Here is a 223,519-nt window from a genome sequence, read left to right as displayed (position 1 = left end):
CACATCTATAGCAATTACGCGAGCCATACGCGTTTGTGAAAGGAATTTATGCGAGTCGGGCCCGAATTTGGCCATATTTGGCGGAATAACGCCGGTTTAACCCGCCATATCCATACGATTCAGCGCACAAGCCTGCCACAATCCGTCAAGTGCGCCGACCAATCCGTCGATCAGCGCCGAATCATGCACGGGCGATGGGGTGAAGCGCAGCCGTTCGGTGCCGCGCGGCACGGTGGGGAAGTTGATGGGCTGCGCATAGATCCCGTGATCCCATAACAAGCGGTCCGACAGTTTCTTGCAATGCACCGGGTTGCCCACCAGAACCGGCACGATATGGCTGGGATTGTCCATTACCGGCAGGCCAGCGGCGCGAAAGCGGGTTTTAAGCACGCTGGCGGCGGCCTGGTGTGCCACGCGCAATTCCGGATGCGCCTTCAGATAGGCGACCGAGGCGGCGCCACCTGCCGCAAGGGCCGGTGTCAGCGATGTTGTAAAGATGAAGCCCGGTGCATAAGACCTTATGGCATCTACCATTTTTGCGCTGGCCGCCACATAGCCACCCATCACGCCAAAGGCCTTGCCCAGGGTGCCGTTCAGAATGTCGATGCGCTGTGACAGGCCCCATTCCTGTGCCAGCCCGCCGCCGCGCGCGCCATACATGCCCACGGCGTGAACCTCGTCCAGATAGGTCAGCGCGCCAAATTCCTCTGCAAGGTCGCAGATTTCGGCAATCGGGCCAAAGTCGCCATCCATCGAATACACCGATTCAAAGGCGATGAGCTTGGGTGCTTTCGGATCCGCCGCTTCAAGCAATGCGCGCAGATGCGCAACATCGTTATGGCGGAAAATATGCTTGGGCGCGCGGCTGTGTTTCACCCCCTCGATCATCGAGGCATGGTTCAGCGCATCGGAAAAAATCACCAGCCCCGGAAACAGTTTCGGCAGCACCGACAGCACCGATTCATTGGCGATATAGGCCGAGGTAAAAACCAATGCCGCCTCTTTGTCGTGCAAATCGGCCAGTTCCGCTTCCAGCTTGCGGTGGTAGATGGTTGTGCCGGAAATGTTGCGCGTGCCGCCCGAGCCGGCGCCGGCCACGTTCATCGCATCGGCCATTGCATCCAGCACAATCGGGTTCTGGCCCATGCCCAGATAATCATTCCCGCACCAGACGGTGATTTCGCGCGTGCTGCCATCGGGCTGCACCCAATCGGCATAGGGAAAGCGGCCGCGCTGGCGGCGAATGTCCAGAAATATCCGGTAACGCCCCTCGTCATGCAATGCGTTCAGGGCGGTATCAAGTTGGCTATCGTAATTCATCAGGCACGTCCCAGGCCGGTAATTGCCCCCTTTATAGACTATCCGTTGCGGGTTTCGACACAACAAATTGCCGCATCCGGGCGGATTGGCCGGCAAGCGGCATAAATTCTGCTAAATGCACGGGGCTGCGGGGCGAGTTGCGGGGCTAATAGATAAACCGAATCTGCTCTGTCCAGAACCGTTCGATCCGCCGCATCACGTTGTTATGGTCTTCAAGCTGGCTGGGCGAAACGATATTCTTTTCGCGCAATGTGTTTGCATGGCGGGCAAAAAGCTCTGCCACCATCTGGCGCACGTCGCGGCCCTTGGCCGTTAGGCGCACCCGCACGGCGCGCCGGTCGACCGCGCATTTCTGGTGGTGCATATAGCCCGCTTCGACCAGCTTTTTAAGGTTATACGACACGTTCGAGCCCTGGTAATAGCCGCGCGACTTCAATTCGCCCGCTGTCACCTCATGCTCGCCGATATTGAACAACAGCAGCGCCTGAACCGAGTTGATGTCGATAATCCCGACCCGCTCGAACTCGTCCTTCACCACATCGAGCAAAAGCCGGTGCAGCCGTTCGACAATGGCCAGGGTTTCCAGATAGCTGCCTTGAAACCCCTTTTCATCAGCGGGTTTTGGGCTGGTCATGGTGTGCGCAGTCATGGTGCATCCTCCGAATCTCGCGATTTCGGGCAAGACTGGCGAAAGAATCGCAATAAGACGTTAAATTTGGCGCAAACTTCGCCTAATTTCGTGATTTCTGGATGCGCGCAATAATTGCCGCATGGTCGTCTGGCATGGGGCTTGCGCCGCTGAACCACCGATAAAGGTCTTGGTCATTTTCTTCAAGCAGCGCCTCATAGGCGTCCAGCTCGGTATCGCTAAGCGCCGCAATCGGCCCGTCTGAAAAGGGGCCAAGCAGCAAATCCATCTCTTTCATGCCGCGCCGCCAGCTACGAATGCGCAGGCGTTTCAGGCGGATATCATGGGGTTCAGCACTCATATGGCCCTCGCTTTCCTGCCTGCTGTTACAAATTTTCGCCGTGCATACAATGCAATTTGACGGCTGCACAAAAGGGTGCAAAAAGCAGCCAAACCCCTGAAGGAGCCGAAAATGCACGATATTCGCATGATCCGAGACAACCCCGCCGCTTTTGACGCCGCCCTTGCGCGCCGTGGTGTGGCCCCGGTGTCATCCGAAATTCTGGCCGCCGATGATGCCCGGCGCACGGCCATTGGCGCCGCCGAAGCCGCACAGGCTGCACGCAACGCGGCCAGCAAAGACGTGGGCGCCGCCAAGGCACGCGGCGATGATGCCGAGTTCGAGCGGCTGCGCGCGCTTGTTGCCGCCAAGAAAGACGAAATCGCCGCAATGGAGGCCGCTGCTTCTGAGGCCAGCGACAGGCTCACCGCCTTGCTGGAGGTGCTGCCAAACCTGCCGCATGACGATGTGCCAAGCGGCGCCGATGAAACCGAAAACGTTGAAGCGCATCGCTGGGGCACCCCGCGCAATTTTGCTTTTGCGCCGCGCGAACATTACCTGCTGGACGCGGCTGAAAACCATATGGATTTCGCCACGGCCGGCACCATTTCCGGTGCGCGCTTTGTGGTGCTGAAAGGCGCAATTGCCCGCCTGCACCGCGCGCTGGCGCAATTCATGCTTGATACGCATATCAACGAAAACGGGCTGACCGAGGTGAACGCGCCGGTGCTGGTGCGCCGCGAAACCATGTATGGCACCGGGCAATTGCCTAAATTTGCCGAAGACAGCTATGAAACCACCAATGGCTGGTGGCTGATCCCGACATCTGAGGTGACGCTTACCAGCATTCCAACCGCCACGCTTGGTGCATCGGGCGCGCTTGATGGCGCGGACCTGCCCATTCGCATGACCGCGCATTCGCTATGCTTCCGCTCGGAAGCCGGAAGTGCGGGCAAGGATACCGCCGGCATGTTGCGCCAGCACCAGTTTGAAAAGGTCGAAATGGTCTCGCTCACCAGGCCCGAAGATAGCCGCGCCGAGTTGGACCGCATGACCGCCTGCGCCGAGGGGATTTTGCAAAAGCTCGACCTGCCCTACCGCACGCTGGTGCTTTGCACGGGCGATATGGGCTTTGGCGCGGCGCGCACGCATGACATCGAGGTCTGGCTGCCGGGGCAGAACAGCTATCGTGAAATCTCGTCCTGCTCGGTTTGCGATGCGTTTCAGGCCCGCCGCATGAATGCGCGCTTTCGCCGCGCCGATGGTGAAAAGCCCGAATTCGTGCATACGCTCAACGGCTCGGGCCTTGCTGTGGGGCGCTGCCTGATTGCGGTTCTGGAAAATTACCAGAACGAGGATGGCTCGGTCACCATCCCCGAGGTGCTGCGCCGCTATATGGGCGATAAAACCCAGATCACGGCAGCGGGCGAACTTGCCTAATCGGCATTGGGAAAGAACAGTTGCTGCCCGTCAACCTGATAGGCGGCAATATGCGCCTGCCCTGCCCCCAGCATCCATTCGATAAAGGTTTCGGCATCGGCGCTGTTCACATGCGCAAAGCGTTCGGGGTTGAGCGCGATAATACCGTATTGGTTGAACAGGGCCGGATCGCCCGAAAACACAATCGCCGCATCGCGCTTTTCGCCATAGCTTACCCATGTGGCACGGTCGCTTAGCGTATAGGCCTGGCTTTCAATCGCCACGCGGATTGTGGCGCCCATACCCGCGCCCGCCTCGCGATACCAGGCGCCTGCCGGGGCAATTCCCGCCGTCGCCCAATAGCCAAGCTCGGCGCGGTGGGTGCCGCTGTCATCGCCACGGCTGATAAAGGGCGCTTCTGCGCTGGCGATTGCCTGCAGGGCGGCAGAAAGGTTGGGGGCCAGTTGCACCTGCGCCGGGTCGGCTTCGGGGCCGATCAGCACAAAGTCGTTATACATCAGGTTATAGCGTTCCAGCCCGTAGCCCTCGGCCACAAATGCCTCTTCGGCGGCCTGGTCATGCACCAACAGCACATCGGCATCGCCATTTTGCGCATTGCGAATGGCCTGGCCCGTGCCAACCGCCACAACATTCACCTCGATCCCGGTTTCTGCGGTGAATATCGGCAGCAAATAGCTGTAAAGACCCGAATTTTGCGTTGAGGTGGTGGATTGGATAAGTATGGTTCCAGCTTGCAGCGGCGCTGCAATCAACGATAGTGCAAGGATGAGGCTGCGCATGATATTCCCGATATGCGTTACTGTGCATAACGGTTCTAACCCGCGCCGAACGAGGACGTAAGATGAAAACGAAGCGTGGGCGCCAAAAGACGACCCTGCCGCCCGATGACGATAGATTTGCCCATCCCGCCGCGCGGTTTCGGGTGTTTGTGCGCGAAGATATGATCGGGGCTGGCAAGATTGCGCTGCTGCAAAAGGTGGCCGAAACCGGGTCTATTTCGGCGGCGGCGCGCGAAATGGGGCTTGGCTACCGGCGCGCGTGGTTCCTGCTGGAAACGCTGCAACGCTGCTTTGCCGAACCCTTGCTTGAAACCTCGCGCGGGGGGGCTGCTGCGGGGGGCAGCAGGCTTACACCGCTGGGGGGCGAGCTTGTCGCGCGGTTCCAGGCGCATGAAGAGGCGGTGAATGCGGCGGCGCAACCCCTGCTCGACTGGCTTGAATCCAGACAAAGAGACGCATGATTGCAACGCTTTGTGGCAATAATACCCCGAAACGCCGCTTAGGCTTTACGCCCCCGCTTGCCTTTCCTAAAAGAAGCGCAAACCAAGCGGGGGATTTATGCGCATTCTGATCACGAACGACGACGGTATCACTGCCCCCGGTCTTGCCGCTGCCGAAGATATTGCGCGCAACCTGGCCGGGCCGGAGGGCGAGATTTGGGTTGTTGCCCCGGCAACCGAACAATCCGGCGTTGGTCATTGCATCTCATATATCCACCCGATGCGGATTGAAGAACGCGGCCCCCGCCGCTTTGCCGTTGAAGGCGCACCAGCCGATTGTGTGCTGGCCGGTCTGCACCATGTTCTGCGCGGCAAGGCGCCCGATTTGCTGCTTTCGGGCGTGAATCGCGGTTACAATGTAGCAGAAGATACAGTGTATTCCGGCACGATCGGTGCCGCGATCGAAGGTGCCTTGCACGGTGTGCGCTCTATCGCAATGTCGCAATATTATGGCATGGAGAATGTAAACCTGCCCGACCCGTTTGCCGCCGCCCGTGCCCACGGCCCGGCCATCATCCGCCGCTTGCTGGAAGCGGCCACATGGCAGGACGGGCCTTATGGAGTGTTTTACAACGTCAACTTCCCGCCCCTGCCCGCCGATCAGGTGAAGGGGCTGAAGGCCACCGAACAGGGCGCGCGCAAGGGCGGCGGCTTCGGGGTGAAGCCCGAAATCTCGCCCAATGACCGCGAATTTCTCTGGGTTACACATAATGCCGACAATGCGCTTGCCGCGCAGGGCTCTGACGCATGGGAATCGCGCGATGGCTATTGCACCGTCACCCCCTTGCGGGCAAATTTGACCGCGCGCGATGTGCTGGCCGATCTGGGCGCTGCGCTGAAGGGGGCAATTTGATCGACGAAAACACCATGCAGTTTCTGCTGACCCTGCGCCAGCACGGGATTACCGACAAGAATGTGCTGGCGGCGATGGAATCGCTGCCGCGCGATGCGTTCCTGTCGGGTGTTTTCAAGGCGCGCGCGCATGAGGATGTGCCGCTGCCCATTGCCTGCGGGCAAACCATCAGCCAGCCTTCGGTTGTGGCCTTGATGACGCAGATGCTGGAAATCACCCCGCGCTGCAAGGTGCTGGAAATCGGCACGGGCTCGGGCTATCAGGCGGCGATTCTGTCCAAACTGGCGCGGCGTGTCTACACGGTCGAACGCCACCGCCCGCTGGCCCGCGCCGCCACGCGCGTGTTGCAGGAATTCGGCCTTGTGAATGTGGTGGTCATCGCCGATGACGGCTCGCGCGGGTTGCCCGAACAGGCCCCGTTCGACCGGATTTTGCTGACCGCCGCCGCCGAAGACCCGCCCGCCCCCCTGTTGGCACAACTCCGCGTAGGCGGGATTATGGTGCTGCCTGTTGGCCAGTCCGACACTGTGCAAACGCTCATAAAAGTGGTAAAAACCGAAAGCGGGCTTGAATATAGCGAGCTTGGCGAAGTGCGTTTCGTGCCGCTGATGGAAGGCGTCGCGGCGGATGTCGAGTAAGCAGACCGGATAACCGGCGGATCATTGAGGCAAGAAGAGGCAAGAAAAGATGACCAGCATGAAATTTTCCAAACTCTGTATGGCAGGCGTCTCGGTTCTGGCCCTTGGTGGCTGTGCGGGCGGGTTTGATCTTGGCGCGGCCAGCGATGTGTTCCGCCGCGACCCTATCGCCGTGCCCTCGATTGACCGGCAAACGCCCGATGCGCGCGGCGTGATCACCTATGAAACCTATCAGGTGGTTGTGGCGCGGGCGGGCGATACGATTACCACGCTCGCCAATCGCGTGGGCATTTCGCCCGAGTCCCTTGCCCGCCATAACGGCCTGCCTTTGACCTATGCGCCCAATACCGGCGAGGTTCTGGCCCTGCCCGTCAATGTGGGCGGCGCGGTTGCCGCCGGACCTTCGGGTTGGTCAGAGGATATTGCGGTAAGCGCGATTGAAAATGCCGGTGGCTCGTCTGGCAGCGTAGGCAGCCCGACAGACCCGATTCGCCACAGGGTGGAATCGGGCGACACCGCCTATTCGATTGCGCGGCAATACAATGTTTCGGTGACTGCGCTGGCCAGCTGGAACGGGCTGGGCCCCGATCTGGCCGTGCGCCCCGGCCAACAGCTGATCATTCCGGTGCCCGATACCAGCATTGCCGCAACCCCCCCGGCAACACCGCCTGCCGCGACACCGCCCGCAACCACGGCTGTGGCACCCCCGCAGCCGCCTGCCAGCACGACAACTACAGCCACCGCCACCCCGCCTGCCGCGACAACACCGCCGCCCGCCGCAAGCACTGCGCGCTTTGCTCAGCCGGTTGATGGCACGGTGGCGCGCGGCTATTCGGCCAGCAACGAGGGCATCAATTATAGCGCGCGCGCGGGTGCCGAAGTGCGCGCCGCCGCTGCGGGCACCATTGCGCTTATCTCGAATTCCACCGGCGGTTTGGGCACAATCGTGCTTGTGCGCCATGATGACAATTTCATCACGGTTTATGCGCGCGTTGCCGATGTCAAGGTTTCACAGGGTCAGTCGGTCAGTGCCGGACAGGTGATCGCCGTGGTCGCCCCTGCCGACAACCCGACCTTGCATTTTGAAGTGCGGCGCGGGAATACGGCTGTAGACCCGGCGCCCTTCATGCGCTAGGCGCGGTTCAGGAAAGCGACTGGCCGCGCCGGCCAGCCAGATCCTGCACATATTGCCAGGCCACGCGGCCCGAACGTGCGCCGCGTGTCTGCTGCCATTCAATGGCTTCGGCGCGTAAATCCTCGTCGGAAATCTCCAGCCCGTAATGCGCGCAATAGCCGCGAATCATGGCCAGATACTGGTCCTGACTACAGGGGTGGAAGCCGAGCCACAGGCCGAAACGGTCGGATAGCGAAACCTTTTCTTCCACCGCTTCACCGGGGTTTATGGCGGTAGAGCGTTCATTGTCGATCATATCGCGCGGCATCAGGTGGCGGCGGTTCGATGTGGCATAGATCAGCACATTTTCGGGCCGGCCCTCGATGCCGCCATCCAGCACGGCCTTCAGGCTTTTGTAATGCGCATCATCATGCTCAAAGCTCAGATCATCGCAAAACAGCAGGAATTGCGCCTTTGCCCCGCGCAGATGCGTGAGCAAGCGGCCAATGCTTGGCAGGTCTTCGCGGTGAATTTCGATCAGCTTGAGCGTGCCAAACTCATCGGCCGCCGCATGAACCGCCTTCACAAGCGAGGATTTGCCCATGCCGCGCGCACCCCACAGCAGCACGTTATTGGCACCAAAGCCGCGGGCAAAATGCCGGGTGTTGGTCAGCAAAGTGTCGCGCGCGCGGTCCACCCCGTGCAGCAGGCCAATGTCGACGCGCGATATTTTGGGCACCGGGCGCAGATTGTCTGGCTCCACCTCCCAGACAAAGGCGGTGCTGGCGGCAAAATCGGGCGTGGAGACCGGCGGCGGGGCCATGCGTTCAAGCGCGGCGGCAATGCGTTTTGTGGCCTTGCTCATTCTTCGGCCTTGGCACCGGCTTCGGTTTCCGCCTCGTCCTCATCATCGTAATAACCGTCTTCGCGCAGTTTTTCCTCGCGCTTTTTCTCGACCATTTTGACAAGAAGAATCGAAATTTCGTAAAGCCCGTAGACGACAGAAAACAGGATGACCTGTGTCACCACATCGGGCGGGGTTACGATGGCGGCAAGCAGCAAAATGCCCACAACCGCGTATTTTCGGGTATTGCCAAGCCCGGCAGATGAGACAAGCCCCGCCTTGCCCATAAGGGTGAGCAGCACGGGAAGCTGGAAGCACAGCCCGAAAGCCACGATCATTTTCAACGTGATATCAAGCGTTTCGTTGACCTTGCCGTTGAAAACGATGTCAATTCCGGCATCGGTGACTGGCATGGTTTCGGGCAGGGTTTCAGCCGTGCCCACAAGGGCTGCAAGCAGTGAAGGCACATCGGCAAAGCCCAGAAAGAAGGTCATCGCCAGCGGAATGACCACGTAATGCGCAAAACTCGCGCCCAGCAGGAACAAGGCGGGCGATGCGATGAGGAAGGGCAAGAACGCCCCCTGCTCGGAGCGATAAAGCCCCGGCGCCACAAAGCGCCAAAGCTGGTAGGCAATTACCGGAAAGCCAAGCGCCAGCCCGCCCACCATAGAAATGCGGATGAGCGTGAAGAAATATTCCTGCGGCGCGGTGTATTGCATGACCGGATTGTCATTGCCAAGCGAACGCATGGTGCTTTCAATCGGCATGAGCAGAAAGTCGAGGATCTGGCTGCCGAAGGTGAAGGTGACAATCATGCCAACGATAAAGGCAATCACCGAATAGATGAGCCGTTTGCGCAGCTCGGCCAGATGCTCCATCAGCGGCGCGGCGGTATCGTCAATCTCGTCCTTGACGGCCATTATGCATCCTCACCGCGGGCAACGGGGGCCGTGGCCGCCTTGGGTTTTGCTGTTTTGGGCTTGGTGGCGGTTTTTGCGGCCGCTTTCGCGGCTGGTTTTTTGGCCACAGTTTTTGGGGCGGTTTTGGCTGCTGTTTTGGCCGGAGCCTTTTTAGCCGCGGGCTTTTTCGGTGCGGGCTTTTTCGGTGCGGGCGTTTTCGGTGCGGGCGTTTCAGGCGCGGGCTGTGCGGCGGGTTCTTTCACCTTGGGGGCGCTTGTTGCGGCATTTCCCGCCGCAGCCGGTGTGGCGGCAGTGGCTTCTTTTTCGGCCTTTTCGGCGATTTTCGCCTCGCGCGTGGCCAGAATGCTTTCGGTGTATTTCTTGTTGCTGTCCTTGATGGCGTTCAGCCCCAGCGGGTCGGCCTTTTTCAGGTTCGAAATGCTTCTGGTGGCTTCGGAAATTCCCGCCTCATCGGCGGCATCTTCCATCGAGCGCTGAAATTCGCGCGCCATTCGCCGCGCCTTGCCAACGAATTGGCCAAGCGTGCGGAACATGTTGGGCAGGTCCTTGGGGCCGATCACGATCAGCGCCACAATCCCGATCAACATCAGTTCGGTCCAGCCGATATCAAACATCTCTCAAGGCTCCCGCCAATCAGGGCGCCTTAGGCTTTGTCTTTTTCCGGTTCACTGGCCGGTGTCACATCCACCGCGTCATCGGCGGCGGCGGCTTCAATTTCGCTATTGCCCTCTTTGACACCTTTTTTGAAGCTGGTGATCCCCTTGCCGATTTCGCCCATCAGCGACGAAATTTTGCCACGCCCAAACAGGACCAGCACGACAACGGTGATAAGCAGCAGGCCAGGAAGGCCGATATTGTTCAACATGTGTTTTCTCCCAACCGGGCCAGTTGGCCCGTTCACATCAACTATCTAAGGCTTCATGCGGGCGGGTTCAAACCCCAATTGGCGCGCAACACCACTTTATGAACGAAATTTGCGCCCTAGCTGCGTGGAAATACGAAACAGCGGTCGCGCCGCAGGCTTAGCCAGAGCCGCGTGCCGGCGGCGGGCATAAATACCCCGGGAACCGAGGCGCGCAACACCGCCCCGTCATGTTCCATGACCAGATCCACCAGCGAGTTGCCGCCCAGAAAGCGGGCACGCTGCACATGGCCACAGGCGGGCACGCCATCTTGCGGGGTGGGCAGCGGGCCTTTGCCCGAACGGTCAAAGTCGATTTTCAGGTGCTGGGGGCGGATGACGATATCCACTGCCGTGCCATCGGCCAGAGCGGGGGTGAGGAAGTGGCCAAAGGCGGTTTCGGTTTGCATGTTGCGCACCGCGCCGGGAATGACATTGATATCCGAGAAGAACGCCGCCGCCTGCCTGTCGGTTGGCGCATTGTAAATATTATAGGGCGCGCCCTGCTGCACGATGCGCCCGTCGCGCATAAGCGCAATATTATCGGCCATGCGCATGGCCTCTTCGGGCTCGTGGGTGACAAGCAGCACCGCCGCGCCCTCGTCTTTGAGAATTGTCAGGGTTTCATCGCGAATCCCGTCGCGCAAGCGGTTGTCGAGCCCGGAAAACGGCTCATCCATCAGCATGATGCGCGGGTTTGGGGCCAGGGCACGTGCCAAAGCCACGCGCTGCTGCTCGCCGCCTGAAAGCGTGTGCGGATAGGCGCTGGCCAGATGTTCCAGCCCCACGCGGCGCAATTCCTGCATGGCGCGCCCGGGCTTGCCCGCCCCCTTCAGCCCGAAAGCCACGTTTTGCAAAACGCTCAAATGCGGGAAAAGCGCGAAATCCTGAAACATCATGCCAATGCCGCGCAATTCGGGTGGCATATGGGTTGTTGCATCGGATATCAGCGTGCCATCGACCAGCACATCGCCGCTGTCTTGCTGGTCAACCCCGGCGGCAATGCGCAAGGTGGTCGATTTTCCGCAACCCGAGGGGCCAAGCAGGCAGGTCACCTGCCCCGGCTGAAGTTCCAGGTTCACGCCATCCACCACACGCCGCCCGCCAAACTGGCGGCAGATATTGCGCAGCTCCAGGCGCGGCGGTGCGATGGTTGCAGCCTGCATAGCAATTCCGATTCATTTCATCAGGTAAGCTGATAGCAAGCCGCCAGCCCAGGCACAAGCAGGGGCTACATTGTGGAATTGAACCCGCCACCGTCGAGCAAAATATTCTGCCCGATCATGTAACCGGCATATTGCGAACACATGAAGGCACATGTGGCGCCAAATTCCTCGGCAGTGCCATAGCGGCCTGCGGGGATTGTGGCTTCGCGCGCGGCGCGTGCCTCTTCAATGGATTTTCCGGTGTTCCTGGCAACCCCGCCGTCAAGCTGGATGGCGCGGTCGGTTGCATGAATGCCGGGCAGCAGGTTGTTGATGACAACCCCCTTGCCCGCAACCTGCCGCGATGTGCCCGCCACATAGCCCGTAAGCCCGGCGCGCGCCGCGTTTGACAGGCCCAGCACGCCAATCGGCGTCTTGACCGACTGGCTGGTGATATTCACAACGCGCCCCCAGCCGCGATCGATCATCCCCGGCAGCACGGCCTTCATCAGCGCGATGGGGGTGAGCATGTTGGCATCCAGCGCCTTGATGAAATCCTCGCGCTCCCAGTCGCTCCACAGTCCCGGGGGCGGGCCGCCGGCATTGGTGACAAGAATGTCAGGGGCCGGTGCAGCGGCCAGAACCGCCGCGCGCCCCGCTTCGGTGGTGATATCGGCGGCAACCTCAACCACATCGGCCCCCTTGGCGCGCATCTCGGCGGCAGTGCGCGCCAAAACCTCGGCATCGCGCCCGTTCAGCACGATTTTCACACCGGCATCGGCCAGCGCCTCGGCGCAACCCCGCCCCAGCCCGCGCGAGCCTGCGCAGACAATTGCGGTTTTTCCTGAAATTCCCAAATCCATCTTCATTCCTTTCGTGCCGATATGCGTGGTGCCGCGTCTATGGGCCCAACATCATCGACCTTCATATAGGCTGCAAGGTCTATTATCTGATCGGCCACATCATAGGGTTGGCCACGGCGCACCCGCAAGCGGCGCGGCCACCAGTAAAACCCGCCAAAGGCGCGCACGGCAAGCCACATTGCCCAGGCCCAGGGTTTTGGCGTGTTCAACTCGCGCATCGCATCAAAGAAAATACGGTCGGCCTGGCGGCGCGTTCCGGACCAGACCACATCGACATAGAGCCAGTCATGCAGGGCGGCCGCGGCCATATAAACCGGATGCGACCGCGGCAAAAGCAGCGTAATGCCGGGCGGAATTGACGCGCCATCAAACATGAACCCGCTGGGCACGGTAATCTGTTCCTGCGCAGTGGCGTCGCTATGCACATTATAGACCAGCGGATAGGCAACGATCCAGCGTTCCGCCCGCCAGGCAGGGGGCAATAATTGCCACCAGAGGGATTCCTGCGCCGTGCCACGCATCTTGTAGCTCATCGCAAAAACGCTGATCGGATGGCTGAAATTGACCATGTCACATTCCTTTTCTCTGCGCGTGAATTGGCACCATTGCCCTTCGATACGACCTCACATATACCGCAATCATGTTGGACAATGCCAAAAACACCCCCGAATTGCCGCCGGAAATTGCCCGGCGCCGCACATTTGCGATTATCAGCCACCCGGATGCGGGCAAAACCACGCTGACCGAGAAGTTCCTGCTTTATGGTGGCGCGATTCAAATGGCGGGCCAGGTGCGCGCCAAGGGCGAGGCGCGGCGCTCACGCTCGGACTTCATCAAGATGGAGCAGGAGCGCGGCATTTCAGTATCGGCTTCGGCAATGTCGTTTGAATTCAGTGACTTCTGGTTCAATCTTGTCGATACGCCCGGCCATAGTGACTTTTCCGAAGACACCTATCGCACGCTGACGGCGGTCGATGCGGCGGTGATGGTGATTGACGGCGCCAAGGGCGTTGAAAGCCAGACGCAAAAGCTGTTTGAAGTCTGCCGCCTGCGCGATTTGCCGATTCTGACCTTTTGCAACAAGATGGACCGCGAAAGCCGCGATACCTTTGATATTATTGATGAAATCCAGCAGAACCTTGCCATAGACGTTGCCCCCGCAAGCTGGCCCATTGGCATGGGGCGCGAGTTTCTGGGCTGTTATGACATGCTTCACGACCGGCTTGAACTGATGAGCCGGGGGGATCGGAACATCCGCGCGCAATCGGTGAAAATCAGCGGGTTGGATGACCCGAAGATCGCCGAGCATGTGCCGCCGCATTTGCTGAGCAAACTGCGCGAAGAGGTTGAAATGGCACGTGAATTGCTGCCAGCCTTCGAGCGGAAAGCCTTTGCCGAAGGCACGATGACACCGATCTGGTTTGGCTCGGCCATCAACTCGTTCGGTGTGCAGGAGCTTATGACCGGCATCGCCGAATTTGGCCCGGAACCCCAGGTGCGCCCCGCAGAGCCAAGGAAAATTTCCCCTGATGAAACAAAGGTTTCCGGCTTTGTCTTCAAGGTTCAGGCGAATATGGACCCAAAGCACCGCGACCGTGTAGCCTTTGTGCGGCTGTGTTCGGGCCATTTCATGCGCGGCATGAAGCTCAAGCATGTGCGTTCGGGCAAGCCGATGGCCATTTCCAACCCGGTGATGTTTCTGGCCAATGACCGCGAGTTGGCCGAAGACGCCTGGGCGGGTGACATTATCGGCATTCCAAACCACGGGCAGTTGCGCATTGGCGACAGTCTGACCGAGGGGGAAGATCTGAAATTCACCGGCCTGCCCTCGTTTGCGCCGGAACTGCTGCAATCGGTGCGCGCGGGCGACCCGATGAAAGCCAAGCATCTGGAAAAGGCGCTGACACAATTCGCCGAAGAAGGCGCTGCCAAAGTGCTGAAACCGCTGATTGGTTCGGGTTGGATTGTGGGCGTTGTCGGCCAGTTGCAATTCGAGGTGCTGGCCAGCCGGATTGAAACCGAATACGGGTTGCCGGTGCGTATGGAGCCAACGCAGTTCACCTCGGCCCGCTGGGTGCAGGGCGCGCGTGACAAGGTTGATGCCTTTATCGCCGCCAACAAGGGCCATATGGCCGCCGACCATGATGGCGACCCGGTGTTTCTGACCCGCCTGCAATGGGATATCGACCGTGTCGTGCGCGACTACCCCGACATTACCTTGCGCGCCACAAAGGAAATGCAGGTGTAGTGCGTGGAGGCATTCCACCTTCATATCGGCGTTCGGAAATCCGGCACCACCTATTTGCAGCGCTGGCTGGACCGCTCGACATTCGCGCCCAACACCCGTTGGGTCAACGAACGGGATGTGCGCGCAACCCTGACAGTAACAAAGGAAGCGCCTGACTATCTGCATGGTGATGCGGCGGTTGTCATGAGCGATGAGAACCTGCTGGGCGGCTTCAAGAACGGTGAGAAATTCGCGCGGCCATCAGCCGACCTGCGCATTCTTGCGCCTTTTGCGCCAAGAATATTCCTGTGCTTGCGCAACTATGCCGACTATTTCACCTCGTCCTGGACAGAGGCGATCAAGCGCCAGAGCTTTTGGGCCTTCGACCCCGGTGTAAAGCCAACCCGGCGTTGGGGCGATGTGTTGCGCGAGATTGCCGCGCGGCTTCCGAACAGCCCGGTTACCGTTTGGGATTATGCCGATTTTCGCGGCAATGAAGACGCAGTCGCGCAGCTTGTAAGCGGGAACCGTATCGTAGAATTCGGCGCCCGGCCCCCGCGCCACATCAACAAGCGGCTTTCGGTCAGCGCGGTTGCGCAACTGGCATTGTTGGCAGAACCCCCCAGCAAGGGCGGGCCTTTCAAAGCGTTCTTCGAGTCAAACCGGGTAAGCGAGGCCAATCCGCGGTTCGAGGCTTTTACCGCCGAAACCCGCAAACCGTTTGACGAAGCCTATGCCGAAGACTGGGACGAGGTTGCGAAATTCGCGACCATCTGGCGGCCTAGTCCACAAACGCCTTCTCGATGACAAAGGCGCCGGGCGCGGAGTTGGAGCCCTCGTCCATGCCGCGCGCTTCGCAAATCGCCTTGTGGTCTTGCAGCATGGCCATCGAGCCGCAAATCATCACACGGTCATCTGCAGCACCAAGTGCCGCGCCTGTTGCGGCTTCAAAACGGCCATCGCGCAGCCAATCGGTCATGCGGCCCATATGTTCGCTGTTTTCGCGCGTGGTGGTAGAAATAAGCTGCAAGCGCCCGTCAACCATTTCCGACAGCAGTTCGTCTTGCTGGATTTCGGCAAACAAATGCTTGCCATAATCAAGCTCGGCCACCTCGCGGCAGGTATGGGTCAGCACGACAGTTTCGAATTTTTCATAGGTTTCGGGGTCGCGGATGATGCTGGCAAAGGGCGCAATGCCGGTGCCGGTTGAAAACAGCACCAGCCGTTTGCCGGCAATCAGCGCATCATGCACAAGCGTGCCAACCGGCTTGGGGCGGATGAGGATATGATCGCCCACGGCAAGGTTCTGCAAACGGCTGGTCAGCGGGCCATCGGCCACCTTGATCGAGTAAAACTCCAGCTCTTCATGCCAATTGGGCGAGGCAATGGAATAGGCGCGCAGCAGGGGCTTGTCGCCATTTGGCAAACCGATCATCGCAAATTCGCCCGAACGAAAGCGGAAACTGGCAGGCCGTTCGCAGGTGAAGGAGAATGTATAATCTGTCCAATGGCGCACGCTCAGCACGCGCAGCGCATCGACCCCGCGATAGGTTTTCGGTGTTTCTACATTCAATTCAACATTCATGCCGCTCATCCATCTGCTTTGCCCCCCATATAAGCGGCAAATCGCGGCTGCAAAACCCCTTAAAGCTTTGTCGCATTGACGCAGCGCCGCAATGCGGCTAAACCCGCTGGCATGTGAGGTGGCAATCCGGCCGCCCGGCCGCGACGATCGTGCGGCACCCTAAATTCGCCGCAACACATATTCAGCGAGCCAAAATGACAGATTTCTCCGAACTTGGATTAGACCCCAAGGTGCTTAAAGCCGTAATCGAAACCGGCTATACCACCCCTACCCCCATTCAGGCCGAAGCCATTCCGCACGCCTTGCAGGCGCGCGATGTTCTGGGCATTGCCCAAACCGGCACGGGTAAAACCGCCAGCTTCGTGCTGCCGATGATCACCATTCTTGGCCAGGGCCGTGCGCGCGCGCGGATGCCGCGCAGCCTTGTGCTGTGCCCCACGCGCGAATTGGCCGCGCAGGTGGCCGAAAACTTCGACACCTATGCCAAATACACAAAGCTGACCAAGGCACTGCTGATTGGCGGGGTCAGTTTCAAGGACCAGGACCAGCTTATAACCCGTGGCGTTGATGTGCTTATTGCCACGCCGGGCCGCCTGCTTGACCATTTCGAACGCGGCAAGCTGCTGCTGACCGGCGTGCAGATCATGGTGGTCGACGAGGCTGACCGGATGCTTGATATGGGCTTCATCCCCGATATCGAGCGCATCTTCAAACTGCTGCCTTTTACGCGGCAAACGCTGTTCTTTTCCGCCACGATGGCGCCGGAAATTACCCGCATAACGCAGGAATTTCTGCACAACCCCGTGCGTGTTGAAGTGGCGCGGCAGGCCACGGCCTCTGAAACCATCACGCAATTTCTATGCACCCACATTCCCAGCCGCCGCGACCGTGCCGACAAGGAAAAGCGCGAGGTTTTGCGCCGCCTTATCGCCGCCGAGGGTGAGGGGCTGACCAATGCCATCATATTCTGCAATCGCAAGCGTGATGTCGATGTGGTTGCGAAATCGCTCAAAAAGCACGGGCTGGATGCGGCGGCCATTCATGGCGACCTTGACCAATCGGTGCGCACGCGCATCTTGCAAAGCTTTCGCGATGACAAGCTGCGCATTCTTGTCGCCTCTGATGTGGCGGCGCGCGGGCTTGATATTCCGGCCGTCAGCCATGTCATCAACTACGACGTGCCCAGCCATTCCGAGGATTATGTGCATCGCATTGGCCGCACGGGCCGTGCGGGCCGGCTTGGCCGTGCGCTGACCATTGCCGTGCCTGCCGATGCCAAGAACGTGGCCGCGATTGAAGACCTGATTGGCAAACCCATTCCGGCAATGGACGACCCGCTGGCGGTGGCCGCACTTGAAGCCCCCGCTGAAAAACCCAAACAGGCCGAGGCCGAAGACCGCCCCGCGCGCAGCCGCAGCCGCAAGCGCGCCGCACCGAAAGAGGCCGATGTGACGCCAGACAGCCCAAGCGCCGTAACAGAACAGGCCGAAACCGAAGCGGTTGCAGCACCCCAGCCGGAACCGGCTGCGCGCCAGCAGCCACGTGCGCGCAACGAGCGGCGCGGCAACCAAAGCCGGGGCGAACGCGTCATCGGCATGGGCGAGCATGTGCCGCATTTTCTGACGCTCGATTTCCGTATGCCGGTGATCAACGCGAATGACGATGATGAAAGCGCACCGGATGAACAGGGCGATGCGCAAGCCGAAGCGCCCGCAAAACCGGAAAAACCAAAGCGCAAACCACGCAGCCGCGCCAAAAAGCCAGCGGTTGACGCTGGTGCCGAAGCCGCGCCCGCAGCCGAAGCCGCGCCCGCAGCCGAAGCCGCGCCCGCAGCCGAAGCCGCGCCCGAAGCCGCGCCAGTTGCCCCTTCTGACGCGCCGGAACTCAAGGAACCGGCCGCCGAAAAGCCCAAGCGCCGCGTGCGCACCCGCGCCAAAGCACCGGCAGCAAAGCCCGATGCGGCCCAGGATGCAGATGCGCCCAAGGCCGACAACACGACAGACGCCTAGCGTTTCAGGCGGCGGATCAGGCTGGATGTATCCCAGCGCCCGCCGCCCATTTGCTGCACATCCTTGTAGAACTGGTCAACCAATGCCGTAACCGGCAGGTTGGCGCCATTGCGGTTGGCCTCGGCCAGGCAAATGCCCAGATCCTTGCGCATCCAGTCCACCGCGAAGCCAAAATCGAATTTATCGGCCAGCATGGTTTCGTGCCGGTTGGCCATTTGCCAGGAGCCCGCCGCACCTTTGGAAATGACATCGACCACCGCCTTGCCATCCAGCCCGGCTTTTTCGGCAAAATTCAGCCCCTCGGCCAGCCCCTGCACCAGCCCGGCTATGCAGATCTGGTTGACCATTTTGGCCAGTTGGCCGGCCCCGCTTGGCCCGAGCAGCTGGCAGGCTTGTGAAAACGCGGCGATGATGGGTGCAGCGCGCTCAAACGCCGCCGAATCACCACCGCACATCACCGTCAGCTTGCCGCTTTCCGCCCCCGCCTGACCGCCGGAAACCGGCGCATCGATAAAGGAAAACCGCGCGGCTTCGGCCTCTTCGGCCAGTTCGCGGGCCACTTCGGCGCTGGCCGTGGTGTGATCAACAAAAATTGACCCGGCGGCCATTGCCGCAAACGCCCCGCCCTCACCAATGGTCACGCTGCGCAAATCATCATCATTGCCCACACAGGCAAAGACCATTTCGGCACCCTGAGCGGCGGCGGCAGGGGTTGGTGCGGCGGTTCCGCCATGTTCTGCAACCCAATCGGCGGCTTTTGCCGCCGTGCGGTTGTAAACGCACACGCTATGGCCTGCGGCCTGCAAATGCCCCGCCATTGGATAGCCCATAACGCCAAGGCCAATAAATGCTACTTTTGCCATAATCGCTCTCCTCTCGTGCCATTGTTACGGGATTGATGGACTGCTATGTGACCAAGGTCAACAACCCTAACCCGGACCGTTTATGCTGCGCCTGTTCCGCTGGCTTTTCATTTCCCTCATTGCCGTTTTGGTGGTGGCTGCTTTCGGACTGGGGATGCTGTGGTATCTTGGCAGCCGTTCACTGCCGGATTATTCGCTGAATCTGGATGTGGCCGGGCTGCGGGCCCCCATTGAAATTGTGCGCGATGCGAATGCCGTGCCGCATGTCTTTGCGACCAGCGATGAAGATGCGCTGTTTGGCCTTGGCTACGCCCATGCACAAGACCGGCTGTGGCAGATGACCCTGATGCGCCGCACCGCCCAGGGCAAACTTTCCGAAATTTTCGGCAGCGACACGGTCGAAACCGACAGGTTGATGCGCGCGCTTGATATTTACAACATCTCCATCGCGGCGGTCGAGCAGCAAAGCCCGCAGACCCTGAGAATGCTCAATGCCTATGCGGCGGGGGTTAACGCATGGCTGAGCTATGTGCGCGAGAATGCGCGCGGGCGCGGCGCGCCGGAATTCTTTGTTCTGCCCACGGGCATAGCCCCCTGGACGGCGGCTGATTCCATTGCCGTGATGAAGCTGATGGCCCTGCAAATGACCGATAAGGCCGCGCTGGAAGTGCTGCGCGCGCAAGCGGCGCTGCGGCTGGATAACCCGGCGCGGCTTGACGATCTGTTTCCGCTTCTGCCGGGGTCACCCATTCGCAGCGTTCCGGAATATGCCGCCCTGTTCGGTGCGCCGTCCGAAACCTTTGCAGACAACACGCCCCCGCCCTTTTGGCCGCTGCGCGCGGTCGGCCAGGCCGGGGCAAGCAATGCCTGGGCTGCTTTGCCCGCGCGCACGGCAAACCAGGGGGCAATGCTGGCCAATGACCCGCATGTGCCGCTGACCGCCCCCGGCACCTGGATGCTGGCGCGTCTTGAGCTTGAAACCGGCGGTGTGATCGGCGCAACCATTCCCGGCATTCCCGCCATTCTGATCGGGCGCTCCAACACCTTCACCTGGGGGCTGACGGCCAGTTATCTGGACGACCAGGACCTGTTCTTGGAGCGCGTGAACCCCCAGAACCCCGACGAATATCTGACAGAAGACGGCGCAATCGCCTTTGAGACCCGCGCATCGGTGCTGAATATCAAGGATGCGCCCCCGATCACGCTGGACCTGCGCTGGACAGGCAACGGCCCGGTAATCCCCGGCAATGCCTTTGGCTTGCGTGATATTCGCCCGGCCGGACACGAGTTTTCCCTGTCATGGACCGGGCTTGCGATTGACGATTTTTCGGTTGCTGCGGCCATCGATCTGATGCGCGCCAATTCGGTGGATGAGGGCAAGCGCGCGGTGGCCGGGCTCAGCGCACCCTCGTTCAATGTCGTCATGGCCGATACGGAAAATATCGCTATGGTCAGCGCCGGGCGGATGCCCGCGCGCAGCCCTGCGAACGAAACCCTTGGCCGCCTGCCCGCGGCGGGTTGGGTTGGGGTGAATGCCTGGCAGGGCAGCTTTCCGGCCACCGATAACCCAGTCATCGAAAACCCGCCCGGCGGCATTGTGCTGAACACCAACAACCCGGTTTCCGAGGCAGCCTTCCCGCAGCATTTTTCCTATGACTGGGGTGACGGGCAGCGCATTTTGCGCGCCCGCGACCTGCTGGCGGCGCGGCAGTTCCACACAATCGAAAGTTTTGTGGAAATCCAGAACGACACCGTTTCAATTTCTGCCCGGCTATTGTTGCCGCTCATGGGGCGCAACCTGTGGTTTGGCGATCAGGATGCGCCGCCGGGCAGCCACGGCGCACAGCGGCGCGAGGCGCTGGCCTTGCTCAGCCAGTGGAATGGCGACATGTCGCAACACGATGCCGAACCGCTGATCTATGCCGCCTGGGCGCGCGCGCTACAGCGCCGCATTCTGGCCGATGAGCTTGGGCAGCTTGCCGCCAGTTTTCGCCAGGTCGACCCGCTGTTTCTGGAACGCGTTCTGCGCGACTTCAACGGCGCGGCAAGCTGGTGTGACCTGACCGCCACCACGGAACGCGAGACCTGCACACAAATGGCTTCGCTGGCGCTGGATGATGCGATTTACGAGCTGCAAGACGCGCAAGGCGACACGATCAACCGCTGGCGCTGGGGCGAGGCGCATCAGGCGTTTTATGAAAATCCGGTTTTCGGGCGGATGCCGATTGTCGGCTGGTTTGCAAATATCTGGCACGAAAGCAGCGGCGGTGATCAAACGCTCAACCGGGGTATCAGCATTGGCACGGGTGCAGCACCCTATACCAATGTGAATGGTGCGGGCTTTCGCATGGTGGTCAATCTCAGCAACCCCGACAGCTCGCTCTATATTGCCGCAACGGGGCAAAGCGGGCATATCCTTTCGCGCTTTTACGACGATATGAACCAGCTTTGGCGGCAGGGCGAATATTTGCAGATGTCGCTTGACCCGACGCAGGCGCGCGGCGGGGCTGCGGGCATTTCGAACCTTACGCCGCTAGCCGAGTAGCTCGTGGCAAAGCTCCAGCCCTGACACCAGCGCATCTACCTCATCGCGGGTGTTATACATGGCGAACGAGGCGCGGCAGGTGGCGGTTACGCCCAAAAACTGCATCAGCGGCTGCGCGCAATGGTGGCCCGCCCGCACGGCAATGCCGCGACGGTCGAGAATGGTTGAAATGTCATGCGCATGGGCCGCCCCCTGCATGGTAAAGGAAAAGATCGCCCCCTTGTCAGCGCAATCGCCCTGAAGGTTCAGCCAGTTCAGCCCGCGCAAACGGCTGCGGGCATAGTCGCGCAGATCGGCCTCATGCGCGGCAATCGCCTCCATTCCCAGCGATTGCATATAGTCGATCGCCACACCAAGCCCGATCATCTGCACAATGCCGGGTGTGCCGGCCTCGAATTTGTGGGGTGGGACGTTATAGCTGACCTCATCGCGGCTGACATGGTTGATCATATCGCCACCCCCCATGAAGGGGCGCATTTCGGCCTGGCGTTCGCGCCTTGCATAAAGCGCGCCGCTGGCGGTGGGGCCGTAAAGCTTGTGGCCGGTAATGGCATAAAAATCACAGCCGATCTCGACCATGTTCACCGGCATATGCACGGCGGCCTGGCTGCCATCGATGCAGGTGGCAATGCCGCGTTCGCGCGCCGCGCGGCAGATGGTTTTGACATCGACCAAAGCGCCGGTGACATTGGACATATGCGTGACCGCCACAAGCCTGGTGCGCGGTCCCATCGCTTCAATCACCCGCTGGGCATCAAGGCTGCCATCCGCCTCGCATTCCACCCATTTCAGCACCACGCCCTGGCGTTCGCGCAGAAAATGCCACGGGATGATATTGGCGTGGTGTTCCAGCACCGAAAGCACAATCTCGTCACCCGCCGCAAGATGCTGCGCCGCCCAGGCGTAGGACACAAGGTTCATGCCGTGGGTCGAGCCTGTGGTGAACAGCACCTCGTCGTCATGGGCGGCACCCAGAAAGCGTTGCAATGTGCTGCGCACGCTTTCGTATTTGTCGGTGGCAAGGTTGGACAGGAAATGCAGCCCGCGATGCACATTCGAATATTCTTGCGCATAGCCACGGGTCACGGCATCTATCACCACTTGCGGTTTTTGCGCCGAAGCACCGCTGTCCAGATAGACCAGATTTTTGCCATGCACCTGCCGCGCCAAAATTGGAAATTCGGCGCGCACTGCGTTGATGTCGAACATGGATAGCCTTTCTAGAAGACGCCGCGCGCCTGCAATACCAGTGCCCCGAACCAAACCACCATTGTGAGCAGGGTCATGCCCATAAACAGCGGGGCCGAGCGTTTGAAGCCATGCGCCTCGGCGGCACCAAGCGAGCAAAGCCATACGAAGGGCAGAAGCGACAGCCAATAGGGAATTTGCGCGATGAGCGAATTGCCAAGGAAGGGGATGCTGTCTTCCAGCCCCGAGAAGATGACCGTGACAATCGCCATCAGCAGGCCAAAGGGCGCGGCCACAAAGCTGCCCCAGAATATGCCGGTGCGCGTATCCTTCCAGCTGCCCGTGCCGCCAACCGCGCGCAAAACGGCGCCCAGAATGGCCGAGAAGATGTAAACGACCGTGGTGCGCAGAAACAGCGCCGCAATCAGCACCGAGCCGATGACAAGATTGGCTTCAACCGCATCGCCCTGGAACATGTCCTTGAAAACCTGCGTGGGGGCGACAATGGTTTTCAGCGCCCAGGACAGGAAGAACACCATGTCAGACATCAGCACATAAAACAGCAGCCGGGCTTCAGACGGGTTTTCCTCGATCAGGCGGCGCGTGGCCCCGCGCATATCGCTCCAGGAATCAATCAGCCGCGCCAGCAACCCGTTGCGCTTTTCCTGATATGCGCCGCGCGTGTGGTAATGCCCGTCGTCATGTTCTTCGCCAATTGTCATATGTCACCCATCAAAGACTCAGCCCGCGAATAGCAGCCCGATTACCAACGCAATGCTAGCGCCAACCACCCCCAAGGCCAAGCCAGCGCGCAACCTTGAGGCGACCCCCTCGGCGACATGCATCGTATCGGCCCAGATGACCAAAAAGACCAATAAAACCACATATTGCAAAGGGTTAGAAAGCTCTGGCCCCAGACTATTCCCGAAAGCCGCCGAAATTAAGGCAAGCGGGGCAACACAGAGCAGCGCCCAGAATAACCCCAGCCGTGCATTCAGAAATGGCCCGGTTGCACCCAGCAGGCGGGCAACAAGATGCGAAAGCGCCGCCAGTGCATAAAAGCTGAGCGGGGCCAGAAACAATGAAAACACCGCGATCATCAGCACCGCAATGGGCGCCTGTTCGGGCTGATCTATGTTTTGGGCTGCCGCCTTGTAGCTGGCGGGCATCTGCGCGGCGACCAGCATGACGGTCGCCACCATGACCCAGCCAAGCGCGCGCTCTTCGCCCGCGCCACTGGCCATCTGGCGGCGCAGGGCATTGCCCCAACCCTGCCGCCAGGCACCTATAATATCGGCCCCAAGGCTCATATCTGCCCTACTTTCTGTGGCGCGCCAGCCAACCGCCAAGCCGCGTGCGCAAGGTGTCGGCCAGATCGTCATCGCCAATTTCGGCAATGGCCTCATCCAGAAAAGCCAGCACAAGCAGGTCTTGCGCATCGGCCCTGGGCACACCGCGCGATGTCAGGTAAAACAACGCCGTTTCATCGACCGACCCGCAGGTCGAGCCATGCGAGCAGACCACATCATCGGCATAGATTTCCAGCTCGGGTTTGGCGAGGAAATTGCTGTCATCATCCAGCAGCAGCCCTTGCGAGATCTGGTAGCCATCGGTTTTCTGCGCGCCGGGCTTGACCAGAATCTTGCCCTGAAACACGCCATTGGCCCCGTTGCGCAGCACTTTCTTGAAAACCTGACGGCTTTCGCAATGCTCGGCATCATGGGTTATGAAAATCGTGTCATCATGCAAAAAAGCGCCATCGCCCACAGCGGCACCGGAAATATGCGCGCTTGCATTATCGCCAGTCAGGGTGATGACCGCCTCGTTGCGGCTAAGCAGTCCGTTCAGCGACAGGGTGAAGCTTTTGAACAATGCCCCTGCCCCCAGCCGCGCGAAAATATGGCTGGCCAGCACGCGCCCGTGGTCGCGGCCCTGGTTGCGGATATGGTCAAAGGCAGCGCCATCGGCCACATCAACCTCCAGCACGACATTGCTGCGCGCGGCGATCACGCCATCTTCCAGCAAGGTCAGCGACGCGCCAGCATCAAGCTTGATCACATGGTGCAGCATCGCCTCGGCATTTGCGGCACTGCGGATATGGCGCAGCAAAACCGGCTTGGTCGCCTTGCCGGAAACGCGGATCAGCACGCCCTGCCCGGCTGTGGCGGTATTCAGCGCCGCCAGCGGGCGCGGCACGGGGTTTTGGCCAGCGGTTTCCAGCGCACCGTAGCTTTCGGCGGCCCAGTGGATATCGGCATTGGCCGCATCGAGCGTTTGGATGCGCAGCGCCGGATCATTGCCAGGCTCGGATTGCGCGGCGTCAAAAACCCCGTCGACAAAGACCAGCGTATAGGCATCATCCGCCGCAAACAGCGGCGCATCTTCGACATGGGGCACAGCGGCGACATCGCCCAAAAACTGTGCGGGCGGGGTGTAGCGCCAGTATTCATCGCGCCCATGCGGGGCGCCCATTGCATTCAGCCGCATGGCGGCGCTATCGCGCGCAGCCTCCAGCCAGCTTAACGGGCGGGGCTGTGCATGGCGGGCCAAAAGCGCCGCCGCCCCGTCGGATTTATGTGCAGCAACGGCCATTACGCCACCTCGGCCAGCAGATCGGCGTAACCGTTGTTTTCAACTTCCAGCGCCAGTTCCGGCCCGCCGGATTTGATGATTTTACCATCGGCCATGATATGCACCACATCGGGTTTGATATGGTCGAGCAGGCGCTGGTAATGCGTGATCACAAGAAAGGCGCGGCCCGCGCTGCGCAGCGCGTTTACGCCATCGGCAACCAGCTTCATCGCGTCCACATCAAGGCCGGAATCGGTTTCATCGAGGATGCACATTTTCGGCTCCAGCACCGCCATCTGCAAAATCTCGTTGCGCTTCTTCTCGCCGCCCGAAAAGCCGACATTTACAGGGCGTTTCAGCATTTCGGCGTCGATTTTCAGCTCGCCGGCCTTGGCGCGCACCAGTTTCAGAAACTCCGCCGCGCTCAACTCGGCCTCACCACGCGCCTTGCGCTGCGCATTTGCTGCGGTGCGCAGAAAGGTCATATTGCCAACACCCGGAATTTCAACCGGATACTGGAAGGCCAGAAACAGGCCGGCTGCCGCGCGGTCTTCCGGCTCCATATCCAGCAGGTCGGTGCCTTCCAGCGTGGCGGAACCCTCTGTTACCTCATAACCATCCTTGCCCGAAAGCACATAAGACAGGGTCGACTTGCCCGACCCGTTCGGCCCCATGATCGCATGAACCTCACCGGCCTTCACCTCAAGGTTCACCCCTTTCAGGATAACCTTGTCTTCTTCTTCAAGTTTGACGTGCAAGTTATTGATATTCAGCATTTTATTTTCCTCTTCGCGGCTTTAGCCGACCGATCCTTCAAGCGAAATGGCGACCAGTTTCTGGGCCTCCATTGCAAATTCCATTGGCAAGGCTTGCAGCACTTCTTTGCAGAACCCATTGACCACCAGCGCCACGGCTTCTTCCTCATCCATCCCGCGCGAGCGGCAATAGAACAACTGGTCGTCATCCACTTTCGATGTCGTTGCTTCGTGCTCTATCCTGCTGGAATTGTTGCGGCATTCGATATAGGGCACGGTATGCGCGCCGCAGGTATCGCCGATCAGCAGGCTGTCGCACTGGGTGTAATTCCGGCTGTTTTTTGCCTTCGGGTGCATCGACACAAGCCCGCGATAGGTGTTTTGCGCCTTGCCCGCCGAAATCCCTTTGGAGACGATACGCGAGCGGGTGTTCTTGCCCAGATGCACCATTTTCGTGCCGGTATCGGCCTGCTGCATGTTGTTGGCAATAGCGATGGAATAGAACTCGCCCTGGCTGCCATCGCCACGCAGAATGCAGCTTGGATATTTCCACGTGATGGCCGAGCCGGTTTCAACCTGTGTCCACATCACCTTGGCGCGGTCGCCCCGGCAATCGGCGCGTTTGGTGACGAAATTGTAAATTCCGCCCTTGCCGTTCTCATCGCCCGGATACCAGTTCTGCACGGTGGAATATTTGATCTCGGCATCCTCATGGATGACCAGTTCAACCACCGCTGCATGAAGCTGGTTTTCATCGCGCATGGGGGCGGTGCAGCCTTCCAGATAGCTGACATAGCTACCCTTTTCGGCAATAATCAGCGTGCGCTCAAACTGGCCGGTGTTTTGCGCGTTGATGCGGAAATAGGTCGAAAGCTCTAACGGGCAGCGCACGCCTTCGGGGATGTAAACGAAGGAGCCATCGGAAAACACCGCCGAGTTCAGCGTTGCATAGAAATTGTCGGATACCGGCACGACCGAGCCAAGGTATTTCTTCACCAGTTCCGGATGGTCGCGCACGGCTTCGGAAATCGGGCAGAAGATGACACCGGCTTTGGCCAGTTCCTCCTTGAAGGTCGTGCCAAGCGAAACGCTGTCAAACACCGCATCCACCGCCACGCGGCGCTCGCCTTCGGGCATTTCAACGCCCGCCAGAAGCGCCTGTTCTTTCAGGGGGATGCCGAGTTTTTCGTAAGTTGCCAAAAGCTCCGGGTCCACCTCGTCAAGCGATTTCGGGCGTTTGGCCATGCTGGTGGGCTTGGCGTAGTAATACTGGTCCTGAAAATCTATTTCAGGGTAATGCACCATAGCCCATGTCGGCTCGGTCAGGTTTTTCCAGCGGGCGAATGCAGCAAGGCGCCACTCAAGCAGCCATCCCGGTTCTTCGTTCTTGGACGAGATCAGCCGGACAATGTCTTCATTCAGGCCCTTGGGCGCATATTCGGTTTCAATATCGCTTTCAAAGCCATATTTATAGCGCTCGCCAACCGTGCGAACGGCGGCAACCGTGTCGGCATCTACGCCTTCGCGGCTGTATTCGGCGGTTTCTGTCGTCATATTATTCCCCATTCTCGTCAGGCTGCACGCGCCTTGTGGCGCGCATATTCAGCCAGCCACGCGTCACAAAAACGCGCGATATCCGTTTCAGTCGTCTCCAACCCCAAGCTGATGCGCAAAGCACTGCTTGCGGTAACATCGTCAAACCCCATTGCGCGCAAAACCCGGCTTGGGCGCACCTTGCCGCTGGAACAGGCGGACCCCGCGGAAACCGCAAAACCGGCAAGGTCCATCTGCATGACCTGGGTTTCGCCCTTCCAGCCCGGCACCGCGAAATTCGAGGTATTGGGCAGGCGCGCTTGCCCCTCGCCAAACACGATCAGATCGGGCGCTGCCGCTTTCAATGCGGCTTCCATGCCGTTGCGCAAGCTTTCAACCCGCGCCCATTTGCCTGCCGCCAGATCGGCCACTGCCGCCTCGGCTGCCGCAGCCATGCCCGCAATACCGACAATGTTTTCTGTGCCCGCACGGCGGCTTTGTTCCTGCCCGCCACCCTTTGCAAGCGGCGCAATGTCAACACCATCGCGCAAAATCAGGGCGCCAACTCCCTTTGGCCCGCCAAATTTATGCGCCGAGACGATGGCCATGTCGGCCCCGCTCCAGCTAAAGGAAAACGGAATCTTGCCAACGGCCTGCACGATGTCGACAAGGTTTGCACCGTCGCTGTCATCAATCAGCCCGGTTTCGTTATTGGCATAGCCTTTGGCCTTCAGCGCAGCGCCCGGCATGTGATGCACCCACAGGCATTCATGCGCGCATTCATCCACCTCGGCGCCACCGGCCAGCACCGAGGCGGCTTCGGTCGCACCGCTGGTGAAAACAACCTCATTGGCCGTGCAGCCCAAAGCTGCCGCCAATTGCCCGCGCGCGCGTTCTACCAGCGCCCGCGCCGCGCGCCCTTCGCCATGCACGGATGACGGGTTGCCGGCCACATCCATTGCCGCAAGCATCGCCGCGCGTGCCTGCGCGCGCAGCGGTGTGGTTGCGTTATGGTCCAGATAAACGCGGCTCATGGCTCATCCACCAGCATAACAAAGGCGGGCACGGCGGGGCATGGGGCGAGTTGGTTTTCGATGACATCCGAAAGCCGCGTCTGGTGCAAAAACACATAGACATGCGCCGAAAGCTGTTCCCACAGCTTGTCGGTCAGCACCTGGGCATCGGTGCCGCCGCTGGCGCCCGAGGCACCTGCCCCGCGGCTGAGCGCATCCATCGTTTCATCGACAGCGCCAAGCACATCGATCACGCGGATCGCATCGGCCCCGCGCGCCAGCCGATAGCCGCCACCAGGGCCGCGCACGCTTTCCACGATTTCGGCACGGCGCAGCTTTACGAAAAGCTGTTCCAGATAGGCCAGCGAAATATCCTGCCTTTCGGCGATTTCGGACAGGGAGACAAGCCGATGCTGGGCTTCACGCGCCAAATCGGCCAGCGCGATCATCGCATATCGTCCTTTGGTCGATAGTTTCATGGTCTGGCCCCGACAGCAATGTTGACGCGCCCCCTGATTGGCCTTACTTGACCATGCAAGGCGGTGCGCCCGCTACTTTAGAATGCTTCTAGGTTGTCCGAGTGAAACTGTCAAGCATTCGACAGACACTGATTTGGCCCCGGACCGAAAATTCCGGTGGCGTTTACAAGGAGCGATTGATGCCCGAAGTTATTTTCCCAGGCCCCGAAGGCCGGCTCGAGGGCCGCTATCATCCGCAAAAGGAAAAGAACGCACCAATCGCCATCATCCTGCACCCGGATTCGCGCTATGGCGGCACGATGAACAACAAGGTGACTTATAACCTGCACTACGCCTTTTACCAGATGGGGTTTACCTGTCTGCGTTTCAACTTTCGCGGTGTCGGCCGCAGCCAGGGCGAGTATGATCAGGGGATAGGCGAGCTGTCCGACGCCGCCTCGGCGCTGGATTATTTGCAGGCGCAAAACCCCAATGCCCGCACATGCTGGGTGGCAGGCTTTTCCTTTGGTGCCTGGATCGGTATGCAATTGCTGATGCGCCGGCCCGAGATTTCGGGTTTCATTTCTGTCGCCCCACCGGCGAATATGTATGACTTTACCTTTCTGGCCCCCTGCCCGGCCTCGGGGCTGATCATCAACGGTTCAGCCGACCGGGTTGTGCCGCCCGCCGATGTTGAGGGGCTGACCGAGCGTTTGCAGCAGCAAAAGGGCATTACCATTACCCATGAAACCGTGCCCGATGCCGGCCATTTCTTTGAAACCGGCATGGACCCGATGATTGAGTCGGTAAAAGCCTATGTTACGCGGCGTTTGGGCGAGCCTGATATCCGTTAGGATATGCCTTGCCCGCCGGAGCCTCCGGCGGGGATATTTTCAAGCAAAAGATGATTTAGGCTGCGATGCGACCACCGCAGACGGGCCGTGCGCAGCCGGTGGTGGATGGCAGGCTTGTGGGCAGGCCGTGCAACACGCGCACGGCAAGATAACCAAAGGCCTGCGCCTCGATCATATCGCCGTTCAGGCCAAGCGCATCGATATCGCGCGGGGTTTGGCCCAGATGTTGCGCAAGCAACGCCATCAGCGTGGCATTCCTGCGCCCACCGCCCATGACCAGCCAGTCGGCGCCATCGGGCGCGGCCAGCGCAATGCTCGCGGCGGTAAAGGCGCTCAGCGTTGCGGCGGCGTCGGCATCGGGCAAGGATTGCACCTGCGCGAGAAGCCCGTGAAACTGGTTGCGGTCCGCCGATTTCGGGCCTGTGCGTGCAAACCACGGGTCGGCCAAAGCCGCGCTGACCAGACCTGTTTGCACCTGTCCCGAAGCGGCGAGCGCGCCGTTTTCGTCATATGGCCGGCCAAGGCGCGTGCGCATGAAGTCATCGAGCAAAGCGCTTGCCGGGCCGGTATCGCGCGCGGCCACGGCGCCGGGGGCGCCATCGGGTAAATTCGGCTCGATTATGCTGATATTGGCGACACCGCCAAGATTCAGGAACACGGTGCGCCGCGTCAGCCCCAGAAAGCGCGCCAAAGCATGGTGGTAGAGCGGCACAAGCGGCGCACCCTGCCCGCCTGCCGCCATATCGGCGCTGCGAAAATCCCATACGACCTTGCAGCCGGTCAGGCGGGCCAGCGCGGCCCCATCGCCCAGTTGATGCGTGCGCGCATTGGCGGGGTCATGCGCCAGGGTTTGCCCGTGAAACCCCACCACATCGGGTTTGGGCAGCGCGGCCACCGCCTGGGCGTGCAGGTGCAGCACATGCCGGTGGGCAGGCGCAAGCCTGGCCCCCGGCCAGCAGCCAAGCCGGGCGCGCAATTCGGCCTGCGCCTCAGGCGGATAGGCCAGAAACGCGGTCGCGCCAAGCGCATCGATTGTGCGTCCATCGGTGTCGATGATCGCCGCATCCACCCCATCCATCGAGGTGCCGCTCATCAGTCCAACTGCCCGCATGTCCGCCCTTTCATTCGTTCAATGAAAGCATTACAACCGCCCGCGACGACTGAAAAGGACAAGCCGATGCTGAGCAAACCGAAATCTGAATTCCTGCGCGTGATGATCGACCGTGGCTTCATGCAGGATTGCACCGATCTTGAAGGGCTGGACGATGCCCTGACGGCGGGCGTGGTGCCGGGCTATATCGGTTTTGATGCGACCGCCGACAGCCTGCATATCGGCTCGCTCGTGCAGATCATGATCTTGCGCTGGCTGCAGAAAACCGGCCACCGCCCGATCGTGCTGATGGGCGGCGGCACCTCGAAAATCGGCGATCCTTCGGGCCGTGACGAGGCGCGCCAGCTGCTCGACACTGCCGCGATCGACAAAAACATCGAGGGCATTTTCAAAGTCTTCAACCAGTATCTGGATTTTACGCCCGAAACCGGGGCCATCCGCGAGAATAACGCGACATGGCTGGACGAGCTGAAATACATCGCCTTCTTGCGCGATTACGGCCAGCATTTCACCATCAACCGGATGCTGAGCTTTGAGTCCGTGAAGCTGCGGCTCAATCGCGAGCAGCCGCTGACCTTTCTTGAATTCAACTACATGCTGCTGCAAGCCTATGATTTTCAGGAACTTTACAAGCGTCACGGCTGCCTGCTGCAAATGGGCGGGTCCGACCAGTGGGGCAATATCGTGAACGGTATCGATTTGTCGCGCCGCATTGCGGGGGCGCAGGTCTTCGGGTTGACCACACCGCTGATCACCAAGGCCGATGGCTCCAAAATGGGCAAATCGGCGCAGGGGGCGATATGGCTGAATGCCGACAAGCTGGCACCTTACGAATTCTGGCAATACTGGCGCAATACGGCCGATGCCGATGTCCATCGCTTCCTCAAGCTGTTCACCGAATTGCCGCTTGAAGATTGCGCCCGCCTTGCCGCGCTTGAAGGGGCCGAAATCAACGAGGCGAAGATCGTGCTGGCCAATGAAATCACCGGGCTGGCCCACGGAGCCGAGGCGGCCAGCGCCGCCGCAGCCACCGCGCGCGAGGTGTTTGAAGCCGGTGGCGTGGGCGATGATCTGCCCACCATCACGCTGAACGCCGCCGACCTTGGCGATGGAATGTCACTCGCCCAGCTTTTCGTGCGCGCGGGGCTTGCCGCCAGCGGCAAGGAGGCCAAGCGCCTTGTGGCTGAATCCGGCGCACGGCTGAATGACGAGTTGCAAACCGATGCCGGGCGCATGATCACCGCCGCCGACCTTGCCGAACCGCTGAAGCTTTCGGCGGGCAAGAAACGCCATGCCCTGGCACGACTCACCTAGCATCTTTTGCTTGAAAATATCCCCGCCGGAGGCATCTGCCGGCGGGGTCAGACCCGCCCGAACCTAGTCGCCGAGCATCCAGCGCCCATCGGGCACGAAGGCATGAAAGGCGAAGGCGAACACCACGTCATGCACAAGCGGTGCGCCGCTCTGCGCATCATAAACCCTTATCGCGCCTATATTGCGCCCCTGGGCGATGCGCGCTGTATCCAGCGGCGAGTTCATGCCGCTTTCCCATTTAATCCGCACGCCATCTTCAACAATTTCGGTTGATCGTTGCAGCCGATCAAGCAACCAGGCCCGCTTGCCCACCTGAATGACACGTGCAAGCGGCGGAATGTCAAAGGGCGGCATTTCGCCGGTATACAGAAACGGGCGCGCCGCGCTGTCATATCCGCCATAGGGGTTGGTGCCGTAATTACGCGCCACATCTGGGCGGGCCAGCACCTCGCCATTCGGGAACTCGGCCACAAAATCCTGCCATGACGACATCCAGCTCACCAGCACATCGAGCCGCGCACCGTTCATATCACCAACAATCCCCTGGCCGGTAAACTGTTGCCACCAGCTTTCGGTTTGGCGGTCATACATGACCAGGCCGGAAAAGCGCAGCTTTCCGGTTACGCCAAAATCCAGCACCTGCCCGTCGAGCCGCCTGTCAAACACAAGGCCGGCATTGCACAAAGGGCAGAAGGTTACGGCCACCGGCACGCCGCCCACTTCGGTATTGGCAATCTCGTGCCACATCAGATAGCGGATGGGAAAGGCACGGGCCTGGCCGTTCAACTCGACCACCATGACCGGTTCGGTGGCAACCAGCGCCGCATCGGCTGCGGGCTCATAGGCCGGATCGTCAAGCGCGGGAATACCGTCGCGCCCCGGCCCGCCTGACAGGATTTCGGTAAACGCCACCGATGTGTTGGAAAAATCGGTATTGGGCCACTCGTTTTCCCAGAACGGTGCCTGGGCAGCCAATGGCGCTGCAAACAAGCACAGGGCAAGCGTGATGTGTTTCATGCCCCCCAGAATGCCGAACGGGGCCAGCTTGCACCAGCCCCGCGCACAGCGAAGTGTAGCGTGGTGAGCTATTGTGCAGGCTCGACCACGACGCGCGCCATATAATCGGGGTCGGCTGCAACCATGCCGTTTGCACCCGTGCCGCGCTTGATATCATCGACAAATTCCATGCCCGACACCACTTCGCCGACAACGGTATATTGCCCGTTCAGGCTGGGGTAAGGGGCGAACATGATGAAGAATTGCGAATTGGCACTATCCGGGCTTTGGCTGCGGGCCATGCCAAGAATGCCGCGCTCGTAAGGCACATCGGAAAATTCCGCCGGCAGGTCGGGCAGATCAGAGCCACCGCGCCCGGCACCGCCCTGGGCAAAGGTTTCCAGCCGGCCATATTGCACATCGCCGGTTTGCGCCATGAAACCTTCGATCACGCGGTGGAACACCACGCCATCATAAGCGCCGGAATTGGCCAGCTCGGTCAGACGCTCCACATGCTGGGGGGCCAGATCGGGGCGCAGTTGGATGCGCACCTCGCCCTCGACCCCGCCCCCAAGCGTAATGACCATTGTTTGCGCCGAAACCGCGCCCGCCAGTGCGACCAGCGCCAATGTTGCCAGAATTTTACGCATCGGCGGCCACCTTCATGCTGATCATCCGGTCGGGGTTTGCGGGCGGCTCGCCGCGCACGATGGCATCGACATGCTCCATGCCTTCCAGCACGCGGCCATAAACGGTGTATTGGCCGTTCAGGAAATGGTTGTCTTTGAAGTTGATGAAGAACTGCGAATTGGCGCTATCGGGGTTCTGGCTGCGGGCCGCGCCGATTGTGCCACGGTCATGCGGCAGGCTCGAAAACTCGGCCTTCAGGTTCGGCATATCGGAACCCCCGGTGCCCGCCATGCGCAGGTTGAAGTCTTTTTCCATATTGCCATTGGCCACATCGCCGGTTTGCGCCATGAACCCGTCAATCACCCGGTGAAAGGCCACATTGTCATAGGCGCCGCTGCGGGCGAGTTCTTTCATCCGGGCGCAATGCAGCGGGGCAACATCGGCAAGAAGCTCGATTGTCACCGTGCCGCCGGTCAGTTCCAGCAGGATTGTGTTTTCAGGATCTTTGATTTCGGCCATCGGGCTCTCCTTTTGCGTTTGGTTCTACCTAATGAACCAATGGCCAAAGGAAAAGCCTTAGTTGCCAAGTTTCCGCTTCAATGCGCTTACAATCGCTTGCGGCACAAAGGGTGCAACATCGCCGCCCAGCCGTGCGATTTCCTTCACAAGCTTGGAGGCAATCGCCTGATGCGCGGCTTCGGCCATCAGGAACACCGTTTCAATGGAATCATCCAAAGCGCGGTTCATGCCGACCATCTGAAACTCATATTCAAAGTCCGACACCGCGCGCAGCCCGCGCACGATCATGCCCGCCCCCACTTCGCGCGCGCAATCAATCAGCAGGTTTTCGAATGGATGCACACGAATTTTCATGCCCGTGCGCTCGGAAATCGGCGCGCATTCCGCCTCGATCATCGCCACGCGCTCTTCCAGCGAAAACAGCGGGCCCTTGTCGCGGTTGATGGCCACGCCGATCACCAATTCATCCACCAGCGCGCTTGTGCGGCGGATGACGTCCAGATGCCCCAATGTCACCGGGTCAAACGTGCCGGGGTAAAGCCCTATGCGCTGCATTCAGGCGTTGCCGGCGATCATGTCGGCAAGGGCCGAATTTTCCGATTCAATCTCACCTATACGCCCTTTCACGACATCGCCAATCGACACAACGCCAACGAGCTTGCCCTCATCCAGCACCGGCATATGGCGGAAACGCCCGTCGGTCATTTTGCCCATCACGCTCATCACATTATCAGTCGGGTGGCAGGCGATGACCGTGTCGGTCATGATGCTGGCAACGTTTTCTGTCATGCAGGCTGTGCCGCTGCGCCCAAGCTCGCGCACGATGTCGCGTTCCGACAAAATCCCGTCGACGCTGCCCTCGCTATCCGAAACGATCAGCGCACCGATGCGCTTTTCCGACAGGATCCTTGCGGCGTCCATAAGTGAATTGGTTGATTTGATTGTCAGAACCCCGCCAATCGGCTTTTGGTCGAGAATGTTTTTTACCAGCATATCGGCCCCCAGGTTGTGTGATCGCTATCGTGCAACCGAGTTCATAAATATGTCAAGCTTGCTCGATATCGACCTGCGCTTCTAGCCGCGCAACCTCGCGCCGCACGCCCGCTGCCAGCGCCTCGGCAAAGCGGTTCAGCCTGTCAACGCGGCGGTCATCGGGGTGGCGGATAAGGTAAAAGCTGCGTGTCAGGCTTAGCTGACCGGGCAGGATGCGCACCAGATCGGGGGCGGCAGGCAGGGCAAAGTCATGCACAATCGCCACCCCTGCCCCCAGGCGCACCCAGTTGAACTGCACCGAAACCGAGTTCGAGGCAAGGCCAAGCCCTTTCACCCCGGTTTCGGCCAGATAGTCCAGCTCGGAATCAAAAATCAGATCGGGGATATAGCCGATCATCCGGTGGTGCTGGAGATCGTTGAGCGTTTCAATCGGCGCATGGCGTGCCAGATAGCTGCGCGCAGCAGCAAGGTGCAGCTTGTAATCGGTCAGCTTTTGCACGGTCAGCCGGCCGGTGGCGGGGCGGGATACGGCAATCGCCATATCGGCCTCGCGCTTGGACAGGTTGACCACGCGCGGCAGGGCGACAATCTGCACATCCAGCCCCGGGTTTTCATCGCAAATGGCGGCCACCACCTGCGGCAGAAGGTAATTCGCGCTGCCATCGGGCGCACCAATGCGGATTTGCCCCGTCAGGCTGCCCGCCGTGCCGCGCAGCTCATCCATCGCGCCCGCCACGGCCAGTTCGGCCTGCGCGGCATGGGCCACAAGGCGCTGGCCATCCACCGTTAGCGCGTAACCCTGCGGATTGCGCACAAACAGCCGCGCGCCCATTGCCTCTTCCAGCTTGGCAATGCGCCGGCCCACCGTGGCCGGGTCAAGCCGTAGCGCCTTGCCCGCGCCCGACAGGCTTTCGCTGCGCGACACGGCCAGAAATATGCGCAGATCATCCCAGTCGGGCATCGCCACCTCTTTGCATTTTTGCATGATGCTTTTGGGAAACTTCGCCTTTCCACAGCAAATTTGCAAGGATATGCTGGCGGCAACCAAATGGAGGACCAAATGCAAGAGCTTACCCACTGGATCAACGGCGCGCATGTCAAAGGCACATCGGGCCGCTTTGCCGATATCTACAACCCCGCCACGGGCGACGTGCAGGCCAAAGCGCCGCTGGCCTCCAGGGCCGAGCTTGATGCCGCTGTTGCCGCCGCAAAAGCCGCCCAGCCCGCCTGGGCCGCCGTAAACCCGCAGCGCCGTGCGCGTGTGATGATGGAATTCGTCCGCCTGCTGCACCGCGACATGGACAAGCTGGCCGAGGCGCTGAGCCGCGAACACGGCAAAACCCTGCCCGATGCGAAGGGCGACGTTATTCGCGGCCTTGAAGTGGCCGAGTTTTGCATCGGCGCGCCGCATTTGCTGAAGGGCGAATTCACCGATTCTGCTGGCCCCGGCATTGATATGTATTCCATCCGCCAGCCGGTTGGTGTGGCGGCTGGCATTACGCCCTTCAACTTTCCGGCGATGATTCCGATGTGGAAATTCTGCCCCGCCATCGTTTGCGGCAACGCCTTCATTCTGAAACCCTCGGAACGTGACCCGTCTGTGCCGCTGATGCTGGCCGAGTTGATGAAGGAAGCCGGCCTGCCCGATGGTATTTTGCAGGTTGTGAACGGCGACAAGGAAGCCGTGGATGCAATTCTGGACAATGCCGATATCGGCGCGGTCGGCTTTGTCGGCTCCACCCCCATCGCCGCCTATATTTACGAGCGCGGCTGCGCCAATGGCAAGCGCGTGCAGTGCTTTGGCGGTGCCAAGAACCACATGATCATCATGCCAGATGCCGATATGGACCAGGCCGCCGATGCGCTGATCGGTGCGGGTTATGGCGCGGCGGGCGAACGCTGCATGGCAATTTCGGTGGCCGTGCCCGTGGGCGATGAAACCGCCGATAGGCTGATCGAAAAGCTTACCCCCCGCGTAGAGGCGCTGAAAATCGGCCCCTATACCGCGGGCAATGATGTCGATTTCGGCCCGGTTATCACCGCCGCCGCCAAGGAAAAAATCCTCGGCCTTGTAAATTCGGGCGTTGAGCAGGGCGCGAAGCTGGTTGTCGATGGCCGCGATTTCAAATTGCAGGGCTATGAAAGCGGCAATTTCGTGGGTGCCTGCCTGTTTGACCATGTCACCACCGATATGGACATTTACAAGCAGGAAATTTTCGGCCCCGTGCTTTCAACCGTGCGCGCCAAAACCTATGAAGAGGCGCTTGGCTACGCGATGGACCATGAATATGGCAACGGCGTCGCCATTTTCACCCGCGATGGCGACACGGCGCGCGACTTTGCCAACCGTATCAATATCGGCATGATCGGTGTGAACGTGCCCATCCCCGTGCCTTTGGCCTATCACACCTTTGGCGGCTGGAAAAAGTCGGCCTTTGGCGACCTCAACCAGCACGGCCCCGATGCGTTCCGCTTTTATACCCGCACCAAAACGGTTACCGCGCGCTGGCCTTCGGGCACCAAAGAGGGCGCTGCCTTCTCCATTCCGACGATGGATTGAACCAAGCGGCCCCGGCGAAATCCGGGGCCGTTTGCCTTTGGCAGGCGTTGTGAATGTCCGCCCTGCCCTTCTTACGGTGAGCCGATATCCATATGCCGAAAACCCAGCTCATTTCCTGCGTCAAGGACGAGGCGGTCTTCATGCTGGAATGGGTTGCGCACCACCATCTGCTTGGTTTTGATGATATCTGCATCTATACCAATGATTGCACCGATGGCACGGTCGCGTTGCTTTCAGCACTGGCGGATGCGGGCTATTGCCGCCGGTTTGACAACCCGGTTGGCGAAAAATCATTCGCGCAGCCAACCGCCTATCGCCGCCACCGCCGGCAAAACAGGGGCGATGGATTTGATCATCTGATCGTGCTGGATTGCGATGAATTCCTGAACATACATATCGGCGACGGCATGTTGCACGCGCTGCTGAAGGCCATACCCGACGGGGCCGACCTGCTTTGCCTGAACTGGCGCAACTTTGGTGACGGGCATCGCCGCCAGTGGCAACCCGGCTGCGTTACAGCGCAATTTGAACATGCAATGGCAATCGAGCGGCGCCAAAGTTCGGTGGTGAAGTCGCTCGTGCTGACACCAGAAAAGTTTGACCTTCTCGCCAATCATAGCCCGAAATCCTATATCGGGGCCGCACCGCTATGTGTTCTCAACGGCGCGCTCAAACCGATTGACGTGCCAGAGGCTCATTACCCCGAGCTTTGGCAGACGTTGCGAAACATCCCGCCTGAAAAGGTGAGTTATGACATCGCGCAAATCAACCACTATGCTGTCAAGACGCGCGACAGTTTTGTGCAGCGCCAGCGTCGCGGCCTTGGCGCAAATGCGGATAAACGCCGCCACAACGCTGATTATTTCGAACGCTACAACCAGAATGATGTGCTTGATCGCTCGATCGCCAAATATCGCCCGCAGCTCGAAAATCTCATGGCAACGATGCGCGCAATGCCGAAGGTGGCAAAGGCCGAAGACGCCGCGCTAAAGGAATACCGAAGCCGACTTGCATCTGCGCCGGAACTGTAGCGATATCGGGCAAAGCAGCATCAACACGCTTGCAATTCACTTGCATCTGGGTTGAACTAAACAAATGTTCATTTCTTGCCGGAGGCCCGCATGGATTTTGCCCTGACCGAAGAACAGCAGATGATTTTCGACATGGCCTATCAGTTTGGCCAAAGCGAAATCGCCCCCCATGCCCGCCAGTGGGAGGCGGATGGCACCATTCCGCGCCAAGTGCTGCAAGCCGCCGCCGAGCTTGGCTTTGCCGCCATGTATGTGCCCGAAGACATGGGCGGCACCGGGCTTTCGCGGCTGGATGCGACCCTGGTGTTCGAGGCGCTGTCTATGGCCTGCCCCGCTGTCGCCTCGTTCCTGTCCATCCACAATATGTGCGCAAAAATGGTGGCGAGCCATGCCAGCGATGCGGCGCGCACCCGCTACCTGCCCGGCCTGATCAGCATGGATATCGTTGCCTCTTATTGCCTGACCGAACCTGGTTCCGGCTCTGATGCGGCGGCGCTGCGCACCCGCGCGGAAATGGGCGATGGCGGCTACAGGCTTGATGGCACCAAAGCCTTCATATCCGGTGGCGGCTATTCCGATCTTTACATTGTCATGGCGCGCACCGGCGGCGATGGCCCCAGGGGAATTTCGGCGCTGCTTGTGCCATCCGGTGCCCCCGGTCTTAGCTTTGGCGGGCTGGAGGACAAGATGGGCTGGCGCGCGCAGCCCACGCGGCAGGTGCAGTTTGATGGCTGCATCACACCCGCCGAAAACCTGCTGGGTGATGAGGGCGCGGGCTTTATCTATGCCATGCAGGGGCTGGATGGCGGGCGTCTGAACATCGCCGCCTCGGCGCTTGGCGGTGCGCAGCAGGCCATGAAGATCGCGCTGGATTATATGGCCGAGCGGCAGGCTTTCGGCAAACCGCTCAACCAGTTTCAGGCGCTGCAATTCCGCCTTGCCGATATGGAAACCGAGCTGGCCGCCGCCCGCGTTTTGCTGCGTCAGGCGGCATGGAAGCTCGATTCAGCCACGCCCGATGCCACCCGCCATTGCGCTATGGCCAAGCGGTTTGTCACCGATACCGCCTTTGGCGTGGCCAATAATGCCCTGCAATTGCTGGGCGGCTATGGCTATCTGGCCGATTACGGGATCGAGAAGATCGTGCGCGATTTGCGCGTGCATCAAATTCTGGAAGGCACCAACGAAGTCATGCGGATGATCATTGCGCGCGCAGTTTTGGCCGAGCATACAAATGGCTGATATCATTATCAGAATCTCCGGCCGCGCCGGGCGCATCACTCTCAACCGCCCCGATGCGCTGAACGCGCTGACCTATGACATGGTGCTGAAAATCGAGGCGGCCTTGCGCGACTGGGCGCATGATCCGGCGGTCGATCTTGTAATCATCGATGCGGCGGGCGCGCGCGCCTTTTGCGCGGGTGGCGACATCCAGCATATGTATGATACCGCGCGCGCCGGCGACTTTGCATATGGCCGCAAATTCTGGGCCGACGAATACCGGCTCAACGCGTTTTTGTTCAACTTTCCAAAACCTTACGTGGCGTTCATGCAGGGGTTTACAATGGGTGGCGGTGTTGGTGTTTCCTGCCACGGCTCGCACCGCATTCTGTGCGAAACCAGCCAGATTGCCATGCCGGAATGCGGCATCGGCCTCATCCCCGATGTTGGCGGCTCGCTGCTTTTGGCGCGCGCGCCGGGGCGCTTGGGCGAATATTTGGGTTGCACCGGCACGCGCATGGATGCTGGCAACGCAATATATGCCGGGTTTGCCGACTATTTCATCCCGCAAGCGCAGTGGAACACACTCATGCAAGGCCTTGAATCCACAGGGAATGTCGCGCTGATCGACCATGCCGCGCAGCCTGCCCCGCCCGCATCGCTTGCGCAGCATCAGGCTTGGGTCGACACTATCTTCACAGCCAGCAGCATCCGCGATGTGCTGAACGGGCTGGATGACACTGATTTTGCACAGAAAACCGAGGCGGCCTTGCGCCGCAACTCACCCATATCGGTTGCCGCGACACTCGACATTGTGCGGCGTGTGCGCGGCATGGATTCCATCGCATTCGCCCTGCAAACCGAATATCGGTTCACCTATCGCGCGGCATCAGAGGGTGACTTTATCGAAGGCATTCGCGCCGCGGTGATCGACAAGGACCGCAACCCGAAATGGCAACATGCGCGGCTGGAGGATGTCAGCGGCATGGATGTTTCAAAAATGCTCATGCCACTTCCAAAAGACGCGCTAAACCTAGGAGAAACCTCATGAAAATCGGATTTATCGGCCTTGGGAACATGGGGGCGCCAATGGCGGCCAACCTTGTCAGGGCAGGCCATGCGGTATCGGGTTTCGATGTGGCTGGCACAGTGGTTGACGGTGCGAAACAGGCACAATCGGCGGCCGAGGCGGCCCGTGGCATGGATGTGGTCATCACCATGTTGCCCAATGGCGAAATTCTGCGCAGTGTCTATGCCGAGATCATTCCCGCGTCTACAGCGGGTGCGGTGCTGATTGATTGTTCGACCGTCGATGTTCAAAGCGCGCGTGATGTGGCCCAGGATGCTGTTAATGCAGGGCTTTTGGCGGTTGATGCACCTGTTTCCGGCGGCATTGGCGGTGCGGCGGCCGGCACGCTTACCTTCATGGCTGGTGGCAGCGATGCAGGCTTTGCGATGGCTGCCCCATTGTTTGAAATCATGGGCCAAAAGGCGGTGCATTGCGGCGAATCCGGCGCGGGCCAGGCGGCAAAAATCTGCAACAACATGATCTTGGGTGCCACAATGGTGGCCACCTGCGAAGCCTTTGCTTTGGCTGACAAATTGAACCTCGACCGCCAGAAAATGTTCGATGTCGTCTCAACCTCATCGGGCTATAGCTGGAGCATGAACGCCTATTGCCCCGCCCCCGGCATTGGCCCGAAATCGCCCGCCGATAACGGCTACAAGCCCGGTTTTGCCGCCGAATTGATGCTTAAAGACCTGCGCCTGAGCCAGCAGGCCGCCGCGGCGGTCGATGCCGATACGCCAATGGGTGCGCTGGCGCTGGCGCTGTATCGGTCCTTTGTCGAAGAGGAAGATGGCCGCGGCAAGGATTTTTCGGCCATGCTGCCACGGTTTGAAGCCCGCGGACGCAGCCTGGACTGAAGTTACATTATATCCGTGATGTCAAAGCCAGAAGTAACAATGTAACCGCTTTTTGACGCATTGTTTGATTTTCAGGCGCTGGTCTGCCACGATAAGGCAGTGGCTTTTGTGCCGCCGTCTACAGCCGGTATTTACATCGGTTATTCAGTGTTTCTTTCCCTTTAACGATTCTGAAATTTCAACAATTGATTTTATCGGAGCGTGAAGAATGCCAATTACTGTTCGACTTAACGGTCGCGTCGTCACCCTGGATGACAGCGATATCACCCGGCTACAACGCGGCCTTGTGCAGGCGACGCGGCAATATGTTTGGCTCATGCCCAGGCTCAGGTTTGACGGTCACTACCGAAACTGGGCTTACCACAATCGCGGCCACAGTTTTAATGTCATGCTGCTGGTTGTCGAGGCGGTGGGTGGCGCCACCCTGCCCAATGCCCGCGTGGCCGCGATGCTGAAGCGGCGTCGCGACATGATGGACCGGATGATGAACCCGCGCGGAATGCGCAATTTCTATGCGCTCTATCCGGCCTGGATTCGCGGATCATCGCGGTTTTGCCGCCAGATGTCGCAATATATGGACAATATGATGGTGGGCACGGCGCAAACCGTGCGCGCGCTGGAAATTACGCGCGATGCCTCGTTTGTAACGCTCAATGTCTGCGCCAATATTCTTTCAATGGGCTCGGCCAGCGCCTTTACGGTGGCCGGTTCGGCTGCGGCTGGCGCGCTGGTGCGCGGCGCGGCGATTGCCTATGTCACGCGCGAGCTTGAAAACGCCTCGACCCGGCTGGGGCGCACGCTGGCTGGCAACCCGCCAACCGCGCAGGAATCGGCAACCGAGGCGTTGAATGCCGCGGTAAATGCGGTGCCGGATTCCGCGATGGGGGCGATTATCGGCGCGATAATGGGGCCGCTTACGCAGAATGTTTCGAACGCCGCCGCGCGTGAAATTGCGCGCGGGAACATTGCCGATGGCGTGCTGATGGAGGTGGCGATCGACCGGCTGAACGGCACGATCGGCCAGATCATCGACAATTTCATCCAGCGACATCCGGCCGATATTCGCGCGCTTTTGCGCAATGCGGGCACGTCGCGCAACAATGCCCAAACCGCGCAAATCGTGGCCGATGGCCTGATGCGCAACCGCCAGTTCCGCCGTGACCTGGATACACGCCTGCAGCGCGACCGCTAGGCTTTCAGCATTGCTTTCAGGTAATGGCCGGTATGGCTGCGCCTGGCCAGTGCCACCGTTTCCGGCGTGCCCGTGGCGACGATTTCACCGCCGCCATCGCCGCCTTCGGGGCCGATATCGATAATCCAGTCGGCGGTTTTGATCACGTCGAGATTATGCTCGATCACCACCACGGAATTGCCCTGATCGACCAATTCATGCAGCACCTCAAGCAGTTTGCGCACATCTTCGAAATGCAGGCCGGTGGTCGGTTCATCGAGAATGTAAAGCGTGCGGCCCGTCGCGCGTTTTGACAGCTCTTTAGACAGCTTCACGCGCTGCGCCTCGCCGCCGGAAAGCGTGGTCGCCTGCTGGCCAACCTTGATATAGCCAAGGCCGACGCGCAGCAAGGCTGTCATCTTGTCACGAATGGCGGGCACGGCGGAAAAGAACTGTTCAGCATCTTCAACCGTCATATCAAGAACATCTGATATGCTTTTGTTTTTGAACTTGATTTCCAAAGTTTCGCGGTTGTAACGCTTGCCCTTGCAGCTTTCGCAGGTCACATAGACATCGGGCAGGAAATGCATTTCGATCTTGATAACGCCATCGCCCTGACAGGCCTCGCAACGCCCGCCTTTTACGTTGAAGCTGAAGCGTCCCGGCCCGTAGCCACGCGCTTTGGCTTCCGGCAGGCCGGCAAACCAGTCGCGAATGGGCGTAAACGCGCCGGTATAGGTTGCGGGGTTCGAGCGCGGCGTGCGGCCAATGGCGCGCTGGTCGATATCGATCACCTTGTCCAGATATTCCAACCCTTTCAAAGACTTGCAGGGCGCAGGCGCTTGGTGCGCACCGTTCAGCCGCATCGAGGCGGTTTTGAACAGGGTTTCAATTGTCAGGGTGGATTTGCCACCACCCGAAACCCCGGTCACACAGCAAAACAGGCCAAGCGGAAATTCGGCGGTGACATCCTGCAAATTGTTGCCGCTCGCGCCGGTAATGACCACTTTCTTGCCATTGCCCTTGCGCCTCTCGGGTGGGATCGGCACTTTACGGTTTCCGGTAAGATATTGGCCTGTAAGCGATTTTTTGCATTTTCCAACCGCATCCGGCGTGCCGGCCACGATGATTTCGCCGCCATGCACACCTGCACCGGGGCCAATGTCGATGACATGATCGGCTTCGCGGATCGCCTCTTCATCATGCTCGACGACGATCACCGTATTGCCCTGGTCGCGCAGGTTTTTCAGCGTGGTGAGCAGGCGGCCATTATCGCGCTGGTGCAGCCCGATGCTGGGCTCGTCCAGCACATACAGCACGCCCGTCAGGCCCGAACCGATCTGGCTGGCCAGCCGGATGCGCTGGCTTTCACCGCCCGAAAGCGTGCCGGAAGCGCGCGCGAGCGTCAGATAGTTCAGCCCGACATTCACAAGGAATCCAAGGCGTTCGCGGATTTCCTTGAGGATTGCGCGGCCAATTTCGTTCTTCTGTTCGTTCAGGCTGGCGGGCACGGCTTCCACCCAATCCAGCGTTTGCTGAATGGACATTTGCACGACATGGCCGGCATGGCAGTTGTTGATGCGCACGGCCAAAGCCTCGGGGCGCAGACGGAAGCCCTCACAGGCGGCACAGGGGCGGTTGTTCTGGTAACGCTCGAAATCTTCGCGAATCCAGCTGCTATCGGTTTCGCGGTAGCGGCGCTCCATATTCGGAATGATGCCTTCGAAGGCGCGCGACACCTCGTAAACGCGGCCGTTTTCGTCATAGCGGAACTTGATCTCGTCTTTGCCAGAGCCATAGAGCATGACCTGCCGCGCCTGGTCCGGCAATTCCGACCAGGGCAGTGATTTGTCGAATTTGTAGTGTTTGGCAATCGCCTCGACCGTTTGGCGCGAATAGGGCGATTTGGTTTTCGCCCAGGGCGCAAGCGCGCCATTGAGCAGGCTAAGGTCTTGGTTCGGAACGATAAGCGCCTCGTCAAAAAACAGCTCTACCCCCAAACCATCGCAGGTCGGGCAGGCACCGAAGGGTGCGTTGAAGGAAAACAGGCGCGGCTCGATCTCGGCAATGGTGAAGCCGGAAACCGGGCAGGCGAATTTCTCGGAGAAGGTAATTCGCTCCGGCTCCTCCGTGGCGGTTTCAAGGATTGCGATACCGTCGGCAAGGTTCAGCGCGGTGCGCAAACTGTCGGCAAGGCGGGTTTCCAGCCCCTCTTTCACGACCAGACGGTCGACCACCACGTCGATATTATGGCGGAATTTCTTGTCGAGCGTGGGCGCGTCCTCAATGTCGTAAAACGTGCCATCGACCTTTACGCGTTGAAAGCCCGCCTTGCGCAACTCGGCGAATTCCTTCTTGAACTCGGCCTTGCGGTCACGCAGCACGGGGGCAAGGAGATAGGCGCGTGTCCCCTCCTCCATGCTCATGATTTTATCAACCATTTCTGAGACTTGCTGCGCTTCGATCGGCAGGCCGGTGGCCGGTGAATAGGGCGTGCCGACGCGCGCGAACAGCAGGCGCATATAGTCGTAGATCTCCGTCACCGTGCCCACGGTCGAGCGCGGGTTCTTCGACGTGGTCTTTTGTTCAATCGAAATGGCGGGCGACAGGCCGGAAATATGGTCGACATCCGGTTTTTGCATCATATCGAGGAACTGGCGCGCATAGGCCGACAGGCTTTCGACATAGCGGCGCTGGCCTTCGGCATAGATCGTATCAAACGCAAGGCTGGATTTGCCCGAACCCGACAGGCCGGTGATGACCACCAGCTTGTCGCGCGGGATGTCGATGTCGATATTCTTCAGATTATGCTCGCGCGCACCGCGAATCTCGATGTTTTTCAGCTCGGCCATGCCTGTCCCCAATTCATACGGGGGCAGATGTAATGGTTTGCGCCCGAATTACGAGGGGAAATATGAGATCAAAACAGGAACATTTGCAAGATGTCATTTACAAATTGTAAAGGCCTAGATGCTTGGATCGGGCAGAATGACAGAAACATAGTTTTGCGTTTCCGGATAAGGGGGGATGCCGCCATAGCGTTCTACCGCGCCCGGGCCCGCATTATAGGCGGCAAGCGCAAGCTCCCAAGTGCCGAAACGGGCATATTGCATGGCCAGATAGCGCGCGCCGCCTTCGATATTCTGGACGGGATCAGCCGGGTCCACCCCCAGCCATTCGGCGGTAGAGGGCATAAGCTGCGTCAGCCCCATCGCCCCGGCGGTTGACAGCGCATCAAGCTGCCAGCGCGATTCCTGGTTGATCAGCCGCAAAAACATTGCGCCGGGAATGCCGTTATCCTGCGCCACGGCCAGCGCATAATCTTGCAGATTGGCGCTGTTGGAGCGTGGCCGAACGGGGTTGGCGGCCTGTGCGGCGGCAAAGGCAAGCTGGCGCGCCTTCAATGCGGCAAGCGAGGCGCGCATATCGGTTGTGGCGTATTGCGTGGTCTCGTTGCGGGCAATCTCGATCTGGCCGGGGCTGGCGGGAAACAGTTCGGACCAGGGCACGGGTGCTATGGTTTCGGCCTCGACCGGCGCCGCATTTTCGGCAATTTCGGCCCCCGCTTCAACTCCGGTTTCGGCCCCTGCCGCGGGCGCAAATTGCTGCGACCAGCGGCCTTCTGCGCTGGCGCCAAGGGGGGCATAGGCAAACACGCCGCATAAAACGGCGGCTGAATATTGTTTCAAGATGGGCTCCTGCTCTGCCTCTTTTCTTGTTGGGCATAAATTAGCAGCAATTACGGCACGACGCACGATAATTTTGCTCTGCTGTTCAGGATAGAGTAACCAACATTGTGATCTGACGGGCAAAGCGGTATCACTTTGCCAAATGGATTCGAGCTTAGGGGGGCCACATGGCTGGCAGCGTAAACAAGGTAATTCTGGTTGGAAATCTGGGGGCAGACCCGGAAGTGCGGACCTTCCAGAACGGCGGGCGGGTGGTAAACCTGCGCGTGGCCACGTCTGAAACATGGCGCGACAAGAATTCGGGCGAGCGGCAGGAGCGCACGCAATGGCACCAGGTGGCCATTTTCAACGAGCCTGTGGGCAAGATCGCCGAGCAGTATTTGCGCAAAGGCTCCAAGGTTTACCTTGAAGGGCAGTTGGAAACGCGCAAATGGCAAGACCAAAGCGGCGCCGACCGGTATACGACCGAAGTCGTGCTGCGCCCCTTCACCGGCAATATGACTTTGCTGGATGGCCGTGGCGAAGGCGGTGGTGGAAACGGCGGCTCCAGCTATGGCGGCGAGAATGATGGCGGCTATGGCGGCTCTGGCAGCGGCGGTGCAAACCAGGGCGGTGGCGGCAGCAATCTGGACGATGATATTCCGTTCTAGGCGATGCACACCAACTGAACCGAGCCGCCCCGGACCTGATCCGGGGCCTCTCTTTCTTGGGGGTTGAGGTCCCGGATCAAGTCCGGGACGGCGCAGAATTGTGATGGCGTTCGCAATACCCGGGAATGTGTGCCCATCGGCGCGCGAAATTTGTAACGCGCCGCTCAAAATCAACCCGAAAACGGCCCCCTGCCCTATACACAGATATTGTGGCGGGCTATAGTTTCGCCAGCAACATCATGTATAATATCTGAAGGTTTCCTCCTTTGAGCAGCGACCATAACGACCCCGAAAATCCGGGCGGCCCCGAAGACAATAGCGGGCCGCAAAAACCCGGCTTTCATGGCCCCGGCATCGACATTGTCGATGAGATGAAAACCTCGTATCTCGATTACGCGATGAGCGTGATCGTGAGCCGGGCCATTCCCGATTTGCGCGACGGGCTGAAGCCGGTGCATCGGCGCATTCTTTATGCGATGGGTGAAACCGGCAACACGCATGACAAGAGCTATCGCAAATCGGCGCGACCTGTTGGCGATGTCATGGGTAAATACCACCCGCATGGCGATAGCGCGATCTATATGGCGCTGGTGCGCATGGCGCAGGATTTTTCGATGTCGCTACCGCTGCTCGATGGGCAGGGCAATTTCGGCAGCATGGATGGCGATATGCCCGCCGCCATGCGCTATACCGAAGTGCGCATGGACAAGCCCGCCGCCTTCCTGCTGGCCGATATCGACAAGGATACGGTCGATTTTCAGGACAATTACGATGGCAAGGACCAGGAACCGACCGTTCTGCCGGCGCGTTTTCCGAATATGCTGGTCAACGGGGCTGGCGGCATTGCCGTGGGCATGGCCACCAATATTCCGCCGCATAATCTGGGCGAGGTGATTGATGCCACGCTGGCGATGATCGAAAACCCCGATATTTCGATTGAGGAATTGATCGACTACGTCCCTGCCCCCGACTTTCCGACCGGCGCGCTGATTCTGGGGCAATCGGGTGCGCGCAAGGCCTATACCGAGGGGCGCGGCTCGGTGCTGATCCGCGCGCGCGCCAAGATCGAGGAAATCCGCAAGGACCGCTGGGCGATTGTGGTGACCGAAATTCCGTATCAGGTGAACAAATCCACGCTGATCGAGACCATCGCCCATTTGGCGCGCGACAAAAAGGTCGAGGGCATTGCCCATGTGCAGGACGAATCTGACCGGTTCGGCGTGCGCGTGGTGGTGGAACTCAAGCGCGACGCAACCGGCGAAGTGGTGCTGAACCAGCTTTACAAATACACGCAGCTTCAAACCAGCTTTGGCTGCAACATGCTGGCGCTGAACGGTGGCCGCCCCGAAGTGCTGACCCTGCACGGCTTTCTGAGCGCGTTCATCGGCTTTCGTGAAGAGGTTGTCGCGCGGCGCACGGCATTCGAGCTGCGCAAAGCGCGCGAGCGCAGCCATATTCTGTGTGGCCTGGCGGTTGCCGTGACCAATGTTGACGAGATTGTTGCAACCATCCGCACATCGGCCGACCCTGCCGAGGCGCGCGAACGCCTGATGACCCGGCGCTGGCCGGCGGGTGACATCATCCCCTATATCAAGCTGATCGATGACCCGAGCCACACGGTCAACGAGGATGGCACCTATAACCTGAGCGAAATTCAGGCCCGCGCCATTCTGGAATTGCGCCTGCAACGCCTGACCGCGATCGGCGTGAAGGAAGTGACCGACGAGTTGCAGGAACTGGCCGCCAGGATCAAGGATTACCTTGATATTCTGCGCTCGCGCGCCCGGATTATGGAGATTATCTCCAACGAATTGCTTGAGGTGAAAGAGCAATTCGCCGTGCCGCGGCGCTCGGAGATCATCGCGCATTTTGGCGAGATGGAAGACGAGGACATGATCGAGCGCGAGGATATGGTCGTGACCATCACCTCGGGCGGTTACATCAAGCGCACCAATCTGGCCGATTTCCGCGCGCAGCGCCGTGGCGGCAAGGGGCTGGCCAGCATGTCGACCAAGGAAGACGATGTCGTGACCACGCTGTTCGTGGCCAATACCCATACGCAACTGCTGTTCTTCACCACCGATGGCATGGTCTACAAGCTGAAAACATGGCGCCTGCCGCTGGCCGGGCGCAATGCGCGCGGCAAGGCGATCGTGAACATTCTGCCCATTGATGCCGGCACCTCGATTGCCGCGCTGATGCCGGTGGACGTGCCCGAGGACGATTGGGACGATTTGCAGATTTTCTTTGCCACATCCGATGGCGATGTGCGCCAGAACGCCCTGTCGGATTTTACCAATGTCATGCGCAACGGCAAGATTGCCATGAAACTGCCCGAAGGGGTGGAGCTGGTGAATGCCCGCATCTGCGATGAGAATGACGATATCATGCTCGTCACCGCCAAGGGCCGCGCCATCCGCTTCCCCACAACCGAGGTGCGGGTGTTCAAATCGCGCGGCTCGACCGGGGTTCGTGGCATCCGGCTTGGCGCGGGCGACAAGGTTGTGTCCATGTCGGTCGTGCGGCATTTCGAGGCCAGCTCGGATGAGCGCATCGCCTATCTGAAAATGCGGCGCGCGCAGGCGGGGGTTGATGACGCCGCCGATGCGGGTGACGATGAGGAGGACGGCGTTGATATGGCGCTGGACCAGGCCCGGTTCGACGAAATGCAGGCCGCCGAAGACCTGATCCTGACGATTACCGCCAAAGGTGCGGGCAAGATCAGCTCATCGCACGGCTACCCTGTGCGCGGGCGCGGCGGGCTTGGCGTTATGGCGATGGACAAGGCCATGCGCGGCGGCGAGCTTGTCGCCTCGTTCCCCGTGGCGCTCGATGACCAGATCATGCTGGCCACTTCGACCGGCCAATCCATCCGCTGCCCCGTTGCGGGCATTTCCTTCCGCTCGCGCTCGGCCGGTGGTGTAAAGGTGTTTGACACGGCCAGGGGTGAATTCGTGGTCTCTGTCGCCCGCATCGCCGACCAGAATGATGAGGATGAGGGGGCAGAAAGCTAGGAATCGCCCCGCCGCAAATGCGGGGCGATTCCCCTTTTATTGTAACGATTAGCGAAACAAACAGTAATTATTTATGTGATTGATTTGGAATTGTGGATAGATATATCGACCCTCTAACCAAATGAGGGATATATCATGAACCAACTTCAGATCATTGCGCCGCTTGTCGGGCGTGTGCTGCTTTCGAGCATTTTCATCATTGCCGGCCTGTCAAAAATTGGCGCCTATGGGGCCACTGCGGGCTATATGGATATGATGGGTGTGCCCGGCGGCCTGTTGCCAATCGTCATCCTTGTTGAAATTGGCGCGGGCATCATGCTGCTGGTTGGCTGGCAAACCCGGCTTGCCGCCGTTCTGCTGGGCGGGTTTTCGGTGCTTTCGGCCATTGTCTTCCATCTTATTCCGGGCCTGGGGCTGCAAGATGTCATGGCGCAACAGGCGGAAATCAACATTTTCATGAAGAATATGGCCATTGCGGGTGGCATGGCGGTGGTATTCGCCTTTGGCGCGGGCCGGTTCGCATTTGACAATCGCGCATAAGCGCGCGGCACATTCAGGGGCGGGGTTTACGCGCCGCCCCTTTGCAAGCCGCTGCGCCTGAGGTATCAGGCGGCATGACACAACCAATTCACATAATCGGCGGCGGCATGGCGGGTTGCGAAGCAGCCTGGCAGGCGGCCAATATGGGCGTGCCCGTGGTGCTGCATGAAATGCGCCCGACCGTCAAAACCTTTGCGCATCGCACCGAAGACCTGGGCGAGATGGTCTGTTCCAACTCCTTCCGCTCGGATGACGATGAGGCCAATGCCGTGGGCCTGCTGCATTGGGAAATGCGGCAGGCGAACGGGCTGATCATGGCAATGGGCGACAAACACGCCCTGCCCGCCGGCGGTGCGCTTGCGGTGGACCGCGACGCGTTTTCCGCGGGCGTTACCGCTGCGATTACCGCGCATCCGCTGATAACGGTTGCACGCGGCGAAGTGCCTGGCCTGCCGCCCGAGGATTGGGACAGCGTGATCGTGGCCACCGGCCCGCTGACCTCGCCCGCCCTGGCCGAGGCCGTGCGCAAGCTGTCGGGCGAAGATGCGCTGGCGTTTTTTGATGCCATCGCGCCGATCGTGCATTTTGACAGTGTGGACCTTTCCAAAGCATGGTTCCAGTCGCGCTATGACAAGGGAGAAACCGAGGAAGAGCGCACGGCCTACCTCAACTGCCCGATGGACCGCGACACCTATGAGGCGTTTATCGACGCGCTTCTGGCCGGCGATAAAACCGAGTTTAAGGATGGCGAGACTGATACGCCGTATTTTGACGGCTGCCTGCCCATCGAGGTCATGGCCGCGCGGGGCCGCGAAACCCTGCGTTTTGGCCCGATGAAGCCGGTTGGCCTGACCAACCCGCACCAGCCCGATGTGAAGGCCCATGCCGTGGTGCAACTGCGCCGCGACAATGCGCTTGGCACACTTTACAATATTGTCGGCTTTCAGACAAAGATGAAGTATGGCGCGCAAGCCTCTGTTTTACGGATGATTCCGGGGCTGGAGAATGCCGAGTTTGCACGGCTTGGCGGCATCCATCGCAATACATTCATCAACTCACCCACGCTGCTTGATGATCAGCTTCGCATGAAAGCCATGCCGCGCCTGCGCTTTGCGGGGCAGATAACCGGGGTTGAGGGTTATGTTGAAAGTGCTGCTATGGGGCTGCTGGCCGGGCGGCTGGCGGCGGCCGAACGGCTGGGCCAAACCCTGCCCGCCGTGCCGGACACCACCGCGATTGGCGCGCTGGTGTCGCATATCTCCGGCGGGGCCGATGCAAAAACCTTTCAGCCGATGAACGTCAATTTCGGCCTGTTTCCGCCGATCGATGCCAAGGGCGGGCGGCGTGGCCGCAAGGAACGCTACAAGGCCTATACCGACCGTGCCAAGCTCGATTGGGCCCGCTGGCTGGGATGATCACCACGCGCTTCGCCCCCTCGCCCACCGGGCCGCTGCATTTGGGCCATGCCTATGCGGCGCTGGTGGCGGCCGGGGCGGGCCAGCGTTTTTTGCTGCGGATCGAGGATATCGACCAAAGCCGCGCGCGCCCTGACCATGAGGCGGCGATCTATGACGATCTGGCCTGGCTGGGGCTGCGCTGGGAACATCCGGTCATGCGCCAATCGGCCCGCCTGCCCGCCTATCGTGCCGCCCTTGCGCAGCTTTGGAATATGGGCCTGCTTTACCCATGTCACTGCAACCGCCGCGACATTGCCGCCGCAATCGAAGCCCCGCAAGAGGGCGCGCAGCTTGGCCCCGACGGGCTGATCTACCCCGGCACCTGCCGCGCGCAGCCTGCTGGCCCGATGCCCGAAGGGGTGTTGCGGCTGAATATGGCAGCGGCGCTGGAACGCGCCGGGCAACTTACCTATGTGAACAACGACAAGGTCGAAAGGGTTGAAAACCTTGCTAAAACCTGCGGCGATGTGGTTTTGGCGCGGCGCGATATGGGCACATCCTACCATTTATCGGTTGTCGTGGATGATGCCGCGCAAGCCGTTACGCTGGTCACGCGCGGTGAGGATCTGGCCGAAGCCACGCCGGTTCACGTGGTTCTGCAGGCGCTTTTGGGTCTGCCGCACCCCGAATACCTGCACCACAGGCTTGTTCGCGATGATGCCGGCAAGCGGCTGGCCAAGCGCGATGATGCCCGCGCGCTGGCCAGATACCGCGCCGAAGGGGCCAGCCCTGCCGATATCCGCCGCATGGTCGGGCTATAACGGCTGGCTTAGCTCCACCTCGGCCCCGTCGCGCATGGCGGTATAAAAACACGACCGCCGGTTGGTGTGGCAGGCGGGGCCGGTCTGGTTCACCTGCAACAACAGGCAGTCGCGGTCGCAATCAATCTGCAATTCGACCAGTGTTTGCACATGGCCCGATGTTGCGCCCTTGGCCCAAAGCGCGCCGCGCGAGCGTGACCAATAGGTCACCTGCCCGGTTTTCAGCGTCTCGGCCAGGCTTTCGGCATTCATCCAGGCGAGCATCAGCACCTCGCCGCTGGCATGGTCTTGCGCTATGGCGGGAATCAGGCCGTTTGCATCGAATTGCAGGCTCGCTATGTCAAAATCACGCATGGTCGGCCCTTCTCATTTCCGGCGTTCCGGCCTATCTAATGTGTGAAGGCAGCTTTGCAAAGGCATGATATGAGCGGTGACGGCGACCTGATGGCGCTTTATTCCCAGCGGATTCTGGCGCTGGCGGCGGGAATTCCGCGCGCCGAACGGCTGGAATCGCCCGATGTTACGGTGCGCCGCCGTGCGCCGCTGTGTGGCTCGACCGTAACGGTCGATCTGGTGCTTGATGGCGACACGATCCGCGATTACGGGCAGGATGTGAAAGCCTGCGCGCTTGGCCAGGCGGCGGCATCGGTGCTTGGTGCGGTGGTCATTGGCCGCAACCGTGCCGAAATTGCCAGGGCGCATGACCAGCTTCTGGCCATGCTGAAAGAGGGCGGCCCGGTGCCCGATGCGCCCTTTGACGGGTTCGAAGTGCTGCTGCCCGCGCGCGATTACAAAAACCGCCATGCCTCGATCATGCTCGCCCTTGGTGCCACGCGCGAGGCGCTGGACACGGCCGCAAAACAAGCCGCCGGATAAAAAACCGCGCCCATGACCAGGGTCAGCGGGGCGCGGCAGGTGGTGCGCATATGATCGCGGCCGGGCGAAGGGCCATAGGCTGTGTGACAGGCAGTTGCACAGCTGTGCGATCAAAGCCGCGAAACGGTCAGGACAGGGTGAACCACCCCAGGATCAGCACACAAAGCGCGCCAAGGCACAAAGCGTCTTCCAGAATTTCTGTGGCCGAATGGCTGCGAATTTGCTTGATCATGGCTTTCATCAACGTCTCTCCTGTTCTGTTTACTATTTGTTCTTATTTGCGCGCCAGTGTCAAGAACAAATATGGAACATGGAGGTTAGCCAACAGACATAAGGCGAATCGCAGCGTCACGGTCCATCAGGTAAAGCAGGGCGCGCACGGCCTGGCCGCGGGGGGTTTCAAGCTGCGGGTCACGCTCCAGCAGCAATTGCGCGTCCTTGCGCGCGGCGGCCATAAGCTCGGCCTGGGTTTCCAGATCGGCAATGCGGAAATGCGGCAGGCCCGATTGCGCCGTGCCCAGAACATCGCCCGCGCCGCGCAGCCGCATATCTTCATCGGCAATGCGAAACCCGTCTTCGGTTTCACGCATGATTTCCAGCCGCGCGCGCGCCGCTTCCCCCAACGGGGCCTCGTAAAGCAGCAGGCAGGTCGAGGCTTCGGCCCCGCGCCCGATGCGCCCGCGCAACTGGTGCAGCTGTGCCAGCCCGAAATGTTCGGCATGTTCGATAACCATGATGCTGGCCGAAGGCACGTTCACGCCCACTTCGATAACCGTTGTGGCGACCAGCACGCGGCTGCGCCCGGCCACGAAATCGGCCACGGCTGCGTCTTTATCGACGGGCGGCAATTGCCCATGCACCAGCCCGACAGCCCCCTCGCCCAGTTGCGCGCGCAGCGCGGCAAAGCGGTTCTCGGCCGCTGTCAGCGCCATATGTTCGGATTCATCGACCAGCGGGCACACCCAATAGGCTTGCCGCCCGGCGACAATGGCGGCGCGCAACCGTTCAACCACCTGCTCGATCCGCCCCATCGAGACCAGCACCGTTTCAATCGGTTTGCGCCCGGCGGGCTTTTCATCGAGCAAGGACAGGTCCATATCGCCATACTGGCTCATCGCAAGTGTGCGCGGGATGGGGGTTGCAGTCATCACAAGCATGTCCACCGCCTGCCCCTTCTGGCCAAGCTCCAGCCGCTGTTTCACACCAAAGCGGTGCTGTTCATCGACCACGGCAAGGCGCAGATCGGCGAAGTTGACCTCGGCCTGGAACAGCGCATGGGTGCCGATGACGATTTGCGCAGCGCCACTGGCAATATCCGCCAGCTTGTCGGCCCGTTCGGCGCCCTTGTCGCGCCCCGTCAGCAGGGTAATGTTCAGCCCGGCGGGCGCGGCGAGTTCGTGCAGGCTCGCCAGATGTTGCCGCGCCAGAATTTCGGTGGGCGCCATCAGCGCCGCCTGCCCGCCCGATTCAACCGCGGCCAGCATGGCCAGCAGCGCAACCAGCGTTTTGCCCGCCCCGACATCGCCCTGCAACAGCCGTGACATGCGCATCTCTGCCGCCATATCGGCCAGAATTTCTGCTGTAACGCGGGTTTGTGCGCCGGTTGGCTGGTAGGGCAAGCCGGCCATAACCTTTGCGCCAAGCACACCGGTGCCCAAGCTCGCCCGGCCCTTTTTGCGCCGCGCCCGCGCCCGCGCAATGGCCAGCGTTACCTGATGCGACAGCAATTCGTCATAAGCCAGCCGCGCGCGTGCCGGGCTATTGGCCGCCAGATCGGCGATGCCCGTGGGGTTATGCGCGGCCTCCAGCGCCGCACGCCAGCCCGGCCAGTTGCGCGCTGCAAGCAGGCTGGCATCAGCCCATTCCGCCAGCATCGGGGCGCGGTCAAGGGCGGCGCGCACGGCCTTGGTCATTGCGCGCAAACCCAACCCGGCGGTGAGCGGATAAACCGGCTCATATTGCGGCAGGCTGTCAGCCTCGGATGGCAATAAAATATGGTCGGGATGCGACATTTGCGCGATACCGTCAAACACCTCCACCCTTCCCGAGACCACGCGCCGCGCAGCTTCGGGCAGGGTTTTTGCCAGCCAGTCGCCACGCGGATGGAAGAAAACCAGTTGAAATTCGGTCGCTGAATCGCGCACGAAAACCCTGTAAGGGCCGCGCCGCGCCGGGGGCTGGTGCAGGCCAACCTCCACCTCGACCGTTACGGTTTGCGGAAATGTCAGCCCCTGAATTGTGGGGCGCAGGCGGCGGTCGGTGCCGCTGGTTGGCAGTGTGAACAGCAAATCGCGCGGGCGGGTGATGTTCATCTTGCCTAAAAGCTCGGCCGTTTTCGGGCCAACGCCTTCAAGCCCCGTGAGAGACGCAAAAAGCGGGAACAGAATTTCGGGGCGGCCAATGCTCATCGCTGTATCAAGGCGCAATCAGGCGATGAGCGCAAGCCACTCATCCTCCGATAGCACCTGCACCCCCAGGCTTTGCGCGGTTTTGAGCTTGGCGCCCGCGCCCGGCCCTGCAACCAGCATATCGGTTTTTGCCGAGACCGAGCCGGAGACCTTTGCGCCCAGGTTTTCAGCGGTGGCCTTGGCTTCGGCGCGGGTCATCCGCGCGAGCGTTCCGGTGAAAACCACGGTTTTGCCGGCCACGGGCGAGCTGCTGGCACTGGGTGCCGCAACATCCTCAACCGTCAGATGCGCGATAAGCCGCTCGACGCTCGCGCGCGTTTCGGCATTGTGAAAATAGGTGACCAGCGCGGTTGCCAGCACGGGGCCAACGCCGTCGATGCTGTTAAGCTCGTCCCAATCATCACCTTCCAGCGGGGCGGCGGCCTGAATTGCGGCATAGAACGCAGCCCAGCTTGTATAATGCCGCGCCAGAACCTGCCCTGCCGTTTCGCCCAGATGGCGGATGCCGAGCGCGAATAGCAGGCGGTTGAGCGGGATGCTGCGGCGCGCATTGATCGCCTCAACCAGCTTGGCGACCGATTTGTCGCCCCACCCGTCGCGCTTGCGCAGGGTTTCGGCATATTTGTGTTCAATTTCAAAGATATCGGCGGGTTCCTTCACCCAGCCTTCGGCAAAGAACGCCTCGATCTGCTTGGCCCCCAGCCCTTCGATGTCAAAGGCGCTGCGGCTCACGAAATGCCGAAGTTTTTCAAGGGCTTGCGCGGGGCAAATCAGCCCTCCCGTGCAGCGCGCCACGGCCTCGCCTTCCTCGCGCAGAACTTCCGAGCCGCATTCGGGGCAAGTGGTGGGAAATATGTAAGGCACGGCACTATCGGGGCGGCGGGCAAGGTCGACATCCTTGATTTTCGGTATCACATCGCCCGCGCGATAGACCGTTACCCAATCGCCGATGCGAATGTCGCGGCCGTCGCGGATTTCGGCCCCGAAACTATCGCGCCCGGCAATATAATCGGCATTGTGCAGCGTGGCGTTGGAAACGACTACACCGCCAACCGTGACAGGGCGCAGCCGCGCGACGGGTGAAAGCGCGCCGGTGCGGCCGACCTGAATATCAATGCCCAAAAGCTCGGTCGTGGCCAGTTCGGCGGGGAATTTATGGGCGATGGCCCAGCGGGGCGTGGTGGTGCGAAACCCCAGCCGGGCTTGCAGGGCAAGGTCGTTGACCTTGTAGACCACGCCGTCAATGTCATAGCCAAGCGTGGCGCGCTGCGATTCAATCTCGGCATAGGTGGCGAGCAGGGTTTCCAGATCGGGGCAAAGCCGGGTGAGCGGGTTTATCTTGAAACCGAATTCCCCCAGCCGCGCCAGTGCCCCGGTTTGGGTGGCGCCCAGCGGGGCCGAAACCTCGCCCCAGGTATAGGCGAAAAAGCGCAAAGGGCGCGCGGCTGTGATGCTGGCATCGAGCTGGCGCAGGCTGCCAGCGGCGGCATTGCGCGGGTTGGCAAGGGTTTTTTGCCCCTCTGCGGCCAGGCGTTCGTTGAGCGTGGCAAATTCGTCATGGCGCAGATAGACCTCGCCGCGCACTTCCAGCACCTTTGGGGCATTCCCGATTTTCTGGGGGATTTCGGCAATTGTGCGCGCATTGGCGGTTACGTTTTCACCCTCGGCACCATCGCCCCGCGTGGCGGCATGAACAAGCGCGCCATCTTCATAGCGCAGCGAAAGCGACAGCCCGTCGATTTTCGGTTCGGCGGTTAGCTCCAGGGGGCCGTCATGGTTCAGGAAACGCCGGATCTGGGTGATGAAATCGGCCACATCCGCATCGTCAAACGCATTGCCAAGGCTGAGCATGGGCACGGCATGTCTGATTTTTCCAAAGCCGCTGGCAGCGGGCGCGCCAACTTTGGCAGAGGGCGAGTCTGCGCCTGCCAGCTGCGGGAAATCGGCTTCAAGCGCCAGAAGCCGTGCTTTCAGCGCATCATAATCGGCATCCGGAATTTCGGGCGCATCTTGCTGATGATAGGCCAGATTGGCCGCATCAATCTGTGCCGCCAAACGCATCCATTCGGCGCGTGCTGCAACAAGCGCATTACTTGCAGATTTTTTTGCCATCGCCGCCCCCTTTTCCCCCTAAGGGATAGCAATGCGGGGCGAAATTTCCAGCCCAAACCTGGCCCGGTAGCGCAAATTCATCCGGGCCGACCGAGGTGCTAGACGGCGATCTTTTGTGGGGCCACGTCAATCGGGTCGCGCAACACATAGCCGCGGCCCCAAACGGTTTCGATGTAATTGTCGCCGTTCAGTGCGGTGGTCAGCTTCTTGCGCAGCTTGCAGATAAACACGTCGATGATTTTCAACTCCGGCTCGTCCAGACCGCCGTAAAGATGGTTGAGGAACATTTCCTTGGTCAGCGTTGTGCCCTTGCGCAGGCTCAACAGCTCGAACATCTGGTATTCCTTGCCGGTCAGATGCACGGGCCGGTTATCAACCGCGACGGTTTTGTCATCGAGATTCACCACGACGCGCCCGGTTTCGATAACCGAATGCGAGTGCCCTTTGGAGCGGCGCACAATCGCGTGGATGCGCGCGATCAGTTCCTGTCGGTTGAAGGGTTTGGTCAGGTAATCATCGGCGCCAAAGCCGAAACCCTTGATTTTTGATTCGGCATCATCAAAGCCCGACAGAATGAGGATAGGCGTGTCGATCTTTGCGGTGCGCAGCTGGCGCAAAACCTCGTGCCCATGCATATCGGGCAGGTTGAGGTCGAGCAAGATCAGGTCATAGTCATAAAACCGCGCCAGATCGATGCCCTCTTCACCCAGATCGGTGCAGAATACATTGAGGCTGGCGCTGGTGAGCATCATCTCGATGCTTTTCGATGTTGCCGGGTCATCCTCGACCAACAATATTCTCATGCTAATCCTCCGTAACGCTTAATTCCTTTGCACCATTGCATTAAGGATTAGAAAGGTTAACCAACACTTACTGGTTTACAGAAGATTACAATAACACGCTAAGGTTGTCGATAATGTTGTATTTTTGTAACCAAAAGCCCCTTGCGGCCGTGGCTGGATAGCGCATCTTGCCATAATGCGAACTCTTCTTCCGACAGATCATACATTTCACAGGCCTGTTCCAGCGTCAGAAGTGCTGATTCGACCGCCTGCACAACAATGGCCTTTCGGTGTGCCACCCAGCGCGTTGTGTCGCGCGCGGGCAGGTCGGAACGTGTAAGAATTGTGCCATCGGGCAGCCGCACCGCAGCCGGGCCGATCTCGCGTCGAATAAACATTGTCCACCCCTGGATCATTTCGCTGGGTCAAGACTGCGCGTCAGGGGTTAAGCGTATGTGAAACCACGCCTTGAGAATGCTTCGGATTTTCCTATATAACACGGCAAGTTTGACAGGATCATCATGCCCGACACCTTGCTCGCCCCAACCAGAACGCTCAATTCGCTTGGCTTTGCCAAACCCCCTGCACAAACGCGGGTGGTTGTGGCCATGTCCGGCGGGGTGGATTCATCGGTCGTGGCGGCGCTGCTGGCGCGCGAAGGCTATGATGTGGTTGGCGTGACCCTGCAGCTTTACGATCACGGTGCCGCTTTGGCCAAAAAGGGCGCCTGCTGTGCGGGGCGCGATATTCACGATGCACGCCGCGTGGCTGAAACAATGGGCTTTCCGCATTATGTGCTTGATTACGAAAACAAATTTCGTGAAGCCGTGATGGATGAATTTGCCGATGCCTATCTGGCGGGCGCAACACCTGTGCCCTGCATTCGCTGCAACGAGCGGGTGAAATTTCGTGATCTGATGGAAACGGCGCGCGATCTGAATGCCGATTGCATGGCGACAGGCCATTACATTCAGCGCGCTGTCGGCCCGCACAAGGCCGAGCTGCACCGAGCCGCCGACCCGGACCGCGACCAAAGCTATTTTCTGTTTTCCACCACGCAAAGCCAGCTTGATTATCTGCGCTTCCCGCTCGGGCATCTGGCATCCAAAGCCGAAACCCGCGCTTTGGCGGCTGAATTCGGCCTTGGCGTGGCCGATAAACCCGACAGTCAGGATATTTGCTTTGTGCCCAATGGCTCTTACGCTGCGGTCATTGAAAAACTGCGCCCCGGTGCCGCGCAGCCCGGCGAAATCGTGCATGTCGATGGCCGCGTTCTGGGCGAACATAATGGCGTGATCCACTACACAATCGGCCAGCGGCGGGGCCTTGGCATTGGTGGTGGAGAGCCGTTTTACGTTGTCAAACTCGATGCCGATCGCCGCCAGGTTGTTGTCGGCCCGCGCGAAGACCTTGCCACGCGCCGCGTTCCGGTGCGCGAAATCAACTGGCTTGGCGATGCCGCCTTTGAAGATGCACCCGAACAGGGTTGGGAGGTTGAGGTGAAAGTCCGCTCCACCCGCCCCTCGACCCCGGCGCGCATTCGCCCCACCGGCCCCAACACGGCCGAGGTGGAGCTTGCCGTGGCCGAACAGGGCGTTGCCCCCGGCCAGGCCTGCGTGTTTTACGCCCCCGAAGGCCCGCGCATTCTGGGCGGCGGCTGGATTCACAAAGGCTAGGCCAGCGGCATTGTTCCGCCCGAAATGCTTTCACTTTTGCACCCGCCTAGGAACCACAGGCTTGCCGCAAACGGAATCTGGTGGTTTACTGTTCGCGATTAAACGTCACGAACAGGGATTTAAGTGCTATGTTTAGAAAACTTCGTCTTTTGGCCGTAGCGGCTGTTTTGGCCGTTATGGGCGCACCGTCATTCGCGCAAAGCGAATGGGCTGGCTATGATTCATGGGATACATTGTATAGCCGGGGCAGCTGGCGGCTTGACCGCAATGTTCATACTGACGGGTTTTTGAGCTGCGAAAGCCGCACGGCAAACAACAATGATTTCAGCTTCAGCCTGTTTACCTGGCAAGACGGTCGGGTTTCCATCCGCTTTCAAAGCGGGAACTGGAATTTTGGCGACATGATTCAGGATGTTGAATTTGTTGTCAAAATTGACAATCGCCCGATCTGGAACCTTACAGGCTCCAAGGCAAATGACATGATTCAGGTAACGATTGTCACGCCCGACAATGACCTGACACGCTTTTTGCGCGAAGTGCGGGCCGGGAACACGCTGTATCTGGGCAATGCCAATAGCAGCGAAATCACCCGCTTTTCGCTTGCCGGCACCACAGCTACGCTTGGCCAGCACGCCCGCTGCGAAGATACAATCCTTTCAGGCGGCGGCAATCCGTCCGACCCGTTCCTTTAAGCTAACCCCAATGGCACATGGCGGGCGCTTCGGCGCCCGTTTTCATGTGAAAGGCCCAAAATGCTGAACGCTGTTCTTGCCCGGATTGACCAAAACCAAAACGCCGCCATCGAGCGCCTTTTCGCGCTCATGCGCATTCCCAGCATTTCAACCGACCCCGCCTATGCCGAGGATTGCACCCGCGCCGCCGATTGGCTGGTCGATGACCTGACCAGCATCGGTTTTACCACCACACGGCATGACACGCCGGGCCGCCCGATGGTTGTGGCCCGGCATGTGGCGAACGGCCCGCATATTCTGTTTTATGGCCATTACGATGTGCAGCCGGTTGACCCGCTGGAAGACTGGAACACCCCGCCCTTCGCGCCGCAACTTGAAGACGGTGCGCATGGCAAGCTGCTGCGCGGACGTGGCAGCGCCGATGACAAGGGCCAGCTCATGACCTTTGTCGAAGCCTGCCGCGCCTTCAAGGAGGTCACAGGCGCCCTGCCCGGCAATATCACGATTCTGCTGGAGGGTGAGGAGGAAAGCGGCTCGCCCTCGCTCATCCCCTTTCTTGAGGCGCATCAGGGCGCGCTTTCGGCCGACATCGCGCTGGTTTGCGACACGAATATGTGGAACCGCGAAACGCCGGCCATCACCACCAGCCTGCGCGGCACTTTGGCCGAAGAGGTAACGCTGCACGGCGCGCGCTTCGATCTGCATTCCGGCATGTATGGCGGGGCGGCGGTAAACCCCATCCACATTCTTGCCCGCGCATTGGGCGCGCTGCACGATGCGCATGGTCGCATCACCCTGCCCGGCTTTTACAATGGCGTGCCGGAACTGGACAAGGCCACCCGTGCCGCATGGGCCGCGCTTGATTTCAGCGAAGCGGCATTTCTGGGCGCGGTCGGGCTGGGCGTTCCGGCGGGCGAATCCGGCTTTTCGGTGCTGGAAAATATCTGGGCGCGCCCGACAGCTGAGGTCAACGGCATCTGGGGCGGCTATACCGGCCCCGGCTTCAAAACCGTGCTGCCTGCCAACGCAAATGCAAAGGTCAGCTTCCGCCTTGTGGGCGATCAGGATCCGGAGGCCATTCGCGCCAGTTTTCGCGCCTGGCTTCAGGCGCAAATTCCCGCCGACATGCGGCTGAGCTTCAAAAGCAAAGACGGCTCGCGCGGGCTGAACATGCAAACGGATGCGCCGGTTTACAGGCGCAGTGCCGCGGCTTTGGGCGAAGAATGGGGCCAGCCCGCCGCGATGATCGGCAGCGGCGTGTCCATTCCCATCGTGGCGCTGTTTCGCAGCATTCTGGGCATGGACTCGGCCCTTATCGGCTTTGGGCAGGAGGATGACGCCATTCATTCGCCCAATGAAAAATATGACCTGCGCAGTTTTCACAAGGGCGCGCGCAGCTGGGCGCGGATATTGGATGACTTGTGCAGGGACGGCTGGCAGAGCTAGCCGCGGTTGCGCCCCATAGCCCCGCCACGGCGGCGCGGCCGTGCGGGCGCGGCCTGTCCGTCGCGCAAAACCTGTGTCATCGGGTGGTTGGGGTGGGCGGCGGCGTAGCGCGCCAACAAGGCGGCAATCGCGGCCGAGGTATCGCGCGACTGCGGCACATTCATGGCCCAGTCCAGAAAGATCGACCGGCATTCACCGGGCGTGATGCCCGCAATGCGGTAGCTTTCAAAAATCAGCCCGCGCGGGTCGTCGTCATGTCCGCCCTTGTCGACCATCTGCTATGCCTCCTGCTTGCCGAGCTTGCTGTCGATCAGCGCGCACATTTCACTTTGCACCTGTAACAACAGGGTTTCCAGCACCGCAGTATCGGCGGTTTCGGTGGCGCGGCACAGTAAATCCATCACCCCCTGGCCGGCGCGCGCCGGTTCGAGCCGCCCATCAATCGCCAGCCGCCCGATTTGCTGCACCGTGGCGAACAAAGTCAAGGCCGCTTCAAGCTGCGCAAGCTCGTCCTTGCCGAGCCAGCCGTCGCGGGCCAGCGCGCGCGCCATTGCCGGCGCTGCGCGCTTGTTGGTGACATTGCGCATAAGCGCGCCGGCTTGCAGCATCAGTTCGATATCCAGCAAACGCCCGCGCCCAAGCTTAACCTCCCAGGCAAAATCATCATGAGCGGCATTGGCAGCGGCAAGGCGGGCGCGCATTTCAACCACATCGGTGCGGATCTGCGCGGCATCAAGCGGCAGGTTTTGAGCCGCGCTCAGGGCAGCAGCCGTTGCGCCAAGCATTTCGGGCGTTCCGGCCACCACGCGGGCGCGCAGCAGCGCCAAATGCTCCCATGTCCAGGCCTCTTGCCGATGATAGGTTTCAAACGCGCTTAGCGCCACGGCAACCGGCCCCTTGCGCCCCGAGGGGCGCAGCCGCAAATCGACCTCGTAAAGCCGCCCTTCGCTGGTTTCCACGGTCAGTGCCGAAATCAGCGATTGCGTCAGCCGCGCATAATATGGCCCCGGCAGAAGCGGGCGCTTGCCATCGCTTTCGCCCTGCTCGCTGCCATCATAAATGACGATCAGGTCCAGATCGGAGGTGACCGTCATCTCGCGCGAGCCTAGCTTGCCCATAGCAATAACCGCAGCGCCCTTGCCGGGTGCAAATCCGTGCCGTTCGGCCAGATGCTTGCAGACAATGGGAAAAAGCTGCGCAAGGCAGGTTTCGGCAAGGTCGGAATAGGCCTTGGCCGATTGCGCGGCGCTGCAAATGCCCCGCAGCAGATGCACCCCGATGCGAAAGCGCAATTCCTGCGCCCAGACGCGGGTGGCATTCAGCGCATCCTCGTAATCCTGTGCCGCTTGCAGTGCCGCAGCAAGGCCGCGTGCCATTGTGGCCATATCGGGCAAGGGGCCAAAGAAATCGGAGCCGATCACCGCATCGAACACTTTCGGATTGCGGCCCAGATAGCGCGCAAGTTCAGGGGCGGAGCCGCAGATATCCACCAGCATTTCAAGCAGTTCCGGGTTCGCCTCGAACAGGGCGAAAAGCTGGACACCGGCGGGCAGACCGCGCAGAAAGGCATCGAATTGCAACAAGGCCTCGTCCGGGCTGGGTGCGCGGGCCAGACGTGCAAGCAGCGCCGGTTTCAGCCCGTCGAACAATTTGCGCCCGCGCGCGGTGCGCAATGCCGGATAGCGCGGCCAGGCAGCAAACAGGTTTTCGGCCAGTTCGGGGCGTTCGAAATCCGGGGTCTCGCTGGGGGCTGCGGGCGTATCGCGGCTGAAAAACGGTTCGGTCAGCGACTGCACCCGCTGCAACCGCGCCAGAACCTCGGCCTCGAAAGCCGCCTGATCGCTGGCACCACAGAACGCCGCCAGCCGCGCGCGTTTCTCGGCGGGTTCCGGAATGATATGGGTTTGCGCATCATCCAGCATTTGCAGCCGGTGTTCGAGCGTGCGATGTGCAATATAGGCCGCATCGAGCGCACTGGCCGTTTCAGGGTCGATCCAGCCTTTTTTTGCTAGTGCCGCCAGTGCCGCCCGTGTGCCGCGCTGGCGCAGATCGGCATCGCGCCCGCCACAGATAAGCTGGCGGGTTTGCGCGAAAAACTCGATATCGCGAATGCCGCCCTGCCCGAGCTTCAGATCATGGCCCGCCACAGAGATTGCGCCCGCCAGCCCCTTATGGTCGCGTATGCGCAGACGCATGTTATGCGCATCTTCAATGGCGGCAAAATCGAGGTGGCGGCGCCAGACAAACGGTGTGAGCCTGTCCAAAAACCCCTGCCCGGCCGCTATGGCCCCCGCACAGGGCCGCGCCTTGATAAAGGCTGCCCGCTCCCAGGTGCGGCCAAGGGATTCATAGTAGCTTTCGGCCGGCTCCATTGCGATACAGACCGGCGTGACCGAAGGGTCGGGGCGCAGGCGCAGATCGGTGCGAAACACATAGCCCTCGGCGGTGACCTCCGACAGCAGCTTGACCATGCGCTGTGTCACCCGGATGAAGGCCGCCCGTGCCGTGGCATAATCATCGGGCTGAAACCGGGTTTCATCAAACAGCATGATCAGGTCTATGTCGGATGAGTAGTTCAACTCGCCCGCCCCGCCCTTGCCCATAGCCAGCGCGACCATGCCCGCAGCCTCGTCGATATCACCCATACTGGCGCCGGGAATTTTGCCGCGCGCAATTTCGGCGGCAATCAGGTGGCGAAGGGCGGTATTTACCGCGAAATCCGACAGGGCCGTAAGCGCGCCGGTGACATCTTCGAGGCACCACAGCCCGCCCAGATCGGCCAGGGCGGTCAGCAGGGCCACGCGGCGCTTGGCCTGGCGCAACGCATCGGAAAGCGCGTTGAAGTTTTCACCTTCCGCAACCAATGCTGCGGCCAGAACCTCGGCCAACGGGGTGTTTGCGATGCTGGCCAGCCATTCAGCCTCGCGCGACAGCAAGGCATCCAGATAGGGGCTGCACCCGGCCACGCCTTCGATCAGCGCGGGCAGATCACCGGGCAGATCGGCAAAGCGCGCGCGCGCGAGCGCACCGCGCGCGGCATCATGGGGAATCGGGGATGGCTTGGCCTGCGCTAAACTGGTCATCGCGCCAGAATGGCGGGCCGGGCGGCAAGGTCAAGGGGGCTAGTGGCCCTTGAAGCGAGGCGCGCGCTTTTGCTTAAAGGCGGCAACGCCCTCGGCAAAATCATCCGAAGCACCGGCCCTGGCCTGCAAACGCGCCTCCAGCGCCAATTGTGCATCAAGATCGTTGTCAAAGCTGGCCCGCAATGCCTGTTTGAGCAGCGCATAGCTTTGCGTTGGCCCCTTGGCCAGATGCGCGGCGCGCGCGGCGACATGGGCGGCAAATTCGGCATCGGGCACGGCTTCCCAGATCATCCCCCACTGTGCCGCCTGTTCGGCGCGAATGCTTTCGGCAAACAGGGCCGCGCCCATTGCGCGCGCAAACCCGACCTGGCGCGGCAGCCAATAGGTGCCGCCGGCATCCGGAATAAGCCCGATGCGGGTGAAGGCCTGGATAAACACCGCAGACTGCGCGGCGATCACCACATCGGCGGCCAGCGCGATATTCGCCCCTGCCCCAGCGGCAGGCCCGTTCACGGCGGAAATCGTGGGGATGGGGCAATCATAAATGGCGCGCAAAAGCGGCTCGTATTCGTCGCGCAGCGTTGCTTGAAGGTCGAGATCTTCTGGTGAGACATCGCCGCTCAGGTCTTGCCCGGAACAAAAGGCACGGCCCGCGCCGGTCATCACCAGCACGCGGCCATCGGTGGGTGCGCGCCTGACCGCCTCCAGCAGTGCCGCGCGCAAAGCGCGGTTCAGCCCGTTCATCACATCGGGGCGGTTGAGCGTGATGGTCACCACCCCGTCGGCCACTGTGTAAAGCAGGGTGCTTTCCGACATAAGCCTGGCTATTCCTCTTGCATCAGCGTGGCAATCCGCGCTTCCTCGGCCGCGTTGAGCCTGTCAGCCACCGGCCTTGGGCGGCGTCGGATATAGAGAATCGCCATGCCAAGCCCGGCCAAAAGCAGCGCCGGCCCGGCAAACCATAAAATGACATTGGCACCGTTCATACTGGGGCGCAGCAGCACAAATTCGCCATAGCGCGCCACGAGCGCGGCAACGACATCGTCATCGCTATTGCCCGCCACCAACATTTCGCGCACCAAAAGCCGAAGGTCTCGGGCGATTGCGGCGTTGGAATCGTCAATATTCTCGTTCTGGCAAACAACACAGCGCAGCCCTTTGGAAATTTCACGCGCACGCGCTTCCAGCACCGGATCATCCAGCATTTCATCGGGTGTTACCGCAAGCATGGGGCTGGCGACGAGAATCAGCAAAAAGACAAATCTGCGCATTTGCCTACTCCGCCGGAACAATACCGCGCGGGCTGCGGCTTTTGAGCGCCGCAATCCGGTAGCGCCTGTCCATCAGGCTGACAATGCCGCCAAGCGCCATGACCAATGCGCCAATCCAGATCCAATTCACAAACGGTTTGATGAAGGCACGCACGGCATAGCCCCCCGCCTGCTGCGGATCGCCCAATACGACATAGAGGTCGCGCCACAATCCAAGCGTGATGGCGGCCTCGGTCGTGGGCATTTGCTGCACGGGGTAAAAACGTTTTTCCGGCAGAAGCTGGCCAAGTTCCCGACCGTCGCGGAAATAGGTGAACACCCCGCGGCGGGCGGAATAGTTCGGCCCCTGAATTTCCTCGACCGCATCCAGCCGCAATTCATAGGCGCCAAGCTGCATGGTTTGGCCGACTGCCATTTCGCGGTTTGCCTCAACCTCCCATGCGGTTACGGCGGCAATGCCGAATATTGTCAGGCCAAAGCCGGCATGGGCAAAGAAACGGCCCCAATCGGCGCCCGGCAAATTGCGCGCCCGGCGCAGCGATTCGGCCAGTGGCACAGCACGCAGACGCACCTTGTTGGCAATATCGGCCACGGCACCCAGCACAATCCAGGATGAAAGCACCAGCCCGACCGGCCCCAAAATCCGCCCGCCGGTGTTGAACGCCCAAACGGCAGCGCCAAGTGCCACCGACAGCGCAACCACCCCGTAGAGCGGGCGCAGATTGCGGCCAAGCTGCGCGCGTTTCCACGGCAAAATGGCACCCATTGGCAAAAGCATGGCCAGCACCACCATGAATGGCGTGAAGGTCAGATCAAAGAACGGCGCGCCGACCGAAACAACGGAACCTGTCAGCGCCTCGTTCGCCAGGGGCCAGATCGTGCCGATGAACACGATCACCGTCGCCACAATCAGCAGCAGATTGTTCAGCACAAGACCGCTTTCGCGGCTGATGGATGAAAAGGCCGAGTTGCTGCGCAGGCTGGGCGCACGCGCCGCATAAAGCGTAAGGCCACCGCCAATCGCAACAACCAGAATTCCCAAAATGAACTTTCCGCGCTCGGGATCGTTGGCAAATGCGTGAACCGAGGTCAGCACCCCAGAGCGCACCAGGAACGCCCCGATCAGGCTGAAGGAAAATGCCAGAATTGCCAAAAGCACCGTCCAGCTTTTGAGCGTGTCGCGTTTTTCAACCACAATGGCCGAATGCAGCAGGGCGGTGGAAATCAGCCACGGCATGAAGCTTGCATTTTCAACCGGATCCCAGAACCACCAGCCGCCCCAGCCAAGTTCATAATAGGCCCACCACGAGCCCATAGCGATGCCAATGGTCAGGAACATCCAGGCCGTCAGCGTCCAGGGCCGCACCCAACGGGCCCAGGCCGCATCGACCCGGCCTTCGATAAGTGCTGCAATCGCAAATGAAAATGCCGTCGAAAGCCCGACATAACCAAGATACAAAAATGGCGGATGAAAGGCGAGGCCGGGGTCTTGCAGCAGCGGATTGAGGTCATTTCCATCAAGCGGCGGCGATACCAGCCGCAAAAACGGGTTGGAGGTGAACAGCATGAACGCCAGAAATGCGACACCGATCATCGCCTGAACCGACAGAACGCGCGCGCGCAGGGTTGGCGGCAGGTTGCGCCCGAATGCGGCGACAAGCGCGCCAAACAGCGTAAGAATCAGTATCCAGAGCAAAAGAGAGCCTTCGTGATTGCCCCAGACACCTGTGAATTTATAGAGAAGCGGCTTGGCTGAATGCGAGTTGCTTGCAACAAGCGCCAGCGAAAAATCCGAGGTCACAAAGGCGTTGGCCAGGGCCGCGAAGGCAAAAGCAACCGCAATAAACTGCGCATATGCGGCAATATTGCCAACGCGCATCCAGTCATGCCAGCCCCGCCAGGCGCCAATCATTGGAACAACAGTTTGAATACCGGCCACAGCCAGTGCGAATATCAGGGCAAAGTGGCCGAGTTCGGCAATCATCTGTTGGCTCCATCCATGTGACACGGATCATCATAGATGCTGGAGCAGTAGTTGCAATTTTCAATTGCGTGATGGGGGGGCGGCCTTGCGTCGCGGGCCGCCCCGAATGGCTAGAGATTCGCGCGCCAGTCTTCCAGCGCATCGTTAATTTCAGCTTGCGGTGACGTTAAAGCCTTGTTTGGCACTGCCGGGGCGGGCACGCGCGGCGCATAGCCGCGAAAATAGTGCAGCTCGCGCGCCCCAAAATAGAACGAAACCACCGCCCCAAGCAGCCACCAAAGCGGATCGGGCACATAGGCAAGCCCCTGCATCCGCACCGAAAACCCTTCGGGAGCTGCCATTGCATAGGCAAACAGCCCGATCGTCGAAATCGCCAGAAGCGGGCGCGGCAGCCGGTTGAGCCCGTTTACAAACTGGTCAAACCAGCCGTCGCGCGCGCCCTCGAATTCGGCCCCCGCCTGGGTGATTGCGGCCGTATAACGCGTGGTTGCGGCGGCTTCTGCCTTGGTCGCATTGCTGGTGAAAACCTCGGCAACCTGGGCAACAGCGCCGCCTACCTGTTCGGCTGTGCGTCCGATATTGATCAATGCCATTACCAGGCTCCTGTGCGGGCCGCATGTTGGGCGGCGGTAAGACGATATTCCTCGGAGATGAATTCTTCGGCGCGCAAAATCCAGCCGCCCTTGCCGCCATCACGCCGTCGCGCATATTTACGGCTGGCCGGGCGGGCATCGGCCAGGGCGTAGTAGTAGTTGCGGCGCGCTATGCCATAGGCATTTACAAAATGGTCGGGGGCGGCCCGCAAGGCGCGCGCCGCGGCGGCCTGTGTCAGGGGGCCAAGCAGGCCATCAATGGCAACCGGCTGGCCAAATTCACCAAGCAGGCGCTGCAAGATCTTTATCGCATTGGCCCCGGCGTTCACATACATATCCAGCACGCTGGGCTGAAGCGGCGCGGGCAGACCGGCAATGCCGCTATCTTCAAAATAGTGCTTCCGATAGATCTTGCGCGCCGTTGCAAGCGGCAGTTTTTTCACATCATCGGTGTCGATATCGCCATCGCCATCCACATCCAGGCCCAAACGGCGCAGGGTGCCAATGGTCACACCGTAATTCGTGGCCCCGCCCGGATCATCCGGGTCGTTTACAAAGCCGCCTTCACGCGCAAGTATTCCATCTATCAGATCGTCAATTGACGCCATCTCGGTATTCCTGACAATTTGGTTAAGATTGCCGGAGTATTACCGAAAAAAGTTACAAACCCGTTGAGATGGCCTTAACTAATTATTCGCCGTGATGTCGACGCCTTGCGCGCTGAGCGCGTTGATCACCTCGGTGGGTTCATATTTTTCGTCATGTTTGGCCAAAATCGTGGTGGCGACGAATACGCCACCTTCCATTTGCCCCGTCACCACCGTGCCGCGCCCTTCAGCAAACAGGTCTGGAATAGGGTCCAGCCCGACGTAACGCACCGGAATATCCTCGTTGGTGTCGGTCACCACGAATGTCGCCTCGGTGCCCCGCATCAGGCTGCCTTCCAGCACAAGCCCGCCAAGTTTGAACACCTCACTTGCCCTAGGAGGGTTTGACACAACCTCGCTGGGCGAGCGGAACAGGTTGATGCTGTCTTTCGCACCGATCCCGATAAGAACCGACGCCCCGACAAGCAAGGTCATGCAAATGGCAATAAGCTGAACGCGGCGTTTTTTACGAAGTCCGGCCATTGAGCTCCTATGGGAATACGGGGGCCATATCCAGCCCCAGGGTTTCAGGATGGCCAAGCATCAGGTTCGCATTCTGCAAAGCCTGGCCCGAGGCGCCCTTCATCAGATTATCCAGCACCGAAACCACAATCATCCGCCCGGCGCGCCGATCGGCCACAACACCGATTTTGCAGCGGTTGGAGCCGCGTACATGGCGGGTGGCAGGGGTTTGGCCTGGCGCAAGAATGTCGACAAATGGCTCATCTGCATATTTTGCAACAAGGGCTTCATGGGCGGCTTTTGCATCGCCGCGCAGGTAGATCGTGGCCATCATCCCACGGTTTTGCGGCAGCAAATGCGGGGTAAAGCTGCATTCAACCGCCCGCCCGGCAGCGGCCGACATTTCCTGATCCAACTCGCCCATATGCCGGTGGCCCGCCACGCCATAAGCATGAAACCCTTCCGAGACTTCGGTGAACAGGTTCGCCTCTTTTGCCGCGCGCCCTGCCCCGCTAACCCCCGATGCGGCATCGATAATTATGTCATCGGCATCAACCAGTTGCGCCTGAAGCAACGGCAGCACCGCCAGCAGCGATGTGGCAACATAACAGCCGGTATTGGCGGTAATGCGTGCCGCCCGGATCGTGTCGCGGTAAAATTCGGGCAGGCCATAGGCCACGCTTGGCTGCAGGTCCATCGCCGTATGTTCAAGCCCATACCATTTTTTGTAAGCCGCTGCGTCGCGCAGCCGGAAATCGGCCGAAAGATCGACCATTTTCACATGTGCGGGAAGGTTTTTGGCAACCGAATGCGTAACCCCGTGCGGCAGGGCGGCAAATACCAGATCGATGCCGGAAAAGTCGATATCCTCGATCTTTTGCAGCAAGGGCAGGTCCAGATGCGCCAGATGCGGGAAGGCCTCGGCAAGTGACGCGCCGGCCTTGCGATCGGCGCTGAGCGCGCCAATGCGCAGCCCCGGATGCCCGGCAATCAGGCGCAGAAGTTCGGCACCCGTATAGCCCGAAGCTCCAAGAATGGCGATATTGTGTTGCGTCATGATCCGGCCTTTCGTTGCCAGCTAATCTAGGGGCTATCCGCGGGGGGTGCAACGCCGCTAGAGCGCGGCAAATCGCGCATCACGGCCCAAAAAGCGCGCCGCACCCGCGCTGACGGCGGCTTCATCGCCGCTGGTCAGATAGCGGGTCGTGCCGGTTTCGGCAAAATGCGGATAGCGGGCCAGATAATCGGCAAGGCTGTCGGCCACAATGTCGGGCTGGTCAATCAGCCGGGTTTCCGGTGGCAAGGCGGCGGCAAACATGTCGCGCACCAGCGGGAAATGCGTGCAGCCAAGCACGGCGGCCTGCGGTTTTGGAAAACGTTCCAGCACTGCGCCAACATACCGGTTCACCAGCAGCCTTGCACCAGCCTCGTCGTGCGCCTCTATCGCATCGACCAGGCCCGGGCAGGCCTGCCCTTCCACCAACACATCGCGGGCCCGAAACTTCAGCTCGCGCGGGAAGGCACCGCTCGAAATGGTCGCCACGGTCGCAAACAGCGCGACATTTGCAAGGCCGGTATGTGTGGGCGGCGCGTTGTCGCCCCAGTTGCGGCGGGTCAGGTTTTCGATCATCGGCACGAAAACGCCCAGCACGCGGCGCTTGCCCTTGGGCAACCACTCGGTTTGCAATTTGTGCAATGCCGTCGCCGCCGAGGTGTTGCAGGCGATGATCACCAGATCGCAGCCCATATCGAACAACCTTGTGCAGGCAGCCGTGGTCAGTGCAAAAATTTCATCGGAATCTTTTGGGCCATAGGGCGCATTCGCATTGTCACCAAAATAGATAAAGGCCTGATCTGGCAGCTTTTTTTGCAAAGCCGCCAAAATGCTCAGCCCGCCAAGCCCGCTATCGAATACCCCAATTGGCATGGTCTGCCCTACCCGGTTTATGCTGCAACTGCCTATCACTATGCCGCCGATCTGGCGTTGTCCAGAAGCCCGCCGCATAAGAAAAGGGCCGGTCAATGACCGGCCCATATTCCGAAATTTGAAGCGCGTTCAACGGCCAATCAGAATCCGGTGGCTTGGCAGAACCGCATCATCGCCCGCAACCGCCAGCCATGTGGCAACCACACCGGCAATCCGCTCGACAATGGCGACCCGCATGGTATAGCCAGCCGCATCTTCCTGGCGGGCACGTGCGCCCCCCGAGGCTTTCTGGTCGGATTCGATGAACGACCGTGGCGAGAGTGCTTCGCCGGTATTGGCATCAAAGGCCTGAATGTAGAAATCGACGTTGTGGATACCGCCGATATTGGATCGCGCGCGGCGTGTCAGGGTGTGGAACTGCGCCACCTCGACTTCCAACCGCACCGAGCGCCCGCCTTTGAGCGAGGCATCGAGCCGGCCAGCACCAAGGGCAACGCCCTCTTCAAAAATCCGCTGCACCTGCAAATAGGTATCGCCCGGCCCTTCCTCGATCCAGATGATATCGACATTGGGGGCCTGACCGTTACGGTCGGTCGTTGTCAGGCTGCGCGGAACATTCACGTTGATCTGCGTGACATTCCAGTTAAACGTCTGATCTTCGCGCAGTATTTCGGAATAGCTGACATTCGTGTTGATACACCCGCCCAGCGTTGCGGCGGCCGCGACTGCGATCAGGAAACTTTTTAAGGACATACTCTGCTCCAAATAAATAGAAGGGACTTTGTGCCCGATTTATCGACCGGAACTTTGCCACTTTCATGCGTTTCAATCAAGCCGCTTCATCGCATTTGTTGCAACCGGCCCCGCATCCACTGAGAATAAGTGCAGAATTGGCACAAATATCGCCTTTTGGGCGACCAGCAATGCTGATTGTGCTTGTTTTGCGTGTATTTGCCGCTTTCGGCGGTATTTGCAGCGGGGGCTTCTTATGACTGATCGACCCTCGTAATAAAAAAGGGCCGCTGGTAAAGCGGCCCCTTTGGAATGGTGTTTGCAGCTTAGCGTTTGGAGAACTGGAAGCTACGACGGGCTTTGCGCTTGCCGTATTTCTTGCGTTCTACGGTGCGTGCGTCGCGGGTCAGGAAGCCGGCGGCTTTCAGGGCACCGCGCAGGCTTGGCTCGTAATAGGTCAGCGCTTTGGAAATGCCGTGTTTGACCGCGCCAGCCTGGCCCGACAGGCCGCCGCCGGAAACGGTTGCCATCACGTCGAACTCGCCAGCAACACCAGCAACGGTAAAGGCCTGGCCGATAACCATTTGCAGCACCGGGCGTGCGAAATAGTCGTTCATCGGCTTGCCGTTCACGGTAACCTTGCCGGAACCGGGCTTGACCCAAACGCGGGCAACCGCATCTTTACGCTTGCCCGTGGCATAGGAGCGGCCAAGCGCATCGCGCTTGGGTTCACGAACAACGGCGGCTTCAACAGCGGCGGCTTCGCCGGTTACGGCTTCTTTCAGATCGTCGAGCGATTTGATGTCAGACATGTTCATGCACTCCGGGTGTTTTTCGGGTTCATCGACTTGATGTCGAGAACTTCAGGGTTCTGCGCTTCATGCGGATGATCGGCACTTGCGTAGACACGCAGGTTGGTCATCTGCTGGCGCGAGAGCGGGCCGCCGGGCAGCATACGCTGGATGGCCTTTTCAACCACACGTTCGGGATGCGCGCCTTCAAGGATCTTGTCGGCCGTGCGCGACTTGATCCCGCCAGGATGGCCGGTATGCCAGTAATAGGTTTTGTCGGTGCGCTTGTTGCCCGTCAGCTGGATTTTATCGGCATTCACAATGATCACATTGTCGCCCATATCCATATGCGGGGTGAAGGTTGGCTTGTGCTTGCCGCGCAGGCGCATGGCCACGATGGTTGCAAGACGGCCCAGAACAATGCCTTCGGCATCAATCAGGATCCATTTCTTGTCAATATCGGCCGGTTTGGCAGAAAAAGTTTTCATATCTCGTATCCGTTCCGTCGGGGGGATGGCTGGATGCCAGCCCCGCATGAATTCCGAGATGCCCTTTTAGCGATGTTTGGCGCACTGTCAATTGCCGTAAGTGGCAGATTGTTTTGTGTTATCAATGGCTTACAAAATAGGTATTATTTTACCCCACTCCGATCGGGCGGAATCGCATAGGTCAGGCTGGCATGGGCGACAGGGGCATCGCTGTCTGCGCTGTAAATCAACACATCGCCCACGCTCAGGCTGCGGCCAAGTTTCAGAATACGCGCCCTGGCCAGCATGTCGCCCCGCCCTGCGGGCTTGCGCATGAAGTTGATGGTGCAACTTGTCGTGACCGTCAGGGTTTGCGGGCCGATCATCGCCATTGTCGCCAGATAGAATGTTACATCGGCAAGCCCGAACATTGTCGGCCCGGACACGGTGCCGCCGGGGCGTAAATCGGCCTCGCGCACGGTCATGGCCACGGTCATTTCATGCGGCGCAAGCGCGGTTATCCGGAACCGGCCCTCAACCTGCGGAAATTCGCGCTCCAGCACAGCGTGCAATTCATCAATCGTCATCACAGGCAACATGGGGGCTTTCCTCGCGGCTGAATCTTCCCCAAACTGCATTTCAGAACTGGGGGAGAAATGCAAATGCCCGATATCCTGCTGCGCGATGACGCCGATGGTGTTACCACGCTGACGCTGAACACACCCGACAAGCTGAATGCGCTGTCCGATGAAATGCTCGCCGCGCTGCAAGGGCAGTTTGATGCGCTCAAGGTCGACACGGACAGCCGCGTGGTCATTCTGCGCGGCGCGGGCAAGGCGTTTTGTGCAGGCCATGACCTGAAACAAATGCAGGCCGCGCGGTCTGGTGCCGACAAGGGCCGCGCCTATTTCAAAGACCTGTTTGAGCGGTGTGCGCGGGTGATGCTGGCCATTCAGGCCCTGCCCCAGCCGGTGATCGCACAACCGCATGGCATTGCAACCGCAGCCGGCTGCCAGCTTGTGGCCACATGCGATCTGGCCCTGGCCGCCGAGGGCACGCGTTTTGGGGTCAACGGTGTGAATGTCGGGCTGTTCTGCTCAACCCCGATGGTTGCGCTTACCCGGAATGTGCCCGCCAAGGTGGCATTTGAAATGCTGACAACCGGCCAGTTCATCGAGACCAGCCGCGCCGAGCGCATTGGCCTGATCAACCGCGCCGTGCCGCTTGAGGCACTGGAGGATGAGACGATGGCGCTGGCGCGGATCATCGCCTCCAAACGCGCCGCCGTGGTGAAAATCGGCAAGGAGGCGTTTTATGCGCAACGCAACATGACCCCCGCCGAAGCCTATGACTATGCCGGTGCGGTGATGGTTGAAAACATGCTTTTTCGCGATACCGAGGAAGGTATCGCCGCCTTTATCGACAAACGCCCGCCGAACTGGCGTTAGCCAAAGCGCCACCCCGTCCCGGGCCTGACCCGGGACCTCTCCGCCGCGCTGAAAGGCCCCGGATCGGGTCCGGGGCGGGTCAGCCTGTCAGCGCAGGCTTTGGCGCGCCGGATAGCCCGCCCTGAACCGCGCGCGAATGACCAGAACAAACAGCAGCACTGCACCAAGCTGGTGGGCAAGCGCCCAGTCCAGCGGCGCCGCCAGCAAGACCGTGCCAACGCCCAGCCCAAGCTGGAGCAGAAGCGCCAGCGCCACAAGATTGAACGCCTTGCGCACCGATCTCAGCGCGGATTTGCGCGCCTGCCACCACACAAAAAGCCCAAAAACAAAGGCGATATAGCCAAGCAGGCGGTGGTTGAACTGCACCAGCGCCGGGTTTTCAAAGAAATTGCTCCAGATCGGCGTATAGCCAAAGCTCTCGCTTGGCAAAAACTCCCCGGCCATCAGCGGCCATGTCGGGAAGCTGCGCCCGGCATCGATACCTGCCACCAGTGCGCCCAGCAGGATTTGTGCAAACAACAGCCCGACCAGCACACCGCCAAGCCGGAACAGCCGCACTTCGCGCGCGCGGCGTGCTTGCAGAAGCTCAACCGAGGATTTGCCAAGCCGCAGCACATACCAGGCGATCAGCCCCAGAATGACAAATGCCAGGCCAAGATGCAGCGCCAGCCGATAAGAGGCGACATCAACCATGCGCCCGACCAGCCCGGAGGAAACCATCCACCAGCCGACCAGCCCTTGCAGCCCGATCAGCGCGCCGATCAGCACCAGCCTGAAGTGCCAGCCACTTGGCACGCGGCCGCGCAGCGCAAACCAGGCATAGCCCAGAAACCATGCCAGCCCGATGATGCGGCCCAGCAATCTGTGCCCCCATTCCCACCAGAAGATGCTTTTGAAAGCGGCAAGGTCCATCTGGCTGTTTTGCAACTGATATTCCGGCGAGGCCTGATATTTCGTGAACACATCGGCCCAGGCGGCATCACTCAGGGGCGGCAATGTGCCCATCAGCAGGTTCCACTCGGTGATCGACAGGCCAGAATCGGTTAGCCGGGTCAGGCCGCCAACGGCGATGATCAGCACAACCAGCCCGAACAGCACCATCAGCCAGCGCGCAATGGCGCGGCGCGCATCGGGCTTGGCGGTTTTGGTTTGCGCGGCTTGCTTGGTGTCGCTGCCGACCTCTTCAAAAATACTGGGCATGGCGTTTCCTTCACTTTGGCACAGAAATAGGCGCGTATCGGGCGCGCGGCCATCGGTCATTTTGGCGCGGGGGGTGTTTCGTGCTTTTCGGTCAGGGCGCGAATAATGCCGTGGAACATGCGGATATCGGCATCGGTCATATCAAACCGCGCCAGAAGCGCGCGCAGGCTTTCGACCAGACTGTCGCGCTTGGGTTCGGGCCAGAAGAAATTTACCGCATCGAGCTTGGCCTCCAGATGCTCGTTCAGCTTCTGGCGCTCGATTGCCAGCGCGGGCCGCGCGGCACGCCCCATTTGCAGCGAAACATGCTGGTCAACCCCCTGCGCGCGCCGCCATTCATAGGCGGTAAGCAGCACGCATTGCGCCAGGTTGAGCGAGGCAAAGGCCGGGTTGACGGGCACGGAAATCAGTGCATTGGCGCCGACAAGGTCGGCATTTTCAAGCCCCGCACGTTCGGGGCCGAACAACACGCCGACATTTTCGCCGCGCGCAATGCGCTTTGCGGCCTCGGCCATTGCCGCTTCGGGGGTGAAAACGGGCTTGGTCAGGTCGCGGCTGCGCGCGGTTGTGGCAAAGGTAAAGTGCAAATCGGCGGTTGCGGCGTTCACATCGGCATCCACGCGCACATGGTCCAGAACGCGCCCCGCCCCGCTGGCCATAGCCACGGCGCGGCTGTTTGGCCAGCCATCGCGCGGGGCGACCAGCCGCATCCGGTCCAGCCCGAAATTCCACATGGCGCGCGCCGCACCGCCAATATTTTCGCCCATCTGCGGGCGCACAAGCACGAAAATCGGCCCCGGTCCGCCCCAATCGGCCTGTGCTGTGTGGTCTGTTCCGGCCATTTCCCGCTCCGCTTTTTATGGCCCGCGTGATACGCTTTTGCGTGATGGGATGCAATTGGAGAGCGCAATGCCCTATGACGAAACCCTGGCCGAGGCCATGCGGGCCGATCTTGCGGGCCATGCTGGCATTTCGGAAAAGAAAATGTTCGGCGGTCTGTGTTTTCTGCTCAACGGCCACATGGTTTGCGGCGTGCATAAAGGCGGTGGCATGTATCGGGTCGGCAAAGCGAACGAGGCCGCGGCGCGCGCCATTCCCGGTGCCAGGCCGCTGGGGTTTACCGGCAGGCCAATGGGCGGAATGATCGAGGTTGATGAGGCCGGTTTGCAGGACGGCGCATATCGCCGCCAATGGCTGGGCATGGCGCTTTCACACGCGGCCAGCCTGCCGCCCAAAACGCCGAAACCATAATCGTATACCAACGTATACCGCCCCTTCCCTTTCATCCCGATTTCCCCTATGAAGGCGCGGAATCACATTGCAATTCATGAGGCACAGCATGACCAAGATCAAAGTTGCCAATCCGGTCGTCGAGCTTGACGGCGATGAAATGACCCGCATCATCTGGGATTTCATCAAGCAAAAACTGGTGCTGCCCTATCTGGATATCGACCTGAAATATTACGATCTGGGCATGGAAGAGCGTGACCGCACCGATGACCAGATCACCATTGACGCCGCCGAAGCCATCAGGAAATATGGCGTTGGTGTGAAATGCGCGACCATCACGCCCGATGAGCAGCGGGTTGAGGAATTCGGCCTGAAAAAGATGTGGCGCAGCCCGAACGGCACCATCCGCAACATTCTGGGCGGCGTCGTGTTCCGCCAGCCGATCATCTGCAAGAACGTGCCCCGCCTTGTGCCGGGCTGGACGCAGCCGATTGTCATTGGCCGCCACGCCTTTGGCGACCAGTATAAAGCCACCGACTTTCTGTTCCCCGGCGCTGGCAAGCTCAGCATGAAATTCGTCGGCGAAGATGGCACGGTGATTGAACGCGAGGTCTATGACGCGGCATCCGCTGGCGTTTACATGGGCATGTATAACCTTGACAGCTCGATCATCGACTTTGCCCGCGCCTCCATGAATTATGGTCTGCAAATGGGCTGGCCGGTGTATCTGTCAACCAAGAACACCATTCTCAAAGCCTATGACGGGCGCTTCAAAGACCTGTTCCAGAAGGTGTTTGACGAGGAGTTTGAAGACAAGTTCAAGAAAGCGGGCATCACTTATGAGCATCGGCTGATTGACGATATGGTTGCCTGTGCGATGAAATGGAATGGCGGCTTTGTCTGGGCCTGCAAGAATTACGATGGCGATGTGCAGTCCGACACCGTGGCGCAGGGCTTCGGCTCGCTCGGGCTGATGACCTCGGTGCTGATGACACCGGATGGCAAGATCGTGGAATCCGAGGCTGCGCATGGCACGGTAACGCGCCATTATCGCCAGCACCAGAAGGGCGAAAAAACCTCGACCAATTCGATTGCCTCTATCTATGCCTGGACAGGCGGGCTGAAACACCGCGCCAAGCTTGATGAGAACGCCGCGCTGATGAATTTCGCGCAGACCCTGGAAAAAGTGATCGTCGACACGGTTGAAAGCGGCTGGATGACCAAGGATCTGGCGCTGCTCGTCGGGCCAAACCAGAAATGGCTGACCACCGAAGGTTTTCTGGAGAAGATCGACGAGAACCTGAACGCCGCGCTGGCCGGCTGAAAACGGGAAAAACGAAACGGTGCCTCGCGACCAGCGGGGCACTTTTTCAGTTCCAATGCTGCGAAGCGTGCTAGGGTTGCGCCGCAGATTGCTGAGTCTGCTTTCCATTGGAATTGAAAAATGGCCACAAAATTGTCGCCCAAAGACCCGCGCATGGTAAACATCACGGCGGGGCTTACGAAGCTTGGCGATGTCGACAAGGGGGTTCGAAACCTGATTGAGCGCACCAAGGTCGCGCTGGGGGACTCAAAAGACATCGACGCCAAACTGGCCAAGGCCGGGATCACGGATATCGACGCAAAGACGCTGACACCGGCACTGAAAAGCACCCTTGCAATGGGCAAGCTCAGCGCAGAAGCGGCAGGCGCGATTGCCAGAATTTTCAAGGACTCGCACAATATCAAAGACAGCAACGGCTTCGAAGATTTCAGCAAGAAACTGAAAACAAACATGGAACCGATTTCGAAACTCGCTTCGGCCGCCAAACAATTTATCGTCGCAATCAATAACGAGGATGAATTGAACGCGCTCAAAAAAGTTTCTGCGCATTACGCCGCTATCAAAACTTATGCCGAGCAGACGCTTTCCAGCTATATGGCCTTTGCCAAAAGCTACAATGTGATGGACAAGCTCAAAAATGGTGAAATGGCTTTGCCAAAAGAGCCGAATGTAAGCATCGATGCGCTTACAGATTATGTGCGACTGGCCATTTCGCTTGAAGGTTACTGCAAGGTCTTTCAAAAAAGCGGAAAAACCGCCGCAGCCGAGCTGAAAAAAGCGCGCAAGGCCAATAAAGACAAGAAGTTGGATGTTGAATACGGCAATGTAGGTGCGACGATGGAACATTTGACGGGCGCAGCGGAAAAGGCCGTTTCGGCCTTTGCCGGAATGCTGAAAGATCTGCAAAAGGCACAAAAGGGCGGGCCGGTTGATGATTGCATTCAGGAGCTGCGCAAAAAATCATCGGCGTTCCTGTCGGTTCAACTCGACCTTGACGAGCTGGACCGTCGTTTGAAAAACGCAAGCTTCGACCACCAGAATGCAAGCAGCTTTTCAGGCCTCAAGGGCGTCAATGGTTACGCAAGGAATTATGGCTCCGACTACAAAACCTTCGCGGCGGCAAAGCTTTGATGTTTGGTTGACGTTGCGCGCATAAACCAGAACGGCGCAAGGAGCGGCATGACCGACCGCGCACTGATTGTTTAGGTCCGGGGCATTTTCGGGGCAAAAACGTCGCGGCACGGGCTTCACCGGCACATGTTCAAACGCCCTCAACCACCATCAAATCGCGCTCGGCGGCACCTTTGGCAAAGCTCATGGCGTGCTGGTATTCAGCCGAATCATAGCAGGCGATGGCCGCCTCGAAGGTTGGAAACACCGCGACAACATTGCGCGCACGGTCTTTGCCCTCCAATTGTTTGTAGCGCCCCGAACGGGCCAGAAACGTGCCCCCATGCGCGGCAATTGCCTCGGTCGCGCGGCTGGCATATTGGCCATAGGCTTCGGGGTTGGTTACGGTGACATGCGCAATCCAGTAAGCGGGCATTTCAGGCTCCTTCAACGATAACGAGTTCGCGGTTGGACCCGGCAAGCGCCAGCGGCAGAATCGCCTGATATTCGGGGCTTTGGTAAAACTCCACCGCGCGGGCATAGCTTGGGAAGCGGATGACGACCTGGCGCGCGCGGCCCGCGCCTTCGGCCTGTTCGCACTGGCCACCGCGCACAATAAACTCGCCGCCGAATTGTGCAGCAACAATAGGGGATTGCGCGGTATACTTCGCGTAGGTTTCCGCGTCATGCACATCAATCCGCGCGATGATATAGCCCTGTTTCATAATGCCTCCAGCATTTTCGTTACAGTTGCGATTGCGGCATCAGCACGGCTTGGGTCATTGCCACCGGCCTGTGCCATTTCCGGGCGGCCACCGCCCCCCTGCCCGCCAAGTTCGGCAGCGGCGGCGCGCACCAGATCAACCGCGCTGACACGGTTCGTCAGGTCGGGGCTGACCGAAACCGCGACGGCGGCCTTGCCGTCGGTATCGGCCACCATGATGACCACACCACTGCCGTGGCTGGCCTTTTGCTCGTTCATCATTTCGCGCAAATCCTTGGCCGAAACGCCTGTAACCACCTGCGACAACAGGCGGATGCCGTTGACCTCGGCCACAGGCGCAGCCCCGCCCGCCCCGCCAAGCGCCAGTTTGCGGCGGGTTTCGGCAAGCTCAGCCTGCAATGCCTTGCGTTCAGCCAAAAGCGCGGTAATACGCGCGGCCAGATCCTCGGGCTTGGCCTTGATCTGCTCAGAGGCCGCGCCAAGCGCTGCAATCTGGCAGGCAATATGCGTGGTGGCGCCAGCACCCGTCAGCGCCTCGATGCGGCGCACACCGGCGGCCGTGGCGCTTTCACCAAGCAGCTTGAAGGCGCCAATATCGCCCGTGCGCGTGACATGGGTGCCGCCGCAAAGCTCCAGCGAATAGGTGTCGCGGCCCGCGCCAAGGCCGGAACCCGGCTTCTTGCCCATCGACACAACGCGCACCTCGTCGCCATATTTCTCGCCAAACAGGGCGCGCGCGCCCAGGGCCTCGGCCTCATCCGGGGTCATCACACGGGTTTCAACCGGGCTGTTCTGGCGGATATATTCGTTCACCTCAACCTCTACACGCGCCAGCTCATCGGCATCCATTGCCCTGGCGTGGGAAAAGTCAAACCGCAGCCGCGCATCATCGTTGAGCGAGCCGCGCTGCGCCACATGCTCACCCAAAACGCTGCGCAGCGCCTCATGCAGCAAATGCGTGGCGGAATGGTTGGCGCGAATGGCCGTGCGGCGTGCGTGATCAACATGCAGGCGGGCTGCATCGCCGGTTTTGATGGTGCCTTCGATCACCTCGCCGATATGCACAAAAACGCCAGCCTTTTTGCGCACATCAGACACTTGCACCGCGCCCGTATCGGTGCGCAGCAGGCCCGCATCGCCCACCTGCCCGCCGCTTTCAGCGTAAAACGGGGTTTGGTTGACCACGATCTGCACCTTGTCACCCATTTGGGCTGCGGCCGTTGCGTTGCCATCGCATACAATTGCCAAAACCGCGCCTTCGGCATCTTCGGTGTCATAGCCCAGAAACTCGGTATGGCCGTGATTTTCGGCAATATCGAACCAGATGTTTTCATCCGCCGCCTCGCCCGAGCCCGCCCAGGCGGCCCGCGCCATTGCCTTTTGGTTGGCCATAGCCGCATCAAAGCCGCCGGTATCGACACTGCGGCCCTTTTCGCGCAGCGCATCTTGCGTAAGGTCAAGCGGAAAGCCGTAGGTGTCGTAAAGTTTGAAGGCGGTTTCACCAGCCAGCGGCGCGCCTTCAGCCATGCCTTCAAGCTCGGCATCCAGCAGGCGCAAACCGCGGTCGAGCGTGGTTTTGAAGCGGGTTTCTTCGAGCTTCAGCGTTTCCTCGATCATCGCACGGGCGCGCCCGAGTTCAGGAAAGGCCTGCCCCATCTGCGCGACAAGCGCGCCAACCAATCGGTGCATGACCGGGTCTTTTGCGCCCAGCAAATGCGCATGGCGCATGGCGCGGCGCATGATGCGGCGCAACACATAGCCGCGGCCCTCGTTGCTGGGCAGAACGCCATCGGCAATGAGAAACGAGGTGGAGCGCAAGTGATCGGCGATCACCCGATGGTGGATATTGCCCGCCCCGTCAGGGTCGGAATTGGTGGCATTGGCCGATGCCTCGATCAGACTGCGCATCAGGTCGGTGTCGTAATTGTCGTGCTTGCCCTGCAAAAGCGCGCCAAAGCGTTCCAGCCCCATGCCCGTGTCAATCGACGGGCGCGGCAAGGCCGTGCGGCTTTCATCGGCATGTTGCTCAAACTGCATGAACACAAGGTTCCAGATTTCGATGAAACGGTCGCCATCCTCATCCGGGCTGCCCGGCGGGCCGCCGGGGATCGTATCGCCGTGATCATAGAAAATCTCGGAACACGGCCCGCAGGGGCCGGTTGCGCCCATCATCCAGAAATTGTCATTCGTGGCGATGCGGATGATCCGCTCTTCGGGCAGGCCAGCAACCTTTTTCCACAGGGCGGCCGCCTCGTCATCGGTATGATAGACCGTGACCAGAAGCCTGTCTTTGTCGATGCCGTATTCCCTGGTCAGCAGGTTCCAGGCCAGCGGAATCGCCTCATCCTTGAAATAGTCGCCAAAGCTGAAATTGCCGAGCATTTCAAAGAACGTATGGTGGCGCGCGGTATAGCCGACATTATCAAGATCGTTATGCTTGCCGCCCGCGCGCACACATTTCTGGCTGGTCACGGCGCGCGAATAGTCGCGCGTCTCTAGCCCGGTAAAGACATTCTTGAACTGCACCATGCCGGCATTGGTGAACATCAGCGTCGGGTCGTTGCGCGGCACGAGCGGCGAGCTTGCAACATGGCTGTGCCCGTTGCTCTCGAAATACTCGGTAAACTTGCTGCGGATGTCGTTGAGCGTGACCATGTTTCTTCCACCAAATCGGTTATTTATAGTGGAAATAGCTTTTGCGCGCGGCACTGTCTATGGGCTGGCCCGCACTAAACGCGAAAAGGCCACCGCATGGATGGCCTTTTGGCATGGATTCCGGCGCTCAATCGTCGACGATCACATCATCAGTGTCATCGGGGCCGGCCAGCATTTCAAAATCCAACCCGTTGGCGGCACGGATCTTGTCTTCCAGCTCGGTGGCAATTTCGACATTTTCCTTCAGGAAGGTCTTGGCATTCTCGCGCCCCTGCCCGATGCGCACATCGCCATAGGAAAACCACGAGCCCGACTTTTCAACCAGCCCGGCCTTGATGCCAAGGTCGATCAGTTCACCGCGTTTGGAAATGCCCTCGCCATACATGATGTCAAATTCCACCTGCTTGAACGGGGGCGCGACCTTGTTTTTAACGACCTTCACGCGCGTGGCATTGCCCACAACCTCGTCACGGTCTTTCAGCGAGCCGATGCGGCGAATATCCAAGCGCACCGAGGCATAGAATTTCAGCGCATTGCCACCCGACGTCGTTTCGGGGCTGCCAAACATCACGCCGATTTTCATGCGAATCTGGTTGATGAAAATGACCATGCATTTGGAGCGGCTGATTGCGGCGGTCAGCTTGCGCATGGCCTGGCTCATCAACCGGGCCTGTGCGCCGACCTGATGGTCGCCCATATCGCCCTCAAGCTCGGATTTCGGGGTAAGCGCGGCCACCGAATCGACAACCACGACCGAAACCGCACCCGAACGCACCAGCGTTTCGGTAATTTCCAGCGCCTGCTCACCCGCATCGGGCTGGCTGATCAGCAATTCATCGAGGTTGACGCCCAGTTTCTTGGCATATTGCGGGTCGAGCGCGTGTTCCGCATCGACAAAGGCGCAGATGCCGCCGTTTTTCTGCTCTTCAGCCAGCACATGCAGCGCAAGCGTGGTCTTGCCCGAACTTTCCGGGCCATAAATTTCAATAATCCGGCCGCGCGGCAGGCCACCAATGCCAAGCGCAATATCCAGACCAATGGAACCTGTTGAAATTGCTGCAATATCCATAACAGGGCTGTTTGCGCCCAGTCGCATGATAGAGCCTTTGCCGAAGCTCCGCTCAATCTGTGAGAGCGCGGATTCGAGCGCCTTTTCCTTGTCCATTTGTCGCCTTTCGCCAAGATCCAGCACGGATTGCGCCATGATTTACCTCTTATTCCATATCTCGCCCGAACGGGCAATCGGAGGGTTTGTTCGTATTATGTTCCTGCTAACATGAGATCAAAGCAAGAACAATGCAATATAATTTTTAGCTAACTCACAGTTCCGCATATTCGTTGAGGAATCGTAAACAGCCGCGCTCAGGCTTGCGCCAGTTTTTCGCTGGCCAGCGATGTCAGGTCTTTCAGCGAAAACGGTTTGGCCAGAAACGCGGCGCCATCCACGCTTGGCTGGCCATCGTTGAAGGCATCTTCGGCATAGCCCGACATGAACACCACTTGCGTGTTGGGAAAGCGGGGTTTTGCCAAACGCACCCATCCGGGGCCGTCCAGCCCCGGCATGATGACATCGGAAATAAAGAGCTGGTATTCGGCACCGGGGCTGTCGAGCATGGCCAGCGCCGCCTCGCCGCTTTCAGCCTCGTCAACATCAAAACCACGCAGGCGCAATGCGCGTGCCGCAAAGGCACGCACGGCAGCCTCATCCTCGACCAGCAATATACGCCCCTTTATCACTTCGGGCCTGGCCTGGGCCGGTTCGCTGGCTTTCATGGGCGCGGCAGAAAGCGCGAAGCTGTGCGCGGGCAGATAAATCGTAAAACTCGTGCCCTTGCCGGGCGTGCTGTCGGTAAAGATATAGCCGCCGGTTTGTTTGATGATGCCATAGGCCGTTGAAAGGCCAAGCCCCGTGCCCTCGCCAATGCGCTTGGTTGTAAAGAACGGCTCGAAGATCTTGTCCAGCTTGTCAGGGTCAATTCCGCAGCCGGTATCGGTGACGCGCAGCACAACATAGCGCCCGGCCGGCACAATCGCGCGGTTGCGGCGCAGCGGTTGGGCGAGCGTTTCATTTTGCGAAGATATGCTGACCTGCCCGCCGCTTGGCATGGCGTCGCGCGCATTGACCACAAGGTTCATGATCACCTGTTCCATCTGGCGCTCATCCACGCGCACGGGCCAAAGCGCGTCGCCATATTCTATGTCGAGCGTTACCTTCTCGCCCAGAAGCCGGTTGAGCAGATGCGCAAGCTCCGACAAGGTGTCCATCATGTTCAGCACTTTGGGCTGCAAGGTCTGCTTGCGCGAAAACGCCAAGAGCTGCTTGACAAGCCCTGCCGCGCGCATCGCATTCTGCCTGATCTGGATCAGGTCGCCATAATCGGGGTCTCCGCTTTCATGGCGCAGCAAAAGCAGGTCGACATGGCCGCTGATCGCGGTCAGCAGATTGTTGAAATCATGCGCAACACCGCCCGCCAACTGCCCCACGGCCTGCATTTTCTGGCTTTGCACAAACTGTGCTTCAAGCGTTTTAAGCTCGGTCTTGTCGCTTAGCACGGCGATCAGGTTGCCACCGGCGCCTGCCTCGTGCATCAGCGAAATCTGCACATACATTTCCTGCCCGTCGCGCTGGCACCGGGCAATTTCCGAACGCCGCGAAATTTCACCCGCCACGGCCTCGGCAATGCGCTCGCGCATCGAGCGGCCCAAACCTTCGGCCTGATCTTCCAGCAATACGCCGCGCAGATCATCGGCGCCCAACAATATGCGCGCCGCACTGTTTGCGCTGATGATCCTGCCCTCGTTATCGAGGCTGAGAATGGCGACGGGAAGCAGTTCGATCAGATCAAGGATTGAATTTTTGGCAACCGCCGGAGCAGGCGGCGCGTGGTGCCAGAGCAACGTGCCATCGGCCAGCAGCAGGGGTGCTAGGCCAAGGCCATTATCGGGAGCAATCTTGCGCGCCGTACTGCCTGTGCCGGGGCTCGACCAAAGGGTGTTGCCATCCGAATCGCTTAGCACAAGCGGCGGCAAACGGGTGGCGCGTTTTTCGCGGCGGCGCGCCTGAACCGCAGCAACGCCAAGCACAAATGCGACTGCCAGCAGCGGCAGGAGCAGTGCAAGAACATCGCCAAATACCAGTCGCAATTCGGGCCAAAGCGCGATTGTGAGCAAAATGAGCAGCAAAACAGCAAAGCCAGAGGCAGATTGCAGGCCAAGGCGCAGATGCTGCCATGCTTGCTTTAAGTTCAGACTCGTTACCGCCACAAGCTCACCCTGAATACACTCGTGAATTGCCGTTAGGCATAATTGCTACAACCTTTGATTGATCAAAGCAATTCAGTAGATTGCTGGCACATGGGGTGAACGCTTGTCAGCGACGCGCCAGGACCGCCACGAAAAACCCGTCACCGGCTGTCAGCGGTGTCAGGGTCAGCGCGTCGTTCTGCTGCCAATCGGGGTTGGCGGCCAGAAACGCGTCGACCCGATCCTGGTTTTCACAGGCCAGCAACGAGCAGGTTGCATAGACAAGCCGCCCGCCCGGTGCGACATAGCCGCTGGCGGTTTGCAGCACCTCATCCTGTATTGTGTTGAGCCGCGCAAGGCTTGCCGGTGTCATCCGCCATTTCGCATCGGGGTTGCGCCGCCATGCGCCGGTGCCCGAACAGGGCGCATCGGCCAGAACAAGGGTGCAGGGCGGGGCCTTGGCAAGCTGCGCGGTGGTCCAGATCTCAACCTCGGCGCCCGCGCGGCGGGCACGGTCGGGCAGGTCTTTCATGCGGCCGGGGTTCACATCATGGGCAATCAGGCGGCCCTGGTTGCCCATAAGGGCTGCCAGCGCAAGGGTTTTGCCACCACCGCCTGCGCAGTAATCCAGCACGGTTTCACCCGCTTTCGGCGCGGCCAGCCGGGCAACCATCTGGCTTGAAACATCCTGCAATTCGACCATGCCATAGGTATAGGCGCGCGAATTGCCAACCGCGCGGGCATTGTCGACCACGCGCAAGGCATCGGGCAGGCCCGGCACGGGTTCGGCAAAAATAAGCTCGCGCGCCAGCAGGTTCTGCGCCTCGGCCAGCCCGGTTTTCAGCCGGTTCACCCGCAAATCGACAGGCGCGCGGTGCTGCATTGCCGCCAGAACCGGCGCAAAATCGTCGCCAAGCGAGCGGCGAAGCTCGGCATCCAGAAAATCGGGATAGTCGAGCGCCACGGGGTCGGGCGCGGGTGTTGTGCTGGCCAGGGCCGCAAGCTCATCGGGGCCAAGCGGTTCGGGCGCATAGCCATCGCCGCTGAACAGCGCCTGCACATTCTCGCCCGCTGCGTGCTGATGCGCGGCAAACACCATGCGCCCGCCAGCGGCCCCGCCGGCATGGGCCAGGCTGCGCTTCTGGCGCAGCGCGTCAAACACCAGATCACGAATGGCCGCGCGGTCTTTTGAGCCTGCAAAGCGGCTGGAACGCGCCCAGCGCGTGAGCGCGCGCTCGGCAGGCTCGCCCGCCTCGATCGCGTCAAACAGCGCAATCGCAGCGGCAATGCGCGCGCCCGGCGTCACGACATAACCAGGCCAATGGCCAATGATACCCACAGCCCGACCAGTGCCAGCAGGCTGAATACATAGATCTTGAACCGCTGCCCCAGCCGGTTGCCGCCCACATGGATATAGCGATGCACAAGCCGCAGCCCGGCATAGGCCACGGCAAACACCGCCAGACCCCATGTGCTGGCATTCAGCGCAGCAGCAAGCGCAACGCCGACATAAAACAGTTGCGGGGTTTCAAACTGGTTATGGGCGTTCCGCTCCATCTTCGCCACCGCATCGGAATAGCGGTGCCGCCCCACGGCCAGTTCCGCCATATCGGGGCGGAAGGCGCGCAAATCGGCAAGGCGCATCACGCCCATGCGGTAAATCGCCCAAAGTGTCAGCGCGACCTGCACGAACACGGCGATCACGGCTATCGTCAGATGAAGCGGCATCAACCTATCCTGTAATTCGGGCTTTCGCGGGTGATCTGCACATCATGCACATGGCTTTCCTTCAGCCCGGCCCCGGTGATTTTTACAAAGCTACAATTCCGGCGCATGGAGTCAATTGTCGCAGCACCGGTATAACCCATTGCGGCGCGCAAACCGCCCACAAGCTGGTGAACCACCGCGCCGGCCGCACCCTTGTAGGGCACCTGCCCTTCAATGCCCTCGGGCACCAGCTTGTCACTCGCCACTTCCTTCTGGAAATACCGGTCCGCCGAGCCGCGCGCCATTGCCGCAAGCGAGCCCATGCCGCGATAGGCCTTGAAGCTGCGCCCCTGATACAGAATGACCTCGCCGGGCGCTTCATCTGTTCCGGCCAGCATCGAGCCGATCATCGCGCAGCTTGCGCCAGCGGCAATCGCCTTGGCGAAATCGCCCGAAAACTTGATGCCGCCATCGGCGATGATAGGGGAATCTGTTGCCGCCGCCGCTTCGGCGCAATCCATGATCGCGGTAAGCTGCGGCACACCAACACCCGCCACAATGCGCGTTGTGCAGATTGAGCCCGGCCCGATGCCGACCTTGACGCCATCGGCCCCCGCGGCCAGCAATGTGCGTGTCGCCTCGCCCGTGGCCACATTGCCGGCAACAATCTGCACGGCATTGGAATGGGCGCGCAGCCGTTCCACCGCTTTGTAAACAGCCTCGGAATGGCCATGCGCGGTGTCAATCACGATCAGATCCACCCCGGCATCAACCAAGGCGGCCGAGCGTTCAAACCCGGCATCGCCCACCGTGCTGGCGGCGGCCACACGCAACTGGCCACGCTCGTCCTTGCAGGCATGGGGGTTCAGCACGGCCTGTTCGATGTCACGAATGGTCAGCAGCCCGGTCAGCTGGTTATCGCCATCCACAACCAGCAGCTTTTCAATCCGGCGCGAATGCATCAGGCTTTTGGCCTGCGCCAAATCGGCGGGTTCGCGCAGAATGGCAAGGTTATCGGCGGTCATCATGGCATGAACGGGGGTGGCATCATCCTCGGCGAAGCGCATGTCGCGGTTGGTGACAATGCCTAGCACGCGGCCCTGCGCATCGACCACCGGAAAGCCTGAAATCGCATATTTCGCCTGCAAGGCCTTGGCATCGGCAAGGGTCTGGTCGGGGCGCAACGTAATCGGGTTATCAACCACGCCGCTTTCAAACCGCTTCACCTTGCGCACCTGATCGGCCTGTTCGGCAATATCAAGGTTGCGGTGGATCACCCCCATGCCGCCGGCCTGTGCCATTGCAATGGCCATGCGGCTTTCGGTAACGGTATCCATAGCCGATGACAGCAGGGGAATGTTCAGAGCGATGGATTTTGTGACCCGCGTGCGTGTATCGGCGGTGCTGGGCATCACGCTCGACGCCCCCGGAACCAACAAAACATCATCAAAGGTCAGCGCCTCACGAATGTCCATCTGGACCCCCTGTAAAGAGTTCGGTGTTGGCGCTTTCCTATTTCATGGGCGCGCGGAAAAGAAAACCCCCCGCGCGCAATTTTCGCTTATGCGAAGTTGAGATCGCCCAGGGTCAGCCCTGCCGCGACGCCGCCTTCAACGATGATGGTCTGCACCCCAACCATGATGAAAATATCGGTGCCGTCATTGGTGAAACTGTCAACCGCGCCTGCGCCTTCAATGATGATCTGATCATTGCCAAAGCCATAATCGCGCAGCGTATCGGTGCCGGCATCTGCGGCATTGAACACAAACTGGTCATCGCCGTCACCGCCGCGCAGAATGTCATTGCCGATACCGCCATCAAGCAGGTCATTGCCCGTGCCGCCGATCAGCCGGTCATTGCCCTTGCCACCGATCAGAATATCATTGCCGCCGCCGCCTTTCAGCGCATCGCCGCCGCCATTGCCATAGATGATGTCATTGCCATTGCCGCCGATGATCGTATCACGGCCAGAGCCGCCGAAGATTGTATCATCACCGCCATCGCCATAAATCTCGTCATTGGCGCCGCCGCCTTTGATGGTGTCCTTACCGCCACCACCATAAATAAAGTCTGTGCCCTTGCCGCCGTTCAGCCTGTCAGCGCCGCCAAAGCCGAACAGCTCGTCGTTGCCATTCTTGCCCTTGAGCGCGTTGCCGACATCATTGCCGTAAATATGGTCGACACCCGAACCGCCGATGGCGTTTTCAATGACCGAGCCGCGCGAAATGCCAACCGTGCCAATCTCGCCCAGAACATTGGAAAACGCTTCTTCGCGCAGGTCGATTGTCTGCTCGCCGTCATATTGCGAAAAGTCGAACACATCCTCGCCACCATCGTCGATGACGACCATGACTGTGGGGTTTCCAAATTCAAGCCAATCGCCGACAGGACCGTCTGCATCGGACATATAGCCATAGCGCGTATCGCCTGTGCGGGTTTGGCCGGTCGTGCCATAAACATTGCGCAACGCAATAACATCTGCCGCCATAAGTGTCAGGGCAGTTGCGGGTGTATAGTTTCCATAAGTATTTTCGAACTGACTGAAATAGGACATCACGGTCGCATTCCAATTGTCATTTGCAAAGGTCGCATTGTCTGGAAATGTAGTATCATCTCCAATATATGGCCCGGCATGTCCAAAACCAAGCGAATGCATAATCTCATGCATGAATGTTTGAAGCAAATAGCTGTCGTAGTCACCTATTTCAGGATTTTTGTAATCCCAACCCGGCTCGATATTTACAACCGAGTAGGTAATCGCGTTTGAGCCAATATAATATTGAGTGCGTGAAAATGCGCCTTCATAAGCATCGGAAAATGAAATCATTGCGGTGCCATTGCCGCCGACCGCATTAAAGACGAGCCCCGTTGCGTCCGAAATCATACCCATCGCTTTAAGTGCAAAGTCTTGATAGAGCGATGTAATTCCATTGAAATCACTTAATTCCAACACATTGTTGAAGCCATTAAAATCATAGGTAATCACATTGCCAGCAAGCGGCACAAAGTGAACAGGATTATCGTTTGGGGTGAGTTCTTTGGCGATGTAGGTAATTTGATTTACAATTTCATCGTTTGAATATTCTGGAAGTTGGGCCATCCGCGTTTCCTGTCTCTATAAATTAACAAAAACCTACTACGCCCCGCCGGCTGTGCAAGTCAAAGTTTAGCCCAAAGGCAAATTCATACTGCTTTGCGCTAAGGCTACTGCAGCAATTGGGCAGCTTTGGGGCAAAGGTTAATAAATTTTGCGCTGCTTGGCCTTATGCTCATAGGGGTTGTCGCCCGAGCGGAAGTATAGCCGGATGGGCGTGCCGGGCATGTCGAAATGCTCGCGCAACCCGTTGACCAGATAGCGTTCGTAAGACTCCGGCAGCTTTTCGGGGACCGAGGCAAAAACCACAAAGGTGGGGGGGCGGGTTTTGGCCTGGGTCATATAGCGCAGCTTGATACGGCGGCCCGAGGGCGCGGGCGGCGGATGCGCCTCGGTTGCGGCCATCAGCCAGCGGTTTAGCCTTGCTGTGGAAATACGGGTGTTCCAGGTGGCATGGGCCTTCAGAATGGCGGCATGAAGCCGATCAAGCCCCTGCCCCGTTGCCGCAGAAATCGTCACCAGCGGGGCGCCGCGCAGCTGCGGCAAAAGCCGCGCAAATGTTTCGCGCAGCTCCATCATCTTGCCCGACTTTTCAGCCTCCAGATCCCATTTGTTCACGGCGATGATCACCGCGCGCCCCTCACGCTCGGCCAGATCGGCCAGTCGCAGGTCTTGCTGTTCAAACGGGATCTGCACATCGAGCAGCACAATCACCACTTCGGCAAATTTCACGGCGCGCACACCGTCGGACACAGAAAGCTTTTCAAGCCTGTCCTGCACCTTGGCACGCTTGCGCATTCCGGCCGTGTCAAAAATCCGGAAATCGCGGCCCGCCCAATGGGTTGTCACGGCGATGGAATCGCGGGTAATCCCCGCCTCTGGCCCGGTCAGCAGCCGGTCTTCGCCCAGAATCTTGTTGATGAGGGTTGATTTGCCTGCATTCGGCCGGCCCATAACGGCAATCTGGATGGGGCGATCGTCGGGGATGTCTTCGGCATTGCCCTCTTCATCGACCGTATTGTCTATGGCGGGCAACTCATCTTTTTCTGCGGCGGTTTCGGCCAGTTCGGCGGCAATCGGCTCAAGCAGGCGCAGCAAATCCTCCATCCCCTCGCCATGTTCGCCGGAAAGCTGCACGGGCGTGCCAAGCCCAAGGCTGAACGCATCGTAAAACCCGACCTCGCCCGCCTTGCCCTCGGCCTTGTTGGCGGCCACAATCACATTCCTGGCGCGTTTGCGCAGAATTTCGGCAAGCTCTACATCGAACGGGGTCACGCCAGCGCGCGCATCGATCATGAACAGGCAGATATCGGCCATGTCCACGGCGCGCTCGGTCAGCTTGCGCATCCGGCCCTGCAAACTGTCATCGGTCGCGGCTTCAAGGCCAGCCGTGTCGATCACCGTAAAGCGCAAGGGGCCGATACGGCCCGCGCCTTCGCGCAGGTCGCGTGTAACGCCGGGCTGGTCATCGACCAGCGCAAGCCGGCGGCCAACCAGCCGGTTGAACAGCGTTGATTTACCCACATTGGGGCGACCAACCAGTGCCAGTTTGAAATGCGCCATGATTTGCCTTTGCTTGCCAAGGCGCGCTGATAGCGGGTTTTGAACCTATTGGAAAGCGTTCAACGTGCCATTGCGCCCAAGAACATACAAAACGCCCTGTGCCACAACAGGCGCGGTGGCCGCACCGCCGGGAATAGCAACGCTATGCACCTGTGCGCCCGATTGCGGGTCGAACCCGCGCAGCTGGCCATCGGCCCCGGCAACCCACAGCACACCACCCGCAATGACCGGGCCGAAATGGGCAATAAAGCCACGCCGGCGGTCGGGGTTGTTCCATTTCGGAAGCTGCACCGCCCAAAGGGCTGCGCCATTGCTGGCATTCAGCCGCACCAGACGGGCATCATCGGTGACCATGAACAGCGCACCACCCAGCACGGCGGGCGAGGACATGGCGCCAATCGGCTGGCTCCACAGCTTGCCACCGCCTTGCAGGCTAAGCGCTGCGGTTTCGCCATTCTGGTTGGAGATGAAAATGCGGCCATTGGCAATGACCGGCCCGCCGGTGAAATCGCCCAGCACGCTGCGCGATTCCGAGGGCGCGCCCGCATTCACTGTGGTCGCCCAACGGCCCTGCCCATTGGTTGCCGCGCCAATGACCTGCCCGGTTGAATAGGGCAGCGCCACAACGCCGCCCGCCACGGCCGGGGCGGCGGCGGCCAGCGTATAGGGCGCACCGGCGGTCGGGCCCTGCAAGGTCCATTCCAGCGCGCCGTTCAGGCTGAGCGCATAGGCTTTCTCGGCGCGGGTCATCACATAAATGCGGTTATCGGCAATTGTGGGGGCGGCGCGCAAAGGTGCATCAAGGTCATAACGCCACAGCACATCGCCGCTGGTGGTGCCAAGCGCAACGACCTGCCCAAAGCCGGTGGTGGCAATAAGCCGCTCACCGGCCACGGCAAGCCCGCCGCCGAACCCGTCACCCGGATTGTCGGCAATGGGGGTGATGTTGTTTTCCCACAACAGAACACCGCCGGGGCCAAAGGCCCGCACAAGTGATTCTGTATCCATCGTGTAAACCACGCCGCCGGCGACAACCGGCGCGCTGGTCAGCCGTGTGCGACGGCTGTCGCCCCGGCCAATATCAACGCTGTAGCGCAGGCTTGGCGTGGCGGAAAGCGCCAGATGCGGCATTTGGTGGGTGGCATTGCCCCCGCCTTGCGCCCAGTCGGCATTGCTGACAGGCGCACCAAGTGCCACGCCAGCACTGGCATTCTGCACCTGAATATCGGCATTGGGGCGGATGGACAGCCGCTCGCCCGGCAAAATCACATCGCGCTTGCCGCAGCCTGAAACGGCGGTGACGGCGATCAATGCAGCTACTAGAAATCCGGATTTAGTTTTGACCATGCCTGCAACGCCAGATCGGCGCACCCTCAATTACCTGTTTATAACCGGGGCGAAAGCGACCGCCCCTTTTTAACCATTGTTAGCAGCATCAAGACTGCCACCCAAGGCAATTGTCAACTCTTGCGCGCGCTGACGCAAGGCATCGCTTGCATCGGCGGCATTGACAATTTCGGCCAGCGTGGTGATTGCGGCATCGGTTTCGCCCTTGCGCACATAATGCAACGCGCGTTGCTCCAGCGCCAGCAGCCGGAATGGCGCGCCCGGCGTGGCAAGCGCGTCGAGCGCGGCCAGAACGTCGGTATCGGGCATATTGGCGGCGTCGAGCATCAGCAATTTCAGCAAGGCAAGATCGCGATAGATGCCGGGCACGTCATTGCTGGTGGAAATGCCTGAAAGAATGGCTTTGGCGCCTTCGGCATCATCAGCCCCGGCCAGAATGGCGGCCTGCTGGAGCTGTGCAATCACCGCCGTGTCGGAATTGCTGTTGGCCAGATCGTTCAGCAAAGCGGCATCGCCCGCCTCGTTCGCCGCCTGCAAGGCGCGGCCCGCAGCTTCGGATTGGGCAATCCGGTTGGCTTTGGAATATTCGTTCCAGGCCGCACCGCCGACAATGGCAACCACCAGAACAACGAGAATCCAGCCATATTTCTTGTAGACCTTGAACAGCCGGTCGCGCCGAACCTCTTCGCTGACTTCGTCGATAAATGAATCTGTGTTGCTCACCTAGCACTCCTGCCTAACTTTGGGTTGCCCCGCCTGTTTGCCTGGCGGGATTACCCCTGTTGAGCCGCGGGGTTCACCCTGCCCGGCCAAGCGTGCGATGCATACTATTTTGGCACGCAAATGCAAAGACCATTTCGCGCCGTGCCGTTATTGGGCGGCGGTGGCGGTCAAATCCCCATCTTCTTCGGACTGCTGGCGCAGCCACATGCGGGCATAGCGTGCGTTCAGCGCCAAAAGCGTTTCATGGGTGCCACGCTCGGCAACCTGACCGCCATCCAGCACGATAATTTCATCGGCATGGGAAATGGTTGAAAGCCGGTGCGCGATGGTAATGACCGTGCGCCCCTGCCCCATTGCGCGCAGACTTTCCAGAATGTCGGATTCCGTATCGCTATCCAGCGCCGATGTCGCCTCGTCCAGCAGCAAGATCGGCGGGTTTTTCAGCAAGGTGCGGGCAATGCCCACGCGCTGCTTTTCACCACCGGAAAGTTTCAGGCCGCGTTCGCCCACTTGCGTTTCATAGCCATGCGGCAGGCTGGCAATAAAGTCATGGATCTGCGCAGCCTTGGCGGCCTCTTCCACCTCGGCCTGGCTGGCACCGTGGCGGCCATAGGCAATGTTATAGCCGATCGTGTCGTTGAACAGCACCGTATCTTGCGGCACGACGCCAATCTGGGCGCGCAGGCTGGTCTGGGCGATGCTGCGCACATCCTGCCCGTCAACCAGCAATCCGCCCTTGGTGACATCGTAAAAGCGAAACAGCAACCGCCCGATGGTTGACTTGCCCGCGCCCGATGGCCCGACCACGGCCAGCGTTTGGCCCGGCGCGACGGTAAAGCTGACCCCGTGCAGCACCTCGCGATTGGCATCATAGCCGAAATGGACATCGTCAAACTCGATCTTGCCGGCGCTCACCTTCAAATCGGGCGCATTCGGCGCATCGGCCACCTCGGCGGGTTGTTCGAGCAGGTCGAACATTTCGCCCATATCGACCAGCGCCTGCCGGATTTCACGATAGACCGTGCCCAGAAAGTTGAGCGGCATGACGAGCTGCACCATATAGGCGTTTACGCCCACAAACTCGCCCACTGTCAACGTGCCGTTCTGCACGCCAAGCGCGGCCATGATCATGACTGCGCTCAGCCCGATGGTAATCAGGAACGACTGGCCGAAATTCAGAAAAGCAAGTGAAAGGCCGGTCGAGACGGCGGCCTTCTCATAGCCTTCCATCGAATTGTCATAGCGCCCGGCCTCACGCGCTTCGGCGTTGAAATACTTGACCGTTTCATAGTTCAAAAGCGCATCTATCGCTTTTTGGTTGGCATCCTGATCACGCTCATTCATGCGGCGGCGGATCGCCACGCGCCATTCGGTAACGGCAAAGGTAAACCAGACATAAAGCGCAATGGTGACGGCGACCACCAGCATATACCAGACATTGAACACCACCAGCAGGATGACACCCACCATCAGCAGTTCCAGCACCAGTGGCCCCATCGAGAACAGCAGGAAGCGCAGCAGAAAATCCACCCCTTTCACACCGCGTTCGATAATCCGGCTCAGCGCGCCGGTTTTGCGCGAAATATGGTAGCGCAGCGAAAGCGCGTGCATATGCTGAAAGGTTTCCAGCGCCAGACGCCGCAGCGCGCGCTGGCCGACGCGGGCAAAAACCGCATCGCGCAGCTGGTTGAACCCGACAGCGGCCACCCGCATGAACCCGTAAGCCACAACCAGGCCTATCGCGCCGATCGCCAGCAAAAAACCACCCTCGCTTGCCGCCCCATCGGGCGCCAGCGCATCGACCGCAGCCATAAAAAACAGCGGGGTGGCAACCGTGGCCAGCTTGGCAACCAACAAGGCCGCCATTGCCAGAACCACGCGCCGTTTTACCCATAGCTGACCTTTTGGCCAAAGATAGGGCACGACCTTGCGCATGATTTGCAGGCCCGAATAGGCTTTGACAGGGGCTGGCTTTTGCATGGCTATCCTTTGGCTGGGCCATAGTCCTAGCCCAGGCGCGCAGCAAAGACCAGCCGGATTAACGGCTCAGGGCAGCACCGGAATCGCGAAAACCTGCCCGGGATAAATCAGGTCCGGATCACGAATGGACTCGGAATTTGCCGCGAATATCTGCGTATACAGCAGCCCTTCGCCATAGGCCTGACTGGCCATCAGCCACAGCGTGTTGCCGGGCTGCACAATCACCTGCCCGCCCGCCTGTGCGGCCATCGCCTGTGCGGCGGCGGCTTCGGGGGTTTCGCGCTGGAACGGGCTTTCAACGCGGCTGGTCACAGCGCCGCTTGCGTCGATCTCGTCAATCCGCAGCCTGTAAACACCGGCATCCAGCCCCGGCACATCCAGCCGCCACTGGCCGGTTTCACCGACCACGGTTTCGCCGATCAGCGCATCATTGGCATAGGCACGGATGGCGGTGCCGGGTTGCGCGCGCCCGTTCAGCACCACCGCGCCCACGGTCGAATAGCTGATCGTATCAAGGCTGACCGCGTCCACCTCGCCCACAAAGGGCTGCACAAGCTCTACCGTTTCAGGGCTGGTGCGCACAAGGGCGGGGGTGGTATCGGCGGCATTGGCGGGGGCGGGCAGCACGATGAATTCTTCAGCCCCGGCCACGCTGGCCTGTTCGGGCAAGACCGATTCAAGCTGCAAGGCTTGCGGGGCTTCGCTGGCGGGGGCATTGATGATGGCGACAAACTGGCCATTGTCATCCACGCGCGCTTCGGCGATTGGCACACCGCCAAGCCGCACGGTTACGGTGGAACCGGGGGCCGCGCGCCCCGCGACAACGATTCCGCCATTGGCATCGATGCGCACGACATCAAAGCGCGGCACGGTGCCATCGGATGCCGAGCCGCTGATCCGGACATCGTTACTTTCGGTTGCGGCTGGCGGAATTTCGGCCTGCGGCAGGGTGCTTAGCGCGGGGGCGCTGCTTGTAGCAATCTCGGGCGAATCCGCGCCCTGCGGGGCGACGGGGGCGTTGCCCGTGCCAAAACGCGGCGCGGTCGTGTCAATACGCGCCACAACCTCCGGCGCGGGCGCGGTGATTTCTCCGGCAACCGCCGTCGCCACAGCTTCAGCCTGAAGTGTCACTTCCGCTGCTGGCTCATCCGGTGCTGTTTCCACGGTGGCAGTGGCTGGCGCCACGGGCCCGGCACCCCCTGGCACTTCGGCTGGAGGCGTTGCAGGGGTTTCAGCCACCACCATTTCTGTTGCATCGGTTTCAGCAACGGCAGGCTCAACCGTGGTTTGCGCCGCTGCGGGTTCAGTTTCATCCGGCGCTTGCGCTGCGGTTTCGGACGCATTGGCGGCTACAGTCTCACCGCCGACAACCTCTGATGCCGTGCCGCTCACCCCGGTATTTTCTGCCGGGGTTTCTTCGGCAACCGCTTCCTGCTCTGGCGCGGCTTCAGCGGTGCTTTCGGTGTTTGGCGCTGGCATCTCAACCGCTTGGCTGCCCGCATCTGCCACGGCAACTTCGGGCACCGCGCTTTCAGCCCCGATCTGTGCAGCAGGTGTTTGCTTTGACCAATACACATAGCCAGCAACAGCCGCACCCAAAAGGATCAGAATAATCCAAACCAACGGGCTGCGCCGTTTTGCCTGTTGCTCTGTCATTTTCTACCCTGAATTCGGAACCTTACCCCCTTTCAATAGCAGAGCGATCCTGCCAAATAAACACGAGATATAGCGATTTTATTGCCGCCATTCGCGCAACGGCCATGCGCTTCAGTTGATCGGCACAGTCGGCGATTTGGCCACGCGCTTGCGCTCGGTGCGCCAGTTATCCCAGGTATAAAGCGCCAGCCCGCCCCAGATCAGCGGAAAGGCGATGCTGTGCCACAGCGTGACAGGCTCGGCAAAAACCAGCGCCGCAACGGCAAATTGCAGCGTGGGGTTGAGATATTGCACAAGGCCAACGCTGGTCAATGTCAGCCTGCGCGCCGCATAGGAAAACAGCACAAGCGGCCCGCCGGTCATGATGCCCGAAAAGGCCAATAGCAGGCTGTCTTGCCAATTGGTGCCAAAAACGCCCGCGCTGCGCCCCACCAGCGACCAGTCATCCAGATAGGCGCCCAGCAGCCAGACAATCGCCAGAGGCGCCAGCAGCATGGTTTCAAAAAACACGCTGATCACCGGGCCAAGGTCGAGCTGTTTTTTGATCATCCCATAGGCGCCAAAGGTGGTGGCCAGCATCAGCGCCATCCACGGGGCGGCACCCAGCCCGAGGGTCAGCACCAGCACGGCCACAGCGGCAATGCCAATCGCAAGCGCTTGTTTTGTGCGGAACCTTTCGCCAAACACGAAATAGCCGATGGCAACCGACACTAGCGGAAAAATGTAATAGCCAAGGCTGGCTTCAAGCGCCCAACCCATCTGGATCGACAGGATAAAGCCGCCCCAGTTAATGGCGATCACCACGGCGGCCACGGCCAGCCGCGCAAGGCTTCTGCGGTCGGCAAATGTGGCGCGCACCTGTGCGCTGCGGCCCTGCACCAGCAGAACCGTGCCAAAGAAAACCGCGCTCCACAGGGTGCGGTGGCTCAGCACCTCCAATGGCGGCACATGCGCGATGGTCTTGTAATATATCCCGGACAGACCCCAAACCGAACAGGCGCAGACCAGCGCGAATACCGCGCGCGTTGTTGGCGTTATCAGGGGCATAGTGAACTTTCACAAAAAAGGGCCGCCAGAACGGGCGGCCCTTTTGATGCTATAGCCGGGTTTCAGGCATTGGCCAAGCGCGCGGCCACATTTTCCCAGTTGACCAGATTGTCAAGGAAGTTGGTCAGATAGGCGGGGCGTTTGTTGCGAAAATCGATGTAGTAGGAATGTTCCCACACATCGCAACCCAGCAGCGCGGTCTGCCCGAAGCATAGCGGGTTTACGCCGTTTTCGGTCTTTGTGACCTTCAGGCCACCGTCCTTGTCTTTCACAAGCCATGCCCAGCCCGAGCCGAACTGGCCAGCACCGGCGGCGGAAAAATCATCCTTGAATTTCTGGACGGAGCCAAAGCTTGCAACAAGCTCGCGCTCCAGATCGCCCGGCATCGAGGATGCGCCCGGCCCCATCATTTCCCAAAACTGGTTATGGTTCCACAACTGGCTGATATTGTTGAAAATACCGTTCTGCGCCACCGAGGTGGCGTTATAGGTGCCAATGATGATGTCTTCGAGCGATTTGCCCTCCCATTCGGTGCCGGCAATCAGCTTGTTGCCGTTGTCGACATAGGCCTTGTGGTGCAGATCGTGGTGATATTCCAGCGTTTCGGCGCTCATGCCTTTGGAGGCAAGCGCGTCATGGGCATAGGGCAGATCGGGGAGTGAAAAAGCCATCGGATGTTCCTTTCGTTAAACGCGACTCGTCGGTCGGCTTACGTTCAAGATAGGGTTGCGGCAGGCGCTTGCAACCATCAATCGCCAGATTCGGGCGGATTAGGCTGGCCAACGGGCAAAACCGCCAGCGCCACACGCCGCGCCTCGGCCAAAAGCACGTTATAGGTGCGCAATGCGGCGGGCGTGGCCATCGGGTCGGCCCACAGGTCGTGCTTGGTGAGCAGCGCGCGGAATGCGGGCGGAAAGGGTGCTACATCGGCGCCCGTGCCCACCAGCAGCACATCGACCTGCCCTGCCAGTGCGACAATCGGGTCCAGATCATCCCACCCGCCCCAGGGCATGGCGGATGTCGGGCTGATGATCATCGGGCCGTGGTGTATATGGCCGGTGACACGGAAAAAGCCGGGGCCGTAACCTTCCACCTGCATTCCGTTTTCAAAATTCTGCGTATTCAGCTTCATCAGCGCGCCCCATCAAATACGGGCAGGCCCGATATGGCCGCCACGGCAATCAGACCATAGGCGACGGTGCAAAACAACCGCGCCTGTTCCGGGCGAAACAGGGTTTGGCCCAGCACCGCGCCAATGGCCAGTGGAATTGCGCAGATCAGGCCAAGCGCAATGTCGTTGATGCCAATCAGGCCGCGCAGCCAGAATGTGGCGATCAGCACGACATCGGTCGAGAACAGGAACAGCAGGCTGACCCCGCGAATTTCCGCAATCGCGCGCCGCCCCGAAAGGTAAAACAAAATGACGATCGGCCCCGGCAGGCCGGCAAGCCCACCCAAAAAGCCAGCAGCAAAGCCAATGGCCAGCACCAGCCGCGCGGTCGGCCGGCCCTCATAGCGCCAGCCGCTGGCCAGCACGGCAAGCAGGGTCAGGCTTGTGGCGGACACACCCCATCGAAAGGCGACAGGGTCGAGCGCGGTCAGCGCCAGCGTGCCAAGCGGAATGCCAATGAGCCCACCCAGCACCAGCCGCCCAAGCTCGGCCCGATCGACAGCCCGCCACGCGCGCCGCAACAGCGGCGCCGGGCCAAAAATATCCATGACGACAAGTGCCGCGATGGCGGAGACCGGTGTCAGAAACAGGCTGGCGACGGGGATAAACACCATTGCCGTGCCAAAGCCCGTAAAGCCGCGCACCAGCCCGCCAACAAATGCCGCACCAAGCAGCCAGACCAGCCCCGGAAAGAACAGGGACTGGTATAGCGTTTCAATCATGCATCAATATCGGCAAATTGCGTGCCTGCATTCGGGTCGGGCTTGGACCAGTCGCGTTTTACATCGAGCCAAAGCACAATATTCGAGGCCACGAAGACCGAGGAATAGGTGCCCACGACAATGCCCCAGATCATTGCAAAAGTGAAACCGCGCACCACATCGCCGCCAAGGAAATAGAGCGCAAAGAGCGCCAGCAGCGTGGTTACAGCGGTCATGACCGTGCGTGACAGGGTTTCGTTGATGGCAAGGTCGAGCAGCTCTTTCAGGTCCATCGTCTTGAACTTGCGCAGGTTTTCGCGCACACGGTCAAACACCACCACCGTATCGTTCAGCGAATAGCCGACAATGGTCAGCAAGGCCGCGATGATCGACAGGTTGAACTCCAACCCGATCAGCGAAAACACCCCGATGGTCAGAATCACGTCATGCACGAGTGCGGCTACGGCACCCACGGAAAACTGCCATTCAAACCGCAGCCAGACGTAGAACAGCACGGCGACAACCGAGATCAGCACGGCGATTATGCCGCTTTGAATAAGCTCGCCCGAAACCTTGCCGCTGACCGCATCGGTTTGCAGGTAGATCAGCCCGTCAAAATTCGCATCCAGCGTTTGCTTGATCAACAGCACCGCCGCGTTCTGCTGTGCCTCGTCATCGCCCTGCTGCTCGACCCGCACCATGTATTCGTGGCTTGACGTGGCCGTGACCGCGGTCGACGGGTCAAACACTTCGGTGACGTTGATATCGCCAAGCCCAAGTGGTGACAGCACATCGCGCAGCGCGCCAACGCCGCTGTCAACCGGGCTTTCGATGCGCATCATCGTGCCGCCGCGAAAGTCGATACCGTAATTCAAGCCGTTGGACAGGAAAATGATGATCGAAGCGATCACCGCCACAACAGACGCCCCGAACGTTACCTTGGCGTATTTGAAAAACTTGATATGGGTTTCGTCCTTGACCAGCTTTAGCCGCATCTTGGCACCTTTATATGGTAAGAGTTTTGGGCCGGCGCCAGTTGAGCCAGCTTGAGATGATCAGCCGCGTCAGCCAGATTGCCGTAAAGACCGAGGTGACAATGCCAAGGCCAAGCGTGATGGCAAAACCACGGATCGGGCCGGAGCCAAAGGCATAAAGCACGATTGCCGCGATCAGCGTGGTCAGGTTGCCGTCGATGATTGCGCTCAGCGCCTTGGCATAGCCTTCTTCCATTGCGCGATACGGGTTACGCCCGGCGCGCAGCTCTTCGCGCACACGCTCGAATATCAGCACATTGGCATCTACCGCCATACCCATTGTCAGCACGATACCCGCAATGCCGGGCAAGGTAAGCGTGCCACCAATGGCCGAAAGCAGCCCGAAGATCATCGCGACGTTCATGAACAGGGCGATATTGGCGATCAGGCCGAACATGCCATAAGACAGAACCATGAATACCGCCACACCGGCAAAGCCGACAAGCGCGGCAATTTTACCGGCCTGCACGGAATCGGCACCCAGTTCCGGGCCGACGGTGCGTTGTTCCATGACCTTCAACTCGGCGGGCAAGGCCCCGGCGCGCAGCAAGATGGACAGGCGCGTGGTTTCTTCCAGCGTGAAATTGCCGGTTATCTGCCCAGCCCCGCCCGAAATATGCGCCTGAATGACCGGGGCTGAAACGACCTGGCCATCCAGCACGATTGCAAAGGGCTGGCCAATGTTTTCGGCGGTGAACTGTCCGAACAGCCGCGCGCCGGTCACGTTGAAATTGAAGCTGACCGACGGGCGGCCGTTCTGGTCAAACGCCGCCTGGGCATTTGTAAGCTGGTCGCCGCCCACAACCGGGGTTTGCGCAACGATGTAATACACGCCCTCTTCATCCTGGCTGGGCAACAGCAGGTTGCCGGCGCCGGGGTTTGTATTGGCATCGCGGGTGATCGGCCCTGTCACCGCATTGAAGGTGAGCTTGGCGGTCTTGCCCAGCAGCGCCAGCAATTCTTCGGCCGAACCGATGCCCGGCACCTGAATGAGAATGCGGTTAGACCCCTGGCGCTGGATGGTCGGCTCGCGCGTGCCCGCCTCGTCGATACGGCGGCGCACAATCTCAAGCGATTGCTCCATCGTGCGCTCATCGGTCGCCAGCCGCTCGGCATCCGACAGGGTGATCACAAGTTCGTCAAGCTGCGATGTCACCTCAAAGTCACGCGAGCCGGCACCCGACAGCGAAACCACGGGCGAGGTCAGCGCATAGACGGTTTCAATGGCCAGCGGAATTTGTTCTGCATTTTCAATGCGAATGCGCAGCTCGTTGGGGTTGTCATACTGGCGGCGGATGCTGCCAAGCGCGTCGCGCTGCTCGCGCAGGGCGCGCAAAGCCTCTGTCCAGAAACTGTCCAGACGCTCGGCATAAATATCCTCGACCGCGACTTCCACCAGCAAATGCGCCCCGCCGCGCAGATCCAGCCCCAAATTCACCACATCCGAGGGCAGGAATTGTGGCCAGGCATCGCGCGCGGCTATGCGTTCAGGGGTTGCGGGCAGTCCGGCTTCAAGCTCGGCCACCGCATCGTTGGAAGATTCCGCAATGGAGTAATAGACATTGGGCGCAGCCGCCAGCAACCCCCAGGCGCAGATCAGCAGAATAACGGTTTTCTTCCACAGCGAGAATTGCAGCATTACGTATCCTCTGGCGCAGCGCGCCGACAGTCAGATTGGCTTAACCTTTGACGGCGGGTTCGGGCTTGGCCAGAACCTGCACGATGGTCGAGCGCACAACGCGCACTTTCACGCCGGTGGCAATCTCCACCTCAAGCTCGGCATCGTCTTCCTTGACCTTGGTCACGCGGGCGTAAATGCCACCCTGGGTGATAACCTTGTCACCCACGCGCAGGGCGGCAACCATTGCACGGTGCTGCTTCATCTTCTTTTGCTGGGGGCGGATCATCAGAAAATACATGATGCCGAAAATCAGAATAATGGGCATAAGGCTGCCAAATCCGGCAACGGCGCTCGATCCGGCGGCCTGGGCATAGGCGGGGGTTACAAACATTTCACGTCCTTTAACTGGGTGGCGCGGCTGCGCCCATACGGGGAATTGCCCCAAATTCGTCGCGGCGGACCCTAAAGCGGCGCGCCATCATTGGCAAGCCAAGTCAGCATCTAATTACGCGCTTGCCCGCATCAAGCCCGCCGCGCCCAATTTTCAACCCGGCACCAGCACAAGCAGCACAATGCCGCCGGCAATCAGCGTAATGCCGGCCATTTCAAGCCTTGTGATGCGTTCACGAAAGAACAGCCACGAGGCCAGCACCGAAAACACCAGTTCCACCTGCCCCACCGCCTTGACATAGGCCGCGTGTTGCAGCGTGAAGGCAATGAACCAGCCGAACGAGCCGAGCATCCCCGCAATGCCCACCCAAATGGCAATGCGCCACACGCCCAGCACAGCCCGCATTTGCCCCGGCTCGCGCAAGGCCAGCCACAACGCCATGATCAGCGTTTGAAACGCGGTAACGAAAGCCAGCGTCAGCGCCGCGCGAATCAGATAGCCGCCGCCCTCAAGCGAAAGCGAAGCGCCGCGATAACCGATAGAGGCAAGCGCAAACAGCCCGCCAGAGGAAATGCCGATAAGCGCCGGTGCCCCAAACAGGCCAGCCCGCAAATTGCCAATGCGCGGCAGGCCCGACATCAGCACAACGCCCGCCAGCGTGACAAGTATGGCAAGCAGGGCCAGCAGCCCCATGCCTTCGCCCAGAATAACCGCCGAAAGCGCAACCGTGGCAATGGTTTCGGTTTTGGAATAGGCAATGCCCACGGCGAAATTGCGCAATGAGAACAGTGCAACCAGCAGGGCCGTTGCAACAATCTGCGCCACACCGCCAATACTGGCATAAAGGAAGAAGGCGGGTGTCATCCCCGGCATGGAATAGCCACCAAACCACACCAGCCCGGCAACAAGCGCAGCCGCAAAGGGTGCCGCGAAAATGAAGCGCGAAAACGTCACACCCAGCGTGCTGAGCCGCGATTTGAGCGATTTTTGCAGCACAAAGCGCAGGTTCTGCAAAAACGCCGCCGCAAGCGACGCGATGATCCAAACGCTCATGAGCTACCTGTTAAAAAGAAAACCGCCCCGTAGGGTGCGCATTCATTGCGCACCTTTGGAGCGGTAAGGAAGGTGCGTTATGCTTTCAATGCAACTTCGAGCTTGTCCAAACCCTCATCCAGCACTTCCATTGGCATGGTGATCGGCGCCAGAATGCGGATTGTGTTGGCGTAATAGCCGCAAGACAGCAGGATCAGCCCCGCATCAAAAGCAGCCGCCGTAACCGCTTTGGTGGCATCGGCATCGGGCTCGTTGCCGCCGCGTTCCTTCACAAGTTCAAAGGCTACCATCGCCCCCAGGCCGCGCACATCGCCAATGGGGCGCAAGCTGTTGGACGTTTTGAAACGGTTGATGCGCTTGACCATATGCGCGCCAATCTCGTTGGCCCGCTCGCACAGCTTTTCTTCGGCAATGACATCCAGCACGGCCAGCGCGGCAGCACAGGAAATCGGGTTGCCCGCATAGGTGCCACCCAGCCCGCCCGGCTCGGCGGCATCCATGATCTCGGCCTTGCCGATCACACCGGAAATCGGGAAACCACCGCCAAGCGCCTTGGCGACGGGAATAAGGTCTGGCTCGATGTCATAATGCTCGATGGCAAACACCTTGCCGGTGCGCGCAAAGCCGGTTTGCACCTCGTCCGCGACAAGGCAAATACCGTGCTGGTCGCAAATTTCGCGCAGCTTTTTCATGAAGGGTTTCGGGGTCTGGTAAAACCCGCCCTCGCCCTGCACCGGTTCGATCACAATCGCGGCCACATCCTGTGGCGGGCAATCGGCCTTGAACACATGCATCAGCGCCCTGAGCGCATCTTCCTCGCTTACACCATGATGCGCGATCGGGAAGGGCACATGATAGACATAGGGCGCCGGCGGCATTCCGGGTGTGCGGTAAGGCGCGGCCTTGCCGGTCATCGTCACGGTCAGCATGGTGCGGCCATGAAACGCGCCGGTAAAGGTGACAACGCCGGGGCGCTTGGTATGGGCGCGCGCGATTTTTACTGCGTTTTCAGTAGCCTCGGCGCCGGTGGTAAAGAAGATCGACTTCGCATTCCTGATGGGGGCCAGCGCGTTCAGCCGCTCGGCCAGTTCCACATAGCCGGGATAGCCGGTGACCTGAAAGCAGACATGCGCAAACTTTTCAGCCTGTGCGGCGGCCGCAGCCATAACGCGCGGATGGCGATGGCCGGTATTCGTAACCGCAATGCCCGAAGCGAAATCGACATAGCGATGCCCCTCGATATCCCACAATTCGCCATTCTCGGCCTTGTCCAGAAAGATCGGCGCGGCGGTTGCAAGCCCACGTGGTATTGCGGCGTTGCGGCGCGCAACAAAGGATGCGTTATCGGTCATTTTGCCCTCGAAGAAAATTACGGCGCGATGCTAGCTGCGCGGGCTGGCAGGTGCAAGATGCCAAACGCTGCGGGCTATGCGGTGCGCCCAGCACGCGCTAAGCAGGCGGCATGACAACGATTCTGTTCAACAAGCCCTTCAACGTGCTGTCGCAATTCACCGATGGCGGCGCGCGCGCCACCCTGGCCAACTACATCACCCTGCCCGGCGTTTATGCCGCAGGCCGATTGGATCGCGATAGCGAGGGGCTGTTGCTGCTCACCGATGATGGCAAGCTGCAAAACCGCATCGCCAGCCCGAAATTCAAACAGCCCAAAACCTATTTCGCGCAGGTCGAGGGCGTTCCAAGCGCCGAAGCCATTGCAAAGCTTGCAGCAGGCATTGTGTTGAAAGACGGCCCCACCCTGCCCGCCCGCGTGCGCGCCGTGCCGCCACCCACATGGCTATGGCCACGCACTCCACCCATACGCGTGCGCCCGTCCATCCCCGATAGCTGGCTGGAAATCATCATCACCGAGGGGCGCAACCGGCAGGTGCGCCGCATGACCGCCGCCATCGGCCACCCCACGCTGCGGCTGATCCGTTTTGCGATTGGCGCGTGGACACTCGACGGGCTCCAAAACGGCGAATGGCGGCAGGTATGACCCCGCCGCCATTCAAGCTGTGGTACCCGAGGCCGGACTCGAACCGGCACACCCGCAAGGGCGGCGGATTTTGAATCCGCTGCGTCTACCATTCCGCCACTCGGGCAACGCAGGGGTCATTTAACCCCGCTTTGGCGCGCCGTCAATCGCTTAGCTTGCCATATCCGAAACGTTCCGCCCAAGGCTCCAGCAGCGGCAGAATTCCGGCCATTGGCTTGGCATAATGCTTCCAGCGCTGCTGGGCATCCTTGTAGAGCGGCTTCACCACCTGATTGTAGCTTGGCGTGCGAATGCGCCCGCGCTCCAGCGCCGTCTGGCGGTAATTTTCCATGTTTTCATCCCAGTCAAGCCCCAGCAGCTTCAGCACCGGGGTCAGCGTGGTCTGCATGTCATCGACCAGATCCTCATAGCGGCTTTCAACGAAATTATCGCCAATCAGCGGCAAACTGGCCTCCCATATCCGCATGGCCAGATCGTAGAATTGCGCGGCGGTTGAAAGCTTGTTCATCACCGCCATTGCCTGGTTCTGATCGAAGGCCTGCATATAGTTGGACAGCACGGAATCGGCCGGGTGGCGCAGGGTCAGAATGAAGCGCGCATTCGGGAAGATCCGGCAAATCACCGGCACATGCAAAATATTCAGCGGCAGTTTGTCGATAATGATCTTGCCGTGCCCGCTTATGCCTTTGCGCAAGGATGTCAGGTAAACATTCCGCAACTTCTCGGCTTGCTTCGCGGTCATGTTTATCAAGGCTTCGTTGCGGTTCTCGTTCACCTCGCCAAGCGCGCGCATCATGTCACGCACGGCTGGGCCTTCTTCGACAACCTCGATATCCGGGTGGCTGCGCAAGATCGTATCCAGCAAGGTCGTGCCCGAACGCGGAAACCCGATCAGGAATACGGGGGCAACATCGTCTGGCAGGTCATAGGGTTTCCAGGCATCAAACTGCCGCGCCTCGACATAGCCCAGCGTGCGGCTGATTGTTTTGAAATACCCTTCGGTTTCATAGCCAAGCTCGGCGGCACGTTGCGCCAGAATGGATTTACACTTCTGGAAATATTTGAACGCAGCCGGATAATCGCCCAGCTTGTCGCAGATACGGCCCAAATGCCCGCAGCGGCTGACTTCGATCGAGCGGTTCCTGAACGGTGGCAGATCAAACCGCACGGCCTCCAGTTGCTTGCGCGCCGTCGGCAAGTCACCCTTTCGCTGCGCCAATATGCCTTCAAAATAGCTGACAATCGCATTGCCGGGAATCTGCTTGCGCGCATTTTCCAGCGCGGCTTCAAGCGCATCGCTGTCATTTGTAATTTCAAGCTGCGCCAGCAGGTTGTTATGAGAGGCGGCAGTTTTCGGCAACAGTTCGACAGCCTTGTAATAGGCATCCAGTGCTTTTTGCTGTTCGCCCAAACCATCGTAAATCGCGCCGATTGTGGTATAGGCCTGCCCGAATTTCGGGTTGATGGCAATCGCCTTGAGCAGGGCTTTTTCGGCGCTTTCAAAGTTGCGCGCCCGCTGTTCCAGCATTCCGATATTGCGCCAGACATCGGCATTGTCCGGCTGAAGCCGCGCCACCTTGTGAAACTGTTTGAGCGCCTCTTCCGACTTTTCCTGTTCCGCCAGCGAAATGCCCAGCATCATCTGCACAATCGGCACGCGCGGATATTTCTTGGCCGCCTTGCGCGCCGGGGCTTCGGCTTGCGCGAAGGCGCCGGCTTTCATCATCTTTTCCAGCTGCAAGATATCGGCAGGCACCGATGCCGGTTGTTTGGGCGGTTTCAGGTTCATCAAAGCCTCGACGTGTTGAAAGTGTCACATTGGCCGATCTGGCCGCTGTCATAGCCACGTTGAAACCAGCTTTCGCGCTGCTCCGACGTGCCGTGGGTGAAAGTATGCGGCATGGGCCGACGCCCGGCATTGCGCTGCAACGTGTCATCGCCGATCTGGCGCGCGGCATTCAGCGCCTCGGCCAGATCGCCGGGCTCGACCACACCAAGCCGGGCATCGGCATAATGCGCCCAGATACCGGAATAACAATCGGCCTGCAACTCGATCTGCACCGAAATGCGGTTGGAAGCCGCCTCGCTCGCCTGGCTGCGCATCTGGTTGGCGCGGGGGAGTATGCCAAGCTCGTTCTGCACATGATGGGCAACCTCATGCGCCACCACATAGGCGGCGGCAAAGTCACCACCCGCACCAAGACGGCGGCGCAGAACATCAAAGAATGCCGTGTCGAGATAGGCCATCCGGTCGGGCGGGCAGTAAAACGGGCCGCTGGCCCCGTCGGCACCGCCACAGGCGCTGCGGGTTGCGCCGGAAAACAGCACAAGCTGCGGCGGGCGGTAGACCTCGCCCACCTGTTCGCGAAAGACCTGCGTCCATATCTCTTCGGTATCAGCCAGAACGACGGCCACAAACTGGCCCGCCTCGCGTTCTTCGGCAGAAAGTGGCGCGCTCCTTTGCGTGCTGCTGTCATCCAACGCGCCGCCATCCAGCAGCGGCGAAACATCGACCCCCAGAAAATAGCCGATTATCAGAACCGCAATCAGCCCGACACTGCCAATGCGTTGCGCGGCACCACGGCTGCCCACACGCCGCCCGCCGCCGGGGTTGGCGCGCCGGTCTTGAATGTTGCGCGATGCGCGCCGCCCCTGCCATTTCATCGCCTGTCCTCCGCTTGGGTCTAGATAACCCTTCGCTGACCTGCTTTGCAATCGCACTTGACCGCGGCGCGCAAGCTTGCAACATGCGCGCCATGTTACGCAAACTCTATGACCGCACCTTGCTTTTGGCCGAACACCGCCATGCCCTCTGGCTTCTGGCGCTGGTCGCCTTTGTGGAAAGCTCGGTCTTTCCCATTCCGCCCGATGTGCTGCTGATTCCCATCATTCTGGCCCGTCCGCATATGGCGTTTCGCATTGCGGCGATCTGCACGGTCTCATCGGTGGCCGGTGGCGCGCTTGGCTATGCGATTGGCGCAATGCTGTTTGATACGGTCGGCCAGCCGGTGCTGGCCTTTTACGGAATGGAAGCGAAGTTCGACACGTTCCGCAGCAGTTTCAACGAGAACGGCGCGCTGGCGGTGCTGTTTGCGGGCATTACGCCCTTTCCCTACAAGGTGATCACAATCCTGTCAGGCGCGACCGACCTCAACTTCGCAGCCTTTATGGGCTATAGCCTTATCGCCCGCGCAGCGCGGTTCTTTATTGTCGCCGCCCTGTTGTGGAAATTTGGCCCACCGATTAAAACCTTCATCGAAAAGCGGCTTGGGCTGATGTTTACCATCGCCTGTGTGCTGCTGATTGGTGGATTCATGGCGGTAAAATACTTATGAAAACTTGGCAGAAAACAGCAATGGTTGCGGCGGGCGGCTCGGCAGCGCTGCTTGGCGGCGCTCTGGCTTTTCAGTTTCTGGGGGGGTATGCGCCGTGCAAGCTATGCATCTGGCAACGCTGGCCGCATGGCATAGCCATTGCGCTTGGCCTGCTGCTGGTGCTGGTGCCGCTGCGCAGCCTGTCGTTGCTGGCCGCATTGGTTGTGGCCGTGGGTGCCACGATTGGCGGCTATCACGCCGGGGTTGAATGGGGCATTTTTGCTGGGCCGGATACCTGCACATCCAGCCCGATCGATGGCATGAGCGTAGGCGATTTGCTTGCCCAGATCGAAGCCGCGCCGGTTGTGCGCTGTGACGAGATTGTCTGGAGCCTGCTTGGCCTGTCAATGGCCGGATGGAACGCGCTTTTCTCTGCTGCACTTGTCGTGCTGTGGCTGCGCGCCTTTGTGCAAGCCCGCCGCGCCTAGGCGTCCAGCTCCGCATCCCAATACAAATAGTCCATCCAGCTTACATGCAAATGGTTGGGCGGAAACTTGCGGCCCGTGTTTTTCAGCTCTTCGGTTTCGGGCTGGCGCGGGGCGCGGCGCAGGCGCATTCCGGCGCGCGACAGCGTTTTGGACCCCTTGTGCAGGTTGCACGGCCCGCAGGCAGCCACCACGTTCTGCCATGTGGTTTTGCCACCTCGGGCGCGTGGAATGACATGGTCAAAGGTCATCTCGCCCTTGGCGCCGCAATACTGGCAGGTAAACTCGTCGCGCAAGAACAGGTTGAAGCGCGTAAAGGCCGCCACGCGCGCAGGCTTTACAAAGTCGCGCAGCACCACAACCGAGGGCAGGCGGAAGGTTGTGCTGGGCGAATGCACATATTCATCGTATTGCGCGATCACATCGACCCGGTCCAGCACCACGGCTTTCACCGCCTCCTGCCAGGGCCAAAGCGACAGCGGCAAATAGGAAAGCGGGCGGTAATCAGCATTCAGCACCAATGCCGGATGATGATGCAGGCCCGGCCCCTGCCGGACAAAATTGGCAATATGCGCTTGTTGCATCGCGCAACCTCATATCTTGCGGTTGCCAGCCGCGGCCCGGGGTAAGCCCCGTGCCGCAACTATATATTGCCCAATGAAGCTGACAAGCCCCTAGATGGTGACATTAATTTGACGGTTGCGGCAGCGTCACACCCAGTTTCTGCGCGGCAAATTGCAAACACAGGCCCAGACCGTCGGGCGCGATCCCGTGGCCCATGCCTTTGGAAATATGGGTATAGGTTTCAAACCCGGCAGCAACCAGCGCATCGGCGGCCTCGGGCAGGCTGCTTGGCGGCACCATCTGGTCTGCATCGCCATGCACCAGCAGAACCGGCGGGCGCACCCTGGCCGCGGCGGCCAGTTTTTCCGGCGCCAGCAAGCGCCCCGAAAACCCGACCACGCCGGCCACGGCGGTATCGCGGCGCGGCAGCACATCCAGCGCCATCATCGTGCCCTGGGAAAACCCAACAATTACAGTGCGTTCCGGTGCAACTTCGGCAAATTGCGCATCAAGATAAGCATTCAGCGCCTCAACCGCCCGCGCCTGCCCTGCCCGGGCCATTTCCTCGCTTGAACCATCAAGCCAGGGGATAGGAAACCACTGATAGCCCATCGGGTTGTTGATGCAGCGTTCCGGCGCATTGGGGGCCAGAAACCGCGTATTGGGCAGATAGGCGCCAAGCTGGTCGCTCAGCCCCAGCAGATCGGCCCCATCGGCACCATAGCCGTGTAAAAAGATGATCTGGCCGTTCGCCTTGCCCGATTTTGCGCCCTTTTGCGGCCCTGTTAAGCTCATGCACCAATTCCTTCGCGGTTTTTCATCACATGGTAATACGACCACAAGGCCCGCGCCGCAACCGAGCGCCACGGCGACCAGGGCTCGGCCAGTTTGCGCAACTCCCGTTCGGTTGGCCGCGCGGGCAGATCAAACAACATGCGCGCTGATTCCTGCAAGGCAAGGTCGCCCGCCGCCAGCACATCGGCATGGCCCAGCGAGAATTTGGCGTAAATTTCAGCCGTCCACACACCAATGCCCTTGATTCGCACGAGCGTGGCTATCACCTCATCGCTTGGCATCTGGCGCAAGGCTGCAAAATCGACCCCGGCTTGCGCAAGCGCCAGCGCATAGCCTGCCTTCTGGCGCGAAAGCCCGGCGGCGCGCAGGCTTTCCACATCCATTTGCGCCACGGCTTTCGCCTCTGTTGCCCCGGCCGCCTCGAGCCGCGCCCAAACCCCCGCCGCCGCCGCAACCGAGATTTGCTGGCTGACAATCGCGCGCAGCAATGCGCTAAACCCACCTTCGCGCAGGCGCAGGGGCAGCGGGCCGGTTTCAAGCAATGCAAGCGCAAAACGTGGCTCGCACGCGGCCAGCCAGGCCGCACCTTCGGCCACATCCGCCTCTGTTTCTATCAAATTCATTGCCCTGCCCTGCTGTTTTCGATTGCACCCGCCGCGCCACCTTTTACAAGATCTTCATGGAAAATACAGCCGCAGCCGAAAACCACCAGCGCGCCAGGCGCAATGTCAGCGTTCTTGTCGCCTGTCAGGCGATTCTGGGCGCGCAAATGCCCATTCATTTCCTGTTTGGCGGGCTGGCCGGGCAGATGCTGGCAACCAACAAATGCTTCGCCACCCTGCCCATTTCAATGACTGTGCTGGCCTCGATGCTTTCGGCCCCGATCATGTCGGGCATCATGCAGAATCAGGGCCGCCGCTTTGGCTTTGTGCTGGGCGCGCTTAGCGGGGCTATCGGGGCCGGGGTTTCGGTAATCGGGCTTTACTACGGCTCGTTCCCGCTGTTTCTGGCAGGCGCATTCCTCACCGGCATCTACATGTCGGCCCAGGGGTTTTACCGTTTTGCAGCAACCGACACCGCGTCTGACAGCTTCAAACCCAAGGCGATTTCCTGGGTCATGGCGGGCGGGCTGGTTTCGGGCATTCTTGGCCCGCAGCTTGCCAAGGTCAGCAATGAGGCGATTGTCGGCATTCCTTTTGCCGGGGCCTATATGGTGATGATCGGGCTGAACCTGATCGGGTTGATCCTGTTCTTTGCGCTCGACATTCCCAAACCGCCCCGCGCGCAGCCGGGTGACGCGCGCGGCCGCTCGCGCGTGCAGCTGCTGCGCAGCCCGCGCATTGTTGTGGCGATGATTTGCGCAATGGTCGCCTATGCGCTGATGAATCTGGTCATGACCTCGACACCGCTTGCCGTGGTTGGCAGCGGTTACACAAAGGCCCAGTCCGCCGATATTGTCATGGGCCATGTGCTGGCAATGTTCGCGCCAAGCTTCTTTACCGGCCATCTTATCGCGCGTTTCGGGGTTGAAAGAATAATTGCCACCGGCCTTGGCATTCTGATGGTGGCGGGCATTGTGGCGCTGTCGGGCGTGGCGCTGATGAATTTTTATGGTGCGCTAATACTGCTCGGCTTGGGGTGGAACTTCGGCTTTATCGGCGCCACAGCCATGCTTGCCGCCGCCCATACGCCAGCCGAAAGGGGGCGCGTGCAGGGGATGAATGACTTTGCGGTATTTGGCATGGTCACGCTCGCCTCGCTGGCCTCGGGCGGACTGATGAACTGTTCCGGCGGCTCGTCGCAAACCGGGTGGAACGCGGTCAATATCGCCATGATCCCCTTCCTCATTCTGGCTTTCGGTGCGCTGATCTGGCTGGTCGTCAGCCAAAAGCGCGCCATTCCGGCGCAACTCGAAGACTCAACCACGCCTACCAGCGGCCTGTAGTTGCACAAACTAGAGGTTGTCCAGTTTCTCGATCGCCTTCTCAAGAGCAGCAACTGCGAGGGCTGCCTCATCAGTTTCATCTCCGGCTTCTACGATTGTTGCGATTGCATCACGCAGAATAGAACAAACAGAAGAAGTAGTCGCACGATTCAAGTATGGACCGGGTGGCGGCAGTTTTTCAGCCGGCGCGCAGGGTGCATTAGGATAGGCGCAATCGCCCGTTGAAACTTCTGCTACTCGTCCGCCATTCTCGCCAAAATATGCGGCGATATCGTGTTGCTTATCGCCTCTGGCAAGCATTCCCTTTACAATAGTTGTTTCCACATAGTTGAACGCCATTTTTTTCTCCGCTTACTATTAAAAATAGAATAGTAAATACGAATAACAAGAACGATGTCAAAATATTACTACCAGCGGCCTGTAGTTGCGCGCAGCATCAACCCCGCGCGGCGCTTAAACTCCGAACCCGCCCAGGGCACCTGCAAGCAGCGCTGCGGCTGGGCCAAAGCCGCGCTCAGCGGGCCATTGGCCCGCCACCCGGCCAGCAAGGCCGGGCGTGCCGCAAGCGGCACGGCGCGGCGCTTTGAGCGGGCGGTGCGCAGCAGCTCGCGCCCTTGCCCAGCCAGTGCGCGCAAAGTTTCAACATCATCCTCTTTGGTCAGCGGGTTACGCCCCGCGGCGATGAGACTGGGCAGGGCGACAATCAGGTTTGCAACACCCAGGCCTGTTCCGAATGTTGTCGCAACCTTGTTATCGGGCGCGCCAAGTGCGGCTGCGGCCAGCGCCATCAGCCCGCCGGATGTGGCTTCGCAATAGGCAAGCAGCGCATCCAGATCGGCGAAACGCTCGCTATAAATATCATGGCGGCGGGCTTCGATCAGCGCAGAAAAACGGGCTTGCGGCAGATCATGCGCCCTGATGACTTCGGCCAGCGGCATCACAACCTCATGCGCGCGCGCAGGCTTGCCCGCATAAATCTCGTCTATCGCATCGGCCCACCATTGCAGGCGGATTTCGTTGATCCCCGGCTCGGGTGAAACCCAGGGCGCGCGCGCCACTTCAAGGTTGAAGGCGTAAAGCGTCAGCAGTCTACCGCGCGCTTCAACCGGCGCTGTCATCGCGCTTGAAAAGCGGTCGGGGTCGCCTTTGGAAACCAGTACGGCGCAGGCATCAAGGCTCATGCCGGGGCCACACCGTCATGGATCAGCTTCCAGACAATGGCCTCGGTCAGCGCCTGAAAGCTGGCATCGACGATATTGGCCGACACGCCCACTGTCGTCCAACTATTGCCCTTGCTATCGGCGCAGTCGATCAACACGCGGGTCACCGCCTCGGTGCCGCCATTGGTAATGCGCACCTTGAAATCGACCAGATGAAAATCGTCGATATGCGCCTGATAGGGGCCAAGGTCTTTGCGCAGGGCCAGCGCCAGCGCGTTCACCGGCCCCTGGTCGGCATCATCCTCGGCGGCATGGCTTTCCGAGGCGGATATCACCCGCTCGCCCGCGATTTTTGCGACGACCACGGCTTCAGACACAGTGACCATACGGCGCAACGCATTCTGGCGGCGCTCGACCGTTACGCGATAGCGTTCAATTTCAAAGAATACCGGAAGCTGGCCCAGCACATCGCGCGCCAGAAGCTCGAAGCTGGCATCGGCCCCGTCATAGGCATAGCCCTGGTCTTCGCGCGCCTTCACCTGCCGCAGGATTTCGGCCAAGGCCGGGTCTGTGTCCGCCACCTCAATCCCCGCCCCTGCCAGCCGCGCGCGCAGGTTGGACTGGCCCGCCTGGTTGGACATCGGCACAAAGCGGCGGTTGCCAACCACATCGGGCGGCACATGTTCGTAAGTCTCAGGCGCTTTCAGAATGGCACTGGCATGAAGTCCCGATTTATGGGTGAAAGCCGCCGCGCCCACATAGGCCGCGTGGCGGTTGGGCAGGCGGTTGAGCATATCATCGAGCTGGCGGGAAATGCGCGTCAGGCTGGCAAGTGCGTCCAGCGAAACGCCGGTCTCATACTTACTGGCATAGGGTTCCTTGAGCAGCAGCGTCGGGATCAGCGCGGTCAGATTGGCATTGCCGCAGCGTTCGCCCAGGCCGTTCAGCGTGCCCTGAACCTGCCGCACCCCCGCATCGACCGCCGCGAGCGTGTTGGCCACGGCGTTTTCGGTGTCGTTATGGGTGTGGATGCCAAGGTTTTCACCCGGAATCCCCGCCGCGATCACCGCCTTTGTGATGGCGGCAATCTCATGCGGCAGCGCGCCGCCATTGGTATCGCATAACACGATCCAGCGCGCCCCGGCCTCATAGGCGGCTTTCAGGCAGTCCAGCGCATAATCGGGGTTGGCTTTATAGCCGTCGAAGAAATGTTCGGCATCGAACAAAGCCTCGCGGCCCTTGCCGGCCAGATGCGCGAAGGATTCGGAAATCGCCGCAAGGTTTTCATCGAGTGTGACCCCAAGCGCGGTGGTGACATGGTAATCATGCGCCTTGCCCACAAGGCAGACGGCGGGGGTGTCGGCATCCAGCACGGCGGCCAGAACATCGTCATTCGCAGCAGACCGCCCTGCCCGCTTGGTCATGCCAAAGGCGGTATGGCGGGCATGGTTCAGTTTCGGGGGCGCGGCGAAATACTCGCTATCGGTCGGATTGGCACCGGGCCAGCCGCCTTCCACATAATCAATGCCAAGCGTGTCGAGCATTCTGGCAATGCGCCGCTTGTCATCGGCTGAGAAGTCGACACCCTGGGTTTGCTGCCCATCGCGCAAGGTGGTGTCAAACAGGTAAAGGCGGGTGCGGGTCATAACGCCACCGTGGCGCTGACCGATGCCCCATAACCCACGCCGCCCCGGGCTTGACCCGGGGCCTCGCTGCTTGCGCGCAAAGGGTCGAGGTCCCGGGTCAAGCCCGGGACGGCATAGCACCCAGAGGCCCAAATGGTCGGGCTCTTGGCCCGGCCAGCGCCCGAACCGCCCCCCCGGGGCGGGCGCTTCACGCCCTCCCCGTCGGTTCGGGCGCTGGCCTGTTGTGGTATGTAGGTCATAGTTTGATCTCTTTTAGAGCAGTTATATCGAACTCGGAGAGCACCTCAGCATGTGGCCCCTCGGTTCCGATCTTCAATTTCAGCCCTGCTTGTTCTAGCTGTTGTTTAATCTTGTCGGCATTTTTGAAGTCTTTTGCGTTTCTCAACTCCTGCCATCGCAGGAGATATGGCGAAAGTTCGCGCGAATACAGTCCCTGACTGCCGCTCGCTGAAGTGCCCGTAAGATCAACAGCGATTGTTCGAAACCAATCGACTTCATTTCCTGACGGGAAGCCTAACAAATCCATGGCAGCTCTTAGTGGTGCTGGTGAAAGCCGCACCATCTCATCCAGAACTGCGGCTGTATTTAGATCATCGCCAAGTAAATACTCAATGCGAGAAGGCACAACGCCCGATTTTACACCGTCGGTTTTCCGATACCAGCCAGCAAGACGCTTCTCAGCCTCAGCACGTTTCTTCTCCGTCCAATCCATCGGCTTCCTGTAATGCGTCTGCAAGAACACAAACCGGATCACCTCGCCCGGCACGCCTTTGTCCAGCAAATCGCGCACGGTGAAGAAATTGCCAAGGGATTTGGACATTTTCTTGCCCTCGACCTGCAACATCTCGTTATGCAGCCAGTATCGGGCCATTTCATCTGTGTGGTTCGCCGCGCAGCTTTGGGCGATTTCGTTCTCGTGGTGGGGGAATTGCAGATCCAGCCCGCCGCCATGAATGTCAAACGTCTCACCCAGCAGCGCCCTGGCCATTGCCGAGCATTCGATATGCCAGCCGGGGCGGCCACGGCCCCAGGGGCTATCCCAGCCCGGCAGATCATCGGTCGAGGGTTTCCACAGCACGAAATCCATCGGGTTTTGCTTGTAGGGTGCCACCTCGACCCGCGCGCCGGCAATCATATCATCAACCGAACGGCCCGAAAGTTTGCCGTAATGCGCACGCCAGCTATCGACCGCGAACAGCACATGGCCTTCGGCCTCATAGGCATGGCCTGCGGCGATCAGCCTCGCAATCATCTCCTTCATCTGCCCGACATAGGCCGTGGCGCGGGGCATCTGGTTTGGCGCCAGCGCGCCGATTGCGGCCATGTCCTCCAGATACCACTGGGTTGTTTCCGCCGTAATCTCGCCAATGTTGCGCCCGCTTTCGGCCGCACGCGCATTGATCTTGTCATCGATATCGGTGAAATTGCGCACATAGGTGACATGGGCTTCGCCGTAGGTATGGCGCAGCAGGCGATACAGGACATCAAACACCACAACGGGCCGCGCATTGCCCAGATGCGCACGGTCATAGACCGTGGGGCCGCAGACATACATGCGCACGTTTTTCGCATCCAGCGGCACAAACGGGCGTTTCTTGCGGGCCTTGGTGTCGTAAAGCGTGATCGTCATAGCCTATCCTGCGCGTTGCGCGGCGGGCTGGCATTTTCATCTGGAAATACGAGAACCGCCGCTAAAACCTAGCGGGTAATGCAGATGCAAATAATGCAGGTTGCGGTTCCCATAGCCCGCTTATGCGCTGGCGCGCGCCCGAAATCAATAGCCGCCGTGTGCGGTGCGATTTTTCTTGCTAGGCGCGTGCGAATCTGCGTGAAATTATCGGGCATAATTTCACGGGGCGGGCCATGAACGCTGTTTCGCCATCGCAGTCACTTGGGGCCGATCTGCGCACCTTGCGCAAATCGCGCGGTGTGACTTTGGTCGATCTGGCGGCAACGCTGGGCCGTTCGGTTGGCTGGATCAGCCAGGTGGAGCGCGATATCTCCAGCCCATCAATCGAAGACCTGCGCCGCTTTGCCAGTGCCTTTGGCGTGCCGCTCTCCATGTTCTTCGGCCAATCCACCGCCCCTGCGGGCGAGGCTGGCTTCGTGGTGCGCGCCGGGGCGCGGCGGCCCATTGGCTCGGGCGAGGCGGGGTTGATCGAGGAACTCCTCTCTCCCGACCTGACCGATGATTTCGAGGTTGTGCGCTCTACCTTCCTGCCCGGCTCGTTGCTGCCCGAATTCCAGACGCGCGCCACGCAAGAGGTGGGCTATCTGGTCTCCGGGCGGCTAACGGTGTGGATTGGCGCGCATGAATTCCACCTGAACCCCGGCGACAGCTTTCGCATTCGCGGCGAGCCACACCGCTGGGCCAACCCCCATGATGCGCCCGCCGTGGCGATCTGGGTCATTTCACCGCCGGTTTATTGATGGAGGGAAATATGCACAAAGGGTCCTGCCTTTGCGGCGCGGTTACGTTTGAAACCACCGGCCCGCTGCGCCCATCGGTTGCCTGCCATTGCACGCAATGCCGAAAGGTTTCCGGCCATTACTGGAGCGCAACCTCGGTGCCCAAAGAGGCGCTGAGCATAACGCGCGCCGATGGGCTGAAATGGTATCGCTCCTCAGCCAAGGCGCAGCGCGGCTTTTGCGGGCAATGCGGCGCAACCCTGTTCTGGAAGCCCGAGGACGAGCCGCGCATGTCTATTTCCAGCGGCGCGTTCGACGGGCCAACCGGCATGACCACCGCCAAGCATATCTATTGCGCGGACAAGGGCGATTATTACGATATCGAGGATGGCGTGCCATGCAGCTAATCGCTTCCTGCCTGTGCGGGGCAAACCGCTTTGCGCTGGAAGGTGCTGCGCAAGGCATCATCGCCTGTCATTGCAGCCAGTGCCGCAAGACATCGGGGCATTATGCGGCATCGCTTGATGTGGCGGGCATTCGCTGGCAGGCGCGCGCTGCTGTTGGTGAGTATGCAAGCGCCGGTGGCGGCACGCGCGGCTTTTGCACAAGCTGCGGCAGCAGCCTCTATTTTCGCGCGCCCGATGGTGCGATTTCGGTCGAAGCGGGCGCAATCGACGGGCCGACGGGGCGCAAGCTTTCAGCGCATATCTATTGCGCCAACACGGGCGACTACTACAGGATTCCGGCCAACGAAACGCAGCATTCCGGGGCAGGCCATGTTTGAAACCCTGCTCGCAATGGATGGATTGACCATTGCCACCTTTCTGGGGGCAGGCATTTTGCTGAACCTGACCCCGGGGGCCGATGTGCTGTTTGCCACGGCCAGTGGCATGGCGGGGGGCTGGCGCGCGGGCATTGCGGCGGCCGTTGGCATTGGCCTTGGCAGCCTTGCGCATGTGGCGCTGGCGGTTGTGGGCGTTTCGGCTGTCATCATCGCCCTGCCCTATGGCTATGACATATTGCGCTATGCGGGGGCGGCCTATCTGCTGGTGCTGGCCTGGCAAAGCTGGCACGCCCGACCCGAGGCCGCTGCACGGGGCCGCGCGCGGCTTTGGCCTGCCCTGCGGCGCGGGTTTCTGACCAATTTGCTGAACCCCAAGGTGGCGCTGTTCATCATGGCGCTACTGCCGCAATTCACAGCGCCCGAGGCCGGGCCGATCTGGCAACAAATGCTTTGGCTGGGGCTGATCTTTACCGCCACCGGGCTGATAATCACCAGCGGCTATGGCGCTCTGGCCGGGCTGTTCGGCGGGGCGTTGCGCACCCGGATGCGGCTGATGAACCGGCTCTCCTCACTCATTTTCGGCGGGCTTGCAGCCCGTCTGGCATTCAACTGAAAGGCGCAGATATGAGCGATTTCCCAACAACGGCACGGGTTGTTATCATTGGCGGCGGCGCGGTTGGCACATCGTCGCTTTACCATCTGGCCAAGGCGGGGTGGACCGATTGCGTGCTGCTTGAAAAGAACGAGTTGACCGCGGGCAGCACATGGCACGCGGCGGGCAATGTGCCCACATTTTCAACCAGTTGGTCGATCATGAACATGCAGCGCTATTCAACCGAGCTTTACCGTGGCCTGGGCGAGGCGGTGGATTACCCGATGAACTACCATGTTACCGGCTCTGTCCGGCTGGCGCATTCGCGCGCGCGGATGCAGGAATTCCAGCGCGCCCGTGGCATGGGCCAGTATCAGGGCATGAAGCTTGAAATTCTGGGTGTTGACGAAATTCAGGCGAAATACCCCTTTCTTGAAACACACGATCTGCAAGGCGCGCTCTATGACCCGGCCGATGGCGATATCGACCCCGCGCAGCTAACCCAGGCTCTGGCCAAGGGCGCACGCGATATGGGGGCGAAGATTTTGCGCTTCACCCCCGCCACCGGCGTTTCGCGCGACAACGGCGAATGGATCGTGCATACCGAAAAGGGCGATATCCGTTGTGAATATGTTGTCAATGCCGCTGGCTATTACGCGCAGCGCGTGGGCGAATGGTTCCGCCCCTATGGTGGCCGCCGTGTGCCGATGATGGTGATGAGCCACCAGTATCTGCTAAGCGAGGAAATTCCCGAAATTGCAGCCTGGAGCGCGGAACATGGCAAGAAGCTTCCGCTGCTGCGGGATGTCGATGTGTCCTACTACCTCCGCCAGGAAAAGACCGGCTTCAACCTTGGCCCATACGAGCGGAATTGCAAAGCCCATTGGGCCGACCCGAACGACCCGATGCCCGAGGATTTCAGCTTTCAACTCTATCCCGATGACCTTGACCGGCTAGAAAGCTATATCGAAGATGCGATGGCGCGCGTGCCGCTGCTGGGCTCGGCGGGCATTTCCAAGGTAATCAACGGCCCAATTCCCTATGCGCCCGATGGCAACCCGCTGATTGGCCCCATGCCCGGTGTGCCCAATGCCTTCGAGGCCTGCGTGTTCACCTTTGGCATTGCCCAGGGGGGCGGCGCGGGCAAGGTGCTGGCCGAATGGGTGACAGAGGGCGCCACCGAATGGGATATGTGGAGCTGCGACCCCCGCCGCTTTACCGGCTATGCCGACCACGACTATTGCGTGGCCAAGGGCAAAGAGGTTTACGGCCACGAATACGGAATGCACTTTCCCCATGCGCGCTGGCCAGCCGGGGCAGACAAACGCCTTTCCACGCTCCATTCGCGCCTTGCCGATGCGGGGGCGCAATTCGGCGCCTATAACGGCTGGGAACGTGCCAACTGGTTTGCCAGACCCGGCGATGACACAGGCTGGGACGCAACCCAGACATGGGGCCGCAACGGCCCTTGGGCGCCGCGCATCAAGGAAGAATGCGAAGCCGTGCGCGATGGCTGCGGTGTGCTGGCCATTTCAGGCTTCAGCCGCCTTCAGGTGCAGGGGCCGGGCGCGCGCGCCTATGTCGACAGCCTCACCGCCTCGGCCCTGCCACGCGCTGGGCGCATCGGGCTGGCCTATTTCCCCGACAGGCGGGGCCGGATCATGACCGAAATGTCGGTCATGGTGCATGGCGATGACCATGTCGGGCTGATCACCGCTGGCACCGCGCAATGGCATGATGGCGAGCTTTTGTCGCGCAATGCACCAAAGGGCATTGTGGTTTCCGACCATAGCCATGTGGCCGAGTGCCTGCTTCTGACCGGCCCGAAAGCGCGCGATATCCTTGCACCGCTTACCGATGGCAACCTGAGCCTGCCCTGGCTTTCGGTGCAGGAGCATACCCATGTCGCCGATAAACCCTGTGCTTTGGTGCGGGTCTCTTTCGCGGGTGAATTGGGCTGGGAGCTGCATTGCGGGGTGGATGACGCCCCCGCCATCTGGGATGCGGTCACCGCCGCGGGTGCCAAACCCTTTGGCATGTTCGCGCTCAATTCCTTGCGGCTCGAAAAGGGCTATCGCGCCTGGAAGGGCGACCTTTCAAGCGATTACACCCTTTACCAGGGCGGGCTCGACCGGTTTGTGAAACTCGATAAAGCCGCCGACTTCCCCGGCAAGGCGGCGCTTGCCGCCGAATTCCAGCGCGGGCCGGGCAAGCGTTTTGTAACCCTGCTGGTCGAGGCCGGCGATGCCGATGCGCCCTATATGTCGACCCTCTGGCACGATGGTCAGGTCGTGGGCGAAACCACTTCGGGCGGCTGGGGCTACCGCGTGAACGGCTCGATCGCGCTTGGCATGGTGCGCGCCGATCTGGCGACACCCGGCACAGCACTCGAGGTTGATATCTATGGCCAGCGCTGCGCTGCCGTGGTTCAACCCGACCAACCGCTATGGGACCCTGCAAACGAAAGACTGCGCGCATGAAACTTTCCAACCGCATACTTGGCATCAACGGCCCCGCAGGCTCGGACGGCTGGGAAGTGTATTACCGTGCGCGCGAAATGAAGGCTGCCGGGCAAAAGGTGATCAACCTTACCGTGGGCGACCATGATGCACCAACCGACCCGGCCATCATTGCCGCACTGGCTGAAAGTGCGGCGGCGGGCCATACGCGCTACACCGCGGTGAACGGCACGCTGGAGTTGCGCAGCGCCATTGCGGCGCGGGTGCAGGAGCGCACGGGCATAGCGACGACGGCCGAAAATGTTGCCGTAACAAATGGCGGGCAAGCGGCATTGTTTTCCGCGCTCATGGCTTTGTGCGATACCGGCGATACCGCCCTGTTCATCGACCCTTACTACGCCACCTACCCCGGCACGATCCGCGCGGCTGGCGCCATTCCCCACGCCATTCCCGCACGCCCCGAAGACGGGTTCCAGCCCGATTTCGATGCGCTCGAAACCGTAGCGCCAAAGGCCAAATTGCTGCTGATCAACGCGCCCAACAACCCGACCGGCGTGGCCTATGGCCCCGAAACACTGGGGCGGATCGTTGAAATTTGCAAAAAACACGACCTGTGGCTGATCTCGGACGAGGTGTATGACACGCTGGACTGGCGCGGCAACTTCAAATCGGCCCGCGCCATGCCGGATATGGCTGAGCGCACAATCACCCTTGGCTCGCTGTCCAAAAGCCATGTTATGACCGGCTTTCGCCTTGGCTGGATGGTGGGGCCGGAGCCCGTGGCCACCGGCGTGATGAACCTGACCACCAACACCACCTATGGGCTGGCCGCCTTTGTGCAACAGGCCGGGCTTTACGCCATAACCAAGGGCAGTGACATTCAGGCCGCCAATGCCGCGCGCTACCGCGCCCGCGCCGAACTGGCCGTTAGGGCGTTCGAGGGGAGCAATATCATCACCCTCACCCCGCCCGATGGCGGCATGTTCGCCATGCTTGATGCCCGTGCCACCGGGCTTTCCGGGCAGGAATTTGCGCATAGATTGCTCGATGAAACCGGCATTGCGGTTATGCCGGGCGAAAGTTTCGGGCAATCGGCCGCCGGGCATGTGCGCGTGGCGCTGACGGTCGCGAATGATGAACTGGCCGATGCCTTGCAGCGCCTGCGCGCATTTGGCGAAGCTCTGGCGCAAGAAAAGGGTCGCAAACATGGCTGAAATTCCAACCAAGGCGCGTGCGGTAATTGTTGGCGGCGGGGTGGCGGGCTGCTCGGTCGCCTATCATCTGGCCAAGCTCGGCTGGAAAGACATTGTGCTGCTGGAACGCAAGCAACTGACCAGCGGCACCACCTGGCACGCGGCAGGGCTTATCGGGCAGTTGCGCAGTTCGGCAAATATGACCAAGCTCGCGAAATATACCCAAGAGCTGTATTTCGGGCTGGAGGCGGAAACCGGGCTGGCCACAGGCATCAAGCGCGTCGGTTCCATCTCGTTGGCGCTAAGCGATGAACGCCATGAAGAGCTGCTCCGCTCCGCCTCGATGGCGCGGGCCTTTGGCGTGGATGTTGAGGAAATTTCGCCGCAAGAGGCGCTGAACCGCTATCCGCATCTGAATATCGACGGGGTGAAGGGCGCGGTATTCATCCCGAAAGATGGCCAGTGCGACCCATCGAACGTGGCGCTGTCGCTGGCTAAAGGCGCGCGCATGAACGGTGCGCAGATTTTCGAGCATACCAAGGTGACGGGCGTGCATAAGCGCGGCAATCGCGTGTCCGGTGTCTCATGGGAAAATGCCACAGGGTCCGGCACGATCGAGGCGGATTTCGTGGTGAATTGTGCGGGCATGTGGGGACGCGACTTTGGGCGCATGGCGGGCGTCAACATTCCGCTTCAAGCGTGCGAACACTTCTACATCGTCTCACAAGCCATTGAAGGGCTTAATGATTTGCCGGTGCTGCGCGTGCCGGACGAATGCGCCTATTACAAGGTTGATGCCGGCAAGCTGATGCTGGGCGCATTCGAGCCGGTCGCCAAACCCTGGGCGGTGAACGGCATTCCCGATAATTTCGAGTTTGACCAACTGCCCGAAGATTTCGACCATTTCGAACCCATTCTGGAGGCTGCCTGCAACCGCGTGCCCTTGCTGGCCGAAGCGGGCATTCATACCTTCTTCAACGGGCCTGAAAGCTTCACGCCCGACAACGCCTATTACCTGGGCGAAGCGCCTGATCTGGCAGGGTTTTTCGTGGCGGCAGGTTTCAATTCCATCGGCATCCAGTCGGCCGGGGGTGCCGGGCATGTGCTGGCACAATGGATGGAAGATGGCGAGCGCCCGTTCGATCTGGGCGATGTCGATATATTGCGCGCGCAGAATTTCCAGTCAAATCAACGCTATCTGACCGCGCGCGTGACGGAATCGCTTGGCCTGCTCTATGCCGACCATTTCCCCTATCGCCAGAAGGCCACGGCGCGCGGTATCCGACGCACCCCGTTTCATGCACAACTGGCCGAACAGGGCGCGGTTTTTGGCGAAATTGGCGGCTGGGAGCGCGCAAATTGGTATGCGAATGCGGGGCAGGAACGCGCATACCGCTATTCATGGGGCCGCCAGAACTGGTTTGAGAATGCCGCCGCCGAACACCGCGCAGTGCGCACGAATATCGGGCTTTACGATATGTCGAGCTTCGGCAAGATCCGCGTCGAAGGGCCGGATGCCGAAGCCTTCATCAACTTTATCTCCGGCGCGCAAATGTCTGTTCCGGCAGGGAAAATCGTCTACACACAATTTCTGAACCACCGCGGCGGGATCGAGGCGGATGTGACCGTGACCCGCCTTTCCGAAACCGCCTATCTGGTGGTAACCCCCGCCGTAACCCGCCCGGCCGATATGGCCTGGATGCGCCGCCATAGCGGCAATTTCAACTTGGTCATAACCGATGTGACGGCGGGTGAAGCCGTGCTTGCCGTAATGGGGCCGAATGCGCGTGCCTTGATGGCCAAGGTTTCGCCCAATGATTTTTCTAATGAGTCCAACCCGTTTGGCACCGCGCAAGACATCGAGCTGGGCATGGGGCTGGCCCGTGCGCACCGTGTTTCCTATGTGGGCGAGTTGGGCTGGGAGCTGTATATATCGGCCGATATGGCGGCCCATGCCTTTGAAACCCTTTGGGAAGCCGGGCAGGATCTGGGCGCAAAACTTTGCGGAATGCATATGATGGATAGCTGCCGCATTGAAAAAGCCTATCGCCATTTTGGCCATGATATCAGCTGTGAAGACCACGTTCTTGAAGCCGGGCTTGGCTTTGCGGTGAAGACCGACAAGCCAGATTTCATTGGCCGCGATGCGGTGCTGCGCAAACGCGAAGCAGGCCTGTCCAAGCGCCTGTTGCAATTCAAGCTGAACGACCCCGAACCGCTGCTTTACCATCACGAGCCGATTTTGCGCGACGGTGAATTCGTCGGCTATACCTCCTCCGGCAATTATGGCCATACGCTTGGTGCGGCCATCGGCATGGGCTATGTGCCCTGCAAGGGGCAGTCTGCCGCCGAGGTTCTGGCCAGCCGCTATGAAATAGAGGTTGCAGGCCGCAGGATTAGCGCGACAGCCAGCCTCAAACCGATATATGATCCGAACAGCGAAAGAACCAAGGTGTAGCTATGCGCGATATTGGTAGTGATTTCAGAGCATTACACCGCAAAGGCAACCCGTTTGTGCTGGCCAATGCCTGGGATATTGGCAGCGCGCGGGTGCTGGCCGCATTGGGGGCCGAGGCGATTGCAACCTCGTCGGCCGCCCATGCCTTCACGCTTGGCTTGCCCGATGGCGGCTATGTCAGCCGCGATATTGCCCTTGCCCATGCGCAGGATCTGGTCGCCGCCACCAACCTGCCCGTGTCGGGTGATTTCGAGAATGGCTTTGGCCATAGCCCGGATGACTGCGCCGAAACCGTGCGCCTGGCCGCCGAGGTTGGGCTTGCGGGCATTTCCATTGAAGATGCCGCCCTGCCCGATGACCGCGCCTATGATTTCGACCACGCGGTCGAACGCATCCGCGCCGCCGCATCTGCCGCCCGCGCATTGCCGCGCGACTTTGTCCTTGTTGCCCGCGCCGATGGCATTTTGAACGGCCATTACGATACCGACGAGGCGCTGCGCCGTCTTTTGGCCTTTCAGGATGCCGGGGCCGACTGTCTTTATGCGCCCCTGCCGCCCGATATGGCAGCACTGGCCCGGCTGTGTGCCGCCGTCAAACTGCCGCTGAACGCGCTTGCCGCCGGCCCGTTTGCCGCCCATAGCCGCGAAGATTTTGCCGCCATCGGTATTGCGCGCATTTCGATTGGGGCTGCATTGGCGCGCGTCACCCACCATGCGCTGATTGAAGCCGCCACACCCATGCTGGCGGCGGGTGATTTTTCAAGGCTGCACCCCTCGGTGGGGGGCGCCACGGTCGAGGCTCTGCTGCAAAAAGGTGCCAAAAATGGTTGACCTTGATTGGATGACCGTGCTGTGCGAACGCACCATCGGGGCACGGCGCGGGCTTGCGGGGCGCGGCTCGCCCTGACCGCCTGATTTTGCCTACTGCGTTGGTTTCAATCAGGATTTTCACATGACCCAAGACGTTCAAACATCTCGTCGTTCCGGTGGCCGCGCTGCGCGCCAGGCGCTTCGCTCTGCCCCACTCGCCGAAAATATCCGCCCCGTGCGCCCCGGCATGACCGGCGGGCGCTACAAACCGCTGACCGAAGCCGAAGTGCAGCGCATCCACCACGCTGCATTGGATGCGCTCGAACAGATCGGCCTGAGCCAGGCGCCGCAATCGGGCATAGATTACATGGTCGCGGCGGGGGCCATTCTGGGCGATGATGGCCGGCTGCGCTTTCCCCGGGCTTTGGTGGAAGACATGCTTGCCAAGGCCGCGCGCGGCATAACCCTGCATGGGCGCGACCCCAGGCACGACATGAAGCTTGAGGGCCAGCGCGTGTATTACGGCACTGCCGGGGCCGCCGTGCATTTGGTCGACTTTGAAAGCCGCACCTATCGCGATAGCACCGTGCAAGACCTGTTTGATGCCGCGCGCATCGTCGACAGGCTTGATAACGTTCACTTTTTCCAACGCTGCATGGTGGCGCGCGACATTCCCGACAATTTCGAGATGGACCTCAACACCATCTATGCCTGCTGCGCGGGCACCACAAAACATGTTGGCACCTCGTTTTCCGAACCCGGCTTCGTGCAGCCGATGTTCGAGTTCATTCACGCGCTTGCAGGGGGCGAAGACAAGTGGCGCGCGCGGCCATTCATCTCCAATTCCAACTGTTTTGTTGTGCCGCCGATGAAATTCGCCACCGAAAGCTGCGAGACGATGGAAACCTGCATTCGCAACGGAATGCCGGTGCTGTTGCTTTCGGCAGGGCAAGCCGGTGCCACCGCCCCTGCCCCGATTGCCGGCGCGATCGTGCAGGCCGTGGCCGAATGCCTGGCCGGTGTGGTTTATGTAAACTCCATTTCTCCCGGCTATCCGGCCATTTTCGGCACCTGGCCCTTTGTGTCGGATCTGCGCACCGGGGCGATGTCGGGCGGCTCTGGCGAGCAGGCCTTGCTGACCGCGGGTTGTGCGCAGATGCACGCCTTTTACGGGCTACCGGGGGGCGCGGCGGCAGGCATTGCCGATGCGAAACTGCCCGATATGCAGGCCGGATGGGAGCAGATGAACTCCAACGTTCTGGCGGGCCTGTCCGGGCTGAACATGGTGTATGAGGCGGTTGGGATGCACGCCAGCCTGTTGGGGTTCAGCCTTGAATCGCTCATTCTGGGCGATGATATGCTTGGCCAGGCGCAACGCTGCGTGCGCGGAATCGAGGTGACAGAGGATACGCTGAGCCTGGAGGTGATGCGGCAGGTTTGCATTGGCGGGCCGGGGCATTACCTTGGCTCTGACCAAACCCTCAGCCTGATGCAGACCGAATATATCTATCCGGCGCTCGGTGATCGCACCTCGCCCAAGGAATGGGCCGAAATTGGCAAGCCCGACCTTGTGGCCAAGGCGATTGCCCGCAAGCATGAGATATTGGCAAGCCCGGTGCCGGCCATGTTTGATTCCGCGCATGACGCTGACCTGCGTGCGCGCTTTCCGATCCGCCTTAAAAAGCACTAGAAATGTTTTTGCCGCCCGCCCCCTTGACCATGCGGGCGGGCGGCGATAAATCAGGCGCACTCTACTGGGGAATAGGTTAACGGTAGACCCACGGACTCTGACTCCGTTAGTCCTGGTTCGAATCCAGGTTCCCCAGCCAGACCATTCCCATATCCGCCCCCAAAGCGCGCGAAATGCTGTTGGCCGCAGATGTAACCAATGCGCCGACCTGTGCAACCTTGTCGGCGGTCAGCCTGTTGCTGGGGCCAGAGACGGAAATGCCGGCCACCGCCTCGCCCAGATGGTTGAAAATCGGGGCGGCGATGCAGCGCATTCCAGGGGTTTTCTCATTATCGTCAATCGCATAGCCGCGCGCCCGCGTTGCCGCCAGATCGGCGCGCAGCGCCGTGGGGCTGGTCAGCGTTTGCGGCGTATAATGTGTCAGCACCGCGTTTTCCAGCAGCTTTTGCAGCCGAGCTTCGGCATAGCTGGCCAGCAGCGCCTTGCCAATGCCCGACGCGTGCATCGGCCCCTGCGTGCCGGGCGGAAAGAAGGCGCGAATGCTTTCATGCGTTTCCACCTGCGCGATGAACATCACCTGCCCCTCCGCCTCGACCCCCAGATTCGCGGTTTCACCCGTGGCCGCCATAAGGTCACGCATGGCGGGCATGGCGCGGCTGGCAACAGTGCTGCGCCGAAGATAGACCGCGCCAATCCGAAATGCACTGGCGCCGATCATCCATTCCTGCGTGGCATCGTTGTTTTCGACAAGCCCGCGCAGCCTGAAGGTTGTGAGTATCCGGTAAAGCGTGGCGGGGGACTGGTCCATTTCAACCGCCAGCGCAGACAGGCTTGTCGCACCGCCCCTGGCAAGGGTTTCAAGCACATCAATGGCGCGGTCAACCGCCTGAATGCGCGGAATATCTTCGGGCTTGCGGAAGGATTTGGGCCGCCCGCGCGCGCGCATTTGCTGAGTCATTCTGATTCCCTTGCGTTTCTTTGTGGAGTTTCAATGTTTCGTTGAAAACGCGCCAAAGCCTATGAAAAATTGTAATGCATTGGTATTGTTTAATATAATGAATTCTTGCCACCATTATACCCGCAAATCAAAATAATTGTGAAAAATTCTCATCCCACCTACCACTAGCGCAACCCATTAACGGAGCCCATTAACGGAGGTTGCCATGAGTTTTCAGAATCCGGTCTTCATCCCCGGTCCGACCAATATGCCCGAAGTCATCCGGCAGGCCTGCTACATGCCAACAATCGACCACCGCTCGCCGGTGTTTGGCGGCATTCTGCACCCCTGCCTTGAAGGCGTGAAACGCGTGCTGAAGGCAACCGATGCCGAGGTGTTCATCTTCCCCTCGACCGGCACGGGGGGCTGGGAGGTGGCGCTGAGCAACACGCTCAGCGCAGGAGACGGTGTGCTGGCCGCGCGCAACGGCATGTTCAGCCATCGCTGGATAGACATGTGCCAGCGCCACGGGCTGAAGGTGCAGATCGTCGAAACCCCTTGGGGCGAAGGCATTCCGGCTGAGCGTTACGAGGAGATTTTGCGCGCCGATACCAGCCATAGCATCAAGGCCGTGCTGGCCACGCATAACGAAACCGCAACCGGCGTAAGGTCGGACATTGCCGCCGTGCGCCGCGCGATCGATGCCGCCAAGCACCCGGCCATGCTGTTTGTCGATGGCGTCAGCTCCATCGGCTCGATGGATTTTCGCATGGATGACTGGGGCGTTGATGTGGCTGTGACCGGCTCGCAAAAAGGCTTTATGCTGCCCGCAGGTCTGGCGATTGTCGGGTTCAGCCCGCGTGCGCTGGCAGCGACTAAAACCGCCACCCTGCCCCGCACCTTCTTTGATATTGCCGATATGGCCAAGGGTTACGCCAACAACGCCTATCCCTATACGCCGCCCGTGGGGCTGATGAACGGCTTGAAAAAATCGCTCGAAATAATCGAGGCCGAAGGGTTGGAGGCGGTTTTCGCCCGTCACACCCGCATTGCCACCGGCGTGCGCCATGCCGTGCAGGCCTGGGGGCTGACATTGTGTGCGGCACGGCCAGACCTGTATTCCGATACGGTTTCGGCCATTCGCACGCCCGAAGGCTTCAACGCCACCGAGATCGTGACCAAGGCGGCGCGCGATTATGGCATGGCCTTTGGCGTTGGCTTGGGCGAGGTTGCGGGCAAGGTGTTTCGTATCGGCCATCTTGGCAGCCTGACCGATGCGATGATGCTTTCGGGCCTTGCCACCGCCGAAATGGTCATGGTCGATCTGGGGCTGAACATTACGCTCGGGTCCGGGGTTGCCGCGGCACAGGCCTATTACCGCCACGGCAAGGCATAGGGGCGCGCGATGTATATTCCCACACTCAATGACATGCTGGTGGCGCATGAACGCATTGCGCCGCATATCCACCGCACCCCGGTGCTGACCTCACAATTCATCAACCAGCTTGCCGGGGCCGAGCTGTTTTTCAAATGCGAGAACCTGCAAAAAGCCGGGGCGTTCAAGGCGCGCGGGGCATCGAACGCCGTGTTCGGGCTAAGCGATGAAGCCGCCGCGCGTGGCGTGGCCACACATTCCAGCGGCAACCACGGCACATGCCTGTCTTATGCGGCCGGGCGGCGGGGCATTCCCTGCACCGTTGTCATGCCCCATACCGCGCCGCAGGCCAAAAAGGATGCCGTGCGCGGCTATGGCGGCAGGGTGGTGGAATGTGAGCCCTCGACCTCATCGCGCGAGGCGGTGTTTGCCGAGGTCGTGGCCGAAACCGGCGCCGAATTCGTGCATCCCTATAACGATGCGCGGGTCATCGCAGGCCAAGCCACATGTTCGCGCGAGCTGCTGGAGCAGGTTGAAAACCTGAACGGGGTTCTTGCCCCCATTGGCGGCGGCGGCATGATTTCGGGCACCTGTCTGACTCTGTCGCATCTTGCGCCCAAGGTGCAGGTTTATGCCGCCGAACCCGAACAGGCCGATGACGCCTTTCGCAGCTTCAAGGCCGGGCATATCATTGCCGATGATGCGCCCAACACCGTGGCCGACGGGCTGAAAGTGCCGTTGAAAGAGCTGACATGGCATTTTGTTTCCAACCATGTGGCCGATATTCTCACGGTGTCGGAAGACGAGATCATCGACGCGATGAAGCTGATCTGGAAGCGCATGAAAATCGTCATGGAGCCGTCAAGCGCCGTGCCGCTTGCCGCGATCCTCAGGAACAAAGAGCGTTTTGCCGGGCAGCGGCTGGGCGTTATCATCACCGGCGGCAATGTCGACCTCGACAAGCTGCCCTGGCAGAATTAACCACAGGAGCAGAGCATGAATTTCGATAATTTTGAAGTTGGCTACGATATTCCCGCCAAGCCGGGCATGGACGAGGCCGATATCCAAACCCCCTGCCTTGTGCTGGATCTGGATGCGCTGGAACGCAATATCGTAAAAATGGGCGATTATGCCAAGGCGCACAATATGCGCCACCGTGTGCATGGGAAAATGCACAAATCGGTTGATGTGGCCAGGTTGCAGGAACGTTTGGGCGGCGCTTGCGGTGTGTGTTGCCAGAAGGTTTCGGAGGCCGAGATATTCGTGCGCGGCGGCATCAAAGATGTGATGGTGTCCAATCAGGTAACGGACCTGACCAAAATTGACCGGCTTGCCCGTCTGCCCAGGCTGGGCGCGCGCATCCTAGTCTGTGTCGATGATCCGGCCAATGTGGCCGATCTGTCGGCCGCGGCGCAAAAACACGGCAGCGAAATCGAATGCCTTGTAGAGATTGACTGCGGCGCGGGGCGCTGCGGTGTGACAACCACGCAAGACGTGGTGCATATCGCCAAGCTGATCGACGCCGCCAAGGGGCTGAAATTTGCAGGCATTCAGGCCTATCAGGGCGCCATGCAGCATTTGGACAGCTATGCTGACCGCAAGGCAAAGCTCGACCTTGCCATCGCGCAGGTGGCCGATGCCGTGCAAGGGCTGAAGGCACAGGGGCTGGCGTGCGATATCGTCGGCGGAGGCGGCACGGGGTCATATTATTTTGAATCCACATCCGGCGTTTATAACGAGCTTCAATGCGGTTCTTACGCGTTCATGGATGCCGATTATGGCCGCATTCTCGATGAGAACGGCCAGCGGATTGACAGGGGCGAATGGGAAAACGCGCTGTTCATCCTGACCAGCGTCATGAGCCACGCCAAGGCCGACAAGGCGATTGTCGATGCCGGGCTGAAGGCGCAATCGGTCGATAGCGGCCTGCCCACGGTGTTTGGCCGCGATGATGTGACCTATCTGAAATGCTCCGACGAGCATGGCGTGGTGGCCGACCCGAACGGCGCGCTGAAGGTCAATGACAAGCTGCGCCTTGTGCCCGGACATTGCGACCCGACCTGCAATGTCCATGACTGGTATGTCGGTGTGCGCGGTGGCAAGGTTGAAAGCCTGTGGCCGGTTTCTGCCCGCGGCAAGGCGTTTTAGCCCATGTATATCGTGCCCGAAAAAGACATCGCCGCGCTGGTCGGCGCCGAAGACAGTTTTGAGGCCGTGCGGCAGGTTTTTGGCGCTATGGCGGCAGGCTCGGCCTATAACTTCCCCGTTATCCGCGAAGCGATTGGCCATGCCGATGCGCTTTACGGCTTCAAATCGGGGTTCGACCGTCAGGGGCTGAACCTTGGGCTGAAATCGGGTGGCTATTGGCCCGGCAATACCGCCAAGGGGCTGACCAACCACCAATCGACCGTGTTTCTGTTCGATGCCGAAACCGGAAAATGCCGTGCGATTGTCGGTGGCAACCTGCTGACCGCCTTGCGCACCGCTGCGGCAGCGGCGGTTTCGGTCGCCTGTCTGGCGCGAGTGAATGCGCGCGTGCTTGGCATTGTCGGCGCGGGCCATCAGGCGGCGTTCCAACTGCGGGCCGTGGCGGCGCAGCGCAGGTTTGAACGCGTTGTGGCCTGGAACCGCAGCCCAGAAAAGCTTGCCAGCCTTGGCGCTGTGGCCAGGGAACTTGGCTTGGATTTCGAGGCGGTTTCGCTGCAGGAACTGGGCGCACAGGCCGATGTGATTATCACCATCACCTCCAGCTACGCCGCCATTCTGGCCGATGCGCATGTGAAACCGGGCACGCATATCGCCTGTATGGGCACCGATACCAAGGGCAAGCAAGAGGTCGAGGCCGCATTGGTGGCGCGCGCCAGCCTGTTCACCGACGAGGTTGCGCAATCCGTCAGCATAGGCGAATGCCAGCACGCGATTGCGGCGGGGCTTGTGGCGCCGGATGCCATTGCCATGCTTGGCGCAGTCATCAACCGCACCCATCCGGGCCGCCAGAGTGACGATGAGATCACCCTGTTCGATGGCACCGGCGTTGGCCTGCAAGACCTTGCCGTGGCCGCAACCGCCGTGCAGCGCGCCATCGAACAGGGGCGCGCGATAGAGGTCGCCTTCTGAACAACCCACGCCCCCCCGCGCGGGGGCGTGCAAGCAGGCCAGGTCTTAGCCCTTTTTCTTGTCATTTCCCGGTGTCGCCCCGGGTGCAGGCGCGTCATCGGCAAATGGGTTATCCCCGCCAGCTTCCCGTGGGGTTGCGTCTTGCGATTTGGATGCGCTTGCCGCGGGCTGGTGCTTCATATCCTCATCGGGGCTGTCAGCCTCTGGTCGCGCCCTGGCCTCATCGCCCTTGCCGGCACCGGATTTGAGTGTGGATTTTCCGCCAGCCGCATTTTTGCCATCGATATTTTTCGCATCATCTTCCACCGCTGCGGGCGCGGCGGCAGAACCCTTTTTGGCGCCATCGCCAAGCTTCGATGTGCCACCCGCCGCCGAAGCACCCTTCATCGATTTCGCGCCAGCCGCATCACTATCGGCAGCCGCAGCCGCCGTGCCAGCCGCCATTGCGCCCGCAACACCCAGTGGCGCGGGTGGCAGAATTTCGGTTTTTTCATCCGTCTTGCGGTTGGATGTATGGGTTTTACGCGTCACATCACCGCATTTCGCGCAGGTATAGGTGTCGGTCACCTCATAGGATTCCTCTGTCCAGGTGGTCACCTTGGTCGAGCGGTCATCGGCCTCTTGGCGGCTTTCCTTGGGCGCGCTCCCCAGCAGTTTTTCGCTGCGATCGGTGCGCGTAATGCTGAAGGCAGCGCCGCATTTGATGCATTGCGCCGCCTTGGAGCCATTCCCGAACATGTATTTGAACAGGCCAAACCCGGCGCCCGCCCCCAGAATTGCCGCACCGCCATACCGCACGGCACTTGCCTGGCCGCCAAGCACCCAAAGCGCAATCAGCGCCACAACCGCGCCGCCGATACAACCCCAGATTGTTGCTGTCTTCCGAATCGAGGCCTGCATCGCCTCCTGTTCTGCAGAAAGTCCAGACATACCATCCCCCATTTTTGATGCATGATGCTGCAACGGTTTCGGGATTCTTACAACCATCCGCTGGGTCAGCGCCCGCTTTGGGGTTGCAAATCTGCCTGATTGCATCAATATCCCTGATACATTTGGCCGATCCATAAGGTTTACCATGCGACACGCCCAGCTTCGTGCCTTTCATGCCGTCGCCCTTCATGGCGGGTTTTCGCGCGCGGGCGAGGTTTTGCATGTCACCCAGCCCGCCATATCCGACCAGGTGCGCCGACTCGAACAGGAATATGACATTTTGCTGTTTCACCGCGACAAAAAGCAGGTTCGGCTGACCGCGCGCGGCCAGGCCTTGCTGGAAATTACCAATCGGCTGTTTGCCGCGGAAGGTCAGGCGCTGGAATTCCTGTCGGAAAGCCGTGGCGCCATGCAGGGCCGTTTGCGCATTATGGTCGACAGCGCACATCATGTGCTGGGGCTCTTGGCCAGGTTCCGGCAGGATAACCCGCTCGTCGCCATTGAAATCAACACCGGAAATACCGCGCAAGTGGTGGCGGCGCTGCAATCTTACAAAGCCGATGTCGGCATACTGGGCGATGCGCCAGACTCGCCCGGGCTTGCAACGCGCAACCTTGGTGCCAGCCCGATTGTCGCCTTTGCCGCACGGCGCATGAACCTGCCGGCCGAATGTGGCATGACCCTGGCCGAACTGGCCGAATACCCGTTGATTCTGCGCGAAAAAGGGTCGAAAACCCGGCAAAAACTCGACGAGGCTGCCGCAAGACTTGGCCTGACACTGGTGCCGGCCGTCGAGGCCGAAGGGCGCGAAGCCGTGCGCGAAATTGTGGCTGCGGGTGCCGGCATCGGCTTTGTATCGCAAGCGGAATTCGGGCTGGACCAGCGGCTACAGATCATCCCCATTCTGGGGCAGACGCTGCTTATGGATGAAGCCCTTGTCTGCCTGCGTGACCGCGCGCAAACCCGGTTGATCAGCGCCTTTATGGGGCTGGCGGAATAACGGCGGTGGCTTCAATTTCCAGCAAGGCGGCATCTTCCACCAACCCGGCGACAACAACCATTGTCATGGCCGGGAAATGGCGGCCAAGCACACGGCGATAGGCTTCGCCCACTGCGCGCTGGTTGGCCAGATATTCGGCCTTGTCGGTCACAAACCATGTCATCCGCACCAGATGTTCGGGCTTCGCCCCGGCTGCGGCCAGCACATCGGCGATGTTTTGCAACGCCTGCTCCATCTGGCCCACAAAGCTTGCATGTTCAAACACTTGCGCGCTGTTCCAGCCGATCTGCCCGCCAATGAACAGGGTTTGGCCCCTGGCAAGCACGCCGTTGGCATAGCCCTTTGCCGGCGCCCAGCCTTCGGGGTGAATTACTTTATGCATCGGGGGGGTCCTGTTCTTGTAATTGCGACGTTATGGCATTGCGCAGCGGTTGCGGCCAGGGGCGCGGGCGCCCGTCGCTCAGGCTGACATAAACCAGCACCTGTTCGCAGCTCAAGCGCATTTCATCGCCGCTATGAGCGGTAACAGTCAATGTCAGGCTGGCCCCGCCAATCTTGCGCGGGATGAGCGTGAAGCGCAGCACATCGCCAAGGCGGCTGGGGGCGTGAAAGCGCGTGTTGATCTGCGCGGTTGGCACGCCGGATGCGGTCATCCCGTGCATCCGGTCAAACCCCATGCCGATGGTTTCAAACCAGTCCTCGATCGTCTGGTTGACCATTTCGAAATAGCGCGGATAAAACACAATGCCCGCCGGGTCGCAGTGCTGAAAGCGGATGCGAATGTAGTGAAAATATGACATTACACCCCCAGATAGCGGTTGGCCAAACCCGTATCGACAGCACTGGCGGCGCCTTGCCAAACCGTGCTGCCGCGCTCCAGTATAACCGCATGGCTGGCAATACCCAGCACCTCGCGCAGCGACTTGTCGACCAGCAATATCGCCAGCCCCTCGGCCTTCAGCGCGCGGATGGCCGCCCAGATTTCCTGCCGGATCACCGGGGCCAGCCCTTCGGTGGCTTCATCGAGGATCAACAGGCGCGGGTTGGTCATCAGCGCGCGGCCTATGGCCAGCATCTGCTGCTCGCCGCCTGAAAGCGTATCGGCGCGCTGGTCGCGCCGCTCGCCAAGGCGCGGGAAAAGTGCAACGACTTTCGCATAATCCCAGGTACCGGGGCGGGCGGCGGCGGTCAGGTTTTCATGCACGCTCAGCGGCGCAAAACAGCGCCGCCCTTCGGGCACAAGCCCCATACCCAGCCGGGCAGCACGGTGGCTGGGCATGGCGTTGATCACCTGCCCGTCAAAAGAAATTTCACCCGATGTGGCGCGCATCATGCGGCAAATGTTGCGGATTGTCGTGGTTTTTCCCATGCCATTGCGCCCCAAAAGCGCCACCACCTGCCCTGCATCCACGGCAAGGCTTACGCCAAACAGCGCCTGTGACTTGCCGTAATGGCTGTGCAGGTCGGTCACCGTCAAAAGCGCGCTCATGCCCCCGCCTCCGCACCCAGATAGGCTTCGCGCACCTGCGGGTTGGCGCGAATTTCGGCCACCGTGCCGCTGGCGATGATGCGGCCATAGACCAGCACCGAAATCCGGTCGGCCAGTGAAAACACCGCATCCATATCATGTTCCACAAGCAGGATAGGCGCGGTTTGGCGAAGATCCGACAAAAAGTCGGTGAGCCGCGCACCGCCCTCCGGCCCCATGCCGGCCATAGGTTCATCGAGCAGGAACAGCCTGGGCTTCAGCGCCAAAGCCAGCGCAATTTCCAACTGCCGCCGCTGCCCGTGGCTAAGGTCGCCTGCGGGTTGGTTGGCACGCGCCTCAAGCCCGACGCGCTTTAGCACCTCCAATGCGGGTTCGGTCAGGCTGCGGTCTTTCATGGCCGGTTTGAAAAACCGAAAGCTGCGCGTGCTTTGCCCCTGCACCGCCAGCATGGCATTTTGCAGCACCGAAAATTCCGGGGCCACCGCCGATACCTGAAAACTGCGCGCCATGCCCGCGCGCGCGCGTTTTACGGCCGAAAACTGGCTTACATCCTGCCCGTTGAACAGCACCTGCCCGGAATCCGGCGCCAGTTCGCCCATGATCTGCTTGATCAGGGTTGATTTTCCCGCGCCATTGGGGCCGATCAGCGCATGAATTTCGCCGGGCATGATGGTCAGCGATACATTGTCGCTGGCCACCAACGCGCCAAAGCTCTTGGTCAGGGCGCGAATGTCGAGAACCGGTTCACCCATGCCGCTGCCCCCCGGCCAGAATGCCGATAACGCCTCCGCGCGCGAACAGAACCACGAGCAGCAGCAACAGGCCCAGCAAGAATTGCCAGTATTCGGTAACGCCGCCCAGCAAATGTTCGAGCGTGACAAACAGCATGGCCCCGGCCAGCGGGCCAAACAGCCGCCCGACCCCGCCCAGAATGACGAATATCATGATCTCACCCGACATGCTCCATGACATCATGGTCGGGCTGACGAATTTGTAGAGATCGGCAAACATGGCCCCGGCCAGCCCGGTAATCATGCCGGAAATCACAAAGGCGGTCAGGCGGATGCGATAGGGTGCAATGCCAAGGCTGACGCTGCGCGCCTCGTTCTGGCGCGCCCCTTGCAAGGCCAGGCCAAAGCGCGAGCGCACCAGCATGGCCGACAGCGCAACCGCCGCCACCAGCACCCCGGCCGCAAGCAGGTAATAATTCAGCGGCACCATCATGTTGATGCCAAAGAACTGGCTGCGGATATAGGTCGAAAGCCCATCTTCCCCGCCATAGGCAGGCCATGAAATGGCGAAATAATAGATCATCTGCGCGAAGGCGAGCGTGATCATGATGAAATACACACCGCTTGTGCGCAGGCTAAGCGCGCCAATCACCAGCGCACCAAGGCCCGCGACCCCAATCGCCACCAGCCACAACACCCATGTTTGTTGGCTGCCGGCCAGCGCCAGCCCGAAAAGCGGTATCGGCTGGCCGCTGAAGGCATGGGAAAACACAATCCCCGCCGCATAGCCGCCAAGCCCGAAAAACGCCGCATGGCCAAAGCTGACAAGCCCGCCATAGCCAAGTGCCAGGTTCAGCCCCACCCCCGCCAGCGCCAGCACCGCCGCGCGGGTGGCCAACGTGATCAGGTAAGGGTTGTCAAACAGGTTTGCGGCCAGCGGCACGGCGGCCAGAAGCGCAAGAATAATGATGTTCACAATGGTTTCGCGCCGCATCATGCTACCCCGAACAGGCCACGGGGCCGCCACAGAAGAACCGCCGCCATCAGCATGTAAATCAGCATCGAGGCCAGTGCCGAGCCAATACCGGTGGCGCTTGACGGATCCATGAACAGCCCGAAGAGCATGGGCAGCATCGCGCGGCCCAGCGTATCGGTTACGCCCACAAGCAGCGCCCCCACAAGCGCGCCCTTGATGGAGCCGATGCCGCCGATCACGATTACCACAAAGGCCATGATCAGCACGGGTTCGCCCATGCCCACCTGAACCGACTGGATGGCCCCGACAAGCGCGCCCGCCAGCCCCGCCAGCCCCGCGCCAAGCGCGAAAACCACGGTGTAAAGCACGCGGATATTGACGCCAAGCGCGGCAATCATCTCCCGATCAGCCTCGCCCGCGCGAATGCGAATGCCAAGCCGTGTGCGATGTATCAGCAGGTAAAGCCCAAGTGCCACGGCAAACCCGGCCAGAATAATCGCCAGCCGATAGGCCGGGTATTGGATGCCACCGGGCAGCATGACCGCCCCCGCCAGAACGGGCGGCACATCCAGATAGAGCGGGAAGGAGCCGAAGACATAGCGCGTGCCTTCCGAAAACATAAGGATCAGTGCGAAAGTCGCAAGAACCTGGTCCAGATGGTCGCGCGTATAAAGGCGGCGTATGACGAAAACCTCGACCAATGCGCCCGCCGCCGCAGCCGCGGCCAGCGCCGCCACCAGCCCCAGCCAGAACGAGCCGGTCGCCGCAGCAACCCCCGCACAGGCAAAAGCCCCAACCATGTAAAGCGAGCCATGCGCAAGGTTGATCAGCCCCATCACGCCGAAAACCAGCGTCAGGCCGGCGGCCATCAAGAACAGCATCACGCCGAATTGCAGACCGTTCAGCAATTGTTCAATGAAAAGTGCGGTTGTCACTCAGATACCTGGCTATAGGCGGGCGGGCCAAATGCGGCCCGCCCGAAATGGTTTACATGCTGCATTCGGCGGCATAGGCGTCGCCACGGTCTTCCAGCGCCACACCCACAATGCGGTTGGTGAAGATGTCGCCATCCATCACCACTTCACGCACATAAATGTCCTGAATGGGGTGGTGGTTCGGGCCAAAGGCAAAATCGCCCCGGGTCGAGGCAAAATCGGCGGCCTCAAGCGCCGTGCGGAAGGCATCCATATCCGAGATATCGGCCACAGCCATTGCCGAAAGCAGCAGGTTGGCCGTGTCAAACCCCTGGCTGGAATAGAGCGACGGCACGCGGCCATAGGCATCGATATAAGCCGCAACAAAGGCTGTGTTGGCTGCATTATCAAGGTCGGGCGACCATTGCGCGGTGTTGCGCACACCAAGGGCGGCATCGCCCACGGCTTGCAGAATATTCTGATCGAAGCTGAAAGCCGGGCCGATCAGCGGAATATCCACACCCGATTGCGCATATTGCTTCATGAAGGCGATGCCCATGCCACCGGGCAGAAAGAAGAACACGCTATCGGCACCGCTGGCACGAATTTGCGCAATTTCGGCGGCATAGTCGGTTTGGCCAAGCTGGGTATACACCTCGGCGGCAATATTGCCTTCATAGAACCGCTTGTAGCCGGTCAGCGCATCGGTGCCCGCCGGATAGTTCGGGGCCATGATGAAGCTGTTTGTATAGCCTGCCGAATTGGCATAGGCACCGGCCGCTTCGTGCAGGTTATCGTTCTGCCAGGCAACGTTGAAGTAATTCTCGCTGCACCCGGCCCCGGCCAGCGCCGAGGGGCCGGCATTGGGCGACAGATAGAAATACCCCTGCGCGGTCACGCTGGGCACAACCGCCATTGCAAGGTTTGACCAGATGATTCCGGTCATGATGTCAACCTGATCGCTTTGCAAAAGCTTGTCGGCCAGTTGCACGGCGACATCGGGTTTTTGCTGGTCGTCTTCAACGATAACTTCCACCATATCGCCCGCGCCGGCCATTTCGATGGCCAGCAGGAACCCGTCGCGCACATCAATGCCAAGCGAGGCACCGCCACCCGAAAGCGTGGTGATCATGCCCACTTTCAGCGGTTCGGCCTGCACGGCCCCCGCTGCAACCATTGCGCCAAGCGCAACTCCTAACAATTTGTTTTTCATCATCTTCTCCCTGATTATCCGATCGGTTCAGAACGCCCGAAAGGTTAGCGTTGTCAACGACCGCTCGATATTGGGAATATCGAGCAGATGGTCGTTGATATACTTGCCTACATCCTCGTCCTTGGGAATGTAGACCTTGGCCAGCAGGTCATAATCGCCACTGGTAGAATAAAGCTCTGATGTGATTTCGCGCGCATAAACCGCCTCGGCCACCTCATAGGTTTTGCCCGGTTTGCACCGCAATTGAATGAAGACGCAGTTCATAGAATTGTCCTTACATGCCAAAGTTCCGCAAACAGTTCTACCTCCAGCATACGCCGCAAGTAGCTGACGCCCCCCGTCCCGCCGGTGCCCCGCTTGAAGCCGATGACGCGCTCGACCGTGGTAACATGGTTAAACCGCCAGCGTCGAAAGTAATCCTCGAAATCGACCAGTTTTTCGGCAAGCTCATACAGTGCCCAATGGGTTTTGGGGTGGCGGTAAACCTCGGCCCAGGCCGCCATAACCGCATCATGCGGGCTGTGGGGCTGGGTAATGTCGCGGTTCAGCACCTCATCGGGAATCGCAAAACCCCGCCGTGCGAGCAGCGCAATCGCCTCATCATACAGGCTGGGTTTGGCAAGCTCGTCTTGCAGCAGCTTGCTCAGGTCTGCGCGGTGCGCATGGGGGCGCAGCATGGCGTGGTTGCGGTTGCCGAGCATGAACTCGATCAGCCGGTATTGATACGACTGGAAGCCCGAGCTTTGGCCAAGTTTGTCGCGAAAATCGGTGTATTCGCTGGGGGTCATGGTGCGCAGCACGTCCCAGGCGTTGTTCAACTGTTCGAATATCCGCGCCACGCGCGACAGCATTTTGAAGGCGGGCTGCACCTCGTCTGCGCGCAAGGCGTGGCGCGCGGCGGTAAGCTCGTGAATGGCCAGCCGCATCCACAGCTCGCTGGTTTGGTGCTGGATGATGAACAGCATTTCATCATGGCTGTCGGTGCGCGGATGCTGCGCGCCAAGAATATCGCCAAGGCCAAGATAGTCGGAATAGGACATCTTGCCATCAAACGCCATTTCAGCGCCTTCGCGCGCTGGGTCATAGCTGCTCATGTGACCGCGCCCCGCTGTTTGAATTCGGGCCTGTCCCAGGCGCGGGTTTGCAGAATTTCGGCCAGAATGGCGGCGGCGCGGCGCACTTCATCGGCTGTGTTGTAAAGCGGCGCAAAGCCAAAGCGCATTTTGTCGGGCGCGCGAAAATCGCCGATCACGCCGCGCGCGATCAGCGCCTGCATAGTGGCAAACCCGTTTTCATAGGCAAAGGAAACCTGCGAGCCGCGTTCCGCCCCGTTGCGCGGCGAGGCAAGGGTCAGGTCAGGGCATTGCCGCTCCACCTCGGCAATGAACAGATCGGCCAGCGCAATGGATTGCGCGCGCAGATCGTGCATATCCACGCCCTGCCAGGCGGCCAGCGCAGTTTCAAGCGCCGCCATCTGGATAACCGGCGGCGTGCCGATGCGCATTCGCGAAATGCCTGCCGCCGGGCGATAGTCCAGGTCAAAGTCAAACGGCGCCGCGTGCCCCAGCCAGCCCGAAAGCGCCGGGCGGACTGTGTTGGCCAGATCGGGGCGCACGTAAATAAAGGCCGGCGCGCCCGGCCCGCCATTAAGGTATTTATACGTGCAGCCAACCGCAAATTCGGCGTTGCAGCCCGCAATATCAACGGGCAAAGCCCCAGCGGAATGTGCCAGATCCCACATCACCACCGCGCCGGCATCATGGGCGGCCTTGCTCAGCGCGGCCATATCGTGCTTGCGGCCGGTGCGATAATCGACCTCGGTCAGCATCAGCACCGCCACATCCGGCCCGATATTGGCGGCCACGTCTTCGGGGTTCACCACCCGCAATTCATGGCCCTGTTTCAAACTGTCGATCAGCCCGCGCGCCATATAAAGATCGGCCGGAAAGTTGCCATTGTCGCTAAGCACAACCTTGCGGTTTGGGTTCAATTCCAAAGCCGCGGCCAGCGCCTGAAAGACCTTGATGGTCAGCGTATCGCCAATTGTCACACTGCCTGCCGGTGCGCCGATCAAGGGTGCGATCATATCGCCAAGCGTGTTGGCCTGCGCCATCCACGCCGCCTTGTTCCAGCCGGTTATCAGCAATTCGCCCCATTCATCGGCCATCATGCTGGCCACACGCGCCTTGGCGGCCTTGGGCAGCGGGCCGAGCGAATTGCCGTCGAGATAAATCATCCCCTCGGGAATGTGGAACAATTCGCGGGTTTTGGTAAAATCGGTGGTCATTGCGGGCCTTTCAGGCGGAAGCGTTGCAATTTGCCAGTAGGTGTTTTTGGCAGATTCTTGGCAAAAACAACCGAACGTGGATATTTATAGGGGGCAATCGCCGCTTTCACATGGTCTTGCAAGGCTTTGATTGTGCTATCATCTTCGGCATGGCCTTCGCCCAGAACCACATGCGCCTGCACGATCTGGCCACGCGCCTCATCGGGCACGCCAATCACCGCGCATTCAGCAACGGCAGGGTGGGACAGCAGCGCCGCTTCCACCTCCGGCCCGGCAATATTGTAGCCCGATGACACGATCATATCATCCGATCGGGCGGCGAAATGGAAATAGCCATCCTCATCCTGAATGAAGCTGTCGCCCGTCAGGTTCCAGCCATCGCGCACATATGTCTTCTGGCGGTCGTCATTCATATAGCGGCAGCCGGTTGGCCCGCGCACGGCCAGGCGCCCGACCGTGCCGCGCGGCACTTCGTTCATATGCTCATCGACCACCCGCGCCTCATAGCCCGTGACCGGCTTGCCGGTCGAGGCGGGCTTATGGTCGCCAAAACGGTTGGAAATGAAGATGTGCAGCATTTCGGTGGCACCGATACCATCCAGCATTGGCTTGCCGGTTTTTGCCATCCAGTCGTTATAAACCGGGGCCGGCAGCGTTTCGCCCGCCGAAACCGCGGCGCGAAGGCTTGAAAGATCGGCGCCATCGTCCATTGCCTGCAACATGACACGATAGGCAGTGGGGGCGGTAAAGCACACGGTTGCGCGGTATTTCTGAATGATTTCTATAAGGTTAGGGGGCGAAGCTGTTTCCAGCAGCGCCGCCGCCGCCCCAAAGCGCAGCGGAAACACCGCCAGCCCGCCCAACCCGAAGGTAAAGGCCAAGGGGGGCGAGCCGACGAAGATGTCATCGGGCGTAACCCCCAGCACCTCGGCGGCATAGCCATCGGCGATCATCAGAATATCGCGGTGGAAATGCATTGTCGCCTTGGGTTTGCCGGTGGTGCCGCTGGTAAAGCCCAGAAGCGCCACATCATCGCGGCCGGTTTTGACCGGCTCGAAGCGCACAGACTTGCCCAATGCGACACGGTCAAGTTCAGCATCATGGTTGGCTGTGCCGTCGAACCCTATGACTTTGCTTAGGAATTTCGATCCCTTAGCGCAAATCGCAAGTTCGTCCATCAACCGTGTATCGCACAAGGCATGGGTAATCTCGGCAGCATCGACAATGGTGGCAAGCTCGCCCGCGCGCAGTTGCGGCATGGTGTTCACAACCACCGCCCCCGCCTTGGTTGCCGCCAGCCAGCAGGCCACCATACCGGGGTTGTTGGCCGAGCGGATCAGCACGCGGTTGCCGGGCTTGACGCCGTAATCCTCAACAAGCGCATGGGCAATGCGGTTGGTCCAGTCGGACAGTTCCTTATAGGTGCGCAAGCGGCCATGCCCGATAAGGGCAGTATGGTCTCCGAAACCCTTTTCTACCATCTTGTCAGTAAGTTCTGCGCCGATATTCAGGTAATCCGGATAGGCGAAGGCACCCAGGTTGAAGCGCGGCCAATCGGCCTCATTTGGCAGGTTGCGGCGTGTGAAATCATCGCTATGTCCACTTGGCCCAAGCATCAGCTTCCCCCCAGGGTTTGGCGCGCAATCACAATGCGTTGCACATCGGATGCGCCTTCATATATCCGCAGCGCGCGAATTTCACGATAGAGCCGCTCGCAGATATTGCCCGCCTGCACGCCCGCCCCGCCATGCAATTGCAGGGCGCGGTCGATCACGTCTTGCGCATGGTCGGTGGCGTAAAGCTTGGCCATCGCCGCCTCGCGGGTGATGCGCGGCGCACCGGAATCCTTGGCCCAGGCGGCGCGGTAAACCAGCAGCGCGGCTGCATCGACCGCCAGCGCCATATCGGCAATATGGCCCTGCACCATCTGCAACTCGGCCAAGGGCGCGCCCGAAATCTGCCGGGTTTGCACACGGTCGATCGCGGCATCGAGCGCGCGGCGCGCCATGCCAAGCGCCGCCGCCCCCACGGTTGAACGAAACACATCCAGCACCGACATGGCCAGCTTGAAGCCCGAACCCGCCGCCCCGATCATGGCGCTGGCGGGCAGGCGACAATCGGTCAGCCGGATATGCGCCAAGGGGTGCGGCGCGATGCTGTGCAAACGCGCCACCACCTCAAAGCCCGGCTGATCAGGCGTGACGATAAAGGCCGACAGACCGCGCGCGCCCGGTGCCTCGCCCGTGCGGGCAAAAAGGCAGTAAAAATCGGCAATGCCGCCGTTGGATATCCAGGTTTTTTCGCCATTCAGCACATAGCTGTTGCCATCGCGCGTGGCACTTAGTGCAATATTGGCCACATCCGAGCCCGATTGCGGCTCGGTCAATGCAAAGGCGGCAATCGCCTTGCCGCTGCGGGTTTTTTCCAACCATTTACGCTGCTGCGCGTTGCCAAAAAGCGAGATAGCCCCCGCGCCAAGCCCCTGCATGGCAAAGGCAAAATCGGCCAGACCGTCATGATAGGCCAGCGTTTCGCGGATGATACACAGCGTGCGCACATCCAGCCCGTTTGCGCCCGGTGCCGAATGCGCCAGCCAGCCGCCCTGCCCCAGCATAGCCACCAATGCGCGGCAGGCAGCATCGGTGTCGCTATGGTCGACCCCGGCCAAATTGCTGGCCGCCCAATCGTGCAGGCTTTCGGCAAGCGCGCCGTGTCGAGGCTCAAGAAACGGCCATGACAGAAAACTCTTATCCATCAGTTCCCCTCGAATTTCGGGGTTTCCTTGGCGGTAAACGCCACATAGGCGCGGCGGAAATCTTCGGTTTTCATGCAAAGCGCCTGCGCCTGCGCTTCGGCCTCTATCGCCTGCTCCAGCCCCATATTCCATTCTTGTGCCAGCATGGTTTTGGTCATCATATGCGCAAAACCCGGCCCTTCGGCCAGCCGTCTGGCCATGTCTTGCGCGGCTTCAACCAGCCCGGTTTCAACCACCCGGTTGTAAAACCCGGTCTGCGCGCCCTCGGCGGCATCAAAGCTGCGGCCGGTATAAAGCAGTTCCGCCGCGCGCCCCTGCCCGATGATGCGCGGCAGCATCGCGCAAGCCCCCATATCGCAGCCAGCAAGGCCGACGCGGGTAAACAGAAAGGCGCATTTCGCACTGGGCGCGGCAAGGCGCATGTCAGACGCCATTGCCAGAATCGCGCCGGCCCCTACGCAAATGCCTTCCACCGCGGCAATGACAGGTTTGCCGCAGCCGATTATGGCCTTGACCAGATCGCCGGTCATCCGGGTGAATTCCAGCAATTGCGGCGCGTCCATCGCCACAAGCGGGCCGATGATGTCATGCACATCGCCGCCCGAGCAGAAATTGCCGCCATTCGGGGCCAAAACCACCGCGCCAATATCATCGGCATAGGCGAGCGCGCGAAACGTATCACGCAATTCGGCATAGCTTTCAAAGGTCAGCGGGTTTTTACGTTCGGCCCCTTTGAGCGAAATCGTCGCCACCCGGCCCTCAACCGACCAGTTGAAATGCTGCGGCCCGATGTCTTTCATGGCGCTCATTGCAGCCCCCTTTGCTTGCTGACCACCTTGCGCAAGATTGTGGTGAGCGTATCGGCATCTTCTTCGCTAAGCCCTTGCAAAAGCTCGTCAATCCAGCCTGCATGTATCGCGGCGCGCGCGGCAAACTCTGCCTGGCCCGCCCTGGTAAGCCGCACGATAAAGGCGCGCCTGTCACCGGGCACGGCCATGCGCGCAACCACACCTTCGGCAACAAGCCGGTCGACAATGCCGGTGACATTGCCGTTGGACACCATCAGTGCCGCGGAAAGCGCGCTCATGCGCATCCCCTCGGGTTCACGGTCCAGCGCGGCCATCACATCAAAACGCGGCAGGGTCGAGCCGAATTCCAGGCGCATTTTCTCGCGCAACTCGGCCTGCATGATGCGGTTGACCGTGAGCAGCTTGATCCAGGCGCGCAGACGCGCGCGGGTATTGGGGTTGGGTTCCGGCGCGCTCATACCTCGCCCCCGTTGATTGACAGCGCCTGCCCGTTCACGCTTGTTGCCCCTGTGCTGCACAAATACTGCACAGCGGCGGCAATTTCAGTTGGCAAGATCAGGCGCTTTTGCGGGTTGTGCGCCACAAGCTGTTTGCGGGCATCATCGGCGCTCATCCCGGTTTTGGCAACGATTTTGGCCACGGTTTCATCCACCATCGGCGTATCGATATAGCCCGGGCAAATGGCATTGACCGTGATTTTGGTTTTGGCCAGTTCCTGTGCCAGGGCGCGCACCAGCCCGACCACGCCGTGCTTGGCGGCGCAATAAGGCGCCACATAGCCATAGCCGCGCAAACCGGCGGTCGAGGCAACGGCCACAAGCCGCCCGGGTTGCGCGCGGTCCATCACCGCCAAAGCGGCCTGAAAGGTGTTGAAGGTGCCGGTCAGGTTCACGGCCAGCGTTTGCGCCCAGTTCTCGGCGCTCACCTTGCCAAAGGGCGCGCTGTTGGCGGCCCCGGCATTGGCAACAACAAGGGCGGGCGGGCCACAGCGTTCCACATGGTCGGCAAGGGCCGCCTGCATGGCCGCCAGATCGGTAACATCGGCGGCAAAGGCCTGGATATTGGCGTGCTGCGCGGCAATCGCTTTAAGCGCCGCAAACCGCCGCCCGGTAATCGTAACCTGAGTGCCGCTTTGCGCCAGGTCCAGCGCAATCGCGGCACCAACACCGCTGCCGCCGCCTGTGACAAGGGCTGATATAACCTTGCCCATCAGACCTTCCCCGCCATCTGCTCTTCGCGCTCGGCCAACCGCCACATCTGGTCGCGCCCGTTCAAATAGGGGTCGGGCCATTTTTCGGCCCTGTCGCCAAGCGCGGCGGCTGCGTGCAAGGTCCACATCGGGTTAGAGAGATGCGGGCGCGCAAGGCAAACAAGATCGGCCCGCCCCGCCATGAGAATCGAATTCACATGGTCCGGCTCATAGATATTGCCAACCGCCATTGTCGCCATGCCGACCTCGTTGCGAATCCGGTCCGAAAACGGGGTCTGGAACATGCGGCCGTAAACGGGCTTTGCGTGCGGGCTGGTCTGGCCGGCGGAAACGTCACAAATATCCACGCCCGCCGCCTGCAACATGCGGGCGATTTTTACGGCATCTTCGGGGGTATTGCCCTCATCACCCACCCAGTCATGCGCCGAAATACGCACCGAAATCGGTTTGTGATCTGGCCAGACCGCGCGCACGGCGGCAAAAACCTCCAGCGGATAGCGCATCCGGTTATCGAGGCTGCCGCCATAGATGTCGGTCCGCCTGTTGCTGAGCGGAGAGATGAAGCCCGACAACAGATAGCCATGCGCCATATGCAGCTCCAGCATATCGAACCCGCAGCTTTCGGCCATTTCGGCGGCCGCGACAAATTCGGCCTTCACGCGGTCCATATCTGCACGGTCCATCGCCCTGGGTGTGGCATTTCCCGCGCTCCAGGGTTGGGCCGATGCTGCGATGATCGGCCAGTTGCCGCGCACCAGCGGTTCATCAATCGCCTCCCAGCCCAATTGGGTCGAGGCTTTTGCCCCCGCATGGCCAAGCTGCGCGCAGACTTTGGCACTGCTCTCGGTGTGGATGAAATCGACAATCCGCGCCCAGGCCGCCGCATGTTCGGGCGCATAAAACCCGGTGCAGCCAGGGGTAATGCGGCCTTGCGCGGAAACGCAGGTCATCTCGGTATATACCAGCCCGGCTCCGCCCGTGGCGCGCGCACCGTAATGCACCAGATGCCAGTCGGTCGGGCAGCCATCCACCGCCTTATACTGCGCCATTGGTGACACGACGATGCGGTTCTTCAACTCCATATCGCGCAAACGGTAAGGCGCGAACATCGGGGCGCGCCCCGCCTGCCCGCCCGCTTGCGCCTGAAACCAATCCTCCGCCCCGCGCAGCCATTTGGCATCGCGCAGGCGCAGGTTTTCATGGGAAATGCGCTGGCTGCGGGTCAGCACGGCATAGTTGAACTGCACGGGGTCGAGGTGCAGATAACGCTCCACCTCTTCAAACCATTCCATAGAATTGCGCGCCGCCGATTGCAGGCGCAGCACTTCCAGCCGCCGCGCATCTTCATATTTCGCAAATGCGGCGGGCAGGTCCGCCTCCTCGTGCAAATAACCGGCCAGCGCAATCGCGCTTTCCAAGGCCAGCTTGCTGCCCGAGCCAATGGAAAAATGCGCCGTGGCCGCCGCATCGCCCATCAGCACGAGGTTTTCATGGCTCCAATGCGCGCACAAGACCCGCGGAAAGCTCAGCCAGGCCGAGCCGCGGATATGGTTTGCATTGGTCATCAGGGCATGTCCGCCCAAATGGTCTTTGAAAATCTCTTCGCAAATGGCAATGCTGTCTTGCTGGCTGATCTCGCCAAAACCGTAAGCGTCATATGTGTCTTGCGTGCATTCCACGATGAAGGTCGCGGTATTGTCGTCAAACTGGTAGGCATGGGCCCAGACCCAGCCTTTTTCGGTGTTTTCAAAAATGAACGTAAAGGCATCGTCAAACTTCTGATGCGTGCCAAGCCATGTGAATTTGCATTTGCGTGTGTCGATCTCGGGTTTGAACTGCGCCGCAAACTGGCGGCGCGCAACCGAGTTAAGCCCATCGGCCGCAACGACAAGGTCAAAGCTGTCCATATAGCCCTGCACGTCATCAACCGGCGTTTCAAAGCGCAGCTCCACGCCAAGCGTCCGCGCCCGCGCCTGCAAATCCAGCAGCAACTGCCGCCGCCCGATGCCGCAGAACCCGTGCCCTGTCGAGGTGGTTTTGGTGCCGCGATAATGCACCGCAACATCATCCCAATAGGCAAAATGGCTGCGGATGGTGGCCGCACTTTCCGCATCATTGGCGGCGAGGTTGTCAAGCGTTTCATCCGACAGCACGACGCCCCAGCCGAATGTATCATCCGCGCGGTTCCGCTCGATCACCACAACCTCGTGCTTGGGGTCGCGCAGCTTCATCGAAATCGCGAAATACAGCCCCGCAGGACCACCGCCCAGACAACAAACCTTCATTGCGACTCCCTTATCTGTTCAAATCAGGCTACAGCGCCGCCGATATATTTCAAGCCTAAATATTTTGGAGTTGAATTTACTGTCCGGCTGGCGTTTGCTGGGTGAAAACGAAAGGTCGCAGATGATCACCGACTGGGACGACGCTTATGCCAACGGCATCCACATTCCGGATGCAGAACGTTTTGCGCCCGAATGGGCCGCGCAGGCGGCGGCGTTTCGCAACGCGCATCCGCCGAATGTGCTGGCCTATGGCGATGATCCGCGCATGGCGCTCGATCTGTTCCTGCCAGCGGGCACCCCGCGCGGATTGGCGGTTTTTGTGCATGGCGGCTATTGGCAGGCCTTTGACCGCGATAGCTGGTCGCATCTGGCTGGCGGAGCTTTGGAACAGGGTTTCGCCGTGGCCCTGCCCGGTTATGTGCTGGCACCGCAGGCACGTATTGCCGAAATCACCCTGCAAATTGCCGCCGCGATTGACCTTGCAGCCGCGAAAGTCGGCGGGCCGATCTACCTGTCGGGCCATTCAGCGGGCGGGCATCTGGTCAGCCGGATGATCTGCGAAAACACGCCCATGAACGCCGCCGCGCGCGTTCGGCATGTGCTGTCGATCAGCGGTGTGCATGATCTGCGCCCGCTGCTGAAAACCGGCCTGAACGACAATCTGAAGCTCGACTTCACCGCCGCCTGTGCCGAAAGCCCCGCGCTGTTGATGCCGCGAAAGGCTGCGCGCCTCACCTGCTGGGTGGGGGCGGCTGAACGGCCGGAATTCATCCGCCAATCGGCCTTGCTGGCCAATATCTGGCACGGGCTGGGGGCGGATACGGCAAGCATCGTTGCGCCCGATCAACACCATTTCAACGTCATCGCGCCGCTGGCCGATGCGAAATCCGACATGGTGCGCACATGGCTGGCCTAAGCCCGGTAACGGTGGAACTGCTTGGCGCTATCGCCCGCGTTTCGCTGAACGCGCCGCCGGTCAACGCCGCCGGCCAGGCGCTGCGCCAGGCATTGTGGGATGCGGCAGCGGCGATCGAGGCCGACACGAAGATCAAGGCCGTTATCCTTGTCGGCAAAGGGCGCGGATTTTGCGCGGGGGCCGATATTTCCGAATTCGGCCGCCCCGCCCAAGCGCCCCTGCTGGCCGAACTGCTGGGCAAAATCGCCGCAGCCCATACCCCGTGGCTGGCGGCACTGCACGGCATGGCGCTTGGCGGTGGGTTGGAACTGGCGCTTGCCTGCCACGCGCGCATCGCCACGCCCGATTGCCAGCTCGGCCTGCCCGAAGTCTCGCTCGGGCTCATCCCCGGCGCGGGCGGCACGTTTCGCCTGCCGCGTGTCATTGGCGTGGCACAAGCGGTTGAGATGATCTGCTATGGCAAGCCGATCACCGGCAAGCAGGCCGCCGAAATCGGGCTGGTCGATGCGTTGGCCGATGATCTGCCCACCAATGCGCTGGCGCTTGCGCAAGACATCGCCACGCGTGGTTTAACGGCGGTGACGGGCGCGACGGGGCTGCGTGTGGCCCCGGAGCCGCCCGACTGGGGGGCACTGACAGCAACACTCCGGCGCAAAACGCGCGGCCAGTCCGCCCCGCTTGTGGCGCTTGAAACCATCCAAACCAGCCTAGGCCTGCCCGAACACAAGGCGCTGGCCCAGGAACGCGCCGCCTTCATTGCCTTGCGCGACGGGGCTGAATCTGCCGCCTTGCGCCACCTGTTCCGCGCCGAGCGCGCTGCCATGCGCCCCAAACAGCTTGGCACGGCCCAGCCGCGCGCAACTTCAAACACCGGCGTTATCGGCGGCGGCACAATGGGCAGCGGCATTGCCACGGCGCTGCTTATGGCGGGCTATCCGGTCACGCTGATCGAGCGGGATGAAAGCGCAGCCACCAAGGGGGCCGCGCTGGTCAGACACAACCTTGACGCGGCGCAATCACGCGGGCTCATCCCCGATACCGCGGCCCTGCTGAACACATTCCAGACCAGCACCGATTATGCCGCCCTCGCCCCTTGCGACCTTGTCATCGAGGCCGTGTTTGAGGATTTCGACATCAAGCGCGCCGTCTTTACCGCGCTGGAAGCCCATTGCGCGCCCGAGGCGATTTTGGCCAGCAATACGTCCTATCTCGACCTGAATGCGCTGGCGGCAACGCTTGCCCAGCCCGCCCGCCTGCTTGGCCTGCATTTCTTTGCCCCCGCCCATATCATGAAGCTGCTGGAGGTGGTTGAAACGAATGCCACGGCACCTGAAACCCTCGCCACGGGTTTTGCGCTGGCCAGGGCATTGGGCAAGGTGGCTGTGCGCGCGGGCGTGTGCGACGGGTTTATCGGCAATCGCATCATGTCGGCCTATCGGCGGGAATGCGAATATATTCTGGCCGATGGCGCAAGCCCTGCCGATATCGACGCCGCCATGCGTGGCTTCGGGTTTCCGATGGGCGTGTTTGAAATGCAAGATCTTTCGGGGCTCGAAATTTCTTATGCGATGCGCAAGCGACAGGCCGCCACGCGCAATTCGGCGCAGCGCTATATTCCCATTGCCGACTGGCTGGTCGAAGCGGGCCGTCTGGGCCGCAAAACCAAGGGCGGGTGGTATGCCTATCCCGATGGCAAAACCCCCGAACCCGCACCGGACACCGCCGCGCTGATTGCGCGGTATCGCCGTGAAGCGGGCATCGTGCCGCGCCGTTTTGAGGAAACGGCAATCATGGGCCGTATCCTTGCCGCCATGCAAGGCGAAGGCCGCGCCATTCTAACCGAAGGCATTGCCAACAGCGCCGATGACATCGATGTCGTGATGGTCAACGGCTATGGATTTCCGCGCTGGCGTGGCGGGCCCATGTGGATGCTGGCCAACCCCACCCCCTAAGCTCACGCAGATGTGGTGCAAATTGCGCGGTGCATCGCTTGACGATGCCACCTTGCGCAGCGCAATCTGCCCGGCAACAGATATAGGATTTGCATGAACCAGATGACCCCACCCACCCTGCCGCGCGGCAAGTTTGAAGACCCGGCGCTGACCGCAAAGGGAGAGGACCGCGCCACAGTGGCTTTGGCCGGGCTGCACACCCTGTGGTTCAATACCGGCACGCTGTGCAATATCACCTGCCAGAATTGCTATATCGAAAGCTCGCCCACCAATGACGCGCTGGTCTATCTGACCGCCGGCGAAGTGGGGCGCTATCTTGACGAGGCCGAAGCACTGAACGCGCCGCTGGAAGAGATCGGCTTCACGGGGGGTGAACCCTTCATGAACCCCGACATGATCGCAATGGCCGAAGCGGCGCTGTCGCGTGGGCTGCGGGTGCTGATCCTGACCAATGCCATGCTGCCGATGCAGCGCAAATCGGTCCGGGCGGGGCTGCTGGAACTGAACAAGCGCTATGGCGCGCACATGACGCTGCGCGTCTCGCTCGACCATCATCGTGCCGATGAGCATGACGCCATGCGCGGCAAGGGAAGCTATGCCGTATCGTTGCAGGGAATGCGCTGGCTGCGCGACAACGGCTTTACCATGTCGGTTGCCGCGCGCACGATCTGGGGCGAAAGCGATGCCGAGGCGCGCGCAGGCTTTGCCCGGCTGTTTGCCGATGAGCGGTTTGCCATCAACGCCGCCAGCCCCGGCGCACTGGTGCTGTTTCCCGAAATGGATGAACGCGTGGACGTGCCGGAAATCACCACCGCCTGCTGGTCGATCCTTGGCAAGAACCCGAATGATGTGATGTGCGCCAGCGCGCGCATGGTCGTCAAACGCAAAGGGGCCGATACGCCCGCCGTTCTGGCCTGCACGCTGCTGCCCTATGACCCGCAGTTTGAGCTGGGCGAAACGCTGGCCGCAGCCTCAAGGCCCGTCGCACTCAACCACCGGCATTGCGCCAAGTTCTGCGTGCTTGGCGGGGCGTCGTGCAGCGGCTAGGGGCGTTTGGCCCGCCGCTTGTGCTTGCGCTGACATTGGCGATCTGGGCGAGCTTTCTGGTTTCGGCCCGCGCGGCGGTTGGCCAAAGCTTTGGCCCCATCGAAGTGGGGCTGATGCGCTTTGGCACGGCCGCCATTCTGTTTGCCCCGGTCCTGCTGCGCCACGGCATTTTGCCCAGGGGCCAAAACTGGCTCGATGTCGTGCTGATCGCCTTTATCGGTGGCTTTGTCTTTGTGCTTTTGCTGGTGGGCGGGCTCAGTTTTGCCCCGGTGGCCGATAGCGGCATTTTCGCCCCCTCCATGCTGCCCGTCTGGGTGGCGGGGATGAGCGCGGTTTTTCTGGCCGAGAAATTCAGCCGCGCACGGCTGCTTGGCCTTGGCCTAATCGTGTTTGGCGCGCTCGCCGTGGGTGGCTACGAGGCGATCATTCAGGCCGAAGATGGCCGCTGGCGCGGGCATTTGCTGTTTTTGGGCGCTTCAGGCTGCTGGGCCGCCTATACGGTGCGGTTTCGCGCCCGTGCCCTGCCCGTGGTGCCGGCCGCCGCGATGATGGTGTTCTGGTCGGCGCTTGCCTTTCTGGTGGCCGGGCTGGTGAAGGGGATGGATTTTTCAGGCATCCCGCCCCAAACCCTTGCGCTGCAAATTCTGCTGCAAGGCGTGTTTTCGGGTTTTCTGGCGACCTTCACCTATCTGTTTTGCGTGCAGCATTTCGGCGCGGCAAAAACCGCCGCCTTTGGCGCGCTGGTGCCGGTGCTGGCCGCGCTCGGCGCTTGGGTGTTTCTGGCCGAACCGATTGGTATTTTCAAAACCATCGGCATTCTGGTGGTCTGCACCGGGGTGGCTTTGGCCTCAGGCGCGCTGTTTCAGGGCCGCAGCCAGTAGCGCGCGCACCGCACGCGTTTCCACATCGCGCGCCACAAACGCCGCGCCAATACCGCGCGCCAGAATAAAGGCGATACGCCCGTCAACGACCTTTTTATCCTGCCCCATCAGTGCGATCAGCCCGTCAGCATCGGGCAGATCACCGGCAATATCGGCAAGGTCGCGCTTCATGCCCATTGCCTGCAAATGCGCGCGCAAACGGCTGGGGGCTTCCTGGCTGCAATGGCCAAGCCTTTGCGAAAGCTCAAAGGCCAACGCACAGCCAATGGCCACAGCTTCCCCATGCAACAACCGCGCCGAATAGCCGGTCGCCGCCTCCAGTGCATGGCCGAATGTATGGCCAAGGTTCAACAAGGCGCGCTCGCCGTGTTCATGCTCATCGGCCACGACAATATCGGCCTTCATCTGGCAGGCTTTGGCAACGGCCTCGATCCGCGCGGCCACATCGCCTGCCGCCAGCGCCGGGCCATTGGCTTCGAGCCAGTCAAAAAACGCCGCATCGCCCAGCAGGCCGTATTTGACCACCTCGCCATAGCCTGCCAGAAAATCGCGCCCCGGCAGGGTGGCCAGCACGTCGATATCGGCCAGCACAAGGCGCGGCTGGTGGAAGGCCCCGATCAGGTTTTTGCCTTGCGGCGAATTTATTCCGGTCTTGCCCCCGACCGAGCTGTCGACCTGCGCCAACAGGCTGGTGGGGATTTGCACAAACCCGACGCCACGCCGCAATATCGCGGCGGCAAAGCCAACCAGATCACCGATCACCCCGCCACCGAAGGCCACGACAATATCGCCCCGCTCGGCGCGCTGTTCAAGCAGCCATTCGACAACCACCTGCAACTGTGCCCAGCTTTTGGTGCTTTCCCCCGGCGGCAGGCTCAGCACGGCAGATTGCACGCCGTCCGCATCCAACCCGGCCGTCAGGGCTTTCAGGTGCAGGGCGGCAACCCGGTCCTCGGTCACGACAAACACCCGTTTGCGGCGCAAGAACGGGGCCAGATGCGCGCCTGCCTGTGCCAGAAGGCCCGGGCCGATGGCAATGTCATAGGCACGATCGCCCAGCGGCACATGAATGGTTTTAACGCGCATCTATCGCCTCGCTTTGGGCCTTGAGCAGCGCAAATATGTCTTGCACCACAACCTCGTGGGAATTGTTCATATGGCTTGTCACCTCGTAATCAGCCTTGGCATAGGCGGGCGTGCGGGCGGCAAGCAGCGCAGCCAGCGCGGCTTTGGGTTCATCTTGCTCCAGCAGGGGCCGCCCGGGCCGGCTGCGCACACGGTCCCACAGGGTTTCCAGATCGGCGCGCAGCCAGATCGACACGCCATGCGCGGCAATAATCTCGCGGTTTTCCGGCGATACAAACGCCCCGCCACCCGTGGCCAGCACATGCGGTGGGCTTTGCAGCAGCCGCGCCAGCACCCGACGCTCGCCATCGCGGAAATGCGGCTCGCCAAGGCGCGCAAAAATTTCGGAAATCGGCATTCCGGCGGCTTTCACAATTTCGTCATCGCTGTCGACAAAATCAACGTTCAGCGCATGGGCCAGCCGCCGCCCGACGGTGGATTTTCCCGCTCCCATCAGCCCTACAAGCACCAATGTCTGGGTTAAAGTGCCATCGGCAAGGATTGGCCGTGTTCGATCCATTGCTGCGCCTCCGCCACCGGGAATGATTGCCGCCACGCCCATTCTTCGCTAAGATTAGCAGCGCGCTCGAGCCGGGGCAAACCCCGGCCATTTGCAGCGTTTAACATTGTGGCCGTGCATGGCAAGCCCCATGTAGAACAAGCGCCACAGCATTAGGGCAGAAAGAGCAGACGTGATAGGCAGGCTGATTAAATATATTTTCGTTTTGGCAGTGATTGGCGCCGCCGTAACCGCGGGCTATGCATTGCTTTTCGAACTGCCACCGCCCAGCCGTGAAATTACCGTGCCGGTGCAGCCGGCCAACCTGTAATGCGCATCCGCCTTGCATTGCTGTTCAGCCTGTGCGCAACGGCGCTGACAGCCGAAGGGCCAAGTTCGGCGATTGACTGGCTTTCAAACGCCATTGAAAATCCGCCGCGCTATTACATTCCGCCGCCCACACAATCGCGCCTTCCGGCAGATGACATAGTGCGCGTCACCCCGCTTGAAAATCTCGACCGTGAATCGGTCGGGCTGATCGCGTCGTCGCTGGCCGGGTTTTCGCCCGATATGTGGGGCGATGCTTCGGCAGAAGATGCGATTGCGCGCATAAATGGCTTTCGGCCCTCAACCCTGCCCGAGGCCAATGCCCTGTTTCGCCGCCTTGTGCTGGCTCAGGCCAACCCGCCTTTGGGGGCCGATGCTTCTACCAGCGTTTTGCTGGCGCGTGTCGACCAGCTTTTTGCGATGGGTGCGCTTGACGAGGCTGAAACCCTGATCGTGCTGGCCAATCCGGACGAGACGGAACTGTTTCGCCGCTGGTTTGAAATTTCGCTTCTTGTGGGGCGCACGGTTGCACCTTGCGAGGCGTTGCGCAAAACCCCCGGCCTGGCCGAAGACCTGTCGATCCGCGCCATCTGTCTGGCGCGCGCGGGCGATTGGAACGCCGCGGCCACATCGGTTTCATTGGGTGCGGCTTTGGGCGAGCTGAGCGATTCGCGCGCCGATCTGATGATCCGCTTTCTCGACCCGGCCCTGTTCGAGGATGATGACAACCCGCCCTTTCCCGTTCCGATGACCCCGATCGACTTTGCCTTGCGCGAATCGCTTGCCTTGCCCCGCCCGCTTGGCCGCATTGCGCCACCCTATCTGTTTGTCGATCTTGCGCTTTCAACGCCGCTGCGCCAGCGCATGGATGCAGCCGAACGTCTGGTTGAAACCGCTGCGATTACGCCGCCGCTGCTTTTCGCCATCTATCGCGGCGGGCGCCCCGCCGCGTCCGGGGGTATATGGGGGCGGGCCGCAGCCGTGCAGGCACTGGATGCAGCCCTGGCCGAGGATGACGATACCGTGCTGGCGCTGGCCATGAAACGCGCCTTTACCGCCTTTGCCGAGCCAAGCCTGATGACGGCCCTGGCCTATGAATTTGCCCCGCAACTGGCCATGCGCCCGCCCTCGGCCCCGCTGGAACCCGTTGCCGAAAACATTCAGCGCCTGTTGCTGCTTGCCGGGGCTGATGCGCCGCTTTGGTATGAGCAGATGGCCCAGGATGATACCGCGCTGGAGCTTGCCCGCCGCATTTATGTGGGCAATGAGATGCGCGCCGAAAGCGCACCGAACGCCCCCCTGATGCGCGCCGTTCATGCCGCCTTTACCGGGCAGACGCCGCAACATGCCCGAACCGATGCCGCACGGGCGCTGCTCCAGTCCGGCCAGCAGGCCCCTGCCGTTCTGATGGCGCTGGACCTGCTGGCCAAGGGGGCCGATACCGGCCCGGCCGATATTGAACTCGGCCTGTGGCTGCTGCGCCAGGCCGGGCAGGAAATTCCGGCCCGCCGCCTTGCCGTGCAGCTCTTGCTTCTGGAACGGGCGGGCGCCTGATGGCCAGCGGCGCAAATTGGGTTGGCGCCTTCCTGTCAGCCATTGCCGCCGAAGCCGGGGCGGCGGCCAACACGCTTTCCGCCTATCGCCATGACCTTGAAGATTTCAGCGCCCATCTTGGTGCCACCACGCTGGCAGGGGCCAGCCGCGCCGATATTGAAGGCTATCTTTCAGCCCTGGCAGGCAACGGGCTGGCGCCCAGCACGCGCGCGCGCAGGCTGTCATCCATCCGGCAATTCTACCGTTTCGTGTTTCAGGAAGGCTGGCGCGGCGACAATCCGGCAGGAGAGCTTCGTGGCCCCGGGGCCAGCACACGCCTGCCCAAAACCCTGAGCCTTGTCGAGGTCGAGGCTTTGCTTGCAGCGGCCCGCAGATATGGGCGCAGCGCGCATGAACGTGCGCGCAATACCTGCCTGTTTGAACTGCTCTATGCCACGGGAATGCGGGTTTCCGAACTGGTCGCCCTGCCCGAAGCAGCAGCGCGCGGCAACCCGGCCATGCTGCTGGTGCGCGGCAAGGGCGGGCGCGAGCGCATGGTGCCGCTGTCGCCACCGGCCCAGGCGGCGCTGGCCGAATGGCTTGTGGCGCGCGATGCGCAGCTGGCCGAAAAGCACCAGAAATCACGCGCGCTGTTCCCGTCACGCGCCAAGGCGGGGCATTTTACGCGGGTCGGCTTTTTTCTGCTGCTCAAGGATGTGGCGCTGGCCGCCGGGCTGAACCACGAAAAACTGTCGCCCCACACGCTGCGCCATGCTTTTGCCACGCATCTGCTGGCCAATGGCGCCGATCTGCGCAGTATCCAGATGCTGCTGGGCCATGCCGATGTGTCAACCACCGAGATTTACACGCATGTGCTGGATGAAACGCTCAAGAGCCTTGTGCTGACCAAACACCCGCTGGCCTGAATCCCCCATCTTGCGATTTGGCGCGCCCGCCCCCATAAAGACAACAGTTTCACAGGTTTTCAAGGACCCCCCATATGCCAACGACCGCTGGCGAGATAGTTATTTTTGACAGCACAACCTGGATTACCCTTGCGGTGATATTGGTGCTTTTGTTGCTTTCGGCCTTCTTTTCCGGCTCCGAAACCGCCCTGACCGCGGCCAGCCGCGGCAAGCTGCGCGCCCAGGCCGACAGGAAAAACCGCGGGGCCGAGCGTGCTTTGGCGCTGACCGAAGACAGCGAGCGGCTGATTGGCGCAATCCTGCTGGGCAACAACCTTGTGAATATTCTGGCGACATCGCTGGCAACATCGCTCTTCACCAGCCTGTTTGGAGATTCCGGCGTGGTCATCGCCACCGGCATCATGACCGTGCTTGTGCTGGTCTTTGCCGAGGTGATGCCCAAAACCTATGCCATTACCAATGCCGAACTTGCCGCCACCCGCGTGGCCATGCCGGTTTCGATTGTCGTGCGTCTGCTTGCGCCGGTTGTTTCGACCGTGCGGCTGGTCGTGCGGCTTATGCTGCGCATATTCGGTGTGCGCACCGACCCGAATGCCCATGTTCTGGCGCATGAGGAAATTGCCGGGGCGATTGCGCTGCACCATTCCGAGGGCGGCGTGGAGAAAGATGACCGTGACCGGCTGCTCGGTGCGCTCGACCTGAAAAACCGCGTGGTTGAAGAAATCATGCTACATCGTTCAAATATCGAGATGATCGATGCTGACGCCCCCCCGGCCGAGATTCTGTCGCAATGTCTGTCCTCGTCGTTTACACGCATTCCTGTCTATCGTGGCGAACCTGAAAACGTGGTGGGGGTTGTTCATGCCAAAGACCTGTTGCGCGCGGTCAACAGCCTGGTGCGTGATGCCGAAGGCGGTTTGCAGGGGATTGAGAAATTCAACGTGATGGGCGTGGCAATGGCCCCCTATTTCATTCCCGATACCACGACGCTTGATGAACAGATGCGCGAATTTCTGCGCCGCCGCACGCATTTTGCGCTGGTCGTCGATGAATATGGCAGCCTGCGCGGGCTGATCACGCTAGAGGATATTCTGGAAGAAATCGTTGGCGAAATTGCCGATGAGCATGATGTCGAGGAAGCCGAGGTTGACCGGCAGACCGATGGCACGGTGATCGTCGAAGGCAGCATGACCATACGCGATCTGAACCGCGCCTGTGAATGGTCGCTGCCCGATGACGAGGCCAATACCGTGGCGGGGCTGGTCATTCACGAGGCGCGGATGATCCCTGCAAAGGGACAGGTCTTTGTCTTTCACGGGTTCCGTTTTGAGGTGCTGGAGCGCGAGCGCAACCGGATTACCAAACTGAGGTTGAGGCGCCTCGATGGGTAGCGGCGGCGCCATTGGCCCGGTCGGATGCCTCCGGCGGGGATATTTTTGAGCAAAAGATGTTCAGCGTCGGAACAACCCGCCCAATACCCCGCGCACGATGGCATTGCCGAGTTTCGTGCCGACCGAGCGTGACAGCGATTTGGTGAAGGCTTCGGTCGGTGAATCGGTGCGGCGCGAACGGGTGGATTTCGGCTTGCCCGTTGTGCTGCCCGGATTGTATCGCCGCCCGGTGCTGAACTCGCGCTCGGCCTCGGGGTTTGTCGCTGTCTGGTCTGCCTGCGCTTGCGCGGTGCGGCGGGACAGCTCCTCGAACGCGCTGTCGCGGTCTATCGCGGTGTCATACAGCCCGGTCAGCGGGCTGGCGGCGATGAGGGCGGCGCGTTCTGCCGCCGTGATCGGGCCAAGGCGCGAGCTTGGCGGGCGGATGAGCGTTCGTTGCACGATGCCGGGCACGCCTTTGCGTTCCAGCAAGGATACGACCGCCTCGCCGGTGCCCACCTCGCGTATGGCGGTTTCGGTAACGAAATCGGGGTTCGGGCGGAAGGTTTCGGCGGCGGCACGCAGCGCCTTCTGGTCGCGCGGGGTATAGGCACGCAATGCGTGCTGGATGCGGTTGCCAAGCTGGCCAAGAATGTCAGACGGCACATCATCGGGGTTTTGGGTGACAAAATAGACGCCAACCCCTTTGGAGCGGATCAGCCGCGCGACCTGCTCGACCTTATCGAGCAGCGCCTTGGAGGCATCGCCAAACAGCAGATGCGCCTCGTCAAAGAAGAAGACGAATTTCGGTTTGTCGGGGTCGCCGACCTCGGGCAATTGCTCGAAAAGCTCTGACAGCAGCCAGAGCAGAAAGGTGGCATAAAGCCGGGGCGAAGCCATGAGCTGATCGGCCGCCAGCACATTGATGCGCCCGCGCCCGTCGGGGGCGGTGGCGATCATGTCTTCAAGCCTGAGTGCGGGTTCGCCGAAAAACTGCGTCGCGCCCTGATTTTCAAGCACCACAAGGCGGCGCTGGATGGCGCCCACACTTGCCGTGGCGATATTGCCGTAGCGCAGGCTGATCTCGGCGGAATTTTCCCCCAGCCAGACCAGCATGGCGCGCAGGTCTTTCAGGTCGAGCAGCAGCATCCCCTGCTCGTCGGCAATGCGAAAGGCAATGTTCAGAATGCCCTCTTGCGCCTCGGTCAGCTCCAGCAGGCGCGACAGCAGCAGCGGGCCCATCTCGGAAATGGTCGTGCGGATCGGGTGGCCGGATTGCGCGAACATGTCCCAAAACACCACGGGAAACGCGTCATAGCCATAATCATCGAATTTGATCGTGGCGGCGCGCTTCATGAAGGCATCGTGCAAGGGCGCGTCGGGCGAGCCTGCCACGCCAAGCCCGGAAAGATCGCCTTTCACATCGGCCAAAAACACCGGCACGCCCTGGGCTGAAAAGCTTTCGGCCAGAATTTGCAGGCTGACGGTTTTGCCAGTGCCGGTGGCGCCCGCAATCAGCCCGTGCCGGTTGCCATATTTCAACAACAGCTCTTGCGGCAGGCCGTAATCAGCCCCGCCACCGCCTACAAAAACCCGATCAACGCCCATCTGCCCCCCTTGCTTTGCTGCAGAATAGCCACCGCGCCCGGATTTGCCAGCGCTTTGCGCGATTTCCTGCAAGGTTATGGCGAATTCCGCGGCAGATAATTGACTTGGCGGCCCGCATCTGCGACCAGTATGGCAACTCTTACGCACACAGGATCTGTTACATGCGCATCAAATTTCTTTCTTTCCTTCTTGCGGTATCATTGGCAGCACCGCTGGCCGCGCAAGACCCCAACGCCTTTCCCACCACCGACGAAGTGCAAGGCATTGCTGCGCGCTATGAAGGCTGGGAGGTGCGCTGCCCCGAAGGTGCCGATGCCTGCCGCCTGATCGCACGCGGTTTGGATGCCGAGGGCAACGAGGTTGTGAACATCGCCCTGCAAGCCCTGCCCGAAGGTGGCAATGCGGCTCTGGGTGTCACGATCATCACCCCGTTGCTGACCCTGCTGCCGCGCGGTGTGACCGTGCGCGTCGACGATAAGGCCCCCGCCGGCTTTCCCTTTAGCTGGTGCGATGCGCAGGGTTGCTATGCCCGCTACGGGCTGACCGCAGATGAAGTGCAGGGGCTGCGCGATGGCAGTGCGATCAAGGTTTCCATCTTCGCGGTGACCAATACCACCGATGCGATCGACTCCACAATCTCGCTGGCCGGGTTTACCGCTGCCGAAGCCGATCTGGCCGCCCGTTAAGCGCCAGCAAAAACAACAAAAGGCCGCCTTTTCGGCGGCCTTTTTCATTTTAGCTACATGCGGTCAGGGTGCGGCGCGCAGGGCCAGAACGGCATTCATGCCGCCAAAGGCAAAGGCGTTGGACATGGCGACATCCACCTTGGCCTTGCGTGCCTCGTTGGGCACAACGTCCAGGTCGCATTCCGGGTCTGGCTCTTCATAACCCACGGTCGGGGCGATAATGCCGTCACGCAGCGCCATGATGCAGGCCAAAAGCTCGACAGCCCCCGTGCCGCCAATCAGATGCCCGTGCATGGATTTGGTTGAAGAAATCATCAGATCATCGGCCGCTGCGCCAAAGGCATCGCGCACGGCGCCGCATTCGGTTTTGTCATTGGCCGCCGTGCCGGTGCCGTGGGCGTTGATATAGCCAACGTCGCTTGGGTTCAGCCCGGCATCTTTCAGCGCGCCCGAAATGGTGCGCGCCGCCCCTGCCCGACTTGGCATGACAATGTCACTGGCATCCGATGTCATGGCAAAGCCAATCACTTCGGCCTGAATTTCGGCACCACGGGCACGCGCATGTTCATAGTCTTCAAACACAAATACCGCAGCACCCTCGCCCTGCACCATGCCGTTGCGGGTGGCTGAAAACGGGCGGCAGGCGTCTTTCGACATGACGCGTAAGCCTTCCCATGCCTTGATGCCGCCGAATACCAGCATGGATTCCGACCCGCCGGTCAGCATCGCATCGACCATGCCCGCGCGGATCAGGTTGAAGGCCATGCCCATTGCGTGGTTGGAGCTTGCACAGGCCGTGGCCACGGTAAAGCTCGGCCCCTGTGCGCCATAGGTCATCGACAAATGCGACGTGGCGGAATTGTTCATCAGCCGGGGCACAACAAAGGGGTGAACGCGGTTCTTGCCCTCTTCATAGACCAGGCGGTAGTTTTCATCCTGGGTTTGCAGCCCGCCGCCCGAGGTGCCCAGCACAACGCCGGTGCGGGTCGGGTCCTGGGCATTCACATCCAGCCCCGATTGCGCCATCGCTTCGCGGCCCGCCAACAGGGCGAATTGCGCAAAACGGTCGTATAGCACCAGCTCCTGCCGGCCGAAATGCGCGGTCTCATCATAGCCCCGCACCTGCCCGGCGATGCCGATTTGCAGCCGGTCGACATCGCGTATGTCAAGCGGGCCGATGGCGCAGCGCCCTTCCGCCATAGCCTGCATGGTGGCCGAGGCGCTATGGCCAAGCGGATTGATCGACCCCTGGCCGGTGATGACGACGCGCCTATTCAAACCGATCAGCCCTTCGCCGCGACCAGCGACTCCACCGCCGCCACGATTGCGCCAATATTGGAAATGTCGAAATCGGACTCTGTCGGATCATTGGCGTTGAAGGGCACCTGAATGTCAAATGCCTCCTCTATGGCGAAAATCGCTTCGACCAGACCAAGCGAATCGACGCCAAGGTCTTCCAAGGTCGCATCCATAGACACGTCAGAGGGTTGTAAAACGGCCTGTTCGGCTATGATTTCAACGATCTTCTCTTTGACATCGGCGCTCATCGGCTGTCCCCTTGGCTTAATCGCTTACCGTCTAATCGTTCGTGGCGGTTTTTGAAACCGCTTTTTGCAGGCTTTCCACCTTCTCGACCAGTTTTGGCAGGCGACGGATGATTTTGTAGATCTCGACATTCTGTTCGGCACGAATGGCCGGGTTGCCCATGATAAAACGGTTTGGCGGCACATTGGAAGATATGCCCGACTTGCCCGCCGCCACAACGCCGCTGCCCACGGTCACATGGTCGGCCACGCCAACCTGCCCGCCAAGCACCACGCGGTCCTCGATGATCGACGAGCCCCCAACGCCGGCTTGCGCGCATAACAGGCAATCGGCGCCCACACGCACGTTATGGCCGATCATCACAAGGTTATCGAGCTTGCTGCCCGAACCGATAATCGTATCGGTGATGGTGCCACGGTCCACCGTGCAGCCCGCGCCAAGCTCGACATCATCGCCGATCTGCACTGCCCCAAGCGAGTTGATGCGCGCATAATGCTGTGCCGCCAGATCGGCCGAAGGGTCATGCCCGGCGCGCGCGGCCTCGACCACGCCGGTATCCGGCGTGACATAGGAAAACCCGTCACCGCCCACAACCGAATTTGGCTGGGCGATGAACCGTGCGCCAATACGCACCCGCGCGCCGATACGCACACCCGAATGCAGCAGGCAGTCATCGCCTATTACGGCATCTTCCGCCACGCTGGCATGGGAAAGGATGCGCGCATTGGCCCCGATGCGCGCACGCGCGCCAATCACCACGAACGGGCCGATGGCCGCACCTTTGCCTATTTCGGCGCTGGGGTCGATGATTGCGCTGGCATGAATGCCCAAAGGCAGGTTCGGGCGGCGCTCGAAAACCTGATTAAGCCCGGCAAGCGCATAGCGCGGGCGCGGGGCGAACAGCGCGGCTTGCAGGCCAAGCGCCCGCCAATCGGCCCCATCCCATAACAGGGCGGCGCGCGCCTTGCCCTGCCCCAACGATTCCGCAAATTTGGCGTTGAGCGCCAGCGCCAGATCATCCGGTCCGGCCTTTTGCGGCTCGGACGGGCCAAGCACGACAAGGCCAAGGTCACCCTCGGCCCGCGCGCCAAGCGCCTGCGCAATTTCTGCAATTGTGAAGCTCATGCAATCTCCGAATGCGCCCCGCCCCGTTCTGGGGCGGGTGCTTTCGTGCAGATTAGCCCTGAACCGAAGGCATTGTCACCCCGGCATTCAACAGGGCGTTGATGACCAGCGCATCGCGGCCATAGGTATCAATCCGATATTCCAACTCACCCAGATCGTTCAGGAATACGGTATTGTAAACCAGATGAACGGGCACGCTGACCTGCAGGTTGATCTGCGTCTCGGTGCGCGAATTCAGCGCCGAGGTAAAGGCGGCTTCGGGGTCAGCCTCCTGGGGAGCCAAAAGCGCATAGGCCAGTTCCAGCGGGCGTTTCACACGCACACAACCCGCACTGAACGCACGAATATCGCTGTTGAACAGATTCCGCTGCGGTGTGTCATGCAGGTAGATGTTGAACCGGTTGGGAAACATGAACTTGACCCGGCCAAGCGCGTTGTTCGTGCCGGGGCGCTGGCGCAGGGCGAAGGGGAAATTTCCGGCCGTATACTGGCTGAGATCAACCAGACGCGGGTCGACAATCCGGCCTGAGCCACGCGCGCGCATCTCGAAGTTCTGGCGTGCCAGCATCGTCGGGTCACGCAGAATGCCGGGCAGGTAAACCTCGGTGGCAATGCTCTGGGGCACGTTCCACGACGGGTTGACGACCATATATTCCATTTGATCGGAGAATTCGACCGTCTGGTATTTCTCGCCAGCCCGACCCACAATCACAAGCGTGTCGAGCGTTACTTCACCATTATCAATCAGATAACCCATATACGACGCCTGGTTGACCCAGATATGCCGCGCGCCACGGTCAAAGTTCATCCAGCGCGCCCGCTCGAGGTTCACCAGAACCTGCTGGTAATACTGGGTCGGATCGGCATTGACAGCTTCCAGCGTCTGGGGGCCGACAATGCCATCGGCATCGAGGTTGTTCGCTGTCTGGAAGGCTTTGACGGCATCAACGAGCAGATCGTCATAAACCGGCGAGTCGCCCGCCACATCATCATAGCCCTGCATCACGAGGCGCGCGCGCAATGCAAGCACACGCGCGTCGGTCTGGCCGGGGCGCAGGGTGTTGCCGGGGCCAACACGGGGCTGGGTCTCGCCTTCGGCGATCAGCACGCGCAGGCGCACAAGCTCGTCCTTAAGCGCGGCATAAACCGGATCTTGCGGCTCCAGCGCGTCATAAAAGGCCGGATCGGTCATGTTTTGGGCAACCGAATCCATCAGCGCCGGAATATCGGCGACCGGGCGCTGGCGGTCCATCAGGTTGGACAGGCTCGACGGGTCGATAATGCCGGTAGATACATCCACCGCATATTTCAGGAACAAAGCCGAGGCGGCAACCTCAAAGGCCGCAGCCGCTTGCACCGAGCCCCCGGCGGAAGCTTCCATCGCGCGCAAGCCCTCGACATCGTAGCGCGCCGCCGGAAGGCCGTTGGCGGGTGCATCGGCGATGGCATCAAGCAAGGTGCTGACCGCAGTATTATGGTTCCAGATGGGGGTATAGCCGTTTGCTGCATACCAATCTGCAAGTTCTGGCTCGTTCAACTTCGCCAGTTCGGCAACCAGTGCCTGTGCTGCCGGTGTCAGCGCCGTGCTGGAAATTTCCGTTTCGGACGCAGCAGGGGTGTTTGATTCTTGTGCTTGCGCCCAACTCGAAACGAATCCGCTCGCGGTTAACATAACGACTGCGCCCAAACGGGCCTTGTTGCATAAATACCACATGACTTGCCTCACAATCACAGTTCCAGATTCAGTGCCCAATACCGCACTTTCATACCAATAACGAGCCTTTGACAACTTCCAATCGGCGAAATTCTGCCGACCCATGTCTTTTCGGTCACAATACAGCAGAACGAAACGAGCCCAATACCCAATAAAATAACGATTACGTGAGGGCGCCGGCCCGTTCCGCGCCTCTGCGCCGATGCAAAACTGACACTTGGCCGAAGAATCAATCTATGTCATAAAGCCATAGGAAACCGAGCAGTTCGCACAGACGTTCGCTCATACGTAACGACGAGACGGGCAGAAAAGTTCCATGAATAATAGCAAAGCGACAATCTCGCGGCGTTCACTTTTGGGTGTATTCGCAGCTACCGCAATCAGTGCCGCGCCACAATTTGCCAATGCCGCCGGTGTTTTGCGGGGTGCAGGCGATATTCGGCGCATTCACATGCGCTCGCAGCGCACCGGCGAAGTTCTGAATACAATCTACTGGATCGAGGGCGAATATATTCTCCCCGCACTGGAAGAAATTTCGTGGTTCATGCGTGACTGGCGCGAAAATTCCAGCATCGAATATGCGCGCACGAATGTCGATATCATGGCCGCTTCGCACCGGCTGATGGAAACCTCGGAACCCTATCTGCTGCTCTCCGGCTACCGCTCGCCCGCAACCAACGCGATGCTGCGGTCGCGCTCAACCTCGGTTGCCTCGAATTCCTACCATATCCGCGCAATGGCGGCGGATTTACGCCTGTCATCGCGTTCGGTCGGCCAGATGGCGCAAGCTGCAAAAGCCTGCAATGCGGGCGGTGTTGGCACCTATGGGCGTTCCAACTTCGTGCATATGGATAGCGGGCCTGTGCGCGACTGGCGCGGCTAGGCCCGACCCAAAACCAAAAAGCAGCCGCCTTGTGGGCGGCTTTTTTATGGGCGGGTCTGCCCCTGCCCGCGCACCAGATATTTGAAGCTGGTCAGTTGTTCCGCCCCCACGGGGCCGCGCGCGTGCAGCTTGCCCGTGGCAATGCCAATTTCCGCCCCCATGCCAAATTCACCACCATCGGCAAACTGGGTCGAGGCATTGTGCATCAGAATGGCGCTATCAACCGCGTTGAAGAACCGCGCCACCGTGGCGCTGTCTTCGGCAATAATGCATTCGGTATGGCTGGAGGAATAATCGCGGATATGCGCGATTGCACCCCCCACCCCATCGACCAGCCGCGCGGCGATGATCATATCCAGAAATTCATGGCCGAAATCGCCATCAGTCGCGGGCACCATGCCGGGCAGGTTTGCCAACTCACCCTCGCCGCGCACCTCCACCCCGGCGGCAACCAGCGCATCCAGCACAGCCGTGCCGTGCCGGGCATAGAAGGCGCGGTCGATCAGCAGGCATTCGGCAGCGCCACAAATGCCGGGGCGGCGGGTTTTGGCGTTGAGCGCAATGTCACGCGCCATGTCGGGCTTGGCGGAACCGTCGATATAGACATGGCAAATCCCTTCCAGATGCGCAAAAACCGGCACCCGTGCTTCGGCCTGCACCAGCCCCACCAGCCCGCGCCCGCCGCGCGGCACGATCACATCTATATGCCTGGTGTCGCGCAGCATGGCGGCAACGGCAGCGCGGTCGCGCGTTGGCACAAGCTGGATGCTCGCCGCAGGCAGGCCCGCCGCCAGCACGCCCTTTACCAAGGCCGCATGAATGGCGGATGAGGAATGAAAGCTTTCCGAACCGCCGCGCAAAATGGCGGCATTGCCTGATTTCAGGCACAGCGCGCCCGCATCGGCGGTGACATTCGGGCGACTTTCAAAAATCACCCCGACCACACCGATTGGCGTGCGCACGCGGGCAATGTTCAACCCCGAGGGCACATTCCATTCGGCAATCGTCGCGCCCACCGGATCTGCCTGTTCGGCCACGGCGCGCAGCCCGTCGACCATTGCGCGGATACGCCCTTCATCCAGCATGAGCCGGTCGAGCATGGCCGTGCTTAAACCCTTTTCGCGGCCATACGCCATATCGCGCGCATTGGCGGCCAGCACCTCGGCGCGGGCCTCCCACATATATTGGGCAGCCCCGATAAGTGCTGCGTGCTTACGCTCGGCGCTTGCGCTGGCCAGTTCAACCGAAGCGGCGCGCGCTGCAGCCCCGATTGCGTCCATCTCTGCCTGAATATCCATGCCGCCCCCTAAATTGCCATATCGTCACGATGCACCAAAGCCGGCCGTGCCGGATATCCCAGAATGCCCGCAATATCGCCGCTGCGCTTGCCGGCAATCTGGCGCGCCTCCTCTGCCGCATAGCCTGCCAGCCCGCGCGCCAGCAATGTGCCGGCCTCGTCACGAATATCCACCGGATCGCCGCGCCCGAACGCGCCTTCAATGCTGCGCACACCGGCGGGCAGCAGCGATTTGCCGCTGGCCAATGCCGCACTCGCGCCCGCATCGACCCGCAGCACACCCTTCGGCTTCATGCCCGAAATCCACTTCTTGCGTGCCGAGGCCGGGTCGCCCTGCCCCTTGAACCATGTGCAGGCGGCACCATCCAGCAGCGCGGCAATCGGCTTGAGCCTGTCACCGCGTGTAATGACCATCGCGCCGCCGGATTGCAGCGCCACCTTGGCGGCCATGACCTTGGTTGCCATGCCCCCGCGCGAATGCTCAGACGCAGCACCGCCCGCCATCGCCTCGACTTCCGGCGTAATCGCGGCCACATGCGCCAGCAGCCGCGCTGAGGCATCACGGCGCGGGTCGGCGGTGAACAGCCCGTCGATATCGCTCAGCAACACCAGAATATCGGCGCCGATCAGGCTGGCAACCTGCGCGGCCAGCCGGTCATTATCGCCATAACGAATTTCGTCGGTGGCAACCGTGTCATTCTCGTTCACAATCGGCACGCAGCCCAGGTCCAGCAGCGTGTTCATCGTGGCGCGCGAATTTAGGTAGCGCCGCCGGTTCTGGCTGTCTTCCAGCGTCACCAGAACCTGCGCCGCCTCTATGCCCAAAGGGGCCAGAATTTCCTGATAGGCGCGCGCAAGGCGGATTTGCCCCACCGCGGCCGCCGCTTGCGCATGTTCCAGCGCCAGCGGCCCGGCCGGCAGGCCCAGCACCCGCCGCCCGAGCGCGATTGAGCCGGAGGACACCAGCACAACATGGCAACCCTTGGCGCGCAGCATGGCAATATCGGCGGCCAGCCCGGCCACCCAATCGGCGCGCAAATGGCCGCTTGCGGCATCAACCAACAGGGCCGAGCCGACCTTGATGACCACGCGCCTGGCGCGGGCGAAAAGCGTGGCAGAGTTCAGGGTGTCCACGGTCCCTCATCCTCAACCACCACCTGCCCCGCCTCGATCACCTTGCGCATCTGGCGCAACACATCGACCACGCCATCGCGGCTGACGCCGGACATCACGCGCACATCCTTTGCGCCCGCCGCCTTCAGTTCTGCCAGCTTTTCGGCCGTATCCTCATCGCTCAGCGCGTCGGATTTGTTCAGCACGGTAATGCGCGGCTTCTCATTCAGCCCGGCGCCATACTCGCTCAACTCGCCAATGATCACGTTGTAATCGGCGGCCACATCCTCGGCCGTGCCATCGATTAGATGCAGCAGCACCGAACACCGCTCGATATGGCCCAGAAACGTATCACCAAGGCCACGGCCTTCATGCGCGCCTTCGATCAGCCCCGGAATATCGGCCACGACAAATTCGCGGCCATCCACCTCGACCACCCCCAAATTCGGGTGCAGCGTGGTGAAGGGATAATCGGCAATCTTGGGGCGCGCATTCGATGTTGCCGCCAGAAAAGTTGATTTGCCCGCATTCGGCAGGCCAAGCAGCCCGCAATCGGCAATCAGCTTCAGGCGCAGCCAGATCGTCGCCTCCACCCCGGCAAGGCCCGGATTGGCACGGCGCGGCGCCTGGTTGGTCGAGGATTTGAAGTGCATATTGCCAAAGCCGCCATTGCCGCCCTTGGCAAGGCACACGCGCTGGCCTTCGACCGTGAGGTCGGCAATCACCTCTTCGCCCTCTTCATCGAGTATTTCGGTGCCAACCGGCACGCGCAGCACGATATCATCGCCGTTTTTGCCAAAACGGTTCTGCCCCATGCCGCCCTGCCCGTTCTTGGCAAAGAAATGCTGCTGGTAGCGAAAGTCGATCAGCGTGTTCAGCCCGGTCACAGCTTCGGCCCAGACAGAGCCGCCATTGCCGCCATTGCCGCCATCCGGCCCGCCAAATTCGATGAATTTTTCGCGCCGGAACGATACCGCCCCGTTGCCGCCGCTGCCCGAGCGGATATAGACTTTGGTCAGATCAAGAAATTTCATTGCGTTCCTGCCCCCTGGCCCATGCACAGGGCTGCCTGCCTGCGATACTGCAACATGCGCCGAGGCTCAAGCCGCGCGTCGGATTTACCGTCAATCTCGCCAAATTTTATGAAACCGAGCTTTTCTAGCACCCGCGCGCTGGCCGGATTATCGGCATAAGCGCCGGCCTCAAGCACTTGCGGGCCGAAGCGTGCGTGCAGTTCGGCCAGAAACCCGGCCACCGCCTCGCTGGCAAAACCCTGCCCCCAATCGTCGCGCCCCAAAGCATAGGCAATGGAAAGCGGCGCGCCGCCCATGCCGACCCAACCGATGAGCCTGCCCCGCTGGCGGATTCCCAGACAAAAGCCGGGCCTGCCCGCCCATTGGCGCCTGGCAATCCAGTCTGCCGCAAGGTCTGGCGTAAACGGGTGCGGGATGCTTTGCATCATCCGCGCAATATCAGCGTCATCCATGATCTGAGCAAAACGCGGCACATCATCGGGTTGAAACGGTGCAATATCCAGCCGCGTGGTTTCAATCCGCATGGGCGCGTTGCGCGCCCAAACATCGCGGCGCAGTGTAAAGCGGTTGATCGGGCACACGCAGTTCCGCGCCCTGCCAAAATCACTGCCGCTGCCCGTCAGCTCAAACCCGTTTTTCAGCAAGACCCGCGCGCTTGCCGGGTTGTCGGCCCAGACACCAGCGCGAATCTCAGCCAGATCATCCCTGCGAAACCCGCGTGCCAGCATGGTTGCCACAGCCTTGCTGGCAACCCCCTGCCCCCAGAAACGGCGCCCGAGAAAGTAGCCGATTTCGCCGCGCACAAGCCCGATTGTGCCCGCCAGAACACCATTCACACAAATAGCCTGCACCTTGCCGGCCTGCGCTTCCGGCGTTGTCAGCCGCATCTTAGTAAAGGCTGGCTGGGCGGGCCAGGGCCAACTGCCCACCATTTCCGCAACCCGATAATCTGCCACAATGTCCAGCATCGGGGCAAAATCATCGGGGCGGAAATTGCGCAGTGCAATCATTCCAGCGCAAGCCTGAAGTAATCGCTGGCCACCATGCGGCCCTGGGCCAGGCAATAATCCTGCCCCGCGCCGACCCAGCTAAAGCCGGCTTTCTGCAAAACCCGCGCGCTGGCAGGGTTGTCTTGGTGCGCACTGGCCAGCAAAAGCGGCACGGCCCCGATGCGGCAAAAGGAAACAACCGCGGCAACCGCCTCGCTCATCAGCCCGGCACCCCAGAATGGCGGGGCCAGCCAATAGCCAAGCGCCATGCCCTCGGGCTTTTCCACCAGCCCGATCACGCCCATCAGCTCGGCATCGCCCTTGCGCGTTATCGCCCAGTTCAACCCCGGCCCTTCATTGGCCAGCGTGGCGGCGATAAAGCCTTCGGCAGCGCCTTCGGGGTATGGGTGGGGCACAACGGCAAGGTGCCTGGACACGCGCAGATCACCGGCGAACATGGCAATCAGCGGCGCATCGGCGGGCAAAAGCCCGCGCAGATGCAAACGCGCGGTGTTCAAAACGGGTGTTATGCTGCGAATATGCTGTGTCATGACCGTTATCCCTGGTTTTTGGATATGCCGGTCCTGAAATGTGGAGGGGACCGGCGTTTCCGCCGATCCCCTCTGAAATTCAGATATCTGGGTAGGCGGTTATTCTGCTGCCTTGTCGGCGGGCATCACGTTAATGAAGGTGCGCCCCTTCAGACCTTTCTTGAAGGTCACATTGCCGGTTTCGGTGGCAAATAGGGTGTGATCGCGGCCCATGCCCACGTTCACGCCCGGCCACACTTTGGTGCCGCGCTGGCGCACGAGAATGTTGCCCGGAATGACAAGCTCGCCACCGAATTTCTTGACGCCAAGGCGGCGACCGTCAGAGTCGCGACCGTTACGGGATGAGCCGCCTGCTTTTTTATGTGCCATGCTGGTGTCTCCTTACGTCTTATTCTGCAGCTGCGTCAGCAGCGGGTTTGGCTTTTTTGGCGGCCGCTTTTTTCGCGGGCTTGGCGCCATCGGCCAGAATGTCGGTTACGCGCACAACCGTCAGATGCTGACGGTGGCCACGCTTGCGCTGGCTGGAATGCTTGCGGCGGCGCTTGATGAACGAGATCACCTTTTCGCCACGGGTCTGGGCAACAACTTCGCCCTTCACGACCGCGCCTTCAACCAGCGGGGCGCCAAGGGTCACGGTATCGCCACCGAGCATCAGCACCTGATCGAATTCCACACTTGCGCCTTCATCGGCTTCAAGTTTTTCAATGGTGACAACGTCACCCTTGGCTACTTTATACTGTTTGCCACCAGTTTTCATCACCGCGAACATGCGCGCTTTCCTTATCTTCCGCGTCTTACGGCCCCGGATTTTCCCGGCGTTGTGCAGCCTGTCTATCGCTGCGCCTTCAAACTGCGCGCCCTGTCAGGGGCGACCATCAAATACACTCCGCCCCCGGAATTCGGGCGCAGAACGCCGCCTTATGGCCAGCCAGCCCGCATCTGTCAAGCTAAATGGGCAAATCGCGCAGGATTTCTGAACGACTTGCCCCGGCCTTGCCAGGCAGCTTCACAATTTCCCCCGATTTTGCACAAAACCCCCTTGCGCCCGCCCCGCTTCCCCAATAGTTTCCGCCGCACTGAACGGCCTATCAGTCTTGCGGAGAGATGCCAGAGTGGTCGATTGGGGCGGTCTCGAAAACCGTTGAGCCTTTGCGGGTTCCCAGGGTTCGAATCCCTGTCTCTCCGCCATACGCCATCCGTTTCAACAGCAGCCCAAGCAGTGATGTGCCGGGCTTTTCATATCCGGATTGGCGACGTGGGTCTGCTGGCGCAATGAATGTTGAATTCGGTGCCATCGGCTGCAAACATCTTCGTGACTTGCCACAGCCGGTTGCCGCGCATATGTAGCTTGCACGCTTGGCCTCGGTCTTTTGCAGCGGGTTTTATGCCTAAGGTTCTTCTGTCGCTTTTCTTCGTGCTTGCCGTTGCGCTTTTTGGCGCATCTCCCTTTGCCTCTGCGGCCCAGGACCATGACAGCGCGACCATGCTTTGCCCCACCGTGCCGGATGCGGCCACGGGCATGGCGGGAAATTGCAAAACCCCGAGTCACACAATGTCCGGTATCTGCGCGATTGTCTGCATTGGCGCGGTTGAAGCACCGCTTGCCTTTGCTTCAGAACTGGCGGTCGCACCCGCGGCCGCGCTGCCATTGCACGCTGATTTTGCCCAGTTGAACGGGCGCGACGGGGTGCTGGCCTACCGACCTCCGCAATCCATCTGAACACATGATGCCGGTGCCGCCATGCGGTGCCAGACAGATGCGCCCCAATTCCGGGGCAAGATGGATATTACAGATGAAATACGACTTTTCTCGTCGCGGCTTTCTGGCCGCATCCGCAGCTATGGCTGCAACAACGGCCCTGCCGCGCATGGCTTTCGCACAAGGCGCGCCGCTTGCGCTTGAAGCGACAACGCGGGTTCTTGATATTGGCGGGCGGGCTGCCACGGTCATGGGGTTGCACAATGCATCCGGCGGCCAGGGGCTTGTGCTTGATCCGGGCGCGCGGTTTCGCGTTGATCTGACAAACCGGCTGGCCGAAGCGACGATCATCCACTGGCACGGTCAGGTGCCGCCCAATGTGCAAGATGGTGTCCCCAACCTGCCGATGCCACTTCTGCAACCGGGCGAGGCGCGCAGCTACGATTACGCGCCCCTGCCCGGCACCCATTGGATGCACAGCCATGTGCCCGTGCAGGAAATGAGCCTGCTTGCCGCGCCGCTTATTGTGCGCAGCCCCGCGGATGTTGCAGCAGACCGTCAGGAAGTTGTGATGTTCCTGCATGACTTCGCCTTCCGCCCCGCCCAGGAGGTTTTGGCCGAAATCACCGGCGGTTCAGCCCCGCATGATGCCGATGACCAGGACCAGACAAAGGACACAGGTTCAGGAATGGCCATGAACATGGGCGGCATGAACATGGCGAACATGGGTGCTGACAAGATGGAAATGGACCTGAACGACTTCGACTTCGACGCCTATCTTGCAAATGACCGCACTTTGGCCGATCCGGAAGTTGTTGCCGTGGAACGCAAGGGCCGGATTCTGTTGCGTATCGTCAACGCGGCGGCGGCAACATCCTTCTGGATAGATACCGGTGCTGTGCCTGCGCGGCTTGTCGCAGTCGACGGTCACGCCATCGCGCCGCAGTCAGGCACACGCTTTGGCCTTGCAATGGCGCAGCGCCTGGATCTGGAGCTTGATCTGCCCGGCACGGGGGCATTTCCGGTTCTGGCCTTGCGCGAAGGCGCGCGCGAACGCACAGGGCTTGTGCTGGCAACCCCCGGCGCCGAGATCAGCAGGATAGCCGAGCGCGCCGAGGAAGAAAGCGGCGCGTTCGACATTGATCTGGCGCAAGAAGCATCGCTGCGGGCGGCAACAACGCCAGATGCTCTGGCACTGGCGCCGCGCGCGGCAGACCGCAGCCATATGATCATGCTTGGCGGCGCGATGGACCCCTATCGCTGGACCATCAACGGGCAAATCTGGGGCGAGCATACGCCCATTGCCGCCAGGTCCGGTGAACGGGTGCATCTGACCTTTCACAACATGTCGATGATGGGGCACCCGATGCATTTGCACGGGCATGTGTTTCAGGTCGTAAACGTCAATGGCCTTGCCATTAACGGCGCGTTCCGCGACACCATCTATATGCCCCCGATGGCAATGGTCACGGTTGCGCTGGATGCCGGCGAGGCCGCGCGCTGGATGCTGCATTGCCATCACATGCCGCATCTTTCGTCTGGCATGATGACCGAATTTGCCGTGACCGCCTGAGCCTGCTGCCACCGGCGCACAAGCCTGCGCCGGTGGCAATTCCTTGCTACAGGTTTTGCACTTGGCAAGTTGCGGCTTAAAACACAAGAATCGTGCCATTGCCACACATGAAACAATGTCTTTGGAGACCGGATATGGCGACGAAACGAAGGGCGATTTCGATTTGGCGATCATCGCGGCAGCAGCCGGGTAATTCACACAGGATGCCACAACGCCAGGCCGATGCGGCAAATGCCCCGGCCCCCGAACCCGGCGCACCGCTTGCGGATAGTTTCATTCCGGCAGCGTTTTCACCGCTTTTGCATCGTCCCTTGGTGCCGAACCGCCTTGCCGATATCCTTTTCCAGATTGCAACATGCCAAAGGTATTGGCTGACACAGCGGCTGGGTGGTCAGGTTTTCAGATAGGAGCATATGATGCGAATGAAGGTAATTGTATCAGGCGCAGCTTTGGCCGCTATCCTTGGGGCGGCATTGTTCCTGTTCCTGCGTGAAGATGAAACCGTGGCGCGCGGGCGGGTGCTTTACAATGCGAACTGCGCCTCGTGCCACGGGGCCAATCTTGAAGGCCAGCCCGATTGGCAAATTGTTGGTGAAGACGGTATCCTGCCCGCCCCGCCGCATGATGACAGCGGCCATACATGGCACCATTCCGATACGGTGCTGATCGACTATATTACCCTTGGCGGCGAAGGCGCTATGGCAAAGACGGGTGTGCCGTTCAACAGCGGAATGCCCGCCTTTGGCGAGGTTCTGAGCGATCAGGAAATTGCCAGCATCCTCGCCTTCATCAAATCAACCTGGTCGGAACGCGAGCGCAGCTATCAGGCAGACCAAACCGCCGCTGAAAACGGCTGATGCCCGGTTCAGGCCGGGGCTGCGGGGTAGCCAGCCTTTGCCAACTCCGCCAGAACCAGCGCCGCATCGCTGCTGGTTTCAAGCGAAACCTGACGCGCGGGCATGTCAAACGCGATCTTTGCCGCCGGGTCAACGGAATGGATCGTTTTTTCGACCGTGGCCTTGCAGTGGCCGCAGCTCATATCGGGAATGTTATAGGTGGTCATATCGGTCTCCTTTGGGTTTTGCCGGAGGTTGAAATGCTGAATGCGCCAAAGACAGCCATCAAATCCACCAAACACATAAAGTGCGATAATTCGCAACTTCAAGTTGGCCCGCGCGCGGAAATGCGCAAACTCTGGCAAATCTCTCTCTGCCAAGCGGCTGTGTCAGCGCATCGCACGGCGAATTTTGGGCAGGGCAAAACTGCGGTCTTCGTGAAAATCGATGATATTGGCGAAGCTGCCATCGGCGCGGAACAAGAACACGCCTGCCGTGTGGTTCATGGTGTAGCCATCATCGCGGGGCTGCTTTTCAAACCAAACCCGAAACCCCGCCGCGGCGCGCTCGATTTCAGATAGAGGGCCGGTCAGCCCCAGGATTCGCGGATCGAAATACGATAGGTATTCCGCCAGAATCTCGGGCGAGTCGCGTTCAGGGTCAACCGTGATCAGCGCCACATTCAGCCGGTCGGCTTCGGTGCCAAGCGCCTCCAGCCAGTTTGAAATGTCGCTCAGCGTGGTTGGACATACATCCGGGCACCAGGTAAAGCCAAAAAACACCATAGTCGGCTTGCCAATCCAGTCGGCCGGGCTCAGGTTTTCGCCACGGTGTGTGGTGAGCGTGAATGACATTTCTGACAGTGGCAGGGGCAAAGGCACGACGTCCTGCGTCTGGCGGCTGCTGGTTCGCCACCACCCAAGGCCAAGCGTGAAGGCCAACGCGCCCGCCGCACCGCCAAGGCCAAGGATTACTGAGCGGCGTGATCGCATTCCAGCCCCGCAGCACGCATAGACAGCACATCGACAGTGATCGTGACCGCGCCAGCATTCTGGAAGGTCAGCGTTACAGGAAAGCTATCGCCTTCGTTCAGGGCCGCGGTCAGGCCGGTCAACATGCCATGATAGCCGCCCGGTGCAAGCTGAACAGCCTGCCCGGCCGGCAGCGGAATGGACATGGCGTGCGGCATGGATGCTACGCCATCTGTGACGACGGTTTCATGCAGCATCGGGCTTTCGGCTGCCGGTGTTGCAATACCGATCAGCGCATCATCAGTGTCGCCCGTATTACTGATCTCGACATAGAAAACTGCCGGGCGGCTGGCCCCGATCGTGGCACGAGACCACGCGTGTTCGACGGTCAGATCGCCAAAGGATACGCTGTTACAAGCCAAAGCCGGCGTGGCTGCCAAAAGGGTGAATGCTGTCAGGAGAATATGTTTCATGGGGCTATAACCTTGCTTGCAGGTCGGCAACAATTTCATCCGCGCGGGTGCCATAGCTGAACTGGCGCAGCCAGTTGCCATCGGGCCCGATCAGGTAAAGCGACGGGCTATGGGACATGGAATAGCCATCGGGTGCGCTGGGGTCGTCCTGGCGTTCATAATAGATATGAAAGCTTTCGGCGGCCACACGGGTTTGCACCGCATCCCCCGCCAGCCCGATGATGGACGGATGAAAGGCTGCCGTGAAGTCTGCCAGACCAAGCGCGCGGTCACGCTCGGGGTCGATTGAAATGAACAAGGGTTGCACCTGGTCCGCCTGCGCGCCAAGCGCGTCCATAACCTGTGCAACTTCGGACAGGGTTGTCGGGCACACATCGGGGCAGTTTGTGAACCCGAAAAAGACCAGCATATACTTGCCGGCAAATTCGGCTTCGCTGCGCAAGCGCCCCTCGGCATCGGGCAGGCTGAAGCTTGGGCGGAAGGCTGCCTGCTCGGCTGGTGGCGGCGCGTTATCTTCCGTGATCAGAATCGCGCCATAGGCCAGCATTGCCAGCACGGCGGCCGCCCAGAGAAGAATTTGAACGATTCGCAGTCGCACTTCATCGGCCTTTCGCAGTTTTTCTTTCGTCACTCATATCCGTATAGTGCCATTGAATCTGACTTTTTAGGCTAAAAACCGGATCGGGACAGAATGTCACGCCCTTGCGGCACATCGCCAAAACCTGCGCCCTGTTGCCAGATGCAGCCAGCCCCGCCAGATCGGTTGGCGCGGCTGGCTATCGGCTCAGATCTTGATCAGGGCCGCGGTTGCATACATGAAGGCCAGCCCGCCCAGAAACCCGCCAAGCACGGGGGGTGACATCAGCGCCACCTGCCATTTGGCGTTCTGGCGCAGCAGATAGGCCGTGACCTCGACCATGACCTGCAAGATCGCGCCCGCCCCAACGGCCAGCGCCAGCGCCGACCATTGCGGTGCATAGGCAAGGCTGCCCATCCACATTCCGAATATTGCCGGGCTGCCGGCAAGCAGGGTCAGGGCGGCAAAGGTCCACAGCTTGGGGCGGGCGCGCAGCATCGGGGCGGCAATGCCAATGCCTTCGGTGACGTTGTGCAGCGCAAAGCCAAGCACCAGAAATGTGCCAAGCCCCGCCGAGCCCGCGGCAAAAGCCCCGCCAATTGCCAGCCCTTCGCCGAAATTGTGAATGCCGATGCCCAGCGCAATGTAAAAGGCAAGCGCAATGCCTTCGGGGTTGCCGCGCCAGCGCCCGATTGCCATGAGCATCAGAAAACTCGCCAGCGCCGCCAGCCAGACCATTGCAGAGCCCTGAAACAGCGCCGCCGCCCCGGCCGATTGTTCCAGCGCCTCGGAAACCGTGTCCAGCAGCAAGAACCCCAGCAGCCCGACCGTCAGCGCCAGCAGAAAATTCATGCCTCCCTGCCCGACACCGCGCATGGCTGGGTAGAACATCAGGCCAAGCGCCACGGGCAACAGGCCAACAATCGCCCCGATGATCGCCTGCAGACGAAGCTGCGGCCCCGAAGGTTTTGGCGTTGCCACCGCAACCGCAATTTCATGCGCAAAAGTCATGCCGGTATTGGTAAGCAGCGTGATATTGTGTGCCTCGCCCAGCACCCAGGGATAGGGAATTTGCACCCAAACCGCGTTGCCACGGGCAATCGGCCCGGCCGGGTCTTGTGTGAAGCTCCAATAGGCATCGTCCACTGCGACCTGCGCAATCACCATCGGCGCTGAACCACCGGCGCGCAGCTTGAGCGCAATGCCGTTGGCATCGATGATCGTCCGCTCGACGGTCAGCGCCTCGACCGGGGGCGCACCGTTGTTGAAGCTGCGCAGCGGGTCAAGCGCCGCGATCCAGACAAAAGCGCCCAGCATGGTGGCCAGCGGCAAAAGCAGCAGCATCAGCCGAATGAAGGGCGGGCGGCGAAGTTGGTTTTCGCTGGTCATTCCCCGCGCCCTCCGCTCACATCAAAAAACCCCATCCAGCCAAGTTCGGTAAACTCGGCCTGATGGGCGTGGAACATGTAAAGCCCGTCTTCATGATCGGCAAAGCTGAATTCCAGAATACCGCGCTGCGCCTGGCATTGCATGATCACATCTACCGTGCGCAGCGTTGGCACAAGCTGGCTTCCGGTGTCAAAATAGTCAAAGAAGTTTCCGTGCAGGTGGAACGAGTTGATCGGGTCGAACTCGGTTGCATTCATCAGGTAAATCCGCACGGGCCGCGATTTGTCGATCTTGATCGGCGCATTCATGAAGGCCATGCCAATGGTATTGACGGCATAAACCTCGTTGGCACCGTCAAAATTGGTGTCAAAGGCGTTCATCACCATCGCCAGTTCCTGCCATTGCGCGTTTTCGGGGCTGCCCAGAACCCGCGAAGCGGCGACATCGGCAAATTCCGGGTGAAGTGCCGGGTCAGGGTCGACCACGAACAGCCCATACATGCCCTTGTGCATATGCCGTTTCAGCGGCAGTGCGTGGCAGTGATAAAGATGGCAGCCAAAGGGTTTGGCATCGAACTCATAAACAAATTCCTCGCCCGGCCCGATCAGCCCTGCGCCGGTAATACCGTCCATCCGGGCCGAATGGATGCCGTGAAAATGCATGGAATGCGGGTGCGAGCCGAGGTTGCGAAAGATGATCCGCAGCCGCTCGCCCTCTTTGGCGCGCAGCGCCGGGCCGGGCACGCGGCCATTGAATGTCCAGGCGGGAAAGAACACGCCGGGGGCAATTTCAATCTCCATGTCAATGGCATCAACCTCGAAAATGCGCAATGTGCGGCCATCTGGCAAAATCTCGGTGCGGCCGGTATCCCAGTCGGTCAGCATGGCGGTCGGGTCAAACCCGTTGCGCGCATGATCGACGCGGCCAACCATTGTCATGTTGCCGCTCATCATTCCGCCGGTATCTGCGGCATAGGGGTCGGCCGCCATGTCAGCCATGTTGCCCGCGCCCGTTGCTGCCGGCGCGGTCTGTGCCTGCGCTTGGCGCGCAACAACCGCCGCCCCGCCCGCCGCCACCAGCCCGCCAACCAGCAGGGCACGGCGCGAGGCAGAAGCCGGGCCGGCGGCAACGGCCTGCCGGGCGTCGCGCTGCGCTGGCGCAACGGCTGACTCTGCCGCGTGCGACGGCTTTTCGGTCTGGGCGGGCATAAGCGTGTTTCCTCTGGATTTGGCGCGGGTTATAGCCCAAGCGCATAAAGTTAGCATCGGCTAACATTTACCGCACTGGCTAAATAAGTCAATCCCGATTGTGACGGCCCGACACATGTAGGACATACGGTTTGCTCATATGATCGGCACGAAAACGCCCACCTGAACAGTGTCGAGCAATCGTGATTCAATGCCACTGGCATTTGGCCCAAAGGCAATGTAACTGTGACATATGAGACATTTGCCCCGCCTTGTTTGCATCCTAACGCTTGTGGCGCTTGCCATCGGCGTGGTTGCCTATTCTGCGGGCTCAACCACAATGGCGTCGGCGATGATGACAGCAGATGCCGATATGTATGCCAGCGCCGATTGTGATGCGTGTGGTGATTCTGAGCCGGGCCTGAAAAGCGCCGCCTGTGATTTTGTTTGCAACGCAGCCGGCATGGTGACGCTGTTTGCAAGTGCAGCCGCAAACAGCACTTTCGCAAGCCCGGACTCGCCGCAATTTCAACTGACTCTGGCTGCGGAAGGCCTGTCCGGCCCGCCCGCCAGACACCCCCCTCGAATCTACCTCTGATCAGACAATCGGCCCCTGAATTTGCAAATGCCGCAACAGGCCATTTGCGCGGGATCCTGGAACCGTTGCCGCACGGCTGGACAGCCAGCGTTGCGCGACATCAGAGAGTGTATTCATGTCAATCAAATCCAATCCTGCCGTTACGCGCAGGTCGTTCATCGCCACATCGGTGGCAAGCACGGCACTTATGGCGCTTGGCACGCGCCTGCCTGCCCAGCCGACAATCAGGAATTTTACGCTGCGCGCCGCATCCGGCATGGTGCAAATGGCATCGGGCCCGCTTCGTGAAACGCCCGCCTGGGCGTATAACGGTCTTGTGCCCGGCCCGGAATTGCGGGCGCGCCAGGGCGAGCGGTTGCGCATCGATGTGACCAATGCGCTGGCCGAAGACACCACGGTGCATTGGCACGGGCTGCGCCTGCCGAACGCAATGGACGGGGTGCCTTTCCTCACCCAGAAACCCATCGTGCCGGGCGAAACCTTTGGTTACGAATTCGATGCGGTTGATGCGGGAACCTTCTGGTATCATCCGCATCAGCGCAGCTCCGAGCAAATGGGCCGCGGGCTTTCCGGGCCGCTGATCATCGACGAGCCCAACCCGCCGCGGGTCGACCGCGATATCACCTGGGTGCTGGATGACTGGCGGCTTCTGGAAGATGGCACGATCGCCGAAGATTTTGGCGCGCCGATGGATATGAGCCATGCCGGGCGCGTTGGCAACGCGGTTACAATCAACGGCAAGTTCCCCGACAGATTTACTGTGCAACAGGGCGAGCGTATCCGGCTGCGGCTGATCAATGTTGCCAATGCCCGCTTCTTCGCGCTCGATTTTGGCAGCCTTTCTGCGCAGATCATCGCGCTCGATGGCCAGCCGGTTACGCCCCATTCACCGCCCGGCGGTGTTGTGGTGCTTGGCTCGGCGATGCGCGCCGATATCATGCTGGATTGCCCCGCTGCACCCGGAACGCAGCTTCAGGTGGTCGACCGGGCCTATCGCAACAACGCATACCGCCTGATCGACATCGCCTATAGCGATACGCCCTTGCGCGACAGCCCGCCCGACTGGGACATCGCCCTGCCCGCCAACCCGCTGGCCGAGCCCGATATTGCAGCGGCGCGGCGCCATGAAATTCTGTTCACCGGCGGCATGATGGGCGCGATGGTCGAACGTGACATGGGCATCGATCAGGCGCGCGGCATGATGGGCGGCGTCACCGGCGGCGGGATGTGGTTTGTCAATGGCGTTGCCGCCGAAGGGCCGATGCTCGAACCTTTCCTCACACTGGAACGCGCTCAAAGCCATGTGCTTGAACTGACCAACGCCACCGCCTTTACCCACCCTATCCACCTGCATGGCCATTCCTTCCGCGTGCTAAGCCGCGACGGGGTGCCAACCCAATATCGCGAGTGGCTCGATACGGTGCTGATCGCCCCGCGCGAGCGAATCGAAATCGCTCTGGTGGCCGATAATCCCGGCGACTGGATGTTTCATTGCCACATTCTTGAACATCAGGCGGCGGGGATGATGGGCGTCATCCGCGTGGCATAAGAAAAGGAGATGCTGAATTGAACCGATTTGAAACGCATAAAGCTGTGTCGCGGCGCAGGCTTCTGGGCACAGCATTTGGCCTGAGCATGGCGGCGATCATGCCCAACCTGGCCTTTGCCGCCGGCAATGGCGCAAAGGCCGCGCTGGCCTTTGATGGCGATGCCATTCTGCTGGGCGGCGATGTGCTGCGTATCAGCAGCGATGGCGGCAAGACCTGGGCCGAACACGCGGCCCCCGGTCAGGTTCTGGCCCTGACCACACATCGCGGCCAAGCCGGGCTTGTGCTTGCCGGGCTGGCCAAGGGGGGTGTGGCAATTTCCGAGGATGGTGGCGCCACATGGCGCAGCGCAGCGCAAGGGCTGCCCGGCGGGCCCGTCAACGCGCTTGCCATCGCGTCGCGCGACCCCGAGCTGTTCTATGCCGCCATCCAAGGCGACGGGCTTTATAAAAGCGAGGATTCCGGTGCAAACTGGGCGCTGGCAATGGACCGGCCCTGGCTGAACGAGGCCGAGCGCGACCCGCTGACGCTTGTTTCGGTCGATCTGGAAACCGGCATGGGCGGCATCTGGATCTATGCCGGCACTGAACTGGGCCTCACACGGGTGCCCGATTGCTTTTGCCGCTGGCAGGATGTGCAGCCCGGCAATGCAATGGATGCGCTGGTTGCGGGCGATGCCCCCCCGCCCGAAAACCCCCTGCCCGCAGCCGAGCCCGTTCTGTCGCTGGCCAGCAGCCCGACGGTGCCCGAACGGCTATATGCCGCGCTGGCATCGGGCATCTGGACTTCGGCCGATGGCGGGGTCGTGTGGCAGCGCATGGCCGAAACCCCGGCTTCGGCGGTCGCGGTTCATCCCGAAGATGAACGCTATATCGCCGCCCTGATGGGCGGAAATCTCAAACTCAGCCGCGATGGCGGCACAACATGGACCGCAACTTCGGTCGTATAAAGGAGAAGACAATGCATAGACGAACAGCACTTGGCCTTTTGGGCAGCGGCATGGTCGCAACACTATCACTGCCCGCATTTTCCTGGGCGCAAAGCGCAAACGAGGCCGCGCCCGAGCCGGCGGCTTCCGAAAAGCTTATCACGATCTGGCGCGATCCGGGTTGCGGCTGCTGCGATGCCTATGGCCGCTATCTTGAACAGAACGGATTTACCGTAACCCTGGTCGATGACCGCGACTTTGCCAAGCGTTCGGTTGATGTTGGCGTGCCGCAGCAGGGCATTGGCTGCCACCTTTCCGAGATTGGCGGCTATTATGTCAGCGGGCTTGTTCCGGCCGAAATCATCTACCGGCTTCTGGCCAGCCGCCCGGCGATTACCGGCATCACATTGCCCGGTATGCCCTCGAACGCGCCCGGCATGGCGGCGGCAAAATCCGGCACATTGCGCACCTATGCCTTTGGTCCCGACGGCATTTCGGTCTATTCCGATGAATGATTACATGGGAACGATGGATGGCCCGATGATGGGGGCCATGATGCTGGGCGGCGGCCTGATCTATCTGCTGACAGTCGCCGCGCTTGTGCTTGGTATTGTCGAATTGGTGAAATATATCTGGAGAACGCCATGAAACCTGCCACCCTCTTTGCAATTGCGGGGCTTAGCGCCATTGGCGCGGGCGCGCAGGCGCAATCCGGGCCAAGTGATACGCCGCTCGAAGGGCTGTTCTTTCTGGGCGCGCCGGTGCCTGATGGCGCCGTCCAGATCGGCCAGCAGCTTTATGCGGAAAACTGTGCAAGCTGTCATGGGGTAAATCTTGAAGGCCAGCCCGATTGGCGCCGCCGCCTGGACACCGGCCGGATGCCCGCGCCTCCGCATGACGTTTCCGGCCATACATGGCACCATTCCGACCGCGCCCTTTTTCTAACCACCAGGGGCGGGGTTGGCGCGGTGGTGCCGGGCTATGAAAGCGACATGCCCGCCTTTGAGGGCATACTCACCGATGATGAGATCGTGGCCGTTCTTGCCTATATCAAAAGCACATGGCCCGAACAGCAACGCACCATTCAGGCCGAAATCACGGCCAGCGATCCGGGCAGATAAGGCGCAGCCGCGCCTTAACGTGCCCTGTTGCGCACAACCCCCAGCCACCGGGGCACGCGGGCGGCATAGGCGTCATATTCCGGCCCAAGGCTTTTGCGCAACTCAGCTTCTTCCGAGCTGACTTGCGCATAGGCCGACCACATGAACAGGCCTGCCGCCAGAAGCGTTGGCAGGGCCGGCACGGCCAGAAAAACCCCGGCAAGCAGCAGGAACTGCCCGACAAAGGTCGGGTTGCGACTGAACCTGAAAATGCCGGTCGAAACAAGGCGGCCGGTTTCGCCCGCCGATATGCCAACCCGCCAGGACGCACCCATTGAGAATTGCGCCACCAGCGCAACCAGCGCCCCGCTGAATGAAAGCACAAGGCCGAAGGCAGGCAGGCGGAACAAGGCCCAAAGCGGGTCTGCCCCGCGCAGGGTGGGCAGGCTTAGCCACACGAGCGGACCAAAATATGCTATGGCAAATGCGGCGCGAAACCCCAATGCCGCCCAACGGTCGCGCCCTTTGGCCTGACCAAACAGCCAAACCTTCCGCCCCGCAAGCCGGGCTGTCCGCATCGTGCCCCAAAAGAACAGCGCAAGATAGGCCAGCAAAAGGCCAAGCGCGGCCCACCCAAACAAACTGATCACGCTCATGTCCTAAATGTCTTGTGGTCCGGGCAAAAAAACCGAGCCCCCGCCACAGCGAGAGCCCGGTTTTGTTGGCATGGCATCATTCGCGTTCAGGGTTGAAGCGCAGCAGGCGCAGCGCGTTCAGCGTGACCAGCACGGTCGCCCCGGTATCGGCCAGAATGGCCAGCCAAAGCCCCGTCAGACCCAGCACCGAGGTGACAAGGAACACCGCCTTCAGCCCCAGCGCAATGGTCACGTTCTGGCGGATATTGACCATTGCACCGCGCGCCAGCCGCACGGTTGCGGCAATATCGGTCACCTTGTCGCGCAAAATCGCTGCATCGGCGGTTTCAAGCGCCACATCGGTGCCCGAGCCCATTGCCACGCCAACGCTGGCCTGTTTCAGGGCGGGGGCATCGTTGATCCCGTCGCCGATCATCATGACGCCGCCATGCTCGCTCATATCCTTGATGGCGTTGAGCTTGTCTTCGGGCATCATGTCGGCCCGAAACTCCATGCCCAGCCCGCCGGCAATTGCCGCGGCCGTGCGCGCGTTGTCACCGGTCAGAATAACCGCCGTCACCCCAAGTTTCTTGAGCTGCGCAACCGCATCGCGGGCATCAGCGCGTGGTTCGTCGCGCATGGCGATCAGCCCAAGCGGCTTGTTCTCGCGGTAAACCGCAACCGCGGTCTTGCCTTCGGTTTCAAACGCAGCGGCCTGGGTTACGCCCTTGTCATCGAGCCCACCGTTTTCCAGGGCATAACGCGGCGAGGCGACCCAGGCCGACGCCCCCGCCACTTCGGCAACGACACCCTTGCCAACCAGTGCTTTCGCACCTTTGGAGGGCAGCACGGCCACGCCCGCATCTTCGGCCTTGTTCAGAATGGCCATTGCAAGCGGGTGGCTCGATCCGGCTTCCACACCGGCAGCAACACCCAAAAGCTCGGCTTCGCTTGTATCGCCAAAGGTAATGATATCTGTCACCGCCGGGCGCCCATGCGTCAGCGTGCCGGTCTTGTCAAAGGCCACCTGCTTCACACTGGCCGCGGCTTCAATCACCGCCCCGCCCTTCATCAGCAGCCCGCGCCGCGCGCCGGAAGACAGCGCCGAGGCGATAGACGCCGGAACCGAAATGACCAGCGCACAGGGGCAGCCGATCAGCAGCAGCGCCAGACCACGGTAAACCCATGTATCCCAGGGTTGGGCAAAGCCAAGCGGCGGCACCAGCACAACCAGTGCGGCAACAACAACGATGGCGGGCATATACCAGCGGCTGAACCGGTCGATAAAGCGTTCGGTCGGCGCGCGGGCCTCCTCGGCATCCTCAACCAGGCGAATGATACGGGCGATCGTGTTGTCTTCGGCGGTTTTGGTCACGGTCACGCGCAACACCGCCTCGGTGTTGATCGAGCCTGCAAAAACCGTATCGCCCGGACCTTTGGTCACGGGCACGCTTTCGCCGGTAACAGGGCTGTCATCCACACCCGATGTGCCTTCGGAAATTTCGCCATCGGCGGGCACCCGGTCGCCCGGGCGCACCAGCACGGTTTGCCCCACTTCAAGGCTGGCGGCCGGAACCTCACGCACCACACCGTCAACTTCAAGCTGCGCGGTTTTTGGCACAAGATTGGCCAGGGCGCGAATGCCGTCACGCGCCTTGCCCGCGGCAACACCTTCCAGCACTTCGCCAACCGCGAACAGAAATACCACCAGCGCGGCTTCTTCGGCAGCGTCAATGAACAGCGCGCCGATGGCGGCAACCGTCATCAGGCTTTCAATTGTAAAGGGCTGACCAAGCCGCAGCGCCACAAAGGCACGTTTGGCAACCGGCGCAACACCAATAATACAGGCAGCAATGAACGGCCAGGACCCAAGCGCCGGGGTGACGAATTCAACCATCCAGGCCAGTCCAAGCAGGACCGCGGTAAATATTACCAGCTTGCCCTTGCCGGTTTGAAACCAGCGTTTGCCCCGGTCTGCCGGGTCGTCATGCACATGGCCGGGGCTGCCGTGGCCGGAATCCGCACGGCGCGGCGCTTTGCTGTCCTTGCCGTGATCGTGGCCCGCATGGTCGTGGTCATGGTCATGGTCGTGGTCGTGGTCGTGGTCATGACACTCCTTCGCGGCATCGGCAGGCTCGGCGGCATCTTTTTGCGCGCCGCTCGCACGGGCCTCAATGCCATAGCCCAGCGACTTGACGATTTTCTCGATCTTGTCGCGTCCGGTCTTTGCCTCATCCAGCGTCAGCCGCAGCCGCTCCGACATCAGGCCGATTTCAACATTGCTTACACCGGGCAGCCGCCCGACCGCGTTTCTGACCTTTGTCGCACAAGATCCACAATCCATACCCGAAACTGTCCAGTCGCAGGTCGCTTCATTCTTGGGAGTAGTCATCACGGTCCTCAAATTTTGGGAATTGCCTTCATCGAATCAGCTATGTAATGTCTCTAGCAACTAGAGCTTCAAGGGGTAATTTATGCTGACGATCGGAAAACTGGGGGCGAAAACCGGGGTCAAGGTGCCGACAATCCGCTATTACGAGCAGATCGGCATTTTGCCCGAGGCCGAGCGCAGTGCCGGCAACCAGCGGCTTTATACCCGCAAGGCGCTGGACCGGCTGACCTTTATCCGCCATGCGCGCGATCTTGGCTTTTCGCTGGAAGCAATCCGCGACCTGCTCAGCCTGTCGGACAATCCCGACCAGTCCTGTGCTGCCGCCGATGCCATCGCCAAGGCGCAATTGGCCGAGGTGGAAAACCGGCTTGCGCGGCTTCTGGCGCTCAAGGCCGAACTGGCGCGTATGGTCGTGCAATGCGAAGGCGGCTGCATCAGCGATTGCCGGGTGATCGAGGTGCTGGGCGACCATTCGCTCTGCGCAACCGACCACCGCCACCCCGAACACGCCTGACCAAGGGCAAATGCGCGCAGCCGCACCAAAGATTGTCAGCGCAGTCTCATCCTGGCCGGGCCGGCTGGCGGCGCATGTTCAATGCCGCCAGCCAAAGCCAAGCGATTTCCGGTAAAATAATATCGGGTGCATGTCATTCTCCGCAAGGCATTCCTGAAGCCATGACGTTGCAACGATGCATCCCCGCAACGCACAACTCGCTCTGGCGTCCAGAACGTCGCCCCGCCCTGCCACATTTCACCCGACCTGGCCGAACGCGCAGCAACGCCGCCGCCCATGCCCGGCCCGCAGAGGGCCCCGGCTTGGTGAAACAGCATCTGGCGCTGTCTCCGGGTCACGTCGCAGAAGCACCTTCCCGGCTACCCCGGCGTTTCCCCAACTCCCCAGGCCCATGCGCACGAATGCAGCCGCTGCCACATGGCACAGCCACGCGGCCATCATTGGGTTGCTGCCAGAAGCGCCCCGGTCGCTAATTCACCACGCGTGGTGCGACCCTGGTGCCGTCGGCTATGGCGGTGGAGGGGTATAGCACCACTGCTTCGTCTGCGTTCAGCCCGCTGCGCAGCTCTGCCATAATGCCGTTATTGCGGCCAATATCAATCTGGCGCAGCTCGGCCACACCGTCCTTGACCACAAACACCGCCCAGGATTGGCCGCTGCGAAACAGCGCGCTTGACGGCACGCGCAGCGCGTTTTCATCCTGCCAGATCACGATCCGCGCGCCGACCCTGAAGCCGTGGCCAAGCGCGCGGCGGGCATCGGCGGGGCCGATCAGCGCCACGGTCACGGGCACGCGCTGTTCCTCTACCCCAAGGGCGGAATATTTGGTTATGGCGAACGGGTCGATGCGGCGCACCTCGCCTTGCAGGTTCGCATTCCCGCCCCAATCCTCGATGATCACCCGATCGCCGATTGCCACCTGCACGGCGTCCGTGGAAATCAGCTCGACAACCACTTCCAGCGCGCCCTCGACATCGCCAATTTCCATCACTGGCGCACCGGCGGGCAAGGTGGTTTCGCTTTGCTGGATGATGCGCAGAATGCGGCCATCGGCGGGGGCATAAAGCGGTATTACCTCGCTGTTGTCGGTGCCGGGCGTGGCCACGGCACCCCGGTCCTCAAAGCCGATCAACTGCGCGCGGGCATTGGCCAGATCCGCCTCGCGCAGGGAAATCGCCGCCTCGGCAGTTTCGACATTCGCCGCGGCAATGCGCGCGCTTTGGCGCACACGCTCAAACGCGGCTTCGCTTTCAATCTGCGCGGCGTTCAACTGGCGCGCGCGCGCAAGCTCGGTTTCGGCCAGGTCGCGGTTGGCAAGCGCGGCATTCAGATCGGCCCGCGCCACGCGCAGCGAGGCTTCGGCGGCCTGCACGGCGGCCAGCGCCTGTTCGCGGGTGCGAAAATCCAGCGCCGCGGGGTTGGTGGGCAGCATGGTTGCCACCACGGTTACCCCCCTGACCACCGGCGCGCCCGGCTCTACCTCAACCCGCTGCAAGCGCCCGGCCACGGGGGTGGAGACGATGTAGGACTCCGCCACGCGTGTGCGCCCCTCCTCGTCGATTGTCACCATCATCGGCCCACGGCTGACCGTGCCGGTATCCACCAGAACCGGCTTGGGCCAAAAGGCGGCTGTCAGCGCGCCGCCCAGCAACAGCACCGCCAGCAATGTCGCCAGAAAGCGCGAGCGTTTGCGTGCCTTGGCCATAACCGTTACTCCCTTGTTTTCAACGCCTCGATCAGGTCGGCCCGATCAAGGTCGCGCTTGACCAGCCCGCCCGAAAACAACGATGCCCCCAGCACGACAAGCATGGCCTGCCCATAGCTTGCCGGGTCGAACACGGCCGGAATCTGGTAAAGGTCGGTCGAAAACCCCCTGGCAATGCCAAAGGACATATAATAGCCCAGCAGCGCGCCAAGCGGTAGCGCCAGCAGCGTGACCACCGCCAGTTCGCCCAGCAGCACAAAGCCCGCCTCGGCTTTGGTAAAGCCGATGACCCGCAGGCTGGCAAGGTCGCGCGCGCGTTCGGCCAGCGCAATGCGCGCCGCGTTATAGACAATGCCAAAGGTAATGATGAAGGCAATCGCCCCCATCACATAGCGAATGGCCCCGGCTCCCTGGTTCATCAGCGCCACAAACGCATCGCGGGCCTGGGCCTTTACGCTGACCCCCGCCACGGTTGGCATGTTTTGCAGCGCGGAATAAATCCGGTCGGCATAGGCTTCATCGATCATCAGATAGGCGCCCGAAATCCGCCCCGCCTCGCCCAGGGCGCGACCAAGCGCCTCCAGCCCCATATAGGCAGGCGCGCCCAGCAGGGTTTGCGCCGTGCCGCTTACCGGAATATCCAGCAGCGGCTGGCGGCCCTCGCGCACATCGACGCGCAGCAAATCGCCCGGTTGAACCCCCAGCTTGGCGGCCAGAACGTCCGACAGGACAATCCCGCTTTGCGGCAGTTCGATCGGTGCCATGTCGGTGTTCAGCGCGCGGTTCAGCACGGGTTCGGGCGGCAGGCCCGTCAGCGCGCCCTGGTGGCTGAAGCGGCCATTGCGCAGCACCACGGCAACATTGCGCACCGGCTCCACCAGTTCCACCCCCGGCAGGCGGGCCAGCTCGAACAGGGTCTTGTCGCTAACCGGATGCGTGAAGCTCACCGAAACATCCGAACGGTCCACCACGCTGAAGGTTACATCAATCGTGCGGTCAAACCCTGCATAAATGGTGATCATCGCCACCGAAAGCGCCATGCCAAGCGCAATGCCAAGAACCGAGCCGAACATCCGCCCCGGCTGGCGCGTCAGGCGGCGCAGCACCATGCGGCTTGGCTGGTCTAAAAACCGGTTCAGGCTTTTGCCAATTCTGCCCGAGCGGCTGAAATTCGGCGGCGCGGGCGCGCGCATGGCTGTGGCGGGGGTCAGCGCAAACACCTTGCGCAGCACCAGCACCCCCCCGGCCGAGGCGGACAGGATGCTCACCGAAACGCCCGTGGCAAACGAGGCCGGATCAAGCTGGAACACCAGAAACGGAAACTTGAAATAGGCGGTATAAACCCCGATCAGCGCGCGCCCGCTGGCAATGCCACCAAGGCAGCCCACCAGCGCGCCCCCGGCGGCGATTGCCATGATCAGCTTGAAGTAATGGCCGCCCACCTCAAAGTTGCTGTAGCCAAAGGCCTTCATCAGCCCGATCTGCTCGCGTTCGGCCTGCACCATCCGGCTGATCACGATGTAAAGCAGGAAGGCCGCCACTGCCAGAAAGATGGGCGGCACACCCAAAGCGGCGGCTTGCAGCCCCGAAATTTCTTCCGACACGAACCGGTTGGAGAACTGGTCGGCCAGCGGATAGGCGCCCGCCCCGCCATAGGGCGCCAGCAGCCTGTCCACCGCGTCGATCACCGCATCATCGCTTGTGCCGCGCGCAAGCCCGATCAGCGCCTCGTTGAACGCCCCGCCCAGATCATAGGCGGCGGCCAGCCCGGCGCGGCCCATCCAGATCACCCCGAAACGGGCATCATCGGGAATAAGCTCGCCCGGCGCGGTGGTGTATAAAAACTCGGGGCTTTGGGCAAGGCCGACAATATCAAAGCTGCGCCGCGCCCCGCTCATCGTGGCGCGCAACCTGTCACCGGGGCGCAAGCCATGTGCCGTGGCAAAGCTTTGCAGCAGCAAAATCTCGTCGGGGCGGCCGGCGGCAGGCATCCGCCCGGCGGTCAGATACACATCATTCAGCGCCGGGCGGCCACGGTCGGGCAGTGATACGGCTTGCGCCTGCACCGGCAGCACCTGGCCGGGCAGATCAATCAGCGCCCTGCCCTGCACGCGGGTTTGCACCGCCGAAACGCCGGGAATTTCGGCCAGTTGCCGCGCCAGCCGGTCGGGGGCGCGCGCCACGGGGGCAAACACATCGGCAAGACGGTAGCGCTGGTAATAGGTATCGCGCGTTTCCACCAGCGACACCGTCAGCCCGCTCATCATCACCAGCATCATCACGCCCAGGGCAATGACCGCGCCAATCGCCGTGGCCTGCCCCTTCATGCGCCACAAATCGCGCAGCAGCTTGTGGTTCAGCACGCTCACCAGGCTATTTCCTCGGGGTCGAGCCGCTTTGCGTTGCGCACCACCTCGCGGATATTGCCATCGGCGAAATGAATAACCCTGTCGGCCATCTTGGCGGTGGCGGCATTATGCGTAACCATCAGCACGGTTGCGCCAAGCCGGGCATTCACATCGGCCAGCACCTTCAGCACGGCACGTCCGGTTTTACTGTCAAGCGCGCCGGTCGGCTCGTCGCAGAACAGCACTTCGGGCTGTTTGGCAATGGCGCGGGCAATCGCCACGCGCTGCTGCTCGCCCCCCGATAGCTGCGCGGGAAAATGGTCGGTCCGCTCTTTCAACCCGACCAGCGCCAGCGCCGCGTCGGGGTCCATCGGGTTATGCGCGATTTCGGTCACAAGCTCCACATTCTCATGCGCGGTCAGGCTGGGCATGAGATTGTAGAACTGAAAGACAAAGCCGACATGGTCGCGCCGATAGCGCGTCAGCTGCGCATCGCTCATATCGCTCAAGCATTGGTCGCGAAAATGCGCTGTGCCCGCACTGCCCCGGTCCAGCCCGCCAATGATGTTCAGCAGGGTCGACTTGCCCGAGCCCGACGGGCCAAGCAGCACGACAATTTCGCCACCGGGAATTTCAAGCTCGACCCCGCGCAGCGCGTGAACCGCCGAATGGCCCTCGCCGTAAACCTTGGTCAGCCCGCGGGTTCGAAATGCCGGCAGCTTGCCCTGTTCGCCCATGCCCATACCCTGCCTTGCACCTGCCTGTCCCTGGCATATGACAAAGCCATCGCAGCCTGTGGTTCAGACCACCTCCAGATAGCTGTCATACTCAAAATCGGTCACCGCCCGCGCAAAGCGCTTCAGCTCTTGCATCTTGCATTCCACAAGCATGGTTTGCAGGCGTTTGGAGTAAATCTCCTGCACATGCGTGCCGCGTTTGAAGGCCTGAATTGCCGTGGCCCAGTCCAGCGGCAGATGGTCCAGCTTCATGGAATAGGCATCGCCCTCGATCGGGGCGGCGGGCTTCATGTCGCCCTCGATCCCGATCAGCGCGCCGCCCAGAATGCTGGCCAGCACCAGATAGGGGTTGGCATCGGCCCCGGCCACGCGGTGTTCGATGCGCCGCGCCTTGTGGTTGCCGCCGGGAATGCGAATGGCCGCCGTGCGGTTCTCATAGCCCCAGGCAACGTTGATGGGCGCATGTGCGCCGGGCAACAGCCGCCGATACGAGTTTTCGTGCGGCGCAAAGGTCAGCGTGTTTTCCTGCATGGTGGCCAACAGCCCGGCCACGGCGTTTTCCATCAGCGGCGTGCCCAGTTCGCCGCCGCTGTCAAACAGGTTCACACCCGCGGCATCGACCAGCGAAAAATGCACATGAAACCCCGACCCCGACCTGTCGCCATAGGGTTTGGCCATGAAGGTGGCCGCAAGGTCGTGCTTGCGGGCAATGCCGCGCACCAGCCGCTTGAACAAAACCGCATCATCGGCGGCCTGCAACGGGTCGGCCACATGCACCATGTTGATCTCGAACTGCCCGGCGCCGTTTTCCGAAATCGCCGCATCGGCGGGAATGCCCTGTTCGGCGCAGGCATCGTAAATGTCGTTCAGCACCGCGTCGAAATGCTCCAGCTCGTCAAGCGACAGCGCCCCGTCTGAATCCAGCCGCTTGCCGGTTACGGGCGAATGCGGGGGCTGTGGTTCGCTGCTCGTCGGGTCGTAAAGGTAAAATTCCAGCTCGGTTGCTACAACCGGCGTAAGGCCGCGCGCCTTGTAACGCTCGACAACCCGCGACAAGGCGCGCCTGGGGTCGCCCGGAAACGGCGCGCCATCTTCGGTATTCATCCAGAACATCGCCAGGGCCGAAGGCCGGCTTGTCCAGTTCACCAGCACAATCGGGCGGCGGGTATATTCGCAAATCCCGTCGGAATCGCCGGTTTCATAGACCAGCTCGTTATTTTCGATATCCTCACCCCAGATATCGAGGCTCAGGATAGAGAGCGGCAGGCGCAGCCCGTCATCCATGATCGACTTGGCCTTTTCAATCGGCAGGCGTTTGCCGCGCATGATGCCGTTCAGATCGCATACACAGGCAAAGACAGACTCTATTTCGGGCCGCTCCTGAAGCCAGTTTCTAATGTCATTATTCAGTGCTTCCGGCGTGTCGGTCATGATCAACTTTCTACTTCACAATTGAGCCCGCCCCAACGCCACCATTGCAGTGACAGGGCCTATAGGCCTGAAACTACAACCCCAATCAGCGGCTTGTCGAATGCCAACTTGCATTTTACGGCAGTTTTTGCGCGTCTCGGCCGGATATTGTGCTGTTGCGCAAACGCCTGGCAAGACAGGCGCAATCGCTCAACCGCCCCCGTTCGCCCCGGCGCACAAGCAGCCCTGCCACAGTCCAAAAGCAAAACGGCCCCCGCAACGCGAGGGCCGTTTTGAAAATTGGAGCGGGCGAGGCGATTCGAACGCCCGACCCTAACCTTGGCAAGGTTATGCTCTACCCCTGAGCTACGCCCGCTTCCTTGGGTAGCGCGGATTTAGCGCGTTCGGCGCAGCGGTTCAAGCAGATTTTTGCAAAAGTTTGCCCCGGCTTTCCCCTGCTGCAATTGACATTGCCGCCCTGCTGTTATGATCTGCGCACAACGCAAATCTGGGGGTATCCGATGAATGGAATTGGCGGCACGACAATCGACGCAGCCCTTGCCGGGCTCAGCCCCCTGCCGCGCCTGGCTGAACCCATCGGCACGCCCGAGCGCCTTGCCCGCATTGAACGCGCGCAGGAGCTGATGCGCAGCAATGACATTGCCGCGCTCTGGCTCGATGCTTCAACCAACCTCAACTATTTCACCGGGCTCAGCTTTCGCCCGTCCGAACGCCTGCACGGCGCCGTGCTGTTGCAAGACGGCGCACCGCTTTACGTATCTCCCACTTTCGAGGTGGAAAAGCTGAAAACGATGCTGAGCATCGAAGGCGAAATCATCAAATGGGATGAACATGACAGCCCGACACTGGTGGTCATGGAATCGCTTTCGGCTATGGGCATTTCGGGGCGTCTCGGGTTGGATGAACACACCCCGTTCTTTACCTCGGAAGGGTTTCGGGCGGCGGCTGAGGGGCTGGAACTTGTCGAAGCGGGCGCCGTCACCTCGGGGTGCCGGATCATCAAGACCGCGCAGGAAATCGCGCTGATCAAGCGGGCGATGGACTCGACCTTGCTGGTGCATAAGGCGGCTGCCAGCATTCTGCGCGCGGGAATAACCACCACCGAAGTCGCCGCCTTTCTGCACGCGGCCCATGCCAGAATGGGCTTTTCAAGGCTGCTGTTCGATATTGTCCTGTTTGGCGCGCCAACCGCCTATCCGCATGGTGTGCCCTATCCGCAAACCCTGCAAGAGGGCGATATGGTGCTGATCGATATGGGCGGCGAGCTTGACGGCTATCTATCTGATATTACACGCACATTTGTGTTTGGCAGTGCAACGGCGCGCCAGCGCGAGATCTGGGATCTGGAAAAGGCCGCGCAGCAGGCGGTGTTTGATGCGGCGCAAATCGGGGCGCCCTGTTCCAGCCTTGACGATGCCGCGCGCGCGATAATCGAGGCGGGCGGGCTTGGCCCGGATTATTCCACCCCCGGCCTGCCGCACCGTGCGGGCCACGGTATCGGGTTGGATGTGCATGAACACCCTTATATCGTGCGCGGAAACGACACGCGGCTGGCGGCGGGCATGTGCTTTTCCAACGAGCCGATGATCTGTTCCTATGGCGAATTCGGCGTGCGGCTGGAGGACCATATTTACATGACAGCCGAGGGCGCTGCCTGGTTCACCGAACCGGCGCATAGTGTGGATGACCCGTTCGGGGTTACAGTGTAACTTCAAGCCAAAAACGCCGGATTACGGTTACATTGTAACCGCATTTTCGTGCATTTCGGGGCAGTTAAGGCCTGTTTCGGGTGCATTTGGTGCGTTTTTGCGCGCAAAAAACAGCCCCCAAACCCTAATGAAGCATTAAAACGGCAGGCTCATCTCGAAGGTCACGCCGTAGGCCTCGTAGCCGGAATTTCCGATACCCTCGTAGCGCGCGGTCCCCTCGTAGCGCGCCCCGCCCTGGGTGGCAAAGGCAAGGCCAAGCGCGGTGCTGGCCGAGAACCCTTCATAGGGTGACACACTCCCGACAACGGCGGTATAATGCGCGGCCGCACCGCCGGTCAGCGTGAGCTGGCCCGCCGATACGTTGAGCGGCAGTTCAAAATCGACCCCGGCCGAAAAATCGGTCATGGAAATGCTTTGCGCGCCGATCAGGTTTGCCAGACTGTCGGTATAGGCGTGCTGGCGGTCAGAGGTGTAGACCAGCCCGATATTGGGAAACAGCACGGCGCGCCCGGTGTCATATTCTCCGGTTACGCGGGCGGTGGCCAAAAGGCGGGTTGTGGTAAAATCGTCGGAATAGGTGCCAAGCGGGCTGACGCTGTTATAGCTTTGCCCAAACAGCGCCGAAGCCTCGAAATAAAGCGGCTGCTCGGGGTGTTGGGCCACGATATAGGGGCCGACAAGCCAGCCCCAGCCCGCGGTTTCGGCCACACCGTCAAGGCTGCGCGCATCGTCGAACTGCGCCATCATCCCCAGCCAGAGGTTTTCAGACGGCTGGTAGTGTGTGCCAACCACGCCGAACACATATTGGTCGGATTGCGTGCCGGCGGTCGACCAGTTCCCGCGCAGCTGGAACCAGAGGTTGCGCGACATGTCGGAGGAAAAATCGAACACACCAGTGCCCGAAGTAATATCGGCCGTGAAATGCCCGCCGCCCCGGACAACGCCCAAAAGGCCGGGCTGGCTGGCGATAAGGTTACGCGCGCGCGCCTGCATGAAGGATGAAATCTGCGCGGAGGTATCGCCCGCCAGCGCGTTCGTGGCGGTTTGCAGATTGGAGGCTTCGTTCGGGTTGCTGGCCCCGTCGGCTGCTACCCCGGCAGGCACCTGCACGCTGATCGCCGCCGCACCCGTTGGGGTGATGACAAGCGTATAGCTGGCCGGCCCGCCGGTTAAGCTGGTGACGGTTGCACCGCTGATGGCCACGTCACCGGGTTCAAACCCTGTGACATCTTCATCAAACTCCACGCTCAGGCTGATCGGGTCCAGCCCGGAAACGGTTGCGGGCAGGCCCGAAATGGTGGTGGTGGGCGCGGTTGTATCGGGTTCGGCGATGGTCAGGGTCTGCGTTTCGGTATCACAGTCATAGGTATCGCAAATTGTGAGTTCCACGGTGAACGTGTTGTAGGAAGCGTAACTATGGGTCGGGTTTGCGGCCGTGCTGGTATTGCCGTCACCAAAATCCCAAAACCTGCTTGTGACAATCCGGTCGGCCAATTGCGGCGTTGTATCGGTAAAGGTAATGGCGGCGGGCAGCGTTTGTGGCGGGGGCGTGAAGGTGAAGGACGCCTCGGTCGGGGCCGGGGCGGTGGTTGTATTTGTTACAAAAACCGTGGTGCCGGTTTGCCCCTGTGCCGCCGATGTAGCGTAATGGACCAAACCATCATCCGGATCGGTATATTGAAAGGAGAGCCATAATTCGCTGTGATCGGCAAAGCTGACGCTCGGGTTAGCCTGTATATAGGAAGAAATGGACACATCCGTAACGCCGCAGTTGCTTGCGATCCATGCCGGAGAGATTACGCTGGAACCATTGGCGCGATCGTTAAATCAAGGCGCAGTATAGCCATGCCTATCGCAATTTTGCGCCGCTGACAAAAGCTAATGAAGCGATGCCACAAAAAAGGCCCCCGAAACCGGAGGCCGTTTTTGAAAATTGGAGCGGGCGAGGCGATTCGAACGCCCGACCCTAACCTTGGCAAGGTTATGCTCTACCCCTGAGCTACGCCCGCTTCCTTGGGTAGCGCGGATGTAACCAATGGCGCGCCGCACCGCAAGGGGGAATTGCGGGCTGAAGGTGAAATTATGCGCTGGCCGGGTCGGACTCGGAGGCAAGGTTCAGCGTGAAATCTTCGCTATGGGCGATGATGGCGTCGTCATTCAGCAGGATAATGCCATAGGCGCCGGGTTCGGCCACGGATAGGGCGGAATCGGCGCTGGTCATATCCATCGGCATCTGGTGGGCGGGACTTTTGAAAATGCTGAAGCCGGCGCCGTGGGTCTGGCCGGATATGGTGCGATGCACATGGCCGCAGAACAGATGCGCGATTTTGCCTTTGGCGATGGCCCAGAAATCGGCAGGGTTGGCAAGGGCGATGGCATCCATCCCCGGAAAGCCAACGGCAAGGGGCGGGTGGTGCATGAAGACCGAAATGCGCCGCCCCCCTGCCCCGTTGAGCGCGCGTTCAAGCCAGCCAAGCCGTGCAGCGCACAAATGGCCGGAATGGTGCGGGGTTGCTTCGGGGTGCAGCGTGTCGAGGAAGATCAGCCTGTCGGTTGCCGTATCCAGATACGATTGCACAAAGCCCGCGCCATCATCGGGCGCGTCGGGAAAGGCTTTGCGGAAGTTTTCGCGATTGTCGTGATTGCCAAGCATGGGGGTAAAGGGTTTGCCAAGCGCGTTCATGCGGCCCGCCAATGCGCGATAGGCGCGGTTCTGGCCCAGATGCGCAAGGTCGCCCAGCAGCACGTAGCGGGCGGCATCGGGGTGGTGCCGGCCGGCATGGGCCAGCGCCAAATCGAGCCGCTCGGACGGGTTGATGCCGATGATCGGGCGGCCTTCGACGGTGAGGTGAATGTCGGACAGAACGATGAGCTTCATGCAGGCACCCCAAAATTTTGCGCCACGCTAGCCCGCACAGCCGGGGCGCGGCAAGGCTATTTCAGGCGGAGCGGCGGCAGAATCTCGTCAAAGCGATAGGGGGCCGGTTTGGGCGCTTCGGGCGGGGCGTTTGCGCCGGTATGGCCGCCCACACGCAGGCAGGCAAGCCCGTGAACAAGCGCCCAGATCATCGCCTCGGTGCTGCCGGGGCGCGGCGAAACCGGCGCAAAGGGCGCACAGGCCGCTTGCAGCACATGATAGGCGGCATCAGAGGCCGCATTCAGCCCTTCGTCGCAATACGGGCCAAGATCTGTGTTGAAAATAAGGGTGAACAGGCCGGGATGCTTGTCGGCAAAGGCAAGATAGCCTTCGCAAATGGCCACAAGCTGCGCGCGCGGTTCAGGGGCGGCCACCTGTCGATGCGCCTCCATCTCGGCGGTGAACAGCTGCCAGCCCTGGCTGGCCAGCGCAATGTTCAGCCCCGCAAGCCCGGCAAAGTGATGCGCGGGTGCCGCATGAGACACGCCCGCCCGCGCCGCAACCTTGCGCAGCGTCAGCGCGCCCAGCCCCTCGGCCTCGATAATCGCAATGCCGGCCTGAATGAGCGCGGCGCGCAGATTGCCGTGATGATGGGGTTTCTTGGCCATGTGACCGCATAAAATTTTATCTTGACAGTGTCAAGCCAATGCTATCTTTACAGTGTAAAGTTTTAGGGAGACAGATATGAGCCTGGGATTGAATATTACACGTTGGCTGGCCGCGGCATTTGCACTGCTGATTGCGCTGACCGCCTATCGGTTTTTGTTGCTGGATATGGAATTGGCCTATCCGGGGATGCTGGTGCATCTGGCAGAGCGCAGAACCGTGCTGATGGCCCATATCGTTGCCGCACCCCTTGCGCTGGCCATTGGCGTGTTCCAGCTATGGCCCAGCCTGCGGGCGCGCCGCCCTGCCCTGCACCGCGCAATGGGGCGCATCTATGTGCTGGCCGTTCTGGTGGCGGCACTGGCCGGGCTGGTGATTGGCTATACAGCGCCCGGCGGGGCGGTGGCACAGGCCGGGTTTGTGGTGCTGGCGCTGCTCTGGCTTTGCACCACCGGGCTGGCGCTTTGGCATATCCGCAGCCGCCGGATTGCCGCGCATCGCCGCTGGATGGTCCGCAGCTACGCGCTGACCTTTGCCGCCGTCACCCTGCGCCTGCAACTGCCGTTTTTCGAGATGGTCGCGGGCATGGACTATGAGCTGGCCTCGAATTGGGTGGCCTGGAGCGCCTGGCTGCCGAACCTGATATTTGCAGAATGGTGGCTGCGGCGGCGCTAGGGTTTGGGCGCCCAAAGCTGCGCATGATCGGCAAGGTAGCTGTGCAGGCTGCGCGGCCTGCGGCCAAGAAGGGTTTCGAGCGTTGCATCCGGCGTGGCGGCGGCCCCAAAGCGCAGCCCGACATGCAGCACGGTTTGGATGAAAGCCGCCATCCACGGCCTGCCGCGACGGCGCTGATGCAGGATATAGCCAAGCATCGAGGCGGGAACATAGCGGATGGGGCGCGCGAGCAGGGCCGAGAGCATGGCCGCCGCCTCGGCAAACCCCACGGCGCTTGCGCCCGTCAGGTTATAGGCGGCGCCCTGATGGTTTTGCGGGGTCAAAAGCGCGTCGGCGGCGATTTCGGCCACGTCGCGCAGATCGACAAAGCTGACCCTGCCCTTGCCAGCGGGCACATAGATACGGTTGTCGGCGCAAATATCTTCGCGATAGGCATCGGCGAAATTCTGGGCAAAGAAGCCGGGGCGCAAAATGGTGGCAGGCCGGCCCGCCAGCGCCTTTTCCACCGCATGATGCGGCACCCATTTTTTGGTATCGGCCCCGACCACCGACAGGAACACAATCTGCGCCACCCCCGCCGCATAGGCCGCGTCGCAAAACGGGATGAGCGTGGCCTTCATATCGGACAGGGGCGGCGGGCGCAGCAAGAACAACGCGCTTATGCCTGCAAGGGCTGCGGGCCAGGTGCTGCGGTTTTCAAAGTCAAACGCAACCGTATCGCCCTGCGCATCACGCGCATCGGCCGGGTCGCGCAGCGCCGAACGCACGGCCACGTTGCGCGCCGCAAGTTCGGCCAGAAGCGCGCGGCCCATATTGCCGCTGGCACCGGTTATCAACAGGCGCGGCGCGGCCATTGCCTAGCCTTGCCCGACATGCGGCGTAGCGGCACCAAGCGGCGCGCGGCTGTCCTGAAGCAGGGCTGCGACCATGCGCGTTGATCAATCGCCGGGATAAAGCGTGTAGTAACTGCGCCCGCCAAACACTTGGCCGCCACCAAACTGGTAGCCGACTTGCAGTTGCAGCGTATAGTCGCCCGAACTGCCCGGATAGACGTAGCTTTGATAGGCGGCCGCAACATACAGGCCGGTATCGAAATTATAGGCAGCACCGGCTGTCAGCACGTCATAGGAATTAACGCGGTTGCCGGAAGTGCCCCAATTACCCATCAGATAGCCCCCGAACAGGTCGATATTGTCGGTGATTGCATAGCTGCCCGACAGGCCAATCAGATTGGCGCCGTAGTCACTGACTATATCTTCATACCAGCCGACAAAGGCTTCCACCTCGATGCGGGAGGCAGAACCGCCGGGTGTGAATTTCGCCTCGATGCCAAAATAATCATCATCGCTGCTACCAGCGGCCCAGTCATCCACGCCGAAATAGGCGCCGATTGTCAGCGCGGGGTTGACCGCGTAAAAAGCATGGATGGCATAGGTCATATTGTCGAACCCGTCGCCATCGGCATAGGACTGTGTGCCAAGATCGACCTGCGCGCCAAACGCGCCAAACCCCGCAACCACCGAACCGTTGAACTGGTAGCGGTCTTCACCGCCGCCGCCGTAGCTGCGACTGACATAGGATGCGCTGACATCGCCGCCAAATGCAACAGATTGCGCATTGGCGCTTGTAACCAGTAATGCCGCAATTGCGGCAGAAGCAAGAAAAGCTGTTTTTATAATATTCCCCAATAATTCATGCGCGCCAAATAGGCCAGAAAAGCCACCGATCATGATCAAACTGAACCAGTTTGGCCAAATCGTCAAACAAAGCCGCAAAAACCGGCGGCAATGCGCGCGCTTTCGGGGTGTTTGATTTGCCGGCTGCGCCTATTCGAACTCGACGAGCAGATCCTTGGCATCGACCTGCGCGCCGGGGGTGACATGCAGCGCCTTGATTGTGCAATCACGCTCGGCATGGATGCCGGTCTCCATCTTCATCGCCTCGATCGTCAGCAGCAAATCGCCCGCCTTCACGGCCTGGCCCGCAGTTACGGCGACGGTGGCAATCACGCCGGGCATGGGCGCGCCGACCTGGTTGGCATCGCCCAGGGTCGCCTTCTGGCGGGCCTTGGTGGTGGCGGCGGCCTTGCGGTTGGGCACGCGGATGGTGCGGGGCTGGCCGTTGAGTTCGAAAAACACCTTGGTCTGCCCGTCATCGCCGGTTTCGCCCAGGGCTTGCAGGCGGATTTCGAGCGTTTTGCCGGGGTCGATCTCAACCGAGATCTGCTCGCCCTGCGCCATTCCGTAAAAGAAATTGCGCGTGGGCAGCGTGCGCACCGGGCCATAATCGCGGTGGCGGCCCATATAGTCGAGAAAGACCTTGGGATACATCAGATAGCCGCACAGGTCTTCATCATCGACCTCGAAACCGTTGAGTTCGCTTGATATTTTGGCGCGCACGGCTTCAAGGTCGGCCGCTGGCACGGCGGCGCCGGGGCGGTTGGTATTGGGTTTTTCGCCCTTCAGCACCTTGGCAATCAGCGCGGGCGGGAAGCCCCCCGGCGGCTGGCCAAGATTGCCGCGCATCATATCGATGACAGACTCCGGGAAGGCGACCTCAACCGCCGGGTCTTCGACCTCGGCGCGGGTAATGCCCTGTGCGACCATCATCAGCGCCATGTCGCCCACGACCTTGGAGCTTGGCGTGACCTTGACGATATCGCCGAACATGGCGTTCACATCGGCATAGGTGCGGGCAACCTCGTGCCAGCGTTCCTCCAGCCCCAGGCTGCGGGCCTGTGCCTTGAGGTTGGTGAACTGGCCGCCGGGCATTTCGTGCAGATACACCTCGGAAGCAGGCGCGCCGATGCCGCTTTCAAAGGCGGTATACTGGCCGCGCACGGCCTCCCAATAATCGGAGATTTCGCGGATCGCATCGATCGGCAGGCCGGTATCGCGCGGGGTATTGGCAAGGGCCGAAACGATGCTGCCCATGCAGGGCTGCGAGGTGCCGCCGGCGAAGGCGTCCATCGCGGCATCAACCGCATCGACGCCCGCCTCGGCCGCGGCCAGCACGGTGGCGGCGGAAATGCCCGATGTATCATGCGTGTGGAAATGCACCGGCAGGCCGATTTCGTCTTTCAAGGCGCGCACAAGCTTGCTGGCGGCGGCGGGTTTCAGCAGACCGGCCATGTCCTTCAGCCCAAGGATATGCGCCCCCGCATCGCGCAACGCGCGGCCCATCGTGATGTAGTAATTCAGGTCATATTTCGCGCGGTTCGGGTCGAGAATATCGCCGGTATAACAGATCGTGCCTTCGAGGATCTTGCCGGACTCCAGCACGGCATCCATTGCCACGCGCATGTTTTCCACCCAGTTGAGCGAGTCAAACACGCGGAACACATCGACGCCGGATGCCGCCGCCTGGGCGACGAATTTCTGCACGACATTGTCGGGATAGGTGGTGTAGCCCACGCCGTTCGCGCCGCGCAGCAGCATTTGCGTCAGCAGGTTGGGCATGTGTTTGCGCAGATCGCGCAGCCGCTGCCAGGGGCATTCCTGCAAGAAGCGATAGGCGACATCAAAGGTTGCCCCGCCCCAGCATTCAACAGAAAACAGCCCCGGCAGATTGGCGGCATAGGCGGGGGCGATATTGATCATATCATGGCTGCGCATCCGCGTGGCCAGCAGTGATTGATGCCCGTCGCGCATGGTCGTGTCGGTCAGCAGCAGGTTTTTCTGCGCCAGCATCCAATCGGCCACGGCCTGCGGCCCCTGGTCATCGAGCAGGTTTTTCGTGCCGTAGGGTGCGGTCTCGACGCGCAGCTTCGGGGGGCGTGCGGCGCGCGCCTCGGCATGGGGCCGGGCGCGGCCCGCCACTTCGGGGTGTTCGTTGACCGTGATATCGGCCAGATAGGTTAGGATTTTGGTCGCCCTGTCGCGGCGTTTCTTGAAGGAAAACAGCGCCGGTGTCGTGTCGATGAACTTGGTCGTGTAGGTATTGTTCAGAAAACTTTCATGCTTGAGCAGGTTTTCCACAAAGGCGATGTTGGTGGACACGCCGCGCACGCGAAATTCGCGCAAGGACCGGTCCATCCGCGCAATCGCCGTTTCCGGCGTTGGCCCCCAAGCGGTGACTTTCACGAGCAGTGAATCGTAAAACCGCGTGATGACCGCACCGGCATAGGCCGTGCCGCCATCCAGCCGGATGCCCATGCCATTGGCCGCGCGATAGGCGGTGATACGGCCATAATCGGGGATGAAATTGTTCTGCGGGTCTTCGGTGGTGACGCGGCATTGCAAGGCATGGCCGTTCAGCTTCACATCGTCCTGGCTTGGTTTGCCGGTGGCATCGGCAATGGTGGCGCCCTCGGCCAGCAGAATTTGCGCGCGCACGATGTCGATGCCGGTCACTTCTTCTGTGACCGTGTGTTCCACCTGCACGCGGGGGTTCACCTCGATGAAATAGAAATTGCCGGTATCCATATCCATGAGGAATTCGACCGTGCCGGCGCATTCATAGCCGACATGGGCGCAGATCTTGCGGCCAAGTTCGCAGATTTCGGCGCGTTGTTCCTGGCTCAGATAGGGCGCGGGGGCGCGTTCCACAACCTTTTGGTTGCGGCGCTGCACGGTGCAGTCACGCTCCCAAAGATGATACATGCCGCCAAACCGGTCGCCCAGAATCTGCACTTCCACATGGCGGGCGCGGATGATCATCTTTTCCAGATAACCCTCGCCATTGCCAAAGGCGGCTTCGGCCTCGCGGCGGCCTTCGCGCACCTTCTCAACCAACTCGTCGGGGCCAAGAATGGGGCGCATTCCGCGCCCGCCCCCGCCCCAGCTTGCCTTGAGCATCAGCGGGTAGCCGACCGCCTCGGCCTGCGCGGCGATTTTTGCCATGTCATCGCCCAGCACCTCGGTTGCGGGAATGACCGGCACGCCCGCCTCCACCGCCACGCGCCGCGCGCTGGCCTTGTCGCCAAGGGCGCGCATGGTGGCGGCCTTCGGGCCGATAAAGGTAATGCCAGCCGCATCGCAGGCATCGACCAGATCGGGGTTTTCCGACAGCAGACCATAGCCCGGGTGGATGGCATCGGCGCCAGCCATTTTGGCAACGCGGATGATTTCTTCAATGGATAGATAGGCCGCGACCGGGCCAAGCCCCTCGCCGATGCGGTAAGCCTCGTCGGCCTTGAAGCGGTGCAGGCCCAGCTTGTCTTCCTCGGCATAGACCGCCACGGTTTTCTTGCCCATCTCGTTGGCCGCGCGCATGACGCGGATGGCAATTTCACCGCGGTTGGCAATGAGGATTTTCTGGAAGTGCTTCATGGGCTGCAGTCTCCGCAAGCTGGATGATGTCGGGGCCGCCGTATTTGTAGCGAGCAGCGCCCCGCCTGACAACGTGGTTTTTGCAGTGCAGCATAAAAAGCTGCGCAACGCCCTGCCCCGCTGCTTTCCCGCCCTCTCCCCCGGTGTCAGCCTTTGTCGCTGCGCGCCTCGGTTGCCGGATCTGTTTCGCCGCGCAGCATCGCCTCGATCCGCAGATTCTGCTCGCGGATGCGGGCCAGAAGGGCCGGGTTTTCGTGAAGTTGCAGCTTCGGGTTCCAGTCTTCGGCCATGTCGCGCAGCATCCGCCGGTCTTCGCGCACAAACTCATCGGCGGCGCGCTCGGCATCATAGGGGTGCATACCCATTGCGCGCAGCGTGTATTTGCCGGCCCGCACCGATGAATCAAAGGTTTCGCGCACGATATCGCGCGCCCCCGCCGCATAAAGCCGGTAAACATCGTGGCGCGACCGCGCGCGCGCAACGATATGCACATTCGGATAGTTCTGGCGGATGAATTCGACGATTTTGACGGCCTTGTCGGCCTCGTCAATCGCCACGACAATGGCCGCCGCCTCGGATATGCCCGCCGCGATCAGCAATTCGGGGCGGGTCACATCGCCCAGATAGGCCTTTATGCCCAGCATCCGCATCCGGTGGACAGATTCCGCATTGCCGTCGATCACCGTGGTCGGGTGGCCGTTCATCAGCAACAGGCGGTTGACGACCTGCCCAAAGCGGCCCAGCCCGGCGATGATGATCTTGCCTTCGGGCACCATCGGGCGGTCATCTTCGGCCGCCTCTGTGCCGCCCATGCGCTGCACCATCTTGTCAAACAGGATGAACAGCACGGGGGTGAGGAACATCGACAGCGCCACGACCAGGCCCAAAAGCTCGGCCAGGGGGCGGGCCATGACATGGGCCTGTGTGGCGAAACCCAGCAGGACAAAGCCGAATTCGCCCGCCTGGGCGAGCGACAGCGCAAACAGCAATTGCGTGCGCCCGCGCAGCCCGAACCCCCAGCCCACCAGCCATAGCACCGCGAATTTGAGCGCCATCAGCGCAATGGTGATCGACAGGATGACCCAAAGCTTGTCCCATAACAGGCCGGTATTGATGCCCGCGCCAACAGTGATGAAGAACAGGCCCAGCAACAGCCCCTTGAAGGGCTCGATATCGGCTTCAAGCTGGTGTTTATAGGCCGAGTTGGCCAGCAGAACCCCCGCCATGAAGGTGCCAAGCGCGGGGGACAGGCCGACAGCGGTCATCAGCAGCGCGATGGCGACGACCAGCAGCAGCGCCGTGGCAATGAATATCTCGCGCATTCTGGAATGCGAAATATAGCGAAACAGCGGGCCGACCAGAAACACCCCGACCACGCCGACAAGCGCAACCGCGCCCAGCACAATGGCCGAAGCGATGATGGGCGATTGGCTGGCGATCCATTCCTTCGTTCCGTTGCCATAGGAAGCGGCCTCTTCGCCCGACAGGGCCGACATGATTTCCAGCCCCGGAATGGCCAGCAGCGGCAAAAGCGCCAGCACCGGAATGACCGCAATATCCTGCATGAGCAGCACAAAGAAGGCCGAACGCCCGCCATCGGTGCGGGCAAGCTGCTTTTCATCCAGCGTTTGCATGACAATCGCGGTTGAGGAAAGCGCAAGCGTTATGCCAATGGCTATGGCAACCGAGGGCAGAATGCCCTGCGACCAGGCGATGAGCGAAATGAGCAGCGTAGTGAACACGATCTGCATACCGCCCAGCCCGACCAGCGCCTTGCGCATGGCCCAAAGCGCGCGCGGTTCCAGCTCCAGCCCGATGACAAACAGCATCATCACCACGCCAAATTCGGCGAAATGCTGCACATCTATGGTTTCAGACCCGACAAGCCCCAGAAGCGGGCCAATGGCCAGCCCCGCCACCAGATAGCCCAGCACCGAGCCAAAGCCAAGGCGGCGCGCCAGGGGCACGGCCACGATGGCGGCGGCAAGATAGATAAAGGCCTGGTAGAGAAAGCTTTCCATTATCGTCCTTCGTCGGGGGGTTGCGCTTCGCTTTCGGCTTCGCGGGTGTCTTGCGGTTCTGGTTCTGGTTCTGGTTCTGGTGGCGCCAGTGTTTCTGCCCCCAGAAAGGGGCTGGCGGCGGCACGCTCTAAATTCAGCGTGCCGGCCGCCAAAGCGTGCAAAAGGTCGCGCCATGTTTCCAGATGAGGGGCCAGGCGGTCTTCCGCCGCTGCCGTGCGCGCCGAAGTCAGCGCAAAGGGCGGCAGGTAGATCATGGAGCAAAGCTGCGCCATTTGTTCGAACGGGGCGGCAAGCTGGCGCAAGGTGAAATGGGTTTCATGCTCGCCCGAATATTCGGAAATGGAGCGCCCGGCGCTGACCGCGTTGAAAAACACCTTGTCGCGCAGCTCCTGCCCGTGGCGGCCATAGGCAAAGCCATATTCCAGCACCACATCCTGCCATTCGCGCAGCAAGGCAGGGGCCGAATACCAGTTGAACGGATGCAGGAAGATCACCACCTCGTGCTGGCGCAAAAGCTCTTGTTCGGCCGGCACGTCGATAAGAAAGTCGGGATATTCGGCATAGATATCATGCACCGTGACCCCTTCGATTTTGGCCGCCTGCGCCGCCATGCGCATTACAACAGTCGATTGCCGCGGGCGCGGATGGGCGAGAATGATCAGGATCGGGTTAACAGATTCGGCCATCGCATCTCCTTTGCGGGTATAATATGGCCCCAAGGCGCAAATGCACAGGTATGAATTTTGACGGGCAAAACACACGGGCGGAATCCGCAAGAACAGAGTGAGAACAACTCTTTAACTTGCCCGGCAAACACGCTAGGCTGCGCCTATGAACGAGTTTGACGATGCGGATGGATTTGAGGCGGCGGCGGCTTTGCCGCTGTCGGCGCGTGCTATGGCGCGGCCCGCGATGCCGTATCTGGACGGGCTGAACCCCGAACAAAGACAGGCGGTTGAAACGCTGGACGGGCCTGTTTTGATGCTGGCGGGGGCTGGAACGGGGAAGACGAAGGCGCTGACCGCGCGAATCGCGCATTTGCTGGCCACGGGGCGGGCGCGGCCCTATGATTTGCTGGCCGTGACCTTCACCAACAAGGCCGCGCGCGAGATGAAAAACCGCGTGGGCCAGAATATCGGGCAGGTGGTTGAGGGGATGCCGTGGCTCGGCACCTTCCATTCGCTCTGTGTGAAGATTTTGCGCCGCCATGCGGAACTTGTGGGGCTGAAAAGCAACTTCACGATTCTGGATACCGATGACCAGTTGCGCCTGCTCAAACAACTGCTGAAGGCGGCCAATATTGATGACAAACGCTGGCCCGCACGGCATTTGGCCGGGGTGATTGACAACTGGAAGAACCGCGCCTGGGGGCCGGAACAGGTGCCGGTGGCCGAAGCCGCGCATTTCAACAACCAGGGCGTTGATTTCTACAAGCAATATCAGGCGCGGCTGCTGGCGCTGAACGCGGTGGATTTTGGCGATTTGCTGCTGCATGTCGTGACGATCTTCCAGCGCCACAAGGATGTGCTGGAACACTATCAGCAGAAATTCCGCTATATTCTGGTGGACGAGTATCAGGACACCAACGTCGCGCAGTATTTATGGCTGCGGCTGCTGGCGGCGGGGCACAAGAATATTTGCTGCGTGGGCGATGATGACCAGTCGATCTATGGCTGGCGCGGGGCGGAAGTAGGCAATATCCTGCGGTTTGAAAAGGATTTTCCCGGCGCGCATGTGGTGCGACTGGAGCAGAATTACCGCTCGACCCCGCATATTCTGGCCGCTGCAAGCGCGGTGATAAACGGCAATGCCAACCGTTTGGGCAAAACGCTGTGGACGGCGGAAAAAGAGGGCGAGAAGCTGCGCCTGATCGGCCATTGGGATGGCGAGGACGAGGCGCGCTGGGTGGGCGAGGAGATTGAGGCCATGCAGCGCGGCACGCGCGGGATGCGCCCCTATGACCTGTCGAAAATGGCGATTCTGGTGCGCGCCACCCACCAGATGCGCGCCTTCGAGGACCGGTTCTTGACCATCGGCCTGCCCTATCGCGTTATCGGCGGGCCGCGCTTTTACGAGCGGCTCGAAATTCGCGATGCGATGGCCTATTTCCGCGTGGTTTGCAGCCCAGATGATGATCTGGCGCTGGAGCGGATCATCAACACGCCCAAGCGTGGTTTGGGGGAAAAGGCGATCCAGACCATCCAGCGGCTGGCGCGGGACAATGGCGTATCCATGCTGGATGGCGCGCGGATTGCGGTGGATTCCGGCCTTTCGGGCAAGGGGCGGCAAGCACTTTCAGAGCTGATTGACGCGCTGGACCGCTGGCGCTTGCACATGCACGAGGGCGAGCTGAGCCATATCGAGCTTGCCGAAATTATTCTGGAGGAATCGGGCTATACCGATTTCTGGAAGAATGACAAAAGCATCGAGGCGCAGGGGCGGCTTGAGAACCTCAAGGAATTGGTGAAGGCGCTGGAGCAGTTCGAAAACCTGCAAGGATTTTTGGAGCATATCGCGCTGATCATGGATAACGAGGCGGATGACGGCAGCGCCAAGGTTTCCATCATGACGCTGCACGGCGCCAAGGGGTTGGAGTTTCCGGCGGTGTTCCTGCCGGGATGGGAGGATGGGCTCTTCCCCAGCCAGCGCAGCATGGATGAGAGCGGGCTGAAAGGGCTGGAGGAAGAGCGCCGCCTTGCCTATGTCGGCATTACGCGGGCGGAAGAAGTTTGCACGATTTCCTTTGCCGCCAACCGGCGCACCTATGGGCAGATGCAATCGACCCTGCCGAGCCGGTTTATTGATGAATTGCCGCCCGAGCATGTAGATGTGCTGACGCCGCCGGGCCTGTATGGCGGCGGGTTCGGGGCGGCGGCGCCGCGTGCGGGCGGCGGGTTTGAGGGGATCATCAAGGCCAGCGAAATGGAGGCGCGGGTGGCCAGCGCCAACAGCTACAACTCGCCCGGCTGGGCGCGGATGCAGAAACGCAGCGGCGCGCGCCCCATGCGCCAGCCGAGCGAAGCGCGCAACATGGTGCTGGATGCCGAAGCCGTGGTGCTGCACGACATCGGCACACGGGTGTTCCACCAGAAATTCGGCTATGGCCGGGTCATCGGGGTTGAGGGCAACAAACTGCATATCGACTTTGAAAAAGCCGGGCAAAAACATGTGCTGGCCAGCTATGTCAGCACCGACGAGGTGCCGTTCTAGGGCATTTTTAGCGGCGGGAAGGCCGGCAGTTTCGGAGTGGCAAAGCCGCCCGCCACCCAGTTGAGTGTGAGCGGGAAAACCAGCCGTTTCGGGAAATTGGCGAAATTCTTCATATCATCGGCCAAATCCGCCTGCCCGGCGGGGCGCGAGCGCGTCATGATGCGCATATTGGCCATTGGTCTGGGGGCGAGACAACGCGCGATGGGCACCGAAAGCCACGGACCTTTGGTGAAATCGAGCGCCAGCATGGAATTGCACTGGCTGCAGACAAGCCGCCGTGTCGGGCTTTTCGGATGCAGCTTATGGGCGCGCAATGCGCCGCGATCATCATGGATTTGCAGGTTTTTCTTGGGAAACAACGCCAGTGGCGTGCCGCCATCGCCCTGCATGACGCCAATGTTTTCGGGCAAAGCAGCCAGTGCCCTGCCTGCTGTCTGACAATCGGTGCAATAACACACAACGGCCACGGTGGCGCGCTTCGGGCTGGTGATATAGCTCGCAGCACAGGGGCAGCGCGCGATGATCGGACCTGTCATGAAACCTCCGCGATTCTGGCAAGTCTACATGAAAACTTGCAAAATAAAACGGCGCTGTCTGTGGGAGGAGATACAGACAGCGCCGGTTTGGAACATTGCGCGGGGAGGACGCGCTATGTCCTGTTCTTACTTGCTGTAAACAGCCTGATACGCAACGTCGCGCAGGCTGGAGCGCGACAGGCCCAGATCGGCCAATTCGCGGTCGCCAAGTGATTCCAGCTCGCGCAATGTGCGCGCATAAAGGCGGTTATCGGCGAAACGCTGCGACAGCGTTGCGAACCAGCCGCGGATTGCATTCGGGGCAGTTTTCGATACTGCGATATTTGATACATATGCCATTTTTCATCTTCCTACGTTCAAGCAGTGACGACATCGGGCCGCCTCTGTTGCAATGCAATATAGAGATGTTCGCACCCGCAACAACGGCCATTTCTGCCCGGTCGCTATGCAAAAATTGCATGGCTTGACCCCTTGAAATGATTTGGCATTCCGATGACCTTGGCGGCCCGACCTGTTGCCCGCGCCCCCATTCGAACAGGAAGCCCTGAATGAACCTGACATCGTTGAAATCGCCGCAGTTCCGGGCCTATATTTCGGCGGCCTTCGTGGCGATCAACGGCACATGGGTGCAGCGCATTACCCTGGGGTGGCTCGCCTGGGAGATGACGGGCAGCGCCAGCTTTGTGGGGCTGGTTGCGGGCATCAACTTTGTGCCGGCCGTGCTGTCGGGGCCGTTCTTTGGTGTGATGGCCGATCGGATAGACCTGCGGCGCGCGGCAATATTGGCGCAGTTCGCGATGATTGCAATTTCGGTGCTGATGCTGGTTTTGTTTCTGGCGGGCCTGCTGAACGCGCCGCTGCTTGCCATCATGTCGCTGGCGGCGGGGTTGGCGGCAAGCGCCTATACCCCTGTGCGCATGGCATTGATCACCCGGCTGGCCCCGCGTGAGGCGCTGACATCGGTGGTGGTGGTCACCTCGCTCAACTTCAACCTGTCGCGGCTGATCGGCCCGGCGATTGGCGGTGTGATGATCGCGCAATGGGGCGTGGGGGCGGCGCTGGGTGCGATTTGCCTTGCGCCCCTGCCGCTGGTGCTGGTGCTGTGGCGCCTGCCGCTGGCCGCCCCGCGCGGCCCGGCGCGGGTGGCGCATGGGTTCATCACCGAAATGCGCGACGGGTTTCGTTATGCGGCCGAAAACACATTGGTGCGCGAAGCCATGTGGATCACCGGGCTTTCGGCACTGGCCGGGCGCGGCGCGCTTGAAATTCTGCCCGCCATTGCCGATGGCGGCTTTGGGCGCGGCGCGGTTGGTCTGGGGCAGCTCAGCGCGGCCACGGGCGCGGGTGCGCTGCTGTCAGCCATGCTTCAGGCGCTTGGCCATGCGCCCGCCGCCGAGGCGCTGAAGGTGCGGTCCATCTGGGCGGCGCTGGCCAGTTGCGTGCTGGTGGCGCTGCTGGGCCTGTCGCAGAACTGGGGGCTGAGCCTGTTGGCCGTGGCCGGGCTTGGCTTTTGCGGCACGCTGGTGGGGGTAAGCCTGCAATCGGGCATTCAGCTTACATTGCCCGATGCGCTGCGCGGGCGGGTCATGAGCCTGTGGTCGCTGGTCGCGCTTGGGGCCACGGCGGCAGGCGCGTTCATGCAGGGCGCGTTGGTCGATATTTTTGGGCTGGAAGCCACGCTACTGGGCGTTGGCGGTGCAGGGCTTGCCGCCTTGCTCTTGCCCCGGATGCTGGCGGGCCGGGCAGAATAGCTGCTGGCCGTTCGGGCGAAAGGCGGCAATCGCCGCCTGCCCTTTGGGGCCAAGCATCCAGCTTGCAAAGGTCTGCGCGGCTTGGGCATTGATATGCGCAAAGCGCGCGGCGTTGATCTCGATCAGGCTATAGTCATTGCGCAACCCGGCCCCGCCTTCAAACAAAAGCGCAAGCCCGGCCTGCCCCTGAAAGGTAAGCCATGTGGCGCGGTCGCTCAGCGTATAGGCGGAGAGGGCGGCGGCAATGTTCAGCGTGGCCCCCATGCCCGCGCCAACCGCGTAATACCAGTCGCCGGCGGGGTTCAGCCCGGCCTGGGCCCAAAGCTCCTGCTCGCGCAGATGCGTGCCGCTTTCATCGCCGCGCGAAATGAAGCGGGCCTGGCTGGCGGCGATTGCGGCAAGCGCCGCCGGGGCATCGGCGGCGCTTGCAATGCCGGCGGGGTCGTCTGCGGGGCCGATCAGCACAAAATCGTTGAACATCAGATCATTGCGCGCCGTGCCATAGCCTGCGGCAATGAAGGCAAGCTCTGAAGGACGATGATGCGTGATCAGCACATCGAATTCGCCACGCTCGGCCATTGCCAGAATCTGTCGGGTGCCAAGCACGACCGTATCGACGCGGATTCCGGTATCGGCCGTGAATTGCGGCAGCACAGCGGCCAGAAAACCCGAATTGTCGAGCGTATGCGTGGCCCCCAGAAGCAGCCGGGTTTGGGCGGCCAGCGGCGCGGCCAGCAGCGCCAGAACAAGCGCAAGCCACTTCACAACCGGCCCTCCAGATAATCCATGACCGCCGGGGCGTGCCTGCCGGTGAAAAACGCCTCTGCCCCGGACTGCGCGGCAAGGCGGCCGTTGATGAAGACCAGCACATCATCGGCCAGGCGGCGGGCGGCGGGCAGATCATGCGTGGCAAGAATCACCTTGATGCCGGACCCGGCCACATGGCGCACCATATCTTCCAGCAATCGCGCCGAGGCCGGGTCGAGGCTGGCGCCGGGCTCATCCAGCAAAACAGCAGCCGGGCGCGCCACCATTGCCTGAGCCAGCGCAAGGCGCTGACGCTCGCCGCCAGACAGGGCGGCGGCGGGGCTGTCGGCATGTGGGGCAAGGCGGGCATCGTGCAGGGCCTGATCAACCCGCGCGGCACGACCGGCCCTGTCGCTGCGGCGCGCGATCAGCGGAAAGGTGAGGTTTGCACGCACAGAGCGGCGCAAAACGGGGGTGGATTGAAAGACAAAGCCGCGCGATTGGCGCGTTTCGGCGGCGGGCTGGCCATTCCATTGCACCTGCCCCTGATGCGGCAGGATCATGCCATGCGCCAGCGCCAGAAACAGGCTTTTGCCCGCACCGTTGGGGCCAAGAATGCAGGTGATACCCGCGCTTTGCAGCGTGATATCCAGCGGCCCAAGCAGGGTTTTGCCGCGCACGGCATAGCGCGCCGCCGCAAAGCACAGGCGCGGAACGCTCATAGGCGGGCCTCTTCAAAGCGGCGGCCAAAGCGGCCCAGCCCAAGAATGGCAAGATTGACAAGCAGCGCCAGAACGATCAGCACAAGGCCAAGGGCCAGCGCGAATTCCAGGTTCCCCTTGGAGGTTTCAAGCGCGATGGTCGTGGTCATCACACGGGTGACACCGTCGATATTGCCCCCGACGATCTGCACCGCCCCCACCTCGGAAATTGCGCGGCCAAAGCCTGCCAGAATGCCGGTGGCCACGCCAAAGCGGGCATCCCACAAGGCAATGCGCAAGGCGGCCAGCGGGGCGACATCATGCGCCGCGAACAGCCCCTTGTAGTCGCGATAAACGGGTGCCACGGCCTGAAGCGTAAGCGCGGTGATGATGGGCAGGATCAGCACGGTTTGCGCGATGATCATGGCACCCGGCGTAAAGAGCAGCCCGAGCGGGCCAAGCGGGCCGGCGCGTGACAGCAGCAGATAAACCGCCAGCCCCACCACAACGGGCGGCAGCGCCATGAAGGCGCCGCTTAGCACCACAAGCACCTGACGGCCCCGGAACTGCCGCGTGGCCAGCACCGCCCCCAGAGGGGCGCCGATCAGCGTGGCCACAAGAACCGCCGTAAGGCTGACACGCAGACTGAGCCCGATGACCGCCCACAAACCGGCATCAAACCGCACGACCAGACCAAAGGCTACGCCCAGAGACTCCATCCACCATACCTTTCGCGGGCAATCTACAAGCGGCCAGAAGGCTTGACCAGCGCAAACCCGGCGATCAACCACAGCGGAAAGCTGTTGAAACTGGGTTTCAAATCGCGTCATATGCGCGCAGGGAATGACCCGACCTTTCAAGGGAGAGAGACAATGAAAAAACTATTGATGGCGAGCGCCGCCGCACTGAGCCTTGGCAGCTATGCTATGGCGCAAGAGGTTAACGTTGGCATTATTCTGGGCTTTACCGGGCCGATTGAATCGCTGACACCGGGCATGGCAGCCAGTGCCGAGCTTGCTTTGGCCGAAGTCAACGCCGCCGGTGGCGTTGCCGGCAACATGCTGATGCCCGTGCGCGCAGATTCGACCTGCATCGACTCGGCGGCAGCAACCGCCGCGGCCACCCGCCTGATTGACAGCGACAATGTCGTGGCCATCATGGGCGCCGATTGTTCGGGCGTGACCACCGCGATTGCCAGCAACGTGGCCGTGCCCAAAGGCGTGGTGATGATTTCGCCCTCGGCCACATCGCCTGCACTTTCAACCATCGAAGACAATGACCTGTTCTTCCGCACATCGCCTTCCGATGCGCGCCAGGGCCAGGTTCTGGCCGATGTTCTGATGAGCAAGGACATCATGAATGTCGCGGTGACCTATACCAACAACGACTATGGCAAAGGTCTGTCCGACAGCTTTATCGCCGCTTTTGAAGCCGCGGGCGGCACCGTGACCATCAATGCCGCCCATGAAGATGGCAAGGGCGACTATTCGGCCGAGGTTGGCGCGCTGGCCGCAGCCGGTGGCGACATTCTCGTCGTGCTTGGCTATGCCGACCAGGGCGGCGTGGGCATCATACGCACCGCGATTGACACCGGCGCCTTTGACCGTTTCGCACTGGGTGACGGCATGTTCGCGCAAAGCCTGATCGACGCGATTGGCGACGATCTGAACGGCACGATCGGCACTGTGCCCTGGGCTGAAGGCGCTGGCGCCGATGCGTTTGTCGCCTATGCAAACGCCAATGGCGTTGACCCCGACGGCTCGTTCCGCCGCGAATCCTACGATGCGGCCGCGCTGATTGCGCTGGCAATGGCCGCCGGTGGCGCCACCGACCGTGCAACCGTTGCCGCCAATGTTCTGGCCGTGGCCAACGCACCGGGCGAGCAGATTTTGCCGGGTGAACTGGCCAAGGGGCTCGAAATTCTGGCCGCGGGCGGCGAGATCGACTATGTTGGTGCCACCAATGTGGAGCTGATCGGACCGGGTGAAGCCGCTGGCACCTACCGCGAATACGAAGTCGTGGACGGTGAATACACCACGGTGATGATGCGCTAGTCGTCATGTAACGGAATTGAACAGCCCGGCCTATCAATGGCCGGGCTGTTTGTTTAGGTGGGCCAATGATCAAAGTTGAAAATCTGCACATGCATTTCGGCGGCATCCATGCTGTTGATGGCACAAGCATCGAAATTGCCGAAGGCAGCATCACCGGGCTGATCGGCCCGAATGGCGCGGGAAAAACCACGCTGTTCAACGTGATCGCCGGGCATTACACCCCGACATCGGGCAAGATCTGGCTGGATGGCCAGGATATAACCGGCCTGCCCCCGCATGAATTGTTTCATCGCGGGCTGCTGCGCACCTTCCAGATTGCGCATGAATTTTCCACCCTGAGCGTGCGCGAAAACCTGATGATGGTGCCGGGCGGCCAGGCGGGCGAGGCGCTGTGGAACGCGTGGTTCAAAGGCAAGGCCGTGCGCAACCAGGAAGCCGAAGTGCGGCGCAAGGCCGATGAAGTTATTGAATTCCTTGAAATTTCGCATGTGGCCGACGAGCTGGCCGGCAACCTTTCCGGCGGGCAGAAAAAGCTGCTGGAGCTTGGCCGCACGATGATGGTGGATGCCAAGATCGTTTTCCTCGATGAGGTCGGCGCGGGTGTGAACCGCACCCTGCTCAACACAATCGGCGATGCGATTTTGCGACTGAACCGCGAACGCGGCTATACATTCTGCATGATCGAGCATGACATGGATTTCATCGGCCGCATGTGCGACCCGGTCATCGTGATGGCCGAGGGCCGCGTGCTGGCCAGGGGCACGGCTGACGAGGTGAAAGCCAATGAGGCGGTGATCGAGGCCTATCTGGGCACCGGCCTGAAAAACAAACCGGAGGCCAGCGCATGAGCTATCTGATCGGCGAAGCGATGACCGGCGGCTATGGCGCTGCCGATATTCTGCATGATTGCACGATTGCCGTGGAGAAAGGCCAGATCGCGGTGATTGTCGGGCCGAATGGTGCGGGCAAATCCACCGCCATGAAGGCGGTGTTCGGCATGTTGCCACTGCGCAAGGGGGCCGTAAAGCTTGGCGGGCGCGATATTACCACGCTGTCCCCACAAGACCGCGTGCGCGCCGGCATGGGCTTTGTGCCGCAAACCAGCAATGTATTCACCACGATGACCGTGCTGGAAAACCTTGAAATGGGCGCCTTCATCCGGGATGACGATATCCGCCCCACGTTGGAGCAGGTGTTCCACCTGTTTCCCATTCTCAAGGAAAAGCGCCACCAGCCAGCGGGCGAGCTTTCGGGCGGGCAGCGCCAGCAGGTGGCCGTGGGCCGCGCGCTGATGACCCAACCCAAGGTGCTGATGCTGGATGAGCCAACCGCAGGGGTTTCCCCCATTGTGATGGACGAGCTGTTTGACCGGATCCTGGAGGTTGCCAAAACCGGCATTGCCATTCTGATGGTCGAACAAAACGCCCGCCAGGCGCTGAACATTGCCGATAAGGGCTATGTGCTGGTGCAGGGCGCCAACCGTTTCACCGACACGGGCGCGGCCTTGCTGGCCAACCCCGAAGTTCGTGCATCTTTTCTGGGGGGCTGAGGATATGGACAACATTCTTGACGCCATCGTCCTGCTTTCAAACTTCGTGCTGATCCCCGGGCTGGCCTATGGCAGCCAGTTGGCGCTTGGCGCGCTTGGGGTTACGCTGATTTTCGGCATTCTGCGCTTTTCCAACTTTGCGCATGGCGACCTTATGGCCTTTGGCACAATGGCCACCATTCTGTTTACCTGGTGGTTCCAGTCGATGGGCTTCAACCTTGGCGTGCTGCCAACCGCCCTGCTGG

214 protein-coding genes, 5 tRNA genes and 1 pseudogene (1 of these 220 running past the window's edge) are annotated in these 223,519 nt (G+C 60.7%); 77 read left to right on the top strand and 143 right to left on the bottom strand.

What is annotated here, in order from left to right:
* Window positions 1-96: 96 nt before the first annotated feature.
* From hemA to LGT41_RS12390, 3 genes are all read right to left on the bottom strand, one after another.
* On the bottom strand, window positions 97-1,320 hold the full coding sequence (gene hemA / locus LGT41_RS12400; protein ID WP_274127196.1) for a 5-aminolevulinate synthase: 1,224 nt from the start codon (window positions 1,318-1,320) through the stop codon (window positions 97-99).
* Window positions 1,321-1,465: 145 nt separating this feature from the next.
* Window positions 1,466-1,969 carry a MarR family winged helix-turn-helix transcriptional regulator gene (locus LGT41_RS12395; RefSeq protein WP_274127195.1) on the bottom strand — a complete coding sequence of 168 codons (504 nt, stop codon included), beginning with the start codon at window positions 1,967-1,969 and terminating at the stop codon, window positions 1,466-1,468.
* Between the two features lie 82 nt (window positions 1,970-2,051).
* Complete coding sequence (locus tag LGT41_RS12390; RefSeq protein ID WP_274127194.1) at window positions 2,052-2,309, bottom strand: succinate dehydrogenase assembly factor 2; 258 nt, start codon at window positions 2,307-2,309, stop codon at window positions 2,052-2,054.
* A gap of 111 nt (window positions 2,310-2,420) precedes the next feature.
* Between LGT41_RS12390 and serS the strand changes: the two genes are divergently transcribed.
* A complete protein-coding gene (gene serS, locus LGT41_RS12385; protein ID WP_274127193.1) occupies window positions 2,421-3,728 on the top strand; it encodes a serine--tRNA ligase in 1,308 nt (435 codons plus the stop codon).
* Here the strand turns inward: serS and LGT41_RS12380 are convergent.
* On the bottom strand, window positions 3,725-4,507 hold the full coding sequence (locus LGT41_RS12380; RefSeq protein WP_274127192.1) for an ABC transporter substrate-binding protein: 783 nt from the start codon (window positions 4,505-4,507) through the stop codon (window positions 3,725-3,727). The two genes, serS and LGT41_RS12380, sit on opposite strands and share 4 nt — an antisense overlap.
* A 62-nt stretch (window positions 4,508-4,569) precedes the next feature.
* On the opposite strand from LGT41_RS12380, the gene LGT41_RS12375 reads away from it, so the two are divergent.
* The 4 genes from LGT41_RS12375 (at window position 4,570) to LGT41_RS12360 (ending at window position 7,633) form a co-directional block, all read left to right on the top strand.
* Window positions 4,570-4,968, top strand: a complete 399-nt coding sequence (locus LGT41_RS12375) for a winged helix-turn-helix domain-containing protein (protein WP_274127191.1) — start codon at window positions 4,570-4,572, stop codon at window positions 4,966-4,968.
* 97 nt (window positions 4,969-5,065) lie between these two features.
* The gene (gene surE / locus LGT41_RS12370) at window positions 5,066-5,860 is read left to right on the top strand and encodes a 5'/3'-nucleotidase SurE (RefSeq protein WP_274127190.1); all 795 of its coding nucleotides are present in this window, start codon (window positions 5,066-5,068) and stop codon (window positions 5,858-5,860) included.
* A gap of 14 nt (window positions 5,861-5,874) precedes the next feature.
* Complete coding sequence (locus LGT41_RS12365) at window positions 5,875-6,498, top strand: protein-L-isoaspartate(D-aspartate) O-methyltransferase (RefSeq protein WP_274129726.1); 624 nt, start codon at window positions 5,875-5,877, stop codon at window positions 6,496-6,498.
* Between the two features lie 49 nt (window positions 6,499-6,547).
* The gene (locus LGT41_RS12360) at window positions 6,548-7,633 is read left to right on the top strand and encodes a M23 family metallopeptidase (RefSeq protein WP_274127189.1); all 1,086 of its coding nucleotides are present in this window, start codon (window positions 6,548-6,550) and stop codon (window positions 7,631-7,633) included.
* Between the two features lie 7 nt (window positions 7,634-7,640).
* Here LGT41_RS12360 and LGT41_RS12355 read toward each other — a convergent pair whose 3' ends face one another.
* The 7 genes from LGT41_RS12355 to LGT41_RS12325 all read right to left on the bottom strand — a co-directional run bounded on the left by LGT41_RS12355 (window position 7,641) and on the right by LGT41_RS12325 (window position 12,854).
* Complete coding sequence (locus LGT41_RS12355; RefSeq protein WP_274127188.1) at window positions 7,641-8,477, bottom strand: ATP-binding protein; 837 nt, start codon at window positions 8,475-8,477, stop codon at window positions 7,641-7,643.
* On the bottom strand, window positions 8,474-9,376 hold the full coding sequence (gene tatC, locus LGT41_RS12350; protein ID WP_274127187.1) for a twin-arginine translocase subunit TatC: 903 nt from the start codon (window positions 9,374-9,376) through the stop codon (window positions 8,474-8,476). The genes LGT41_RS12355 and tatC overlap by 4 nt, the downstream gene beginning before the upstream one ends.
* Entirely contained in the window at window positions 9,376-9,990 is a 615-nt protein-coding gene (gene tatB, locus LGT41_RS12345) for a Sec-independent protein translocase protein TatB (protein WP_274127186.1), read from the bottom strand. The genes tatC and tatB overlap by 1 nt, the downstream gene beginning before the upstream one ends.
* A 29-nt stretch (window positions 9,991-10,019) precedes the next feature.
* Window positions 10,020-10,241, bottom strand: coding sequence for a twin-arginine translocase TatA/TatE family subunit (locus LGT41_RS12340; protein WP_274127185.1), 222 nt, complete (start codon window positions 10,239-10,241; stop codon window positions 10,020-10,022).
* Window positions 10,242-10,357: 116 nt separating this feature from the next.
* Window positions 10,358-11,443, bottom strand: a complete 1,086-nt coding sequence (locus LGT41_RS12335) for an ABC transporter ATP-binding protein (RefSeq protein ID WP_274127184.1) — start codon at window positions 11,441-11,443, stop codon at window positions 10,358-10,360.
* A gap of 65 nt (window positions 11,444-11,508) precedes the next feature.
* Window positions 11,509-12,285 carry an SDR family oxidoreductase gene (locus LGT41_RS12330; protein WP_274127183.1) on the bottom strand — a complete coding sequence of 259 codons (777 nt, stop codon included), beginning with the start codon at window positions 12,283-12,285 and terminating at the stop codon, window positions 11,509-11,511.
* A gap of 2 nt (window positions 12,286-12,287) precedes the next feature.
* Entirely contained in the window at window positions 12,288-12,854 is a 567-nt protein-coding gene (locus LGT41_RS12325) for a DUF1353 domain-containing protein (RefSeq protein WP_274127182.1), read from the bottom strand.
* Window positions 12,855-12,925: 71 nt separating this feature from the next.
* Here LGT41_RS12325 and LGT41_RS12320 point away from each other — a divergent pair, with 71 nt between their 5' ends.
* Both LGT41_RS12320 and LGT41_RS12315 read left to right on the top strand, forming a co-directional pair.
* Entirely contained in the window at window positions 12,926-14,533 is a 1,608-nt protein-coding gene (locus tag LGT41_RS12320) for a peptide chain release factor 3 (protein WP_274127181.1), read from the top strand.
* A gap of 3 nt (window positions 14,534-14,536) precedes the next feature.
* The gene (locus LGT41_RS12315; protein WP_274127180.1) at window positions 14,537-15,319 is read left to right on the top strand and encodes a hypothetical protein; all 783 of its coding nucleotides are present in this window, start codon (window positions 14,537-14,539) and stop codon (window positions 15,317-15,319) included.
* Here the strand turns inward: LGT41_RS12315 and LGT41_RS12310 are convergent.
* Window positions 15,294-16,097 carry a ferredoxin--NADP reductase gene (locus LGT41_RS12310; protein ID WP_274127179.1) on the bottom strand — a complete coding sequence of 268 codons (804 nt, stop codon included), beginning with the start codon at window positions 16,095-16,097 and terminating at the stop codon, window positions 15,294-15,296. The two genes, LGT41_RS12315 and LGT41_RS12310, sit on opposite strands and share 26 nt — an antisense overlap.
* Before the next feature lie 194 nt (window positions 16,098-16,291).
* On the opposite strand from LGT41_RS12310, the gene LGT41_RS12305 reads away from it, so the two are divergent.
* On the top strand, window positions 16,292-18,106 hold the full coding sequence (locus LGT41_RS12305) for a DEAD/DEAH box helicase (RefSeq protein ID WP_274127178.1): 1,815 nt from the start codon (window positions 16,292-16,294) through the stop codon (window positions 18,104-18,106).
* Here the strand turns inward: LGT41_RS12305 and LGT41_RS12300 are convergent.
* The gene (locus LGT41_RS12300) at window positions 18,103-18,969 is read right to left on the bottom strand and encodes an NAD(P)-dependent oxidoreductase (RefSeq protein ID WP_274127177.1); all 867 of its coding nucleotides are present in this window, start codon (window positions 18,967-18,969) and stop codon (window positions 18,103-18,105) included. The genes LGT41_RS12305 and LGT41_RS12300 overlap by 4 nt on opposite strands.
* 82 nt (window positions 18,970-19,051) lie before the next feature.
* On the opposite strand from LGT41_RS12300, the gene LGT41_RS12295 reads away from it, so the two are divergent.
* Window positions 19,052-21,514, top strand: a complete 2,463-nt coding sequence (locus tag LGT41_RS12295) for a penicillin acylase family protein (protein WP_274127176.1) — start codon at window positions 19,052-19,054, stop codon at window positions 21,512-21,514.
* Here the strand turns inward: LGT41_RS12295 and LGT41_RS12290 are convergent.
* The 8 genes from LGT41_RS12290 to LGT41_RS12255 are packed head-to-tail and all read right to left on the bottom strand — an operon-like array spanning window position 21,503 to window position 29,053.
* Window positions 21,503-22,723, bottom strand: coding sequence for a cysteine desulfurase (locus LGT41_RS12290; protein WP_274127175.1), 1,221 nt, complete (start codon window positions 22,721-22,723; stop codon window positions 21,503-21,505). The genes LGT41_RS12295 and LGT41_RS12290 overlap by 12 nt on opposite strands.
* 11 nt (window positions 22,724-22,734) lie before the next feature.
* Entirely contained in the window at window positions 22,735-23,424 is a 690-nt protein-coding gene (locus tag LGT41_RS12285; RefSeq protein WP_274127174.1) for a YIP1 family protein, read from the bottom strand.
* 18 nt (window positions 23,425-23,442) lie between these two features.
* Window positions 23,443-24,012: a hypothetical protein gene (locus LGT41_RS12280; RefSeq protein WP_274127173.1), complete on the bottom strand. Its 570-nt coding sequence runs from the start codon at window positions 24,010-24,012 to the stop codon at window positions 23,443-23,445.
* A gap of 7 nt (window positions 24,013-24,019) precedes the next feature.
* Complete coding sequence (locus tag LGT41_RS12275) at window positions 24,020-25,294, bottom strand: SufB/SufD family protein (RefSeq protein WP_274127172.1); 1,275 nt, start codon at window positions 25,292-25,294, stop codon at window positions 24,020-24,022.
* Window positions 25,294-26,049, bottom strand: a complete 756-nt coding sequence (sufC, locus tag LGT41_RS12270) for a Fe-S cluster assembly ATPase SufC (protein WP_274127171.1) — start codon at window positions 26,047-26,049, stop codon at window positions 25,294-25,296. The genes LGT41_RS12275 and sufC overlap by 1 nt, the downstream gene beginning before the upstream one ends.
* Before the next feature lie 21 nt (window positions 26,050-26,070).
* Window positions 26,071-27,582: a Fe-S cluster assembly protein SufB gene (gene sufB / locus LGT41_RS12265; protein ID WP_274127170.1), complete on the bottom strand. Its 1,512-nt coding sequence runs from the start codon at window positions 27,580-27,582 to the stop codon at window positions 26,071-26,073.
* A gap of 17 nt (window positions 27,583-27,599) precedes the next feature.
* On the bottom strand, window positions 27,600-28,595 hold the full coding sequence (locus tag LGT41_RS12260; protein ID WP_274127169.1) for a cysteine desulfurase family protein: 996 nt from the start codon (window positions 28,593-28,595) through the stop codon (window positions 27,600-27,602).
* Entirely contained in the window at window positions 28,592-29,053 is a 462-nt protein-coding gene (locus LGT41_RS12255) for an Rrf2 family transcriptional regulator (RefSeq protein ID WP_274127168.1), read from the bottom strand. The genes LGT41_RS12260 and LGT41_RS12255 overlap by 4 nt, the downstream gene beginning before the upstream one ends.
* Window positions 29,054-29,232: 179 nt before the next feature.
* Between LGT41_RS12255 and LGT41_RS12250 the strand changes: the two genes are divergently transcribed.
* On the top strand, window positions 29,233-29,886 hold the full coding sequence (locus tag LGT41_RS12250) for an alpha/beta hydrolase (RefSeq protein WP_274127167.1): 654 nt from the start codon (window positions 29,233-29,235) through the stop codon (window positions 29,884-29,886).
* A 55-nt stretch (window positions 29,887-29,941) separates the two neighbouring features.
* On the opposite strand, the gene LGT41_RS12245 is transcribed toward LGT41_RS12250, so the two are convergent.
* Window positions 29,942-30,997: an anhydro-N-acetylmuramic acid kinase gene (locus tag LGT41_RS12245; protein WP_274127166.1), complete on the bottom strand. Its 1,056-nt coding sequence runs from the start codon at window positions 30,995-30,997 to the stop codon at window positions 29,942-29,944.
* Window positions 30,998-31,063: 66 nt separating this feature from the next.
* Here LGT41_RS12245 and tyrS point away from each other — a divergent pair, with 66 nt between their 5' ends.
* Window positions 31,064-32,311 (top strand): tyrosine--tRNA ligase, encoded by a 1,248-nt coding sequence (gene tyrS / locus LGT41_RS12240; protein ID WP_274127165.1) that lies wholly within the window; start codon window positions 31,064-31,066, stop codon window positions 32,309-32,311.
* A 63-nt stretch (window positions 32,312-32,374) separates the two neighbouring features.
* Here tyrS and LGT41_RS12235 read toward each other — a convergent pair whose 3' ends face one another.
* The 6 genes from LGT41_RS12235 to LGT41_RS12210 form a co-directional block, all read right to left on the bottom strand.
* Window positions 32,375-33,328 (bottom strand): DUF3179 domain-containing protein, encoded by a 954-nt coding sequence (locus LGT41_RS12235; protein ID WP_274127164.1) that lies wholly within the window; start codon window positions 33,326-33,328, stop codon window positions 32,375-32,377.
* Between the two features lie 68 nt (window positions 33,329-33,396).
* Window positions 33,397-33,957, bottom strand: a complete 561-nt coding sequence (locus LGT41_RS12230; protein WP_274127163.1) for a peptidylprolyl isomerase — start codon at window positions 33,955-33,957, stop codon at window positions 33,397-33,399.
* Window positions 33,950-34,456, bottom strand: a complete 507-nt coding sequence (locus tag LGT41_RS12225) for a peptidylprolyl isomerase (protein ID WP_274127162.1) — start codon at window positions 34,454-34,456, stop codon at window positions 33,950-33,952. The genes LGT41_RS12230 and LGT41_RS12225 overlap by 8 nt, the downstream gene beginning before the upstream one ends.
* A 57-nt stretch (window positions 34,457-34,513) precedes the next feature.
* Window positions 34,514-35,011, bottom strand: coding sequence for a pantetheine-phosphate adenylyltransferase (coaD, locus tag LGT41_RS12220; protein ID WP_274127161.1), 498 nt, complete (start codon window positions 35,009-35,011; stop codon window positions 34,514-34,516).
* Entirely contained in the window at window positions 35,012-35,449 is a 438-nt protein-coding gene (locus LGT41_RS12215; protein ID WP_274127160.1) for a CBS domain-containing protein, read from the bottom strand.
* A gap of 52 nt (window positions 35,450-35,501) precedes the next feature.
* On the bottom strand, window positions 35,502-36,410 hold the full coding sequence (locus tag LGT41_RS12210) for a LysR family transcriptional regulator (RefSeq protein ID WP_274127159.1): 909 nt from the start codon (window positions 36,408-36,410) through the stop codon (window positions 35,502-35,504).
* A gap of 99 nt (window positions 36,411-36,509) precedes the next feature.
* On the opposite strand from LGT41_RS12210, the gene LGT41_RS12205 reads away from it, so the two are divergent.
* The 6 genes from LGT41_RS12205 (at window position 36,510) to LGT41_RS12180 (ending at window position 43,379) form a co-directional block, all read left to right on the top strand.
* On the top strand, window positions 36,510-38,009 hold the full coding sequence (locus tag LGT41_RS12205; RefSeq protein ID WP_274127158.1) for a CoA-acylating methylmalonate-semialdehyde dehydrogenase: 1,500 nt from the start codon (window positions 36,510-36,512) through the stop codon (window positions 38,007-38,009).
* Between the two features lie 92 nt (window positions 38,010-38,101).
* Window positions 38,102-39,040, top strand: a complete 939-nt coding sequence (locus LGT41_RS12200) for a glycosyltransferase family 2 protein (protein ID WP_274127157.1) — start codon at window positions 38,102-38,104, stop codon at window positions 39,038-39,040.
* Between the two features lie 90 nt (window positions 39,041-39,130).
* Entirely contained in the window at window positions 39,131-40,282 is a 1,152-nt protein-coding gene (locus LGT41_RS12195; RefSeq protein ID WP_274127156.1) for an acyl-CoA dehydrogenase family protein, read from the top strand.
* Window positions 40,275-41,312: an enoyl-CoA hydratase/isomerase family protein gene (locus tag LGT41_RS12190; protein WP_274127155.1), complete on the top strand. Its 1,038-nt coding sequence runs from the start codon at window positions 40,275-40,277 to the stop codon at window positions 41,310-41,312. Before LGT41_RS12195 ends, LGT41_RS12190 begins: the two co-directional genes overlap by 8 nt.
* Window positions 41,309-42,187 (top strand): 3-hydroxyisobutyrate dehydrogenase, encoded by an 879-nt coding sequence (gene mmsB, locus LGT41_RS12185; protein ID WP_274127154.1) that lies wholly within the window; start codon window positions 41,309-41,311, stop codon window positions 42,185-42,187. Before LGT41_RS12190 ends, mmsB begins: the two co-directional genes overlap by 4 nt.
* A 208-nt stretch (window positions 42,188-42,395) precedes the next feature.
* Entirely contained in the window at window positions 42,396-43,379 is a 984-nt protein-coding gene (locus LGT41_RS12180) for a hypothetical protein (RefSeq protein WP_274127153.1), read from the top strand.
* Here LGT41_RS12180 and uvrA read toward each other — a convergent pair.
* Both uvrA and LGT41_RS12170 read right to left on the bottom strand, forming a co-directional pair.
* Window positions 43,376-46,210 (bottom strand): excinuclease ABC subunit UvrA, encoded by a 2,835-nt coding sequence (gene uvrA / locus LGT41_RS12175; protein ID WP_274127152.1) that lies wholly within the window; start codon window positions 46,208-46,210, stop codon window positions 43,376-43,378. The genes LGT41_RS12180 and uvrA overlap by 4 nt on opposite strands.
* 114 nt (window positions 46,211-46,324) lie before the next feature.
* Window positions 46,325-47,047: a lytic transglycosylase domain-containing protein gene (locus LGT41_RS12170; RefSeq protein ID WP_274127151.1), complete on the bottom strand. Its 723-nt coding sequence runs from the start codon at window positions 47,045-47,047 to the stop codon at window positions 46,325-46,327.
* Window positions 47,048-47,214: 167 nt separating this feature from the next.
* On the opposite strand from LGT41_RS12170, the gene ssb reads away from it, so the two are divergent.
* The 5 genes from ssb (at window position 47,215) to gluQRS (ending at window position 53,469) form a co-directional block, all read left to right on the top strand.
* Window positions 47,215-47,697, top strand: a complete 483-nt coding sequence (gene ssb, locus LGT41_RS12165; protein ID WP_274127150.1) for a single-stranded DNA-binding protein — start codon at window positions 47,215-47,217, stop codon at window positions 47,695-47,697.
* Between the two features lie 371 nt (window positions 47,698-48,068).
* Window positions 48,069-50,711 carry a DNA gyrase subunit A gene (gyrA, locus tag LGT41_RS12160; protein ID WP_420720215.1) on the top strand — a complete coding sequence of 881 codons (2,643 nt, stop codon included), beginning with the start codon at window positions 48,069-48,071 and terminating at the stop codon, window positions 50,709-50,711.
* Between the two features lie 135 nt (window positions 50,712-50,846).
* Window positions 50,847-51,251, top strand: coding sequence for a DoxX family protein (locus LGT41_RS12155; protein ID WP_274127149.1), 405 nt, complete (start codon window positions 50,847-50,849; stop codon window positions 51,249-51,251).
* 74 nt (window positions 51,252-51,325) lie between these two features.
* The gene (trmFO, locus tag LGT41_RS12150; protein WP_337993014.1) at window positions 51,326-52,666 is read left to right on the top strand and encodes a methylenetetrahydrofolate--tRNA-(uracil(54)-C(5))-methyltransferase (FADH(2)-oxidizing) TrmFO; all 1,341 of its coding nucleotides are present in this window, start codon (window positions 51,326-51,328) and stop codon (window positions 52,664-52,666) included.
* A complete protein-coding gene (gene gluQRS / locus LGT41_RS12145; RefSeq protein WP_274127147.1) occupies window positions 52,663-53,469 on the top strand; it encodes a tRNA glutamyl-Q(34) synthetase GluQRS in 807 nt (268 codons plus the stop codon). Before trmFO ends, gluQRS begins: the two co-directional genes overlap by 4 nt.
* Here gluQRS and hisI read toward each other — a convergent pair.
* On the bottom strand, window positions 53,464-53,823 hold the full coding sequence (gene hisI / locus LGT41_RS12140) for a phosphoribosyl-AMP cyclohydrolase (RefSeq protein WP_274127146.1): 360 nt from the start codon (window positions 53,821-53,823) through the stop codon (window positions 53,464-53,466). The genes gluQRS and hisI overlap by 6 nt on opposite strands.
* Before the next feature lie 69 nt (window positions 53,824-53,892).
* On the opposite strand from hisI, the gene LGT41_RS12135 reads away from it, so the two are divergent.
* Entirely contained in the window at window positions 53,893-54,345 is a 453-nt protein-coding gene (locus LGT41_RS12135) for an iron-sulfur cluster assembly scaffold protein (protein WP_274127145.1), read from the top strand.
* Between the two features lie 317 nt (window positions 54,346-54,662).
* Here LGT41_RS12135 and recG read toward each other — a convergent pair whose 3' ends face one another.
* The 4 genes from recG to sciP form a co-directional block, all read right to left on the bottom strand.
* Window positions 54,663-56,753, bottom strand: coding sequence for an ATP-dependent DNA helicase RecG (recG, locus tag LGT41_RS12130; protein ID WP_274127144.1), 2,091 nt, complete (start codon window positions 56,751-56,753; stop codon window positions 54,663-54,665).
* Between the two features lie 18 nt (window positions 56,754-56,771).
* Window positions 56,772-58,865, bottom strand: a complete 2,094-nt coding sequence (gene ligA / locus LGT41_RS12125) for an NAD-dependent DNA ligase LigA (RefSeq protein WP_274127143.1) — start codon at window positions 58,863-58,865, stop codon at window positions 56,772-56,774.
* Window positions 58,866-58,963: 98 nt separating this feature from the next.
* Entirely contained in the window at window positions 58,964-59,668 is a 705-nt protein-coding gene (gene ctrA / locus LGT41_RS12120; RefSeq protein ID WP_274127142.1) for a response regulator transcription factor CtrA, read from the bottom strand.
* A 98-nt stretch (window positions 59,669-59,766) separates the two neighbouring features.
* Complete coding sequence (gene sciP, locus LGT41_RS12115; RefSeq protein ID WP_274127141.1) at window positions 59,767-60,045, bottom strand: CtrA inhibitor SciP; 279 nt, start codon at window positions 60,043-60,045, stop codon at window positions 59,767-59,769.
* 123 nt (window positions 60,046-60,168) lie between these two features.
* On the opposite strand from sciP, the gene mnmA reads away from it, so the two are divergent.
* From mnmA to LGT41_RS12100, 3 genes are all read left to right on the top strand, one after another.
* Window positions 60,169-61,323, top strand: coding sequence for a tRNA 2-thiouridine(34) synthase MnmA (gene mnmA, locus LGT41_RS12110; RefSeq protein WP_274127140.1), 1,155 nt, complete (start codon window positions 60,169-60,171; stop codon window positions 61,321-61,323).
* Window positions 61,324-61,451: 128 nt separating this feature from the next.
* Window positions 61,452-62,015, top strand: a complete 564-nt coding sequence (locus LGT41_RS12105; protein ID WP_274127139.1) for a hypothetical protein — start codon at window positions 61,452-61,454, stop codon at window positions 62,013-62,015.
* Window positions 62,016-62,075: 60 nt separating this feature from the next.
* Window positions 62,076-63,461 carry a M20/M25/M40 family metallo-hydrolase gene (locus LGT41_RS12100; RefSeq protein ID WP_274127138.1) on the top strand — a complete coding sequence of 462 codons (1,386 nt, stop codon included), beginning with the start codon at window positions 62,076-62,078 and terminating at the stop codon, window positions 63,459-63,461.
* Here LGT41_RS12100 and LGT41_RS12095 read toward each other — a convergent pair.
* The 14 genes from LGT41_RS12095 to LGT41_RS12030 all read right to left on the bottom strand — a co-directional run bounded on the left by LGT41_RS12095 (window position 63,458) and on the right by LGT41_RS12030 (window position 76,017).
* Window positions 63,458-63,736, bottom strand: coding sequence for a hypothetical protein (locus LGT41_RS12095; RefSeq protein ID WP_274127137.1), 279 nt, complete (start codon window positions 63,734-63,736; stop codon window positions 63,458-63,460). The genes LGT41_RS12100 and LGT41_RS12095 overlap by 4 nt on opposite strands.
* 3 nt (window positions 63,737-63,739) lie before the next feature.
* The gene (locus LGT41_RS12090) at window positions 63,740-66,544 is read right to left on the bottom strand and encodes a bifunctional [glutamine synthetase] adenylyltransferase/[glutamine synthetase]-adenylyl-L-tyrosine phosphorylase (RefSeq protein WP_274127136.1); all 2,805 of its coding nucleotides are present in this window, start codon (window positions 66,542-66,544) and stop codon (window positions 63,740-63,742) included.
* Window positions 66,545-66,583: 39 nt separating this feature from the next.
* A complete protein-coding gene (locus LGT41_RS12085; RefSeq protein ID WP_274127135.1) occupies window positions 66,584-67,360 on the bottom strand; it encodes an enoyl-CoA hydratase-related protein in 777 nt (258 codons plus the stop codon).
* 8 nt (window positions 67,361-67,368) lie between these two features.
* Complete coding sequence (locus LGT41_RS12080) at window positions 67,369-67,815, bottom strand: cytochrome c-type biogenesis protein (protein ID WP_274127134.1); 447 nt, start codon at window positions 67,813-67,815, stop codon at window positions 67,369-67,371.
* 4 nt (window positions 67,816-67,819) lie between these two features.
* Window positions 67,820-69,799, bottom strand: a complete 1,980-nt coding sequence (locus tag LGT41_RS12075; RefSeq protein ID WP_274127133.1) for a heme lyase CcmF/NrfE family subunit — start codon at window positions 69,797-69,799, stop codon at window positions 67,820-67,822.
* A gap of 110 nt (window positions 69,800-69,909) precedes the next feature.
* The gene (locus LGT41_RS12070; RefSeq protein ID WP_274127132.1) at window positions 69,910-70,392 is read right to left on the bottom strand and encodes a holin family protein; all 483 of its coding nucleotides are present in this window, start codon (window positions 70,390-70,392) and stop codon (window positions 69,910-69,912) included.
* Window positions 70,392-71,000, bottom strand: a complete 609-nt coding sequence (locus LGT41_RS12065) for a holin-associated N-acetylmuramidase (RefSeq protein ID WP_274127131.1) — start codon at window positions 70,998-71,000, stop codon at window positions 70,392-70,394. Before LGT41_RS12065 ends, LGT41_RS12070 begins: the two co-directional genes overlap by 1 nt.
* A gap of 78 nt (window positions 71,001-71,078) precedes the next feature.
* Window positions 71,079-71,522, bottom strand: coding sequence for a cytochrome c maturation protein CcmE (gene ccmE / locus LGT41_RS12060; protein WP_274127129.1), 444 nt, complete (start codon window positions 71,520-71,522; stop codon window positions 71,079-71,081).
* Between the two features lie 7 nt (window positions 71,523-71,529).
* Entirely contained in the window at window positions 71,530-72,558 is a 1,029-nt protein-coding gene (argC, locus tag LGT41_RS12055) for an N-acetyl-gamma-glutamyl-phosphate reductase (protein ID WP_274127128.1), read from the bottom strand.
* A gap of 57 nt (window positions 72,559-72,615) precedes the next feature.
* The gene (locus tag LGT41_RS12050) at window positions 72,616-73,428 is read right to left on the bottom strand and encodes a glutamate racemase (protein ID WP_274127127.1); all 813 of its coding nucleotides are present in this window, start codon (window positions 73,426-73,428) and stop codon (window positions 72,616-72,618) included.
* Window positions 73,429-73,557: 129 nt separating this feature from the next.
* A complete protein-coding gene (locus LGT41_RS12045) occupies window positions 73,558-74,181 on the bottom strand; it encodes a DUF6778 family protein (protein ID WP_274127126.1) in 624 nt (207 codons plus the stop codon).
* 305 nt (window positions 74,182-74,486) lie between these two features.
* Window positions 74,487-74,972: a 30S ribosomal protein S9 gene (gene rpsI / locus LGT41_RS12040; protein ID WP_274127125.1), complete on the bottom strand. Its 486-nt coding sequence runs from the start codon at window positions 74,970-74,972 to the stop codon at window positions 74,487-74,489.
* A 2-nt stretch (window positions 74,973-74,974) separates the two neighbouring features.
* On the bottom strand, window positions 74,975-75,439 hold the full coding sequence (gene rplM, locus LGT41_RS12035; RefSeq protein ID WP_274127124.1) for a 50S ribosomal protein L13: 465 nt from the start codon (window positions 75,437-75,439) through the stop codon (window positions 74,975-74,977).
* Between the two features lie 143 nt (window positions 75,440-75,582).
* A complete protein-coding gene (locus tag LGT41_RS12030) occupies window positions 75,583-76,017 on the bottom strand; it encodes a PaaI family thioesterase (RefSeq protein ID WP_274127123.1) in 435 nt (144 codons plus the stop codon).
* Window positions 76,018-76,080: 63 nt separating this feature from the next.
* Here LGT41_RS12030 and LGT41_RS12025 point away from each other — a divergent pair, with 63 nt between their 5' ends.
* Window positions 76,081-76,866, top strand: a complete 786-nt coding sequence (locus tag LGT41_RS12025; RefSeq protein ID WP_274127122.1) for an enoyl-CoA hydratase — start codon at window positions 76,081-76,083, stop codon at window positions 76,864-76,866.
* Between the two features lie 87 nt (window positions 76,867-76,953).
* Here the strand turns inward: LGT41_RS12025 and ctaA are convergent, their stop codons facing one another.
* Window positions 76,954-78,066, bottom strand: a complete 1,113-nt coding sequence (ctaA, locus tag LGT41_RS12020; RefSeq protein WP_274127121.1) for a heme A synthase — start codon at window positions 78,064-78,066, stop codon at window positions 76,954-76,956.
* A 56-nt stretch (window positions 78,067-78,122) separates the two neighbouring features.
* Window positions 78,123-78,908, bottom strand: coding sequence for an RNA methyltransferase (locus LGT41_RS12015; protein ID WP_274127119.1), 786 nt, complete (start codon window positions 78,906-78,908; stop codon window positions 78,123-78,125).
* 67 nt (window positions 78,909-78,975) lie between these two features.
* Between LGT41_RS12015 and LGT41_RS12010 the strand changes: the two genes are divergently transcribed.
* The 3 genes from LGT41_RS12010 (at window position 78,976) to LGT41_RS12000 (ending at window position 81,751) form a co-directional block, all read left to right on the top strand.
* On the top strand, window positions 78,976-79,317 hold the full coding sequence (locus LGT41_RS12010) for a TfoX/Sxy family protein (protein WP_274127118.1): 342 nt from the start codon (window positions 78,976-78,978) through the stop codon (window positions 79,315-79,317).
* Window positions 79,318-79,405: 88 nt separating this feature from the next.
* Complete coding sequence (locus LGT41_RS12005) at window positions 79,406-80,620, top strand: NADP-dependent isocitrate dehydrogenase (RefSeq protein WP_274127117.1); 1,215 nt, start codon at window positions 79,406-79,408, stop codon at window positions 80,618-80,620.
* 153 nt (window positions 80,621-80,773) lie between these two features.
* Window positions 80,774-81,751: a hypothetical protein gene (locus tag LGT41_RS12000; RefSeq protein WP_274127116.1), complete on the top strand. Its 978-nt coding sequence runs from the start codon at window positions 80,774-80,776 to the stop codon at window positions 81,749-81,751.
* A 130-nt stretch (window positions 81,752-81,881) separates the two neighbouring features.
* Here the strand turns inward: LGT41_RS12000 and LGT41_RS11995 are convergent, their stop codons facing one another.
* The 23 genes from LGT41_RS11995 to gabT all read right to left on the bottom strand — a co-directional run bounded on the left by LGT41_RS11995 (window position 81,882) and on the right by gabT (window position 108,792).
* The gene (locus LGT41_RS11995; RefSeq protein WP_274127115.1) at window positions 81,882-82,166 is read right to left on the bottom strand and encodes a DUF1330 domain-containing protein; all 285 of its coding nucleotides are present in this window, start codon (window positions 82,164-82,166) and stop codon (window positions 81,882-81,884) included.
* Between the two features lies 1 nt (window position 82,167).
* On the bottom strand, window positions 82,168-82,455 hold the full coding sequence (locus LGT41_RS11990) for a DUF1330 domain-containing protein (RefSeq protein WP_274127114.1): 288 nt from the start codon (window positions 82,453-82,455) through the stop codon (window positions 82,168-82,170).
* The gene (alaS, locus tag LGT41_RS11985) at window positions 82,452-85,109 is read right to left on the bottom strand and encodes an alanine--tRNA ligase (protein ID WP_274127113.1); all 2,658 of its coding nucleotides are present in this window, start codon (window positions 85,107-85,109) and stop codon (window positions 82,452-82,454) included. The genes LGT41_RS11990 and alaS overlap by 4 nt, the downstream gene beginning before the upstream one ends.
* A gap of 127 nt (window positions 85,110-85,236) precedes the next feature.
* A complete protein-coding gene (recA, locus tag LGT41_RS11980) occupies window positions 85,237-86,313 on the bottom strand; it encodes a recombinase RecA (protein WP_420720186.1) in 1,077 nt (358 codons plus the stop codon).
* 158 nt (window positions 86,314-86,471) lie between these two features.
* Window positions 86,472-88,373: a hybrid sensor histidine kinase/response regulator gene (locus LGT41_RS11975; RefSeq protein WP_274127112.1), complete on the bottom strand. Its 1,902-nt coding sequence runs from the start codon at window positions 88,371-88,373 to the stop codon at window positions 86,472-86,474.
* Between the two features lie 106 nt (window positions 88,374-88,479).
* On the bottom strand, window positions 88,480-89,658 hold the full coding sequence (locus tag LGT41_RS11970; protein ID WP_274129723.1) for an RsmB/NOP family class I SAM-dependent RNA methyltransferase: 1,179 nt from the start codon (window positions 89,656-89,658) through the stop codon (window positions 88,480-88,482).
* Entirely contained in the window at window positions 89,655-90,080 is a 426-nt protein-coding gene (locus LGT41_RS11965) for an MAPEG family protein (protein WP_274127111.1), read from the bottom strand. Before LGT41_RS11965 ends, LGT41_RS11970 begins: the two co-directional genes overlap by 4 nt.
* The gene (gene guaB, locus LGT41_RS11960) at window positions 90,080-91,534 is read right to left on the bottom strand and encodes an IMP dehydrogenase (RefSeq protein WP_274127110.1); all 1,455 of its coding nucleotides are present in this window, start codon (window positions 91,532-91,534) and stop codon (window positions 90,080-90,082) included. Before guaB ends, LGT41_RS11965 begins: the two co-directional genes overlap by 1 nt.
* Before the next feature lie 86 nt (window positions 91,535-91,620).
* Window positions 91,621-92,613 (bottom strand): calcium-binding protein, encoded by a 993-nt coding sequence (locus LGT41_RS11955; RefSeq protein ID WP_274127109.1) that lies wholly within the window; start codon window positions 92,611-92,613, stop codon window positions 91,621-91,623.
* Window positions 92,614-93,297: 684 nt separating this feature from the next.
* Window positions 93,298-94,716 (bottom strand): ribosome biogenesis GTPase Der, encoded by a 1,419-nt coding sequence (der, locus tag LGT41_RS11950; RefSeq protein WP_274127108.1) that lies wholly within the window; start codon window positions 94,714-94,716, stop codon window positions 93,298-93,300.
* Between the two features lie 45 nt (window positions 94,717-94,761).
* Window positions 94,762-96,063 (bottom strand): outer membrane protein assembly factor BamB family protein, encoded by a 1,302-nt coding sequence (locus LGT41_RS11945; RefSeq protein WP_274127107.1) that lies wholly within the window; start codon window positions 96,061-96,063, stop codon window positions 94,762-94,764.
* Window positions 96,064-96,132: 69 nt separating this feature from the next.
* Window positions 96,133-96,786 (bottom strand): DUF2659 family protein, encoded by a 654-nt coding sequence (locus LGT41_RS11940; RefSeq protein WP_274127106.1) that lies wholly within the window; start codon window positions 96,784-96,786, stop codon window positions 96,133-96,135.
* Between the two features lie 147 nt (window positions 96,787-96,933).
* Complete coding sequence (locus LGT41_RS11935; RefSeq protein ID WP_274127105.1) at window positions 96,934-98,766, bottom strand: ABCB family ABC transporter ATP-binding protein/permease; 1,833 nt, start codon at window positions 98,764-98,766, stop codon at window positions 96,934-96,936.
* A gap of 66 nt (window positions 98,767-98,832) precedes the next feature.
* Window positions 98,833-100,422, bottom strand: coding sequence for a LysM peptidoglycan-binding domain-containing protein (locus LGT41_RS11930; protein WP_274127104.1), 1,590 nt, complete (start codon window positions 100,420-100,422; stop codon window positions 98,833-98,835).
* A gap of 111 nt (window positions 100,423-100,533) precedes the next feature.
* Complete coding sequence (gene rarD / locus LGT41_RS11925; protein ID WP_337993012.1) at window positions 100,534-101,469, bottom strand: EamA family transporter RarD; 936 nt, start codon at window positions 101,467-101,469, stop codon at window positions 100,534-100,536.
* A 62-nt stretch (window positions 101,470-101,531) separates the two neighbouring features.
* Window positions 101,532-102,140, bottom strand: coding sequence for a superoxide dismutase (locus LGT41_RS11920; RefSeq protein WP_274127103.1), 609 nt, complete (start codon window positions 102,138-102,140; stop codon window positions 101,532-101,534).
* Window positions 102,141-102,217: 77 nt separating this feature from the next.
* Window positions 102,218-102,601 carry an Mth938-like domain-containing protein gene (locus tag LGT41_RS11915; RefSeq protein ID WP_274127102.1) on the bottom strand — a complete coding sequence of 128 codons (384 nt, stop codon included), beginning with the start codon at window positions 102,599-102,601 and terminating at the stop codon, window positions 102,218-102,220.
* Complete coding sequence (locus tag LGT41_RS11910) at window positions 102,601-103,362, bottom strand: sulfite exporter TauE/SafE family protein (protein WP_274127101.1); 762 nt, start codon at window positions 103,360-103,362, stop codon at window positions 102,601-102,603. Before LGT41_RS11910 ends, LGT41_RS11915 begins: the two co-directional genes overlap by 1 nt.
* Window positions 103,359-104,336, bottom strand: a complete 978-nt coding sequence (gene secF, locus LGT41_RS11905) for a protein translocase subunit SecF (protein WP_274127100.1) — start codon at window positions 104,334-104,336, stop codon at window positions 103,359-103,361. Before secF ends, LGT41_RS11910 begins: the two co-directional genes overlap by 4 nt.
* A 10-nt stretch (window positions 104,337-104,346) precedes the next feature.
* A complete protein-coding gene (gene secD / locus LGT41_RS11900; RefSeq protein ID WP_274127099.1) occupies window positions 104,347-106,014 on the bottom strand; it encodes a protein translocase subunit SecD in 1,668 nt (555 codons plus the stop codon).
* Window positions 106,015-106,054: 40 nt separating this feature from the next.
* Window positions 106,055-106,387 (bottom strand): preprotein translocase subunit YajC, encoded by a 333-nt coding sequence (yajC, locus tag LGT41_RS11895; protein WP_274127098.1) that lies wholly within the window; start codon window positions 106,385-106,387, stop codon window positions 106,055-106,057.
* Between the two features lie 153 nt (window positions 106,388-106,540).
* Window positions 106,541-107,440 (bottom strand): DMT family transporter, encoded by a 900-nt coding sequence (locus tag LGT41_RS11890; protein WP_274127097.1) that lies wholly within the window; start codon window positions 107,438-107,440, stop codon window positions 106,541-106,543.
* A 77-nt stretch (window positions 107,441-107,517) separates the two neighbouring features.
* Window positions 107,518-108,792 (bottom strand): 4-aminobutyrate--2-oxoglutarate transaminase, encoded by a 1,275-nt coding sequence (gene gabT / locus LGT41_RS11885; protein WP_274127096.1) that lies wholly within the window; start codon window positions 108,790-108,792, stop codon window positions 107,518-107,520.
* Window positions 108,793-108,902: 110 nt separating this feature from the next.
* Here gabT and LGT41_RS11880 point away from each other — a divergent pair, with 110 nt between their 5' ends.
* Complete coding sequence (locus LGT41_RS11880) at window positions 108,903-109,436, top strand: pseudouridine synthase (protein WP_274127095.1); 534 nt, start codon at window positions 108,903-108,905, stop codon at window positions 109,434-109,436.
* 20 nt (window positions 109,437-109,456) lie between these two features.
* Here the strand turns inward: LGT41_RS11880 and LGT41_RS11875 are convergent.
* The 3 genes from LGT41_RS11875 to ypfJ form a co-directional block, all read right to left on the bottom strand.
* Window positions 109,457-109,542, bottom strand: a tRNA-Leu gene (locus LGT41_RS11875).
* A gap of 36 nt (window positions 109,543-109,578) precedes the next feature.
* Window positions 109,579-111,225 (bottom strand): tetratricopeptide repeat-containing sulfotransferase family protein, encoded by a 1,647-nt coding sequence (locus tag LGT41_RS11870; RefSeq protein ID WP_274127094.1) that lies wholly within the window; start codon window positions 111,223-111,225, stop codon window positions 109,579-109,581.
* Complete coding sequence (ypfJ, locus tag LGT41_RS11865) at window positions 111,225-112,100, bottom strand: KPN_02809 family neutral zinc metallopeptidase (protein WP_274127093.1); 876 nt, start codon at window positions 112,098-112,100, stop codon at window positions 111,225-111,227. Before ypfJ ends, LGT41_RS11870 begins: the two co-directional genes overlap by 1 nt.
* Window positions 112,101-112,192: 92 nt before the next feature.
* Here ypfJ and LGT41_RS11860 point away from each other — a divergent pair, with 92 nt between their 5' ends.
* Both LGT41_RS11860 and LGT41_RS11855 read left to right on the top strand, forming a co-directional pair.
* Complete coding sequence (locus LGT41_RS11860) at window positions 112,193-112,771, top strand: YqaA family protein (protein ID WP_274127092.1); 579 nt, start codon at window positions 112,193-112,195, stop codon at window positions 112,769-112,771.
* The gene (locus tag LGT41_RS11855; protein WP_274127091.1) at window positions 112,768-113,238 is read left to right on the top strand and encodes a disulfide bond formation protein B; all 471 of its coding nucleotides are present in this window, start codon (window positions 112,768-112,770) and stop codon (window positions 113,236-113,238) included. Before LGT41_RS11860 ends, LGT41_RS11855 begins: the two co-directional genes overlap by 4 nt.
* Here LGT41_RS11855 and LGT41_RS11850 read toward each other — a convergent pair.
* The 3 genes from LGT41_RS11850 to LGT41_RS11840 form a co-directional block, all read right to left on the bottom strand.
* Entirely contained in the window at window positions 113,235-113,819 is a 585-nt protein-coding gene (locus LGT41_RS11850; protein WP_274127090.1) for an HNH endonuclease, read from the bottom strand. The genes LGT41_RS11855 and LGT41_RS11850 overlap by 4 nt on opposite strands.
* A gap of 103 nt (window positions 113,820-113,922) precedes the next feature.
* Window positions 113,923-114,594: an alpha/beta hydrolase gene (locus LGT41_RS11845; RefSeq protein WP_274127089.1), complete on the bottom strand. Its 672-nt coding sequence runs from the start codon at window positions 114,592-114,594 to the stop codon at window positions 113,923-113,925.
* The gene (locus LGT41_RS11840; RefSeq protein ID WP_274127088.1) at window positions 114,591-115,217 is read right to left on the bottom strand and encodes a DNA-3-methyladenine glycosylase family protein; all 627 of its coding nucleotides are present in this window, start codon (window positions 115,215-115,217) and stop codon (window positions 114,591-114,593) included. The genes LGT41_RS11845 and LGT41_RS11840 overlap by 4 nt, the downstream gene beginning before the upstream one ends.
* A gap of 56 nt (window positions 115,218-115,273) precedes the next feature.
* On the opposite strand from LGT41_RS11840, the gene LGT41_RS11835 reads away from it, so the two are divergent.
* Window positions 115,274-116,539 (top strand): MFS transporter, encoded by a 1,266-nt coding sequence (locus LGT41_RS11835; RefSeq protein WP_274127087.1) that lies wholly within the window; start codon window positions 115,274-115,276, stop codon window positions 116,537-116,539.
* 9 nt (window positions 116,540-116,548) lie between these two features.
* Here LGT41_RS11835 and LGT41_RS11830 read toward each other — a convergent pair whose 3' ends face one another.
* The 4 genes from LGT41_RS11830 to cysS all read right to left on the bottom strand — a co-directional run bounded on the left by LGT41_RS11830 (window position 116,549) and on the right by cysS (window position 120,975).
* Window positions 116,549-116,878 carry a hypothetical protein gene (locus LGT41_RS11830; protein ID WP_274127086.1) on the bottom strand — a complete coding sequence of 110 codons (330 nt, stop codon included), beginning with the start codon at window positions 116,876-116,878 and terminating at the stop codon, window positions 116,549-116,551.
* A 68-nt stretch (window positions 116,879-116,946) separates the two neighbouring features.
* Complete coding sequence (locus LGT41_RS11825; protein WP_274127085.1) at window positions 116,947-117,720, bottom strand: phytoene/squalene synthase family protein; 774 nt, start codon at window positions 117,718-117,720, stop codon at window positions 116,947-116,949.
* The gene (cimA, locus tag LGT41_RS11820) at window positions 117,717-119,345 is read right to left on the bottom strand and encodes a citramalate synthase (RefSeq protein ID WP_274127084.1); all 1,629 of its coding nucleotides are present in this window, start codon (window positions 119,343-119,345) and stop codon (window positions 117,717-117,719) included. Before cimA ends, LGT41_RS11825 begins: the two co-directional genes overlap by 4 nt.
* Before the next feature lie 235 nt (window positions 119,346-119,580).
* Window positions 119,581-120,975 carry a cysteine--tRNA ligase gene (cysS, locus tag LGT41_RS11815; RefSeq protein WP_274127083.1) on the bottom strand — a complete coding sequence of 465 codons (1,395 nt, stop codon included), beginning with the start codon at window positions 120,973-120,975 and terminating at the stop codon, window positions 119,581-119,583.
* Window positions 120,976-121,208: 233 nt separating this feature from the next.
* On the opposite strand from cysS, the gene LGT41_RS11810 reads away from it, so the two are divergent.
* The 10 genes from LGT41_RS11810 to LGT41_RS11765 all read left to right on the top strand — a co-directional run bounded on the left by LGT41_RS11810 (window position 121,209) and on the right by LGT41_RS11765 (window position 131,878).
* A complete protein-coding gene (locus LGT41_RS11810) occupies window positions 121,209-121,775 on the top strand; it encodes a helix-turn-helix domain-containing protein (protein WP_274127082.1) in 567 nt (188 codons plus the stop codon).
* An 11-nt stretch (window positions 121,776-121,786) separates the two neighbouring features.
* Complete coding sequence (locus LGT41_RS11805) at window positions 121,787-122,161, top strand: GFA family protein (RefSeq protein ID WP_274127081.1); 375 nt, start codon at window positions 121,787-121,789, stop codon at window positions 122,159-122,161.
* The gene (locus tag LGT41_RS11800; protein WP_274127080.1) at window positions 122,152-122,538 is read left to right on the top strand and encodes a GFA family protein; all 387 of its coding nucleotides are present in this window, start codon (window positions 122,152-122,154) and stop codon (window positions 122,536-122,538) included. The genes LGT41_RS11805 and LGT41_RS11800 overlap by 10 nt, the downstream gene beginning before the upstream one ends.
* Window positions 122,531-123,151, top strand: coding sequence for a LysE family translocator (locus tag LGT41_RS11795; protein WP_274127079.1), 621 nt, complete (start codon window positions 122,531-122,533; stop codon window positions 123,149-123,151). Before LGT41_RS11800 ends, LGT41_RS11795 begins: the two co-directional genes overlap by 8 nt.
* An 11-nt stretch (window positions 123,152-123,162) precedes the next feature.
* The gene (locus LGT41_RS11790) at window positions 123,163-125,610 is read left to right on the top strand and encodes a GcvT family protein (protein ID WP_274127078.1); all 2,448 of its coding nucleotides are present in this window, start codon (window positions 123,163-123,165) and stop codon (window positions 125,608-125,610) included.
* A complete protein-coding gene (locus tag LGT41_RS11785; RefSeq protein ID WP_274127077.1) occupies window positions 125,607-126,803 on the top strand; it encodes a pyridoxal phosphate-dependent aminotransferase in 1,197 nt (398 codons plus the stop codon). The genes LGT41_RS11790 and LGT41_RS11785 overlap by 4 nt, the downstream gene beginning before the upstream one ends.
* Entirely contained in the window at window positions 126,796-129,240 is a 2,445-nt protein-coding gene (locus LGT41_RS11780) for a GcvT family protein (RefSeq protein WP_274127076.1), read from the top strand. The genes LGT41_RS11785 and LGT41_RS11780 overlap by 8 nt, the downstream gene beginning before the upstream one ends.
* A 2-nt stretch (window positions 129,241-129,242) precedes the next feature.
* Entirely contained in the window at window positions 129,243-130,070 is an 828-nt protein-coding gene (locus tag LGT41_RS11775) for an isocitrate lyase/PEP mutase family protein (RefSeq protein WP_274127075.1), read from the top strand.
* A gap of 121 nt (window positions 130,071-130,191) precedes the next feature.
* Complete coding sequence (locus tag LGT41_RS11770; RefSeq protein ID WP_274127074.1) at window positions 130,192-131,739, top strand: trimethylamine methyltransferase family protein; 1,548 nt, start codon at window positions 130,192-130,194, stop codon at window positions 131,737-131,739.
* Between the two features lie 65 nt (window positions 131,740-131,804).
* Window positions 131,805-131,878 (top strand) — tRNA-Gln (locus tag LGT41_RS11765).
* Here the strand turns inward: LGT41_RS11765 and bhcR are convergent.
* Window positions 131,846-132,697, bottom strand: coding sequence for an HTH-type transcriptional regulator BhcR (gene bhcR / locus LGT41_RS11760; protein ID WP_274127073.1), 852 nt, complete (start codon window positions 132,695-132,697; stop codon window positions 131,846-131,848). The genes LGT41_RS11765 and bhcR overlap by 33 nt on opposite strands.
* A gap of 205 nt (window positions 132,698-132,902) precedes the next feature.
* On the opposite strand from bhcR, the gene bhcA reads away from it, so the two are divergent.
* From bhcA to bhcD, 4 genes are read left to right on the top strand one after another with little or no spacing between them, the layout of a single operon-like run.
* Window positions 132,903-134,072 (top strand): L-aspartate--glyoxylate aminotransferase BhcA, encoded by a 1,170-nt coding sequence (gene bhcA, locus LGT41_RS11755; protein ID WP_274127072.1) that lies wholly within the window; start codon window positions 132,903-132,905, stop codon window positions 134,070-134,072.
* Window positions 134,073-134,081: 9 nt separating this feature from the next.
* Window positions 134,082-135,032 (top strand): beta-hydroxyaspartate dehydratase BhcB, encoded by a 951-nt coding sequence (gene bhcB, locus LGT41_RS11750; protein ID WP_274127071.1) that lies wholly within the window; start codon window positions 134,082-134,084, stop codon window positions 135,030-135,032.
* Between the two features lie 15 nt (window positions 135,033-135,047).
* Window positions 135,048-136,199, top strand: coding sequence for a 3-hydroxy-D-aspartate aldolase BhcC (bhcC, locus tag LGT41_RS11745; protein ID WP_274127070.1), 1,152 nt, complete (start codon window positions 135,048-135,050; stop codon window positions 136,197-136,199).
* Between the two features lie 3 nt (window positions 136,200-136,202).
* Window positions 136,203-137,168: an iminosuccinate reductase BhcD gene (gene bhcD, locus LGT41_RS11740; protein WP_274127069.1), complete on the top strand. Its 966-nt coding sequence runs from the start codon at window positions 136,203-136,205 to the stop codon at window positions 137,166-137,168.
* A 45-nt stretch (window positions 137,169-137,213) separates the two neighbouring features.
* Here the strand turns inward: bhcD and LGT41_RS11735 are convergent, their stop codons facing one another.
* On the bottom strand, window positions 137,214-138,098 hold the full coding sequence (locus LGT41_RS11735; RefSeq protein WP_274127068.1) for a hypothetical protein: 885 nt from the start codon (window positions 138,096-138,098) through the stop codon (window positions 137,214-137,216).
* A gap of 145 nt (window positions 138,099-138,243) precedes the next feature.
* Between LGT41_RS11735 and LGT41_RS11730 the strand changes: the two genes are divergently transcribed.
* Entirely contained in the window at window positions 138,244-139,098 is an 855-nt protein-coding gene (locus LGT41_RS11730; RefSeq protein ID WP_274127067.1) for a LysR substrate-binding domain-containing protein, read from the top strand.
* Here the strand turns inward: LGT41_RS11730 and LGT41_RS11725 are convergent.
* From LGT41_RS11725 to LGT41_RS11650, 16 genes are read right to left on the bottom strand one after another with little or no spacing between them, the layout of a single operon-like run.
* On the bottom strand, window positions 139,079-139,480 hold the full coding sequence (locus LGT41_RS11725) for a RidA family protein (RefSeq protein WP_274127066.1): 402 nt from the start codon (window positions 139,478-139,480) through the stop codon (window positions 139,079-139,081). The genes LGT41_RS11730 and LGT41_RS11725 overlap by 20 nt on opposite strands.
* The gene (locus tag LGT41_RS11720) at window positions 139,473-139,898 is read right to left on the bottom strand and encodes an acyl-CoA thioesterase (protein ID WP_274127065.1); all 426 of its coding nucleotides are present in this window, start codon (window positions 139,896-139,898) and stop codon (window positions 139,473-139,475) included. The genes LGT41_RS11725 and LGT41_RS11720 overlap by 8 nt, the downstream gene beginning before the upstream one ends.
* Window positions 139,898-140,587 carry an ABC transporter ATP-binding protein gene (locus LGT41_RS11715; protein WP_274127064.1) on the bottom strand — a complete coding sequence of 230 codons (690 nt, stop codon included), beginning with the start codon at window positions 140,585-140,587 and terminating at the stop codon, window positions 139,898-139,900. The genes LGT41_RS11720 and LGT41_RS11715 overlap by 1 nt, the downstream gene beginning before the upstream one ends.
* Window positions 140,584-141,339 (bottom strand): ABC transporter ATP-binding protein, encoded by a 756-nt coding sequence (locus tag LGT41_RS11710; RefSeq protein ID WP_274127063.1) that lies wholly within the window; start codon window positions 141,337-141,339, stop codon window positions 140,584-140,586. Before LGT41_RS11710 ends, LGT41_RS11715 begins: the two co-directional genes overlap by 4 nt.
* A complete protein-coding gene (locus tag LGT41_RS11705; RefSeq protein ID WP_274129721.1) occupies window positions 141,332-142,312 on the bottom strand; it encodes a branched-chain amino acid ABC transporter permease in 981 nt (326 codons plus the stop codon). The genes LGT41_RS11710 and LGT41_RS11705 overlap by 8 nt, the downstream gene beginning before the upstream one ends.
* Window positions 142,312-143,229 (bottom strand): branched-chain amino acid ABC transporter permease, encoded by a 918-nt coding sequence (locus LGT41_RS11700; protein ID WP_274127062.1) that lies wholly within the window; start codon window positions 143,227-143,229, stop codon window positions 142,312-142,314. Before LGT41_RS11700 ends, LGT41_RS11705 begins: the two co-directional genes overlap by 1 nt.
* 52 nt (window positions 143,230-143,281) lie before the next feature.
* Window positions 143,282-144,421, bottom strand: coding sequence for an ABC transporter substrate-binding protein (locus tag LGT41_RS11695; RefSeq protein ID WP_274129720.1), 1,140 nt, complete (start codon window positions 144,419-144,421; stop codon window positions 143,282-143,284).
* A gap of 27 nt (window positions 144,422-144,448) precedes the next feature.
* Complete coding sequence (locus LGT41_RS11690) at window positions 144,449-144,685, bottom strand: Lrp/AsnC ligand binding domain-containing protein (RefSeq protein ID WP_274127061.1); 237 nt, start codon at window positions 144,683-144,685, stop codon at window positions 144,449-144,451.
* Entirely contained in the window at window positions 144,682-145,515 is an 834-nt protein-coding gene (gene kynA / locus LGT41_RS11685; RefSeq protein ID WP_274127060.1) for a tryptophan 2,3-dioxygenase, read from the bottom strand. Before kynA ends, LGT41_RS11690 begins: the two co-directional genes overlap by 4 nt.
* Window positions 145,512-146,708, bottom strand: a complete 1,197-nt coding sequence (gene kynU / locus LGT41_RS11680; protein ID WP_274127059.1) for a kynureninase — start codon at window positions 146,706-146,708, stop codon at window positions 145,512-145,514. The genes kynA and kynU overlap by 4 nt, the downstream gene beginning before the upstream one ends.
* On the bottom strand, window positions 146,705-148,324 hold the full coding sequence (locus LGT41_RS11675) for an AMP-binding protein (RefSeq protein WP_274127058.1): 1,620 nt from the start codon (window positions 148,322-148,324) through the stop codon (window positions 146,705-146,707). The genes kynU and LGT41_RS11675 overlap by 4 nt, the downstream gene beginning before the upstream one ends.
* The gene (locus tag LGT41_RS11670; RefSeq protein ID WP_274129719.1) at window positions 148,324-149,466 is read right to left on the bottom strand and encodes an acyl-CoA dehydrogenase family protein; all 1,143 of its coding nucleotides are present in this window, start codon (window positions 149,464-149,466) and stop codon (window positions 148,324-148,326) included. Before LGT41_RS11670 ends, LGT41_RS11675 begins: the two co-directional genes overlap by 1 nt.
* The gene (locus tag LGT41_RS11665; RefSeq protein ID WP_274127057.1) at window positions 149,463-150,272 is read right to left on the bottom strand and encodes an enoyl-CoA hydratase family protein; all 810 of its coding nucleotides are present in this window, start codon (window positions 150,270-150,272) and stop codon (window positions 149,463-149,465) included. The genes LGT41_RS11670 and LGT41_RS11665 overlap by 4 nt, the downstream gene beginning before the upstream one ends.
* A complete protein-coding gene (locus LGT41_RS11660) occupies window positions 150,269-150,730 on the bottom strand; it encodes a MarR family winged helix-turn-helix transcriptional regulator (RefSeq protein ID WP_274127056.1) in 462 nt (153 codons plus the stop codon). Before LGT41_RS11660 ends, LGT41_RS11665 begins: the two co-directional genes overlap by 4 nt.
* Window positions 150,727-151,482, bottom strand: a complete 756-nt coding sequence (locus tag LGT41_RS11655; protein WP_274127055.1) for an SDR family NAD(P)-dependent oxidoreductase — start codon at window positions 151,480-151,482, stop codon at window positions 150,727-150,729. Before LGT41_RS11655 ends, LGT41_RS11660 begins: the two co-directional genes overlap by 4 nt.
* Complete coding sequence (locus tag LGT41_RS11650) at window positions 151,482-153,767, bottom strand: bifunctional salicylyl-CoA 5-hydroxylase/oxidoreductase (RefSeq protein ID WP_274127054.1); 2,286 nt, start codon at window positions 153,765-153,767, stop codon at window positions 151,482-151,484. Before LGT41_RS11650 ends, LGT41_RS11655 begins: the two co-directional genes overlap by 1 nt.
* Window positions 153,768-153,888: 121 nt before the next feature.
* Here LGT41_RS11650 and LGT41_RS11645 point away from each other — a divergent pair, with 121 nt between their 5' ends.
* From LGT41_RS11645 to LGT41_RS11630, 4 genes are all read left to right on the top strand, one after another.
* The gene (locus LGT41_RS11645) at window positions 153,889-154,683 is read left to right on the top strand and encodes an alpha/beta hydrolase (RefSeq protein WP_274127053.1); all 795 of its coding nucleotides are present in this window, start codon (window positions 153,889-153,891) and stop codon (window positions 154,681-154,683) included.
* Window positions 154,671-156,635: a 3-hydroxyacyl-CoA dehydrogenase NAD-binding domain-containing protein gene (locus LGT41_RS11640; RefSeq protein WP_274127052.1), complete on the top strand. Its 1,965-nt coding sequence runs from the start codon at window positions 154,671-154,673 to the stop codon at window positions 156,633-156,635. The genes LGT41_RS11645 and LGT41_RS11640 overlap by 13 nt, the downstream gene beginning before the upstream one ends.
* Before the next feature lie 93 nt (window positions 156,636-156,728).
* A complete protein-coding gene (locus tag LGT41_RS11635) occupies window positions 156,729-157,682 on the top strand; it encodes a radical SAM protein (protein WP_274127051.1) in 954 nt (317 codons plus the stop codon).
* The gene (locus LGT41_RS11630) at window positions 157,670-158,563 is read left to right on the top strand and encodes a DMT family transporter (RefSeq protein ID WP_274127050.1); all 894 of its coding nucleotides are present in this window, start codon (window positions 157,670-157,672) and stop codon (window positions 158,561-158,563) included. Before LGT41_RS11635 ends, LGT41_RS11630 begins: the two co-directional genes overlap by 13 nt.
* On the opposite strand, the gene aroB is transcribed toward LGT41_RS11630, so the two are convergent.
* Together aroB and LGT41_RS11620 are read right to left on the bottom strand one after the other, a co-directional pair.
* Window positions 158,531-159,649, bottom strand: coding sequence for a 3-dehydroquinate synthase (gene aroB, locus LGT41_RS11625; protein ID WP_274127049.1), 1,119 nt, complete (start codon window positions 159,647-159,649; stop codon window positions 158,531-158,533). The two genes, LGT41_RS11630 and aroB, sit on opposite strands and share 33 nt — an antisense overlap.
* Complete coding sequence (locus tag LGT41_RS11620; protein ID WP_274127048.1) at window positions 159,639-160,208, bottom strand: shikimate kinase; 570 nt, start codon at window positions 160,206-160,208, stop codon at window positions 159,639-159,641. The genes aroB and LGT41_RS11620 overlap by 11 nt, the downstream gene beginning before the upstream one ends.
* A 309-nt stretch (window positions 160,209-160,517) precedes the next feature.
* On the opposite strand from LGT41_RS11620, the gene LGT41_RS11615 reads away from it, so the two are divergent.
* From LGT41_RS11615 to LGT41_RS11605, 3 genes are all read left to right on the top strand, one after another.
* Complete coding sequence (locus LGT41_RS11615; RefSeq protein ID WP_274127047.1) at window positions 160,518-162,068, top strand: hypothetical protein; 1,551 nt, start codon at window positions 160,518-160,520, stop codon at window positions 162,066-162,068.
* Entirely contained in the window at window positions 162,068-162,973 is a 906-nt protein-coding gene (locus LGT41_RS11610; protein ID WP_274127046.1) for a tyrosine recombinase, read from the top strand. The genes LGT41_RS11615 and LGT41_RS11610 overlap by 1 nt, the downstream gene beginning before the upstream one ends.
* 74 nt (window positions 162,974-163,047) lie before the next feature.
* Window positions 163,048-164,364, top strand: a complete 1,317-nt coding sequence (locus LGT41_RS11605) for an HlyC/CorC family transporter (RefSeq protein WP_274127045.1) — start codon at window positions 163,048-163,050, stop codon at window positions 164,362-164,364.
* A 60-nt stretch (window positions 164,365-164,424) separates the two neighbouring features.
* On the opposite strand, the gene LGT41_RS11600 is transcribed toward LGT41_RS11605, so the two are convergent.
* Window positions 164,425-165,951, bottom strand: coding sequence for a helicase HerA-like domain-containing protein (locus LGT41_RS11600; protein ID WP_274127044.1), 1,527 nt, complete (start codon window positions 165,949-165,951; stop codon window positions 164,425-164,427).
* Window positions 165,952-166,112: 161 nt separating this feature from the next.
* Between LGT41_RS11600 and LGT41_RS11595 the strand changes: the two genes are divergently transcribed.
* A complete protein-coding gene (locus LGT41_RS11595) occupies window positions 166,113-166,637 on the top strand; it encodes an invasion associated locus B family protein (RefSeq protein ID WP_274127043.1) in 525 nt (174 codons plus the stop codon).
* Window positions 166,638-166,700: 63 nt separating this feature from the next.
* Here LGT41_RS11595 and LGT41_RS11590 read toward each other — a convergent pair whose 3' ends face one another.
* The 4 genes from LGT41_RS11590 to LGT41_RS11575 are packed head-to-tail and all read right to left on the bottom strand — an operon-like array spanning window position 166,701 to window position 170,979.
* On the bottom strand, window positions 166,701-167,924 hold the full coding sequence (locus LGT41_RS11590; RefSeq protein WP_274129717.1) for a beta-ketoacyl-[acyl-carrier-protein] synthase family protein: 1,224 nt from the start codon (window positions 167,922-167,924) through the stop codon (window positions 166,701-166,703).
* Window positions 167,921-168,184 carry an acyl carrier protein gene (locus tag LGT41_RS11585; protein WP_274127042.1) on the bottom strand — a complete coding sequence of 88 codons (264 nt, stop codon included), beginning with the start codon at window positions 168,182-168,184 and terminating at the stop codon, window positions 167,921-167,923. The genes LGT41_RS11590 and LGT41_RS11585 overlap by 4 nt, the downstream gene beginning before the upstream one ends.
* 31 nt (window positions 168,185-168,215) lie before the next feature.
* Window positions 168,216-169,307, bottom strand: coding sequence for a UDP-3-O-(3-hydroxymyristoyl)glucosamine N-acyltransferase (locus LGT41_RS11580; RefSeq protein WP_274127041.1), 1,092 nt, complete (start codon window positions 169,305-169,307; stop codon window positions 168,216-168,218).
* A gap of 52 nt (window positions 169,308-169,359) precedes the next feature.
* Window positions 169,360-170,979 (bottom strand): L,D-transpeptidase family protein, encoded by a 1,620-nt coding sequence (locus LGT41_RS11575; RefSeq protein ID WP_274127040.1) that lies wholly within the window; start codon window positions 170,977-170,979, stop codon window positions 169,360-169,362.
* A 358-nt stretch (window positions 170,980-171,337) separates the two neighbouring features.
* Between LGT41_RS11575 and mepK the strand changes: the two genes are divergently transcribed.
* Window positions 171,338-171,904, top strand: coding sequence for a peptidoglycan L,D-endopeptidase MepK (gene mepK, locus LGT41_RS11570; RefSeq protein WP_274127039.1), 567 nt, complete (start codon window positions 171,338-171,340; stop codon window positions 171,902-171,904).
* A gap of 44 nt (window positions 171,905-171,948) precedes the next feature.
* On the opposite strand, the gene LGT41_RS11565 is transcribed toward mepK, so the two are convergent.
* The 7 genes and pseudogenes from LGT41_RS11565 to rplU form a co-directional block, all read right to left on the bottom strand.
* A complete protein-coding gene (locus LGT41_RS11565; RefSeq protein WP_274127038.1) occupies window positions 171,949-173,202 on the bottom strand; it encodes a glutamate-5-semialdehyde dehydrogenase in 1,254 nt (417 codons plus the stop codon).
* Between the two features lie 8 nt (window positions 173,203-173,210).
* The gene (proB, locus tag LGT41_RS11560) at window positions 173,211-174,335 is read right to left on the bottom strand and encodes a glutamate 5-kinase (protein WP_274127037.1); all 1,125 of its coding nucleotides are present in this window, start codon (window positions 174,333-174,335) and stop codon (window positions 173,211-173,213) included.
* Window positions 174,323-175,348: a GTPase ObgE gene (obgE, locus tag LGT41_RS11555; protein ID WP_274127036.1), complete on the bottom strand. Its 1,026-nt coding sequence runs from the start codon at window positions 175,346-175,348 to the stop codon at window positions 174,323-174,325. Before obgE ends, proB begins: the two co-directional genes overlap by 13 nt.
* Window positions 175,345-176,358, bottom strand: a complete 1,014-nt coding sequence (locus LGT41_RS11550; RefSeq protein ID WP_274127035.1) for a GNAT family N-acetyltransferase — start codon at window positions 176,356-176,358, stop codon at window positions 175,345-175,347. The genes obgE and LGT41_RS11550 overlap by 4 nt, the downstream gene beginning before the upstream one ends.
* Window positions 176,355-176,888 carry a GNAT family N-acetyltransferase gene (locus tag LGT41_RS11545; protein ID WP_274127034.1) on the bottom strand — a complete coding sequence of 178 codons (534 nt, stop codon included), beginning with the start codon at window positions 176,886-176,888 and terminating at the stop codon, window positions 176,355-176,357. Before LGT41_RS11545 ends, LGT41_RS11550 begins: the two co-directional genes overlap by 4 nt.
* 99 nt (window positions 176,889-176,987) lie before the next feature.
* A complete protein-coding gene (gene rpmA / locus LGT41_RS11540; protein WP_274127033.1) occupies window positions 176,988-177,257 on the bottom strand; it encodes a 50S ribosomal protein L27 in 270 nt (89 codons plus the stop codon).
* A gap of 25 nt (window positions 177,258-177,282) precedes the next feature.
* A pseudogene (gene rplU / locus LGT41_RS11535) lies at window positions 177,283-177,657 on the bottom strand (50S ribosomal protein L21); the annotation flags it as partial.
* A gap of 329 nt (window positions 177,658-177,986) precedes the next feature.
* Between rplU and LGT41_RS11530 the strand changes: the two are divergent.
* The 4 genes from LGT41_RS11530 to LGT41_RS11515 all read left to right on the top strand — a co-directional run bounded on the left by LGT41_RS11530 (window position 177,987) and on the right by LGT41_RS11515 (window position 181,017).
* A tRNA-Ser gene (locus tag LGT41_RS11530) sits at window positions 177,987-178,076 on the top strand.
* Between the two features lie 196 nt (window positions 178,077-178,272).
* Complete coding sequence (locus LGT41_RS11525) at window positions 178,273-178,608, top strand: hypothetical protein (RefSeq protein ID WP_274127032.1); 336 nt, start codon at window positions 178,273-178,275, stop codon at window positions 178,606-178,608.
* A 73-nt stretch (window positions 178,609-178,681) separates the two neighbouring features.
* Window positions 178,682-180,160 carry a multicopper oxidase family protein gene (locus LGT41_RS11520; protein ID WP_274127031.1) on the top strand — a complete coding sequence of 493 codons (1,479 nt, stop codon included), beginning with the start codon at window positions 178,682-178,684 and terminating at the stop codon, window positions 180,158-180,160.
* A 422-nt stretch (window positions 180,161-180,582) separates the two neighbouring features.
* A complete protein-coding gene (locus LGT41_RS11515; protein WP_420720185.1) occupies window positions 180,583-181,017 on the top strand; it encodes a c-type cytochrome in 435 nt (144 codons plus the stop codon).
* A gap of 8 nt (window positions 181,018-181,025) precedes the next feature.
* Here the strand turns inward: LGT41_RS11515 and LGT41_RS11510 are convergent, their stop codons facing one another.
* From LGT41_RS11510 to LGT41_RS11485, 6 genes are all read right to left on the bottom strand, one after another.
* Complete coding sequence (locus tag LGT41_RS11510) at window positions 181,026-181,223, bottom strand: heavy-metal-associated domain-containing protein (RefSeq protein ID WP_274127030.1); 198 nt, start codon at window positions 181,221-181,223, stop codon at window positions 181,026-181,028.
* A 162-nt stretch (window positions 181,224-181,385) separates the two neighbouring features.
* A complete protein-coding gene (locus LGT41_RS11505) occupies window positions 181,386-181,988 on the bottom strand; it encodes an SCO family protein (RefSeq protein ID WP_274127029.1) in 603 nt (200 codons plus the stop codon).
* Window positions 181,967-182,440, bottom strand: a complete 474-nt coding sequence (locus LGT41_RS11500) for a copper chaperone PCu(A)C (protein WP_274127028.1) — start codon at window positions 182,438-182,440, stop codon at window positions 181,967-181,969. Before LGT41_RS11500 ends, LGT41_RS11505 begins: the two co-directional genes overlap by 22 nt.
* 4 nt (window positions 182,441-182,444) lie before the next feature.
* Window positions 182,445-183,071, bottom strand: a complete 627-nt coding sequence (locus tag LGT41_RS11495) for an SCO family protein (protein ID WP_274127027.1) — start codon at window positions 183,069-183,071, stop codon at window positions 182,445-182,447.
* Between the two features lie 153 nt (window positions 183,072-183,224).
* On the bottom strand, window positions 183,225-184,406 hold the full coding sequence (locus LGT41_RS11490; protein ID WP_274127026.1) for a ZIP family metal transporter: 1,182 nt from the start codon (window positions 184,404-184,406) through the stop codon (window positions 183,225-183,227).
* Window positions 184,403-185,614, bottom strand: a complete 1,212-nt coding sequence (locus LGT41_RS11485; RefSeq protein WP_274127025.1) for a multicopper oxidase domain-containing protein — start codon at window positions 185,612-185,614, stop codon at window positions 184,403-184,405. Before LGT41_RS11485 ends, LGT41_RS11490 begins: the two co-directional genes overlap by 4 nt.
* Before the next feature lie 331 nt (window positions 185,615-185,945).
* Here LGT41_RS11485 and LGT41_RS11480 point away from each other — a divergent pair, with 331 nt between their 5' ends.
* The 6 genes from LGT41_RS11480 to LGT41_RS11455 all read left to right on the top strand — a co-directional run bounded on the left by LGT41_RS11480 (window position 185,946) and on the right by LGT41_RS11455 (window position 189,787).
* Window positions 185,946-186,191: a hypothetical protein gene (locus LGT41_RS11480; RefSeq protein ID WP_274127024.1), complete on the top strand. Its 246-nt coding sequence runs from the start codon at window positions 185,946-185,948 to the stop codon at window positions 186,189-186,191.
* A 115-nt stretch (window positions 186,192-186,306) separates the two neighbouring features.
* The gene (locus LGT41_RS11475; protein WP_274127023.1) at window positions 186,307-187,740 is read left to right on the top strand and encodes a multicopper oxidase family protein; all 1,434 of its coding nucleotides are present in this window, start codon (window positions 186,307-186,309) and stop codon (window positions 187,738-187,740) included.
* 17 nt (window positions 187,741-187,757) lie between these two features.
* Window positions 187,758-188,687, top strand: a complete 930-nt coding sequence (locus LGT41_RS11470) for a sialidase family protein (RefSeq protein WP_274127022.1) — start codon at window positions 187,758-187,760, stop codon at window positions 188,685-188,687.
* Window positions 188,688-188,698: 11 nt separating this feature from the next.
* Complete coding sequence (locus tag LGT41_RS11465; protein ID WP_274127021.1) at window positions 188,699-189,181, top strand: DUF411 domain-containing protein; 483 nt, start codon at window positions 188,699-188,701, stop codon at window positions 189,179-189,181.
* Window positions 189,174-189,314 (top strand): hypothetical protein, encoded by a 141-nt coding sequence (locus tag LGT41_RS11460; RefSeq protein ID WP_274127020.1) that lies wholly within the window; start codon window positions 189,174-189,176, stop codon window positions 189,312-189,314. Before LGT41_RS11465 ends, LGT41_RS11460 begins: the two co-directional genes overlap by 8 nt.
* Window positions 189,311-189,787 carry a c-type cytochrome gene (locus LGT41_RS11455; RefSeq protein WP_274127019.1) on the top strand — a complete coding sequence of 159 codons (477 nt, stop codon included), beginning with the start codon at window positions 189,311-189,313 and terminating at the stop codon, window positions 189,785-189,787. Before LGT41_RS11460 ends, LGT41_RS11455 begins: the two co-directional genes overlap by 4 nt.
* A 14-nt stretch (window positions 189,788-189,801) precedes the next feature.
* Here LGT41_RS11455 and LGT41_RS11450 read toward each other — a convergent pair whose 3' ends face one another.
* Together LGT41_RS11450 and LGT41_RS11445 are read right to left on the bottom strand one after the other, a co-directional pair.
* On the bottom strand, window positions 189,802-190,416 hold the full coding sequence (locus tag LGT41_RS11450; RefSeq protein WP_274127018.1) for a methyltransferase family protein: 615 nt from the start codon (window positions 190,414-190,416) through the stop codon (window positions 189,802-189,804).
* 82 nt (window positions 190,417-190,498) lie between these two features.
* Window positions 190,499-192,793 (bottom strand): heavy metal translocating P-type ATPase, encoded by a 2,295-nt coding sequence (locus LGT41_RS11445; protein ID WP_274127017.1) that lies wholly within the window; start codon window positions 192,791-192,793, stop codon window positions 190,499-190,501.
* 82 nt (window positions 192,794-192,875) lie between these two features.
* Here LGT41_RS11445 and LGT41_RS11440 point away from each other — a divergent pair, with 82 nt between their 5' ends.
* Entirely contained in the window at window positions 192,876-193,307 is a 432-nt protein-coding gene (locus LGT41_RS11440) for a MerR family transcriptional regulator (RefSeq protein WP_274127016.1), read from the top strand.
* A 469-nt stretch (window positions 193,308-193,776) separates the two neighbouring features.
* Here the strand turns inward: LGT41_RS11440 and LGT41_RS11435 are convergent, their stop codons facing one another.
* From LGT41_RS11435 to LGT41_RS11415, 5 genes are all read right to left on the bottom strand, one after another.
* Window positions 193,777-195,012 carry an efflux RND transporter periplasmic adaptor subunit gene (locus LGT41_RS11435; RefSeq protein WP_274127015.1) on the bottom strand — a complete coding sequence of 412 codons (1,236 nt, stop codon included), beginning with the start codon at window positions 195,010-195,012 and terminating at the stop codon, window positions 193,777-193,779.
* Between the two features lie 5 nt (window positions 195,013-195,017).
* Window positions 195,018-197,381: an ABC transporter permease gene (locus LGT41_RS11430; protein WP_274127014.1), complete on the bottom strand. Its 2,364-nt coding sequence runs from the start codon at window positions 197,379-197,381 to the stop codon at window positions 195,018-195,020.
* Window positions 197,378-198,097: an ABC transporter ATP-binding protein gene (locus tag LGT41_RS11425; RefSeq protein ID WP_274127013.1), complete on the bottom strand. Its 720-nt coding sequence runs from the start codon at window positions 198,095-198,097 to the stop codon at window positions 197,378-197,380. Before LGT41_RS11425 ends, LGT41_RS11430 begins: the two co-directional genes overlap by 4 nt.
* Window positions 198,098-198,160: 63 nt before the next feature.
* Entirely contained in the window at window positions 198,161-199,528 is a 1,368-nt protein-coding gene (locus LGT41_RS11420; RefSeq protein WP_274127012.1) for a glutamine synthetase family protein, read from the bottom strand.
* A gap of 280 nt (window positions 199,529-199,808) precedes the next feature.
* A tRNA-Gly gene (locus tag LGT41_RS11415) sits at window positions 199,809-199,883 on the bottom strand.
* A gap of 145 nt (window positions 199,884-200,028) precedes the next feature.
* Here LGT41_RS11415 and LGT41_RS11410 point away from each other — a divergent pair.
* Window positions 200,029-201,237: a M24 family metallopeptidase gene (locus LGT41_RS11410; RefSeq protein WP_274127011.1), complete on the top strand. Its 1,209-nt coding sequence runs from the start codon at window positions 200,029-200,031 to the stop codon at window positions 201,235-201,237.
* A gap of 135 nt (window positions 201,238-201,372) precedes the next feature.
* Here LGT41_RS11410 and LGT41_RS11405 read toward each other — a convergent pair whose 3' ends face one another.
* The 4 genes from LGT41_RS11405 to LGT41_RS11390 all read right to left on the bottom strand — a co-directional run bounded on the left by LGT41_RS11405 (window position 201,373) and on the right by LGT41_RS11390 (window position 204,762).
* The gene (locus LGT41_RS11405) at window positions 201,373-202,893 is read right to left on the bottom strand and encodes a PKD domain-containing protein (RefSeq protein WP_274127010.1); all 1,521 of its coding nucleotides are present in this window, start codon (window positions 202,891-202,893) and stop codon (window positions 201,373-201,375) included.
* 278 nt (window positions 202,894-203,171) lie between these two features.
* Window positions 203,172-203,246: transfer RNA gene (locus LGT41_RS11400), tRNA-Gly, on the bottom strand.
* A gap of 71 nt (window positions 203,247-203,317) precedes the next feature.
* Complete coding sequence (locus LGT41_RS11395; RefSeq protein WP_274127009.1) at window positions 203,318-204,115, bottom strand: metallophosphoesterase; 798 nt, start codon at window positions 204,113-204,115, stop codon at window positions 203,318-203,320.
* A 56-nt stretch (window positions 204,116-204,171) separates the two neighbouring features.
* Complete coding sequence (locus LGT41_RS11390; RefSeq protein ID WP_274127008.1) at window positions 204,172-204,762, bottom strand: TetR/AcrR family transcriptional regulator; 591 nt, start codon at window positions 204,760-204,762, stop codon at window positions 204,172-204,174.
* A 76-nt stretch (window positions 204,763-204,838) separates the two neighbouring features.
* Here LGT41_RS11390 and LGT41_RS11385 point away from each other — a divergent pair, with 76 nt between their 5' ends.
* Complete coding sequence (locus tag LGT41_RS11385) at window positions 204,839-205,435, top strand: DUF2306 domain-containing protein (protein WP_274127007.1); 597 nt, start codon at window positions 204,839-204,841, stop codon at window positions 205,433-205,435.
* Here LGT41_RS11385 and LGT41_RS11380 read toward each other — a convergent pair.
* From LGT41_RS11380 to LGT41_RS11360, 5 genes are all read right to left on the bottom strand, one after another.
* Window positions 205,432-206,289, bottom strand: a complete 858-nt coding sequence (locus tag LGT41_RS11380; RefSeq protein ID WP_274127006.1) for an NAD(P)H-binding protein — start codon at window positions 206,287-206,289, stop codon at window positions 205,432-205,434. The two genes, LGT41_RS11385 and LGT41_RS11380, sit on opposite strands and share 4 nt — an antisense overlap.
* A gap of 84 nt (window positions 206,290-206,373) precedes the next feature.
* Window positions 206,374-207,123, bottom strand: a complete 750-nt coding sequence (locus tag LGT41_RS11375; RefSeq protein ID WP_274127005.1) for a hypothetical protein — start codon at window positions 207,121-207,123, stop codon at window positions 206,374-206,376.
* A gap of 138 nt (window positions 207,124-207,261) precedes the next feature.
* Entirely contained in the window at window positions 207,262-210,705 is a 3,444-nt protein-coding gene (locus LGT41_RS11370) for a pyruvate carboxylase (RefSeq protein ID WP_274127004.1), read from the bottom strand.
* A 146-nt stretch (window positions 210,706-210,851) separates the two neighbouring features.
* Complete coding sequence (locus LGT41_RS11365) at window positions 210,852-212,726, bottom strand: cation:proton antiporter domain-containing protein (RefSeq protein WP_274127003.1); 1,875 nt, start codon at window positions 212,724-212,726, stop codon at window positions 210,852-210,854.
* Entirely contained in the window at window positions 212,726-213,412 is a 687-nt protein-coding gene (locus LGT41_RS11360; protein WP_274127002.1) for an NAD(P)H-dependent oxidoreductase, read from the bottom strand. Before LGT41_RS11360 ends, LGT41_RS11365 begins: the two co-directional genes overlap by 1 nt.
* 145 nt (window positions 213,413-213,557) lie before the next feature.
* Here LGT41_RS11360 and LGT41_RS11355 point away from each other — a divergent pair, with 145 nt between their 5' ends.
* Window positions 213,558-215,936 carry an ATP-dependent helicase gene (locus tag LGT41_RS11355; protein WP_274127001.1) on the top strand — a complete coding sequence of 793 codons (2,379 nt, stop codon included), beginning with the start codon at window positions 213,558-213,560 and terminating at the stop codon, window positions 215,934-215,936.
* On the opposite strand, the gene LGT41_RS11350 is transcribed toward LGT41_RS11355, so the two are convergent.
* Together LGT41_RS11350 and LGT41_RS11345 are read right to left on the bottom strand one after the other, a co-directional pair.
* Window positions 215,933-216,472: a GFA family protein gene (locus LGT41_RS11350; RefSeq protein WP_274127000.1), complete on the bottom strand. Its 540-nt coding sequence runs from the start codon at window positions 216,470-216,472 to the stop codon at window positions 215,933-215,935. The genes LGT41_RS11355 and LGT41_RS11350 overlap by 4 nt on opposite strands.
* Before the next feature lie 126 nt (window positions 216,473-216,598).
* The gene (locus LGT41_RS11345; protein ID WP_274126999.1) at window positions 216,599-216,811 is read right to left on the bottom strand and encodes a DUF1127 domain-containing protein; all 213 of its coding nucleotides are present in this window, start codon (window positions 216,809-216,811) and stop codon (window positions 216,599-216,601) included.
* Window positions 216,812-217,020: 209 nt separating this feature from the next.
* On the opposite strand from LGT41_RS11345, the gene LGT41_RS11340 reads away from it, so the two are divergent.
* Entirely contained in the window at window positions 217,021-218,223 is a 1,203-nt protein-coding gene (locus tag LGT41_RS11340) for an MFS transporter (protein ID WP_274126998.1), read from the top strand.
* Here LGT41_RS11340 and LGT41_RS11335 read toward each other — a convergent pair.
* The 3 genes from LGT41_RS11335 to LGT41_RS11325 are packed head-to-tail and all read right to left on the bottom strand — an operon-like array spanning window position 218,152 to window position 220,390.
* The gene (locus tag LGT41_RS11335) at window positions 218,152-218,988 is read right to left on the bottom strand and encodes an ABC transporter substrate-binding protein (protein ID WP_274126997.1); all 837 of its coding nucleotides are present in this window, start codon (window positions 218,986-218,988) and stop codon (window positions 218,152-218,154) included. The genes LGT41_RS11340 and LGT41_RS11335 overlap by 72 nt on opposite strands.
* Window positions 218,985-219,692, bottom strand: coding sequence for an ATP-binding cassette domain-containing protein (locus tag LGT41_RS11330; RefSeq protein WP_274126996.1), 708 nt, complete (start codon window positions 219,690-219,692; stop codon window positions 218,985-218,987). The genes LGT41_RS11335 and LGT41_RS11330 overlap by 4 nt, the downstream gene beginning before the upstream one ends.
* A complete protein-coding gene (locus LGT41_RS11325) occupies window positions 219,689-220,390 on the bottom strand; it encodes an ABC transporter permease (protein WP_274126995.1) in 702 nt (233 codons plus the stop codon). Before LGT41_RS11325 ends, LGT41_RS11330 begins: the two co-directional genes overlap by 4 nt.
* A 153-nt stretch (window positions 220,391-220,543) precedes the next feature.
* Between LGT41_RS11325 and LGT41_RS11320 the strand changes: the two genes are divergently transcribed.
* The 4 genes from LGT41_RS11320 to LGT41_RS11305 form a co-directional block, all read left to right on the top strand.
* On the top strand, window positions 220,544-221,725 hold the full coding sequence (locus tag LGT41_RS11320; RefSeq protein WP_274126994.1) for an ABC transporter substrate-binding protein: 1,182 nt from the start codon (window positions 220,544-220,546) through the stop codon (window positions 221,723-221,725).
* Window positions 221,726-221,790: 65 nt separating this feature from the next.
* Window positions 221,791-222,573: an ABC transporter ATP-binding protein gene (locus LGT41_RS11315; protein WP_274126993.1), complete on the top strand. Its 783-nt coding sequence runs from the start codon at window positions 221,791-221,793 to the stop codon at window positions 222,571-222,573.
* The gene (locus tag LGT41_RS11310) at window positions 222,570-223,274 is read left to right on the top strand and encodes an ABC transporter ATP-binding protein (RefSeq protein WP_274126992.1); all 705 of its coding nucleotides are present in this window, start codon (window positions 222,570-222,572) and stop codon (window positions 223,272-223,274) included. The genes LGT41_RS11315 and LGT41_RS11310 overlap by 4 nt, the downstream gene beginning before the upstream one ends.
* A 4-nt stretch (window positions 223,275-223,278) precedes the next feature.
* A protein-coding gene (locus LGT41_RS11305; protein WP_274126991.1) for a branched-chain amino acid ABC transporter permease crosses the window boundary here: on the top strand, window positions 223,279-223,519 show its beginning. Its footprint extends 773 nt past the window's final position; the window shows 241 of its 1,014 coding nt (coding positions 1-241); the start codon lies at window positions 223,279-223,281; its stop codon lies off the right edge, out of view.

It is taken from the genome of Abyssibius alkaniclasticus (assembly GCF_020447305.1).
Taxonomy (GTDB): domain Bacteria; phylum Pseudomonadota; class Alphaproteobacteria; order Rhodobacterales; family Rhodobacteraceae; genus Abyssibius; species Abyssibius alkaniclasticus.
This window is presented reverse-complemented; position numbering and strand designations above follow the sequence as displayed.

What these genes read in the sequence shown, in the direction of transcription:
- LGT41_RS12250 (WP_274127167.1), top strand. Translation starts at nt 29,233, where the DNA reads ATGCCCGAAGTTATTTTCCCAGGCCCCGAAGGCCGGCTCGAGGGCCGC.
- LGT41_RS12135 (WP_274127145.1), top strand. Translation starts at nt 53,893, where the DNA reads ATGAGCGGTGACGGCGACCTGATGGCGCTTTATTCCCAGCGGATTCTG.
- LGT41_RS11615 (WP_274127047.1), top strand. Translation starts at nt 160,518, where the DNA reads ATGCGCATCCGCCTTGCATTGCTGTTCAGCCTGTGCGCAACGGCGCTG.
- hisI (WP_274127146.1), bottom strand. Translation starts at nt 53,823, where the DNA reads ATGCGTGATTTTGACATAGCGAGCCTGCAATTCGATGCAAACGGCCTG.
- LGT41_RS12300 (WP_274127177.1), bottom strand. Translation starts at nt 18,969, where the DNA reads ATGGCAAAAGTAGCATTTATTGGCCTTGGCGTTATGGGCTATCCAATG.
- LGT41_RS12205 (WP_274127158.1), top strand. Translation starts at nt 36,510, where the DNA reads ATGCAAGAGCTTACCCACTGGATCAACGGCGCGCATGTCAAAGGCACA.
- LGT41_RS11660 (WP_274127056.1), bottom strand. Translation starts at nt 150,730, where the DNA reads ATGAGCGCGCCGGAACCCAACCCCAATACCCGCGCGCGTCTGCGCGCC.
- trmFO (WP_337993014.1), top strand. Translation starts at nt 51,326, where the DNA reads ATGACACAACCAATTCACATAATCGGCGGCGGCATGGCGGGTTGCGAA.
- LGT41_RS12380 (WP_274127192.1), bottom strand. Translation starts at nt 4,507, where the DNA reads ATGCGCAGCCTCATCCTTGCACTATCGTTGATTGCAGCGCCGCTGCAA.
- LGT41_RS11840 (WP_274127088.1), bottom strand. Translation starts at nt 115,217, where the DNA reads ATGAATTTGATAGAAACAGAGGCGGATGTGGCCGAAGGTGCGGCCTGG.
- LGT41_RS12355 (WP_274127188.1), bottom strand. Translation starts at nt 8,477, where the DNA reads ATGAGCAAGGCCACAAAACGCATTGCCGCCGCGCTTGAACGCATGGCC.
- LGT41_RS12080 (WP_274127134.1), bottom strand. Translation starts at nt 67,815, where the DNA reads ATGCGCAGATTTGTCTTTTTGCTGATTCTCGTCGCCAGCCCCATGCTT.
- LGT41_RS11465 (WP_274127021.1), top strand. Translation starts at nt 188,699, where the DNA reads ATGCATAGACGAACAGCACTTGGCCTTTTGGGCAGCGGCATGGTCGCA.
- kynU (WP_274127059.1), bottom strand. Translation starts at nt 146,708, where the DNA reads ATGACCACCGATTTTACCAAAACCCGCGAATTGTTCCACATTCCCGAG.
- LGT41_RS12295 (WP_274127176.1), top strand. Translation starts at nt 19,052, where the DNA reads ATGCTGCGCCTGTTCCGCTGGCTTTTCATTTCCCTCATTGCCGTTTTG.
- LGT41_RS12190 (WP_274127155.1), top strand. Translation starts at nt 40,275, where the DNA reads ATGGCTGATATCATTATCAGAATCTCCGGCCGCGCCGGGCGCATCACT.
- LGT41_RS11325 (WP_274126995.1), bottom strand. Translation starts at nt 220,390, where the DNA reads ATGGAGTCTCTGGGCGTAGCCTTTGGTCTGGTCGTGCGGTTTGATGCC.
- LGT41_RS12100 (WP_274127138.1), top strand. Translation starts at nt 62,076, where the DNA reads ATGCTGAACGCTGTTCTTGCCCGGATTGACCAAAACCAAAACGCCGCC.
- gabT (WP_274127096.1), bottom strand. Translation starts at nt 108,792, where the DNA reads ATGACCGATAACGCATCCTTTGTTGCGCGCCGCAACGCCGCAATACCA.
- LGT41_RS12200 (WP_274127157.1), top strand. Translation starts at nt 38,102, where the DNA reads ATGCCGAAAACCCAGCTCATTTCCTGCGTCAAGGACGAGGCGGTCTTC.
- LGT41_RS12335 (WP_274127184.1), bottom strand. Translation starts at nt 11,443, where the DNA reads ATGCAGGCTGCAACCATCGCACCGCCGCGCCTGGAGCTGCGCAATATC.
- LGT41_RS11810 (WP_274127082.1), top strand. Translation starts at nt 121,209, where the DNA reads ATGAACGCTGTTTCGCCATCGCAGTCACTTGGGGCCGATCTGCGCACC.
- LGT41_RS12375 (WP_274127191.1), top strand. Translation starts at nt 4,570, where the DNA reads ATGAAAACGAAGCGTGGGCGCCAAAAGACGACCCTGCCGCCCGATGAC.
- LGT41_RS11545 (WP_274127034.1), bottom strand. Translation starts at nt 176,888, where the DNA reads ATGACACAGCATATTCGCAGCATAACACCCGTTTTGAACACCGCGCGT.
- LGT41_RS11420 (WP_274127012.1), bottom strand. Translation starts at nt 199,528, where the DNA reads ATGACCGACACGCCGGAAGCACTGAATAATGACATTAGAAACTGGCTT.
- LGT41_RS12360 (WP_274127189.1), top strand. Translation starts at nt 6,548, where the DNA reads ATGACCAGCATGAAATTTTCCAAACTCTGTATGGCAGGCGTCTCGGTT.
- LGT41_RS11410 (WP_274127011.1), top strand. Translation starts at nt 200,029, where the DNA reads ATGAATGGAATTGGCGGCACGACAATCGACGCAGCCCTTGCCGGGCTC.
- LGT41_RS11930 (WP_274127104.1), bottom strand. Translation starts at nt 100,422, where the DNA reads ATGACAGAGCAACAGGCAAAACGGCGCAGCCCGTTGGTTTGGATTATT.
- bhcA (WP_274127072.1), top strand. Translation starts at nt 132,903, where the DNA reads ATGAGTTTTCAGAATCCGGTCTTCATCCCCGGTCCGACCAATATGCCC.
- LGT41_RS12075 (WP_274127133.1), bottom strand. Translation starts at nt 69,799, where the DNA reads ATGATTGCCGAACTCGGCCACTTTGCCCTGATATTCGCACTGGCTGTG.
- LGT41_RS11705 (WP_274129721.1), bottom strand. Translation starts at nt 142,312, where the DNA reads ATGCGGCGCGAAACCATTGTGAACATCATTATTCTTGCGCTTCTGGCC.
- hemA (WP_274127196.1), bottom strand. Translation starts at nt 1,320, where the DNA reads ATGAATTACGATAGCCAACTTGATACCGCCCTGAACGCATTGCATGAC.
- LGT41_RS11880 (WP_274127095.1), top strand. Translation starts at nt 108,903, where the DNA reads ATGACAACGATTCTGTTCAACAAGCCCTTCAACGTGCTGTCGCAATTC.
- LGT41_RS11355 (WP_274127001.1), top strand. Translation starts at nt 213,558, where the DNA reads ATGAACGAGTTTGACGATGCGGATGGATTTGAGGCGGCGGCGGCTTTG.
- LGT41_RS11525 (WP_274127032.1), top strand. Translation starts at nt 178,273, where the DNA reads ATGCCTAAGGTTCTTCTGTCGCTTTTCTTCGTGCTTGCCGTTGCGCTT.
- LGT41_RS11805 (WP_274127081.1), top strand. Translation starts at nt 121,787, where the DNA reads ATGCACAAAGGGTCCTGCCTTTGCGGCGCGGTTACGTTTGAAACCACC.
- LGT41_RS11310 (WP_274126992.1), top strand. Translation starts at nt 222,570, where the DNA reads ATGAGCTATCTGATCGGCGAAGCGATGACCGGCGGCTATGGCGCTGCC.
- gluQRS (WP_274127147.1), top strand. Translation starts at nt 52,663, where the DNA reads ATGATCACCACGCGCTTCGCCCCCTCGCCCACCGGGCCGCTGCATTTG.
- LGT41_RS12215 (WP_274127160.1), bottom strand. Translation starts at nt 35,449, where the DNA reads ATGCTGGTAAAAAACATTCTCGACCAAAAGCCGATTGGCGGGGTTCTG.
- LGT41_RS11425 (WP_274127013.1), bottom strand. Translation starts at nt 198,097, where the DNA reads ATGGGCGAACAGGGCAAGCTGCCGGCATTTCGAACCCGCGGGCTGACC.
- LGT41_RS11825 (WP_274127085.1), bottom strand. Translation starts at nt 117,720, where the DNA reads ATGAGCCTTGATGCCTGCGCCGTACTGGTTTCCAAAGGCGACCCCGAC.
- tatB (WP_274127186.1), bottom strand. Translation starts at nt 9,990, where the DNA reads ATGTTTGATATCGGCTGGACCGAACTGATGTTGATCGGGATTGTGGCG.
- LGT41_RS11795 (WP_274127079.1), top strand. Translation starts at nt 122,531, where the DNA reads ATGTTTGAAACCCTGCTCGCAATGGATGGATTGACCATTGCCACCTTT.
- LGT41_RS12280 (WP_274127173.1), bottom strand. Translation starts at nt 24,012, where the DNA reads ATGAGCCTTGGGGCCGATATTATAGGTGCCTGGCGGCAGGGTTGGGGC.
- LGT41_RS11370 (WP_274127004.1), bottom strand. Translation starts at nt 210,705, where the DNA reads ATGAAGCACTTCCAGAAAATCCTCATTGCCAACCGCGGTGAAATTGCC.
- LGT41_RS11350 (WP_274127000.1), bottom strand. Translation starts at nt 216,472, where the DNA reads ATGACAGGTCCGATCATCGCGCGCTGCCCCTGTGCTGCGAGCTATATC.
- LGT41_RS11580 (WP_274127041.1), bottom strand. Translation starts at nt 169,307, where the DNA reads ATGAGCTTCACAATTGCAGAAATTGCGCAGGCGCTTGGCGCGCGGGCC.
- LGT41_RS12010 (WP_274127118.1), top strand. Translation starts at nt 78,976, where the DNA reads ATGCCCTATGACGAAACCCTGGCCGAGGCCATGCGGGCCGATCTTGCG.
- ctaA (WP_274127121.1), bottom strand. Translation starts at nt 78,066, where the DNA reads ATGCCCAGTATTTTTGAAGAGGTCGGCAGCGACACCAAGCAAGCCGCG.
- tatC (WP_274127187.1), bottom strand. Translation starts at nt 9,376, where the DNA reads ATGGCCGTCAAGGACGAGATTGACGATACCGCCGCGCCGCTGATGGAG.
- ligA (WP_274127143.1), bottom strand. Translation starts at nt 58,865, where the DNA reads ATGGCAAAAAAATCTGCAAGTAATGCGCTTGTTGCAGCACGCGCCGAA.
- LGT41_RS12050 (WP_274127127.1), bottom strand. Translation starts at nt 73,428, where the DNA reads ATGCCAATTGGGGTATTCGATAGCGGGCTTGGCGGGCTGAGCATTTTG.
- LGT41_RS11650 (WP_274127054.1), bottom strand. Translation starts at nt 153,767, where the DNA reads ATGAAGGTTTGTTGTCTGGGCGGTGGTCCTGCGGGGCTGTATTTCGCG.
- LGT41_RS11710 (WP_274127063.1), bottom strand. Translation starts at nt 141,339, where the DNA reads ATGGGTGAACCGGTTCTCGACATTCGCGCCCTGACCAAGAGCTTTGGC.
- LGT41_RS11835 (WP_274127087.1), top strand. Translation starts at nt 115,274, where the DNA reads ATGGAAAATACAGCCGCAGCCGAAAACCACCAGCGCGCCAGGCGCAAT.
- LGT41_RS11485 (WP_274127025.1), bottom strand. Translation starts at nt 185,614, where the DNA reads ATGCCCGCCCAGACCGAAAAGCCGTCGCACGCGGCAGAGTCAGCCGTT.
- LGT41_RS11910 (WP_274127101.1), bottom strand. Translation starts at nt 103,362, where the DNA reads ATGATTGAAACGCTATACCAGTCCCTGTTCTTTCCGGGGCTGGTCTGG.
- LGT41_RS11345 (WP_274126999.1), bottom strand. Translation starts at nt 216,811, where the DNA reads ATGGCATATGTATCAAATATCGCAGTATCGAAAACTGCCCCGAATGCA.
- LGT41_RS11645 (WP_274127053.1), top strand. Translation starts at nt 153,889, where the DNA reads ATGATCACCGACTGGGACGACGCTTATGCCAACGGCATCCACATTCCG.
- LGT41_RS12095 (WP_274127137.1), bottom strand. Translation starts at nt 63,736, where the DNA reads ATGGTCGACAAGGGCGGACATGACGACGACCCGCGCGGGCTGATTTTT.
- LGT41_RS12000 (WP_274127116.1), top strand. Translation starts at nt 80,774, where the DNA reads ATGGTAAACATCACGGCGGGGCTTACGAAGCTTGGCGATGTCGACAAG.
- LGT41_RS11440 (WP_274127016.1), top strand. Translation starts at nt 192,876, where the DNA reads ATGCTGACGATCGGAAAACTGGGGGCGAAAACCGGGGTCAAGGTGCCG.
- LGT41_RS11790 (WP_274127078.1), top strand. Translation starts at nt 123,163, where the DNA reads ATGAGCGATTTCCCAACAACGGCACGGGTTGTTATCATTGGCGGCGGC.
- LGT41_RS11500 (WP_274127028.1), bottom strand. Translation starts at nt 182,440, where the DNA reads ATGAAACATATTCTCCTGACAGCATTCACCCTTTTGGCAGCCACGCCG.
- LGT41_RS11725 (WP_274127066.1), bottom strand. Translation starts at nt 139,480, where the DNA reads ATGCATAAAGTAATTCACCCCGAAGGCTGGGCGCCGGCAAAGGGCTAT.
- tyrS (WP_274127165.1), top strand. Translation starts at nt 31,064, where the DNA reads ATGCTGAGCAAACCGAAATCTGAATTCCTGCGCGTGATGATCGACCGT.
- alaS (WP_274127113.1), bottom strand. Translation starts at nt 85,109, where the DNA reads ATGGTCACGCTCAACGACATCCGCAGCAAGTTTACCGAGTATTTCGAG.
- rarD (WP_337993012.1), bottom strand. Translation starts at nt 101,469, where the DNA reads ATGCCCCTGATAACGCCAACAACGCGCGCGGTATTCGCGCTGGTCTGC.
- LGT41_RS11860 (WP_274127092.1), top strand. Translation starts at nt 112,193, where the DNA reads ATGTTACGCAAACTCTATGACCGCACCTTGCTTTTGGCCGAACACCGC.
- LGT41_RS11640 (WP_274127052.1), top strand. Translation starts at nt 154,671, where the DNA reads ATGGCTGGCCTAAGCCCGGTAACGGTGGAACTGCTTGGCGCTATCGCC.
- LGT41_RS12015 (WP_274127119.1), bottom strand. Translation starts at nt 78,908, where the DNA reads ATGGCCGGAACAGACCACACAGCACAGGCCGATTGGGGCGGACCGGGG.
- LGT41_RS11585 (WP_274127042.1), bottom strand. Translation starts at nt 168,184, where the DNA reads ATGAGCGCCGATGTCAAAGAGAAGATCGTTGAAATCATAGCCGAACAG.
- secD (WP_274127099.1), bottom strand. Translation starts at nt 106,014, where the DNA reads ATGCTGCAATTCTCGCTGTGGAAGAAAACCGTTATTCTGCTGATCTGC.
- LGT41_RS12195 (WP_274127156.1), top strand. Translation starts at nt 39,131, where the DNA reads ATGGATTTTGCCCTGACCGAAGAACAGCAGATGATTTTCGACATGGCC.
- argC (WP_274127128.1), bottom strand. Translation starts at nt 72,558, where the DNA reads ATGACGCAACACAATATCGCCATTCTTGGAGCTTCGGGCTATACGGGT.
- LGT41_RS11505 (WP_274127029.1), bottom strand. Translation starts at nt 181,988, where the DNA reads ATGCGATCACGCCGCTCAGTAATCCTTGGCCTTGGCGGTGCGGCGGGC.
- LGT41_RS12320 (WP_274127181.1), top strand. Translation starts at nt 12,926, where the DNA reads ATGTTGGACAATGCCAAAAACACCCCCGAATTGCCGCCGGAAATTGCC.
- kynA (WP_274127060.1), bottom strand. Translation starts at nt 145,515, where the DNA reads ATGAGCAGCTATGACCCAGCGCGCGAAGGCGCTGAAATGGCGTTTGAT.
- LGT41_RS12225 (WP_274127162.1), bottom strand. Translation starts at nt 34,456, where the DNA reads ATGGCCGAAATCAAAGATCCTGAAAACACAATCCTGCTGGAACTGACC.
- LGT41_RS11800 (WP_274127080.1), top strand. Translation starts at nt 122,152, where the DNA reads ATGCAGCTAATCGCTTCCTGCCTGTGCGGGGCAAACCGCTTTGCGCTG.
- mepK (WP_274127039.1), top strand. Translation starts at nt 171,338, where the DNA reads ATGAATAATAGCAAAGCGACAATCTCGCGGCGTTCACTTTTGGGTGTA.
- LGT41_RS12340 (WP_274127185.1), bottom strand. Translation starts at nt 10,241, where the DNA reads ATGTTGAACAATATCGGCCTTCCTGGCCTGCTGCTTATCACCGTTGTC.
- rpmA (WP_274127033.1), bottom strand. Translation starts at nt 177,257, where the DNA reads ATGGCACATAAAAAAGCAGGCGGCTCATCCCGTAACGGTCGCGACTCT.
- LGT41_RS11850 (WP_274127090.1), bottom strand. Translation starts at nt 113,819, where the DNA reads ATGCAACAAGCGCATATTGCCAATTTTGTCCGGCAGGGGCCGGGCCTG.
- LGT41_RS12065 (WP_274127131.1), bottom strand. Translation starts at nt 71,000, where the DNA reads ATGGCGTCAATTGACGATCTGATAGATGGAATACTTGCGCGTGAAGGC.
- LGT41_RS11605 (WP_274127045.1), top strand. Translation starts at nt 163,048, where the DNA reads ATGCCAACGACCGCTGGCGAGATAGTTATTTTTGACAGCACAACCTGG.
- LGT41_RS12025 (WP_274127122.1), top strand. Translation starts at nt 76,081, where the DNA reads ATGCCCGATATCCTGCTGCGCGATGACGCCGATGGTGTTACCACGCTG.
- LGT41_RS11830 (WP_274127086.1), bottom strand. Translation starts at nt 116,878, where the DNA reads ATGGCGTTCAACTATGTGGAAACAACTATTGTAAAGGGAATGCTTGCC.
- LGT41_RS11475 (WP_274127023.1), top strand. Translation starts at nt 186,307, where the DNA reads ATGTCAATCAAATCCAATCCTGCCGTTACGCGCAGGTCGTTCATCGCC.
- LGT41_RS12180 (WP_274127153.1), top strand. Translation starts at nt 42,396, where the DNA reads ATGCCAATTACTGTTCGACTTAACGGTCGCGTCGTCACCCTGGATGAC.
- LGT41_RS11520 (WP_274127031.1), top strand. Translation starts at nt 178,682, where the DNA reads ATGAAATACGACTTTTCTCGTCGCGGCTTTCTGGCCGCATCCGCAGCT.
- LGT41_RS11435 (WP_274127015.1), bottom strand. Translation starts at nt 195,012, where the DNA reads ATGGCCAAGGCACGCAAACGCTCGCGCTTTCTGGCGACATTGCTGGCG.
- LGT41_RS11600 (WP_274127044.1), bottom strand. Translation starts at nt 165,951, where the DNA reads ATGGGCGTTGATCGGGTTTTTGTAGGCGGTGGCGGGGCTGATTACGGC.
- LGT41_RS12365 (WP_274129726.1), top strand. Translation starts at nt 5,875, where the DNA reads ATGCAGTTTCTGCTGACCCTGCGCCAGCACGGGATTACCGACAAGAAT.
- LGT41_RS11735 (WP_274127068.1), bottom strand. Translation starts at nt 138,098, where the DNA reads ATGTCTGGACTTTCTGCAGAACAGGAGGCGATGCAGGCCTCGATTCGG.
- LGT41_RS11510 (WP_274127030.1), bottom strand. Translation starts at nt 181,223, where the DNA reads ATGACCACCTATAACATTCCCGATATGAGCTGCGGCCACTGCAAGGCC.
- guaB (WP_274127110.1), bottom strand. Translation starts at nt 91,534, where the DNA reads ATGGACATTCGTGAGGCGCTGACCTTTGATGATGTTTTGTTGGTTCCG.
- LGT41_RS11945 (WP_274127107.1), bottom strand. Translation starts at nt 96,063, where the DNA reads ATGGTCAAAACTAAATCCGGATTTCTAGTAGCTGCATTGATCGCCGTC.
- surE (WP_274127190.1), top strand. Translation starts at nt 5,066, where the DNA reads ATGCGCATTCTGATCACGAACGACGACGGTATCACTGCCCCCGGTCTT.
- gyrA (WP_420720215.1), top strand. Translation starts at nt 48,069, where the DNA reads ATGAAAACCTCGTATCTCGATTACGCGATGAGCGTGATCGTGAGCCGG.
- recA (WP_420720186.1), bottom strand. Translation starts at nt 86,313, where the DNA reads ATGGCGCAATCCGTGCTGGATCTTGGCGAAAGGCGACAAATGGACAAG.
- LGT41_RS11890 (WP_274127097.1), bottom strand. Translation starts at nt 107,440, where the DNA reads ATGAGCGTTTGGATCATCGCGTCGCTTGCGGCGGCGTTTTTGCAGAAC.
- LGT41_RS11380 (WP_274127006.1), bottom strand. Translation starts at nt 206,289, where the DNA reads ATGGCCGCGCCGCGCCTGTTGATAACCGGTGCCAGCGGCAATATGGGC.
- LGT41_RS11715 (WP_274127064.1), bottom strand. Translation starts at nt 140,587, where the DNA reads ATGAGCGCGCTTTTGACGGTGACCGACCTGCACAGCCATTACGGCAAG.
- ccmE (WP_274127129.1), bottom strand. Translation starts at nt 71,522, where the DNA reads ATGGCCGGACTTCGTAAAAAACGCCGCGTTCAGCTTATTGCCATTTGC.
- LGT41_RS11575 (WP_274127040.1), bottom strand. Translation starts at nt 170,979, where the DNA reads ATGTTAACCGCGAGCGGATTCGTTTCGAGTTGGGCGCAAGCACAAGAA.
- LGT41_RS11445 (WP_274127017.1), bottom strand. Translation starts at nt 192,793, where the DNA reads ATGACTACTCCCAAGAATGAAGCGACCTGCGACTGGACAGTTTCGGGT.
- LGT41_RS12070 (WP_274127132.1), bottom strand. Translation starts at nt 70,392, where the DNA reads ATGGCATTGATCAATATCGGACGCACAGCCGAACAGGTAGGCGGCGCT.
- uvrA (WP_274127152.1), bottom strand. Translation starts at nt 46,210, where the DNA reads ATGGCCGAGCTGAAAAACATCGAGATTCGCGGTGCGCGCGAGCATAAT.
- LGT41_RS11780 (WP_274127076.1), top strand. Translation starts at nt 126,796, where the DNA reads ATGGCTGAAATTCCAACCAAGGCGCGTGCGGTAATTGTTGGCGGCGGG.
- LGT41_RS12285 (WP_274127174.1), bottom strand. Translation starts at nt 23,424, where the DNA reads ATGACAATTGGCGAAGAACATGACGACGGGCATTACCACACGCGCGGC.
- mmsB (WP_274127154.1), top strand. Translation starts at nt 41,309, where the DNA reads ATGAAAATCGGATTTATCGGCCTTGGGAACATGGGGGCGCCAATGGCG.
- LGT41_RS12395 (WP_274127195.1), bottom strand. Translation starts at nt 1,969, where the DNA reads ATGACTGCGCACACCATGACCAGCCCAAAACCCGCTGATGAAAAGGGG.
- bhcD (WP_274127069.1), top strand. Translation starts at nt 136,203, where the DNA reads ATGTATATCGTGCCCGAAAAAGACATCGCCGCGCTGGTCGGCGCCGAA.
- LGT41_RS11390 (WP_274127008.1), bottom strand. Translation starts at nt 204,762, where the DNA reads ATGGCCAAGAAACCCCATCATCACGGCAATCTGCGCGCCGCGCTCATT.
- serS (WP_274127193.1), top strand. Translation starts at nt 2,421, where the DNA reads ATGCACGATATTCGCATGATCCGAGACAACCCCGCCGCTTTTGACGCC.
- LGT41_RS11665 (WP_274127057.1), bottom strand. Translation starts at nt 150,272, where the DNA reads ATGAGCGCCATGAAAGACATCGGGCCGCAGCATTTCAACTGGTCGGTT.
- bhcB (WP_274127071.1), top strand. Translation starts at nt 134,082, where the DNA reads ATGTATATTCCCACACTCAATGACATGCTGGTGGCGCATGAACGCATT.
- LGT41_RS12310 (WP_274127179.1), bottom strand. Translation starts at nt 16,097, where the DNA reads ATGAATGTTGAATTGAATGTAGAAACACCGAAAACCTATCGCGGGGTC.
- der (WP_274127108.1), bottom strand. Translation starts at nt 94,716, where the DNA reads ATGGCGCATTTCAAACTGGCACTGGTTGGTCGCCCCAATGTGGGTAAA.
- rpsI (WP_274127125.1), bottom strand. Translation starts at nt 74,972, where the DNA reads ATGTCTGACATCAAATCGCTCGACGATCTGAAAGAAGCCGTAACCGGC.
- LGT41_RS12085 (WP_274127135.1), bottom strand. Translation starts at nt 67,360, where the DNA reads ATGTCGGAAAGCACCCTGCTTTACACAGTGGCCGACGGGGTGGTGACC.
- LGT41_RS11965 (WP_274127111.1), bottom strand. Translation starts at nt 90,080, where the DNA reads ATGCCGCTTCATCTGACGATAGCCGTGATCGCCGTGTTCGTGCAGGTC.
- yajC (WP_274127098.1), bottom strand. Translation starts at nt 106,387, where the DNA reads ATGTTTGTAACCCCCGCCTATGCCCAGGCCGCCGGATCGAGCGCCGTT.
- LGT41_RS12235 (WP_274127164.1), bottom strand. Translation starts at nt 33,328, where the DNA reads ATGAAACACATCACGCTTGCCCTGTGCTTGTTTGCAGCGCCATTGGCT.
- LGT41_RS12090 (WP_274127136.1), bottom strand. Translation starts at nt 66,544, where the DNA reads ATGACCAGTTTAGCGCAGGCCAAGCCATCCCCGATTCCCCATGATGCC.
- ypfJ (WP_274127093.1), bottom strand. Translation starts at nt 112,100, where the DNA reads ATGAAATGGCAGGGGCGGCGCGCATCGCGCAACATTCAAGACCGGCGC.
- sufC (WP_274127171.1), bottom strand. Translation starts at nt 26,049, where the DNA reads ATGCTGAATATCAATAACTTGCACGTCAAACTTGAAGAAGAAGACAAG.
- LGT41_RS11955 (WP_274127109.1), bottom strand. Translation starts at nt 92,613, where the DNA reads ATGTCCTATTTCAGTCAGTTCGAAAATACTTATGGAAACTATACACCC.
- LGT41_RS11320 (WP_274126994.1), top strand. Translation starts at nt 220,544, where the DNA reads ATGAAAAAACTATTGATGGCGAGCGCCGCCGCACTGAGCCTTGGCAGC.
- aroB (WP_274127049.1), bottom strand. Translation starts at nt 159,649, where the DNA reads ATGCGCGTTAAAACCATTCATGTGCCGCTGGGCGATCGTGCCTATGAC.
- LGT41_RS11565 (WP_274127038.1), bottom strand. Translation starts at nt 173,202, where the DNA reads ATGGATATTCAGGCAGAGATGGACGCAATCGGGGCTGCAGCGCGCGCC.
- LGT41_RS11655 (WP_274127055.1), bottom strand. Translation starts at nt 151,482, where the DNA reads ATGGGCAAGGTTATATCAGCCCTTGTCACAGGCGGCGGCAGCGGTGTT.
- LGT41_RS11915 (WP_274127102.1), bottom strand. Translation starts at nt 102,601, where the DNA reads ATGAAGCTGAATACGCAGAATTTTGAAAACGGAATGCAGGTGGAAGGT.
- LGT41_RS12005 (WP_274127117.1), top strand. Translation starts at nt 79,406, where the DNA reads ATGACCAAGATCAAAGTTGCCAATCCGGTCGTCGAGCTTGACGGCGAT.
- cimA (WP_274127084.1), bottom strand. Translation starts at nt 119,345, where the DNA reads ATGACCCGCACCCGCCTTTACCTGTTTGACACCACCTTGCGCGATGGG.
- LGT41_RS11770 (WP_274127074.1), top strand. Translation starts at nt 130,192, where the DNA reads ATGACCCAAGACGTTCAAACATCTCGTCGTTCCGGTGGCCGCGCTGCG.
- LGT41_RS12275 (WP_274127172.1), bottom strand. Translation starts at nt 25,294, where the DNA reads ATGGCCGTTGCTGCACATAAATCCGACGGGGCGGCGGCGCTTTTGGCC.
- secF (WP_274127100.1), bottom strand. Translation starts at nt 104,336, where the DNA reads ATGCGGCTAAAGCTGGTCAAGGACGAAACCCATATCAAGTTTTTCAAA.
- LGT41_RS11340 (WP_274126998.1), top strand. Translation starts at nt 217,021, where the DNA reads ATGAACCTGACATCGTTGAAATCGCCGCAGTTCCGGGCCTATATTTCG.
- LGT41_RS12290 (WP_274127175.1), bottom strand. Translation starts at nt 22,723, where the DNA reads ATGTTCGACATCAACGCAGTGCGCGCCGAATTTCCAATTTTGGCGCGG.
- mnmA (WP_274127140.1), top strand. Translation starts at nt 60,169, where the DNA reads ATGCCCGACACCTTGCTCGCCCCAACCAGAACGCTCAATTCGCTTGGC.
- LGT41_RS11995 (WP_274127115.1), bottom strand. Translation starts at nt 82,166, where the DNA reads ATGCCCGCTTACTGGATTGCGCATGTCACCGTAACCAACCCCGAAGCC.
- LGT41_RS12255 (WP_274127168.1), bottom strand. Translation starts at nt 29,053, where the DNA reads ATGAAACTATCGACCAAAGGACGATATGCGATGATCGCGCTGGCCGAT.
- LGT41_RS11515 (WP_420720185.1), top strand. Translation starts at nt 180,583, where the DNA reads ATGAAGGTAATTGTATCAGGCGCAGCTTTGGCCGCTATCCTTGGGGCG.
- rplM (WP_274127124.1), bottom strand. Translation starts at nt 75,439, where the DNA reads ATGAAAACTTTTTCTGCCAAACCGGCCGATATTGACAAGAAATGGATC.
- LGT41_RS12210 (WP_274127159.1), bottom strand. Translation starts at nt 36,410, where the DNA reads ATGCCCGACTGGGATGATCTGCGCATATTTCTGGCCGTGTCGCGCAGC.
- LGT41_RS11990 (WP_274127114.1), bottom strand. Translation starts at nt 82,455, where the DNA reads ATGAAACAGGGCTATATCATCGCGCGGATTGATGTGCATGACGCGGAA.
- LGT41_RS12330 (WP_274127183.1), bottom strand. Translation starts at nt 12,285, where the DNA reads ATGGATTTGGGAATTTCAGGAAAAACCGCAATTGTCTGCGCAGGCTCG.
- LGT41_RS11870 (WP_274127094.1), bottom strand. Translation starts at nt 111,225, where the DNA reads ATGAACCTGAAACCGCCCAAACAACCGGCATCGGTGCCTGCCGATATC.
- LGT41_RS12230 (WP_274127163.1), bottom strand. Translation starts at nt 33,957, where the DNA reads ATGCGTAAAATTCTGGCAACATTGGCGCTGGTCGCACTGGCGGGCGCG.
- LGT41_RS11595 (WP_274127043.1), top strand. Translation starts at nt 166,113, where the DNA reads ATGCGCATCAAATTTCTTTCTTTCCTTCTTGCGGTATCATTGGCAGCA.
- LGT41_RS11635 (WP_274127051.1), top strand. Translation starts at nt 156,729, where the DNA reads ATGAACCAGATGACCCCACCCACCCTGCCGCGCGGCAAGTTTGAAGAC.
- LGT41_RS11395 (WP_274127009.1), bottom strand. Translation starts at nt 204,115, where the DNA reads ATGAAGCTCATCGTTCTGTCCGACATTCACCTCACCGTCGAAGGCCGC.
- cysS (WP_274127083.1), bottom strand. Translation starts at nt 120,975, where the DNA reads ATGACGATCACGCTTTACGACACCAAGGCCCGCAAGAAACGCCCGTTT.
- LGT41_RS12305 (WP_274127178.1), top strand. Translation starts at nt 16,292, where the DNA reads ATGACAGATTTCTCCGAACTTGGATTAGACCCCAAGGTGCTTAAAGCC.
- LGT41_RS11920 (WP_274127103.1), bottom strand. Translation starts at nt 102,140, where the DNA reads ATGGCTTTTTCACTCCCCGATCTGCCCTATGCCCATGACGCGCTTGCC.
- obgE (WP_274127036.1), bottom strand. Translation starts at nt 175,348, where the DNA reads ATGAAATTTCTTGATCTGACCAAAGTCTATATCCGCTCGGGCAGCGGC.
- LGT41_RS12325 (WP_274127182.1), bottom strand. Translation starts at nt 12,854, where the DNA reads ATGGTCAATTTCAGCCATCCGATCAGCGTTTTTGCGATGAGCTACAAG.
- LGT41_RS12155 (WP_274127149.1), top strand. Translation starts at nt 50,847, where the DNA reads ATGAACCAACTTCAGATCATTGCGCCGCTTGTCGGGCGTGTGCTGCTT.
- recG (WP_274127144.1), bottom strand. Translation starts at nt 56,753, where the DNA reads ATGAGCATTGGCCGCCCCGAAATTCTGTTCCCGCTTTTTGCGTCTCTC.
- LGT41_RS11365 (WP_274127003.1), bottom strand. Translation starts at nt 212,726, where the DNA reads ATGGAAAGCTTTCTCTACCAGGCCTTTATCTATCTTGCCGCCGCCATC.
- LGT41_RS11855 (WP_274127091.1), top strand. Translation starts at nt 112,768, where the DNA reads ATGAAAACTTGGCAGAAAACAGCAATGGTTGCGGCGGGCGGCTCGGCA.
- bhcR (WP_274127073.1), bottom strand. Translation starts at nt 132,697, where the DNA reads ATGACTCAGCAAATGCGCGCGCGCGGGCGGCCCAAATCCTTCCGCAAG.
- LGT41_RS11695 (WP_274129720.1), bottom strand. Translation starts at nt 144,421, where the DNA reads ATGAAAAACAAATTGTTAGGAGTTGCGCTTGGCGCAATGGTTGCAGCG.
- LGT41_RS11360 (WP_274127002.1), bottom strand. Translation starts at nt 213,412, where the DNA reads ATGGCCGAATCTGTTAACCCGATCCTGATCATTCTCGCCCATCCGCGC.
- bhcC (WP_274127070.1), top strand. Translation starts at nt 135,048, where the DNA reads ATGAATTTCGATAATTTTGAAGTTGGCTACGATATTCCCGCCAAGCCG.
- ctrA (WP_274127142.1), bottom strand. Translation starts at nt 59,668, where the DNA reads ATGAGAATATTGTTGGTCGAGGATGACCCGGCAACATCGAAAAGCATC.
- LGT41_RS11730 (WP_274127067.1), top strand. Translation starts at nt 138,244, where the DNA reads ATGCGACACGCCCAGCTTCGTGCCTTTCATGCCGTCGCCCTTCATGGC.
- sciP (WP_274127141.1), bottom strand. Translation starts at nt 60,045, where the DNA reads ATGTTTATTCGACGCGAGATCGGCCCGGCTGCGGTGCGGCTGCCCGAT.
- LGT41_RS11315 (WP_274126993.1), top strand. Translation starts at nt 221,791, where the DNA reads ATGATCAAAGTTGAAAATCTGCACATGCATTTCGGCGGCATCCATGCT.
- LGT41_RS11385 (WP_274127007.1), top strand. Translation starts at nt 204,839, where the DNA reads ATGAGCCTGGGATTGAATATTACACGTTGGCTGGCCGCGGCATTTGCA.
- LGT41_RS11610 (WP_274127046.1), top strand. Translation starts at nt 162,068, where the DNA reads ATGGCCAGCGGCGCAAATTGGGTTGGCGCCTTCCTGTCAGCCATTGCC.
- ssb (WP_274127150.1), top strand. Translation starts at nt 47,215, where the DNA reads ATGGCTGGCAGCGTAAACAAGGTAATTCTGGTTGGAAATCTGGGGGCA.
- LGT41_RS12105 (WP_274127139.1), top strand. Translation starts at nt 61,452, where the DNA reads ATGTTTAGAAAACTTCGTCTTTTGGCCGTAGCGGCTGTTTTGGCCGTT.
- LGT41_RS11775 (WP_274127075.1), top strand. Translation starts at nt 129,243, where the DNA reads ATGCGCGATATTGGTAGTGATTTCAGAGCATTACACCGCAAAGGCAAC.
- LGT41_RS12045 (WP_274127126.1), bottom strand. Translation starts at nt 74,181, where the DNA reads ATGTCCTTAAAAAGTTTCCTGATCGCAGTCGCGGCCGCCGCAACGCTG.
- LGT41_RS11330 (WP_274126996.1), bottom strand. Translation starts at nt 219,692, where the DNA reads ATGAGCGTTCCGCGCCTGTGCTTTGCGGCGGCGCGCTATGCCGTGCGC.
- LGT41_RS11620 (WP_274127048.1), bottom strand. Translation starts at nt 160,208, where the DNA reads ATGGATCGAACACGGCCAATCCTTGCCGATGGCACTTTAACCCAGACA.
- LGT41_RS11720 (WP_274127065.1), bottom strand. Translation starts at nt 139,898, where the DNA reads ATGTCATATTTTCACTACATTCGCATCCGCTTTCAGCACTGCGACCCG.
- LGT41_RS11935 (WP_274127105.1), bottom strand. Translation starts at nt 98,766, where the DNA reads ATGCAAAAGCCAGCCCCTGTCAAAGCCTATTCGGGCCTGCAAATCATG.
- LGT41_RS12260 (WP_274127169.1), bottom strand. Translation starts at nt 28,595, where the DNA reads ATGAGCCGCGTTTATCTGGACCATAACGCAACCACACCGCTGCGCGCG.
- LGT41_RS11690 (WP_274127061.1), bottom strand. Translation starts at nt 144,685, where the DNA reads ATGAACTGCGTCTTCATTCAATTGCGGTGCAAACCGGGCAAAACCTAT.
- LGT41_RS12245 (WP_274127166.1), bottom strand. Translation starts at nt 30,997, where the DNA reads ATGCGGGCAGTTGGACTGATGAGCGGCACCTCGATGGATGGGGTGGAT.
- LGT41_RS12030 (WP_274127123.1), bottom strand. Translation starts at nt 76,017, where the DNA reads ATGTTGCCTGTGATGACGATTGATGAATTGCACGCTGTGCTGGAGCGC.
- sufB (WP_274127170.1), bottom strand. Translation starts at nt 27,582, where the DNA reads ATGACGACAGAAACCGCCGAATACAGCCGCGAAGGCGTAGATGCCGAC.
- LGT41_RS11460 (WP_274127020.1), top strand. Translation starts at nt 189,174, where the DNA reads ATGAATGATTACATGGGAACGATGGATGGCCCGATGATGGGGGCCATG.
- LGT41_RS11490 (WP_274127026.1), bottom strand. Translation starts at nt 184,406, where the DNA reads ATGACCAGCGAAAACCAACTTCGCCGCCCGCCCTTCATTCGGCTGATG.
- LGT41_RS11550 (WP_274127035.1), bottom strand. Translation starts at nt 176,358, where the DNA reads ATGATTGCACTGCGCAATTTCCGCCCCGATGATTTTGCCCCGATGCTG.
- LGT41_RS11785 (WP_274127077.1), top strand. Translation starts at nt 125,607, where the DNA reads ATGAAACTTTCCAACCGCATACTTGGCATCAACGGCCCCGCAGGCTCG.
- LGT41_RS11845 (WP_274127089.1), bottom strand. Translation starts at nt 114,594, where the DNA reads ATGAGCTTAACAGGGCCGCAAAAGGGCGCAAAATCGGGCAAGGCGAAC.
- LGT41_RS11480 (WP_274127024.1), top strand. Translation starts at nt 185,946, where the DNA reads ATGATGACAGCAGATGCCGATATGTATGCCAGCGCCGATTGTGATGCG.
- LGT41_RS12390 (WP_274127194.1), bottom strand. Translation starts at nt 2,309, where the DNA reads ATGAGTGCTGAACCCCATGATATCCGCCTGAAACGCCTGCGCATTCGT.
- LGT41_RS11675 (WP_274127058.1), bottom strand. Translation starts at nt 148,324, where the DNA reads ATGCTTGGGCCAAGTGGACATAGCGATGATTTCACACGCCGCAACCTG.
- coaD (WP_274127161.1), bottom strand. Translation starts at nt 35,011, where the DNA reads ATGCAGCGCATAGGGCTTTACCCCGGCACGTTTGACCCGGTGACATTG.
- LGT41_RS11455 (WP_274127019.1), top strand. Translation starts at nt 189,311, where the DNA reads ATGAAACCTGCCACCCTCTTTGCAATTGCGGGGCTTAGCGCCATTGGC.